220 protein-coding genes, 3 tRNA genes and 11 pseudogenes (1 of these 234 only partly in view) are annotated in these 224708 nt (G+C 63.2%); 120 read left to right on the top strand and 114 right to left on the bottom strand.

Translation table 11 applies throughout. From position 1 onward, the window contains the following. The first annotated feature begins 693 nt into the window (after positions 1 to 693). Positions 694 to 1122, top strand: coding sequence for a hypothetical protein (locus G7077_RS11410; protein ID WP_166411810.1), 429 nt, complete (start codon positions 694 to 696; stop codon positions 1120 to 1122). Between the two features lie 38 nt (positions 1123 to 1160). Here the strand turns inward: G7077_RS11410 and G7077_RS14585 are convergent, their stop codons facing one another. The 6 genes from G7077_RS14585 to G7077_RS11440 form a co-directional block, all read right to left on the bottom strand. Continuing rightward, positions 1161 to 1532: a hypothetical protein gene (locus tag G7077_RS14585; protein ID WP_425505325.1), complete on the bottom strand. Its 372-nt coding sequence runs from the start codon at positions 1530 to 1532 to the stop codon at positions 1161 to 1163. A 50-nt stretch (positions 1533 to 1582) separates the two neighbouring features. Next, complete coding sequence (locus G7077_RS11420; RefSeq protein WP_166411812.1) at positions 1583 to 2110, bottom strand: TadE/TadG family type IV pilus assembly protein; 528 nt, start codon at positions 2108 to 2110, stop codon at positions 1583 to 1585. Beyond that, positions 2107 to 3390 (bottom strand): pilus assembly protein TadG-related protein, encoded by a 1284-nt coding sequence (locus G7077_RS11425; RefSeq protein ID WP_166411813.1) that lies wholly within the window; start codon positions 3388 to 3390, stop codon positions 2107 to 2109. The genes G7077_RS11420 and G7077_RS11425 overlap by 4 nt, the downstream gene beginning before the upstream one ends. Before the next feature lie 855 nt (positions 3391 to 4245). Continuing rightward, a complete protein-coding gene (locus G7077_RS11430) occupies positions 4246 to 4695 on the bottom strand; it encodes a hypothetical protein (RefSeq protein WP_166411814.1) in 450 nt (149 codons plus the stop codon). Then, positions 4692 to 5126 carry a hypothetical protein gene (locus G7077_RS11435; RefSeq protein ID WP_166411815.1) on the bottom strand — a complete coding sequence of 145 codons (435 nt, stop codon included), beginning with the start codon at positions 5124 to 5126 and terminating at the stop codon, positions 4692 to 4694. The genes G7077_RS11430 and G7077_RS11435 overlap by 4 nt, the downstream gene beginning before the upstream one ends. A gap of 110 nt (positions 5127 to 5236) precedes the next feature. Then, positions 5237 to 5728 carry a hypothetical protein gene (locus tag G7077_RS11440; protein WP_166411816.1) on the bottom strand — a complete coding sequence of 164 codons (492 nt, stop codon included), beginning with the start codon at positions 5726 to 5728 and terminating at the stop codon, positions 5237 to 5239. A 210-nt stretch (positions 5729 to 5938) separates the two neighbouring features. Here G7077_RS11440 and G7077_RS14590 point away from each other — a divergent pair, with 210 nt between their 5' ends. Beyond that, positions 5939 to 6283, top strand: a complete 345-nt coding sequence (locus G7077_RS14590; protein ID WP_425505326.1) for a Rap1a/Tai family immunity protein — start codon at positions 5939 to 5941, stop codon at positions 6281 to 6283. Positions 6284 to 7303: 1020 nt separating this feature from the next. Here G7077_RS14590 and G7077_RS11445 read toward each other — a convergent pair. Both G7077_RS11445 and G7077_RS11450 read right to left on the bottom strand, forming a co-directional pair. Further along, entirely contained in the window at positions 7304 to 7576 is a 273-nt protein-coding gene (locus tag G7077_RS11445) for a hypothetical protein (RefSeq protein ID WP_166411817.1), read from the bottom strand. Between the two features lie 350 nt (positions 7577 to 7926). Then, a complete protein-coding gene (locus G7077_RS11450; RefSeq protein WP_166411818.1) occupies positions 7927 to 8535 on the bottom strand; it encodes a hypothetical protein in 609 nt (202 codons plus the stop codon). 503 nt (positions 8536 to 9038) lie between these two features. Here G7077_RS11450 and G7077_RS11455 point away from each other — a divergent pair. Beyond that, entirely contained in the window at positions 9039 to 9464 is a 426-nt protein-coding gene (locus G7077_RS11455; protein ID WP_166411819.1) for a hypothetical protein, read from the top strand. 105 nt (positions 9465 to 9569) lie between these two features. Here the strand turns inward: G7077_RS11455 and G7077_RS11460 are convergent, their stop codons facing one another. Beyond that, positions 9570 to 9878 (bottom strand): group I truncated hemoglobin, encoded by a 309-nt coding sequence (locus G7077_RS11460; protein WP_246167169.1) that lies wholly within the window; start codon positions 9876 to 9878, stop codon positions 9570 to 9572. A 163-nt stretch (positions 9879 to 10041) separates the two neighbouring features. Further along, the gene (locus G7077_RS11465) at positions 10042 to 10908 is read right to left on the bottom strand and encodes a DUF3034 family protein (protein ID WP_166411821.1); all 867 of its coding nucleotides are present in this window, start codon (positions 10906 to 10908) and stop codon (positions 10042 to 10044) included. A gap of 81 nt (positions 10909 to 10989) precedes the next feature. Between G7077_RS11465 and G7077_RS11470 the strand changes: the two genes are divergently transcribed. Next, complete coding sequence (locus G7077_RS11470; protein WP_166411822.1) at positions 10990 to 11589, top strand: cupredoxin domain-containing protein; 600 nt, start codon at positions 10990 to 10992, stop codon at positions 11587 to 11589. A gap of 74 nt (positions 11590 to 11663) precedes the next feature. Here the strand turns inward: G7077_RS11470 and G7077_RS14595 are convergent, their stop codons facing one another. Further along, a complete protein-coding gene (locus tag G7077_RS14595; RefSeq protein ID WP_166411823.1) occupies positions 11664 to 11951 on the bottom strand; it encodes a PilZ domain-containing protein in 288 nt (95 codons plus the stop codon). A 146-nt stretch (positions 11952 to 12097) separates the two neighbouring features. Between G7077_RS14595 and G7077_RS14600 the strand changes: the two genes are divergently transcribed. After that, positions 12098 to 12505 carry a BLUF domain-containing protein gene (locus G7077_RS14600; RefSeq protein ID WP_166411824.1) on the top strand — a complete coding sequence of 136 codons (408 nt, stop codon included), beginning with the start codon at positions 12098 to 12100 and terminating at the stop codon, positions 12503 to 12505. Positions 12506 to 12770: 265 nt separating this feature from the next. On the opposite strand, the gene G7077_RS11485 is transcribed toward G7077_RS14600, so the two are convergent. After that, positions 12771 to 13811, bottom strand: a complete 1041-nt coding sequence (locus tag G7077_RS11485; protein WP_166411825.1) for a rod shape-determining protein — start codon at positions 13809 to 13811, stop codon at positions 12771 to 12773. Between the two features lie 1162 nt (positions 13812 to 14973). On the opposite strand from G7077_RS11485, the gene G7077_RS11495 reads away from it, so the two are divergent. The 4 genes from G7077_RS11495 to G7077_RS11510 all read left to right on the top strand — a co-directional run bounded on the left by G7077_RS11495 (position 14974) and on the right by G7077_RS11510 (position 17759). Beyond that, a complete protein-coding gene (locus G7077_RS11495) occupies positions 14974 to 15177 on the top strand; it encodes an energy transducer TonB (protein ID WP_246167171.1) in 204 nt (67 codons plus the stop codon). Positions 15178 to 15748: 571 nt separating this feature from the next. Then, positions 15749 to 16498, top strand: a complete 750-nt coding sequence (locus G7077_RS11500; protein ID WP_166411827.1) for a hypothetical protein — start codon at positions 15749 to 15751, stop codon at positions 16496 to 16498. Beyond that, positions 16495 to 16683: a hypothetical protein gene (locus G7077_RS11505; RefSeq protein WP_166409933.1), complete on the top strand. Its 189-nt coding sequence runs from the start codon at positions 16495 to 16497 to the stop codon at positions 16681 to 16683. The genes G7077_RS11500 and G7077_RS11505 overlap by 4 nt, the downstream gene beginning before the upstream one ends. Beyond that, positions 16680 to 17759, top strand: coding sequence for a tyrosine-type recombinase/integrase (locus G7077_RS11510; RefSeq protein WP_166411828.1), 1080 nt, complete (start codon positions 16680 to 16682; stop codon positions 17757 to 17759). The genes G7077_RS11505 and G7077_RS11510 overlap by 4 nt, the downstream gene beginning before the upstream one ends. A gap of 10 nt (positions 17760 to 17769) precedes the next feature. Here G7077_RS11510 and G7077_RS11515 read toward each other — a convergent pair. Further along, positions 17770 to 17846 (bottom strand) — tRNA-Arg (locus G7077_RS11515). Positions 17847 to 17873: 27 nt separating this feature from the next. Further along, entirely contained in the window at positions 17874 to 18911 is a 1038-nt protein-coding gene (locus tag G7077_RS11520; protein ID WP_246167173.1) for an alpha/beta hydrolase, read from the bottom strand. A 24-nt stretch (positions 18912 to 18935) separates the two neighbouring features. Here G7077_RS11520 and phaR point away from each other — a divergent pair, with 24 nt between their 5' ends. Then, positions 18936 to 19448, top strand: a complete 513-nt coding sequence (gene phaR / locus G7077_RS11525; protein WP_166411829.1) for a polyhydroxyalkanoate synthesis repressor PhaR — start codon at positions 18936 to 18938, stop codon at positions 19446 to 19448. Between the two features lie 12 nt (positions 19449 to 19460). Then, positions 19461 to 19913, top strand: a complete 453-nt coding sequence (locus G7077_RS11530) for a hypothetical protein (protein ID WP_166411830.1) — start codon at positions 19461 to 19463, stop codon at positions 19911 to 19913. Between the two features lie 330 nt (positions 19914 to 20243). On the opposite strand, the gene G7077_RS11535 is transcribed toward G7077_RS11530, so the two are convergent. Continuing rightward, a complete protein-coding gene (locus tag G7077_RS11535; RefSeq protein WP_166411831.1) occupies positions 20244 to 22277 on the bottom strand; it encodes an EAL domain-containing protein in 2034 nt (677 codons plus the stop codon). A 180-nt stretch (positions 22278 to 22457) separates the two neighbouring features. Between G7077_RS11535 and G7077_RS11540 the strand changes: the two genes are divergently transcribed. Further along, complete coding sequence (locus G7077_RS11540; protein WP_166411832.1) at positions 22458 to 23249, top strand: SapC family protein; 792 nt, start codon at positions 22458 to 22460, stop codon at positions 23247 to 23249. 171 nt (positions 23250 to 23420) lie between these two features. Here G7077_RS11540 and G7077_RS11545 read toward each other — a convergent pair whose 3' ends face one another. Beyond that, complete coding sequence (locus G7077_RS11545; protein ID WP_166411833.1) at positions 23421 to 24266, bottom strand: N-formylglutamate amidohydrolase; 846 nt, start codon at positions 24264 to 24266, stop codon at positions 23421 to 23423. A 93-nt stretch (positions 24267 to 24359) separates the two neighbouring features. On the opposite strand from G7077_RS11545, the gene cpdR reads away from it, so the two are divergent. The 4 genes from cpdR (at position 24360) to G7077_RS11565 (ending at position 27490) form a co-directional block, all read left to right on the top strand. Further along, positions 24360 to 24737, top strand: coding sequence for a cell cycle two-component system response regulator CpdR (cpdR, locus tag G7077_RS11550; protein WP_166411834.1), 378 nt, complete (start codon positions 24360 to 24362; stop codon positions 24735 to 24737). 54 nt (positions 24738 to 24791) lie between these two features. Next, positions 24792 to 24866: transfer RNA gene (locus G7077_RS11555), tRNA-Val, on the top strand. A 255-nt stretch (positions 24867 to 25121) separates the two neighbouring features. Next, positions 25122 to 26000, top strand: coding sequence for a GAF domain-containing protein (locus G7077_RS11560; protein WP_166411835.1), 879 nt, complete (start codon positions 25122 to 25124; stop codon positions 25998 to 26000). Positions 26001 to 26098: 98 nt separating this feature from the next. After that, positions 26099 to 27490, top strand: a complete 1392-nt coding sequence (locus tag G7077_RS11565) for an exopolysaccharide biosynthesis polyprenyl glycosylphosphotransferase (RefSeq protein WP_166411836.1) — start codon at positions 26099 to 26101, stop codon at positions 27488 to 27490. On the opposite strand, the gene G7077_RS11570 is transcribed toward G7077_RS11565, so the two are convergent. Continuing rightward, complete coding sequence (locus G7077_RS11570; protein ID WP_166411837.1) at positions 27487 to 28197, bottom strand: polysaccharide biosynthesis/export family protein; 711 nt, start codon at positions 28195 to 28197, stop codon at positions 27487 to 27489. The two genes, G7077_RS11565 and G7077_RS11570, sit on opposite strands and share 4 nt — an antisense overlap. Positions 28198 to 28322: 125 nt before the next feature. Between G7077_RS11570 and G7077_RS11575 the strand changes: the two genes are divergently transcribed. After that, entirely contained in the window at positions 28323 to 29681 is a 1359-nt protein-coding gene (locus G7077_RS11575; RefSeq protein WP_166411838.1) for a GumC family protein, read from the top strand. Here G7077_RS11575 and G7077_RS11580 read toward each other — a convergent pair. Beyond that, positions 29678 to 30760: a glycosyltransferase gene (locus tag G7077_RS11580; protein ID WP_166411839.1), complete on the bottom strand. Its 1083-nt coding sequence runs from the start codon at positions 30758 to 30760 to the stop codon at positions 29678 to 29680. The two genes, G7077_RS11575 and G7077_RS11580, sit on opposite strands and share 4 nt — an antisense overlap. A 61-nt stretch (positions 30761 to 30821) precedes the next feature. Here G7077_RS11580 and G7077_RS11585 point away from each other — a divergent pair, with 61 nt between their 5' ends. Next, positions 30822 to 32285, top strand: coding sequence for an O-antigen ligase family protein (locus tag G7077_RS11585; protein ID WP_166411840.1), 1464 nt, complete (start codon positions 30822 to 30824; stop codon positions 32283 to 32285). Here G7077_RS11585 and G7077_RS11590 read toward each other — a convergent pair. Then, the gene (locus tag G7077_RS11590; RefSeq protein ID WP_166411841.1) at positions 32257 to 33192 is read right to left on the bottom strand and encodes a glycosyltransferase family protein; all 936 of its coding nucleotides are present in this window, start codon (positions 33190 to 33192) and stop codon (positions 32257 to 32259) included. The two genes, G7077_RS11585 and G7077_RS11590, sit on opposite strands and share 29 nt — an antisense overlap. 35 nt (positions 33193 to 33227) lie before the next feature. On the opposite strand from G7077_RS11590, the gene G7077_RS11595 reads away from it, so the two are divergent. Next, positions 33228 to 34562 carry a lipopolysaccharide biosynthesis protein gene (locus G7077_RS11595; RefSeq protein WP_166411842.1) on the top strand — a complete coding sequence of 445 codons (1335 nt, stop codon included), beginning with the start codon at positions 33228 to 33230 and terminating at the stop codon, positions 34560 to 34562. On the opposite strand, the gene G7077_RS11600 is transcribed toward G7077_RS11595, so the two are convergent. The 15 genes from G7077_RS11600 to G7077_RS11665 all read right to left on the bottom strand — a co-directional run bounded on the left by G7077_RS11600 (position 34559) and on the right by G7077_RS11665 (position 50169). After that, positions 34559 to 35938, bottom strand: coding sequence for a Coenzyme F420 hydrogenase/dehydrogenase, beta subunit C-terminal domain (locus G7077_RS11600; RefSeq protein ID WP_206367632.1), 1380 nt, complete (start codon positions 35936 to 35938; stop codon positions 34559 to 34561). The two genes, G7077_RS11595 and G7077_RS11600, sit on opposite strands and share 4 nt — an antisense overlap. After that, positions 35939 to 37003, bottom strand: a complete 1065-nt coding sequence (locus G7077_RS11605; RefSeq protein WP_166411843.1) for a polysaccharide pyruvyl transferase family protein — start codon at positions 37001 to 37003, stop codon at positions 35939 to 35941. Positions 37004 to 37051: 48 nt separating this feature from the next. After that, complete coding sequence (locus tag G7077_RS11610; RefSeq protein ID WP_166411844.1) at positions 37052 to 38590, bottom strand: TadA family conjugal transfer-associated ATPase; 1539 nt, start codon at positions 38588 to 38590, stop codon at positions 37052 to 37054. 104 nt (positions 38591 to 38694) lie between these two features. Continuing rightward, on the bottom strand, positions 38695 to 40230 hold the full coding sequence (locus G7077_RS11615) for a hypothetical protein (RefSeq protein ID WP_166411845.1): 1536 nt from the start codon (positions 40228 to 40230) through the stop codon (positions 38695 to 38697). A gap of 60 nt (positions 40231 to 40290) precedes the next feature. After that, positions 40291 to 41835, bottom strand: coding sequence for a hypothetical protein (locus G7077_RS11620; RefSeq protein ID WP_166411846.1), 1545 nt, complete (start codon positions 41833 to 41835; stop codon positions 40291 to 40293). A gap of 36 nt (positions 41836 to 41871) precedes the next feature. After that, positions 41872 to 42666, bottom strand: a complete 795-nt coding sequence (locus G7077_RS11625) for a class I SAM-dependent methyltransferase (RefSeq protein WP_206367633.1) — start codon at positions 42664 to 42666, stop codon at positions 41872 to 41874. A gap of 81 nt (positions 42667 to 42747) precedes the next feature. Next, positions 42748 to 44286 (bottom strand): hypothetical protein, encoded by a 1539-nt coding sequence (locus G7077_RS11630; RefSeq protein ID WP_166411847.1) that lies wholly within the window; start codon positions 44284 to 44286, stop codon positions 42748 to 42750. Then, on the bottom strand, positions 44283 to 45284 hold the full coding sequence (locus G7077_RS11635) for a glycosyltransferase family 2 protein (protein ID WP_166411848.1): 1002 nt from the start codon (positions 45282 to 45284) through the stop codon (positions 44283 to 44285). The genes G7077_RS11630 and G7077_RS11635 overlap by 4 nt, the downstream gene beginning before the upstream one ends. Then, positions 45281 to 45673, bottom strand: a complete 393-nt coding sequence (locus G7077_RS11640; protein ID WP_166411849.1) for a GtrA family protein — start codon at positions 45671 to 45673, stop codon at positions 45281 to 45283. Before G7077_RS11640 ends, G7077_RS11635 begins: the two co-directional genes overlap by 4 nt. Then, complete coding sequence (locus G7077_RS11645; protein WP_166411850.1) at positions 45670 to 46584, bottom strand: NAD-dependent epimerase/dehydratase family protein; 915 nt, start codon at positions 46582 to 46584, stop codon at positions 45670 to 45672. The genes G7077_RS11640 and G7077_RS11645 overlap by 4 nt, the downstream gene beginning before the upstream one ends. Next, positions 46584 to 47657, bottom strand: a complete 1074-nt coding sequence (gene rfbG / locus G7077_RS11650; protein WP_206367634.1) for a CDP-glucose 4,6-dehydratase — start codon at positions 47655 to 47657, stop codon at positions 46584 to 46586. The genes G7077_RS11645 and rfbG overlap by 1 nt, the downstream gene beginning before the upstream one ends. Further along, the gene (rfbF, locus tag G7077_RS11655; protein WP_166411851.1) at positions 47654 to 48433 is read right to left on the bottom strand and encodes a glucose-1-phosphate cytidylyltransferase; all 780 of its coding nucleotides are present in this window, start codon (positions 48431 to 48433) and stop codon (positions 47654 to 47656) included. The genes rfbG and rfbF overlap by 4 nt, the downstream gene beginning before the upstream one ends. 35 nt (positions 48434 to 48468) lie before the next feature. Further along, complete coding sequence (locus G7077_RS14340; RefSeq protein WP_206367635.1) at positions 48469 to 48990, bottom strand: transketolase family protein; 522 nt, start codon at positions 48988 to 48990, stop codon at positions 48469 to 48471. Then, positions 48972 to 49331, bottom strand: a complete 360-nt coding sequence (locus G7077_RS14345) for a transketolase family protein (RefSeq protein WP_206367636.1) — start codon at positions 49329 to 49331, stop codon at positions 48972 to 48974. Before G7077_RS14345 ends, G7077_RS14340 begins: the two co-directional genes overlap by 19 nt. Next, entirely contained in the window at positions 49324 to 50169 is an 846-nt protein-coding gene (locus G7077_RS11665; protein WP_166411852.1) for a transketolase, read from the bottom strand. Before G7077_RS11665 ends, G7077_RS14345 begins: the two co-directional genes overlap by 8 nt. Before the next feature lie 63 nt (positions 50170 to 50232). Here G7077_RS11665 and G7077_RS11670 point away from each other — a divergent pair, with 63 nt between their 5' ends. Further along, complete coding sequence (locus tag G7077_RS11670; RefSeq protein ID WP_246167176.1) at positions 50233 to 51153, top strand: class I SAM-dependent methyltransferase; 921 nt, start codon at positions 50233 to 50235, stop codon at positions 51151 to 51153. Positions 51154 to 51166: 13 nt separating this feature from the next. Here G7077_RS11670 and G7077_RS11675 read toward each other — a convergent pair. The 7 genes and pseudogenes from G7077_RS11675 to G7077_RS11705 all read right to left on the bottom strand — a co-directional run bounded on the left by G7077_RS11675 (position 51167) and on the right by G7077_RS11705 (position 56695). Beyond that, positions 51167 to 51426, bottom strand: a pseudogene (locus G7077_RS11675) (ATP synthase F1 subunit epsilon). Next, positions 51426 to 51611 carry an eL24 family ribosomal protein gene (locus G7077_RS11680; protein WP_166411853.1) on the bottom strand — a complete coding sequence of 62 codons (186 nt, stop codon included), beginning with the start codon at positions 51609 to 51611 and terminating at the stop codon, positions 51426 to 51428. The pseudogene G7077_RS11675 and the gene G7077_RS11680 overlap by 1 nt, the downstream one beginning before the upstream one ends. A gap of 6 nt (positions 51612 to 51617) precedes the next feature. Then, positions 51618 to 53090 (bottom strand): F0F1 ATP synthase subunit beta, encoded by a 1473-nt coding sequence (gene atpD / locus G7077_RS11685; RefSeq protein WP_166411854.1) that lies wholly within the window; start codon positions 53088 to 53090, stop codon positions 51618 to 51620. Between the two features lie 27 nt (positions 53091 to 53117). Then, positions 53118 to 53999 carry a F0F1 ATP synthase subunit gamma gene (locus G7077_RS11690; protein WP_166411855.1) on the bottom strand — a complete coding sequence of 294 codons (882 nt, stop codon included), beginning with the start codon at positions 53997 to 53999 and terminating at the stop codon, positions 53118 to 53120. Positions 54000 to 54015: 16 nt separating this feature from the next. After that, positions 54016 to 55545 (bottom strand): F0F1 ATP synthase subunit alpha, encoded by a 1530-nt coding sequence (gene atpA / locus G7077_RS11695; RefSeq protein WP_166411856.1) that lies wholly within the window; start codon positions 55543 to 55545, stop codon positions 54016 to 54018. 4 nt (positions 55546 to 55549) lie between these two features. Beyond that, positions 55550 to 56104 (bottom strand): F0F1 ATP synthase subunit delta, encoded by a 555-nt coding sequence (locus G7077_RS11700; RefSeq protein WP_166411857.1) that lies wholly within the window; start codon positions 56102 to 56104, stop codon positions 55550 to 55552. Between the two features lie 129 nt (positions 56105 to 56233). After that, positions 56234 to 56695, bottom strand: coding sequence for a GNAT family N-acetyltransferase (locus G7077_RS11705; protein WP_166411858.1), 462 nt, complete (start codon positions 56693 to 56695; stop codon positions 56234 to 56236). A gap of 78 nt (positions 56696 to 56773) precedes the next feature. Here G7077_RS11705 and G7077_RS11710 point away from each other — a divergent pair, with 78 nt between their 5' ends. Next, complete coding sequence (locus tag G7077_RS11710) at positions 56774 to 57829, top strand: bifunctional transcriptional activator/DNA repair enzyme AdaA (protein WP_166411859.1); 1056 nt, start codon at positions 56774 to 56776, stop codon at positions 57827 to 57829. Between the two features lie 23 nt (positions 57830 to 57852). On the opposite strand, the gene G7077_RS11715 is transcribed toward G7077_RS11710, so the two are convergent. From G7077_RS11715 to G7077_RS11740, 6 genes are all read right to left on the bottom strand, one after another. Continuing rightward, positions 57853 to 59430 (bottom strand): tetratricopeptide repeat protein, encoded by a 1578-nt coding sequence (locus tag G7077_RS11715; RefSeq protein ID WP_166411860.1) that lies wholly within the window; start codon positions 59428 to 59430, stop codon positions 57853 to 57855. 70 nt (positions 59431 to 59500) lie between these two features. After that, positions 59501 to 61669 carry a primosomal protein N' gene (locus G7077_RS11720; protein WP_166411861.1) on the bottom strand — a complete coding sequence of 723 codons (2169 nt, stop codon included), beginning with the start codon at positions 61667 to 61669 and terminating at the stop codon, positions 59501 to 59503. A 63-nt stretch (positions 61670 to 61732) separates the two neighbouring features. Then, a complete protein-coding gene (purC, locus tag G7077_RS11725) occupies positions 61733 to 62512 on the bottom strand; it encodes a phosphoribosylaminoimidazolesuccinocarboxamide synthase (RefSeq protein ID WP_166411862.1) in 780 nt (259 codons plus the stop codon). A 76-nt stretch (positions 62513 to 62588) separates the two neighbouring features. After that, entirely contained in the window at positions 62589 to 65441 is a 2853-nt protein-coding gene (locus G7077_RS11730; RefSeq protein WP_166411863.1) for a M16 family metallopeptidase, read from the bottom strand. Positions 65442 to 65561: 120 nt separating this feature from the next. Continuing rightward, positions 65562 to 65753 carry a hypothetical protein gene (locus tag G7077_RS11735; protein WP_166411864.1) on the bottom strand — a complete coding sequence of 64 codons (192 nt, stop codon included), beginning with the start codon at positions 65751 to 65753 and terminating at the stop codon, positions 65562 to 65564. Positions 65754 to 65777: 24 nt separating this feature from the next. Next, positions 65778 to 65954: a hypothetical protein gene (locus tag G7077_RS11740; protein ID WP_166411865.1), complete on the bottom strand. Its 177-nt coding sequence runs from the start codon at positions 65952 to 65954 to the stop codon at positions 65778 to 65780. A 183-nt stretch (positions 65955 to 66137) separates the two neighbouring features. Here G7077_RS11740 and G7077_RS11745 point away from each other — a divergent pair, with 183 nt between their 5' ends. Then, positions 66138 to 67031, top strand: a complete 894-nt coding sequence (locus tag G7077_RS11745; protein WP_166411866.1) for a LysR substrate-binding domain-containing protein — start codon at positions 66138 to 66140, stop codon at positions 67029 to 67031. A 159-nt stretch (positions 67032 to 67190) separates the two neighbouring features. Here the strand turns inward: G7077_RS11745 and G7077_RS11750 are convergent, their stop codons facing one another. From G7077_RS11750 to G7077_RS11760, 3 genes are all read right to left on the bottom strand, one after another. Continuing rightward, positions 67191 to 67463, bottom strand: coding sequence for a hypothetical protein (locus G7077_RS11750; protein ID WP_166411867.1), 273 nt, complete (start codon positions 67461 to 67463; stop codon positions 67191 to 67193). A gap of 130 nt (positions 67464 to 67593) precedes the next feature. Beyond that, entirely contained in the window at positions 67594 to 67986 is a 393-nt protein-coding gene (locus tag G7077_RS11755) for an NIPSNAP family protein (RefSeq protein WP_166411868.1), read from the bottom strand. Positions 67987 to 67989: 3 nt separating this feature from the next. Next, entirely contained in the window at positions 67990 to 68763 is a 774-nt protein-coding gene (locus tag G7077_RS11760; protein WP_166411869.1) for a DUF2059 domain-containing protein, read from the bottom strand. A 177-nt stretch (positions 68764 to 68940) separates the two neighbouring features. Between G7077_RS11760 and G7077_RS11765 the strand changes: the two genes are divergently transcribed. From G7077_RS11765 to G7077_RS11780, 4 genes and pseudogenes are all read left to right on the top strand, one after another. After that, the gene (locus G7077_RS11765; RefSeq protein WP_166411870.1) at positions 68941 to 69288 is read left to right on the top strand and encodes an alpha-isopropylmalate synthase regulatory domain-containing protein; all 348 of its coding nucleotides are present in this window, start codon (positions 68941 to 68943) and stop codon (positions 69286 to 69288) included. 71 nt (positions 69289 to 69359) lie between these two features. Continuing rightward, a pseudogene (parC, locus tag G7077_RS11770) lies at positions 69360 to 71629 on the top strand (DNA topoisomerase IV subunit A). Between the two features lie 91 nt (positions 71630 to 71720). Beyond that, a complete protein-coding gene (locus tag G7077_RS11775; RefSeq protein WP_166411871.1) occupies positions 71721 to 73466 on the top strand; it encodes a putative bifunctional diguanylate cyclase/phosphodiesterase in 1746 nt (581 codons plus the stop codon). Positions 73467 to 73528: 62 nt separating this feature from the next. Continuing rightward, complete coding sequence (locus G7077_RS11780; protein ID WP_166411872.1) at positions 73529 to 74095, top strand: ATP-dependent Clp protease proteolytic subunit; 567 nt, start codon at positions 73529 to 73531, stop codon at positions 74093 to 74095. Here G7077_RS11780 and G7077_RS11785 read toward each other — a convergent pair. From G7077_RS11785 to G7077_RS11810, 6 genes are all read right to left on the bottom strand, one after another. Next, entirely contained in the window at positions 74076 to 74834 is a 759-nt protein-coding gene (locus G7077_RS11785; RefSeq protein ID WP_166411873.1) for a proteasome-type protease, read from the bottom strand. The genes G7077_RS11780 and G7077_RS11785 overlap by 20 nt on opposite strands. Beyond that, a complete protein-coding gene (locus G7077_RS11790) occupies positions 74831 to 75673 on the bottom strand; it encodes a transglutaminase family protein (protein WP_166411874.1) in 843 nt (280 codons plus the stop codon). Before G7077_RS11790 ends, G7077_RS11785 begins: the two co-directional genes overlap by 4 nt. Then, on the bottom strand, positions 75673 to 76602 hold the full coding sequence (locus G7077_RS11795; protein WP_343039992.1) for an alpha-E domain-containing protein: 930 nt from the start codon (positions 76600 to 76602) through the stop codon (positions 75673 to 75675). Before G7077_RS11795 ends, G7077_RS11790 begins: the two co-directional genes overlap by 1 nt. Continuing rightward, the gene (locus tag G7077_RS11800; protein WP_166411875.1) at positions 76599 to 78032 is read right to left on the bottom strand and encodes a circularly permuted type 2 ATP-grasp protein; all 1434 of its coding nucleotides are present in this window, start codon (positions 78030 to 78032) and stop codon (positions 76599 to 76601) included. Before G7077_RS11800 ends, G7077_RS11795 begins: the two co-directional genes overlap by 4 nt. 280 nt (positions 78033 to 78312) lie before the next feature. Continuing rightward, positions 78313 to 79689: an HlyD family type I secretion periplasmic adaptor subunit gene (locus G7077_RS11805; RefSeq protein ID WP_166411876.1), complete on the bottom strand. Its 1377-nt coding sequence runs from the start codon at positions 79687 to 79689 to the stop codon at positions 78313 to 78315. Then, a complete protein-coding gene (locus G7077_RS11810; protein ID WP_166411877.1) occupies positions 79686 to 81431 on the bottom strand; it encodes a type I secretion system permease/ATPase in 1746 nt (581 codons plus the stop codon). Before G7077_RS11810 ends, G7077_RS11805 begins: the two co-directional genes overlap by 4 nt. A gap of 149 nt (positions 81432 to 81580) precedes the next feature. Between G7077_RS11810 and G7077_RS11815 the strand changes: the two genes are divergently transcribed. After that, positions 81581 to 82189 carry a LuxR C-terminal-related transcriptional regulator gene (locus G7077_RS11815; protein ID WP_166411878.1) on the top strand — a complete coding sequence of 203 codons (609 nt, stop codon included), beginning with the start codon at positions 81581 to 81583 and terminating at the stop codon, positions 82187 to 82189. Here the strand turns inward: G7077_RS11815 and G7077_RS11820 are convergent. Genes G7077_RS11820 through G7077_RS11830 form a run of 3 tightly spaced genes read right to left on the bottom strand, consistent with a single transcriptional unit; the run spans position 82186 to position 84499 of the window. Continuing rightward, positions 82186 to 83367 carry a CCA tRNA nucleotidyltransferase gene (locus tag G7077_RS11820; RefSeq protein ID WP_166411879.1) on the bottom strand — a complete coding sequence of 394 codons (1182 nt, stop codon included), beginning with the start codon at positions 83365 to 83367 and terminating at the stop codon, positions 82186 to 82188. The two genes, G7077_RS11815 and G7077_RS11820, sit on opposite strands and share 4 nt — an antisense overlap. After that, entirely contained in the window at positions 83358 to 83939 is a 582-nt protein-coding gene (locus tag G7077_RS11825) for a CoA pyrophosphatase (RefSeq protein ID WP_166411880.1), read from the bottom strand. The genes G7077_RS11820 and G7077_RS11825 overlap by 10 nt, the downstream gene beginning before the upstream one ends. After that, positions 83936 to 84499 carry a DUF1285 domain-containing protein gene (locus G7077_RS11830; RefSeq protein ID WP_166411881.1) on the bottom strand — a complete coding sequence of 188 codons (564 nt, stop codon included), beginning with the start codon at positions 84497 to 84499 and terminating at the stop codon, positions 83936 to 83938. The genes G7077_RS11825 and G7077_RS11830 overlap by 4 nt, the downstream gene beginning before the upstream one ends. Before the next feature lie 80 nt (positions 84500 to 84579). Between G7077_RS11830 and G7077_RS11835 the strand changes: the two genes are divergently transcribed. The 10 genes from G7077_RS11835 (at position 84580) to alr (ending at position 93145) form a co-directional block, all read left to right on the top strand. Further along, positions 84580 to 85314 (top strand): SDR family oxidoreductase, encoded by a 735-nt coding sequence (locus tag G7077_RS11835; protein ID WP_166411882.1) that lies wholly within the window; start codon positions 84580 to 84582, stop codon positions 85312 to 85314. Further along, the gene (locus tag G7077_RS11840) at positions 85311 to 85721 is read left to right on the top strand and encodes a dihydroneopterin aldolase (RefSeq protein WP_166411883.1); all 411 of its coding nucleotides are present in this window, start codon (positions 85311 to 85313) and stop codon (positions 85719 to 85721) included. Before G7077_RS11835 ends, G7077_RS11840 begins: the two co-directional genes overlap by 4 nt. Before the next feature lie 228 nt (positions 85722 to 85949). Next, entirely contained in the window at positions 85950 to 86597 is a 648-nt protein-coding gene (locus G7077_RS11845; protein WP_343039997.1) for an energy transducer TonB, read from the top strand. Between the two features lie 55 nt (positions 86598 to 86652). Continuing rightward, complete coding sequence (locus G7077_RS11850) at positions 86653 to 87405, top strand: MotA/TolQ/ExbB proton channel family protein (RefSeq protein ID WP_166411885.1); 753 nt, start codon at positions 86653 to 86655, stop codon at positions 87403 to 87405. 70 nt (positions 87406 to 87475) lie between these two features. Then, positions 87476 to 87952 carry an ExbD/TolR family protein gene (locus tag G7077_RS11855; protein WP_166411886.1) on the top strand — a complete coding sequence of 159 codons (477 nt, stop codon included), beginning with the start codon at positions 87476 to 87478 and terminating at the stop codon, positions 87950 to 87952. Between the two features lie 21 nt (positions 87953 to 87973). Continuing rightward, a complete protein-coding gene (locus G7077_RS11860; RefSeq protein WP_425505327.1) occupies positions 87974 to 88396 on the top strand; it encodes an ExbD/TolR family protein in 423 nt (140 codons plus the stop codon). 133 nt (positions 88397 to 88529) lie between these two features. Further along, complete coding sequence (glmU, locus tag G7077_RS11865; protein ID WP_166411888.1) at positions 88530 to 89882, top strand: bifunctional UDP-N-acetylglucosamine diphosphorylase/glucosamine-1-phosphate N-acetyltransferase GlmU; 1353 nt, start codon at positions 88530 to 88532, stop codon at positions 89880 to 89882. Further along, positions 89883 to 91706 (top strand): glutamine--fructose-6-phosphate transaminase (isomerizing), encoded by a 1824-nt coding sequence (gene glmS / locus G7077_RS11870; RefSeq protein ID WP_166411889.1) that lies wholly within the window; start codon positions 89883 to 89885, stop codon positions 91704 to 91706. A gap of 1 nt (position 91707) precedes the next feature. Next, positions 91708 to 92079, top strand: coding sequence for a tRNA-binding protein (locus tag G7077_RS11875; RefSeq protein WP_166411890.1), 372 nt, complete (start codon positions 91708 to 91710; stop codon positions 92077 to 92079). Between the two features lie 40 nt (positions 92080 to 92119). Then, positions 92120 to 93145, top strand: coding sequence for an alanine racemase (gene alr, locus G7077_RS11880; RefSeq protein ID WP_166411891.1), 1026 nt, complete (start codon positions 92120 to 92122; stop codon positions 93143 to 93145). On the opposite strand, the gene nth is transcribed toward alr, so the two are convergent. Genes nth through G7077_RS11895 form a run of 3 tightly spaced genes read right to left on the bottom strand, consistent with a single transcriptional unit; the run spans position 93113 to position 95245 of the window. After that, the gene (gene nth, locus G7077_RS11885; RefSeq protein ID WP_166411892.1) at positions 93113 to 93790 is read right to left on the bottom strand and encodes an endonuclease III; all 678 of its coding nucleotides are present in this window, start codon (positions 93788 to 93790) and stop codon (positions 93113 to 93115) included. The two genes, alr and nth, sit on opposite strands and share 33 nt — an antisense overlap. Continuing rightward, a complete protein-coding gene (dapB, locus tag G7077_RS11890; protein WP_166411893.1) occupies positions 93787 to 94494 on the bottom strand; it encodes a 4-hydroxy-tetrahydrodipicolinate reductase in 708 nt (235 codons plus the stop codon). The genes nth and dapB overlap by 4 nt, the downstream gene beginning before the upstream one ends. Positions 94495 to 94504: 10 nt before the next feature. After that, positions 94505 to 95245 (bottom strand): DUF72 domain-containing protein, encoded by a 741-nt coding sequence (locus G7077_RS11895; protein WP_166411894.1) that lies wholly within the window; start codon positions 95243 to 95245, stop codon positions 94505 to 94507. Positions 95246 to 95399: 154 nt separating this feature from the next. Here G7077_RS11895 and G7077_RS11900 point away from each other — a divergent pair, with 154 nt between their 5' ends. The 5 genes from G7077_RS11900 to G7077_RS11920 are packed head-to-tail and all read left to right on the top strand — an operon-like array spanning position 95400 to position 98295. Next, complete coding sequence (locus tag G7077_RS11900; protein ID WP_166411895.1) at positions 95400 to 95639, top strand: MoaD/ThiS family protein; 240 nt, start codon at positions 95400 to 95402, stop codon at positions 95637 to 95639. Next, positions 95632 to 96102: a molybdenum cofactor biosynthesis protein MoaE gene (locus tag G7077_RS11905; RefSeq protein WP_206367637.1), complete on the top strand. Its 471-nt coding sequence runs from the start codon at positions 95632 to 95634 to the stop codon at positions 96100 to 96102. The genes G7077_RS11900 and G7077_RS11905 overlap by 8 nt, the downstream gene beginning before the upstream one ends. Further along, positions 96102 to 96638, top strand: coding sequence for a molybdenum cofactor biosynthesis protein B (gene moaB, locus G7077_RS11910; protein WP_166411897.1), 537 nt, complete (start codon positions 96102 to 96104; stop codon positions 96636 to 96638). Before G7077_RS11905 ends, moaB begins: the two co-directional genes overlap by 1 nt. Then, positions 96635 to 97111: a cyclic pyranopterin monophosphate synthase MoaC gene (moaC, locus tag G7077_RS11915; protein ID WP_166411898.1), complete on the top strand. Its 477-nt coding sequence runs from the start codon at positions 96635 to 96637 to the stop codon at positions 97109 to 97111. Before moaB ends, moaC begins: the two co-directional genes overlap by 4 nt. Next, positions 97108 to 98295 carry a molybdopterin molybdotransferase MoeA gene (locus G7077_RS11920; protein WP_166411899.1) on the top strand — a complete coding sequence of 396 codons (1188 nt, stop codon included), beginning with the start codon at positions 97108 to 97110 and terminating at the stop codon, positions 98293 to 98295. Before moaC ends, G7077_RS11920 begins: the two co-directional genes overlap by 4 nt. Here the strand turns inward: G7077_RS11920 and G7077_RS14605 are convergent. From G7077_RS14605 to G7077_RS11945, 5 genes and pseudogenes are all read right to left on the bottom strand, one after another. Then, positions 98292 to 99031, bottom strand: a pseudogene (locus G7077_RS14605) (TSUP family transporter). The gene G7077_RS11920 and the pseudogene G7077_RS14605 sit on opposite strands and share 4 nt — an antisense overlap. After that, positions 99031 to 100014 carry a GTP 3',8-cyclase MoaA gene (gene moaA, locus G7077_RS11930; protein WP_166411900.1) on the bottom strand — a complete coding sequence of 328 codons (984 nt, stop codon included), beginning with the start codon at positions 100012 to 100014 and terminating at the stop codon, positions 99031 to 99033. The pseudogene G7077_RS14605 and the gene moaA overlap by 1 nt, the downstream one beginning before the upstream one ends. After that, entirely contained in the window at positions 100011 to 100571 is a 561-nt protein-coding gene (locus G7077_RS11935) for a molybdenum cofactor guanylyltransferase (protein ID WP_166411901.1), read from the bottom strand. Before G7077_RS11935 ends, moaA begins: the two co-directional genes overlap by 4 nt. Then, a complete protein-coding gene (locus G7077_RS11940; RefSeq protein ID WP_166411902.1) occupies positions 100561 to 103152 on the bottom strand; it encodes a nitrate reductase in 2592 nt (863 codons plus the stop codon). The genes G7077_RS11935 and G7077_RS11940 overlap by 11 nt, the downstream gene beginning before the upstream one ends. A gap of 21 nt (positions 103153 to 103173) precedes the next feature. Continuing rightward, positions 103174 to 104385 (bottom strand): nitrate/nitrite transporter, encoded by a 1212-nt coding sequence (locus tag G7077_RS11945; RefSeq protein WP_166411903.1) that lies wholly within the window; start codon positions 104383 to 104385, stop codon positions 103174 to 103176. Positions 104386 to 104634: 249 nt separating this feature from the next. Here G7077_RS11945 and G7077_RS11950 point away from each other — a divergent pair, with 249 nt between their 5' ends. Next, positions 104635 to 105339, top strand: a complete 705-nt coding sequence (locus G7077_RS11950) for an NAD-dependent deacylase (protein WP_166411904.1) — start codon at positions 104635 to 104637, stop codon at positions 105337 to 105339. Here the strand turns inward: G7077_RS11950 and era are convergent. From era to lepB, 3 genes are read right to left on the bottom strand one after another with little or no spacing between them, the layout of a single operon-like run. After that, a complete protein-coding gene (era, locus tag G7077_RS11955; RefSeq protein ID WP_425505328.1) occupies positions 105336 to 106232 on the bottom strand; it encodes a GTPase Era in 897 nt (298 codons plus the stop codon). The genes G7077_RS11950 and era overlap by 4 nt on opposite strands. Before the next feature lie 5 nt (positions 106233 to 106237). Then, a complete protein-coding gene (gene rnc, locus G7077_RS11960; RefSeq protein WP_166411906.1) occupies positions 106238 to 106900 on the bottom strand; it encodes a ribonuclease III in 663 nt (220 codons plus the stop codon). Further along, on the bottom strand, positions 106897 to 107745 hold the full coding sequence (gene lepB / locus G7077_RS11965; protein ID WP_166411907.1) for a signal peptidase I: 849 nt from the start codon (positions 107743 to 107745) through the stop codon (positions 106897 to 106899). The genes rnc and lepB overlap by 4 nt, the downstream gene beginning before the upstream one ends. Positions 107746 to 107823: 78 nt before the next feature. Between lepB and pgi the strand changes: the two genes are divergently transcribed. The 4 genes and pseudogenes from pgi to G7077_RS11985 all read left to right on the top strand — a co-directional run bounded on the left by pgi (position 107824) and on the right by G7077_RS11985 (position 113432). Further along, entirely contained in the window at positions 107824 to 109317 is a 1494-nt protein-coding gene (gene pgi / locus G7077_RS11970; RefSeq protein ID WP_166411908.1) for a glucose-6-phosphate isomerase, read from the top strand. Continuing rightward, the gene (gorA, locus tag G7077_RS11975; protein ID WP_166411909.1) at positions 109314 to 110657 is read left to right on the top strand and encodes a glutathione-disulfide reductase; all 1344 of its coding nucleotides are present in this window, start codon (positions 109314 to 109316) and stop codon (positions 110655 to 110657) included. Before pgi ends, gorA begins: the two co-directional genes overlap by 4 nt. Then, a pseudogene (locus G7077_RS11980) lies at positions 110657 to 112239 on the top strand (phytoene desaturase family protein). Before gorA ends, G7077_RS11980 begins: the two are co-directional and overlap by 1 nt. Next, positions 112236 to 113432 (top strand): CaiB/BaiF CoA transferase family protein, encoded by a 1197-nt coding sequence (locus tag G7077_RS11985; RefSeq protein WP_166411910.1) that lies wholly within the window; start codon positions 112236 to 112238, stop codon positions 113430 to 113432. Before G7077_RS11980 ends, G7077_RS11985 begins: the two are co-directional and overlap by 4 nt. Here G7077_RS11985 and G7077_RS11990 read toward each other — a convergent pair. Then, positions 113429 to 114157 carry a hypothetical protein gene (locus G7077_RS11990; RefSeq protein WP_166411911.1) on the bottom strand — a complete coding sequence of 243 codons (729 nt, stop codon included), beginning with the start codon at positions 114155 to 114157 and terminating at the stop codon, positions 113429 to 113431. The genes G7077_RS11985 and G7077_RS11990 overlap by 4 nt on opposite strands. After that, positions 114154 to 115362, bottom strand: coding sequence for a toxic anion resistance protein (locus tag G7077_RS11995; RefSeq protein WP_166411912.1), 1209 nt, complete (start codon positions 115360 to 115362; stop codon positions 114154 to 114156). Before G7077_RS11995 ends, G7077_RS11990 begins: the two co-directional genes overlap by 4 nt. A gap of 202 nt (positions 115363 to 115564) precedes the next feature. On the opposite strand from G7077_RS11995, the gene G7077_RS12000 reads away from it, so the two are divergent. From G7077_RS12000 to G7077_RS12030, 7 genes and pseudogenes are all read left to right on the top strand, one after another. After that, positions 115565 to 116800, top strand: a complete 1236-nt coding sequence (locus tag G7077_RS12000) for a pilus assembly protein TadG-related protein (RefSeq protein ID WP_166411913.1) — start codon at positions 115565 to 115567, stop codon at positions 116798 to 116800. Between the two features lie 2 nt (positions 116801 to 116802). Further along, positions 116803 to 117270: a TadE/TadG family type IV pilus assembly protein gene (locus G7077_RS12005; RefSeq protein WP_166411914.1), complete on the top strand. Its 468-nt coding sequence runs from the start codon at positions 116803 to 116805 to the stop codon at positions 117268 to 117270. Further along, positions 117267 to 117758, top strand: coding sequence for a TadE/TadG family type IV pilus assembly protein (locus G7077_RS12010; protein WP_166411915.1), 492 nt, complete (start codon positions 117267 to 117269; stop codon positions 117756 to 117758). The genes G7077_RS12005 and G7077_RS12010 overlap by 4 nt, the downstream gene beginning before the upstream one ends. 67 nt (positions 117759 to 117825) lie before the next feature. Then, complete coding sequence (gene fsa / locus G7077_RS12015; RefSeq protein WP_166411916.1) at positions 117826 to 118476, top strand: fructose-6-phosphate aldolase; 651 nt, start codon at positions 117826 to 117828, stop codon at positions 118474 to 118476. A gap of 58 nt (positions 118477 to 118534) precedes the next feature. After that, on the top strand, positions 118535 to 118750 hold the full coding sequence (locus G7077_RS12020; RefSeq protein WP_166411917.1) for a hypothetical protein: 216 nt from the start codon (positions 118535 to 118537) through the stop codon (positions 118748 to 118750). A gap of 74 nt (positions 118751 to 118824) precedes the next feature. Further along, the gene (locus G7077_RS12025; RefSeq protein WP_166411918.1) at positions 118825 to 119400 is read left to right on the top strand and encodes a DUF484 family protein; all 576 of its coding nucleotides are present in this window, start codon (positions 118825 to 118827) and stop codon (positions 119398 to 119400) included. 8 nt (positions 119401 to 119408) lie between these two features. Then, positions 119409 to 120316: pseudogene (locus G7077_RS12030) on the top strand (tyrosine recombinase XerC). Position 120317: 1 nt separating this feature from the next. On the opposite strand, the gene G7077_RS12035 reads toward G7077_RS12030, so the two are convergent. From G7077_RS12035 to rsmI, 4 genes are all read right to left on the bottom strand, one after another. Further along, the gene (locus G7077_RS12035; RefSeq protein WP_246167182.1) at positions 120318 to 120821 is read right to left on the bottom strand and encodes a DedA family protein; all 504 of its coding nucleotides are present in this window, start codon (positions 120819 to 120821) and stop codon (positions 120318 to 120320) included. A gap of 101 nt (positions 120822 to 120922) precedes the next feature. Further along, on the bottom strand, positions 120923 to 121894 hold the full coding sequence (gene gshB, locus G7077_RS12040; RefSeq protein ID WP_166411919.1) for a glutathione synthase: 972 nt from the start codon (positions 121892 to 121894) through the stop codon (positions 120923 to 120925). 32 nt (positions 121895 to 121926) lie between these two features. Next, complete coding sequence (locus G7077_RS12045; RefSeq protein WP_166411920.1) at positions 121927 to 122277, bottom strand: YraN family protein; 351 nt, start codon at positions 122275 to 122277, stop codon at positions 121927 to 121929. After that, a complete protein-coding gene (rsmI, locus tag G7077_RS12050) occupies positions 122274 to 123110 on the bottom strand; it encodes a 16S rRNA (cytidine(1402)-2'-O)-methyltransferase (RefSeq protein WP_166411921.1) in 837 nt (278 codons plus the stop codon). The genes G7077_RS12045 and rsmI overlap by 4 nt, the downstream gene beginning before the upstream one ends. Positions 123111 to 123197: 87 nt before the next feature. Here rsmI and G7077_RS12055 point away from each other — a divergent pair, with 87 nt between their 5' ends. Continuing rightward, a complete protein-coding gene (locus tag G7077_RS12055) occupies positions 123198 to 123530 on the top strand; it encodes a hypothetical protein (RefSeq protein ID WP_166411922.1) in 333 nt (110 codons plus the stop codon). 10 nt (positions 123531 to 123540) lie between these two features. Here G7077_RS12055 and hemW read toward each other — a convergent pair whose 3' ends face one another. From hemW to rph, 3 genes are all read right to left on the bottom strand, one after another. Then, positions 123541 to 124719 carry a radical SAM family heme chaperone HemW gene (hemW, locus tag G7077_RS12060; RefSeq protein WP_166412469.1) on the bottom strand — a complete coding sequence of 393 codons (1179 nt, stop codon included), beginning with the start codon at positions 124717 to 124719 and terminating at the stop codon, positions 123541 to 123543. 68 nt (positions 124720 to 124787) lie between these two features. Further along, positions 124788 to 125399, bottom strand: coding sequence for an RdgB/HAM1 family non-canonical purine NTP pyrophosphatase (gene rdgB / locus G7077_RS12065; RefSeq protein ID WP_246167184.1), 612 nt, complete (start codon positions 125397 to 125399; stop codon positions 124788 to 124790). Continuing rightward, positions 125396 to 126112: a ribonuclease PH gene (gene rph, locus G7077_RS12070; protein ID WP_166412470.1), complete on the bottom strand. Its 717-nt coding sequence runs from the start codon at positions 126110 to 126112 to the stop codon at positions 125396 to 125398. The genes rdgB and rph overlap by 4 nt, the downstream gene beginning before the upstream one ends. Before the next feature lie 74 nt (positions 126113 to 126186). Here rph and G7077_RS12075 point away from each other — a divergent pair, with 74 nt between their 5' ends. The 5 genes from G7077_RS12075 to G7077_RS12095 are packed head-to-tail and all read left to right on the top strand — an operon-like array spanning position 126187 to position 129695. Further along, complete coding sequence (locus G7077_RS12075; RefSeq protein WP_166411923.1) at positions 126187 to 126702, top strand: hypothetical protein; 516 nt, start codon at positions 126187 to 126189, stop codon at positions 126700 to 126702. A 31-nt stretch (positions 126703 to 126733) separates the two neighbouring features. After that, positions 126734 to 127765: a heat-inducible transcriptional repressor HrcA gene (gene hrcA / locus G7077_RS12080; RefSeq protein WP_166411924.1), complete on the top strand. Its 1032-nt coding sequence runs from the start codon at positions 126734 to 126736 to the stop codon at positions 127763 to 127765. After that, positions 127762 to 128310: a nucleotide exchange factor GrpE gene (gene grpE / locus G7077_RS12085; protein WP_166411925.1), complete on the top strand. Its 549-nt coding sequence runs from the start codon at positions 127762 to 127764 to the stop codon at positions 128308 to 128310. Before hrcA ends, grpE begins: the two co-directional genes overlap by 4 nt. 44 nt (positions 128311 to 128354) lie before the next feature. After that, positions 128355 to 129116 carry a gamma-glutamyl-gamma-aminobutyrate hydrolase family protein gene (locus G7077_RS12090; RefSeq protein WP_166411926.1) on the top strand — a complete coding sequence of 254 codons (762 nt, stop codon included), beginning with the start codon at positions 128355 to 128357 and terminating at the stop codon, positions 129114 to 129116. A gap of 36 nt (positions 129117 to 129152) precedes the next feature. Then, positions 129153 to 129695 (top strand): DUF1003 domain-containing protein, encoded by a 543-nt coding sequence (locus G7077_RS12095; RefSeq protein WP_166411927.1) that lies wholly within the window; start codon positions 129153 to 129155, stop codon positions 129693 to 129695. Here the strand turns inward: G7077_RS12095 and G7077_RS12100 are convergent. Continuing rightward, the gene (locus G7077_RS12100; RefSeq protein WP_166412472.1) at positions 129692 to 130150 is read right to left on the bottom strand and encodes a vgr related protein; all 459 of its coding nucleotides are present in this window, start codon (positions 130148 to 130150) and stop codon (positions 129692 to 129694) included. The genes G7077_RS12095 and G7077_RS12100 overlap by 4 nt on opposite strands. A 140-nt stretch (positions 130151 to 130290) precedes the next feature. Between G7077_RS12100 and G7077_RS12105 the strand changes: the two genes are divergently transcribed. From G7077_RS12105 to mltG, 3 genes and pseudogenes are all read left to right on the top strand, one after another. Beyond that, positions 130291 to 130527 (top strand): acyl carrier protein, encoded by a 237-nt coding sequence (locus G7077_RS12105; RefSeq protein ID WP_166411928.1) that lies wholly within the window; start codon positions 130291 to 130293, stop codon positions 130525 to 130527. A gap of 139 nt (positions 130528 to 130666) precedes the next feature. After that, positions 130667 to 131928: pseudogene (gene fabF / locus G7077_RS12110) on the top strand (beta-ketoacyl-ACP synthase II). A gap of 6 nt (positions 131929 to 131934) precedes the next feature. After that, positions 131935 to 132903, top strand: coding sequence for an endolytic transglycosylase MltG (gene mltG / locus G7077_RS12115; protein ID WP_166411929.1), 969 nt, complete (start codon positions 131935 to 131937; stop codon positions 132901 to 132903). Between the two features lie 12 nt (positions 132904 to 132915). On the opposite strand, the gene G7077_RS12120 is transcribed toward mltG, so the two are convergent. The 7 genes from G7077_RS12120 to G7077_RS12150 form a co-directional block, all read right to left on the bottom strand. Further along, positions 132916 to 135123: a fused MFS/spermidine synthase gene (locus tag G7077_RS12120; RefSeq protein ID WP_166411930.1), complete on the bottom strand. Its 2208-nt coding sequence runs from the start codon at positions 135121 to 135123 to the stop codon at positions 132916 to 132918. Between the two features lie 95 nt (positions 135124 to 135218). Continuing rightward, the gene (locus G7077_RS12125) at positions 135219 to 135587 is read right to left on the bottom strand and encodes an SH3 domain-containing protein (RefSeq protein WP_166411931.1); all 369 of its coding nucleotides are present in this window, start codon (positions 135585 to 135587) and stop codon (positions 135219 to 135221) included. Continuing rightward, on the bottom strand, positions 135526 to 135885 hold the full coding sequence (locus G7077_RS12130; protein WP_166411932.1) for a MarR family winged helix-turn-helix transcriptional regulator: 360 nt from the start codon (positions 135883 to 135885) through the stop codon (positions 135526 to 135528). The genes G7077_RS12125 and G7077_RS12130 overlap by 62 nt, the downstream gene beginning before the upstream one ends. A gap of 151 nt (positions 135886 to 136036) precedes the next feature. Further along, positions 136037 to 137431, bottom strand: a complete 1395-nt coding sequence (locus tag G7077_RS12135; RefSeq protein WP_166411933.1) for a leucyl aminopeptidase family protein — start codon at positions 137429 to 137431, stop codon at positions 136037 to 136039. Positions 137432 to 137462: 31 nt separating this feature from the next. Continuing rightward, positions 137463 to 138533: a winged helix-turn-helix domain-containing protein gene (locus G7077_RS12140; RefSeq protein ID WP_166411934.1), complete on the bottom strand. Its 1071-nt coding sequence runs from the start codon at positions 138531 to 138533 to the stop codon at positions 137463 to 137465. Positions 138534 to 138569: 36 nt separating this feature from the next. After that, on the bottom strand, positions 138570 to 139904 hold the full coding sequence (gene rimO, locus G7077_RS12145; RefSeq protein WP_246167186.1) for a 30S ribosomal protein S12 methylthiotransferase RimO: 1335 nt from the start codon (positions 139902 to 139904) through the stop codon (positions 138570 to 138572). A gap of 45 nt (positions 139905 to 139949) precedes the next feature. Beyond that, entirely contained in the window at positions 139950 to 140984 is a 1035-nt protein-coding gene (locus G7077_RS12150) for a potassium channel family protein (protein ID WP_166411935.1), read from the bottom strand. 115 nt (positions 140985 to 141099) lie between these two features. Here G7077_RS12150 and G7077_RS12155 point away from each other — a divergent pair, with 115 nt between their 5' ends. The 4 genes from G7077_RS12155 (at position 141100) to G7077_RS12170 (ending at position 144001) form a co-directional block, all read left to right on the top strand. Further along, positions 141100 to 142422, top strand: a complete 1323-nt coding sequence (locus G7077_RS12155; protein WP_166411936.1) for a UDP-glucose dehydrogenase family protein — start codon at positions 141100 to 141102, stop codon at positions 142420 to 142422. A 2-nt stretch (positions 142423 to 142424) separates the two neighbouring features. Then, on the top strand, positions 142425 to 142607 hold the full coding sequence (locus G7077_RS14610) for a DUF1660 family phage protein (RefSeq protein WP_425505329.1): 183 nt from the start codon (positions 142425 to 142427) through the stop codon (positions 142605 to 142607). Positions 142608 to 142703: 96 nt separating this feature from the next. Then, positions 142704 to 143027: a fluoride efflux transporter FluC gene (locus tag G7077_RS12165; protein WP_246167188.1), complete on the top strand. Its 324-nt coding sequence runs from the start codon at positions 142704 to 142706 to the stop codon at positions 143025 to 143027. A gap of 281 nt (positions 143028 to 143308) precedes the next feature. Continuing rightward, complete coding sequence (locus G7077_RS12170) at positions 143309 to 144001, top strand: outer membrane protein (protein WP_246167189.1); 693 nt, start codon at positions 143309 to 143311, stop codon at positions 143999 to 144001. Between the two features lie 56 nt (positions 144002 to 144057). Here the strand turns inward: G7077_RS12170 and miaA are convergent, their stop codons facing one another. Then, the gene (miaA, locus tag G7077_RS12175) at positions 144058 to 144990 is read right to left on the bottom strand and encodes a tRNA (adenosine(37)-N6)-dimethylallyltransferase MiaA (protein ID WP_166411940.1); all 933 of its coding nucleotides are present in this window, start codon (positions 144988 to 144990) and stop codon (positions 144058 to 144060) included. Here miaA and serB point away from each other — a divergent pair. Then, positions 144983 to 145864, top strand: a complete 882-nt coding sequence (gene serB, locus G7077_RS12180) for a phosphoserine phosphatase SerB (protein ID WP_166411941.1) — start codon at positions 144983 to 144985, stop codon at positions 145862 to 145864. The two genes, miaA and serB, sit on opposite strands and share 8 nt — an antisense overlap. Here the strand turns inward: serB and G7077_RS12185 are convergent, their stop codons facing one another. Further along, positions 145865 to 146698, bottom strand: coding sequence for an SPOR domain-containing protein (locus G7077_RS12185; protein WP_166411942.1), 834 nt, complete (start codon positions 146696 to 146698; stop codon positions 145865 to 145867). Positions 146699 to 146861: 163 nt separating this feature from the next. Here G7077_RS12185 and G7077_RS12190 point away from each other — a divergent pair, with 163 nt between their 5' ends. From G7077_RS12190 to G7077_RS12200, 3 genes are read left to right on the top strand one after another with little or no spacing between them, the layout of a single operon-like run. After that, the gene (locus tag G7077_RS12190; protein WP_166411943.1) at positions 146862 to 147587 is read left to right on the top strand and encodes a ParA family protein; all 726 of its coding nucleotides are present in this window, start codon (positions 146862 to 146864) and stop codon (positions 147585 to 147587) included. 12 nt (positions 147588 to 147599) lie between these two features. After that, on the top strand, positions 147600 to 148316 hold the full coding sequence (locus G7077_RS12195) for a hypothetical protein (RefSeq protein WP_166411944.1): 717 nt from the start codon (positions 147600 to 147602) through the stop codon (positions 148314 to 148316). Between the two features lie 2 nt (positions 148317 to 148318). Next, positions 148319 to 149659: a tetratricopeptide repeat protein gene (locus G7077_RS12200; protein ID WP_166411945.1), complete on the top strand. Its 1341-nt coding sequence runs from the start codon at positions 148319 to 148321 to the stop codon at positions 149657 to 149659. Here the strand turns inward: G7077_RS12200 and G7077_RS12205 are convergent, their stop codons facing one another. The 4 genes from G7077_RS12205 to G7077_RS12220 all read right to left on the bottom strand — a co-directional run bounded on the left by G7077_RS12205 (position 149660) and on the right by G7077_RS12220 (position 153253). Next, a complete protein-coding gene (locus G7077_RS12205) occupies positions 149660 to 150556 on the bottom strand; it encodes an aspartate carbamoyltransferase catalytic subunit (RefSeq protein WP_166411946.1) in 897 nt (298 codons plus the stop codon). An 11-nt stretch (positions 150557 to 150567) separates the two neighbouring features. Further along, positions 150568 to 151041 (bottom strand): Holliday junction resolvase RuvX, encoded by a 474-nt coding sequence (ruvX, locus tag G7077_RS12210; protein WP_166411947.1) that lies wholly within the window; start codon positions 151039 to 151041, stop codon positions 150568 to 150570. After that, positions 151038 to 152141 (bottom strand): DUF3089 domain-containing protein, encoded by a 1104-nt coding sequence (locus G7077_RS12215; protein WP_166411948.1) that lies wholly within the window; start codon positions 152139 to 152141, stop codon positions 151038 to 151040. Before G7077_RS12215 ends, ruvX begins: the two co-directional genes overlap by 4 nt. 62 nt (positions 152142 to 152203) lie before the next feature. After that, positions 152204 to 153253, bottom strand: coding sequence for an aspartyl protease family protein (locus tag G7077_RS12220; RefSeq protein ID WP_246167566.1), 1050 nt, complete (start codon positions 153251 to 153253; stop codon positions 152204 to 152206). Positions 153254 to 153464: 211 nt separating this feature from the next. Here G7077_RS12220 and G7077_RS12225 point away from each other — a divergent pair, with 211 nt between their 5' ends. From G7077_RS12225 to G7077_RS12235, 3 genes and pseudogenes are all read left to right on the top strand, one after another. Continuing rightward, entirely contained in the window at positions 153465 to 153782 is a 318-nt protein-coding gene (locus G7077_RS12225) for a hypothetical protein (RefSeq protein WP_166411950.1), read from the top strand. Positions 153783 to 153836: 54 nt separating this feature from the next. Continuing rightward, a pseudogene (locus G7077_RS14255) lies at positions 153837 to 154823 on the top strand (glycosyltransferase family 2 protein). Continuing rightward, on the top strand, positions 154820 to 155620 hold the full coding sequence (locus tag G7077_RS12235; RefSeq protein WP_166411951.1) for a hypothetical protein: 801 nt from the start codon (positions 154820 to 154822) through the stop codon (positions 155618 to 155620). The pseudogene G7077_RS14255 and the gene G7077_RS12235 overlap by 4 nt, the downstream one beginning before the upstream one ends. Positions 155621 to 155738: 118 nt before the next feature. Here the strand turns inward: G7077_RS12235 and G7077_RS14350 are convergent, their stop codons facing one another. Together G7077_RS14350 and G7077_RS12240 are read right to left on the bottom strand one after the other, a co-directional pair. Continuing rightward, entirely contained in the window at positions 155739 to 155873 is a 135-nt protein-coding gene (locus tag G7077_RS14350; protein WP_281347040.1) for a hypothetical protein, read from the bottom strand. A gap of 157 nt (positions 155874 to 156030) precedes the next feature. Beyond that, positions 156031 to 156438 (bottom strand): hypothetical protein, encoded by a 408-nt coding sequence (locus tag G7077_RS12240; RefSeq protein WP_166411952.1) that lies wholly within the window; start codon positions 156436 to 156438, stop codon positions 156031 to 156033. A gap of 202 nt (positions 156439 to 156640) precedes the next feature. On the opposite strand from G7077_RS12240, the gene G7077_RS12245 reads away from it, so the two are divergent. The 9 genes from G7077_RS12245 to G7077_RS12285 all read left to right on the top strand — a co-directional run bounded on the left by G7077_RS12245 (position 156641) and on the right by G7077_RS12285 (position 166629). Beyond that, on the top strand, positions 156641 to 158329 hold the full coding sequence (locus tag G7077_RS12245; protein ID WP_166411953.1) for a DUF4153 domain-containing protein: 1689 nt from the start codon (positions 156641 to 156643) through the stop codon (positions 158327 to 158329). 73 nt (positions 158330 to 158402) lie between these two features. Beyond that, positions 158403 to 158690 carry an Asp-tRNA(Asn)/Glu-tRNA(Gln) amidotransferase subunit GatC gene (gatC, locus tag G7077_RS12250; protein WP_166411954.1) on the top strand — a complete coding sequence of 96 codons (288 nt, stop codon included), beginning with the start codon at positions 158403 to 158405 and terminating at the stop codon, positions 158688 to 158690. Then, positions 158690 to 160168 carry an Asp-tRNA(Asn)/Glu-tRNA(Gln) amidotransferase subunit GatA gene (gatA, locus tag G7077_RS12255; RefSeq protein ID WP_166411955.1) on the top strand — a complete coding sequence of 493 codons (1479 nt, stop codon included), beginning with the start codon at positions 158690 to 158692 and terminating at the stop codon, positions 160166 to 160168. Before gatC ends, gatA begins: the two co-directional genes overlap by 1 nt. Beyond that, entirely contained in the window at positions 160168 to 161646 is a 1479-nt protein-coding gene (gene gatB / locus G7077_RS12260) for an Asp-tRNA(Asn)/Glu-tRNA(Gln) amidotransferase subunit GatB (protein WP_166411956.1), read from the top strand. Before gatA ends, gatB begins: the two co-directional genes overlap by 1 nt. A 32-nt stretch (positions 161647 to 161678) precedes the next feature. After that, positions 161679 to 163286, top strand: a complete 1608-nt coding sequence (locus G7077_RS12265) for an alkaline phosphatase family protein (protein ID WP_166411957.1) — start codon at positions 161679 to 161681, stop codon at positions 163284 to 163286. A gap of 101 nt (positions 163287 to 163387) precedes the next feature. Next, positions 163388 to 164158, top strand: a complete 771-nt coding sequence (locus G7077_RS12270; protein WP_166411958.1) for a hypothetical protein — start codon at positions 163388 to 163390, stop codon at positions 164156 to 164158. Between the two features lie 4 nt (positions 164159 to 164162). Beyond that, the gene (locus tag G7077_RS12275) at positions 164163 to 165389 is read left to right on the top strand and encodes a M48 family metalloprotease (protein WP_166411959.1); all 1227 of its coding nucleotides are present in this window, start codon (positions 164163 to 164165) and stop codon (positions 165387 to 165389) included. Positions 165390 to 165400: 11 nt separating this feature from the next. After that, on the top strand, positions 165401 to 166027 hold the full coding sequence (locus tag G7077_RS12280; protein WP_166411960.1) for a hypothetical protein: 627 nt from the start codon (positions 165401 to 165403) through the stop codon (positions 166025 to 166027). Between the two features lie 32 nt (positions 166028 to 166059). Beyond that, the gene (locus G7077_RS12285) at positions 166060 to 166629 is read left to right on the top strand and encodes a phosphatase PAP2 family protein (protein WP_166411961.1); all 570 of its coding nucleotides are present in this window, start codon (positions 166060 to 166062) and stop codon (positions 166627 to 166629) included. Positions 166630 to 166735: 106 nt separating this feature from the next. On the opposite strand, the gene G7077_RS12290 is transcribed toward G7077_RS12285, so the two are convergent. Then, positions 166736 to 166921, bottom strand: a complete 186-nt coding sequence (locus tag G7077_RS12290) for a hypothetical protein (RefSeq protein ID WP_166411962.1) — start codon at positions 166919 to 166921, stop codon at positions 166736 to 166738. Positions 166922 to 167036: 115 nt separating this feature from the next. On the opposite strand from G7077_RS12290, the gene G7077_RS12295 reads away from it, so the two are divergent. The 10 genes and pseudogenes from G7077_RS12295 (at position 167037) to recA (ending at position 175026) form a co-directional block, all read left to right on the top strand. After that, positions 167037 to 167121, top strand: a tRNA-Leu gene (locus G7077_RS12295). Between the two features lie 58 nt (positions 167122 to 167179). Further along, a complete protein-coding gene (tig, locus tag G7077_RS12300) occupies positions 167180 to 168805 on the top strand; it encodes a trigger factor (RefSeq protein ID WP_166411963.1) in 1626 nt (541 codons plus the stop codon). A gap of 93 nt (positions 168806 to 168898) precedes the next feature. Then, positions 168899 to 169834: a glycosyltransferase family 2 protein gene (locus G7077_RS12305; RefSeq protein ID WP_246167191.1), complete on the top strand. Its 936-nt coding sequence runs from the start codon at positions 168899 to 168901 to the stop codon at positions 169832 to 169834. A 60-nt stretch (positions 169835 to 169894) separates the two neighbouring features. Beyond that, the gene (clpP, locus tag G7077_RS12310; RefSeq protein WP_166411964.1) at positions 169895 to 170548 is read left to right on the top strand and encodes an ATP-dependent Clp endopeptidase proteolytic subunit ClpP; all 654 of its coding nucleotides are present in this window, start codon (positions 169895 to 169897) and stop codon (positions 170546 to 170548) included. A 155-nt stretch (positions 170549 to 170703) separates the two neighbouring features. Then, a complete protein-coding gene (locus tag G7077_RS13965) occupies positions 170704 to 170946 on the top strand; it encodes a lamin tail domain-containing protein (RefSeq protein ID WP_206367641.1) in 243 nt (80 codons plus the stop codon). A 38-nt stretch (positions 170947 to 170984) separates the two neighbouring features. Then, complete coding sequence (locus G7077_RS12315) at positions 170985 to 172748, top strand: hypothetical protein (protein WP_206367642.1); 1764 nt, start codon at positions 170985 to 170987, stop codon at positions 172746 to 172748. Beyond that, positions 172745 to 173194: pseudogene (locus G7077_RS14615) on the top strand (endonuclease/exonuclease/phosphatase family protein); the annotation flags it as partial. The gene G7077_RS12315 and the pseudogene G7077_RS14615, both read left to right, overlap by 4 nt. A gap of 146 nt (positions 173195 to 173340) precedes the next feature. After that, positions 173341 to 173457: pseudogene (locus G7077_RS14620) on the top strand (calcium-binding protein); the annotation flags it as partial. A gap of 18 nt (positions 173458 to 173475) precedes the next feature. Further along, on the top strand, positions 173476 to 173793 hold the full coding sequence (locus tag G7077_RS12325; protein ID WP_246167193.1) for a calcium-binding protein: 318 nt from the start codon (positions 173476 to 173478) through the stop codon (positions 173791 to 173793). 150 nt (positions 173794 to 173943) lie between these two features. Then, positions 173944 to 175026: a recombinase RecA gene (gene recA, locus G7077_RS12330; RefSeq protein ID WP_166411967.1), complete on the top strand. Its 1083-nt coding sequence runs from the start codon at positions 173944 to 173946 to the stop codon at positions 175024 to 175026. A 61-nt stretch (positions 175027 to 175087) separates the two neighbouring features. Here the strand turns inward: recA and G7077_RS12335 are convergent, their stop codons facing one another. Beyond that, positions 175088 to 176347 (bottom strand): multidrug effflux MFS transporter, encoded by a 1260-nt coding sequence (locus tag G7077_RS12335; RefSeq protein WP_166411968.1) that lies wholly within the window; start codon positions 176345 to 176347, stop codon positions 175088 to 175090. 66 nt (positions 176348 to 176413) lie between these two features. Further along, the gene (locus tag G7077_RS12340) at positions 176414 to 177721 is read right to left on the bottom strand and encodes a dicarboxylate/amino acid:cation symporter (protein ID WP_166411969.1); all 1308 of its coding nucleotides are present in this window, start codon (positions 177719 to 177721) and stop codon (positions 176414 to 176416) included. On the opposite strand from G7077_RS12340, the gene G7077_RS12345 reads away from it, so the two are divergent. Genes G7077_RS12345 through G7077_RS12355 form a run of 3 tightly spaced genes read left to right on the top strand, consistent with a single transcriptional unit; the run spans position 177705 to position 180995 of the window. Continuing rightward, on the top strand, positions 177705 to 178625 hold the full coding sequence (locus tag G7077_RS12345) for a TIGR01459 family HAD-type hydrolase (protein ID WP_166411970.1): 921 nt from the start codon (positions 177705 to 177707) through the stop codon (positions 178623 to 178625). The two genes, G7077_RS12340 and G7077_RS12345, sit on opposite strands and share 17 nt — an antisense overlap. A 46-nt stretch (positions 178626 to 178671) precedes the next feature. Then, entirely contained in the window at positions 178672 to 179943 is a 1272-nt protein-coding gene (locus G7077_RS12350; protein WP_246167195.1) for a YihY/virulence factor BrkB family protein, read from the top strand. A gap of 5 nt (positions 179944 to 179948) precedes the next feature. Then, positions 179949 to 180995, top strand: a complete 1047-nt coding sequence (locus G7077_RS12355) for a YihY/virulence factor BrkB family protein (RefSeq protein ID WP_166411972.1) — start codon at positions 179949 to 179951, stop codon at positions 180993 to 180995. Here G7077_RS12355 and rpoH read toward each other — a convergent pair. Next, a complete protein-coding gene (gene rpoH, locus G7077_RS12360) occupies positions 180992 to 181897 on the bottom strand; it encodes an RNA polymerase sigma factor RpoH (protein ID WP_166411973.1) in 906 nt (301 codons plus the stop codon). The genes G7077_RS12355 and rpoH overlap by 4 nt on opposite strands. A gap of 59 nt (positions 181898 to 181956) precedes the next feature. Next, entirely contained in the window at positions 181957 to 182889 is a 933-nt protein-coding gene (locus tag G7077_RS12365; protein ID WP_246167197.1) for an RluA family pseudouridine synthase, read from the bottom strand. A gap of 138 nt (positions 182890 to 183027) precedes the next feature. Here G7077_RS12365 and G7077_RS12370 point away from each other — a divergent pair, with 138 nt between their 5' ends. Next, on the top strand, positions 183028 to 184359 hold the full coding sequence (locus tag G7077_RS12370; RefSeq protein ID WP_166411974.1) for a Gfo/Idh/MocA family protein: 1332 nt from the start codon (positions 183028 to 183030) through the stop codon (positions 184357 to 184359). 15 nt (positions 184360 to 184374) lie between these two features. Here G7077_RS12370 and G7077_RS12375 read toward each other — a convergent pair whose 3' ends face one another. Continuing rightward, a complete protein-coding gene (locus tag G7077_RS12375) occupies positions 184375 to 184563 on the bottom strand; it encodes a hypothetical protein (RefSeq protein ID WP_166411975.1) in 189 nt (62 codons plus the stop codon). 247 nt (positions 184564 to 184810) lie between these two features. On the opposite strand from G7077_RS12375, the gene G7077_RS12380 reads away from it, so the two are divergent. After that, entirely contained in the window at positions 184811 to 185560 is a 750-nt protein-coding gene (locus tag G7077_RS12380) for a class I SAM-dependent methyltransferase (RefSeq protein WP_166411976.1), read from the top strand. Positions 185561 to 185585: 25 nt separating this feature from the next. Here G7077_RS12380 and G7077_RS12385 read toward each other — a convergent pair whose 3' ends face one another. The 3 genes from G7077_RS12385 to G7077_RS12395 form a co-directional block, all read right to left on the bottom strand. Next, positions 185586 to 186548, bottom strand: coding sequence for a dienelactone hydrolase family protein (locus G7077_RS12385; RefSeq protein WP_246167199.1), 963 nt, complete (start codon positions 186546 to 186548; stop codon positions 185586 to 185588). A gap of 110 nt (positions 186549 to 186658) precedes the next feature. Continuing rightward, a complete protein-coding gene (locus tag G7077_RS12390) occupies positions 186659 to 188266 on the bottom strand; it encodes a glycoside hydrolase family 43 protein (protein ID WP_166411977.1) in 1608 nt (535 codons plus the stop codon). Continuing rightward, complete coding sequence (locus G7077_RS12395; protein WP_246167200.1) at positions 188263 to 189504, bottom strand: MFS transporter; 1242 nt, start codon at positions 189502 to 189504, stop codon at positions 188263 to 188265. Before G7077_RS12395 ends, G7077_RS12390 begins: the two co-directional genes overlap by 4 nt. Positions 189505 to 189867: 363 nt before the next feature. Between G7077_RS12395 and G7077_RS12400 the strand changes: the two genes are divergently transcribed. Both G7077_RS12400 and G7077_RS12405 read left to right on the top strand, forming a co-directional pair. Continuing rightward, entirely contained in the window at positions 189868 to 192954 is a 3087-nt protein-coding gene (locus tag G7077_RS12400; RefSeq protein WP_246167202.1) for a TonB-dependent receptor plug domain-containing protein, read from the top strand. Positions 192955 to 193084: 130 nt separating this feature from the next. Then, entirely contained in the window at positions 193085 to 194164 is a 1080-nt protein-coding gene (locus G7077_RS12405; RefSeq protein ID WP_166411978.1) for a LacI family DNA-binding transcriptional regulator, read from the top strand. Between the two features lie 21 nt (positions 194165 to 194185). Here the strand turns inward: G7077_RS12405 and G7077_RS12410 are convergent, their stop codons facing one another. Beyond that, complete coding sequence (locus G7077_RS12410) at positions 194186 to 195244, bottom strand: alpha/beta hydrolase (RefSeq protein WP_246167204.1); 1059 nt, start codon at positions 195242 to 195244, stop codon at positions 194186 to 194188. A 118-nt stretch (positions 195245 to 195362) separates the two neighbouring features. Here G7077_RS12410 and G7077_RS12415 point away from each other — a divergent pair, with 118 nt between their 5' ends. From G7077_RS12415 to G7077_RS12440, 6 genes are read left to right on the top strand one after another with little or no spacing between them, the layout of a single operon-like run. Then, the gene (locus G7077_RS12415; RefSeq protein ID WP_206367643.1) at positions 195363 to 197270 is read left to right on the top strand and encodes an NPCBM/NEW2 domain-containing protein; all 1908 of its coding nucleotides are present in this window, start codon (positions 195363 to 195365) and stop codon (positions 197268 to 197270) included. Between the two features lie 4 nt (positions 197271 to 197274). Further along, positions 197275 to 198285 (top strand): zinc-binding alcohol dehydrogenase family protein, encoded by a 1011-nt coding sequence (locus G7077_RS12420; RefSeq protein ID WP_166411980.1) that lies wholly within the window; start codon positions 197275 to 197277, stop codon positions 198283 to 198285. Between the two features lie 43 nt (positions 198286 to 198328). Continuing rightward, the gene (locus G7077_RS12425; RefSeq protein WP_166411981.1) at positions 198329 to 200689 is read left to right on the top strand and encodes a glycoside hydrolase family 127 protein; all 2361 of its coding nucleotides are present in this window, start codon (positions 198329 to 198331) and stop codon (positions 200687 to 200689) included. A 17-nt stretch (positions 200690 to 200706) separates the two neighbouring features. Beyond that, on the top strand, positions 200707 to 201432 hold the full coding sequence (locus G7077_RS12430) for an acetylxylan esterase (RefSeq protein WP_206367644.1): 726 nt from the start codon (positions 200707 to 200709) through the stop codon (positions 201430 to 201432). A gap of 15 nt (positions 201433 to 201447) precedes the next feature. Beyond that, positions 201448 to 202881, top strand: coding sequence for a family 43 glycosylhydrolase (locus tag G7077_RS12435; RefSeq protein ID WP_166411982.1), 1434 nt, complete (start codon positions 201448 to 201450; stop codon positions 202879 to 202881). Positions 202882 to 202925: 44 nt separating this feature from the next. Continuing rightward, on the top strand, positions 202926 to 204080 hold the full coding sequence (locus G7077_RS12440; RefSeq protein ID WP_166411983.1) for an aminotransferase: 1155 nt from the start codon (positions 202926 to 202928) through the stop codon (positions 204078 to 204080). Here G7077_RS12440 and G7077_RS12445 read toward each other — a convergent pair. Continuing rightward, positions 204077 to 204889, bottom strand: a complete 813-nt coding sequence (locus G7077_RS12445; RefSeq protein ID WP_166411984.1) for an EAL domain-containing protein — start codon at positions 204887 to 204889, stop codon at positions 204077 to 204079. The two genes, G7077_RS12440 and G7077_RS12445, sit on opposite strands and share 4 nt — an antisense overlap. After that, positions 204886 to 205272 (bottom strand): response regulator, encoded by a 387-nt coding sequence (locus G7077_RS12450; RefSeq protein WP_206367645.1) that lies wholly within the window; start codon positions 205270 to 205272, stop codon positions 204886 to 204888. The genes G7077_RS12445 and G7077_RS12450 overlap by 4 nt, the downstream gene beginning before the upstream one ends. Before the next feature lie 153 nt (positions 205273 to 205425). Between G7077_RS12450 and G7077_RS12455 the strand changes: the two genes are divergently transcribed. Further along, positions 205426 to 206097: a PilZ domain-containing protein gene (locus tag G7077_RS12455; protein WP_206367646.1), complete on the top strand. Its 672-nt coding sequence runs from the start codon at positions 205426 to 205428 to the stop codon at positions 206095 to 206097. 64 nt (positions 206098 to 206161) lie between these two features. Further along, positions 206162 to 206710 carry a peptide-methionine (S)-S-oxide reductase MsrA gene (gene msrA, locus G7077_RS12460; protein ID WP_166411987.1) on the top strand — a complete coding sequence of 183 codons (549 nt, stop codon included), beginning with the start codon at positions 206162 to 206164 and terminating at the stop codon, positions 206708 to 206710. On the opposite strand, the gene G7077_RS12465 is transcribed toward msrA, so the two are convergent. The 3 genes from G7077_RS12465 to G7077_RS12475 all read right to left on the bottom strand — a co-directional run bounded on the left by G7077_RS12465 (position 206707) and on the right by G7077_RS12475 (position 208642). Beyond that, positions 206707 to 207537, bottom strand: a complete 831-nt coding sequence (locus G7077_RS12465; protein WP_246167568.1) for an L-threonylcarbamoyladenylate synthase — start codon at positions 207535 to 207537, stop codon at positions 206707 to 206709. The two genes, msrA and G7077_RS12465, sit on opposite strands and share 4 nt — an antisense overlap. A gap of 114 nt (positions 207538 to 207651) precedes the next feature. After that, positions 207652 to 208008 carry a GntR family transcriptional regulator gene (locus tag G7077_RS12470; protein WP_166411989.1) on the bottom strand — a complete coding sequence of 119 codons (357 nt, stop codon included), beginning with the start codon at positions 208006 to 208008 and terminating at the stop codon, positions 207652 to 207654. Between the two features lie 46 nt (positions 208009 to 208054). Continuing rightward, positions 208055 to 208642 carry a nitroreductase family protein gene (locus tag G7077_RS12475; protein ID WP_166411990.1) on the bottom strand — a complete coding sequence of 196 codons (588 nt, stop codon included), beginning with the start codon at positions 208640 to 208642 and terminating at the stop codon, positions 208055 to 208057. Between the two features lie 108 nt (positions 208643 to 208750). Here G7077_RS12475 and G7077_RS12480 point away from each other — a divergent pair. The 7 genes and pseudogenes from G7077_RS12480 (at position 208751) to folP (ending at position 216845) form a co-directional block, all read left to right on the top strand. After that, a pseudogene (locus tag G7077_RS12480) lies at positions 208751 to 210363 on the top strand (peptide MFS transporter). Positions 210364 to 210424: 61 nt separating this feature from the next. Next, complete coding sequence (locus G7077_RS12485) at positions 210425 to 211069, top strand: NnrU family protein (RefSeq protein WP_166411991.1); 645 nt, start codon at positions 210425 to 210427, stop codon at positions 211067 to 211069. 16 nt (positions 211070 to 211085) lie between these two features. Continuing rightward, on the top strand, positions 211086 to 212417 hold the full coding sequence (glmM, locus tag G7077_RS12490; protein WP_166411992.1) for a phosphoglucosamine mutase: 1332 nt from the start codon (positions 211086 to 211088) through the stop codon (positions 212415 to 212417). A 24-nt stretch (positions 212418 to 212441) separates the two neighbouring features. Further along, complete coding sequence (gene thiD / locus G7077_RS12495) at positions 212442 to 213641, top strand: bifunctional hydroxymethylpyrimidine kinase/phosphomethylpyrimidine kinase (protein ID WP_166411993.1); 1200 nt, start codon at positions 212442 to 212444, stop codon at positions 213639 to 213641. Positions 213642 to 213686: 45 nt separating this feature from the next. Beyond that, a complete protein-coding gene (locus G7077_RS12500) occupies positions 213687 to 214331 on the top strand; it encodes a ribonuclease HII (RefSeq protein ID WP_166411994.1) in 645 nt (214 codons plus the stop codon). Positions 214332 to 214531: 200 nt separating this feature from the next. Then, positions 214532 to 215668, top strand: coding sequence for a site-specific DNA-methyltransferase (locus G7077_RS12505; RefSeq protein ID WP_166411995.1), 1137 nt, complete (start codon positions 214532 to 214534; stop codon positions 215666 to 215668). A gap of 92 nt (positions 215669 to 215760) precedes the next feature. Next, positions 215761 to 216845, top strand: a pseudogene (gene folP / locus G7077_RS12510) (dihydropteroate synthase). Here folP and G7077_RS12515 read toward each other — a convergent pair. Together G7077_RS12515 and G7077_RS12520 are read right to left on the bottom strand one after the other, a co-directional pair. Then, the gene (locus G7077_RS12515; protein WP_166411996.1) at positions 216796 to 217557 is read right to left on the bottom strand and encodes a phosphodiester glycosidase family protein; all 762 of its coding nucleotides are present in this window, start codon (positions 217555 to 217557) and stop codon (positions 216796 to 216798) included. The pseudogene folP and the gene G7077_RS12515 sit on opposite strands and share 50 nt — an antisense overlap. A gap of 19 nt (positions 217558 to 217576) precedes the next feature. Next, on the bottom strand, positions 217577 to 219013 hold the full coding sequence (locus tag G7077_RS12520; protein WP_166411997.1) for a sigma-54-dependent transcriptional regulator: 1437 nt from the start codon (positions 219011 to 219013) through the stop codon (positions 217577 to 217579). Positions 219014 to 219136: 123 nt separating this feature from the next. Between G7077_RS12520 and G7077_RS12525 the strand changes: the two genes are divergently transcribed. The 3 genes from G7077_RS12525 to G7077_RS12535 are packed head-to-tail and all read left to right on the top strand — an operon-like array spanning position 219137 to position 220792. Beyond that, positions 219137 to 219286 (top strand): aa3-type cytochrome c oxidase subunit IV, encoded by a 150-nt coding sequence (locus G7077_RS12525; protein WP_166411998.1) that lies wholly within the window; start codon positions 219137 to 219139, stop codon positions 219284 to 219286. 11 nt (positions 219287 to 219297) lie between these two features. Then, on the top strand, positions 219298 to 220425 hold the full coding sequence (locus G7077_RS12530) for an NAD(P) transhydrogenase subunit alpha (RefSeq protein ID WP_166411999.1): 1128 nt from the start codon (positions 219298 to 219300) through the stop codon (positions 220423 to 220425). 1 nt (position 220426) lies between these two features. After that, positions 220427 to 220792: a PH domain-containing protein gene (locus G7077_RS12535; protein ID WP_166412000.1), complete on the top strand. Its 366-nt coding sequence runs from the start codon at positions 220427 to 220429 to the stop codon at positions 220790 to 220792. Between the two features lie 4 nt (positions 220793 to 220796). Here G7077_RS12535 and G7077_RS12540 read toward each other — a convergent pair whose 3' ends face one another. Both G7077_RS12540 and G7077_RS12545 read right to left on the bottom strand, forming a co-directional pair. Beyond that, positions 220797 to 221216, bottom strand: a complete 420-nt coding sequence (locus tag G7077_RS12540) for a secondary thiamine-phosphate synthase enzyme YjbQ (RefSeq protein ID WP_166412481.1) — start codon at positions 221214 to 221216, stop codon at positions 220797 to 220799. A 278-nt stretch (positions 221217 to 221494) separates the two neighbouring features. Beyond that, positions 221495 to 223783, bottom strand: coding sequence for an EAL domain-containing protein (locus G7077_RS12545; protein WP_166412001.1), 2289 nt, complete (start codon positions 223781 to 223783; stop codon positions 221495 to 221497). A 283-nt stretch (positions 223784 to 224066) separates the two neighbouring features. Between G7077_RS12545 and G7077_RS12550 the strand changes: the two genes are divergently transcribed. Further along, positions 224067 to 224354: an NAD(P) transhydrogenase subunit alpha part 2 gene (locus G7077_RS12550; protein ID WP_166412002.1), complete on the top strand. Its 288-nt coding sequence runs from the start codon at positions 224067 to 224069 to the stop codon at positions 224352 to 224354. Further along, positions 224351 to 224708, top strand: partial view of an NAD(P)(+) transhydrogenase (Re/Si-specific) subunit beta gene (locus tag G7077_RS12555; RefSeq protein ID WP_246167206.1) — the 5' end (the start) only. It continues 1094 nt past the right edge of the window; only the first 358 of its 1452 coding nucleotides appear in the window; it begins with the start codon at positions 224351 to 224353; its stop codon lies beyond the right edge, outside the window. The genes G7077_RS12550 and G7077_RS12555 overlap by 4 nt, the downstream gene beginning before the upstream one ends.

The following is a 224708-nucleotide window of genomic DNA, read 5'->3' on the forward strand; positions in this document are numbered from 1 at the left end:
CCTACTGGCCCTCCTAAGACTCCAGTGTGGTTCACACCGATCCTTGTAATCTGCATCCTTGCGGCTCTTGCGATCTTGTTTGCTCTACTGCTGCTCTCTCGCGGACCTATGTCCTTGCTATGACCCGTAACTGATCTGCTAACACCGCTCTTCTACCGCTTTCGACTATCTGGTCGATCGATCTGCGTCTTATATCGACGCAGAGGAGCTTCGTGTGAGGCGCTAATTGACATGGCGCTTACGCACGCTTTCCTCGCAACTAATCACCAGAACAAGCGCCAGATAGGGAGAAGGTAGGTGAAGCTTACTTCCATTATAGCTTTTGCTGCAGTGACCGGTTGTGCCGCTGCTACCCCTCCGAATTTCTCGGTGAGCTTCGTCGAGGGGTCTTCTGAGGCGCTTCGGCATGTGGAAGCCGCGACCAAGGCCTGTGGTCACACAGGCTACTCGATCGAGCCTTCACCCGACAAAGTGTCCTCTTCAGTTCTGACTCTCTACTCCTACTACGGAGGGACGCCGGAGACATTTAGTTGCGCGATTGGCTGGTCCGAAAAGTATGCTGACCAATTGCACGTAGCGGTAAGTCACGGCAGTGAGATCATCGTCCACTAGCTGCCACTCCCCACTCAGACGCTCGCGCGCGGATCAAACCGGGGAGACTCTTACCAACACCCACCCTTGCGGAGATGTTTGTTGACCATAAAAGAGCTTCTGCGCGAGATGGATGTATCACCTGTCATCTATTTGGCGTTCGTAAGGCAGGAATCGCTCCGCTTCATCCCCAAGCGACAACGCCGCACTGAAGACTTTCGCTTGGAACGTCTCATGGCGCTGAAGGCTTTCTCTCTTCTTCGGGAGTGCGGCTTCAAGGCCGCCCAGGCTGCGGACGCCGTAATGGCCGGTTTTCCTGAGATTGTACGCTTCGTAGAATTAGGGAAGTTGGCCTCAGAGGATGCCTACGGTATCAGCTCCAAATTAGTGGTTCACAATAGGAAACTGGAAGCTGTTCCCGTTCAAAGTGACGACCTTCAAAGAGGAACTGCCATTGGAACACTCACTCTCGATTTAAGAGGCATCCTTCAGCTCATTCCGGATCATGTTCGACAAATAGGTGATGGCTGAAGCAGCCGCGTTGGTCAAATGGCCGCGCAGTGTTCCTGTTAGTCGCCAGCCACCCAAACCCGCTTCGACCTAGTGACCGTGATCGTTGGACCAGGCAAGATTAGGAGATTTGTCGCTTGGGTGTAGGTCACCTTTAAATCGTAATATGCACCCGTCCCAGAGGTTGCCTTGGTCAGAGGTGAAACCACGAACGATCCTGGCCCGATACCGTATACACTTGCAAGGATCTTGGCTTCGATGTTGGTCGTGGAGGGCGTGGTGCAACCCGTAACGGAGGGGTTGAGACAGAGGGTTGCATAGCGCGCGCCTTCGCCCAAAGCCTGCTGGATTCCAGCCGTTGCCCGAAAGACTTGAGCCAATTGGACGAACATCCAAATCATGGTGATGAGCGTCGGCAACGCCAAAGCCATTTCAATGGCGGCCGCTCCCCTCTGATCACGGATGATATGCCCTAGGCGGGTCACTGCGTGCGCATCCCTGCTGTCGCGGACACGTGGTACGTGCCATCGGCATTGATGGCCGAGAAGAAGGTCCGAAAGTATGGCGTATACTTGTCCGTCACCGTGACCTCGATGTAGTCCGCCTCTTTCTGTCCAGTTGCGCAGTTCATAGCGTCGAAGGCGGTACTGTCTGTCGTCGTTCGGCTGCTGCTGACCGTTGATCCAGTCAGACAATCAATGCGATAGGTGACGGTCACATTCGCCGCTGTAATTGGGCTGGTTTTGCAGGTGCCGTCGGCGTTGGTTCCGTTCACCTGGCACACCGCTTCTGCCTTCAGCGTGTTCTCCACGGTGTCGGTCTCAGTCGTCTGCATGATCTTTTCGATCGCGCGGTGCGCACCCTGCTCAACCGCCAGCTGCCGGCTAAATGCATTGCTTACGTCGACAATGCCGATCATGACGCCGATAAGCACCGGTGCAATCAAGGCAAGTTCGATCGTGACAGACCCGATCTCGGTTCGAACTAGGTGAGCCAGCAACCGCCTCACGATACCAACCTCACCATGCGTAGCGATGCATTGCCACCCAGACCGTAGGCACCGCACTCGCTCATGCTCTTGAATTTGTTTGTGGTGCTACTGTTGCCACTGAACTTCACCCGGAAGGTCACGAACATCGTACAAATCGCAGAGGTTGTGCCGCTGCCATTATAATCAAGTGACTGCGTTGGAAAATATAGTGCGCCCTGAATTATTGAGCCACTATTCCCATTGACCTTATTGTCCTGATTGGAAGTGCCGGCGCGACGATCCTGCATGATAGCGATGCCCTTGAAGGTCCCGGTGGTTGGTGCCTCAATATTAATGTCGGCCGACGAGTTGACCTTGAGCTGCCCGATTGTCGGGCTGCTTGCTGAGCTATTGTTGGTTAAGACGAAGGTGCAGCGTTGGCACGTTAGTGTTCCCTTGACGTCCATATCGCCGCCATTGATGTAGTAGGTTCGGTCATCAGGAAGGTCGAACGTTTCGCCCGGTCCGACGCTGATAGATCCCCAGCAGTTCTTGCCGGATGCGATATCCGCGCTTGGATTAGCGGGCATCTGACCGGCCTTACAGTTCATATCTGCGGGATTTGGGTCCACCGAAGAGAAGGGATCGTCAATGGTCACCGAGTAAGGCCGATAAGCCTGTACGTGCCAGTTGTTCGACGATTGAATTCCGCCAACCGCGGAAACGGCAAGTGCTGTCACGCTGGAACTACCACCAGCTGATGCCGAATTGGAGGAGCGCGAGTTGGAATGAATCAGGCAATTTGCCATTTCAACGCCGGCATTACCCGTGAAGCTCACCCCGGTTGAAGCACTGGTGTCCAGCGAATTAATGCACGGATCACCCTCGGATGGCACGCTGGCAGCACGCGCGGTCGCGGTGATTGTCGGCGCTGTGGTTAGAAAGAATGCGCTGAACGGCAGCGGTTGCTGCACCGCAAGTGATACTTCAACCTGGTACTTCGCAACGCCCGAGTCAGCCGGGAAACTAACCTGCGGATAGCCCGTCTTTAAGGCCATCCAAGTGTGGTCGTTGAGGGCGAGATCGCGGGTGACGGCGGCGTTGGTGTAAGTCGTCGCGCCGGTGTTCTGCGAGCGATCGTAGACGCCCGCAATCGCTGCCGAGTCCGCCGCGCGTTGCAACTGCCGCTTCCACAAGGTCCATTGAATCGTATCGGAGGCTAGCCCGGCGGCGGCAACCACCAACGGCATCGTCGCGCACACCACAACAAGAGCGTTGCCACTCCGGTCATTCCACAGCTTTTTCAGCAGAGAGATCATCCGAAAATTCCCACGCAGACTTTGCGCATCGAGCACGTCTACGCGGCTGTGGTTTCGGACATGTTTATGCGAATGGTTGAGAGGCGTTAATCTTTCGGAGGAAACTCTTCTAAAGGTTCATATCAGTCATTGCGTGTTTTCGCCCGCTGGGGAGGCGTGAAGGTCCGCTTTCCACCCATTGCGGACATTCCTCAAAGGCGCGAGAAGACGCCATGATTGTCCACTCAGAGGATGAAACCGGCACCAGCCACTTAGACGGGCAGACCGCCTGGTGAAAAGTCTGGGCATCCTCTCATTTATGGTCGCAGGGCTCTTGCCACTCGCTTGCTGCTCTGCCGCAAAAAGCGTGCCCATCCTGGACACAGAGAAGTCAAAACTCACTAAGCTGAACGGTGATCAGATAGAGGCGATGTTTAACAAGACGTGGAGTATTTCCATCCAAGAAGGCGAGGGGCCGCCATGGAGCAAGGACCGCGAGTTTTACATTCGAAACGCCCGCGACGTTCTCCAAGAGATCGTTGATCGGTGTCAGCTAGGGCCGACCTACTTAGACCATGGAGACCATGGACTCGCCCACCTTTGGATCGAGGAAGCTCCTCTACCGCCTGAGAAGGTGAAGTGCATCCAAGACTCTCAACGCCGTGGTATCGAGGTCATCCAGCCGTCGGCCTCGCCTATGGAACAGCATACTCCTGAGCAACGCTAGCGTCCGCTTTCCACCCCAAGCGGTCGCCCGGCTGAAGGTCCGCCTTCGACCCATTGCGGACGTTCCGAGCCACTATTCAATAAGGCCAGGATTGCTTCGGCCTCACTGCTCCGCATCCACACTGCCCCCCCGGCTTTGCGTGAGGCACGCTATCGACGGGTGAGCTGGATCATCACGCCCTCGCCGGCGTCAACCACGGTGCGTTGGCCGGGTTCGAGCTCGACGCTTCCGTGGAAACTGAAGTTCTCATCCGCCGGGCGTCGCCGGGCGCAGGGATCGTTATCGTCGTTCCCTATCTTGCGGTATTCGGAGTAACTGAAATAGACATAGGATTCTGGCCCACTGTCGTTTCGCTTCGAGAGATAAAGCGTAGTTTTGCGGCCTCCGGCCTCAATTTCGCCGCCCTCGCAGGCAGGTGGAAGTGCCTGCTCCGTCTCCAAAGTCGCATAACTTCCGCTGAAAGGGTCGATGCTGCCCTTCGAAATGAGTTCGCCGTCCTTCTCGACCCTAAAATCGAGCAAATAGGCGGGCTCCCCTGGAGACTGTGCAGCGGATTGCGCGGCAAGGCACAGATAGGACAGTGCAAATGCGCGCTTCATGGCCGTGTGAGCCTGATCCTGTAGCCGACATAATCTGGCAAGGTGATGGTCTGCCCAGGCAGGATCTCAAATTCGAAGTTCATCTCGACAGTTCGACGAGCGGCCTCGTCGCAGCTTGGACCGGCCGGACCGATGCCCTTGGCGGACGCTTCGTAGTTGAATGCGAGATTGAACCGGGCGGGATCGGGCGACCGATGCAGATAGGGGTTGATGCGGATCCGGAGTTCGGACGGACTGTTGAGTTCAAGCGGAAGAGACTCGGGGTGTCCCGAGCCGATGATGATTTCGCAATCGTCGGGCGTTTCCCACCCGGACCTCAGCTTGATCGAGTCACCCCTTGCATCCAGCTGCCCACGCCAAAAAAACGCCTGGTCATGCTGAATATCGATGTCCAGTAGAACGGGCCTCTTCGCCCCTTCGGGATCCGGCATCCGCCGGCTCCCGAAGGGGGCTGGTGCGGAACGCACCTCGCCAGTGGAGGTTTGTGCCCCAGACGGCTCGGCGCTCGCCAGCAGTACAGCGGGCAGAAGCGCAAATCGCCTCATTTGCGGACGATCCTGAGGAACATTCCGTTATCACCGTAAAGTGTCAGCGGATTGTCGAAGTTCATATCCACTGTGCGCGACACCTTGGAAGCGAACTGGGTTCGTGGAAATGCCAGGCACGAAGGAGATTCGACACCCAGCGGCATCCCTGAATATGTGCGCCATTCGCCACTCACCCGCATGGGCCTGATGGCCTTGCGCCCGCGTTCGACCGGATTGAGCGCTTCAAGCAGGATTGTCACCCCTTCGCCCGCAGCGGCCCGGCGGATCGCACCACGACCGTCGGTGCAAAAGTCGGTACCGATGATAGGCCAAGCGAGCGAATGTCGGGCAATCACTCCTGGGGAGACGCCAAGTTCTGTTCGCGCAAGAACCTCGCCGTTCCTGCCGATCTCAGCCAAATAGGTTTGAATCACCGGACGCTGCTGCATCGCCTGAACCGCAGGCGGTGCGCTGCAGCCAACCGCCATTGCAAGCAGCAAGGTCACGCGTTGTGCCACAGGAATCTCATCGTTCAGTCGGATCTGCCGTTTTCAAGCCCTGCAACCCTGACTACCGACGCAATATGAACGAATAGATTACGTCCGCTTTCCACCCATTGCGGACTTCCGACATTTCTCTCATGCCTCAACATGCTCGGGCTCTGAAGTCCTTTGGGGAGGCCTCTCATGTTAGTCGCTCTGGTCACTGTTAGCTTAATGTCAGCCGCGGAAGCCGCTCCACCCCCACATTTAGGAGCGTACATTCCGAACTCGCAGCTGCTTAGCTGGTGCAAACATAAGCAGGTCGGCGACTGGGAAAATTGTTCCTCGTTCATCGACGGCGTAATTCAGGCGACCGGTATGCAGGACACTAAGTGGCCCAAAGGCCCAATTGCGCTGCCGATCCCGAAAACAGGGCGCGACGTTGTACCCATCGTCGTCCAGTATCTCGAGAAGCTAGGTTCGGAGGATATGTCCCGTCCCGCGGTGAGATCTGTCTATGAAGCCGTGGTGAGCGCTTACCCCTACAAGAGCGACGCGGCTCCTATGCCTTCCAATTAGTAGAGGGAAACGCAACGTCCGCTTCCCACCCTTAGCGGGCTTCAGCTGGAGGTCGGCAATCGACCCATTGCAGACGCTCAGGCTCGCTCGGGCGCGAGCCTGCCGAACTGCCGCATCGCCTCGTGTGGGAAGCGCGTCCTAAATCGTCGTAGCTCCGAACCAGCATCTGCATCGAGCCTAGCCGCATAAGCCAGTGCAGTCCGGTAGCCGATCATGTCACCTCGGTTCCGGTGCGTGATCGCGAGATTATATGCCGCTATCGCGTCGCCGCGCCGTGCTTGCTGTCGGAGAAGCCGAATAGCTTCAGCCTCAGAAACGTAGTCGCTCAGGACGGTCACTGCTGGGGAGAAGCGTCGAACTGCCAGCTTCCGGATTATAGGCAAGGCGTGACCTGCCGCGCGGCCCTCAAGGATGTCGAGGGCACGAGCATAGAGCTTCCAGTTAGGATCGGACTCGCCAACCATAGTCGCCCTGTTAGCCGAGAAGCGACTTGCCAGGAATGTCCGCTTTCCATCCGTTGCGGACATTGAGAAGAACCTGCACCTATCCACTATGAGCGACTTCGATTGGCTTGCGGATGCGGTGATTGTGGCAGAAGGGCGAGACGAGGATCACGCTGTGCCCCAGTTCGTCTTTCGAAGCGTAGGCGAGGCCTGCCGGTACTTGGAGCACTGGTGGGTGGAGAATGGCGAGGGCTTCGCCTTTAGTGCTGCCGGACACCGCCTTAGCCTCGGCGTCGCCGCAAACGGTCGCGTGATTGTTGTTGATAGAGTTGACTATCCCTAATGGAGCCGAGATTGTCCAAGATTGGCTCCGTAGCCTCGCTGAGTCCGTCCTTGAGGCGAGAAGGACTAAGGCTCAAAAGGGCAAAGCAACACTGGCGAGCTTCGAAGAGTCAGGACAGCTCCCTCGATCCGCCGAGGGGTTAATCGCCTACATTGGGTTCCAGCAATAAACGTCCGCTTTCCACCCCTTCACCACGTCAGCGAAGGTCTGCAACCGACCCAAAGCGGACGTCGGTTAGAGCCAAGCTGGGACGTCGAACGCTTCACCGGCGGCGTCCTTGGGAGGTGGCCCGATGTTGGTGACGCACCCTTCCTGCCAGCCAGTTAGGCCCAGTTTGGCTGAGTTGATTTGAAAGCCTTCAGGATAATCGCGAAAGCCCGGTTTGTCCTTGAGGGTCTCTACGACGTTTAAGGCATCCGCCTCCGACGCATAGATGCCAATGTGAAGCTCCGTGTCTTCACGATGTTCGTATTCGCGCACGAACCATAGATCGTAAACGGTGTCCATGCTCGGAGGCTACCAGCTTGGATGAGAAAGAGGCAACGTCCGCTTACGACCCATTGCGGACATTAGACATCGGCAGGTAAACTTAAGCTAGTTCGTTAGCGTCGGGAGGCAGAGTGATGTTCCGCTTAACTGGTATCCGCATGGCCATCGCAGGCTTAGCTGCCGGTTTGCTGATTGCAGTGCTCTACCTACGAGCAGCGCCAAACCTCGCCGAAAGCCTTGACCACCTTCGAGACGGCGCACTGCTACTCGTCATCGTGAGCATTGCACTGGCGCTCTGGCAGGCGAAAACTGCAAGAACACGACAGCGGGTCTAGGTCCGCTTTCCACCCATTGCGGACGTTCGTATTTCAGAAGGCGAGCATGCCAACAAGCCTCCGGTGGGAGCCGCGATCAACGCACACCGAAACAGGATACCAGGGTTTACTGGCTGGCAGGCGATCATTGTTCAACGCGCAACACGCTAAAGCATCCGGTAATAGCCCAAACAGCGCCCATTCATTCAGGCGCGCTTCGTCGGATTCCAAACCGCCGCCAATGGTGTCCATTGGAAAGTAGCCATCGTAAGACGCGGATACCCAGCCGTTTCCCGTGCACACATCCCAGCCGACATGGATCAGCTCATCTCTGAGCTTTGAGTAAAGATCTGCGTTCGGAGCAGTTTGCACGTGCTCCAAATAGGCTCGGTGCACTGCGCGGAAGCAGCAGAACAAACCTTGGCTTTCAATCTCCGGAAGAGCACGGCGATCTGCGATCTGGAGGAACCCGCCATACTTTGGGCTTGAGTTGCCTAGTTCGCCCGTAACCAGCGCAGCTATCGTTGAAGGCAGAGGACAAGCGGGCTCCCAAACGCCATCAGAGGCGGACAGCAAGCGCTTCTGGCCCGCAGCACGTGGCGCGCCGCAAATCATCACGGACGCGATATGCACATCGGCCGGTGGCGCTTGTTCGTGATTCATCCATCTATGTTGCGGTTGCGGCAGTTAATGTCCGCTTTCCACCCATTGCGAACATTCGGGAGCGTAGGTAGCCTCTTTCAATGAGGTGGTTAAGGCTCTTCTCTTACACAGTCTTCTACTGGACGTGCGCCGTTCTGATTGTGGGTGTTATTGCCTTCGCTCATGGCGACTGTTGGGCTGACGGCACGGAGATGCAAACCGCTCAATGCGCTGACGAGAAGCGCTCGCTGATGTTCGCGTGTTTAGCTCTAGCCATAGTCCCATATCTATTCATCGTAAGAAGGACACTTCGACTCAGCCGGTGAAGCGTTCACCTCGTGGTCAATGTCCGCTTTCCACCCATCCCGGACGTTCGCTGAACGTCTGCAATTGACCCAAAGCAGACATTCGGCGGTACTCGGCTGCGGCGGCACGTCAATTTTCAGCGTACCCTCACAACGCGCTCACAACTTCAATGCGAGATGCCGATACGAGCGCGGCAGTTAAGCATCGTGAGTTCGAGTATGACCACCATCGCTCAGACTGGTTCGTGGATTGGGCTAGTTCTACTGCTGTTTGGCATCCTAACGCCGATTGCAGCTCTGATCGTGCTGCCGTTCCAAGCTGTGATTGTACAACCTGATCCTGCACGTGGAAGCATACTTGAGCCGGCTTCGACCACGCTGAATGATGCAGGCGTGGGGCTCAGCTTTCTGGCTTGGCCACTCTACGCGCTTCTGACGTGCTCGGCATTCCTCGGTGAGATGAACACGCTCTATTCCGACGCCGGCTTAGGCTACATCTACATCACAGTTGGTATGCCGGCATTTTTCGTCGGATGGCTCGGACTCATCTTCTACTCGAGCGTTCGACCGGCTCGCACTGAACTGTTGTTCGGCGCGCTTGGAGCCGCGGTGCTGATCTCAATTGGCTATGGAAGTATCAATTGAGGCGTCTGCAAAACGTCCGCTTTCCACCCGTTTCAGACGCTCGCCTAAGGTCGGCAATCGACCCAATGCGGACATGGGCTAACTCAGGTCAAAACGTTCCGCTGTTTACCGCTCAACTACGTCCTTGCGCATGGGCGCTAGCTTCGCAAGCAGGCGGTTCTGGGCCCAAATGGGCACCTTTTCGGCTGCCATGGCTGCTTGCAAGTTCTCTACCAATGCGTTCATGTCAGCCGTTTGGATACCAAGGTCCTTGTGCGCATTGCGCATGTTTCGACCACTGTAGTCGCACCCGGCCCCGAGGATGTAGCAGAACTGCTCCTTCAGCAATCGACGAAGCCTGACCTGATCCTGGTTGCGAAAGATGTCGGAAATGCGTGGGTCGGCGACGCTGAGATCGATCAAGGTGTCGATCACCCGATTGATCCCTGCACGGCCATGCCAAGCAGCCAGTAGTCGCGGGTCTGACGTGGGCTGAGCACCGGCATTTGCGTTGCTCACCGCGTACGCTGCGACAGGCTCTTCCCCCTGCGGAGTGGCGCTAAACTGAACAGCAAGCAGGACTGCTGGGAGGATCATATTAGAAAGCTCCTTGCAGCGACAGGTATATACCACGCTGCTTGCTGAAAGTGGCGATGCTACCGAGATCGGCGTAGCCAGCGGTGATCCCAACATTGCGGTGAATTGCGTACGCCGCAAAGAGGTCGACAGCATCCTGTTCTTTGGCAAAAGCGAGGTTGTCAGGCTTTGAGCGATATTCCGCGCCGATCAAGAGCCTGCGGGTCAGCAGCTTTCCAACTGATCCTTCAACCTGCATCGACATGCCGCGTTTCTGGTCGCCGCCAAAGCCGAGGAGCCCAAATTGATTAGCTCTGGTCAGTCGGGCCGTGACTCCCATCAGAAAGCCGGTGTCCAGCTGCAGCTTCGTGGCAGAAACAAACACGTCGGTGCCGCTGGTATGGCGAGCGCCGAGAGCTCGCAGCAGCGTGCCCTTATCTGCAATCTTATGCTGCACGCCAAGAGAGATCTGCGGAAGCCAAGGTTCATCGTAGACGGCGTCGCCCACAACCTTCACCTTTGCCCCGATGACGTGCTGACCCAGTTTGTAACCTCTGCCGAGGCCAAGCTTCGCGCCAGCGGAGCGCGTATCAAACACTTGGCGACCGTAGGAAAGCTCCACCCGGTCAAACAGGCCGACCTTTGCACCGACTGCGCTAAGGGTAAATCGCCCGGTTCGAACAAGGGTGGAATGAGCGCTTACGCCGATTCCCGCATCTGTTTCCTTCCCGCCGATCAAAGCCCAGGTTGCGAGGCCGCCACCGGCAGAGCCTTCGACTGAAGTCATTCCGTCCGTGAGCAGCAGCTTGCCACCCTGCCGAAGGTTCTCCGCCGTTGCGGGCGCAGGCACCAGCAACCCAGCAAAGCAAAGGATCCACTTTCCTAGCATGCATCCCGTATAATTCGCCTGAGTTAGAGATCGGTAAACACTGATGCACTTACTAAGCTTTCGATGAGAGGTCTTGTTACGATGAAGAGTGCTCTTGTTTTTACCCTCCTGCTTAGTGTCGCGACGCCGGGTGCTACGGCCTCGTCTACGCTGACTGTTATCGTGCTTGATTCTGCGGGCCGGCCTGTACGCGATGCTGTCGTATCTGCTCGTCCTCAGGGTAGTCCGGGAGGCGTGCCGCGCTATGCCTTTGGACGGTCGATGAGCCAACGCAATATCCAGTTCGCACCAGGTACGTTGGTGGTACCCACCGGAACAACGGTTAGTTTTCCGAATTACGACAAGGTTCGTCACCATGTCTATTCGTTCAGCAAGGCCAAACGATTTGAACTAAAACTTTTCGGACGAGACGAAAGTCGGTCGGTAACTTTCAACACTCCGGGCACGGTAGCAATCGGCTGCAACATCCATGACCAGATGCAGGGTTTCATCCGCGTCGTTGATGCGCCTTTTGCCGGAGTAAGCAACGAAGCCGGCAAGGTCACGTTCAATGGCGTGCCCGGTGGCAAGGTGCAGCTGGTAGTTTGGCATCCGAACTTGCGGGCGCGGGAGAATGAGATGAGCATCGTCGCCGCGAGCAGCGTCATGCAGGTCATCAAGCTTCCCATCCTTAAACGATAAAGCATCAAACTCTGGGCTATCGGTGAAGACACTCAGCGAAGGCCTGAGTTCAAACATAGCGGACGCGAGAGGGATCAGGTTCGCCCGACAGGAGAGCTTTCGAAAAGCATTCCACCGGCTTTGGCTTCGGCTACCCAGCGTATTTCGCCTTGCACGTTACCCTGCTTGCCTAAGCGCAGGTAGATTTGTTCACCTACGCTAAGGCCAGATTGGCCTTCTAAGCTGAACCCGTTGGCAGATATGTCCGTTACGGTAACCGCCTGTTCCTCGCCGCTCGACCTTGTGACAGTCGCAGGCTGTAGAACGCGCACTCTAGCGGGCCGTTTCGCCGCATCGGGTAGCTGATCTTCCTGCGCTTTCATGAAAACCGATTACCACATAGATCAGGAGAGGACTTACCGGCTTTCTCCCGCCTTTCGCAGGTGAAATTTTCGCAAGTCCTTATCGAGTTGCCTCGTATTGGTGCCGTTTCTCAAATCTAACAGTGCAGCAACGTGGGGCCTCAGTGATGCATCAGCTAGTTTACATCTCGACTGCACGCGCACTCCCCTGTGCTCGTGATCTGGAGCAAATTCTCTCGGTCTCTCGGGTAAACAATGCACGTGACGGTGTGACCGGACTGCTTGTGTCCGGTGGCAATCGTTTCCTGCAGGCTCTGGAAGGGCCGACTGCTAAGGTCGTCGCAACATACGATCGCATACAGGCTGATACCCGCCACTTTGCATGTGTAGTGCTGACGTCCCGGTCAATCGACCAGCGCGTGTTCGGTTGTTGGGAAATGTCCTATGAGCGGGCTCGGAGTACCGATGCGACGGCAATCGAGGAAGCTGTCAGGCAACTCACCGAGGGGGTGCACGACAAGGGATTGCAGGCTGAGTTCCGAACATTTGCGGAGCTGAATGCACGGCGCTCATAAGCGCTTCACTGAGAGTTCCTAGATGTCCGGACGTCTACGGTCGGCTTTCCACCCATTCGAGACGTTTAGCGAAGGTCTGCAATCGACCCATTGCGGACTAGCACGAACATTTTGAACGTCAGGCGGATTTTACGCTGATGCGTGCTTGCCGATCGACTAACGTGTAGTAACGGCAGTCGGCGCGGAGGCAGCTCGAGTTCAGTCGCTCTTGCCTGAAGAGGGAACCCCGATCAGGGTACGAGAGTGACCTTGAATGTCGCGGGCGTCACGCTGCCTGCAACGCCCCGCGATACACTTGATCTTCCAAGGTCTGGCCCGCTCCTCTAGCGACGCAAGTCAGTGGGTCGTCGGCGATCCGGACCGGCAAGCCGGTCGCCTCCGCAATCAGCGTGTCGATGCCGCGAAGGAGCGACCCGCCCCCAGTCATGGTAATGCCGTGGTCGATCACATCAGCGGCGATCTCGGGCTTTGTGTGCTCAAGCGCAGTGCGGACCACGTGCACGATCCTGCCAACCGGCTCAGCCAGCGCCTCAGCTACTTCGGCTTGAGAGAGTACAAGCTCCGTCGGCACACCCCGTGCTAAGTCACGACCTTTGACCGTGGCGGTTGGCCCTCTGGAGTCAATGGGCCGCACCGCCGTGCCGATCTCCATCTTGACCCGCTCAGACGTGGCTTCCCCAATCAGCATGTTGTACCGCCTCCGGACGTAGGACGAGATTGCCTCGTCCATCTTGTCGCCGCCCACTCGCGCAGATTCGCTATAAGCCATTCCCTGCAGCGAAATGACACCGACCTCGGTGGTGCCGCCGCCAATGTCCACGACCATGGATCCGACCGGATCGGCAATCGGGAGGCCGGCGCCGAGCGCGGCCGCCATCGGTTCGTCTAGGAGGGATACTTGGGTGGCCCCGGCATTGGTAACGGCGTCGCGAATCGCCCTACGCTCGACGGACGTTGAACCCGAGGGGATGCAGATTACAACCTCAGGCTTGCGCGAGAACCGGCCGCCGTCGCGTGCCTTTTCGATGAAGTGCTTTATCATCTGCTCGGCGACATCAAGGTCCGCAATGACCCCAGCTCGAAGCGGACGGATAGTTTTCACGTTCTCCGGCGTCTTTCCCATCATCAGCTTGGCATCGTTCCCGACGGCTCGCACGCTTCGAACACCGTTCTCAAACTGAATCGTTACGACTGATGGCTCATCCAGAACGATGCCACGGCCCTGGACATAGACGAGCGTGTTCGCCGTCCCGAGATCAATTGCAAGGTCACGTGAGCCAATCGAAAGTACGCGAGAAAACATCATCTGGGGGCACCTGAAGGTCGTCGAGAAGCCTCACGATGACACAAATAGAAGTGAGCGCAGCACTTTAACGCTGCTAATAACCACATTAACCATAGCTGGAGTGTTTGCACGGGTCGGCCGAGGAACCGTCAGTGCTCTTGATTATGAACCGCTAATTCAAAGCGCGTTCATTCGCTACGGCTAGATTCTGCCTACGGTGCCCTCCTGGGCTTCGCAGTTAGAGCAACCATCAGACCCAAATGGCTGTTCATCAACAGAATCAAATGGGAGTAAGTGTGATGCGCAAGTTTTCGATGTTGGCCGCCGCTGCAGCAGTGGTCGCAACCAGTTCCGTTCCGGCTGTGATGGCATCGGCCAATGCTCATGCGACTGGTCGTTACCACGTTCATCATCTCAAGAGCGGACGGACCCACTATGCTCGTAAATACTGCCGTCGTTCGAATGGTACGACCGGCCTAGTTGCTGGTGGTGTTGGCGGTGCGTTGGTGGGCCGCAAGGTTATCGGTAAGGGTATCTTGGGTACTGTAGCAGGGGCCGCCGGAGGCGCTCTCGCAGGTCGGGCTGTCGATCGCTCCATTACGGCCGGTTCGCGCTGCTATTATCGATAAGCTAAGGCAGGGCATCTATGGCCCGCAGCCTTGAGCGGACACCGCCGCGGGAGCGCTACTCTGCGCTTGCCGCGGCGGCTGTCGTTACCGTAGGTTTCTGCATCGCTCTTTCGTCGGGTCTTCACGTCAGCGTGGGCCGAATGAGGACAGGAGCGCAGCAGCTGATCCAGATCACGTTGCCGCCACTTCCGAACATTCAGCCTTCAAGACCTAAGGTCCCTGAGGTCCGGCGGCGCAGGTCAGAAGCGCAGCAACAAAATGCACCAAAGGCTCCTCCAGCGCGCTTGGGAGGATCGCTGGGAGACGCCCAAGGGAGGGCAAGTCCGGCTACCCTTCCCATCGTCCCCACCCGCGCCGCGCCACTGCCTACTTCCGGCGGCGGATTAGGGGCCGGCCCAGCGATCGGCAGCGGGTCCGGTGGAGGAACCGGCTCGACAGGGTCTGGTCTCGGAGGCGTCGGGAACGGAGGAGGAACCGAGCTCGAACAGATCGCCGGTGACATCTTTCCGTCCGACTATCCGAGAAAACTTGGGAACGCGGGGATCGGAGGGGTGGTGCGCGTCACCTTCAGCGTCGAGGTCAATGGCCGGGTCAGCCGCTGCAGGGTCGGTCGTTCGAGCGGCATCCCTGAACTTGATACACTGACCTGCAACCTGATCGAGCAACGGTTTCGTTTCAGACCAAGCACAGACCCCGTTGGTCGAGCGATCGCGGACGAAGTCGAGTACGAGCACGAATGGACCGTCAACCGTCGGTAAAAGTAAGGCGGAGGGTCGGGTTCTGATGCGAGAACCAGCCTAAGCACAAGAACACACAACGTCCGCTTTCCATCCGTTCCGGTCGTTCAGCCAATGTCGGACTATGACCCCTTGCAGACATTCACGCTTCGTTGCAGATGATTGTGCATGGTCGCAGCCCAGACAGCCGACGCGAGCGCAGGGCATTTGGGGAAAGCTAGCATTTTTAATTCGCTGCTGCTCTTCCCGGCGGCGGCTCTTCAGTCGGCTGCCACCTTCTGGGTGCTAGTCGTGACGAACTTTGCTTTGCTGCACGCTGTTTGGCTCACCCAACTCATTCGCCAGAAGCGATGGGGAGCAATAGATTTCCGACCAGTCAAATGGCCACTCGTGGCTTTCGGTGTGCTGGGTAACGCTGCACTGCTAATTTGGGACGACGGGCTTCTCGCTGCCTTTCCTGCGTAGCGTCCGCTTTCCACCCATTGCGGACATTCGTTTATCGGATAGGCTGCACAGATGAAGCTTTTCTAGTGTAAGAAAAAGCTCGTTTTAAGACTTGATCTCAAAACGATTTGAGACTAGATCTCGAAACGTGGCGAAGCTTGCGAGATTAGTGGACGGGATGACTGCGGCTTTGCAGATCGAGCCAAGCCGCATTCGCACAGCCGCCGCTCAGCTAAGGAAGTACAAGCTGCTTAGCTCTGGTCCTCGTGGTTCCGGAGCTCCCGAAATGGGGCCTACAGATGCGGCGAATCTGCTTCTTGCGGTGATGTATGACGGGGAACTAGCCGACGCGCAGAACACTGTTCAGCGTCTCCGAGCTGCTAAATTGTGCAATTTCGAAGGCAGCAGACCTGGCCCGAATGGAGAGAAAATGCATTCTCTTCCTCGGAACGGCTTCATTACGACAAGTTCTGGCGAAGCATACGATCTCGGGACGCTTCTTGAAACCGCGTTGGACTGGTGGGTGCGCTACGGCTACCTCGACGAAGGTGACGAAGGCGATAATTACGACCTGGACGTCGTGAATTTCAGACTGGAAGTATCCTGCCCTGGATATCAGGCTGACGTCTCATTCAACACTCCGACGGGGCTGTTCTGGCGTCTCAGGTACGAGTGGAAGTCGCCGGAGCGGATTGCCTATGAGGCAGATGGCGATCAGAGGTTCCGTGCGGTGTGGAATGCTCGAACCGGTCCTCACCTTTGGAGCTCACGCACAGTCAGCGAAGACTGCCTGTACCAACTGGCGCAGGTGCTGCGTGGTTGCGAATGGAATGACGAATGGGATGAGTTCACGCCGTCCTACGATGCTGTTCAGACAAAAGTGCTGGAAACAGCATGAGCAAGCAAAGATCCTCGTTCAAGCAAGCTGACGCCGCCCGAGCGCTAAAAGCCGCTGTGGCAGCTGGACTTTACCCAAGCGGATACACGATCGGCATAGACGGTTCGATCACAGTGAACCTGGAAGTGCCGGGTGGTGGCCACTCGGTGAACAGTTTTGACAAGATCATGGGCCAAAGCCGGTGAAGCGCTGGCTTCCTCAGTGGGTGTCCGAATACCGGGACCGGCACGGCAAGCCCCGCTACCGCTTCAGGCGGAAGGGCTATGCTCAGTATCTATTCAAGGCCAGTCCGGGGACTGAGGGTTTCCGCCAAGAATACCAGGCCTGCCTTGAAGGCGTAGCCGCAGAGCCAATCGTTGCCGGTGCCGATCGGGCAAAGCCTGGCTCATTCAATGATCTAATTGGCCGGTACTATCGCTCTCCAGATTTTCTGGATCCGAGTGAACGTACCCGTGAAGTCTATCGGGGGGTGCTGGAACGTTGGCGCGCGAAGTACGGCGAAGGAATGGTTCGTGACCTCCGAACTCCCCACGTCGAGAAGATGATTGCAGAAATGCTGCCTCATCGGACGGCAGCCAACATGCTCCGGAAGCGATTAAATGGACTCATGAAGTTCGCCATCCGCCAAGGCTGGACAGAAACAAACCCCGTGGTCGCCACCCGGCCATACAAGGTAGAGAGCGACGGCTTCCATACTTGGACCGAAGATGAGATCGCCCTGTTCGAGGCGCGTCACGTAGTCGGAACGAAGGCCCGGCTGGGTTTTGACCTTATGCTATGGACTGGACAGCGGGGAGGTGACGCGCGGCTAATGGGGCCGCAACACGTGCGCAACAAGCGTCTCGTAGTGACGCAGGAGAAAACGGGGGCAACAGTGTCGCTGCCAGTTCTGGCGCCACTGGCAGAGTCGATTCTTGCTGCTCGGCCGGGGGCACTGGTTTTCTTGTTGAGCGAACATGGGAAGCCATTCAGCCGGAAGGGATTCGGCAACAAATTCCGGCAATGGTGCGATGAGGCCAATCTTCCGCATTGCTCTGCCCATGGCCTCCGTAAGGCAGCCGCGCGGCGTTTTGCCGAGGCAGGTTGCAGTAACCAGCAGATCAAGGCGTGGACCGGTCACACGACCGATAGCGAAGTGGCTCGCTATACAGCTGCCGCTGATCAGAAGCTTCTCTCCGACGTTGCTGCTGATATGCTGATGGCTAACCTTCGTGAAAGGTTAGCCAACGAGCCAGCAAACTCGTTGAAAGTGAACAGCTAAATGGACAAGGTGGCGCACCCAAGAGGATTCGAACCTCTGGCCTTTGCCTTCGGAGGGCAACGCTCTATCCAGCTGAGCTATGGGTGCGTGCGCCCTCGTTAGCCGCCGGGGCGCCTAGCGGCAAGCGTCGAGAAAGCGGCCGAGCTCATCGTGGAGCGTGTGGCGGGAGCGTCCAACGACCATTCCCACATGACCCGCCGGCAGTTGGATCTGATTGCCACTGGGGGCGGCGTCTGACGGTGTGATCCGATCGCGAGCGGCCGTGAAATGCAATGTCGGGCAAGACGGCATGGCGATTGCCCGTCCGCCGACGGTCCACCCTCCGAGACCTGTGACATCGCTTTGGAACATGTCCTCCAACAGTTCTCCGGCCGCCGGCAAAGGCAGCGGATCGCCATCGTTCGCCCAGTCTTCAAGCGCGACAAAGCGCCTGAACTCGGAGCCGCTCGGATCCATTTCCGCAAGCTCGGCAAATTTGGCGACGGTGCGCTGGGGGTCGAGTGACCAGAAGCTCGCCTGAAGAACCTCCATCGGCAGAACGCCGAGCATTCGTGCGCCCGGAAGAGCGTCGTCCCATAATCGTTTGAGCCCTGCTCGGCCGGCATCCGGGTAAGCGGAGAAGCGCCACGGTGCCGCCAGCGTGACGACCGCTTTGGCTGCAGCGATATTTGCGGCAGCAACGGCCATCGTGCCGCCCAGGCAGTAACCGACCAGGACCGCCGGCTCACCAAGCGCCTTCATCAAGGGCAGCAGAAGCTGTTCGACGTGTTCGCCGATGGAAAGGTTGCGCTGCTCGGCGATGCCCCAGTCCACCAGCAGCGATCGGAAGCCCTTTCCGGCCACGGCTCTCGTAAGTGAAACTTCTTCATCAAGATCGAGGATGCCGGGCGGATTGATGAGCGACGGAACGAACAGGATCGGCGTTCCTTCGCCCCCTTGATCCCGAAGCGTTGCTGCGCCGGCTTCCGCCACGATCGGGCCTGCTCGCTCCCGCGGTTCGCGCGGCGCCGCAGCATAGAGCGACAGGCCACGAAGGGCACGATGCGCAAGTTCCGGATTGTGCACGGCGACGTCGCGGACCAACTGCAAAAACAAGGGCAGCGGGCGCGGCGCATGTTCATGTTGCAGTGCACTATGTTCCGTGACTATCATGGGTTCACGTTTCGGGAGCGGCAAATGGCAAAGGCAGCGGGCAAGGTCACGATCAAGAAGTACGCCAACCGGCGTCTCTATGACACAGAAAGCTCGACCTACATCACCCTCGACCGTCTTGCCGAGATGACTCGCGAAGGGCGCGAGTTTGAGGTGGTGGACGCGAAGACGGGTGAGGACATCACGCGTCAGGTACTGACGCAGATCATCGTCGACGAGGAATCGCGCGGATCGACCATGCTCCCGGTCAATTTCCTGAAGCAGTTGATCGGCCTGTACGGCAATTCGATGCAGGGCATGGTGCCGCAATATCTCGAAGCCGCCATGGACGCGTTTGAGCGCAATCAAACGGCGGTTCGCGATGCCTTCGGCGGCAACGTCCTGGCCGATATGGCGAAGCGCAACATGGCCATGTTCGAAGATGCGAGCCGGGGGTTCACCGGCGGTGCCAAGCCGGCGGGCGACCAGACCGAGGTCGAACAGCTTCGCGCGGAGCTTGCGGCGCTTCAGGCCAAGGTCGACAAGCTCGCTCGCTGAGGAATGACGATCATGCGTTTGGTAGTGGCGGGCGGAGCCTTGGCCTTGTTTGCAGAGGCGGCGCTGTCGCAGCCGCGCATCGATCATCAGAACATAGCGCCGCGGCCTGGCAGCTGGAGCTATGCGGCCACGGCAAGCGGAAGCGAAGCAAGCTTCCGGGATGGCGCGGGGCAGACGTTGCTCATTATGCGCTGCACCCGCCAGACAAGGCGCATAGCGATCTCCGCTCGTACGATCGCCGCCAGCTCAATGACGGTTTGGAGCAGCACCACGTCGCGCTCGCTGCCTGCAACATACAATCCCTCGACCGGCTTCCTGACAGCCGAGCTGCCCAGTTCGGACGCGCTGCTCGACGGCGTGGCATTCAGCCGCGGGCACTTCACGGTGACTGGAGGAGGGTCCGCGCCCTTGGTAGTGGCCAACTGGCCGGAGCCGGCACGAGCCATCGAAGATTGCCGAAATTAAATTTCTTTACAAGACTTGTGTTGCACCTGCGTTCGAATCATCATCTCCCTGGCTTTAACGCAGCGAAAGGAGGTGATCCGATGTCTCATGGTTCAGCAGAGGGGTCGGTCTCAGTCGTTTCGGGGGTGAGGGGCTAACCTTCACCCGATGGAACGGCCGGGTACCTCCGGCCGCTGACCATGTCTTGAGGGAGCCATCGCGCAAGCGGTGGTTCCCTTTAGCTTATGTGCGAAGCGCCGGAGTGCGCCGGCGCGGAGAGGGCGCGAGCACCGGCCGGTGGGCGAACCCGACCAACGTCACAGATTCTCTGCGTGACCGCTCAACGGGCTCCTAAGCAGCCTTCCCAGGCTGCAGCAGTTTCAGGTTGAAGTTTCTATGGAACTTGCACCCGAATTGCGTGCCTTTCCGCCACCGGATCTCGGCGGCGATCAGCCCGCCAGCAGCGAAGTCCAGCTGGATTGCCGCTCCCTCGGGCAACTCCTCACGGCACTCCACCAGGGCTCCGCCTGACGAAATGTTGCGAAGCCTCGCGCCGAGCACACGGCCTTCATGATGAAGCAAGGCCGCCCGAATGATCCGCATCCGCGGTTCGCGCTTGGGCAGGTGAGAGTCGGGCAATGCTGCGGACCCTTTTGCAGCCAGCGCTCGCGCCTGCTCGTCCGGCATCGGCTTTCCGAAAATGTAGCCCTGAACTAGCGAGCAGCCAAGGTCGCGGACCAATTGAAGCTCTTCCTTCGTCTCCACACCCTCGGCCGTCGTCTGCATCTTGAGGTCGGAAGCAAGCCCTACCATCGCCCGAATGAGCGCGGCATTGCGGCTTGCCGGATCGGATGCGCCGCTGACGAAGGAGCGGTCGATCTTGATCTTGTCGAACGGCACACGCTGCAAATAGCTCAGCGAGGAATATCCGGTACCAAAGTCGTCGAGCGCAAGCTTGATTCCGATGTCCTTCAGACTGCCGATCATTTCATGGACGTGGTCGTCGTTGCTGAGGAACACGCCCTCCGTGATCTCGAGTTCGAGCCGGCTGGGCGGAAGGCCGGATTGTGCAAGCGCCATCCGAACGACGAAAGGCAATTCCGGCGACTTGAACTGGACGGGCGACAGGTTAACCGCGACACTGATGTGCGCCGGCCAGTTTGCCGCCTCGGCGCACGCGGTCTTCAGCACCCATTCGCCAAGTTCGTCTATCAGCCGGAGCTCTTCGGCGATGGGAATGAAGTGAGCGGGACTGACCGGCCCTCGATCTGGGTGGACCCACCGGATCAGCGCCTCAAAGCCGGTGACCTCCTCGCTGAGCGAATCAACGCATGGCTGGTAGGCGAGGCTCATCTCCCCGCGTTCGAGGGCGACACGCAAGTCGGATTCGAGCAATTGCCGCTGGCGGGCGGCCTCATGCATGTCAGGGATGAAGAAGCGGTAGCAGCCCTTTCCGGCGGCCTTGGCGGCGTAGAGCGCGAGATCCGCGTCACGCATCAGGTCGTCCGCGGTACGGTCGTCGTAATCCGACGTGACGATCCCCACCGACGTGCCGATGGAAACAACGGTACCGTTGATCGTGTAGGGTCGCGAGACGCTGTCGATGATCGTCTTGGCCAGGCCCGCAAGCTCGTCCTTGTCGGACGTGCCCGGGAGCACGACCTGAAATTCGTCGCCGCCAAGACGGCCTACCTGCCCCAACTTGCCCACGGCATCGCGAAGCCGAAGCGAGACGAGCCGAAGCAAGGTGTCTCCCGCGGGGTGGCCGAGCGTATCGTTGACTGCCTTGAACCGATCAAGGTCGAGCAGGAATACCGAGCAGCGGTGCTTGCGGCGCGCAGCGCCCACTAATGCGTCGTCGAGTGCCCGGCGGAGCATCTCGCGATTGGCCAGGCCGGTCAGCGAGTCCTGCCGCGCCAGCCGATCGAGTTCGACCTCCGACTGGCGCATCTTGGTGAGGTCGGACGCGAAACCGCGAAAACCGAAGAACCGGCCTACCTCGTCGAGCACGGGCGCGCCGCTGACGGACCACCAGACCTCATCCTTGGTCTTCGCACGAACGATCAGGTCTTTGAACGCCACGTGCGACGACAGGTAGAAGCCGAGTGTTCGCTCCGACGCTGCCGCTCCCTCGGCCGTTTCAGTGGAGATGAGATCCGTGAATGGTCGGCCGAGAACATCGTTTTCAGTGCGGCCGAGGGCGTGCGCCACGCTGTCGCTAATATAGGACAAAGTCCCGTCTCGCGACGTTTCCCAAAACCAGCCCTTGCCGCTGCTTTCAAAGGCGGCGATCAGCTTTTCGGCGCGTGAGGAGTGAAGCCGCACGTCGGCCGCCGGCTCGGCATCCGCCCGGCTCGTCCTCAGCAATCCTCGGATGGTCCCCACGGATGATCCTTTCGACGGCGGTGCTTAGCGCCATTTCGTTGACTTTCCGTGACCTTGTGCCCTGCAATGCGGCTGCAGGGCGGCCTTGCCTTCGTGGCATCCGGCGAATAGGACGCAGCCCTTGTTTTCGGCCCGCGGCAGCGTCGCGCTGTGGGACCGCCTTCCAGGAGACGATGCGAGATGGCGACTGCCGCGCCTGCCCAGGGCCTGCCTTTACTGTATAATCAGCTCGAGCCGCTTAATTCCAACCAGCATGGTGCATGGCGCATCCGGCGGCTGGAGAAGGTCCCGGCGATGGCCTCCGTTCATGCCGTGCCCGCGACCGTGGAGGAATTCCCGCTCCTGCAGCGGAACTATCCGGTCGTGTTTTCAGTGGGCGACAATCCCATTCCTCTCGCTCTGATGGGCCTCAACGAGGGCGTGAACGTCTTTCTCGATGAGGAAGGGGCGCTGATCGATCGATCGGTGTACGTGCCCGCTTACCTTCGCCGTTATCCGTTCCTTCTCGCCCGCCTGCAGCCCGACAGCGACGAACTGTCGCTGTGCGTGGACCCAAGTTCCGGCAGCGTTGGCGAATTCGAGGACGGTGAGCCCTTGTTCGACGGCGACCAGCCGAGCGAGGCGACTAAGGCGATCCTTCAGTTCTGCGAGCAGTTTGAGACTGCCGGCCAGCGCACCGGTGCGTTCATGGATGAGCTTAAGAAGGCCGACCTTCTGATGGAAGGTGAGGTTGCGATTCAGCCCGAAGGTCAGGAACAGCCCTTCGTTTATCGTGGCTTTCAGATGGTCGACGAGGAGAAGCTTCGGAACCTCCGTGGAGATGAGCTTCGCAAGATGAACCAGAACGGCATGCTCGGGCTGATCTTCGCTCATCTGTTCTCGCTGGCGCAGACCCGCGACATTTTCTCGCGACAGGTCAGCCAGGGTAAGGGACCAATCCCGCTTCCCAATGGTGCAGCCGCTGAGGCGTGAGTCTGGCGCGACAAGCTGACTTGAAGGGTGCAAGGGTCGCTACCATTTGAGCATTGCTGACTGGCGGCGCGTCTCCCCCTCGCTCCGCCGATATTCGGCAGCGCACGAGAGTGCGTCCCTCCCTGAACTGGCCGTCCCGCGTAACTGCGGGGCGGCCATTTTCTTATCTACTTACTCGGCCGCGACCGCGAACTGCCGGCGCAGGAGGCTGCTGCCCAGCTCGACGGTGAGCGCCTCCAGGAGACGGGCAACATCGTCGAAGCCGTCCGCCGGTTCTCGAAGGCGCTCGTCGAGATAGCAGCGCCGGTCGATCTCCACCTGGATGGCGTGCACGTTGCGACCCGGCGCTCCATGCCGCTCGACGACATAGCCGCCGGCGAATGGTTCGTTCGCCTGGGCAGCGAAGCCTTCGTGGGCCGCTACCGCTTCCGCCTCCCGTGTCAGCCAGTCCGCCGCTGTTCGTCCGTGGCAATCGCCGAAGACGATCGGCGGCGTTCCCGCAGGAGGCGGCGGCATGGAGTGGCAGTCGAGCAGAAGGGCACAGCCGAACCGTTGCAAGATGAGTTCAAGCTGATCTTCCACCGCCTGATGGTAAGGGCGGTGAGCAGCATCGAGCCTCTTCTCGAGATCGTGGCGGCGGATCGGACGGCGCCATAGATAGCCGTGCTGCTGTGTGCGGCCCGGTACAATCCCCAGTCCGCCTCGGGCACGGGCGGTCAGCGGCCTTGCCGATCCGCCTTCCACGACGCTGGGATCGATCTCATTCTCGGCCCGGTTGCAGTCAACCGCCGCGCGCGGGGTCCGGGCGATCACCGCGCCGACCCCGTGCTGCATCGCTCGCCAGACCAGCCGATCGACGAACGGATCCTCCAGGCTCGACAGCGAGCGAAAGCCTTGGGTTGCCAGGTCCAGAAGCCAATCCGGATAGTCTCGGCCCGAATGCGGGACGGACAGCAGCACGGGCAAGTCGCCGCGGCCGTGATGAATGATTGGCGGGGGAAGGAACGGGGATGACATGTGCCAGTTTAGGACTCGCGCTGATGCGGTGAAACGCGCGGGGCGCCAGAACGCTTCTGGAAAAATTCACTTCTTGGGCGCATAGTTGAGTTGATGATGCGAATCCTGCTTGCCGAAGACGATAGCTCAATGCGCGAGTATCTCCAGCGTGCCCTGCAACGTGTGGGTTACGAGGTTGTGGCGGTTGGCTGCGGTACGGAGGCGATGCCCTTGCTAGAGGCCGAGCGCTTCGACCTTCTGCTGACGGACATCGTCATGCCGGAGATGGATGGGATCGAGCTGGCCCAGAAGGCCTCGGCAATCGATCCCGCGATCCGCGTCATGTTCATCACGGGCTTTGCCGCAGTCGCGCTTCAGAGTGGCCGAACCGCACCCGAGGCCAAGATGCTGTCCAAGCCGTTCCACCTCAAGGACCTGGTGGCCGAGGTCGATCGCATGTTCCAGACCGAGGATCAGCACGGACGACTTTAGGCGGCGCTGGAGGGTTGCGCCCGCCGCTGCCCCCCTCTACATGCGCGTCACAGTGGGCGTGTAGCTCAGTGGTAGAGCACTGTGTTGACATCGCAGGGGTCGCAAGTTCAATCCTTGCCACGCCCACCATTTTCCTTCCATTTATGTTTTGATTGAGCCCACGTGATCTGAGCGGGCTGGTGAGCGCTGAAAATGGCGAGGCCAGCAAGATCCTCAAGCGAGTGTCTGCTCTAAAGAAGGCTACAAGACACGACATCCGCGCGAAAAACCTCGGCCGGGTTCAATCCTTCGCAACATTCTCATAATAGCTAGCTGATGAGGCTTCGTTGCTGAAGCGTGGCGGCACATCGGTGGTCCGGTCCGCAAACGGGAGAAGTATTGCGTATGGACGATTTGCGGAAGCTGTCGGATCCAAAGCGGATGAGCGCGGTTCGGCGCACCGGCCTGCTCGATACCGGCTCGGAGCCGGATTTCGATCAGCTTACCCGGATGGCGGCGCGCCTCCTGGGAGCGCCGAGCGCCTTCGTCACGGTGATCAGCGACGAACGGCAATTCATCAAGAGCGCGTCGGAAAATGGCGCACCATCCGAGCTCGCGGGTGTGTCGCAGCCGCTTAGCATGTCGTTCTGCAAGCATGCGGTCGCCGCCAACCAGCCGCTCGTGGTCGAAAATGCGCGCGAGCACCCGGTGCTGAAGGACAATGACGCGGTCGATGCCGGCGTGATCGCATATGCCGGTATCCCGCTTGAGACGGAGGACGGCCAGGCGATCGGTGCACTGTGCGTTGTGGACTCGAAACCGCGCGCCTGGTCGCCCGAAGATATCGAGGGTCTGCGGGCCCTGGCGCGATCGGCGATGAAGTTGATCGACGAGCGAACTCCTGCCGGCGACGGTGGGGAAGGGCAGGTCGGCGATGGCCTGCTCGCCTGCGTCGAACTTCATCTCCGGGCGTCTGACACCTACGCTCGGCTGGTGCGTGGGTCGAAGGAGCTCGACTTTGCGGAAGAAGCAAAGGCGCGCGGCGATCTGGTGCGCACGCTCGGCGGTCTCCGCGACCATTATAACCAGAACGCATCGGCTGATGAGGAGCTGCGGCAAGCAGTCGGCCGCTACTTGCAGGCAGACGAGACGCGAGGCGCCGCCACGCGGCAGTTCGCGAACGGCGAAATCGACCTGCCCGTTCTTGAGTCGGCGATCCGTCAGCACATGGACTCCACGGATTATCTCCGCCTCATCGCCCTGAACCAGGGAGCCGATCTATGACGTCGTCGGCGGCGGTTGAGTACTCCAAGCCCGCCACCTTCCATGAACGCCGCACCCCCGGAATGCCGCCGCTGCAATGGTCTGCAAATGCAACCAGGGTGAGCAGGCTTTCGCTGATCATCGCCGATGCGATCGCTCTCGCGCTGGCTTTGGCGATCATCGTGCTGTTCCGGCGCCTGCTTTTCGGCCCCCTTCCGCCGTTGCACTGGGGGTTGTGGTCGACCGCTGCCGCCTGGTTCCTGTTCCGCGGCGCAAGCGAACTCTTCACGCCTTACGGCCTCTATCCGCCGGAGGAACTGAGACGCTCGTTTCGCACTAGTTCGGCCGCCCTCGTAATCCACTGCGCGCTTCTAATCGCTTCCGGCAGTTATGAGACTTGGCGGCTGTTCGGCCTGTTGATCTGGCCGCTTTCCTTGCCGCTCACCTACACATGCCGAACGTTCATCCGGTCCCGCCTGATCGCACTGAAGCAATATGGCGCTCCGGTCGCAGTGATCGGCAATGGCCTGGCCGCCCGTCGCGCAATCCGCGAACTGCTCTCGCGCCCGGAACTCGGCTATGTTCCTGTTGCGGTGTTCACGACGGAGAGGGCTGAGGCTAACGAGACCCGCGACTTGTTCGGCGTGCCTTTGGTCGGTCGGGCTGATGCAGCAGGCAGTTTCGAATTCCCCTATCATGTGTCGCACGCCTTGTTGGCGGTTGGCACTGGCTGGGCTGATGAACGGAACCACCAGCTCGCGCAGCAGCTTGCGCGCCGTTACCCGCATCTTCAGATCTTCTCGAATCTGGTAGGGCAGGGCCACTGGCTTGCCCGGGCGCGGCCGCTCGGACCCTATGTTGCTATCGAGACTCGGCACGCGCGCTTCACGTGGCACCAGCGGTTGCTGAAGCGCGCGATGGATATCGCCATCTGCCTCCCCGCGCTGATCCTGGCGTCGCCACTGATCCTGATTGCCGGCATCGGCATCTATGCCGCGGATCCAGGGCCGATTTTCTTCTCGCAGACACGTGAGGGCCGGCGCGGGAAGCCGATCAAGATCTACAAGCTGCGGTCGATGGTGGTCGGGGCGGAAGCCAAGCTTGCAGCCTATCTCGCCAAGGATGAAATGGCCCGCTTCGAATATGAGCGGACGATGAAGCTTCGTAACGACCCGCGCATCATCCCCGGCGTCGGGAAAATCATCCGCAAGGCAAGCATCGACGAGCTTCCGCAGCTTTGGAGTATTATCAAGGGCGACATGAGCTTGGTCGGGCCACGGGTCATGCCGACGCGGGAAGTGGATTTGTACAGCGAAGAGGGGCGCGACCTGCGCCGCGACATGCTGCCCGGTTTGACCGGCTTCTGGCAGGTCGAGCACCGCAACGACAGCGACTTTCGGGTCCGCGAGCTCGCCGACTCTTTCTACGTGGCGAACTGGTCCGTCTGGCTCGACTTGTGGATCGTGCTTCGGACCGTGCGCGTCGTCCTGACCGGGGCCGGTGCCTTTTAGTAGGGTCGGAACACGGCGAGGGCCGGGGCCGCGCCGAGGAAGTCGCGGAAGGCACCCTTTAGTTCGGAAGTGCCGACGACGACAATGTCGCCGCCCAGGACTAATGGGTCGGGTTCGAAGCCGCGCCGGATCCGGCGAAGGTCGAACATCGCACCCATCCGCTGACCGTTCACGGTACGGAAGATAATGACTTCGTTCAGGCGGGCAGTGCGGGTCGGGCCACGCGCAAGCGCAACGGCTTGGATCAATGACGACGTACCGCGAACGTCATAGCGCCCGGGCTCTTCGACATCGCCTTCGACCGTCACCACTTGCCGAGCGAATTGGGTGATGTTGACCGAAACTTCCGGTCGCCGGAGATAACGGGCACCGAGCAGTGCCTCAATCTCGCGCGCGGCTTCCTCGGCCGTCTTGCCGCCCACCCGAACGGTACCGAGAAGGGGCATCGAGACGTTGCCGGCCGTATCGACGCTCGCCTGATCAACGCTGAGGTCCGGTTCGTAGGCTACGTTGATGTCGACCACGTCAGCTGGACCAAGACGATACACGCCGGGCGTCATTTCGGGGTTGGCGATGCCGGTCGCCGTCAGCGCTGCTTCACCCTGGTGCAAGGTAGGGCTGACGCTATGGCACCCGCTTGCCAGCAGGGCGGCCCCGACGGCGATCAGCGCCGGGATGCTGGAACGACGACCCGATTTGAACGCCAAGGCTAACTCTCCTCTTGCCCGATGGACCCAAGTCCAACTTGATTTTCGCGGCAAAGTCTAGACTTTGGGATTCAAGGAACAAGGGGATGCGAATGGAAGCGACGCGTGCGGCTGCTGGAGATCCGGTGGCCAGAAGTTCGGACCTGGAACTGCTGGTTGCTTACGGTCGCCGCAACTGGTGGGTGGTTGTGGCCAGCGTTGTCGCCGCCATCCTTCTTGGCGTCGCTTATCTGCTGCTTGCTCGGCCGGCATATCGCGCAACGGCCGTGATGCTTATTCAGCCGCAGAGCAGCCAACCCGACACGCGCGCAGCCGCTCCAGCGACACCCGAACTGGTCCGCAGCCAGGTCGAAGTCCTGAAGTCGCAACCGGTGCTTGACGCGGTGGTGAAGCAGCTTCGGCTCGACCGAGATCCGGAATTTGCCGGCGATGCACCAACTGGCGCGAGTGCTGCGGTCCGGGCAGCGGCAACGCGCGAGGAATTGGGCGACAAGCTGACCGCCGACAATGATGGCCGGTCTTACACCGTTAGCATGACGGCGAAATCCAAAGACCCTGCCAAAGCCGCACGGATCGCGAACACAGTCGCCGAGAGTTATATCGAGATCCAGCGCGCACAGAAGGTGCGCCTGGTGGAGACCACCCGCTCCAACCTTGCAAAGCGGCTCGCCGACCTTCGCGCGGAGACGTTCGCGGCCGAGCAGGCCGCGGAAGGCTATCGTCTTCGCTCCGGATTGGTGCCGCTCAGCAGCGTGCCGGAGGACAGCGAAAGCTATGCGGCCGCTACACCTGCGTCCCGCGAGATCATCGAAATGTCCAAGGAGCATGCCGCACTCGCGGCGCGCAGGGCGGACGCGCAGGCGAAATATTCGGCGCAGCAGGCGGCGGTCGCGCGTGGGCGCGGCGATGCCACCAGCGAAGTTCTATCCTCGACCGTCGTGTCGGAACTGCGTCAGCAAGAATCGCAACTTGCGAGCCGGGAGGCAGAACTGCTGGCCCGTTATCGCCCCGACCATCCGCTCGTTCGTCCGGTCCAAGCCGAGCTTGGACAAGTCCGCCGAGCGATCTCCTCCGAAGTGGCGCGAATTCATCGCGGCGTCGCGTCGGCAGCGTCGGCCAGCAATCAGGCCTATGAGGGCGGCGACCGCTTCATGACCTACCTTGCGCAGCGGCGAAGCAACGATCTTCAGGCCTCGACACGGCTGACGCAGCTGCAGCGTGAGGCCAAGCTTAAGCGCGACACCTATGAAGAGTTTGCGGCGCAGATGCAGCGCGCGTCGGAGCAGGCGGGCCTTCAGCTGCCTGACGTTCTCCTGGTATCCCCGGCAACGCCGCCGGTTCGCACCAGCGGGCCCAAGCCACTGATCGTGTTGGTGGTTGCGGCATTCCTTGGCCTGATCGCAGGACTTGCCCTGGGCTTGCTTCGCTCACTTGCAGCCGAGCGACGGGTGGTCCGCCGCGAGACCGTGCGCGCGACGGCCTAGCGCCTCAGGCGGCGATAAAGCTCAAGCGTCGCATCGCCCATTGTGGCATCCGTATGGGTGGTCGCTAGCGTGCGGCAAGCGATCTCCAATCGATTGCGCTCCGCTGGGCTCATCCGCGCAAGGTGCTCGATCGCGCGTGCTGCGGCGATTGGGGTTGGATCCACGACGAAGCCGCTTTCCCTGTCGTGAACCAGCTCCTCCGTTCCGCCGACCGGGTAGGAGATGATGGGAATGCCGCAGTGAAGCGCTTCCAGGAACGAGACCGGCATGCCTTCATACTCGCTGGTGCAAAGCAGGCAGTCGAATGCCGAAAAGAGCGGCTTTGCATCGCGTGAACCCGCGAACAGCACTCGGCTTCCATTGCGCGCTGCTTTCTCTTCCGCCTCGGCACGCAGGTCGCCGTCGCCAATGATCGCGAGGTTGGCGTTGAGCGCAGGGTCGACGCCATCGATCACGTCCACGGCTGCGAGCGGGTCTTTCTGCGGCGCGAGCCGGCCGACGAAGCCGATGACGAAAGCGTCCGCGGGCAACCCAAGCTGTCGGCGCGCTTCGTCCCGCGGGAGTGGCTGATAGGGTGCGATCCCATTCTCGACGACGGCGACGCGGTCCGAGCCGATGCCAAGGTCGATTGCATGACGCCGCTCGTAATCCGACACAGCCACGATCTTGTCCGTCAGCAATCCAAGTGCGCGCTCGACCGGGCCGATGTAGAACGGTGCTTGGCCCGTCATCGTGTAGAAGCCGTGGGGAGAATAGACCTGGGCGGTGCCTCCGAACCGGCCGAAGACGCGGGCCAGGGCGCCTGCTTTCGAGCTATGGCTGTGAATGACGTCGAGCTTCCCGAGCCCGGTCAGGGTGCGTCGCAGTATCAGCCCGTCGGCGCCGTCCCAAGGACCGATCGATCGCCGCATCTGAGAGGGGCGGACCGCCGCCAGGCCCCCATTGTTCAGCGCTTCCACGACAGCCGGATCGGCCCGGTCGGGAGAGTAAATGGCGAACACGTCATGGCCGCGCTTGGCGGCGTGAAGCGCCAGCGCAACCATGATGTTGGCGCTTCCCCCCGATGCCGATTCGATCACGTGGCAAATTCGCAATTGCCTCTCCCCTTCGCGGTCGGCCTATCTATGCTGCGGAGCAGTGATGACTCAATCCACACCCCTGCTGGCCCGTTCCAATGCGGTCCGCTGGCTGTTTGCAGCAGGATTGGTTTTCATCCCGTTCGACGCCATCCGCGGTGTTGGCGCGCTTGGCGAATTGGGCAACGAGCTTTCCTTTCCCTTTTTCGCTGCCGCGATTGCGCTCGCGATGGTGTCGGCCGTCAGGTCGGGCGAAAACCGTCTGTCCGCTAGTCTGGCCTTACGGGTCGGAGTTGCAATCCTGGCGCTCACCATCGTCTCGTTCGTCGTCAATTTCGGCGAGATTCAGAGCATCGTGTTCCGCGAGCGGACCGGCACCAACAAGTTCGTCACGTCGCTGTTGGTGGTGCTCTATGGCATCGCGCTGGCGTGGCTTGCCGAGCAGGTCGAGCCTGAAGAATATACGCATCGCGTCGCCCGCTTCATCTGCTGGAGCGTCGCCATTTGCATCTTCTACATCATTGTCGAGCTCGCCGGTCGCAACGGCCTGATGGGTGGTCTGTTCAGGACCATCGACGACCTCGTCCACACCCGGCAGGCCGACGTGGTGAACGCCTGGAACGGCCAGGTGAACGAAAAGGTGCTGTACGGATGGGACGAGCGCTACCGCTCGGTCTCGTTCGAGCCGCCAGCGTTCGGCAATTTCACTGGGTTCGCCTGGCCCTGGGTCTGGTATGCAGCGGTGAAGGCCAAGTCGCGGCGTACCCTGCGGTCGTGGACGTTGCTGATCGCCTTCACGCTTGTGATCATCGTCACCGCGAGCCGCACCGGATTGCTGATGCTTATGGTCAATTGCGGGCTACTGGCGTTGATTGCCGGGCTATATGCCCGGCGTGGCGGCCACACCGAAGCGGCGGCGGCGGCACGCTTGCTCGTCCCAGTCGGACTGATTGGGGTCGGCCTGATCGCCGCTTTGTATATCGCGACAAACTTTCAGAACATCGTGGTCGGTGTCGTGGCCGGCGAGTCCGTTTCCAACCTTTCGCGGCTGGCGATGCAGACGGCGGCGTTCAAGATGTTCATGGCGCATCCGCTGTTCGGCGTCGGGCTTGGCCAATTCGGCTTTCACGTGACTGAATTCCTACCGAGCTGGGCCTTTCGTAGTCCCGAAGTCGGTCCAATGATCACCTATCCGCTGGCGCCGTGGCCCAACGTTTACTCCGTCTACGCGCGCATCGGGGCGGAGTTGGGCATGGCGGGACTGATTGGATGGTGCGTCCTGTGGCTGGGCCTTGCGTGGAAGCTCGCCATCCGCGCGCGGCACGACCGCCGAGATGGAGATTCAGTGGTCACTTGGCACTTCCCGGTGGTTCTCAACTGCATCGGTGTGCTGGTGTCCGGTTTCACCACCGACACATTCCGGACGCCGATGATCTGGATCGCACTGGGCCTCGGTTGCGGGCTGTTATTGCGATCCAGAGTGGCGGCTGAAGGTCGGATCAGCGCTGCTGCAGTGCCTGCCGAATAGCCTCTTCGACCCCGCTGTCTCGGATCACGGCTGGCCAGGCCATCGGCGCGGCATCGGTCGTCGCATTGTCGGGCCAGTCGAGATTGTCCGGCACGCCCGCGAACATGTCCGTCGTGTCACCCCATTGGCAGTGGATGTCATATTGCTGCGATGTGATGCGGCTCTGCGGGTGATCGTTGGCTAGAATTCGCATGCCCAGAGCGCCGTATTCCAGCAGCTTGGTCGGGGTCTGGAGCACATGCGGATAGTGCATCGGGAAATAGCAGACACCGACGCGAGCAGCCTTGAGGATGGCCGGTAGCCGTTCCTGCGGGATCAAGCCGTTAAACCTGATGTTGTCCTTGCCGGCGTAGCGCGCCTCCAGCTCTGGATTGGGCGGTCCATAAAGGTCGAAGGTCTTGGCGACTCCGAACCGCTTCAGGAAGCTGTCCAGCATCAGCTCGCATTTGCGCTCGCCGAGCATGCTGCCGATGTAGATGAAGTCGGTACCTGGCTCTGCCCGAAGGCCGCGCTGGTCGATGAACTGCGACGGCACGCCCATCGGCAAATAGTAGGTGCGCGAGTCCTCCTTGAAGCCCAGCGCAGTCCGGATTGCGTCATTTTGAAAGAAGCGCAGATCGGGATCGGCGTTCAGCAGCTTCTTGACCTTGTCCTTCAGCTTTCGTCCGCGTCCGACCGACAGTGACCGGTAATCGTGGATGGTCAGCGCGCAGGGAAGCTTTTTGGGGTAGAAGCCCATCATGTACCAGCAGACGGTACGGTCGAGATCCGGCGCCGCGGCGGCTTCGCTGGGTGAGCATTCCAGCACCTCGTAAGTGCCGCCGAAATATTCCATGAAGGCTTTAACGTCAGGATAGGCTGCCTTGCCCTCATGGATGAACCGGATCACGGATTTGCCAGTCGCCACCTTCTGCCTGCTCCCTGTTTGCCTTGGCTCGAGCCATGCCTAGCCTAAGTGCGCTCCTGACCAAACGCGGCATTGCCGGTTCGGCTTCGCTGTTGCTTCGTCTCGCCAGCCTGGCGGGTAAGCTGGCGCTGTCGCTCTACATGGGCAAGTTCTTCCCGTTGTCCGAGCTTGGGTTGTACGGCCTCGCATTCGGCGCAGTGATGCTTGCGATCGTGCTGTTGGGTTTCCGCGTCGATTACATCCTGGCGCGCGAAATCCTCGGCATGGACGAGGATCGGCAGCGCCGTGCCGGCATGTCCGTTCTGGCGCTTTACCTTGGCAGCTTCGTGCTTGCGGCACCGCTCGCTGTGTTGGCGCTGACGACATCGGGCGAGGGAGGAAGCGTTCGCTTCCTGCTGCTCATCTACCTGCTGTGCGGGGTCGAGGCCTATGCCAACTTTCTCTACACCATCACGATCGCGCTTAAGCGGCCGGCGCTTGCGAACGCGCTCTTCTTCATTCGCTCAGGGCTGTGGACGGCGCCGGCGATGGTCATCAGCTATCTCGATCCTAACTACCGAACGGTCGGCTTTGTGCTCGGCTGTTGGCTCGCCGGCGCAGGCACAAGCGTGGTCCTCAACCTCTGGTTCATGCGCCGCCAGCTGCTGGGTCGGATAGGGTTGATCGCCGAAGGTTGGCTCGAAATGCGGGCGGTGATCGGCGGAGCCTTTCTGGTCTGGATCGGCTCGGTTGCGGTTACGCTGGGTCAATATCTCGACCGCTTTGTGCTGGCATCCTACCTGACGCTTGAGGATGTCGGCGTCGCCACCTTCTACACGTCATTCACTTCCGCGGCGCTGACGCTGGTTCAGAGCGCCACAACAACCGTCACCTTTCCCGTCCTGATCGAGCATTTCGACGCCGGAGACATGGACCGTTTCAAGCGCGAGTTGCGAAAGACGGCAGTAACGGCCGCTGCGCTCTGCTTCGTCATTCTCCTTGGGCTTGCAGGCGCCATGCTCCTGATGGGCGGAACGCTCGGCAAACCGGAGCTACTGGCGGCCTTCCCGGCCTTCGTCCTTCTGCTGATTGCGACTTTCATTCGCACGCACGCGGAGACGCTTTACTATGGCCTGTTCGTCGAACGGCAACACCGCGCCATCTGGCTTGGCAATTTGCTGTTCCTTGCGGTCTCGCTGCTCCTCAACCTGCTGCTGGTGCCGATGCTTGGATTGAACGGGCTCGGGATCGCCGCGATCGTTGCTGCTTTGGCCATCTACCTCTGGCGGAGCTTGGCACTTCGCCGAGGACCCGCTGCTACCGATCTTCGCCGCGGATCGGCCGATGCCGAATGGCGCGTGGCATCGGAAGGGGAGGAACCAGCCGCCTAAGCTGTACTTTTCGGAAACAGGCGGTCGAACCAGCGCCCTAGTGGCCCAATGGAATAGGTAAGGCCCCGATAAGCCGTCAGCGATGCTCGGGCCCAGGCCGTGTATACACAAGGCAGTCCGGTTCGGCGTGCCGCATAGGCCATGCGGTGGCTCCAGTGCGCGATCCAGGCGCGCGACCGGAAGACGAGCTTACGTCGGCGGTCGATGCCGGCGCTCGATGGCGCGACGCGCTTCTGCAGCGGCAGGGCAGGGGGCATGAAGCGTAAACGGTACGCCAGGCCCTCGCGCCGATGCCGAAGGCCCGCGGCCTGGGTCTGGACGATGAAATCGGCGTCGACAGACGCGAGTTCGAGCGAGCGCGTCGCCGCCCCGCTGTTCAGCAAGTCCCGCATCTCGGGCGTCCGAGCAACCACCACGTTGGTGCCGCGGCCGTCCGAGGAATATGGCTCCAACCACGCGTCGCCGAACGAGATGTCGGCAGTCTCCGCCACCACGTCGTCGCAATAGTTGCATGCGTTGTTCTGGAAAAAGCCGGCGCCCCAATCGCCGTCCACCAAGTGCCACCAATCTTCGGCACGGCTGCTGCCGTCCTTGAGCGTAAGGTGCGCGCGATACCAGTTCGCCGGGCGGCCCTGGTCCTTGATGCGGTAATCGACGGCAGCGACTTCATCCATGGCCGTGTCCAGTTGCCAGGCGAAGCTTTGCACGAAAGCGGCGCTCTTCATGTGGCCGCAAAATAGGCCAAGCGTGTGCGTGATCCGATCTTCCAGCACTGGATCGGCGCGGCGGAGCAGGTGAACGGCCTTGATGAAGCAGGGCACGCCAACGATCGCGTAGCGTCCCGGCGTCTCTCGAATGGTGCGGATCACCTCTGTCAGGTGGACAGGGTAATATCGCGACTTGGCGCCGCCGGAGACCTCTTCGCGTGTGCGCGACAGCCGGAAGTGGAACAGGCCGCCGCTTCCCGGATCAGCCGGCTCGACATGTGCGACCGAGTCGACGCGCCCGCTGGCGAGCAGCGCAGAAGCGACCCAGCTCACCATGCCGCCGCTGCTTCCTTCAGCCCGGTAAGGGTCCTTGGCGGCGCCGACATAAGCCTGCTCGAAGCTGCCGATCCGGGGATCGCGAACGGCGGCGGTGGCAAACCGGTCTGCTGCGAGTTCGTCTTCGTTTGTTGCCAGCGTACCGAACGGGCACTGCCGGGAGAATGCTTCCGTGCGTGCCGCATACCAATCGGCGGGACCTCGCGGCTTCAACTGACCGAAGCGGTCCCAGTCCATGCGCGCGCGGGGCTCGGCTGCGGCGCAGCTGCCGCAGCCGATGCACAAGCCGGCGCCGACCACGTCCGCCGGACTGACGAGTTCCTTCAGCGCCATTCAGGCGAGTGCGGCAGTGAGATATTCGTCGGACTGCCCCCGCAGATCGCGGATGCGCTCCCCGATCTCAGACGACAGCGGCGTACCAAGTAGCTCGGGGAGGCGATCAGCATCCTTTTCGGCCACCATGTGGTGGGTGGCAGCCAACGCAGCGGTGAGATCGCGCACCTTGTTGAAGCGATAGGGCGTGGGCGTGGTCGCAAATGGCTTGTTGTTCAGCAGCGCGAACACGCAGCCGTGGAAGAAATTGGTGACGACGGCACGCGCCCCGGCCACCAGCGCGGCAAAATCGTCAGGACCGGCACTCAGCCTTTGCTCGTCTGCCCACTCGTTGCGGTAGCCGATACTCAGCAGCTTGATGCGGGCATCGCTCGCCCAACGTTGCACCGCCTCGGCAAACCATACGGGAAAGCCATGCCCGTAGACCACCGCATAGGGCTCATCCTCATTGGCCGGCTCGACCTGGGCGATTCCCGGGAATTGGAGACATGGGTCGAGCACCATCGTCGGCTCGCGACCGGTGCCGTCCTTCACCAATCGCCGGCTGTTCTCGTCGCGTACGGAGATGGCACCGAAGTTGCCGAGGTGCCCCGCCCACCAGGGGTGAAGCCCCTCGTCGGCGTCGTGATTTCCAAAGCTGGCTGCGTAGGAGACCAGGCGATCGGCCTTCAGGCCATCGCCGTAGAAGATCGATTTCTGACCGTACCAGGGATGCCGAAGATTCCAGACTTCATCGCTTCCAATCACGATCGTGTCGAAGCCCTGAACGGCGCCGGGCTCGTAAAGAGAGAAGGGGGCGGAGACCGGAAGTCCCGCAAACGCCTTCAGAAAGCTCCGGACCTTTTGCGAGTAGTCGCGAATGTCCGACCGGGGCGATCGCTCCGGTAATTTTGGCTGAAAGGCGCATCGTATCTCCGCGCGCGCAACTTCATCCGAATGATGGTCGAGCAGAACCGCGTCGTGGCCTTTTGCCTGCAATCCTTCCACCAGGCACCGGGCCTGCCAATAGGAACCGTAGTTGATGCATTTGTGAAAGGTCAGGACCCCGATCTTCTGCCGCTCCATGCCAAGCCCAATGCCTGCGGCGGTGAGCGGTTCCGATCTACAAAGAGGCTAGAGACAGGCTTCCAGATAGGGCTGATCGAACCCGAACTGCTTGGCCTTGTCGAGGGTGTAGGGGCGAAGGCCCATCGAGCGATATTCGCCGATGATCTTGCCGTCCGCCGTTTCGTCCAGATATTCGAACTTGAACAGCTCCTGGGTGACGATGACCTCGCCCTCCATGCCGATAACCTCGGTGATGTTGGTGGTGCGGCGCGAGCCGTCGCGGAGGCGCTTCACCTGCACGATGAGGTCGACGGAGTCCGCGATCTGGCGGCTGATCGCCTCCTTCGGGATCTTGATGTCGCCCATCATCACCATGTTCTCCATACGCGCCAGGCACTCGCGCGGGCTGTTGGAGTGGAGCGTCGCCATCGACCCGTCGTGGCCGGTGTTCATGGCGGCCAGAAGGTCGAAACACTCCTGGCCACGAATTTCGCCGAGGATGATTCGGTCCGGTCGCATACGAAGCGCGTTGATGACGAGGTCGCGGATGGTGATCGCGCCTTGGCCTTCGAGGTTGGGCGGGCGGGTTTCGAGCGGCAGCCAGTGCGGCTGCTGAAGCCGAAGTTCCGCCGCGTCTTCGATGGTGATCACGCGTTCGCCCGGGTCGATCATCTTCGACAATGCATTGAGCATGGTCGTCTTACCCGAACCGGTACCGCCCGAAATGACGATGTTCATCCGGCTGGCGCCCGCGATTTTCAGGCAGGTCGCCATCTTGTCCGACATGGAGCCAAAGCCCTTCATCATGTCGAGCGTGATCGGCTTTTCGGAGAATTTACGAATGGAGATGGCGGTGCCACGAAGCGACAGCGGCGGAATGATGACGTTGACGCGGCTGCCGTCCTGAAGACGGGCGTCGGCAAGCGGTGAGGTCTGGTCGACGCGGCGGCCGACCTTGTTCACGATGCGCTGCGCGATCTGGAACAGATGCTCCTCGTCACGGAACTGGATCTGAGCCAGCTCCAGCTTGCCCTTGCGCTCCACGAAGGTCTGCTCGGGGCCGTTGACCATGATGTCGCTGACGGCCGGATCGGAAAGCAGTTCTTCCAACGGCCCCAGGCCGAGGAGTTCATCGACAAGCACCTTTTCCAGCGCGAATTGCTCGCGGCGGTTGAGGGTAATCTTCAGTTCCGCCAGGACCTCGCCGATAATCGGCCGGAACTCCTCGGCAAGCTCATCCTTGTTGAGGGTTGCCGCAGCTTCCGGATCGACGCGCTCGAGCAGGCGAGGAAGCACCTGCTCCTTGATCCGGTGAACCGCAGCCTCGAAGCCTTCCTGCTTGGAGGAAGCCGCTTCGCCGCTGGCGTTCATTCGGGTGTTCAGGCGATCCATCGCCCCCATCGGAGCGGCGCCGGGACCGGCCGAAGACTCGGGAGCCGCGTCCAGTTCGGAGGCGAGATCGTCGAGGGGCGGGAACTGGTCGCCGCCTTCAGAGGCGCCGAGGGTGCTAAGGCCGCCGCTGCCGCCGCCTTTCATGGGCTTTGCGACACCGAATGCGGGACGCGGCCCGCTACCAACGCCACCACGCTTGCCAAATGCACTCATCGAAGCCTGTACCCTATCGGACGCGAAAGAAGTCTTAGTGGTGAATAGGCTGGAAACTTTTACGAAAAGCCTAAAGGTCGCCTATTTTTAGAACGCCAAGGTAATCAGCGGAGGAGTGTAGCTTCACTTAAGTGAATTCGAACGGGCTCGCACTTGGGGGGTTGGCGGTTGCTTTCCCGCAGCTGGGGGGCGACGATGTACAGATAATAAGGCCTGCCGTCGTAGCCGGCGGAAAAATGTGCGATCCTTTGCAGCGGCACTGTCATGTGCCGTTCCAGCGCATAGCTCGTCACCAGATAATAGCGTCCATAATCACGACTTACCTGCTTGAAAGCGGCATCCAACTCATTCAATTCCTGATAATCGTTTCGGTAATCCCAGCGTAGGAAACTCTGGGTGCACCCTTTCCCTAATGTGTGAGCCTCCCGGTCTAAGATCCCGAATACTCCTGCGGCCATGGAGTCGGGGTACGAAACCCAGTGTTTGTCCTGCAGTCCATTATTGGCAATGTAATCGGCGACCTCCGGAATCCTATCAAATGGCCGTTGAAAGCTGATTGCGGACACAGCGGCACCCGCAAGAGCGATCACCAACAGCCACATGCGAAACAACGGTTCCAAGGTTCCGCCAATGCGGAGTTCCCGCCATTTCAAAAGGATTAGCAGCAGGGGAATGAGGGCGAGGTGACGAACCGACAGTGGATATATGAACACGCGAAACAAGAGCACTGCGACGATGAACCCTGCCAGAAGCAATAGATGCAGCCTCGTCTTCCGGGTCTGGTGAAAGGCGAAAGCCAGGAAGATCAATCCGCTACCAATGGACAAATTCCACGGCAAAATGCCTCCCCATTTAAGGTGACCGGCGTAGGTATGAAGTGGGATGAATAATGGCCCGAAACTGACGATCGAATGCACCAGACCGGTAAAGGGGACCGGAACTTCCAACGTGGGCTTGACGTCAGCTGCCGGAAATACCGTCCATGCTGCGAAGAGACTGCCCAAAGCCCAAAGTCCCGCGCCGAGCCACGAGAAGCGCCCGTCTTTTTTGGTGATCAGGATGCCCACGATCGAAATCATCCCGAACAGAGCATCGACGTTCGGCAGTAGGGCCAGGATAAGCCAGGTCAGGGCTCTCCAATGGGCGGCGAAGAATGCGACCGTGAGGAATGCTCCAAGTCCCATGCCTCGAGACAAAGTGCCAAATTCAAACAGGATGAAGTAGCTGCCGCCAATTAGAAGTCGCTCGAACCGTTGAAACGGCGAAGCGAAGAGGATTGTCGCCTGCATCGCGAGCGCAACCATGAACTGAGCCACCGCAAGAACCCACATGTACGGCAGCAGCAGACCGAGTAGCCTCAGCAAGAGGTACCATAAGGCGGGGTGACCCTCGTACCTCAGGTTTGCGAACAACGCGGGCAGAGTGGGTGACTGAAGGGCGATCTGGAGTGCTTGCCACTCGTCCATCCACGCGACGTGGGTGCCGACCAGCAACACCTGCAGCAACAACAGGGTTCCTGCAGCGACCAACCATCGCTTTTGATTTTGCAAACCGAGGTTGATTTGGCCGAAAGCGCGCTCGGTGAGGTCGGCGCACCTGCGTACGAGCAGCTCAAGCTGGTTTATCGCAGTTGCGTACAAGGCTCTCTCCGGGGGCGTGGCAAGCGTCGGAACTGCGGGTGCAGCTTCGACATCTGACAGTCAGGACGCCAGCAGCCAGGCTTGGCTGAGCCCAACCCGCTTCGGTGGACAGGGTCGCGCTGGCGCCTTCTCCGGCAATGCCGGCGCTACGACATAGATGAAGTAGTCCCGGCGATCGTAGGCCTTTCCGAAATGCGCAATCTTTCGGAACGGGATGGTGATCCTGTCATCGAGATCATAGCTGGAAATCAGGTAAAATCGTCCTCTGTTCGAGGCAACTTTCCTGAGTGCCTTGTCTAGCTCGGCAGCGTTATTGATGCCTTCACTGGGATCGCCCCGGTCCCAGCGGATGAAGCTCTGGGTGCATCCTTTTGGCGGGGTCTCGAACTCCCGGTCGATCAAACCTGATACAGCTTGTCCCAGAGAATCGGGGTAAGAGACCCAATGCTTGTCCTGTAGGTTATTGGCCGTGATGAACTTGGCCACTTCTGGGGCACTGTCAAATGGACGATCAACACTAATCGCGACAACCGCCGCACCTCCCGCGGCAAGCACTGCCAACCACGCCTTGAACCAAGCGCTTGTTGCACCACCAGCTTCAACTTCTCGCCATTTAAACAAGATCACCAGCAGTGGGATCAAGGTCAGGTGGCGAATGCCGAGCGGGTAGATGAACAAGGTGAAAGCAATTGAGAGAAGGAAGAAAAGCCGGAACAGCCAGCCGTGCAGCTTGACGTCCCTGATCTCTGAAAGCGCAAACAGCAGGAATAGCAGTCCGCCGACCGGACCCAGCAATCCTGGCAACCCGCCGCCCCAGCCAATTTGACCGTCAAGCGTCTGAAATGGGATGAGAAGAGCCGACAAATTGTTAAGTGCTAGGAACAAGCCGTAGAGCACATGCGGGGTGGCTAATGCGGGGCGAATATCCGGTGCGGGAATGATCGACCAGGCTGCAAGCAGGCTGCTCGCGAGCCACAGCCCAGCTCCTAGCCTTGAAAATCTCTTGTCGTGCAGTGCGAGCATAATGCCGATGAGGGAAATTAGGCCGAACAGGAAGTCTACCAGCGGCAGGAGGATGATGGTTGCCCAACGCAAACGCTTATCCTTTGCCGCGAACAACGCGATGGTCAGGAAGGCGCCCAGGCTCAGCCCTCGCGATAAGGTGCCGAATTCAAACAGGATGAAGTAGCTCGAGCCGAGCAGTAGCCGTTCCAGCCGAGTGAAGGGCGCCCGCAGCAGGATGAGAGCCTGCATCCCAAGAGCAACCGCGAACTGGATCCCGGCCAAGACCCAAAGATAGGGAATGAACCACCCCGCGATCCGCAGCAGCGCATACCAGAGCGGAGGGTGGCCTTCGTAGCGGAGATTTTCGAGCAGTGCGGAAAGGTCGGGCGATTGCAACGCAATCTGGAGGGCCTGCCACTCGTCGAGCCAAGCGGCGTGGGAGAAGACCATGGTGGTTTGAAGCAACAGAAGAGCAGCAACGGCGGTTCGCCAGCTGCGATCTTCAGCGATCAGCGAATCACCGCGGGAGAACACCCGGCCAAGGCGGCCGCCGAGGGCAGTTGCACGGGGAGTGCCTGCGATCGATAGCTCCCCGTTCAATCGGCCACCCTGTCTCAAAGCGACGCTTCGAAGCTCTTAAGCGTTCGGCTTCTTAGCGACAATGACACTCTGGCCGCAGCTGAAGGCGCGAATGACGGGCAGACGTTCGACAAGGCGCTCGATCAGTTCCAGCGGACGCACCATCCAGTCGGGACAGAAGAACGGCACCAAGTTGACCATCTTGGTCTGCACTTGGGTAAAGCCGGCCGCTTTCAGCCAACATCTAATGAGCCGAGGCGCGAATGATTGTTCCTCATGTTCAACATGATAGCTGGAATACCGTTCAAGAAGTTTGAGTACGGGGTTGTTGCCGTTCGGCTCAACGATGATGAGCGTCCCCTTGTAGCCGGCCAAAGCAGCGATTGCCCTTTCGGCATTGGGAAGGTGGTGGAGCACGCCCCGGATGACGATACAGTCGAAGTCTTCGGCCGCCAGAAGCTCGTTTAGAGCATAGATGTTACCCACCGAAAATCGGGCGATGCCGTCAACCTTCATCAGCTGCGACCGAACGGCCGCAGCTTCCACGGCAACGGCGGCAGGATCGATACCCAAGACGGAACGGACACCCAATGCGGGGAACTCAACCGTATAGGCGCCGTCGCCGCAGCCCACATCCAAGACGCGCTTGCCCCGAAAATCGAAAGCTTCCGCGACGCTCCTGGAAAGGCGCGCGTTGGCAGTTTGGGCGGACAGGCGTTCGGCAGTGTAAAGATAAGATCCGCCTGCCAGCACATCTCTGTCGAACTGCCGAACATTCTGCTTGATTGATTCCGCGGCTTGGTAAGTCATAGTTAGTCCCTGTGCTTTTCGCGGGCTGATCCGAAATTCCAAGGTGCAAGTTGACCTCGGAAAGTTGGTATTTGGTTAACGCGCAGCCAACCATGATTTACATCAGGCCGGCGACGACGCGCCTCAGTCGTCCGAGACGGTTGCCCAGCCATTCGGCGTGGACCAGCGGCGATCCCAGCACTTCTGTGGGTCCGATCGACCAGCCATGACCTGGGTATAGCGGAGTCCCTCGGGCATTGCGGAAAGCGGCACGAGATAAGTAGAGTAGGGGACGTTGAGGTTGTCGAGTTTGTGCCAGACGCCGACCAGAGAACACAGCGGCGACGGTGATGGCGGATGGATGATCGAGCGCCGAAGCTCCAGCATCGTCGTAACCGCACCAAGCCCGACCGCAACGAGCGCGTAAGCCAAGGCAGTTCGGCGGATCGGCTTCTGCTTCAGAAGCAAACAGATCCACTGCGCAAACAAGATGGACAATATCGCCAGCGGCATGATGGATGCCCGCATTTGGAAGTCCAGACTTACCCCGATCTGCACCAAAGGCATGAGCAGCAAAAGCGCCAAAACCAATAGCAGTACCGGTCGATCGATAGCCGTCGACTTGGGTTCGCGAAGCAACGGTATGACGAAGGGCAGTACCTCCAGCACGATGCAGAGTGTCCAGACCAGCAAAGCTGCCGGAAGAAACCGCATCGCGACCGTCTGAGCATCGATCTGAAGGTAGAACAAGGCAGGCAGTGCCACGGCCGTGCAAAGGGCTGCGATGGCAACATCTTTGATGCTATAGGCTCTACCTCGCAAGCTGTGCAGCCCGGCAAAGAGCGCGAACGGAACAGCGCCCATGACAGCGAGCGGCGACCATAATGCTACCAACGGGATCGTTGCGGCGAAAAAGCCGACAGGCAGCAAGCCTTTGCGCCAAAGCAGGAAGGCAACAGCGCATGTCCACCCCGCGATGGCATGATGCGGTACCCAGGATATCAGCGTGAAAGTGGAGCTATACTGATATCCCGCATTCCAGGGTTCGATGTGGTCCCACGGCAGGTTAAGGCCAAGTGCCGAGTAAATGGCAGTCCCGACCACGTCCCAGCCACTGAACAAAACGAACACGATCGCGGCGATTATTCGCTGATGACCCCGCTCGAACAGGTGCCAGGCTAAATTGAAGATCCCCGCTAGGTGGAGCGAGCTCCACAACAGCAGCGCGATTTCGGCATGCCTACCGGACATTGCAGGCGCCAGGTAAAGCCCTATCGGAGCTCGTAGGAAGTAGGGAGTTCCACCGATGTCGTAAGCGAACGGCCATGGGTGGGTGGCCAAATCGCGAAGGACGGCGTCTCGAACTTGCCAATCCACATTGGAATAAAAGAAGCGGCCTTCGCCCCCTAAGGCACAGAGCGCCAGCGCCAGGAGGAAGGCAGCGACAACGGCACAGTATGGTATTGGCGCACCATCGGCCGGGAACCTCCCACAAAGCCAGGTCAATGCCATGACTAGCACGGCAATCAATCCGGCAAGGGCCCATAGCGGCAAGCCAAGAAAGTGCAGCAACAGGAGATTGTCGATTGCAAATAGCCCGAGGAGGCACGATGCAACGCTCAAGGGCGGCAGGCCAGCCTTCGCCGGGCTTTCCACCTCCAGCAACGAAGTCGCCTGGATCATGCCGCGTCAGCAACTCGCTTCTGAAGCTTATGGACAGGGCTCGCGAGCGCCTGCGAGTTCATGTTGAGGCGGTCTCGTTCGACAACCAAGGGCCGCTTGCGGACCTGGCTGTGGATCGAGGTTACGTACTCGCCAAGGATGCCGATGAACGTGAGCTGCATCCCTGAAAGGAAGAATAGCGCAACGATGATCGTCGTTATCCCCATCGGCGCAAATCCCGGATGCAATAGCCAGGCCCCGATCGCGAACATTGCGTAGAGGAAACACAGGCTGGCCATCATCAGACCGGCAAACGTACACAGGCGCATGGGAACGCTCGTGAAGGAGAAGATGCCGTTTAGCGCCTGATCAATCAGCCGAGGCAGGTTGTTCTTCGACAACCCGCGCTCCCTTGTTTCCCAAGTGTAGGGAACGATGACCCGCCGAAAACCGACCGAGGCGATAATGCCCCGAATGTAGGGGTAGTGGTCGTCGTGCTGGACTACCGCGCGCCAAACCGTCCGGTCGATCAGTTGAAATTCACCGACATCAACAGGAATGTCGATGTCCGATAGGCCGCGAACCAGACGATAGAAAACCGCCCGGCACGATCGAAGCGCGAGGCTTTCCTTTCGGTTTGTCCGCGCACCCGCAACAACCTCGACACCGCTCTCCCAAAGCTTCACGAATTCCGGGATCATCGCTGGCGGGTCCTGGAGGTCAACGGGCAGGAACACCAAAATGGCGTCGCCAGTGGCTGCCCGTAAAGCATTGAAATTCGACCGGAAGGGACCGAAATTTCGGGCGTTGAGAATGACTTTGGTCGAATGGTCTTCCGCGGCGATCTCTCGCAAGATTTCCACGGTGCCGTCGGTCGATGCGTTGTCCGCAAAGATATGCTCGTAGCGGTACCCGGCAAGTGGGCCGCTGGGCGCGAACAAGGCTCGCACGGCATAGCTGCACCCGCGGACATTGTCCGCTTCGTTGAAGCAGGGCGAGATGATCGAGATGGTTTTCATGGCTTCAGCTCCAGCGCGTCCGCAAAGACCCAGAAGCGCAGGGTTAGGAATGAGATGGGAGCAACTAGGGCGATGATCATCGCTTGGCCAACATAGGGACTTAGACCAGTGGCCGTCAGAACATGCAGCAGCACGATGTTTGAACAAGGCATGGTGGCGTAGAAGGCCAAAAACCGCGGCAGCCGCGACATCCCCTGTGCAACGAATACCACCTTGTAGGTATTGAAGTTGAACAGGATACCTGCGAACGTCCCGAAAACCACGGCGACTTCTTTGATTCCGGTGCCCCAAAGCAGGGACGCAAACGCCAGATAGCCGAAGCATGTGTTCAGTGCGCCGGCCATACCAAAGCGCACCAACTGCCGCAGGTTAACCGTGGTGCCGTTCATGCTGCTGCCAGCCTTGGCTCGTGCAAGCTCCGAAGGCCATCTTCCAGCGCAACCTTAGGCTGCCAGCCAGTGGCTTGCCGAAGGCGCATGTTGTCTCCTTCCAGATGCATGATCTGGTCGGGTCCGAATGGAATTTTGCCAAAGGTAAGATCGAGCCCGGGCGCATAGATGTCCCGAAGCTGCTCGATGATGTGACGTACAGCCACCGGTATTCCGGACGACAGATTGAACACGCCGGTGGCGGAATCGGAATCTGCTGCTGCTAGGACGCCGGCCGCAACATCATCGATGTGAAGATAGTCCCATTTTTGAGTGCCGGCGGTGCATTTGGGCACGATGCCTCGTAACAGCGAGGCAGCAACTGACGGGATTAGCCAGTTGGGGTTGTCGCCCGGGCCGTAAACCGAGAAGAGCCTCAGCCAGGAGAAATCGACAAGGGCCTCGCGGCAACGCTGGGAAGCAAGATGCATGGCCGCGAGCTTGGCTGCGCCGTACAGCATCGTTGGCTGCGGCAGGTCAGTTTCGACAATCCTCCGGTTGAGCCCGCCATATTCTGCTTGTGACCCGATTCCCACGAATTTGTGCGCGCCCGCTGCAATGCTGGCATCGGTGAGAGCGACTGTTGTGCGAATATTGTCGAGCTGAATGTCGCCGCTGCGGAGTGGGCCGCCGACGCCCTCCCAAGCGGAGTGGACGACAATGTCGGGGCGAGTGCGCCGAAGCAGGTCCGAAACGGCAGCGTCATCGGCGAGGTCCGCGCGTTCGATTTGGATCCGGGCCAAGTTCCGCAGGCGGCTGGCATCATTGCGAACAAGCGCAACGACGTCGTGACCGGCGGCAGCGGCGGCTTTCACGACTGCAGCACCAACGAAGCCGCCGGCGCCGGTAACAAGGAGGCGCTTCAGGGGCATCAGGCTGCTGCCGTCTGCTCGGAGGAAAGACTCTGATAGGCACCGATTTGGTCGAAGCAGAGCTTTGCAGCATCGCTCCCGCCAAGCCGCGCGTGGTACCAATTGGCGGTCCAGGCGATGGCTTGCTCGAAGTCCAGCCGCGGCTTCCAGCCGAGCTCGCACCGGGCGCGTGTTGAATCGAGTGTCAGGAGTTCGGCCTCGTGCGGGTGATTGCCGAGTTGCGGCGCAACTGTCTCATCGCTCCCCCAGCAGCGCGCGAGCTGACCCACGACGCGGGAGACGCTTGCGACATCCTCGGCCGGGGGACCGAAGTTCCAGCCTTTGGCGAAGCGCTTCGGATCGGAGGCAAGCCGCTCGGCAAGGAGGCAATAGCCGCTCACGGGCTCCAGGACATGCTGCCATGGGCGTACAGCATTCGGGTTGCGAAGCTCAATCGGCTGGCCCGCGCTGAGCGCCTTCACCGCATCGGGGATCAACCTGTCTGCGGCATAGTCGCCGCCGCCGATAACGTTGCCAGCACGCGCGGTGGCGAGCCCAATCTGTCGTTCGGCAAAGAAGCTGTCGCGGAAACTTTGCGATACCAGCTCGGCGCAGGCTTTGCTATTGGAATAAGGATCGTGGCCGCCGAGCCGGTCGTCCTCAACATAGCCGGTGCTGCGGCCATCATTCGCGTAGCATTTGTCGGTGGTGACTGAGACGATGGCGAGCAGATTGTCGAGCCCGCGAGCCGCCTGAAGGACGTTGGCGGTGCCAAGGACGTTGGTTCCGTAGGTCTCCAGCGGGTCGAGGTAGGACTGGCGCACCAGCGGCTGCGCCGCGAGGTGGAGAATAATGTCGGGCTGCGCAGCTCCGACAACCGACTTCACGGCGGCGAAATCGCGAATGTCGGCGATGTGGTGCTTGCAGCGGGCCGCTCCGTTGATCTGGCGGAACAGGGTGTCCTCTTCTGGCTTCAGCGACAAGCCGGTGACGTCGGCGCCTAAGGTTTCCAGGAGCAGCAGGAGCCAGCTCCCCTTGAACCCGGTATGTCCGGTCAGGACGACCCGGCGCCCGCGCCAGAAAGCCGAGTTCACGCCCAGATCTTCCAAGCGGCTTCGCGGCGCTCCCACATGCCTTCCAGCATCTGACGGTCGCGAAGCGTGTCCATGGGCTGCCAGAAGCCGTCATGGAAGTAGGACCGAAGCTCGCCTTCCGCGGCCAGGCGCTCGAGCGGCTCACGTTCCCATACGCATTCGTCGGAGTTGGAGAGATATCGGCTCACGGATCGGTCCAGAACGAAGAAGCCGCCGTTAATCCAGCCGCCTTCGTCCACTGGTTTTTCGGCGAACGCTTCAACCGTGTCGCCGACCAGGGCGAGCTGCCCGTACCGGCTTGCGGGGCGGACTGCGGTCACGGTTGCCTTCTTGCCGTGGCTGCGGTGAAATTCGATGGCGCCGCTGACGTCGAGGTCGCTGACACCGTCGCCGTAAGTCAGGCAGAAGTCCTTGTCGTCCTCACCCAGATATTGAAGCGCGCGGCGGAGGCGGCCGCCAGTCATCGTGTCCGAACCTGTGTCGACCAGCGAGATTTTCCAGTCTTCCGTGTCGTTGCGGTGGACGTTGGTGGTCCCGGTGCGCAGGTCGATGGTGACGTCCGACATGTGCAAGGCGTAATTGAAGAAATACTCCTTGATCATGTAGCCCTTGTAGCCAAGGCAGATGATGAACTCGCTAACCCCATGCTGGGCGTAGATCTTCATGATGTGCCACAGGATCGGCTTGCCGCCGATCTCCACCATCGGCTTGGGCCGGGTGGAGGTTTCTTCCGCAATTCGGGTCCCGAGACCGCCTGCAAGGATGATTGCTTTCATGCCCCTCACCGTGAACAAGTATCGTCAATAAAATGTTAAGCTGCGAGCCCGCCGATGCGGTTCAATGTCGCCTGGTTGGCTACCCGGTCGCAGATTTCGTGGGAAAGGGCGATCGGGCGGATAGTGGCCGCTGCCGCCGTTCCGGCAACGCTTTCGGTTAACCAAGACCCGAAGCCGCCGTCCGCTAGATGATCTTCGAGAGTCGTGACGAACGCGTGCCGGGAAATCTGCTCCGCCTGCTGAACTTTCGCCGCCATGCTCCACAGCGGCAGCGAGTAAACGGCACGGCCGTCAGCGCGGCCAATGGCGGCGCCAAGCGCCCCGCCCGTCGACAGCATGACCGAGGCTTCGTCGCCCGAGCGCACGGGAACCCAGCGGCCCGGTGACACCTCTGGCATGGTCTCATGAAACCTCGGCTCGCCGGCCTTGCCAAGGCGGAGGTAAGAGGGACCGGGATTGTCCACCAGCCAGCGGAGGCAGGCGCGTGTCTCCGACGGGTCACCGGGGGCAGCGATGGTCATGTTCGGCATCGCCCGCATCAGGGCGTAGTCCTGCACCGCATGGTGCGAATAGCCGAGCGCTCCATACGCAACGCCTCCCCCACGGCGACGACGGTCACGGCAAGCCGGTGATGATCGACATCGTTGCGGATCTGCTCGGCGCAGCGGAAGGTCGGGAAGTTGGCGATCGAATAAGTGAAGACGTGATAGCCTTCGCTCGCCATGCCCGCCGCCAGGCCGGTCATGTTCTGCTCGGCAACGCCGACGTTGAAGAAGCGATCGGGAAAGCGCTCGGCAAAGCGCTCGATGACGCTATAGCCGAGGTCGCCGACGACGAGCGCGATTTGCGGGTTGGTCTCGGCAAGCTCGGTCAGCTCGTCGATGAAGGCGTCACGCATGCTGGGCTCCCTCGATTTCGGCGATGGCGGCGGCGAGCAGCTCGGGCGTCGGGTTGAGGTAGTGCCAGGCAACCTGGCTCTCCATGAAGCTGACGCCCTTGCCCTTCGTGGTGTGACAGATCAGCATGGCGGGCTTGCCGGCGGGCCAGGAGGTGGGATCGATTGCGTCGGCGAGCGCCGCGTGATCGTGGCCGTCCACTTCCTGAACCGCCCAGCCGAACGCCTGGAACTTGGAATGCAGCGGCTCCAGCCGGAGCGTATCGTCGACCGTGCCGAGGCTCTGCAGCTTGTTATAGTCGATGATGCACAGCAAATTGTCGAGGCCGTGGTGCGCCGCGAACAAGGCCGCTTCCCAATTGCTGCCTTCGCCCCATTCGCCGTCGCTGGTCAGCACGACGGTTCGCCACGCGAGCCCACGGCTCTTCGCCGCCAGCGCCTTGCCGGTGCCGAACGGAAGGCCGTGGCCGAGCGCGCCGGTGGAAAATTCCGCCCCCGGCACCTTGTGGCTGATGTGCGCCATGAGCGGAGAGAAGTCGGTGCCGTAGGTGGTGAGCAGCTCGCGATCGATGAACCCAGTTTCGGCAAGCGCCGCATAGACCGCGACGCAGGCGTGTCCCTTGGAAAGAATGAAGCGGTCGCGCTCGGAATGCTTCGGCTCGGCCGGGTTCAGCCGCAACGAGCGACCGTAAAGGACCGCGACGATGTCCGCAATCGATAGGGCGGAGCCTATGTGCGATGCCTTGGCTCGCGTCACCATCTCCAGCGCGCGACAACGGATCCGCGCCGCAAGGTCTTCGGTGGGGAAGGAGGCTGCAGCGACGAGAGCACGATATTCCATGGCCGTTGATGTCGCGCCATATGGTTAACATTTGCTCAACCACATTGGGCTAGCAGCATGGACATGAACTACCAACCGATCACCGCCGCCCTCCGAGCCTGCCCGATCTGTGGAGCCGGGTCCGACGAGACCGAGCCGTTCCTGGCCGATACGCGCAACGAGGAATTGCTGAGCGCCTCAAGCTTCGCGTCGCGCAAGGTGCCAGAATATATGAGCCATGCAATGGTGACCTGCCGCGTCTGCGACCTCGCTTATGTCGACCGGCCACCGAGCGCGGAGGAATTGGCTGAAAGCTACCACTCCGCGGACTATGACAGTGCGCGGGAAGCGGAGGACGCCGCCGATGCTTATGCCGAGGCGATCGAACCTGTTCTCAAGAAACTAAAATCGCGCGGCTCTGCATTGGAAATCGGCACCGGAACCGCCGCGTTCCTAGAGCGGCTCAAGCACGCCGGCTTCAAGGAACTGGTCGGGATCGAGCCGTCGACAAGCGCCATCGCCGCGGCGCCCGAGCATCGCAAGGCGTGGATTCGTGAAGGCGTTTTCGAGGGCAACGACTTCCCGCCGGATAGTTTCGATCTGATCTGCTGCTTCATGACGCTGGAGCATGTGCACGACCCCGGATCATTGGTCGCCGCGGCCCACCGGCTGCTCCGCCCCGGCGGCGTGTTCGTCGGCGTGACTCACGACCGGCGCGGTGTCCTAAACAGGATGCTCGGCAAACGCTCGCCGATCGTCGATGTCGAGCATATGCAGCTCTTCTCGGCGCAAAGCTCCAGGGAGTTGCTGGAGCGCAATGGGTATTGCGACGTCGCCGCAAAGAGCTTCTGGAACCGCTATCGGCTAAGCTACTGGCTGCGGCTCGTCCCGATGGGGCGCTCAATCAAGGATCCGCTCACGGCTGCCATTCGGGTGACCCCGCTAGATGCCTTCCGAATTCCGATGAATGTAGGCAACACGATCAGCTGGGGATTCAAGCGCTGAAACCTCTGGCGACTCAGGCCGAGGCGCTCTCCGCCAGGACGGTCAGGCCGCGCTCGCTGACCTCGGCGAAGCCGCCGCTGACGGTGATCCGCTCGGGGCGGCGCCAGCGCTGCGGTAGATGGCGATGTCGCCGTCGCGGAGCGTGGTCATATAAGGCGCGTGGCCGGCCAGGATGCCCGCCTCGCCCTCGGTGCCGGGCACCACGACCATGTAGACGTCGTCGGACACGACCAGCTTTTCGGGCGTGACCAACTCGAAGTGAAGATCGGCCATCAATTGGTCCTTGTAAGTGCCTGGTCGAAGGCCGCGGTCGCGGTCTCGAACTTGTCCCGGCAGCCGGTGTTGCAAAAGCCGACGACCTGACCCTGGTAGAGGGTCAGAGCATCGGCGCTGACCGGCTTGCCCGACCAGGGACAGACGTCATTGACGCAGTCCTCAAGGCGGAGATTGCCGGCCATCCTCGATTAGGCGTCCTGCGCCAGCTTTTCGGCCTTGGCGACCGCTTCCTCGATGCCGCCGACCATGTAGAAGGCAGCTTCCGGGAGGTGGTCATACTCGCCGTTGACGACCGCCTTGAAGGAGCGGACCGTGTCCTCGACCTGCACGAACTTGCCGGGGATGCCGGTGAAGACTTCGGCGACGTGGAACGGCTGGGAGAGGAAGCGCTGGATCTTGCGGGCGCGGCTGACGACCAGCTTATCCTCTTCGGACAGCTCGTCCATGCCGAGGATCGCGATGATGTCCTGCAGCGACTTATACTTCTGTAGCGTCTCCTGAACCGCACGAGCAACTTCGTAATGCTCCTGGCCCACGACGGCGGGGGTCAAAACGCGGCTGACAGAGTCAAGCGGGTCGACGGCCGGGTAGATGCCCAGCTCGGAGATGGCGCGGCTCAGCGTCGTGGTGGCGTCCAAGTGGGCGAAGGAGGTCGCGGGCGCCGGATCGGTCAAGTCGTCGGCAGGCACGTAGATGGCCTGCACCGAGGTGATCGAACCCTTGTTGGTCGAGGTGATGCGCTCCTGTAGCGCCCCCATGTCGGTCGACAGGGTCGGCTGATAACCCACGGCCGACGGGATACGGCCGAGCAGCGCCGACACTTCCGAACCCGCCTGGGTGAAGCGGAAGATGTTGTCGACGAAGAACAGCACGTCCTGGCCCTCGACGTCGCGGAAATATTCGGCCTGCGTGAGACCCGACAGAGCGACGCGGGCGCGCGCTCCCGGCGGCTCGTTCATCTGGCCGAACACCAGCGCCACCTTGGAGCCTTCCGGCGTCGGGTTGCCATCGGCGTCCTTGGCGATAACGCCGGCGTCGAGGAACTCGTGATAGAGGTCATTGCCCTCGCGGGTCCGCTCACCGACGCCCGCGAACACGGACACGCCGCCGTGGCCCTTGGCGATGTTGTTGATGAGCTCCTGGATGAGCACGGTCTTACCGACGCCGGCGCCGCCGAACAGGCCGATCTTGCCGCCCTTTGCATAAGGCGCGAGCAGGTCGATGACCTTGATGCCGGTGACGAGGATGGCGGCTTCGGTCGACTGGTCGACGAAGGCCGGTGCCTCGGCGTGGATGGAGGAGAACTGGTCCGACCCGATCGGGCCGCGCTCGTCGATCGGCTCGCCGATAACGTTCATGATGCGGCCGAGGGTCTTGGGGCCGACCGGAACCTGGATCTGGGTGCCGGTGGCGCTGACCGTCTGGCCGCGGGTGAGGCCGTCGGTGGAGTCCATCGCGATCGTGCGGACGGTGCTCTCACCGAGGTGCTGCGCAACCTCGAGCACGAGGCGGCGGCCGTCGACTTCGGTCTCCAGCGCGCCGAGGATCGGCGGCAGTTCGCCTTCGAACGACACGTCGACGACGGCGCCGATGACCTGGCTGACGCGGCCGGTCAGGTTGCTCGTCCCCGGACGATTGATAGTGTCTGCGGCGGTGGCCATTGTCTGCTTCCTTGCCTTGCGTATGCGTTAGAGCGCTTCGGCGCCCGAGATGATTTCGACGAGTTCGGTGGTGATCGCGGCCTGGCGCTGGCGATTATACTGGATCGACAGGCGGTTGATCATGTCGCCGGCGTTCCGGGTCGCATTGTCCATGGCGGTCATCTGCGAGCCGTAGAAGCCGGCCTGGTTCTCCAGCAGCGCGCGGTAAACCTGGTTCGCGAGGTTGCGTGGAAGCAGGTCGGCGAGAATTTCCTCTTCGTCCGGCTCATACTCAACCGCAGCGCTCGCCGCGGGCGCGCCTGCATCGTTGGCGGCGCGGACCACCGGGATGATCTGGTCGATTGCGGGTTCCTGAACCAGCGTCGAGCGGAAGTGCGCATAGGCGAGGTGCACGACGTCAATCGCGCCCTGGTCGAACCGCGCGACGATATCGCGGGCGATCGCCTGCGCATCCACATAGCTCGGCGCCTTCATGGCTGACGTGTCATATTCGCCGACGATCTGGCCCGGGAAAAAGCGCTGCAGCACCGGACGGCCCTTGCGGCCGACGATGTAGAACTGCACCGTCTTGCCCTGCGCCTGAAGCTCGTCGGCCCGGCGGCGGACCGCACGGACGATGTTGCTGCTGAACGCACCGGCGAGGCCGCGGTCGGCGGTCGAGACGATGATCAGGTGCGTGTCGTCCTTGCCCGTGCCGGCAATCAGCTTCGGGCTTTCCGGACCGATGGTGATCTGGCCAGCCAGTGAGGAGACGACGGAAGACAGCCGCGTGGCATAGGGACGGCCGCTCTCGGCATTCTGCTGCGCACGGCGCAGCTTCGCCGCGGCGACCATCTTCATCGCCTTGGTGATCTTCTGCGTCGACTTCACCGAGCCGATGCGAAGCTTCAATGCCTTGAGGCTGGCCATCTTGGCTTAGCGTCCCTTACGCGAACTGCTTGCCGAAGGCGCCGAGCGCGTCCTTCAGCGCAGCCGCCGTGTCGTCGTCCAGCGCCTTGGTGTCGCGGATCTTCGCGAGCACTTCGGGCTTTTCCGAACGCAGATAGCTCAGCATCGCCTGCTCGTAGCGAGTGACGTCGCGAACTTCGACGGTGTCGAGGAAGCCCTGCGTACCGGCGTAGATGGACGCGACCTGCTCTTCGACCGGCATCGGCTGATACTGACCCTGCTTCAGCAGCTCGGTGAGGCGAGCGCCGCGGGCGAGCAGCTTCTGGGTCGAGGCATCGAGGTCCGAACCGAACTGGGCGAAGGCCGCCATTTCGCGATATTGCGCCAGCTCCAGCTTGATGGAGCCCGCGACCTTCTTCATCGCCTTGGTCTGCGCGGCCGAGCCGACGCGGCTCACCGACAGGCCGACGTTGATCGCCGGGCGGATACCTTGGTAGAACAGGTCGGTCTCGAGGAAGATCTGGCCGTCCGTGATCGAAATCACGTTGGTCGGGATGTAGGCCGACACGTCGCCCGCCTGCGTTTCGATGATCGGAAGTGCAGTCAGCGAGCCGTTGCCATTCTCGTCGTTCATCTTCGCGGCGCGCTCGAGCAGGCGGCTGTGGAGATAGAAGACGTCACCCGGATAAGCTTCGCGGCCCGGCGGGCGGCGGAGCAGCAGCGACATCTGGCGATAGGCCACGGCCTGCTTCGACAGGTCGTCGTACACGATCACGGCATGCATGCCGTTGTCGCGGAAATATTCGCCCATCGCGGCGCCGGTGTACGGCGCAAGGAACTGCAGCGGAGCAGGCTCGGAGGCCGTCGCCGCAACGACGATGGAATATTCCATCGCACCATTTTCTTCGAGCGCGCGGACGATCTGGGCGACGGTGGAGCGCTTCTGACCGACGGCGACATAGATGCAGTAGAGCTTCTGGCTCTCGTCATCGCCCTGATTGGAGGCCTTCTGGTTGATGAAGGTGTCGAGCGCGACGGCGGTCTTGCCGGTCTGACGGTCGCCGATGATCAGCTCGCGCTGGCCGCGGCCGACCGGCACCAGGGCGTCGAGCGCCTTGAGACCGGTCTGCACCGGCTCGTGAACTGACTTGCGCGGGATGATGCCTGGAGCCTTGGCTTCGACGCGGCTGCGCTGGTCGGAAAGGATCGGGCCCTTGCCGTCGATCGGGTTGCCGAGGGCGTCGACGACGCGGCCCAGCAAGCCCTTGCCGACTGGCACGTCGACGATGGTGCCGGTGCGCTTTACCGACGAGCCTTCGCTGATCAGTGAGTCGGAGCCGAACACCACGGCGCCGACATTGTCGGCTTCGAGGTTGAGGGCCATGCCCTTCGCGCCGCTTTCGAACTCGACCATCTCGCCGGCCTGGACATTGTCGAGGCCGTGGATGCGGGCGATGCCGTCGCCGACCGACAGCACGGTGCCGACTTCGGAGACTTCTGCGTCGGCGGCGAAGTTCGCGATCTGGTCGCGAATGACGCGGGAGATTTCAGCGGCGCGGATGTCCATTCGATTAGCCTTTCATCGCCATGGCGAGACGGTTGAGTTTGGTCTGGATGGAAGCGTCGATCATCTGGCTTCCAAGCTTGATCTTGATCCCGCCGAGGATCGCGGGATCGACCGTTGCGTCGATTGCGACCTCACGCCCGGCGCGGGTCCGGAGCTGGGCCTTCAGAGCGTCGATCTGGTCGTCCTTGAGCGGGAAGGCGGTGACGACTTCGGCCGTCGTCTCGCCGCGGTGCTCGGCGGAAAGTCGGCGGAAAGTGCGGATGATCTTCCTGAGCTCGCCCTTGCGGCCGTTGCGGGCAAGGACGCCGAGGAAGTTGGCCGTGATCGGGTCGATCGACAGCTCGGCCGTTAGTCCCCCAAGAGCTTTGCCGGCGTCCTCGCGGCTGACAACGGGGCTCGCCATCAGCTGCCCGAATTCGGGCGATTCGGTCAGCGCGCGGTCGAGCGAATCAAGGCTCCGGCCGACTGCATCGATTTGTCGTTCATCACGCGCCAGGTCGAACAAAGCGGACGCATAACGCCCTGCTAAGCTGGCCTGAATGCCGCCGGATGTCTCCACGCGCCTAAAGCTCCAGAAACGGTAAGTGGCCCCATGCGAAAAGGGGCGCTGACGCAGCCGGTTGGCCGCACGCCCCGATGGGATGCGGCGCCCGTAGCAAGGGGTCGCAAATGATGCAACCGCCTAGGGCTAAAGTTCCATGGTGTAGAAGCGGGTAAAAGCGCTCTCGGGATAATCGCCGAACCTGGGGCCGACGGTGAAGCCATCGCGCTCGTAGAGGCGGTTGGCGGCAGCAAATTCGGGCGTGCTGCCGGTTTCCAGGCTCAAGCGCCGGTAGTGCCGCTTTCGAGCCTCCTCCACGATGTTCGCAAGCATCGCCGTTCCGACGCCTCGTCCAATTGCATCCGGCGCGGTGCGCATCGACTTCACCTCGCCATGGTCGGACTCGATCTCCTTGAGGGCGCCGATACCAAGCAGCTTGCCGTTCTCGCGCAGCGACCAAAAGGTGATCGCCGGATCGCGCAATCCATCGCCGGGCAGCACGTGGCAGAACTCCGGTGGGGAGGCGGCGTTCATCGATTGGACGTGAAGCGCCAGCAACGCCTTCACATCATCGCTGTCGAGATCGCCCGCTTGAAAGGTCCAGCTCATTTCCGCCTGTTCGCGGGCCGCACGTTTGAACGCAAGACTCGGGATGCATAGGGGCGCGTGAAGGTTTAACCAGCATCAATGACCACCACCGATGATCAAGCCTGGGAAGCCTTCCAGCGCCGCGACCGAGCTTGGGACGGTCGTGTCATCGGCGCAGTGAAGACGACCCGCATCTATTGCAAGCCGAGCTGCCCGGCCAAGCGCCCGCTGCGTCAGAATGTAGAATTCTTCGCGCGCCGCGAACAAGCCCGCGCCGCGGGGTATCGCCCCTGTCTCAGGTGTCGCCCCGATGAAGTGGCGCGGGACAGTGAGGCTGTGGCCCGGGCCGTCCGCCTTATCGAAGAAGCGCCGAACGCACCAAACCTCGCCGACCTGTCCCAAGCCGTCGGCTATGCGCCCCATCATTTCCAGCGGCTGTTCACGCGAGAGTTGGGCATTTCACCGGCCGCCTATTCGCGTGCGGTCAGGGTCAAGCGCGCGGAAACTGCCCTTGAGGAGAATGAAACGGTGACGGATGCGATCTACGATGCTGGCTATGCTACGCCCAGCCGGTTCTACGACGATGCCAAGGACCGCTTGGGAATGGCGCCGTCCGCCTGGCGCGACGGGGGCCGTGGCGAGACCATCCGTTACGTCGTGGCGGAAAGCGCTCTCGGCCCTCTCCTCATCGCTGCAACGCCGAAAGGCATCTGCCGACTTACGTTCGGCGAGGATGAGAGCTCGCTTCGCCGCCGATTTCCCAATGCTACTATCCTTGAGGATGACGGCACGATCGCACCGCTGGTCGGCAAGGCCCTGTCGGCAATCAGCGCTCCGCACGCGGAGGCAGATTTGCCCTTGGACGTTCGCGGCACGGCATTTCAGGAGGCGGTCTGGGCCGAACTGCGAAAGATTCCGGCAGGCGAGACGCGAAGCTACGCGGACATTGCTGAAGCAGTGGGCAAGCCAGGCGCCGTTCGTGCCGTCGGAACGGCGAATGGAGCCAACCCCGTGGCTGTTATCGTGCCGTGTCACCGGGTGGTCCGCTCCAACGGCTCCCTTGGCGGATATGCCGGTGGCCTCGACCGCAAGCGGCTATTGTTGGAAACGGAATTTGCTCGAGATCAGAAGGACTTCACACTGAAGAGCCAATAAAATTCGGCTGGCAAGATTAGCAGCTAGGCCTTTTTCTTCTCCTTCTCCTTCTCCTTCTCCTTCTCCTTCTCCTTCACCTTGGCCGCAGCCCGTTTCTCTTCCGCTTCAAGGATCGCCAGCGCTCGTCGGCAGTCGCCGGCTCCGATCGACGTCAGCATCGCTGCTGCCGCATCGCGAAATTCGGCAGGTGCGTGAGGCTGGAATGCGATTGGGCCAAACAGCCGTCTGGCGTCGGCAGCACGATTGTCGATGAGCATCTGCCGGACCGCCATCATCCGCACACCGTCCGACTGCGGCGCAAGGTCCACGGCATAGAGCAACGCTTCCACAGCGTTTGGATTGGCAGCTTGGCCCGCCGCGCCGAAGCTCTGATAAAATAACACAAGCGGTTCGGCATTTTCCGTGTCGAGCTTGTTGGCGCGGATGAATAGGTCACGGATGCTCTTCCAATCCGCTTTTGCAGGATCTTTCTTGGCCAACTCCATGCGCGCACGGCCTTTGTAGATCAGTGCAAGCGGTAATTTCGGATGTTCGGCGAGGGCACGGTCCGCCGCGGCTTCCGCCGCCGTATAGTCGCCGGCATCGAAATGCGCTTCTGCGAGCGAGGTCAGAACAAGAGTCTCTTTCGGATAAGAGGCGGCGACTTTCACGGCGTCGGCCAGGATCTTCGGAGCTTCCTTCTCATTGACTCCGCTTCGCGACCGGATGTGGACGTTCATAATCGCCGCTTCGCCACTCGAAAGTTGCCGGACAGCAATGGAACCGGTCTTCAGCATTCCGCCGTCGATCGTCAGAGCCATCAGCGGCCGCTTGGTATGCCGCATCACGTCTGCTTCAAACTTCTTAAGGTCGCCAAATGCAGTTCGTGCCGATTCGATCGCAGGAGTGCCGGATTGAATCGAGTCCAGGTAGCGGGACAACTGACCAGCCCTACTAGGTTCAAAGGTCAAGTAGTGGGTCAGCTGCCAGGCCTGGCCGTAAAGAGCGTTGATCTGCGACCCGTTGAGCTTGCCGTAGGTTCCTCCGAGTACTTGCTCCATCGGAACGCTGGTCAGGCCGAAAATTCCCCAAGCCCGATACTTGGGAAACTTCCCGATGATGACACTGCCGTCCGGCTTGATCTCCGCGGTCGCGAAGAATTCGGCAAATCCCTCCACCGTCCACGCGGGCAATGCCGCAGAAGCGAACTGCAGCTGCAGATGATGAGCATATTCGTGGAAGAAGATCTGAATTGCGTTGAGGTCCCACTTGTCGAAACCGGCGCCCGACTCACTGGGTACGAAGGCGACCGCGCCAGATGACGACGCACGGTAAAAGCCGGCGACCATGCTGCTTCCCGCCAGCTTGCCGACATGATCCTGACTTTTCAGGGCATAGACCTTCAGCCGGCCGGCGTCGCTCAGTTCCGGGTCGGCCATTCTGCGGATGTGGCGGACCGCCTGATCGAAACGCTCCAGCTTTTCTGCAAATCTGCGGATTTCGCCTGAAGGCAGGTCGGCGTAGATGATGAAGTGTTTGGATTTGGCTTCATGCCACGCAGCACCGGCAGGCGCGGCGAAGGCCATCAACGCCGCGGCCGCGAGTAACAATCCCTTACGCAAGAACGACCCCCTCACCCGAGCGGAAGCAAGCTAGCATTCTGCCCGTTGCCCGCAAGCGTGCGTTTCGAGATCACAAGAAGCTGTATGGGTCGACGTCGATCGCGACCCGGACCTTTGCGCTCCACTCGATCGGGGCGAGCCAGTCGCGAATGACATCCTGTACATCCAGGCTTCGGCGGGCGTGGACGAGGAGGCGCTGGCGGTGGCGTCCGCGGAGCATGGCGAGCGGCGCCGGGGCGGGGCCGAACACCGCCATGCCTTCCACTTCCGGTGCCGCATGGGCGATCCTACGCGCGACGCTCTCGGCTTCGGCTTGCTCTTCCGATGAGACGATGATTGCCGCCAAGCGGCCAAAGGGGGGCATGGCCGCATCACGGCGCGCCTCCGTTTCGGCGGCATAAAAGCCGGCGGTGTCGCCTGAGACCAGTGCGGCGATCACGGGCGCGTCAGGATCGTGGGTCTGAACCAGCACGCGCCCCGGCTTGTCGCCACGCCCTGCGCGGCCTGCGACCTGCTGGATCTGCTGAAAGCTGCGCTCCGCCGCCCGGAGGTCGCCGCCCTGCAGGCCAAGGTCCGCGTCGACAACACCGACCAGCGTGAGGTTCGGGAAATGGTAGCCCTTGGTCACCAGCTGGGTACCGACGACGATGTCGATCGCACCGGCTTCCATCTGCTCGACGAAGTCGGCGGCGCGGGCCGGCGACCAGATGGTGTCCGAGGTGACGATCGCCGTGCGCGCCTCCGGGAACAGCGCCGCCACTTCATCGGCGATCCGTTCGACCCCTGGGCCGCAGGCGACAAGGCTATCTTCCTCGCCACACTCGGGGCAAGCCTTCGGCGGCGGCATGACATGCCCGCAGTGATGGCAAGCCAGACGGTGCATCAGCCGGTGTTCAACCATCCAGGCTGTGCAATTCGGGCATTGGAACCGGTGTCCGCAATGGCGGCATAGCGTGAGGGGCGCGAAGCCTCGTCGATTAAGAAAGAGCAAGCTTTGCTCGCCGCGCTCCAGGTTGGCCTCCAGCTCCACGACCAGGCTTGGCGCAAGCCACCGCCCGCGCATCGGTGGATCTTGGGTCAGATCGATGGCGGTGAGGGCGGGAAGCTCGGCACCGGCGAAGCGCTGCGGGAGGGCGACCTCGCGATAGCGGCCGATCTCGACCATGTGCCGCGTCTCGATAGCGGGGGTGGCCGAGGAAAGAACCACCGGAATATTCTCGAACTTGGCGCGCATCACTGCGGCGTCCCGTGCGTGATATTGGACGCCTTCCTCCTGTTTGAAGGTCGGCTCGTGCGCTTCATCGACGACGATCAGGCCAAGGTCCGCATAGGGGAGGAACAAGGCGGAGCGAGCGCCAACCGTCACCTTCGCCTCACCGCTTGCAATCGCGCGCCAGGTCCGGCGGCGCTGTGAGGAGCGGAGGCCTGAATGCCAGGCGGATGGCTGGCAACCGAAACGAGCCTCGAACCGCTTTAGGAAGGGCTCGGTCAGCGCAATTTCCGGCAACAGGACGAGCGCCTGTTTACCCTGCCGGACGCACTCGGCCACCGCTTCGAAATAAACCTCCGTTTTGCCCGAACCCGTTACGCCGTCGAGAAGGACGGGATCGAACCCGCTGCCCACCGCATCCGCAAGGCTCCGAGCGGCCTCGAACTGCTGCGGCGACAGATCGGGCGGGGCAAAGTCCGGATTCGGGCAGTCGAGCGGCCGGTCGGAATCGACCGCCACCGCCTCCAGCGCGCCTGCGTTGACGAGGCCTCGAAGCACCGCATCGCTGACCTCCGCATGGTCGGCCAACTCGCGGATCGTGCCCTGACGTCCTGCTAGCCGCTGCAGCGCCTGCTCGCGCTGAAGAGTGAGGCGGGGCGGCACCAAGCCTGTTGAACGATACTCCGTAAGCTGGCGCGAGCCCTCCAGCGCGCCAGCCGATGGCAGAACCATCCGAAGCACGGCGGCGAGGGGACTTAGGTAATAGTCGGCGGTCCACTCGCAGAACCGCCGTAGCGGTGCAGCGATCGGCTGAACGTCGATGACATGATGAAATGGCCGGAGCCGATTGTCCCCAACCTCTTCGGTCGGCAGCCTGTCCGCTTCCCAGACTACGCCGATCAGCTGACGCGGTCCGAGGGGTGCAACGACGACCGAGCCCGGCTCGACATGCACGCCATCGGGTACGCGGTAATCGAGCGGTCCAAGGGCAGCGTTCAGCGTGACGATACGGACACGGGGGAGGGGCATTCATCCGTCATTGCGAGGAACGAAGTAGCGACGCAATCCGCCCGGCAGGAGCCGGATGGACTTTTACTTGCCCCGCTTCTTGCGGTGGCTGTCGAGGTCGAGGACGGCGCTCTCCTCTTCGCCCTGAAGCAGGCCCAGACGGCGCGCGACTTCCTGGTAGGCTTCCGCCTCGCCACCCAGATCCTGGCGGAACCGGTCCTTGTCGAGCTTCTCGTTCGACTTCATGTCCCACAGGCGGCAGCCGTCGGGGCTGATTTCGTCGGCCAGGATGATCCGGGGGTAATCGCCCTCCCACACTCGCCCAAACTCCAGTTTGAAGTCGACCAGCCGGATGCCGATCGCAGCGAACATGCCGCACATGAAGTCGTTCACGCGGATCGCCATGTCGGCGATGTCGTTCATTTCTTCCTGACTGGCCCAGCCGAAGCAGGCGATATGTTCGTCGGCCACCATCGGATCGCCGAGCGCATCGTCCTTGTAATAATATTCGATGATCGTGCGGGGCAGCTGCGCCCCTTCCTCGATGCCTAGGCGCTTGGAAAGAGATCCGGCGGCCACGTTGCGGACGACCACCTCGATCGGCACGATCTCGCACTGGCGGATCAATTGCTCGCGCATGTTGAGCCGCCGGATGAAGTGGGTCGGAACGCCGATGGTTTGCAGCGACACGAAGATATGCTCGGAAATGCGGTTGTTCAGCACCCCCTTGCCGTTGATCGTGCCCTTCTTCTGGGCGTTGAACGCCGTCGCATCGTCCTTGAAATACTGGATCAAGGTGCCGGGCTCAGGACCCTCGTAGAGGATTTTCGCTTTGCCTTCATAGATTTGGCGGCGACGAGCCATGGGCGATTGTTGCTCCAGCGTTCCGTGAAGCGGCGGCTATAGGCGAGCCGCCGCCCCACGGCAATTCGCGCGCCTTCTACGTGGCGGCAAGCTTGGCCTTGTCGCTGACGATGCGGATGCTGACCTCCCGATCGGCCGGCATATATTGCCGGGCAAGCTGCTGAAGCTGTGCCGGCGTGACCGATAGATAGGTCGCCCGCTGCTTGCGGATGCGCTCGATATCTTCGGGTTCGGTCTGCGCGACGGCGACCCGATCCAGCCAGAATCCATTGTCCCGGCGCGATCGATCGATGCGCTGCAGGGTTGGATTGCGGGCGCGGGTCAGCAGGTCGGCATCGACCGGCGCATCGCGAAGCTTGGCGACCGCTTGGCGGATGGCGTCCTCGACAGCGCCGATCTTGTCGGGCGCAACGGTGGCGCCGACGGCGATATAGCCGAAGTCGTCGAACGTATCCGACGCGTTCACCCCGACGCTTGGGGAATAGGTGTCGCCAAGCTCTTCCCGAAGGGTTTCCGTCAGCATGATGTTGAGAACGTCCGTCAGCACATCGAGCCCGACGAAGCGCTGATAATCGTCGTCGTCGGTCGCGGGCCACACGTCCGTGACCATCGCCTGATCCTCGGTCCCACGATGGGTAAGCGTCACCGGTGTGGTATCCCGGCGAACCCTTGCCTTGCGCTGCTCCGTGTAGGCAGGAGCAGCCGCGTCGCGGGCAGGCAGCGCGCCGAAGGTCTTCGCGACTGCCTCGATCACTTGAGCATCAACGAAGTCACCGACGATGCCGATCTCGATCGGAGCTGATTGCAGCAGCGGTTGAAGTGCTGCCTTGGCCTCATCAAGCGTGCGCTGGGTCAGAACCTCGTTCGATGGTACCCCGAAGCGCGGATCACCGTCGGCAATGATCCTGGGCACTTCGAAGCTCGACACGTTCTGCGCCGTTGCTCGCCGTTGGCCCTCAAGGACGGGCAGCACGCCTGCCCATCGATTGGCCGCCTCCGGGCGGTAGCCGGGCGCCGTGACGTATGCGGCGGTAAGCTGGAGTTGAAGCGGCAAATCCTCCGTCGACGTGCCGCCCTGCACCGCCAATGCATCTTCGGCGACGGCCAGGCCCGGCTGGACATTGTGTCCGGCAGTGATTTTCCGGAGGTCCTCGATGCTGTGCTTCTCAAGCCCGGCAAGGGCGAAGACGCTGTTGATCAGCATCGGTAGCCCCGGTTTGTCGGCGGGCAAGGCCAGCATGCCGCCAGCGATCCTTACCGAGTAGCGGACGGAGCCGTTCTCGAAATCCGTCTTCTTGAGGTTCAGCCGGACGTTGTTGGCGAAGCGGATGGTGCGGATGCCGAGGTCGGTGATTGTCTTGTCGGCAACGATTTTGCCGGGCGTTCCGAAGTCCTGATAAGCGAACTGAAGATCGCCGCCATCGACAGGTGCCGCAACCGCGACCTGCCGGCTTGTTTCCAGCGCCGCCGTGACCTCGGCCTTGTCGACCGCGCTCTTGTCGGTCACGAACACGAGCGGCTTGCTGCCGGCCCACAGGCGGCGGAACTCGGCGTTCACCTCGTCCAGAGTGATGGACGGTGCCGTTTCGCGGTAAAAGGCGTAGCGGAACTCCGGCGTCGTGATGAAGTCGTTCTCCTCGACGATGGCGAGGATTGCGTTGGCGAGTTCCTGGTTACTTCGGGTCGACGAGCGTTCGGCACTCCGCTTCAGCGCTCCCTCCGTTTCGCTCATCTGAACCTTCAGCTCGGAAGCGGTGAAGCCGAACTTGAGTGCACGGCGAAGCTCCTGCTCGGCGACCTGAAGGGCGTCCTTCCACTGTCCGTCCTTCGCCGCCGCCGAGATGCTGGCAGTGTAGCCGAGATCGCGGCTCGGGCTGCGTCCGGCGCTTGCGCCGATGAGTTTGCTGTCGGGTCGGTTCGAAATCTCCTGAAGCCGCCGGGCAAGCAGGGACATGGCGGCACCCTGGATCAGCTGTCGGCGGCGGTTCCAACGCGTATCGGCCGGATCCTCCCACGGAGTCATCACCATCAAGGCAACCGAGGTTTCCACCGCCGGGTCTGTGAAGACATCCACTGCGGCAGGCCGGGTGAGATCAACGCGGCCGCGGTCCAGCTTGGCGCCGGCCGGACCCTGCGGCTGCCAATCGGAGAATTTCGCGCGGATCTTACGCTCGATAATGGCCGGATCCGCGTCGCCGACGAATATCAAGGTGGCATTCTCAGGACGATAGTAGCGGCGGTAAAGGTCGCGGATCGTGTCCGCCGTTGCCGTTTTGAGCACCTCATCGGTGCCGATCGGGAAACGGTTGGGGTAGGGCGTCAGTGGATATTGGAACTGCATGCCCTGAAGCGCGCGCTTAAGCTGGTAATTGTCCCGGGCGCGTCGTTCGCTGAGCACCACACCGCGCTCGCGATCGACAGCACCCTGGTCGATCTTCAGTTCGCTGGCGACTTCCCGCATTAGGAAGAGCGCAGTGTCGATCCGCTCATTGTCCGTCTTGGGCAGATCCAGCATGTAGGTTGTGTCTTCGAACCCGGTACTGGCATTGGTGTCGGGGCCGAAGGCCAGCCCCTGACGCTGAAGGATCCGGATCATGTCGCCCTCGGGCACATGGGTCGAACCGTTGAACGCCAGATGCTCGATGAAGTGAGCGAGCCCGCGTTCCTTCTCGCTTTCGGCAATGGAGCCGAATGCAAAGTTGAAGCGGACAGACGCGGTCCCTTTCGGCGTGGCGTTGCGCCGAATGGCGTATTTCATGCCGTTGGGCAGCTTGCCGAACCGGATCGATGGATCCGGCGTCACGTCCGTGTAGGGCACGCCCCACGGGTTTGACCCGGTACCGGCAAGTGCCGGGCTCACGTAAAGGGCGCAGGCAAGCGCCGTTGCAGAAAGAAAGACGCGGCGGAAACGACGCCTCTGGATGTTCAAACCTATTCCCCTCCGAACGTTGAGTGGCAACCTAGGTTGCCAAAACCGGCGATCAAGCCGGCTTCGATCAGGGGGCGTGAGGGAACGGTGAGGGGCGGGACGTCTGACTATCAGGTGATGTCAGGCGTGGCCGGGGCCTCGGACACGGCGGCGCGCGCTTTGACGCTCCCAAGGGGCTTGCCACTGGGAATGATGAAGCGCGGTGAATCCCTGACGAAGTCCGCTCACGAAGGCGGCGACGGCCTGATCGATGCCGGCGTTCAAATCGGTGCGTGCAGACTGATAGTCGCGGTCGAACATTTCGTCGGTCATCGTCAATCTCCTGTGCGTGGGAGGTCAGAGCGCGAGCGGGTAGCCGTCGCGAACACCGCTTTCGGCAAGTCGCTGTTCGATGAGCTGGAGCCTGTGGTCCGCATCCAGTCGGCGCCACGAATTCACCATCGGCAGCGATGGTGCCGTGAAGATGGGAGCTGAGCTCTGGGCGCGCGATAGCGATTGCAGGCCATAGGTCATGGCGCAGGTTCCACTTTCTTGTCTTGTCGTTTGCCGCCGACGAGAGGCAGAGGAGGGGAGGTGCCCCATCGCCGGCGGTGAGGAGGACATAAGCGGGCGCCTGTCGTTACGCCAATCAAACACTTTGCTCCTGTAATAAGCTTGGCTTATACCCCGTGCCAACTCAGGTGAACGAGGATCACGATGCGTCGACTGCCTCCACTAGCGGCGATCCGCGCCTTCGAGGCTGCCGGGCGTACCGAGAATTTCACTGCCGCAGCCGCCGAGCTTGGAATGACCCAGGCGGCCGTGTCCTATCAGGTGAAGAGCCTTGAAGAGCGCCTGGGAGCGGCGTTGTTCAAGCGGGAGCGCGGCCGCGCCAAGCTGACCCCGCTCGGTGAACGGCTGCTTCCCGCGCTGACCCAGGCATTCGACAAGATCGAAGCTGCGTTTGCCAGCCATAAGGCGGAGGATGAGTCGCTCCTGACCATCACCACCACTCACACTTTCGCGAACACATGGCTCGCGTGGCGGCTTGGGGGATTTCAGATGCAGCACATGGATTTGGCGGTGCGCATGACGACCAGCAACGCCATCGTCGATCTTCACTCGGGGGAGGCCGACGTAGCGATCAGGGCCGGCCTTGGTCATTGGCCAGGCCTGGAAACCCATAAGCTGATCGAAGCCGACTTCACGCCGATGGCAAGTCCGGCCTGCATCGAAAAATACGAAGGCGAGCTCGGCCGAACGCTCCAGCCCTCAGACCTTGTCGACCTGCCGCTGATCGGCCGTCAGGACGAATGGTGGAACCTGTGGCTTCGCGCCGCCGGAGTATCGCTCGATCGACCGCTGCCGCGCGGCGGGATCCGCTTGGACAACCAGGCCAACGAAGGACACGCGGCAATGGCGGGCCTTGGTATCGCCCTGCTGACCCCATTTCTCTGGCGGGGCGATGTTGCCGCCGGCCGGTTGCGCCCGGTGTTCGACACCACGGCGACCGCCGGGCATGCCTATTGGCTTGTCCTACCGCCTGAGCGGCGGATGCTGCCCAAGGTGAAGCGCTTCCGCGAATGGCTGCTTCAGGAAATCGCGGCTTAAGAAAAGGGGCGGGGACAGGCTTGCGTGCCGAACCTGTCCCCGCGGCCAGCAGACGTCAGGGGTGTCGCTCGGCCGACAGGAGAGATAAACCCTACTAAACAACTAGACAATACCTGTTTTGATCAGTTCGGCGATGATGAAAGGGCGTTCGTCGCTCAGTCATTCCGCAGCGGCGGCAAATTCTTCGGATTTCTCCAGTATGGTCACTTCCCGGAGCAGTTCGTCCACGCTCCGGCTGAGCTCGGGTAGTAGAGGCATTGGGTGGCGCGCTCCGCGCATCGACTCGACCAGAAGGATTGCGTCGATGAGGATGGGGACGACCAAGGCTTCGGGATCATCCAGCTCCGCAAGCCGGCGGAGCTTGGCGATTGCCTTGTCCCGCGCGGCCTGCGGGTTCGACACCGCTTCCGCCCGCCCGATCAACCATCCCATCGTCCTGCTCCTGCTACGCTACAAACACGCAAGATAGCGGGAGCTGCATTGCGGTGAAGCTCGGCACAGCGCGGCCCCGAGTCATTTCAGCGTGAAGGCGATTAGCTTTGCGCGATTTCCCTGCTGTGCGTCACGGGAGCGGGGGCGAGTAGTCCGTCATCGTCATGAAGGTGCTGTCGATCTTTGCGACAAGCGGGCCGTTCACTTCGGAGTTCTTGTACACCTTCTGCCACTCCGGATCGGCGATGAAACTTTTCCAGTCCGCTTCTCGCGCTTCCTTGCTGGGGTAGGAAACGACGTAGACGATCCGGCCTTCCGGCCGCTCGGGGGTCGGCAATTCATTCCAGTAAGCGACGTTGCGCATGCCGTGCTTGGCAAAGAGCTTGGTCGTGTGATTGCGGAACCGGGCGTTGAGCTCCGCCAGTTTACCAGGAGCCGGTGTGTAGACGCGAAGCTCATAAACCGGTGTTTGCTGGGGTGCGGCCGCCGCAAGCGCGAGTGCCGACAGAAGGTGCGCAATCATCAACTAATCCTTCTTGGTTCCAGCCGCGGGTTTGTCGAGCGCCTTCATCTGTGCATCGAATGCCGCTCCATCCTTCATCAGATCCGGGAACATGGTCATCATGTCGGGCATCAGTTGAAGGGAGCCGCGCATCACCTCCGGCTCGAACCACAGACCGACCATCTGCCGACTATAAGCCGCTCCGGTCGGGGTCGCGAGGAAGGTCTGGATTTCCGCGAGCTGCCTGTCGTCGAACTTGCGGGCGAGCGCGCGGGCCATGCCCTCGCGGAACTTGGGCTCGGCGACGTCGCCCAACTTAACGAACATCACACCCGCAAAGGCCCGGATGGCCGCAAGCTTGGCGTCGAAGTTCGGCTCCTTCTTCGCTAGCATCACGCGCAGCGGCTCGGTGCTGGGCGGACCGGCCTTCTTGTCCTTGCCCGCCTTCTTGGCGAACTCCTCCGGGAACATGCCGGCAAAATCGGCCTCGCTCATGTTGAGGACGCGGTCCGTCATCGTGTCAACGAAGCCGTTCACCGCCTGTGCATAGGTGCCCTTCGGGAACATTGTCATCGTCGCCTGACGCGCGACTGCCAGACGCGCAGGGTCGGGCTCCGGGCCGGCTGGGAAGAATTTGTCGAAGACGTTCATCATCAGCGCCATGGCCTTCATCGGGTCCATGTCCGGCTTCTTGTCGGCCTTTGCAGAAGCGCTGGTCTCAACCTTGGGCTTGGCGGCCGCGTCTTGCGTCGGCGCGGCAGTGGTGGCGGCAAGCGCCAGCATAACGTGAAGCGGCAATCTGGATCTCCCCCGAGTAGGCGGCCAGCCTATTGTCGCTGCACATCTCTTTCAATCTCGTTTTGCAGCGGAGGTTGTCAGCCGCACTCGGCGCGCTAGAGCGGCGTCGCTGATGAAGGGGGTTCGAATGGCGAAGAGCGTGGTCGAGGGCAGGGCGATGTTCGGCAATGGTCGATCGTGCGGATCGATATCCGCTCGCCGGTCAGGCGCGACGCTTGGCCGGTAGCCCGGATCGAGCTTGAGCATCCTGATCGCGGACGCGTCACTGACATCGGCAAAGCACCGGGCGCCTTCGACGCCGCCTTCGTCGCCGCAAGCCACATTCTCGGCGTCTCACCGCGGCTTCTGAGCTACAATGTCCGCTCCGGCGCACCGAAGGAGGGCGAAGCCCTGCCGATCACCATCGATGTCGAGCTGGAGATCGACGGCGCGACCTACACGGGAAGCAGTTCGGGGGCGGACCTTGTCGAATGTTCGCTGGAGGCCTGGTTGGACGGTATCGCGAAGTCAGGCGCAGGAGCCTGAACCGCCGCAGCTGTGGATAAGTTCGGCCGCTCTGCTTGAGGCTGCGGGCGGCGGGTTGCTAAGCTTCTCCGATGCAGCCCGACGATCTTCCCTCGACCACCATCGATACGCCATTCGATGCGGCGCTGAGCGAGCGCTACCTCGTCTATGCGCTGTCGACGATTACGGCCCGGTCGCTTCCTGACGTCCGCGATGGTCTGAAGCCGGTTCATCGCCGGCTGTTGTGGGCGATGCGGCTGCTTCGGCTCGATCCGACCGGTGCCTACAAGAAAAGCGCCCGTGTCGTCGGCGATGTTATCGGCAAATACCACCCTCACGGCGACGCATCGGTCTACGACGCGATGGTCCGCCTCGCCCAGAGTTTCGCGCTCCGCTACCCTTTGGTCGACGGTCAGGGCAATTTCGGCAACATCGACGGCGATAATGCCGCTGCCTACCGCTACACCGAGGCGCGGCTGACGGCGATTGCCACCCAGTTGATGAGCGGCCTCGACGAAGGCACCGTCGATTTCCGCGCAACCTACAATGGCGAGGAAGAGGAGCCGGAGGTTTTCCCCGGCCTGTTCCCGAACCTGCTCGCCAACGGTGCAAGCGGCATCGCCGTCGGCATGGCGACCAGCATCCCGCCGCATAACGTCGGCGAACTGATCGACGCAGCGACCCACCTCATCGACAATCCCAAGGCCGACGACCGCGACCTGATGGACTTTGTCGCGGGACCCGACTTTCCCACCGGCGGCGTGCTGGTCGACAGCCGCGAAAGCATTGCCCAGGCTTATGCAACGGGCCGAGGCTCCTTCCGCATCCGCGCCCGCTTTTCGACCGGGCAGGACGAGAGCGGCGAATGGGAGTCGACCGGAATTGAAAAGCTGGGCGGCGGCACTTGGCAGCTCGTCGTCTCCGAAGTCCCCTACGGCGTTCCCAAGGCCAAGCTGATCGAGCAAATCGCCGAGCTGATCGCCAACAAGAAGCTGCCGATCCTCGAGGATATCCGCGACGAGAGCGACGAGAAGGTCCGCATCGTTCTCGTGCCGCGAAGCCGCAACGTCGATGTCGACCTGCTCAAGGAAAGCCTGTTCCGGCTGACCGACTTGGAGATCCGCTTCCCGCTCAACCTCAACGTCCTCGACGCCACGCGCACGCCCGGCGTGATGAGCCTGAAGCAGGCGCTGACCGCCTGGCTCGCCTTCCAGATCGACGTGATGGTGCGCCGGGCGGGCGTGCGCATTGGCAAGATCGATGACCGGTTGGAGCTGCTCGACGGTTTCCTCGTCGCCTTCCTCAACCTCGACCGCGTCATCGAGATCATCCGCACCGAGGATGAACCTAAGGCGGTGATGATCGCCGAGTTCAACCTGACCGACCGGCAGGCAGAGGCCATCCTCAACATGCGGCTGCGCAGCTTGCGCCGGTTGGAGGAGATGGAGATCGGCCGGGAGCGAGCCGCCCTCGCCAAGGAAAAGGAGGAGCTGGAGAAGCTGCTCGCCGAGCCGGGCCGGCAACGCCGCAAGCTCAAGAAGGATCTTTCGGCGGTTCGCGAGAAGTTTGGCGACGACCGTCGCACCCGCGTCGAGGAGGCTGCGGGGACACGCGAGATCGACTGGTCGGCGATGATCGAAAAGGAGCCGATCACCGTCATCCTCTCACAGCGCGGCTGGATACGGGCAATGAGGGGGCATGTCGCGCTCGAGGAGATGAAGGATTTGAAGTGGCGCGAGGGGACGGACCCTTCATCCACTTCCACGCTCAGACCACCGACAAGCTGGCGCTTTTTGCCTCCAATGGCCGCAGCTACACGCTGGCCGGCGACAAGCTGCCGGGCGGTCGCGGGTTCGGCGAGCCGGTCAGGCTGCAAATCGACCTCGATGCAGAAGTCGACATCGTCACGCTGATGATCGTACGTCCGGAGACACGGTTGCTGATTGCCTCCTCCGACGGCCGAGGCTTCGTCGCGAGTGGCGAGGGCACGATCGCCGAGACCCGCAAGGGCAAGCAGCTCGTCAACCTCCGTACTGGGGCAAAGGTCGCGCTGGTGAAGCGCATCCCTGAAGGCGCGGATGCCGTTGCCGTCGTCGGTGAGAACCGCAAGATGGTTGTGTTCCCACTGTCCGAACTGCCTGAGCTGACCCGTGGGCAGGGCGTGACCTTGCAGCGCTATCGGGATGGCGGCTTGTCGGATGCAGTCGCGTTCAAGCTCTCGGATGGGCTTAGCTGGGTACTTGGCGGGGAAAGCGGCCGCATCAGGACGGAGTCGGATTTGACGCCATGGCGGGCCGCGCGCGGGGCCGCGGGCCGCATGCCGCCGCTGGGTTTCCCACGCTCGAACCGCTTCGATTCCTAACGGCGCAGTAACCTTGATCTTTTAATTCGGACTGAATTTTCCGACTTTTGGATACTCCGCATTAACTCCTTGCGGCCCATAGCCGCTGCCTATGCAGGCTGCAGCACAGCTGTCGTCGGGATCGCCGAAGTCCCGTCGTACAACGGAAAAAGGCGGCAATCCGTATGCTTTGGCGGAGGATGTCGCTTTGCTTGCAGCGCTGCCCATCGCGGCGGCAATCATCGAACAATCCGACACCGAGGGCTTCGTTGCCACCGCCAGCAATCAGCGGTTCAGCGATCTCGTCACCCGCACCAGCGCTGCCGCGTTCGCATGGGACAAAGGGTGCCGGGTTCCGTCCGAGGGTCCGTTCACACTCCTGCTTTATGAATTCTTCTCGGGTATCAATCCGACCGGCGAGCTCGACTTCATCGATGGCGACGGCGTCTCGGCCCATTATTTCCGCGTTAAACTAGCGCCGCTCCCACGGATGGCGAGCGGCAAGCTTCGCTGCCTTCTGAGCGTCGTCGATCGGACAGTCGAGGTACAGGCGGAGAGGGCGCTTCGAGCCGAGATGCTTCGGGACAGCCTGACAGGGCTGCCGAACCGGCTTTCCTTCACGGAGTCTATCGAAAGCCTTGAAGGCGTGCATGATGACGAGATCGAGCATGCGGTGCTCGTCGTCGATATGCTGCGCTTCAGCCGGATCAACGAATCCATGGGCACGCTTGCCGGCGATGAGCTTCTGATCACCTTCGCGCGCCGGCTGATCCTGACGCTTCGGGCAGGCGACATCCTCGCGCGCACCGGCGGCAATGAGTTCGGTGTGCTGGTTTCCCTTCGCCGTGGCGTGGAGGATGCGCTTAAGGCGGCCGAGCGGATCCAGGAGGTCATGACGACCCCGTTCAAGATTTCGGACCTCGAGATCCGGGTCGATTGCGCGGTGGGCGTGGCGCTGATGCAGCCAGGCCAAGACCCCGAGGAATTATTCCGCTCAGCCCAGTTTGCAGTCAAGCAGGCCAAGCAGGCTGGCAAGCCGCAGGTCTATGAGCCCAGAGAAGCCAGCGCCGCCCGCCGACGATTCTCCATCGAAACCGAGCTTCGCCGCGCACTCGACAAGGATCAGCTCAGGCTCTTCTACCAGCCGCTTATCGATCTTAAGACAGGCAAGGTCTCGGGGTTTGAAGCTCTCGCTCGGTGGACCCATGAGGATCGCGGCGAGATCAGCCCCAACGAATTCATCCCCGTTGCCGAAGAGTCCGGCCTGATCCTCCAGCTCGGCCGCTGGGCGATGCACAAAGCATCACAGACACTCGCCGATTGGGACAGCAAGATCGGGCAGCAGCTGCCGCTTTACGTCGGCGTCAACCTATCCGCGATCCAGGTCGCTCGCGACGACATCGCCGGCATGGTTTCGAGCGCATTGAAGTCCAGCGGCATCAGCGGAGACCGGCTCACGCTGGAGCTGACCGAAAGCTCCATTGTCCAGGATCCTGGGCGGGCCACCCGGGTATTCGATGCGTTGAAGGCGCTCGACGCGACAGTCGCGATGGACGATTTCGGAACCGGATATTCCAGTCTCGCCTATCTCCAGCGCCTGCCCATCGATGTCCTGAAGATCGACAGAAGCTTCGTGTCGGGAATGATGGTCGATCCGGACAGCGTCGCCATTGTTCGCGCGGTGCTCAGCCTTGCTGATGCGCTCGGCATGTCGACCACGGCCGAGGGCATCGAGACCGTTGAGCTTGCAACCACGCTGGCCGCGCTCGGATGCTCCAGCGGGCAGGGCTATTACTTCGCCAAGCCGCTCGAAGCCGAAGCGGCGCTTGAATATTGGGCGTCAAGAAATCGCGGTTGATGGGCCGGAACGATCGGGCGTGAGGCGCATTCCCTCGCACTCACCGACCGGAACCGACCCCCATGATCCAACAATTACAGCCCACCGACTTCCGTAATCCGTCCGTTCTCCTGACGGGACCGGTCGACTATGAAATGTACAACAGCTTCCGCGAAGGGCTGAAGGGCTGTTCGGGCGAGCAGTTGGTGATTGTGGAGCTGTCGACTTTGGGCGGCGATCCCGAGGTTGCCCGGATGATGGGCGAGGACATCCGCTACCATAGCGAGTTGGAGCCAGAGCGGCGCTTCGTCTTCGTCGGCAAGGCCGCGATCTACTCCGCCGGAACGACCTTCATGAGCTTCTTCGCCCGCGAGAACCGCTACCTGACCCGCGGCACCCGGCTGATGATCCACGAGAGGCGGCTGACCCGCACGCTCAACATCGATGGCCCGCTGACGACCTGCATCCCGGACCTGGAGGCAGTGCTGCACGAAGTGCGGGCGTCGATCGACATCCAGCTCGAAGGGTTTGCGAACCTGGCTCGCGGATCGAGCCTGTCGACCGACGAGATTGCGCGGCGCGCCGCATCGAACTGGTATGTCGAGGCGCAGGAAGCGAAGCAGCTCGGCCTTATCGAGGAGGTGCTGTGAAGCTGAGTTCCGGATTGAGAATCGATTTGGTTGCCTCGTAAAGCAGGGTCGACCAGCGCCGCGACACTTCGTTGAAATAGGCGTCGTCATGCTCGATCCGGCGGATCAGCGGGCGAGATGCGGGTGCGCTTGGCAATACCAGCATGTCAAGCGGTCTGCCGATCGCAACGTTGGAGCGCATTGAGCTGTCGAACGACAGAAACGCGATCTTGACTGCTTCTTCGATCGGGGTGCCAGTCCGAATGGCGCGGTCGAGAATGGGACGACCGTACTTCGTCTCGCCAATCTGCATAAACGGCACGTCGGCGGTGCATTCGATGAAATTGCCCGCCTCGTAGATCTGGAACAAGGCAGGCGGAGCATCGCCGATACGCCCTCCGAGCAGCAAAGTGGCGCTCGAGGAGATCTTCAGCGCCTGCAGCGCCTCGCCGATCGTACGATTCGCCATTTGCAACGCTTCGCCGACCATTTGCGCAGCGCGAAACATGCTGGTCGCTTGCGACAAGGTTCGGATCAAGGCGCTGTCGTCGGTCGCGGGTATGCCCTCGCGGAGCATGCTGACGACCGTTTGGGTAACCGACAGGTTGCCGGATGTGGCGAGATAGAGCTGCTGCTCCGGCTCATCGGCAAGGATGTGCAGCTTGCGGTAGCTGCTGATGTTGTCGACGCCTGCATTCGTGCGGGTGTCAGCGATCATGATCAGCCCGGCGTCGAGCAGCATGCCAAGGCAGTAGGTCATTGCTGGGCCTGGCTTTGGTACTGGCCGGGCGTCGTGCCTTTGCGAACCTCAACCGCGACGTCGAGAGTTTCGGCCCCCCCACCGAAGCGCCGCCCGGCGACCGGCGACGCATCTGCATAATCCAGGCCGCAGGCGACCCGGACGTAGGCATCGTCGGTACAGATGGCATTGGTAGGATCGAACGCGGTCCAGCCGAGCCCATCGATCCAGGCTTCGGCCCAAGCATGGGCGGCCTGCTGGGCCTGAGTGCCGTCGCGGCGGAACAGGTGGCCCGAGATGTACCGCGCAGGGATGCCGCGAAGGCGCGCGGCTACGACGAACAAATGCGTGAAGTCCTGGCACACACCGTGCCGCTGCATGAATGCCTCCCCGACCGGCGTGGTGGCGTTCGTAACGCCCGTATCGAACCGCATCAACCGATGGATTTCGCCGTTTAGCCGATGCAGCAGGTCAAGCCGCGTATCCTCTTCCCGGATAAGGCTGTCGGCGAATCTGCGAATGTCCTCGGTCGGGCTCGTCAGCATGGTGGATCGCAGGAACACAGGTGGAGGCAGGTCGACACCGAGGCCTTGGATAAGGCCCGCGCGGTCTTCCGTGAGGACGCGTGCCGTGACCGTGACGGAGAGTCTGGAGATCGGCTGGTCGACGTAGATCGTGTGGGTGCCGTTGCCGTAGCCGTCACGGCCCTCCCGCACCCGGGCGTCGCAATCGACATCCACCCGGCAGTCGAGCACGGATTGGCCATTGAACGTCGACGGTGTCACGCGGAGAAGCTGAATAAGCCGCCGGACAGGCTGCTCGTAATTGTAAGTGGTCGTATGTTCGACAAGCAGGCGCATCAGGCGAACCGGAACTGACGAGCGATGGCTTGGTCCAGCGCGGCCGTGTCCGCAATGAAACGCTGCAGATATTCATGCATGCCATAGTCGATGACTTGGGCGACATCGTTGTTCTCGAGACGGTCCAGGCGCCGCCGCGCGAGGCGATCGGCTTCGCCTTGCCGCCCCGACTGCGCACCGATCTGCCCAAGCAGCGCCACCGCCTCACTGGAGGCCGCAGTGAGCGATCTGGGCAGTGCGGAGCGGAAGATCAGCAAGTCAGCGACCAGCGCGGATTTCAATTCCTGCTTGTAGATCTGGCGATAGGCGCCTTGCCCCGACACCACCTGGAGCAGCGTCGTCCATTGGTCGCGGTCCAAACGGCCGCCCACTTCTTGGCCTTCCGGCAGCAGAAGGTAATATTTGACGTCGAGCAGGCGTGCGGTGTTGTCGCCCCGCTCGATCATTGAGCCCAGTCGCAGGAACCAGTAAGCCTCGCTTCGCAACATGCGAGCAAGGGCGCCTTCGAAGCCGCGGGCTTCTGCTTTAACCTGTTCGATGAGGTTCAGGGTTGCCTGAATGCCGCCGACGGATGCACGTCCGCGTAGCAGGCCCCAGGCCCGGTTCAGCGCTTCCCATACCTCCTGGGTCAGCAAGTTTCGCGACGCACGTGCATTTTCCCGGGACAGGTCAAGGCAGGAAAAGACACTTCCCGGGTTGGTGGGGTCGAGCAGAAGGAAGCGCCGAGCGGCTGCCGGATTGGTCCTCTCGTCGGCCGCATCGATGAGTTGCCCACCGACCACGGCAAGTGCGCTCTGCCACGCTTGCTCGTCGTTGCCGGCAAGCGAGCCGAGCCGAATTGTCGCCTCGATCAGGCGGGTAGTGAACTCAGCCCGCTCCATCGCGCGGCCGATCCAGTAAAGGTTGGACGCTGTCCGCGACAGCATCATGGCGAGGGATCCTCGGCCAGGACGAAGCTATCCTTGGTACCGCCACCCTGACTGGAATTCACCACCAGAGAGCCTTCGCGCAGTGCAACGCGAGTAAGGCCGCCCGGTACGATGGTCACTCCGCCGGCCCCGGTCAGAACGAAGGGACGGAAATCGACGTGTCGCGGAGCGATGCCCTGATCGGTGATCGTCGGAACGGTCGACAGGGCCAGCGTCGGCTGGGCGATGTAGCGCTCCGGCTGTGCCTTCAGTGCGGCTCGAAACTGCTCGATCTCGCCCTTGGAGGCGGTCGGACCGACGAGCATGCCGTAGCCGCCGGAGCCATCGACAAGCTTTACGACTAGCTGATCAAGGTGGTCGAGGGTGTATTGCAAGCCGTCCGGCTCGCGGCAGCGATAGGTCTCCACATTCGGCAAGCGTGCGTCCTCGCCGGTGTAGTAGCGTACGATCTCGGGCATGTAGCTATAGATGGCTTTGTCGTCTCCGATGCCGGTGCCGGGCGCGTTCACCAGCGTCACGTTGCCGGCGAGGTAGGCTGACATGAGCCCCGGAACGCCGAGCATGGAGTCGGGGCGGAACACGAGCGGGTCGAGGAATGCGTCGTCGATACGGCGGTAGATGACATCAACCCGCACGCGCCCCTCGGTCGTCCGCATCCAGACGATGTCGTCGTCCACCTCCAGATCTTGCCCTTCGACGAGCTCGATCCCCATGTGGGAAGCGAGGAAGCTGTGCTCGTAGAAGGCCGAGTTGTAGTGGCCGGGGGTCAGTAGAACCGCCATCGGATTGCGGGTGCCCTGCGGCGCAACCGAGTAGAGGGTCTGACGGAGAAGCTCGGGATATTGGTCGACGGGGCGCACCGGAAGAAGATCAAACAATTCCGGGCAAAGGCGCATCATGGCTTCCCGGTTCTCGAGCATGTAGCTGACGCCCGAAGGCGTTCGTGCATTGTCCTCCAGCACCCAGAACTGGTCTGGTCCAGTTCGGACCAGATCGATGCCGCAGATATGGGCGTAAATGCCATGCGGCGGCTCGGCACCGGCCACGGGTATGCAGAACTGGCTGTTCGTCAGCACGATCTCTTCGGGGATCACCTTGTCGGCTAGGATCCGGCGCTCGCCGTAAATATCCGCAATGAAGGCGTTGATGGCACGAACCCGCTGCTCCAGCCCTTGGGAGAGCTTTGCCCACTCGTTGGCTGAGAACACGCGGGGGACAATATCGAAAGGAATGATCCGCTCGGCCGCTTCCTCGTCTCCATAGACGTTGAAGGTGATGCCCAGGCTGCGGAAGGCGGCTTCGGCTGCAAGCTGGCGCCGATCAAGTTCCGACTTGGGGGTCTGGTCAAGCCACGATTGCAGTGCCTTGAACTCGGGGCGGGACAGATGCACCGATCCGCTGCCGCGTAGTTCGTCGTAGCTCGGAGTCAATTTAGGGACGGATCATCTCCACCGTTTCGCTTGCCGCAGAACACAACGCCTCAAGCGCGAGTGCAAGGGCAACAAAGGTGAAAAATTTGCGTGGGCGATCGTCAGGTGAAAAGAGGGCCCGCCGGAGTGGGGTTCCGGCGGGCCCGATGGAACGTGCGATCGAAAGAGGCTCGTCGCTTATTGTCAGCGCAAGTGGGGTTTGCGCGAACAGGTTTCGTGTAGCCGGCGACGCTTGACCGGAAGTTGCGATTACCTCCGATACGGCCCGAAACCCGGCAGATCAGTTTTCATGGAAGGACCGGCGGAACGAGCTTGTCAGCGGCTCCAGCGCATATTGTAGCGCCGTGCGCTTCCGGATCGGAATGGTCACCGACACCGGAATGCCTGCCCGCAAAGCGTCGTCGCCCCGGAGGTCCGCGACCTTCTTCAGCTCGTCGAGCGGAACGTTCACTTCCGCCGTGTAGAAGGACGTTCCCGACTTTTCGTCGGTAAGAGCGTCCGCCGACACTCGGGTCACCTTGCCCTGGAGCGCTGGCAAGGAGCGCTCATGCAATGTGTCGAAGCGAACCATCGCCCGATGGCCCGGACGAACATCGTCGCCGTCGCCCAGCGACAAGCGGGCTTCGATCGTCAGCGGAACCTGATCGGGCACGATATCCATCAGCTTCTGCCCAGGCTGGATGACACCACCAGGCGTGAAGACCGTCAAGCCGACGACGGTCCCTTCGGACGGCGCCCGGATTTCGATCCGCGCCAGCTGGTCGCGCGCGGCCGCGAGCTTGGGCAGGACGTCGTTCAGGTTGACGTTGACCTCACGAAGCTCGCTGGCGATCCGTTCGTAGTAGTTACTCTGGGCCTCCAGCGATTGAAGCTGGGTTTCGCTCGCCTGCCCGCGGGTCTGCTGGATCGTCGCGGAAATCTGCCCCCGTTGCCCCTCGAGATCGGCTTTCGCCCGCTCGAGTGCACGCAGCCGGTTCATCGAAACAAACCCTTTCTCGGCCGCTTCGCGCATGCCCGAAATCTCTTCCTCGATCAGGCGAAGCTGCTCGGTGATGGCGACAAGTTGCTTGCCGTACCCCTGTCCGGAGGTGACGGCTTGGCCGCTTCGTTCGCCCAGCGCTCCACGCTGAGCGCCGAGCACAGCCGCCCGGGTCCGCATCTGATTTTGCTGGATGCGAAGGGCTTCCGCGGCCGCGGGCCGGTCTTCCGGCGGCAGGCTCGCGAACTCGGGCGGCGGGGTGATTCCGCGCTGCCCAGTCTGCTCCGCGACCAGCCGGGCACGCTGGGCAAGAAGGCCGATCGCCTGGGCCGACAGTGCACGCTCCTGAGCCCTGACGTCGGCTCCGGCCAAGCGGACAAGGACTTGCCCGCGCAATACCCGAGAGCCCTCCTTCACGAGGATTTCGGAGATAACCCCGCCCTCACGGTGCTGGACGGTTTGACGCTGTCCGGAGACAACCAGTCGTCCCGGCGCGAACGCCGCCGCGTCCAATGGTGCGAAGGCTGCCCATCCAAGGAAGCCGATGAAGAAAATGGCAGCGATGATGAGCCCGAACCGGATCTCGGTGCGGGGATCATCCTGGATCGGCGTCACGGCGGGCTCACCGGCGGGAAGGGTAAGGTCGAAGTCGGAAGCGTTGGCGACGATCTCGGTCATGAATTGGCCTTTCCGCCCGCGACGATGCGCGTTCCACCGGGCTGCGGCGGCATGATCTGGCGCAACACTTCCTCGCGGGCCCCGAACATCTTCACACGGCCGTCCTGAAGCACGAGCAATTTGTCGACGATCGGCAGAACGCTCATGCGATGAGCGACGATGAGAATGGTCTTGCCCGACTTCTTGAGCGCGGCAAGCGTAGTGACCAACTGTTGATCGCCCTCGGCGTCGAGATTTGAGTTAGGCTCGTCGAGGATCAGATATCTCGGATCGCCGAAAAGGGCTCGGGCCAGGGCGATCCGCTGCGCCTGGCCAGCCGACAGACCGCGGCCGCCAAGACCCAATTGGCCATCATAGCCGCCCGGAAGCTTCAAGATCAGCTCATGCGCGCCCGCCGCCTTTGCAGCCGCCACCGCATCCTCGTCGATACGCGCAGGGTCGCCGCCCAACCGGTCACTGAACCTGGCGATATTCTCCTTGATGCTCCCGGCAAAGAGCGAGGGCTCCTGGGGCAGATAGCCGACATGTTCGGCAAGACGCTCCGGATCCCAGTTGCGTTGGTCGGCTCCATCGTAGCGGATGATCCCGGCACTTGGCACAGTCGCTCCCGCAAGGGCTCGCACCAGGGTCGACTTGCCGGCGCCGCTGGGGCCGATGATCGCGACCATCTCCCCGGCGTCAACCGAAAAGCCGATGCCGCCGATGATGACCCGGCGGTTTCCGTCGGCAACGGTCAGGCCTTCGACGTCGAGCTTGCCTTGCGGCGGCGGCAGCCGCGTCAGCGCGACATCGGGCCCCGTTTCGGTGAAAAGGCTGCGGAGCGTTGCATAGGCGCCCCGTGCCTGGACGAGGTAGCGCCAGCTGCCGACGAGCTGGTCAATCGGCGCAAGCGCCCGGCCGACGATGAAGCTGGCGGCGAACACCGCCCCCGCGCTGATCTTCGCGTCGATGGCGAGGAGGGCCCCGAGCCCGAGCGCAAGAGATTGCAGTGCCAGCCGAAGAAATTTCGAAATGGCAGTCAGGCGGCTGGACTGAAGGCTGGCCTCCGTCTGCAGCTCCATCATGCGTATGCGGTGCTGCTCATGGTCCGCGACAAGCGCACGGCGGAGGCCCAGGGCGCGTACCGTCTCTGCCGCTGCAACGGTGAAATCGTAGCCGCTATAGACCCTGCCCGCCGCCTCGTTCGCCTGCTGCAGGCGCTCGCTGGTCGAGCGTTCCGTCCGCCAGGCGAGGTAGACGCTCAACCCGGCACCGATGAGGGCGAGAACGCCAAGCCACGGGTGGATGAGGAAGCCGATAACCACGTAAACGGGGGCCCAGGGGGCGTCGAACAGCGCCAAAATGGCCGGCCCCGTCAGCACTTGCCGAAGCGTGTCGAACTCCCGCAGCGCCTGCTTCGACAAGCGCTGACCGCTGAGATCGGGTCGCGAAAGCGTCGAGTTCATGATGGCGGCGGACAGCAGGCGATCAAGCCGAATGCTTGCCCGAACGAGCAGGCGCGACCGGGTAAGATCAAGCAGTGCGAGCGTGGACAGCGCGAAGAGAAGGACCAGAGTCAGGAAGAAAAGGGTTCCGCCGCCTGCCGTAGGGATCACGCGATCGTACACCTGCAGCATGTAGAGCATCGGAACGATGAAGAGCAGGTTGAGCAGGGCGCTGAACAGAAAGGCGTACAGGAAGTGCCGCCTGCATGCGTCGAGTGCGGCGCCGAGAACTGGCGTATCGGTCGTCAATCTGGGCATTGATATCAGCGCCTTAATAAGGAGTGCGCTCGTTACCAGTGCGCGCCGAGCCGCCGCAAGTGGTAAGCGGCAAGATGCGAAAACAGCGACAGCGCCGGTTGTCGATCCGGTCTTTTGTCCTAGCGGAACTCCGTGCTAGAGGTCGCTCAATGCCTGAAGACTCTGGGGAGCGTGTCGTTGATTGCGTGGGCGTGAGCCCGATCGCGACCGTTATCACCAATCCGAGAAGGCCGGATAATCCCATCGAAGTCGCGAACCAGGCATTCTATGACCTGACCGGTTACGGCGAGTCAGAAGTAATCGGCCGCAATTGCCGCTTCCTTGCAGGAGCTGACACGGAACCGTGGGTGACGGAGCAGATCCGATCGGCGGTCCGCGACCGGCGTTCGGTGCTCGTGGACATTCTGAATTATCGGCGGGATGGCCAGGGCTTCCGCAACGGCGTGATGATCACTCCGCTCTACAACGACGACGGCGAGCTTGAGTATTTCATGGGCTCGCAGGTCGATCTCGGCCCTTCTCACGATACGTTGTTCACCACGCGGCGGGCCCGGTCCCACGCGAAGGTGGTGGGTCTTGCGACTCGGCAGCGGGAAGTGCTCGCCGGCATGGCGAAAGGCCTGCTCAACAAGCAAATCGCCTATGAGCTCGGGATTGCCGAGAAGACGGTGAAGATGCACCGCGCCTTGTTGTTGGAGCGGCTCGGCGTGCAGACCACGGCAGAAGCGATACGGATCGCCGTGGAGGCGGGGCTCTAGCCCAACACCTCGTCCACCAGGCGCTCCAACGCAGCGCCGGTTGGAAAGCCTGCAGCAACCCAGCGATCTTCGATCTGGCGCAGGCGGCGCGCAACCTCCGGTCCCTGAGCGATTCCCCGGTCGACAAGTTGCCCGCCGCGGATCGGAAGCGAGGGCACTTCCCAATTCGCGATCGCAGCGGCATCGGCAGGGCGGCGGTCCAGCAGCAGGCTGTCCACCGCGCCTTCCTGCCCCAACCGGTAGGCGCGGGCTTTCGGATCGTCGGGTGCCTTCAAGTCTGCCGCGGCAGCGAGACGTTTGCGTGCCTTGTTCGACAATTTGAGACGCGCCGCCAGCTTCTCGGACGTCGGAGGATCACGGGGTAGCAAGGCGGCGAGGCGGCGAAAAGCATCGGGCGGAATGTGGGCGGCCTGCTCGTCGCGGATGAGCGCCGACAAGCAGCCGACGGCGTCGGGTCCAATTTCCGGCAGCACTGGCGCCAGCACACCGCTGGACACCATCAATGCGATCGTTGCGGTGGGATCCGGCAGGGCCAAAAGCTTCAGCAACTCGTCCGCGATCCGCTCTCTCGACAACGCCATCAGATCGTTGGCGCGGGCGACACAGGCCTGGAAAGCTTCCGGGTCGGGAGTACCAACGCCGAAGCGGGCGTGAAAGCGGAAGAAGCGCATGATGCGCAAATGGTCTTCGGCGATGCGCTGCAGCGGGTCGCCGATAAACCGCACGCGCCGTTCCCGAAGGTCCTCTAGGCCTCCGAAATAGTCGAAGACCTCCCCGGAGACAGGATCTGCCGACAGCGCATTGATGGTGAAGTCGCGCCGCCCCGCGTCTTCCGTCCAGTCGTCGGTGAAGGCCACCGTTGCTCGACGTCCGTCCGTCGACAAGTCGCGGCGCAAGGTCGTGATCTCCGCGACCTGACCGTCGCTCACGGCGGTCACGGTCCCGTGCGCGATCCCGGTGGGTACCGCCTTGATCCCGGCGCTTCCCAATCGTCGCTGCACCTCGTCCGGCGGGAACCTTGTGGCAAGGTCGAGATCGCTCACCGGAAGATCGAGCAATCCGTCGCGAACCGCTCCGCCGACGTAGCGGGTTGCGCCGTCCGCTGCGCCCAAGGCGTCCAAAAGTCGCGAAATCCCTGGGCGGGCCGCCCAGCGCCGGACATCGAGCTTCACGGCCATTGCAGCCGTCTCGACAGATTGACGATCATTGCTGCCGTCGCGCCCCAGATCCGCCGCCCTTCCCACACGATCTCGGTATAAGCGCGCTCGCGTCCATCAACCAGCATATGCTGCCGAACGTGGTTGGTACGATCGAGGAGATAGGGAAGGGGCGCTTCGAACAGATCCGACACTTCGGCTTCGTGAGGTGAGAGCGGAAGGTCGGGTGGCACAAGGGCCAGTACGGGGGTGACCTGGTAGCCGGTGATGGTCGTGTAGGGATCCAGTGTTCCCGCCACGCGCGACGCTGCCTGCGGAAGACCGATCTCCTCCTCCGCTTCCCGCAACGCTGTTTGGATGGGCGTTTCGTCAGGCTCGGCACGCCCGCCCGGAAAGGCGATCTGACCGGGGTGCCGCCGCATGTCCGGCCGACGGACGGTCAGCAAGAGCCCCGGCTCGGGCCGGTCCGTGACCCCGACCAGGACGGCCGCCGCCACGGGTTCAGCAAGCGACTGCTCATCCCAGTCGCCGTTGGCAATCCCCTGCGGCCGGTCCCTTGTCGCCGCCTGTTGAAGCCGCTCGAGCAAGGTCATCTGTCGGGGTCGAGCGGGAAAAAGATGCCCTCGCTCCAGACGCCATCTGAACCATCCGCCAGCGCAAGCTCCGCCAGTTCGTAGTAGACCGGGCGGCTGAGTTCGGCTTCCAGACCATGCCGGACCTTGATCCTCGGCGAAAGTCCGCCGACTCCGTCGCGCACCACCAACGGATGGTCGGCGCCGAGCAGCACTGGATCGCCATGGTCGAGCGCAAAGGCGATCCGCCGCAGCTCGCCATCGCCTTCGACCTGCATGTCGACGGCGCGGAATGCGGTTCGCTCGATATCGATGGACAGCTTCTCCACCGGCGTGACGAGCACATGGGTGCCATCCGGCTCCCGGCGGAGAATGCTTGAGAAAAGCCGGACCATCGCGGGCCGCCGGATTGGCTCACCATCGTGCAGCCAGGTCCCATCGGCGGCGATCCGCATCCCGCTGTGGCCGCAATGCGGAGGGTTCCAGCGCTCGATCGGCGGCAGCTGGCGGCTGTCCAGCAGGCGCTGCAAGCCATGGAGGTCGATCCCCTGAAGCTCGATGGGGGCGTGGAGTTCTGGCATCCGGGCCCCTCTGTCAGGCGCCGCTCTGCCATGCAATGCGGCCTTGCGTGCGGAAGCGCCGTCCGTCACTGCAATCCTCGATGAGGGACGAGCCGCGCACCGCCATTGTGACAGGAGCGAGCAAGCGCGTCGGGGCCGAGATCGCCCGCGCTTTGCTCGCCGAGGGCTGGCAGGTAGTTGCTCACGTCCGGTCGGAAGACGATCCAGTTCCGGAAGGTGCGGTACGAGCCACCGCAGAGCTGAGCGATTACGAGTGCGCCGAGACCATCTTCCGGGCGGCTGCGGAGCTTCCGGCGGTGCGCTTGCTGGTCAACAACGCCTCGCGCTTCGTTTTCGACAGCGCCGAAGGGTTCAATCCGCAAGAGTTCGACGACCATATGGCCGTGAACCTGCGCGCGCCGCTGTTGCTTGCGTCGGCCTTTGCTCGGCGGCATCGTGACGGTGACGGGTTGATCGTCAACATCCTCGACTCCAAGGTTGCGGCGCCCAATCCGGATTTTCTGAGCTACACCTTGTCCAAACAGGGGCTGGCTGCCGCAACCGGGCTGCTCGCGCAGGCGCTGGCCGCGCAAGGGATGCGGGTGAACGCCATCGCACCGGCGCTGATGCTGCAATCTCCAGGGCAGACGGCGGAGAATTTCCGCAAGATGCACGCGGCTAATCCGTTGAGCCGGGGGGTTGAGCCGGCGGATGTCGTTTCTGCCCTTCGATACCTTCTCGATGCAGCGACGGTGACCGGCCAGATCCTGACCGTCGACGGCGGCCACCATTTTCTGCGGCAGGACCGCGACGTCCAATTTCTGGAGGGTGAATGAACGACGAAGCTCGGTTGAGCGGCATGGTCCCCGACCATCTCAAGGTGAAAAGCGCGAGCATCCTTCTCGATTCGCTTGAGGTGCAGACGGACATCGGCTTTCACGATTTCGAGATAGGGACGCCGCAGCGCCTGCTCGTCACGGTGGAGATCTGGCTCGACCAGGTTCTTGTCCCGGACGGGGACGAGCCTGCAAATGCACTCGACTATGATTACCTCCGCTCGGAGGTTCGAAACCTTGCCGGGAGCCGACGGTACAATCTTCAGGAAACGCTGGCGCACGCGATTTACGAGCGATTTGCGGCGCTTGCCGGGGTGCGTGCCATCCGTGTGGCAACCGCCAAGCCCGATATCTATCCCGATGCGCGCGGTGTCGGGGTGGAGATCGCGTCCTTCGCCCGCTCGTGATCGACTGCGGTACGATGACGTTAAACCGTCATAGTTTCCGCCGCTGGAACAAAACCCATTGCACGGCCTTTGAGGCAGCTATAAGGAGGCGCGCTGTTGCCGATGATATGTTGATACATCGGTGGCCAGATTGAGGCGTGCGTCCGAGATGCCCGGTCTGAAACCGCCATCCCGGCGGACTGTCGAGGGGAGAAGTGCCGCTTAATGTCTTACGCTAATCGCAAGCAGATGAGCAGCAACCGGACGGCGGCAATCATCGTCGTTGCGCTGATTCATGCCGTACTCGGATATGCGCTCGTGACCGGTCTTGCATACAACGTCGTCAAGAAGGCGGCGGAAGATCTAAAGACCTTTGACGTGGAGGAAGAGCCGCCGCCCCCTGAGGAGGAGCCGCCGCCCCCCGAGGAAACCCCGCAAGAAACGCCGCCGCCACCCGTGGCTGCGCCGCCGCCCTTGGTTCGTACGCCGGTGCAGGAATCGCCCGTTCAGGCGACTCCCAATCCGCCGCCAGTGGTTCCGATCACGCCGCGTGCAACCCCTGCGCCGCCAGCACCTCCGGCTCCGCCGCCGCCTCCGCGGCAGCTGCAGCCGAAGAGCGTCGTCGGCAACCTTCAGGGCCTGATCCGCGACACGGACTATCCGGAAAGCGCCATCGATCGCGATGAGCAGGGCACGGTTACCGTGTCGCTGACCGTCGGTCCGAACGGACGCGTGTCCGGGTGCAGCGTCGCGGCGTCGAGCGGGTCCAGAACTTTGGACAGCACGACTTGTCGGATTCTTCAGTCTCGCGCCCGGTTCACACCGGCGCAGGATTCGAGCGGCAACCCGACGTCCGGCACCGTGTCGCAGCGGATCACGTGGCGCCTCGCGGGCTAGACGGCCCGCAATCGCCATCAAAGAAATCAAAGCTTTTTAGAGGGAACAACACATCATGGCAGCTCCAACCGGCGAAAATCCTTTCGGCCTAGAGAACGCCCTTCGCGAGGGCGGCATCATTTCGCAGGCGACCTTCGCGATCCTCGTGATCATGTCGATCGGCACCTTCTACATCCTCTTCACCAAGCTGATGCAGCAGCAGAAGATCATCAGCCAGGGCCGCAAGGTGCGTTCCAGCTTCTGGAATGCTCCGAACCTTCGTGAATCCGCCGGCAAGCTCGAGCAGCGCTCGGCCTACCGCGCGATCGTCGACGACGCGCTTCTCGCTCAGGAGCAGCATGACAAGCTGGACGATCCGATCGACCGGCACGACTGGGTCGCCAACAGCCTGGCGCGCAGCCAGGGCTCGATCGGCGCCCGTCTCGGCGAAGGCCTGGCCTTCCTCGCGACCGTCGGTTCGACCGCCCCGTTCATCGGTCTGTTCGGTACCGTCGTCGGCATCATGCGCGCGCTGATCAACATCAGCGCCAAGGGCGACGCTTCGATCACCACCGTCGCAGGCCCGGTCGGCGAAGCGCTGATCATGACCGCACTCGGCCTGATCGTGGCCGTTCCGGCCGTGCTCGCCTACAACTGGCTGATCCGCCGCAACAAGTCGATCCTGGAGGACCTCGCGGCCTTCACGAACGACCTCAACGGCTTCATGTCGTCGGGTGGCAAGGTCAAGCCGCGCCTCGGTGGCCCGGCCCCGGCTGCTGCCGCAGCCAAGCCCGCTGCCGGCACCACGGCGCCCAAGGCGACTGCGTAACTTAAAGCCTCATCCGGACCGGGTTCGCCCGGTCCGGACCCAGCAGGCCAGATCAAGGACGTAATTCTTTATGGCAATGAGCGTAGGCAAAGAGGAAGGCGACGACGTCCCGATGTCGGACATCAACACGACGCCGCTCGTCGACGTCATGCTGGTGCTCCTGATCATCTTCCTCATCACCGTCCCGGTCGTGCTGCAGTCGGTTCCGATTCAGCTGCCCACGACCAGCTACGAGGTCACCGAGACGAAAAAGGAAAACGTCAATCTTTCCGTTCGCGGAGAGCCGGACGGAACTTGCGGCGTCTATTGGCAGGGCGTGAGGAAAATGGGCAGCAAGGAGCTGACCGAGCGGGCCGTCAAGCATCTCGAGGATCAGATCAAGGCCGTTGGCGGCGTTGATAAGCTCACCGAGGAGAACATGCCGGAAGCCCACATCCGTGGAGACAAGAATTCGCCGTACAAGTGCATCGGCGGCGCCGTCTACACGATGCAGCGTGCAGGCTTCGCGCGGGTCGGGTTCATCTCCGAACCCACCGGCGGCAATTAATAGGAGCTTATCGCCATGGCGATGCAGACAACCGGTTCGAACAACGAGGGCGAACCAGTCATGGAGATCAACACGACGCCGCTTATCGACGTCATGTTGGTGCTCCTGATCATGATCATCACGACCATTCCGCCGCAGTCTCATGCCGTGAAGTTGGACCTGCCGCAGAATAGCAACACGCCCCCGCCGCCGGTCGATCCGGTCAAGAACAAGATCGTCATCTTGGCGAATGGGTCGATCCTCTGGAACGGCACGCCAGTGGACCAGCAGCAGCTGCGTCAGTATCTCGATGCTTCGCAGCAGCTGACGCCCTTGCCCGAACTGCATCTTCAACCGGAGCCGAACGCACCATATGGTCTGGTCGACGAAGTGTTGGCGGTCACGAAGTTCGCCAAGGTCGAGAAGATGGGCTTCGTCGGTAACGAGCAGTACGGAAACTTCTAAGCTTCCAGCTCTTGAACCAGCAGGGGCGGTTCCTTCGGGAGCCGCCCTTTCTTTTTGCTCCGCTATTCTTTCGTTGGAACCAGGTGTTCGCGACTGGCGCCGGCCGCAGCCCCATGCCATTGCTTGCGCCGAAATGACGAAAACACATGATTTCGCGGCGGTGGTTCTGGCGGCGGGGCAGGGGACCCGGATGCGGTCCGATACGCACAAGGTGCTTCATCCCATCGCCGGACGGGCAATGCTTCTCCACTTGCTAGGAAGCGTGGATAGTCTGTCGCCGGCGCGGACCGTGGTCGTGCTTGGCAAAGGACGGGAACAGGTGCAGTCGGCCCTGGCCGGACGAGAGGTCCGCTTTGCCGTTCAGGAAGAGCAGAAGGGCACCGGACACGCCGTTCAGCAGGCGGCCGAAGCGCTCGGCAGATATGAAGGCGCCGTGCTGGTTCTTTATGGTGATACGCCGTTCGTAGAGTCGGCGACGCTCGCCAGGATGCTCGAGCGGCTCGACGCTCCGGACGCACCCGGCGTCGTGGTGCTTGGCGCCGTGCAGAATGACCCTGCGGCCTATGGGCGGATTATCGCCAATGGCGACCGCATCGTGAAAATGGTCGAATTCAAGGATGCGTCCGATGAGGAGCGCGCCGTTCGGCTTTGCAATAGTGGCATGCTGGCGGTGCGGTGCGCGGACCTGTTCCGCTGGCTCGGGCAGGTGGGCAACGCCAATGCGGCGGGTGAATATTACTTACCGGACATCGTCAACATCGCTGCCGGTGAGGGACGGCAAGCGGTGGTGATCACGGGCGACCCCTATGAGACTGCGGGGGTGAACAGCCGTGCGGAGCTCGCGCACCTTGAACTGGAGTGGCAACGCCGCCGCCGGGAGCAGGCACTGGACGAGGGCGCCACCTTGATCGACCCGGAAAGCGTCTGGTTCGCTTACGACACGAAGCTCGGGCGCGACGTGACGGTGGAACCCCATGTGGTCTTCGGCCCGGGCGTAGAAGTCGCCGACGGTGCGACCATCCACGCGTTCAGCCATATCGAGGGCGCGACCATCGGCGCTTGCGCCAGCATCGGCCCATTCGCCCGCCTCCGACCCGGCGCCGATCTCGGCGAGAAGACCAAGGTCGGCAACTTCGTCGAAATCAAGAATGCGGTCGTCGCCAAAGGTGCCAAGGTCAATCACCTGACCTACGTTGGCGACGCCGAGGTCGGGGAGGCCGCAAACATCGGTGCGGGTACCATCACCTGCAATTACGATGGGTTCGGCAAGTATAAGACGGTAATCGGCGCCGGCGCTTTCATCGGCTCGAACAGCGCACTCGTTGCGCCGGTGACCGTAGGGGATGGCGCCATCGTCGGCGCCGGTTCGGTGATCACCCGGGATGTGGAGCCGGACAGCCTTGCGGTGGCGCGCGGTGAGCAGAAGGGCATCGCGGGCTGGGCCGCGCGGTTCCGTTCCAAGATGACCAGGAAAGCGGCCGAATAAATGTGCGGAATTGTCGGAATTGTCGGCCGGTCGGACGTGGCGCAGCGGCTGTTCGACGGCCTGAAGCGGCTCGAATATCGCGGCTACGACAGCGCCGGTATTTGCACGATCGTCGATGGTGAGCTGGATCGTCGGCGGGCGGAGGGCAAGCTGGAGAACCTCGCGGCGGAGCTGGGCGCACATCCGCTCGGAGGCGAGGTCGGCATTGCCCATACCCGCTGGGCGACCCATGGCCCACCGACCGTCGATAACGCCCACCCCCACATCGCCGGGCGCGTAGCGCTGGTGCACAATGGCATCATCGAGAACTTCAAGCCGCTCCGGGACGAGCTGATTGCCGACGGGCGCACGTTCCTCAGCGAAACCGACAGCGAAGTCGTCGCGCATCTCGTCGCCCGCGAGGTCGAGCGCGGCGCTTCCCCGCAGGACGCGGTTGCGACGGTGCTGCCGCGCCTCCACGGCGCCTTCGCCATCGCCTTCCTGTTCCAGGATGATCCCGACCTCATCATAGGCGCGCGGATGGGGGCTCCGCTGACCGTCGGCTTCGGCAAGGGCGAGAATTACCTCGGCTCCGACGCGCTGGCGCTGGCGCCGCTAACCCAGCAAATCGCTTACCTCGACGAAGGTGATTGGGTCGTGGCGCGGCGGGAAAGCGTGCAGATCTACGACCGGGGCAACAATCCGGTGGAGCGCGCGATCGTCACCTCCGGCGCTTCGTCGGCGCCGATCGAGAAAGGCAATTACCGCCACTATATGCTCAAGGAGATTCATGAGCAGCCTTTGGTGGTTGCCCAGACGCTCCAGAGCTACGTCAGGCCGTTCGAAGGGGAAGTGGCGCTGCCCGACGCTGGCCTCGACCTGGCCGAGGTCAACCGCGTCACCATCGTCGCCTGCGGCACCAGCTTCTACGCCGGCATGGTCGCCAAATATTGGTTCGAGCAGTTCGCGCGCGTGCCGGTCGACATCGATGTCGCGTCCGAGTTCCGCTACCGCCAGCCGGTGCTTGAACCGGGCGGGCTGGCGCTTTTCATCAGCCAGTCGGGGGAGACTGCCGACACGTTAGCGGCCCTGCGCCACGCGCGGGCCGAGCAGCAGCGGATCGCCGTCGTCGTCAACGTGCCGACCAGCTCCATGGCGCGTGAGGCGGACCTGCTCCTTCCGACCCACGCCGGGCCGGAAATCGGCGTCGCCTCGACAAAGGCCTTCACCTGTCAGCTGGCGGTGCTTGCCGCACTCGCCGCCAACCTCGCCGCCGCCAAGGGCCGTCTGACGCGAGAGCAGGAGCGGGAGATCGTAAGCCATCTTCAGGAAGCGCCGGCCGCGCTCAATGCCGCGCTTGGCCATGACGAGGAGATTGCGGCCATGGCGCATCTCGTCGCCCCGGCCCGCGACGTGCTCTATCTCGGCCGCGGCCCCGATTATCCGATGGCACTGGAAGGTGCGCTGAAGCTCAAGGAAATCAGCTACATCCATGCCGAAGGTTATGCGGCGGGAGAGATGAAGCACGGTCCCATCGCCCTTATCGACGATCATGTTCCGGTCATCGTGATTGCGCCTTCCGGACCCTTGTTCGAGAAGACGGTCAGCAACATGCAGGAGGTCCGCGCCCGTGGCGGCAAGATCGTCCTGATCAGCGATGCCGAAGGGTTGGACCAAGCCCGTGAGGGCTGCATGGCCACCATCGAAATGCCCAAGGTGCACCCGCTGATCGCGCCGCTCGTTTATGCGGTGCCGGTACAACTGCTCGCCTACCATGTCGCGGTGGCCAAGGGCACGGACGTCGACCAGCCGCGCAATCTCGCCAAGTCGGTGACGGTGGAGTGATATGCACCTCCTGCATGATCATGAAGCGCCTGCCGCGCCTGAAATCGCATTCGACGACTTCCTGAAGGTCGATATCCGTGTCGGTACGGTCGTTGCGGCAGAGCCTTACCCGGAGGCCCGAAAGCCATCGCTTAAGCTTACCATTGATTTCGGCGGCGCGATCGGGGCCAAGCGTTCTTCGGCCCAGATTGCGCATCACTATGCACCGGATCAGCTGGTGGGCCGAAAGGTCGCTGCGGTGGTGAACTTCCCGCCGCGCCAGATCGGCAAGTTCATGTCGGAGGTGCTGACCGTCGGCTTTCCGGACGTGAATGGCGAGGTGGTGCTGTTCACGCCGGATCATGAGGTGCCGAACGGCGCCAGGCTGTTCTAAGCCTCTCGACGCCGCGCGACCTCCTGCTTAGTCGGGCTGTATGCACCAGCCGCTTCGTCTCACCTTGAGCAAGTCCGCCATTCAGTCGAACTGGCGCTGGCTGGCGGACCATGCCGGCACTGCGTGCGGCGCGGCAATCAAGGCCAACGGCTATGGCACCGGTGCGCGCGACGCGATGCTCGCGCTGCAGGAGGCGGGGTGCCGCGACTATTATGTGTCGACTTGGTGGGAAGCGGAGGAGCTCGGCCGAATGCCGGTCGATTCGGCGCTGTCGGTGCTCCACGGCGTCGGCGCCGACGACATGGTGGCCGCGCTGGCGAGCACTGCGCGACCTGTGCTCAACAGCCTGGAGCAGGTCGAACGTTGGCGCACGGCGGCTCCGGACCGCGCTTGCGATGTGATGGTGGATACGGGCATGAACCGCCTCGGCCTCCGCATCGAGGAGATCGGCGCCCTGGCTGGCCTGCGCATCGACACTTTGATGAGCCATCTCGCCTGCGCCGACGAGGACCACCCGCTCAATGCCGCCCAACTCAGCCGTTTCCGGCAGGTGCGGGCGGCAGTGCCGGCAAAACGCTACAGCCTTGCCAACAGCGCCGGCATCTGTCTTGGGGCAGACTATGCCTTCGATCTCGTGCGTCCCGGCCTTGCGCTTTATGGTGGCATTCCACGCGACGAAGCAGCCGGCAACATTTGTCAGGTCGCAAAAGTTGACGCGCAGATTATTCAGCGCCGTACCATCCGAGCCGGTGAGACCTGCGGCTATGGCGCGACCTTCACGGCAGCGGCAGACACGCCCGCTGCCATCATCAACATCGGCTATGCCGACGGCTACCTGCGCGGTTTTTCGTCGCGTGGCCGAGCCTTCGCAGAGAAGGCCGAGTTGAAGGTGCTGGGCCGCGTGTCGATGGACTTGGTCGCGCTGGATGCGTCGGAAGCGGATGTCGGCGAAGGTGATTGGGTCGAACTTGATTACGACCTGCCGCGCGCCGCCGAAGCCTCCGGCCTGTCGCAATATGAACTTCTGACCGGGCTAGGCGCCCGATTCGAGCGCCGCTGGATCTGATCCTTTCGGCGGCACCAGGTTCTTGTCCTTGAACCGGCATAGGTCGACCATCGGACAGCGCCAGCATTCGGGTCTACGTGCCTTGCAGGTATAGCGTCCGTGAAGGATCAGCCAGTGATGCGCATCGCGGCGGAAGGGCTGCGGCACTAGCCTTTCCAGCTTCAGCTCGACGTCCAGCGGCGTCTTGCCTGGTGCAAGCCCCGTGCGGTTACCGACCCGGAAGATGTGGGTGTCGACCGCGAACGTCTCCTGCCCGAAGGCGGTGTTCAGCACCACGTTGGCAGTCTTGCGGCCGACGCCCGGCAGTTTTTCCAGCTCCTCGCGAGTCCGAGGAACCTCGCCGTCGTGGTCGCGGATCAAGGCCTCACTGAGCGCAATGACATTCTTGGCTTTGGTGTTGAACAGGCCGATGGTCTTGATCGCCTCGCGTAGCCGGTCCTCACCAAGCACGACCATCTGCTCGGGCGTGCTGATTGTTGCGAACACCGGCCGGCAGGCAATGTTGACGCTGACGTCGGTCGCCTGCGCCGACAGCACCACCGCAACCAGGAGAGTGTAGGGACTGCTGTACTCGAGCTCGGTCTGCGGTGACGGGTTCGCCTCCGCCAGTCGCCGGAAGAACTCGAAGATATCGTCGCGCTTCACGCCGCTTCGATCACGTCCCGCATTGTATAGAGCCCGGCGGGTTTGCCGTGGAGGAAGCGCGCCGCCGCCAACGCACCGCGGGCGAAGATCGCCCGGTTTTCGGCCCGATGCGAAAGTACCAGCCGTTCGTCAGACCCGAGAAAAAGCACGTCATGATCACCTGCGACTGTCCCGCCGCGGACGGCCGCAAAGCCGATCGCGCCTTCCTGGCGCTTCAGCCCTGTTCCGTCGCGCGCCCGCTCGAAGTCGCCGGACTGCCGGCCCCGTCGAGCCGCTTCGCCCAGCGCCAGCGCAGTTCCGGACGGCGCATCGGCCTTGTGGCGGTGGTGCGCCTCGACGATCTCGATGTCCCAATCGGTGCCAAGCACCCGCGCCGCCCGCTCGACGAGGTCGGAGAGCAGCGCCACGCCGAGCGACGTGTTGGGCGCCCGAAGCACCGCAATCTCCTTGGCCGCGTCCGCGATGCGCTTGTCGGCAAGATCGTCGAAACCCGTCGTTCCGACCAGGATCGGCACGCCAGCCGTTACCGCCCGATCCAGGCTGGCGGCAAGCGCTGCAGGCGCGGAGAAGTCGATGATGACATCACCATGATCTTGCGAGATCAGAAAGGAAGGATCCTGCTCGGCGGCAGTAGCAATGGCTTTGCCCATGCGGCCGTTGGGAGCGAAAAGCGAAATTCGGATCGGCTGCTGGTCGGTGCGCATGGGCACCCTGTTAGCCAAGCCGCTCGGAAAGGGCGAGGGCGGCAGCCGGTGCGCGCACCTTGGCGCCGTTGATCATGTAAATGTAGGCGTCGCGGCCCTGCGCGGTCCACCCGCGCGCCAGCTGCTCGAACCCGGCCAGCGCCGCCTCGTCATAGCCGGTCGGCACTTCCTCGCTCATCCGCTTGAGCCTCGCGTAAGCGAAGTCCGCTGTGGGCACATCGATGCAGGGCACCTCGTCCGCGTCGCCATAGACCACCGCGATGTTGCGCGACTTGCACAGATCGAAGAAGCGGTCGTCGCGGAAGCTTTCATGATGCGGCTCGATGACATGACGCAGCGGCAGGCCGTCCAGCGTCTCGGGTAGCAGGTCGATGAAGCCGGTGATGTCGTCCCGATCGAACTGCCGCCGCTCCTGAAACATCCACAGGATCGGCCCGAGCTTGGGCCCAAGCGCCGCCATGCCCTGTGCGAAGAAGTTGCCGATGCCTTCCGCGCCCTCCGCCAGCTTGCCGCGCGATACGCAGAAGCGGGAACCCTTGATCGCGAACTGAAAGCCATCGGGCACGGTCGCCGCCCACTTCTCCCAGCTTTTCGGCGCCTGCCGACCGTAGAAGGTGGCGTTGATCTCCAGCGTCCGGAACTTGCTCGACGCATACTCCAGCTCGCGCGCTTGCGGCCACTTTTCGGGGAAGAAGGTCCCGCGCCACGGCGGAAAGTTCCAGCCGCCGATGCCAATCCGGACGTCCGTCATTCGCCTGACGATCGGGGTGGAAGTAGGTTGAGCATGGCGCCACCTACCACATCGGCGACGCTGTTTGCAGCAGACTCTAGAGGTGCGCCGAAGCGAATATTTGACCAGACATTCTGCCGCATTTGTTGCAATGCGCCATTCGGAAAGTGCGGGGATGCAGGTCAGGTTTTTCGGTAAGTTCGCCGCTGAGATTGGCGAGATAATCGAGGTCGATGTCGACCCGGGCACCGTCGCCGACCTGAAGGAGGCGCTTGCCCAACGCTTTCCGGCGTCCGGCGCCGATCTCCGCGGCGCGCGGACGCTGGCCTGCGTCGCGGATGCGATCGTTCCCGATGACTATCGCCTCGATGGCGTGGAGGCCGTCGAGATCCTGGCGCCGGTGTCGGGTGGTTGAGGGCAATAAAACTTGCCGGCTCGAGTTCGGAGGGCTCGACCCGGCCGCCGAACTGGCCGGCCTCGTTCAACACAGCGGCGGCGACGGTGCAGTCGTCAGCTTCGTGGGTCTGATGCGACCGACCTCCGCAGCTGGACCGACGTTGACCGCATTGCACTTGGACCACCACCCAACACTTACCCACGCGTCGCTCGTCGACATCGCCGATTCCGCACTCAAGCGTTTCGCCATCTCCCACGCTGCAGTGGTTCACCGTTGCGGCGATGTGAGGCCGCGCGAGCCGATCGTCTTTGCCGCGGCGTCCGCTCAGCACCGGCGAGCGGCCTTCGAAGCTGTGGATTACATGATGGACCGTTTGAAGACGGACGCCATATTCTGGAAGCGGGAAGACGGTCCTGACGGTTCAACCTGGATTGGGCCGAGGACGGACGACCTGGCCGACCGAGATCGATGGGAACGCTGATGTACGGCATCGATGAAAACCGAACCTTCTACCCGCTTGGCATCGCCGTGCTGACGATCTCCGACACGCGGACGGCCGAAACGGACAGCTCTGGCGCGCTTCTGTGCGCACGCCTTCAGGACGCAGGTCATCGGCTGGCCGGCCAGGCGCTGGTCAAGGACAATGTCGATGGGATCCGCGATCAGGTGCGCACTTGGGTCGACGATCCTGAGATCGACGTCATCATCGCTACTGGCGGGACGGGCTTTGCTCCACGCGATGTCACGCCGGAGGCCGTCCGGCCGCTGTTCCGGCGCGAGATGGATGGCTTCTCCGTGCTGTTCCATCAGGTCAGCCTGACCACGATCGGCGTGTCGACGCTGCAGTCGCGCGCCTTCGCTGGGCAGATCGATGATACGTTCATCTTCTGCCTTCCCGGCTCCAACGGTGCTTGCCGGGACGGATGGGATCGTATCCTCGTCCTGGAGCTGGACAGCCGCTACCGGCCCTGCTCGCTGGCAGGACAGATCCCGCGTTTGCGGGAGGTCTGCGCATGACCGACCTGACACATCTCGGCGCGGACGGGCGAGCGGCAATGGTCGACGTGTCCGGCAAGGCGGAAACGGTCCGGGAGGCGCGTGCCGAAGGTCGGCTTCATTGTGCCGCCCCAACCGTCGATGCCGTCCTGAAGGGCACGGCACCCAAAGGAGCGGTGATCAGCACCGCCGAGCTTGCGGGGATCATGGCCGCCAAGCAGACCTCCACGTTGATCCCCCTCTGCCACCCCCTCGCGCTGAGCCACGTCGCCGTCACCATCGATCCGGTGCGTGAACCCTCCGGCTTCGCAATCGCGGCGACCGTCCGCACACGCGGTCCGACGGGAGTGGAGATGGAAGCGTTGACGGCTGTCTCAGTCGCAGGGCTCACCCTGTTCGACATGCTTAAGGCAATCGATCGCACAATCACGATCGACGGGGTTCGGGTGGTCGCCAAGTCTGGCGGCCGTTCAGGGGATTGGACCGCCGCGTGATCTCGTTCGACGAGGCGGTGGCGGTGCTTGCCGAAGTCGCACGGCCGCTTGGGTCAGAGAGAATTCCTCTCGCCAAGGCACACGGGCGGGTGCTGGCGGAGCCGGTCACGGCGGCGCTCGACTCTCCGCGCCGCGACGTATCCGCCATGGATGGTTATGCGGTGGCGAGCGCTGAACTTGCCAATCTGCCAACCCGCCTGCGCGTGGCAAAAGCCGTATTCGCCGGCGATAATACCATCCCAAGGCTTACAGCCGGCGAGTGCGCGCGCATCTTCACGGGAGGCGCCGTGCCCGACGGCGCCGACCGGGTCGTCGTGCAGGAGGCGGTGGGGCGCGATGGGGATTGGGCAATCTTCAATGCTCCACTCTCGCCGGCGACTCACATCCGCAAGCAGGGCTTCGACTTTCGCACCGGCGACACTCTTCTCGAAGCCGGGGACCGCCTCCATGCCCGGGCGCTGGTGTCTGCGGCCGCCGCCGATCAGGCGGAGGTCAGCGTCTTCCGCCGGCCCCGCTTCGCGATCCTCGGCACCGGCGATGAACTTGCCGAGCCGGGCAGCGCAAGGGCTTCGGGCGGCACCATCCCCGACAGCATCTCTCTCGCGGTCGAGGCACTGGGTAGGGATTGGGGAGGCGAATGCCTCGGGCGGCGGCTGGCCCCCGACCAACTCGCCGAGTTGCAACGCTTGGGCGGGGAACTGCTCCAGGGCGTGGATCTTCTGGTGGTCACGGGCGGAGCCTCGGTCGGAGAGCGCGATTTTGCGAAGACGATGTTCGGCCCCGAAGGCCTCGATCTTCTTTTCTCCAAGGTGGCGATCAAGCCGGGAAAGCCGGCCTGGCTAGGGCGGGCGTCGGGACGACTGGTGCTCGGCCTCCCCGGTAATCCGACGTCTGCCATGGTGACCGCCAGACTCTTCCTTGCCCCATTGTTGGCAGGCCTCGGCGGGCGCGATTCGGCCGCGGCGCTCGACTTTCGCTCCGCGCTTCTGGATCAGCCGGTGGCCGCTGAGGGCGACCGTGAAAGCTTCGTCCGCGCCCGGTGGGTGGGCGAGCGGGTCGCGGCGATCGGCAATCAGGACTCGGGCGTTCAGGGCGCGCTTGCATCGGCCGACCTACTGATCCGGCGGCCGGCGGCGAGCGCTGCAGCGCAATCGGGCGACAAAGTGTCCGTACTCCCTTTTTAGCCGAACAGGAGTTTGGCACCGGCGATCAGCAGCACCAGGCCGAGCAGGCGAAGTAGCCAGGCGCGGGGCAGCCGATCCACACCCAGCCAGTTTCCAATCAATCCACCCGCGGCAACCGCAAGAAGGAAAAGCGGTAACGCAGCAGGCAGCTTGCCGACAGAGGCGACATTCCCGAGCAAACCTGCGGCCGAGTTGAGCAGAATGAAGGCGGCAACAACGCCCGACGTGCGGCGCGGCTCTTCCCAGCGCATCAGGATGATGATCGGGCTGAGGAAAATGCCGCCGCCGGTGCCGGTCAGTCCTGCCAGCAGGCCGAGCACTGCTCCGGTAGGCAAGGCCTGAAGCAATGACGGCGATCTTACCTCTGCGTCCGCGAGCTGCTTCGGTTGCCAAAGCAGGCGAATGGCAGCGAGCCAAAGCAGCACGCCCACCAGCGGCTTGTAATAAGCGGGGGAAGATTGAGCAGCCCGCCGAGAAAGGCTGCGGGGGTGGCGGTGAGCGCGAAGGCGGCGACCAGACGCCAGTTGGTGAGCCCTCGTCGCGCGAACCTCCATGTCCCGAGGCCAGCGACGAGCAGGTTCAGCGCCAAGGCCGTCGGGCGCATCACGTCCGGGGCGACGCCGAGCAATGCCATGGCGGCGAGGTAAGCCGAAGCGCCGCCGTGACCGACACTGGAATAAAGCGCTGCGCCCACCGCGAAGGCAAGCATCAGCATTGCAACCGTCTCTGCCGTCATCAACCGCCGGTGGCGCTCATGTGCCGTGCGACGGCGGGACCGTCGGCAAGCCGGAAGTCGTGGCGCTCGGGCTTGCCGGCGAGAAGTCGGTCCAGCGCGCGGTCGAGTGCCTGCGGACCGCCGCTTCGCAGGAGATCGCGCATCTCGACCTTCTGGTCGTGACCTAGGCAGCCATACACCGTCCCCGTCGCGGCAACCCGAATGCGGTTGCAGCCGGAGCAGAAATTATTGCTCAGCGGCGTGATGAGGCCGAGCCGTAGCCCGAGCGCGGGCACGTCGAAGTAGCGCGCCGGCCCGCCCGTCCGAACCAGTGACGGCACCAGGGTGAAGCGTCGCTCCAGGGTATGCCGCACGCCTTCCAGCGATAGATAATGGTTCCGCCGGTCGTCGGCGACCTCGCCGAGCGGCATGGTTTCGATGAGGGTGAGATCATGCCCGGCAGCGGCGCACCAGCGCATCATCGGCTCAATCTCATCCTCATTGCCGCCGCGCAGCGCCACCATGTTGATCTTGACCTTGATGCCTGCCCCAGCGGCAGCGGCGATGCCGTCGAGCACCGGACCGAGCTGGCCGCGGCGGGTGATGTGGGCGAAACGCTCGCGATCGAGGCTGTCGAGGCTGATGTTGATCCGACGGATTCCCGCCGCGGCAAGCGGCTCGGCAGCCTTCGCCAGTTGCGTTCCATTGGTCGTCATGGTGAGCTCGTCCAGACCATGCCCGATCCGCTTGCCCAACGAGTGCACCAGATCGAGGATGCCGCGCCGGACCAGAGGCTCGCCGCCGCTCAGGCGAAGACGCCGGACGCCACGACGAATAAGGAGGTCGGCGACAGCTACGATTTCTTCCAGCGTCAGCAGGTCCGATCGCGGCACAAAGGTCATCGTCTCGGCCATGCAATAACGGCAGCGGAGGTCGCATCGGTCGGTAACGGACAGCCGCGCATAAGTGATGTGCCGACCAAAACTGTCGACGAGTGTTGTCACGCCGCCGCTCTCGCGTGCTGCAGCCGATCGAGATCTTCAGGCCTGTTGATGTTGGGCACGTCGTAGCCGAAGTCGACCACTCGCGCTTCCACCCATGCCGCCCAGGCGCGCATGGAGTGCTTGGTCGGCTTCTGCATGAAATCGAGGAGGTCATCGGCCAAACGCGATGGCCAAAATCCGAAGAGCGGCTGACCTGCCATAATGGCCGAGCCAGCGCCCCGCAGCCGAGCGGCAAGGTCGACCGGGACATAAGGCGTATCGCAGGCGGAGGTCAGCACGGCATCAAACCCGTGTCGCCGGGCGTGGTGAAGCGCCGCCGCCAGTCCGCCCAACGGGCCCATTTGGGGCTGGGGCAAGTCCTCTAAGCACCTGATTCCTTCCAAGTGGCGGCCGCAGATCACCAATGCATCGCACTGAGCACCGAGCCCGGCAAGCACATGATCGATGAGGTGTCGGTGCTCGAGCATCGCCAAGGCCTTGTCGCTGCCGAAGCGGCGTCCCTTGCCGCCCGCGATCACCGCGCCGAGGATCCTGCGACGAGCGAGCTCAGGCGGCATTGGCGGGTTCCTTCACCTGCTGCAGCAACTTGGCGATGGCCGGACGGCAGGATCCGCAGTTGGTGCCCGCCCGAAGCGCAGTCCCGACTTCCGCCACTGTGGTCAGCCGCTGATCGGCAATGGCATCCATGATGGTCGTGGCCCCGACATCGAAGCAGACGCAGACGAGCGTGCCTCGCGCGCGCACCGGACCGGCAGGCAAGCCGGCGAGGATCTCGTAACCGTGCGGCTGGTCCAGCCGTTCGATCAGCCAGTCGCGCGTCGGAAGCTCGCCGTCCCGGGTCAGGAACATGACCGCCGCCAGCCGGCCGTCCTTCATCACCGCAGTACGCTGTGTTCCACGCGCCGGATCGGAAAGTTCGATGAGTTCGCCCTTCGGCAAGCAGGCGCGGAGCGCGTCGGCGCTGCCCAGGCCTGCCACTTCGAAAAGCGTGCCGCCCTGAACCTTCACCCGTGTCGCCCACAGGCAATCCGGTCGCACCGACGTCTCGCCGTGCAGGATCAGAAAGCCACGCCAGTCGACGGGTTGTGGCGAGACTGCAGCCGGCGTGGACTTGAAGCCGGGCTGGCCTGAAATCGGGTCGGTCAGCGGCCGCGTCAGCTTGCCGGCACGCCCGCCCGTGGATTGCTGGTCCGTCCAATGGATTGGCACGAATAACTCGCCGCGCCTTTGGCTTTCGACGAGCGACACCCGGAACAGGCTCTCACCGACGGCCGTCGTGACCTTGGCCAGCCCTCCGTCGACAAGCCGGGCTGCGGTACCGTCACGAGGGTGCACTTCGACCCGCGGCTCGTCGCGATGCCGCGCCAGCTTCGGGGATAGGCCGGTGCGGGTCATGCTGTGCCACTGGTCGCGATAGCGGCCGGTGTTGAGCGTCAGCGGGAACGCGCTTTTATGCTCTAGAGGCGGCTGCCTGACGGTCACCAGCCGTGCCTTGCCGGTAGAGGTCGGGAACGTCCCATCGGCGAACGGCTGCCCGCCCCAACGAAACGGCGTCATCGAATCGTAGGTGCGGGTCAGCGCGCCGCTGTGCCCCGGAAGCGCAAACAGGCGCCGCCCGTCATTCTCATATGTCGACAGGCGGGCATGCTCCCGCCAGATGTCGGCGGGGTGATGATAGTTGAAGGCATCATGCCAGCCCATGCGCTGCGCGACCTGGCTGACGATCCACCAATCCGGCTTAGCCTCACCCGGCAGCGGGAAGAAGGCACGCTGACGGCTGATCAGCCGTTCGCTGTTGGTCACCGTTCCGTCCTTTTCGCCCCACGCCGCGGCAGGAAGGCGAACGTGAGCGTAGTGGCTGGTGTCGGTCTCGGAGACCACATCGCTGACCACCAGGAACTCGCATCTGCCAAGCGCATCGCGGACTCGGGCAACGTCGGGCAGTGAGACTGCGGGGTTGGTCGCCATCACCCACAGAGCCTTTATCTCGCCGCGGCGAATGGCGCGGAACAGGTCGACCGCCTTGAGGCCCGGCTTGGTGGCCATGCGCTCGGCCGACCAGAAGCGGCCAACGCGCTCCACATTCTCCGGCGCGAAGTCCATGTGCGCGGCCAGAGTGCTTGCAAGACCGCCGACCTCGCGCCCACCCATTGCATTGGGCTGACCGGTGATCGAGAAGGGCGCCGCACCCGGCTTGCCGACGCGGCCGGTCGCCAGGTGCAGGTTGGTGATGGCGTTAACCTGATCCGTGCCGCGCACCGACTGGTTGATGCCCTGGCTGAACAGGGTCACCGTGCGGGGCGTCGCAGCGAACCAGTCGAACAAGGTCGCAAGGTCGCTCGCTGGCACGTCGCAGGTCTTGGCCGTGGTCCAAAGGTCGGCATTGTCGAGACTGGACCAGAAATTGCTGGGTACCTCGACCGATCGCTTCAGATAGGTCTCGTCCAAGACGCCCGATCGGCGGCAGTGAGCGAGCAGGCCGTTCATCAGCGCGATGTCCGTTCCGGGCTTCAGCGCGATGTGGAGGTCGGCATTCTCGCAGGTTTCCGTGCGCCTTGGGTCCACCACGACCAGCTTCGTCCCGCGCTTCTCCCGCGCCGCCTGGATGCGCTGATAGACGATCGGATGGCACCATGCGGTGTTGGAGCCAATGAGAATGATGAGGTCGGCGGCATCGAGGTCATCGTAGGTTGCGGGAACGACATCTTCGCCGAGAGCCCGGATGTGCCCAGCGACCGCACTCGACATGCACAGCCGCGAGTTGGTGTCGATGTTGCCGGAGCCGATGAAGCCTTTCATCAGCTTGTTGGCGACGTAATAATCCTCGGTCAGCAGCTGGCCCGACACATAAAATGCGACGCTGTCGGGACCATATTTGGAAATCGTCCGCGCGAACTTGCGGGCGACGAGATCGAGCGCCTTGTTCCAGTTCGCCTGCCGCTGACCGATCATCGGGTGGAGGAGCCGTCCCTCCAGGCCAACCGTCTCGCCCAGGTGCGTGCCCTTGGAGCAGAGCCGGCCGGCGTTGGCCGGGTGATCGGGGTCGCCCGCGATGGTGACGCTTCGGCCCTCGCCTGGCGTCGCCAACACGCCGCAGCCGACCCCGCAATAGGCACAAGTGGTACGAACGGGGCTCATCCCGTCACGCGGCCAAACTCATCAGATCCGCGCGCCTTCAAGGCCGGCGGTCCAGTCGATCCGCCACCGCGTCTTTACTACAGTCATCACGGCAAGTGCGACCAGCGCCAGCCCGGCGAAGATCAGGAACCCGGGCGCGAAGGAGCCGGTGACCTGCTTCGCGAAGCCAAGGCTGGACGCGAGATAGAAGCCTCCGACGCCGCCTGCCATGCCGACCAGGCCGGTGACGACTCCAATTTCCTTGCCGAACCGCTGGGGCACTAGCTGGAACACCGCCCCATTGCCGCACCCAAGCGCCAGCATTGCAACGATAAACAGGCCGAGCGAGGCGGAGAAACTGGTGGACACCATCGCAATCCCGACGAGCGCCGCGGCCGCCACGCAATAGACGATCGACACGGTCTTCGCGCCGCCGATTGCGTCGGCCAGCGCGCCGCCGATGGGCCTGACAAGGGACCCGGCGAAGACGCAGGCTGCCGTCGCATAACCGGCCTGCACCGCGGTCAGTCCGAACATGTCGGTAAAGTAGATACTGAGCGACGCCGCCAGCCCGACGAAACCGCCAAAGGTCACGCTGTAGAACAGCATCAGGTACCAGGCATCGGGCGTCTTCAACGGAGCGAAATATTCCGTCAGCGACTTGGGGGCGGGCTTATTGGGGGCGTCCTTCGCCATCACAAGGTAGAGGCAAAGAACCAGCGCCAGCGGGACGCAGGCGAGGCCGAACACCTCGTTCCAGCCGAATGCCTTTGCCAGCACCGGAGCGAACAAGGCGGCGAGGACGGTGCCGGAATTGCCCATGCCGGCGATGCCCATGGCTTTGCCCTGATGCTCGGGCGGGTACCAGCGGCTGACCAGCGGCAAGGCGATTGCAAAGCTCGCGCCGGCAAAACCCAGGACGACACCAAGGGCAATAACGCCAAGGAAGCTGTGGACGCCCGCGGCCCAGGCGGTCAGCAGTCCGGCGATCACGACGATCTGGTTGATCGCGCCGGCCTTTTTGCAGCCGATCCGGTCGCCGAGCAGTCCGTTGACGATGCGAAGGACAGCGCCGGCGAGTGTCGGCGTCGCGACCATTAGACCTTTTTGCGCGGCGTTGAGCCCGAGGTCTTGCGCGATCAGCGGAGCGAGCGGACCAAGGATGACCCAGACCATAAAAGCGAGGTCGAAGTAGAGAAAGGAGGCAATCAACGTGGGCGTATGCCCGCTTCTCAGGAAATCGCTCTTCGTCATCGGTACGTCCCCTGCTTCAAAAAAAGAAAAGCCGCTGGCGACCCTCGCGGGCCATCAGCGGCTTTGCTGCTTCTCCATTGCCCCGGCTCCTCGACATTGAGGGCGGCGCTTTGTGCGTGTGCGTTGCAGGTTGTGCGCTGCAGCAGGAAAAAGATCAATCGCCCGCAAAGGCGAGATATTCACGGCCGCCCCACACCTTTCAGTTGATCGGACGTGACGAAAGCTGGAGGCTGCCGCTAAGCATGCGCTGTGACCAGCTTGCGGAACATCGTCGTCTTGACCGGCGCCGGCGTATCGGCGGAAAGCGGCGTGCCCACCTTCCGCGCTTCCGATGGATTGTGGGAAGGTCACCGTGTCGAGGACGTTGCGACGCCTGAGGCATATTTCCGCAACCCGACGCTCGTGCACGAATTCTATGACGCGCGGCGAGCGAAGTTGCTGTCCGTGGAGCCGAACCCGGCGCATGGCGCGTTGGCGCGACTCGACTCCGAGTGGCCGGGCGACTTCCTGCTGGTGACGCAGAATGTCGACGACCTGCACGAACGCGCCGGGTCGAAGCGGCTGATCCACATGCACGGCGAGCTCAAGAAGGGCTGGTGCCTCGCTTGCGACGAGCGCTTCGCCTGGGATGGCGCGATGGGGGAGAACGCTGCCTGCGTTTCCTGCGGCAAGGCGGGCGAGGCGCGGCCCGATATCGTTTGGTTCGGCGAGATGCCCTACGAGATGGAGCGGATCGACGACGCGCTACGGCGTTGCGACCTGTTCGTATCGATCGGCACGTCGGGCGCGGTCTACCCCGCCGCCGGCTTCGTGCAGACTGCACGCTACTGCGGCGCGCGAACGCTGGAGATCAACTTGGAGCCGAGCCAAGGCAGCCTGTTCTTCGACGAGCGGCGGTATGGGCCGGCGGGTGAGCTGGTTCCGATTTGGGTAGAAGAGCTGCTCGGCGGTTAGTCAGCCCATTCCAGGCCGATGTCGCGGTAGAGACTGCGGTCCTCGTCCCAGCGCGGATTTACCTTCACGTGAAGGAACAGGTGGACCTTGCGGCCGAGATGCTCGGCGATGGCTTCGCGCGCCGCGGCGCCGATGCTCTTCAGCCGGGCACCGCCCTTGCCGAGCACGATGGCCTTCTGGCTGTCCCGTTCAATCAGGATTTGCTGGTGGATGACGGTCGAGCCGTCCTTGCGATCCTCCCACTTCTCGATCTCAATGGCGGTTGAATAGGGCAGCTCGGCATGGAGCTGGTTGTAGATTTGCTCGCGGGTCAGCTCGGCCGCAACCATGCGGTCGGTGGCGTCTGAAAGCTGATCTTCCGGGAAGTGCCATGGCCCCTCCGGCATGGCAGCGGCAAGCGTTGCCTTAAGATCGACCAAGCCATCGCCGCTCGTCGCGCTGACCATAAAGACATGTTGCGGGTTCAGCCGCTCGGACAGCCGCGACGCATAAGCGAGAAGGTCGTCCTTCTTGGCAATATCCACCTTGTTCAGCACGAGGATGATCGGCTCCGGCCGATCCTCGATATTCGCGAGCATCGCCTCCACCCGCTCGCCGAGCTTCGCGGCCGCATCGATGACGAGGAGGATGAGGTCGGCGTCCTCTGCTCCCGACCATGCGGCCTGGACCATTGCGCGGTCCAAGCGCCGGCGCGGCTGGAAGATGCCTGGCGTGTCGACGAGCAGAATTTGCGCCTCGTCCGCGATTGCAATGCCCATCAGCTTGGCGCGCGTGGTTTGCGCCTTGGGGCTGACGATCGCCACCTTCTGCCCGACCAGCGCATTCACTAAGGTGCTCTTGCCCGCGTTGGGGGCGCCGATCACCGCGACGAGGCCGCAGCGGGTCTGATCCATGTCCGTCATAATTGGCCCAACAAAGCTGCAGCCGCCGCGGTTTCAGCGTCCTGCTTCGAACCGCCGTCCGCCTGCGCCTCACCGAGGCCTTTGACCGACACCTTGACGGTGAACACCGGGGCATGATGCGCGCCTGAGCGCCCCACTACCTCATATGCTGGAGCCTTGAGGTCGCGCGCGGCGGCGAGTTCCTGAAGCTGCGACTTGGGGTGCTGCGGGGCACGCCCCTGATGCTGGATGGCGTCCGCCCAGTTGCGGCGGACGAAGGCCTCGGCAACCTCCATCCCCCCGTCGATCAGAAGCGCGCCCAGCAGTGCCTCGACCACGTCGCCGACGACATTGTCGCTGCGGTTCGCGCCATCCTCACGAGCTTGCTTTCCTAGGCGAATCAGCGCTGGCAGGCCGATCTGCCGCCCCACGTCGGCGCAGCTCTCGCGATTGACCAGCGCGTTATACCGCTTCGACAATTGGCCTTCCGGCTCCTGCGCGTAGCTGTCGTAGAGCCAGCGCGCGATCACCAGTCCGAGAACGCGGTCGCCCAGAAATTCGAGCCGCTCATAGCTTTCGCGGCTGTTGGCGCTCGAATGGGTGAGGGCGCGCTCGAACAGGTGGAGGTCGCGCGGCTGATGGCCCAACGCCTCGCGCACGAACTGGTCGACCGAGTTCATTCGGCCTGCCCGGTGTAGCCGTTGCCCATCCGGCTGCCGCGAAGGGCGCTGAACCAGGTCCACGGCTTCCAGTAGGATGCGCTGCCGTCGGTCGACCATACGGTAACCAAGGCTCGGCCGATGACATGATCGATGGGCAGGAAGCCGACGCCGCCGCTTACGGGCGAAAAACGGCTGTCGGCGCTGTCGTCCCGATTGTCGCCCATGACGAACAGATTGCCCTGCGGGACGGTGATGGCCGGAAAGTCGTCGGCCGGACTATTGCCTTGATCGAGAACCGTATAGCCCGGACCATCGGGAAGGGTCTCGAGGAAGGCCGGGTAGCTGCACTGCGCCCCCAGTTGCGCTTCTTGCATGCCGCCCACCGACAAGGCTTGCCGGCACGGACTGTTGAGGCTGACGGGGACCGACGCCGCGGGCAATGGCTTCTTGGAAACGGGTGCGCCGTTCAGGATCAGCTGACCGCCGCGAACCTCGATGGTGTCGCCAGGTAGTCCGATCACCCGCTTGATAAGGTCGGCGTCCTGAACCGGATGCCGGAAAACGATCACGTCGCCGCGCTTTGGCAAGCGTCCGAGCACCCGGCCATCGAAGGGCGGGAACTGCAGCGGGAAGCTGTACTTGGAATAGCCGTACGGCCACTTGGCGACGAACAGATAATCACCAATGTAGAGCGTCGGCAGCATTGAACCCGACGGAATGTAAAAGGTCGCCAGGAACAGGCTTCGTACCACCCAGGCGATCAGCGCCACCCCGAGGAAGAAGCGGATCAGCCCGCCTTCCTTCTTCGTCGTTCCGGTTCGCGGCGAGCCTGGAGCCGGGGTGTTGGAAGCAGTATCGGTCATCGCCCGCTTCTTTCGGGCCGCCGCTTGGCCGTCAAGCGGGGATGGCATTTGGCGAGGCCGGGGGTATGAGGCGCAGCCATGACCCAAGCCGCCTGGACCACCATCGACAATCACCCCGTCCGCCCGCTTTCCCACCTCTTCGCCGATCAGCCGGATCGGTTGTCGCATCTGTCGTTCGAGCTTGGCGGCGTATACTTCGACTGGTCCAAGACTCACCTCGATGCCGGCCTGGTCGAAGGCTTCGCCAAGCTCGCGAATGAGGCCGGGATCGATGAGGCGCGGGAGCAGCTCTTCACCGGCGGCATCGTCAATCCGAGCGAGGGACGTCCGGCGGAGCATGTCGCCGAACGTGGCAACGGCAGCGCGGAGGCGGTCGACGTCGCCGCTGCCCGGCGCGAGCGCGTCCGCGCCCTCGTCGACGCAGTCGAGGGCGAGGCTTTCGGTGAACTGACGGGCATTCTTCACATTGGCATCGGCGGATCGGTGCTTGGCCCGGCCCTCCTTGTCGATGCGCTCGGCCGGAACGCACGTGGGCTGGACGTCCGTTTCCTGTCCAACGTCGACGGGCAGGCAGTGGATGATGCCGTCGCCGACCTCGACCCGCATACCACCCTGATCGTGGTCGTCTCCAAGACCTTCACCACCGCCGAGACGCTCTCCAACATGAATGCCGCGCTGGACTGGCTGCGTGACAACGGCGTCGACGACCCGGAAGGACGGCTGGTCGCCGTCACCGCCCAGCCGGACAATGCGGTGAAGCAGGGCATTGACGAGACGCGCATTCTTCAGTTCGCCGAAGGCGTCGGCGGTCGCTACTCGCTGTGGAGCGCGGTCGGGGTGTCGGCGGCGCTCTCGCTGGGATGGCAGGCGTTCGAAGAATTGCTGGAGGGCGCGGCGGAGATGGACCGCCACTTCCGCTTCACTGAGCCGGCCAAGAACGTGCCGATGATCGCCGCCTTCGCCGACCTGCTCTATACCCAGCGGCTGAAGTGCCAGTCGCGCGCGGTATTCGCCTATGACGAGCGGCTTCGGCTGCTGCCGGACTATCTTCAGCAGCTGGAGATGGAATCGAACGGCAAGTCGGTGACACGCGACGGCAGTCCGCTCGACCGGCCGACCGCGCCAGTGACGTGGGGAGGGACCGGGACCGACGCTCAACATGCGGTGTTTCAGCTGCTCCACCAGGGCACGACTGCGGTGCCGGTGGAATTCGTCGCCTCACGGGAGAGCGAGGACAGTCAGGATCCCGAGCATCACCGCCAATTGTTGCTCAACTGCTTTGCGCAGGGCGCGGCACTGATGCAGGGCAAGCAGAGCGACGACCCGCAGCGCAGCTATGCCGGCAACCGCCCGAGCGCGACCATCCTGCTCGACCGCCTCGATGCCCGTACGCTTGGCGCCTTGCTCGCCTTCTATGAGCATCGGACGTTCGCCAATGCGGTGCTGCTGGGGATCAACCCGTTCGATCAGTTCGGCGTGGAGCTCGGCAAGCAGATCGCCAACAGCCTGAACGAGGGTGGCGGTGAGTTCGATCCGTCGACCAAGGCGCTGATGGAGCGAGCAGAGGTATGAGCTTCGACTACGACCTGTTCGTCATCGGGGCCGGGTCCGGTGGCGTCCGTGCCGCCCGTGTCTCCGCCGCTCACGGCGCCAGGGTCGCGGTTGCAGAGGAATTCCGCGTCGGCGGCACCTGCGTCATCCGCGGCTGCGTGCCTAAAAAATTGCTGGTCTACGGCGCCCACTTTGCCGAGGACCTCGAGGACGCGACCATGTTCGGCTGGGACGTGCCGACGAAGCGCTTCGACTGGCCGGTGCTGCGCGACAGTGTTCTCGCGGCCGTCGACGATCTCGAGGTCAAATATGGCGAAACGCTGAGCAACTATAAGGTCGAGGTCGTCCGCGAGCGCGCGGTGCTTACCGGACCCAACTCGGTCCAACTCGCCTCCGGCGAGACGGTCACGGCCGGAACCATCCTGATCGCCACCGGCGCCCGGCCACAGTTGCCCGAGATCGAGGGCATCGAACATGCGATCACATCCAACGAAGCGTTCAACCTGGAGGCGGTGCCGCGGCGCATGGTCATCGCCGGGGGCGGCTATATCGCCAACGAGTTTGCGGGTGTGTTCCACCAATTCGGAAGCCACGTCACCATCGTCAATCGGTCGGATGTGCTGCTGCGCGGCTACGATCAGCAGGTGGTCGACCGCCTGATGCAGATCTCGATCAAAAAGGGCATCGACTTCCGCTTCAACTCGACCTTCGAGCGGATCGAAAAACGTGAGGACGGATCGCTGAACCTGACCATGAAGGGCTGCGACGATATCCATGCCGATGCGGTGCTGTTCGCCATCGGCCGCATCCCCAACTCCGAAGGGTTGGGCTGTGCGGACGTCGGTGTGGAGCTCGGGGAGCGAGGCGCCATCAAGGTCGACGAGTATAACCGGACCTCGGTTCCCTCGATCTACGCGGTAGGCGACGTCACCGACCGGGTGCAGCTGACGCCCGTCGCCATCCGCGAGGGCCATGCGTTCGCCGACACCAAGTTCGGTAACAGTCCGCGCACCGTCGACTATGACTGCATCCCGAGCGCGGTGTTCAGCCATCCGCCGCTGGCCTCGGTCGGTCTAACCGAGGGGCAGGCCCGCAACCGGCTCGGCGACGTCAAGGTTTACACCTCCGACTTCCGTCCGATGAAAAATGTGCTCGCCGGCCGCAACGAGCGCTCGCTCTACAAGCTGGTGGTCGAAGGCGAGCATGAGCAGATCGTCGGCATCCACATGATCGGCCCGGACGCGCCCGAAATCCTCCAGGCGGCGGCGATCGCGGTGAAGGCCAAGCTCAAGAAGTCCGACTTCGACGCGGTCGTCGCCCTCCACCCGACCATGGCGGAAGAGCTAGTGCTGATGCGCTGATGCACGATGCGGTCGTCATCGGCGCCGGCCACAATGGGCTGGTTTGCGCTTACTACCTGGCCAAGCGTGGTCTCAAGGTCGCAATCCTCGAAGCCGCGCAAACGGTCGGCGGTACCGCGGTTACCGACGAGTTCCTCCCCGGCTTTCGCAACTCGGCGGCAAGCTACACCGTGAGCCTGCTTCAGCCCAAGGTCATACGCGACATGGAGCTGGAACGGCATGGGCTGAAGGTCGTGCTGCGCAAGACCGACAATTTCCTGCCGGCGGAGGACGGCTATCTGCTGTCGGGCCGCAACGGCCTCACCCGCAAGGAGATCGGCCGCCACGTCAAGGCGGACGCGGAGGGCTACGACCGTTACGTCAAGCAACTCGAAGCCGTGGTGCCGCTGATCCGCAAATGGCTGCTGAAAGCTCCGCCGGAGGTGGGCGGCGGCCTGTCAGGCCTTCCGGCCCTTGTACAACTCGGCCGCGACCTCCGGGGGCTGTCGGTCGAAGAAGCGCGCATCGTTCACGACTTTGCGACCCGCAGCGCCGCTGAAATTCTCGACCGCTTTTTCCAGGGCGACCTTGCGAAGGCGCTGTTCGGCTTCGATGCCATCGTCGGCAACTTCGCCTCGCCCTACGATCCGGGCACCGCCTATGTGCTGCTCCACCATCTGTTCGGCGAGGCGGCGGGGGTTCCCGGCGCTTGGGGTCACGCAATCGGGGGATGGGCTCGATCACACAGGCCATGGCCAAGGCGTGCCGTGAGGCCGGCGCCGACATCGTTCTTGGGATGCCGGTCGAGGAGTTGATCGTCGAACAGGGGCGGGCACTTGGCGTTGTTGCCGGCGGCAAGGCCTGGCGCGCCCGTCAGGTAGCGGCTGGCGTCAACCCGAAGCTGCTGTTCGACCGCCTGATGCCGAAAGACGGGGTAGGCGCGGACATCGCCGCGCGCATGAACGGCTGGAAGTGCGAAAGCGCCACCTTCCGCATGAACGTCGCGCTGTCCGAACTGCCGAAGTTTACGGTCCTGCCGAAGCGGGGTCAGCACCTCACCGGGGGGATCATCGTCGCTCCGAGCCTTGGCTACATGGACCGTGCCTATCTGGACGCGCGGACCGAAGGCTGGTCCAAGACCCCGGTGATCGAAATGCTGATCCCCTCAACGCTGGACCCGAGCCTTGCGCCCAAGGGCAAGCATGTCGCCAGCCTCTTTTGCCAACATTTCCGCTACGATCTCGGTCGAGGGCGAAGCTGGGATGAAGAACGAGAGGAAGCGGCGGATGCGGTCGTCGCAACCGTCGACGCCCATGCACCCGGCTTCGCGGCGTCGGTGATTGGCCGCCAGATCCATTCGCCGCTGGACCTTGAGCGCCGCTTCGGCCTGATCGGCGGCGACATCTTCCACGGAAAGATGGGTCTCGACCAATTGTTCAGCGCCCGCCCGATGGTCGGCCATGCCGATTACCGCATGCCGCTCAAAGGCCTTTATCTCTGCGGCTCGGGTGCCCACCCCGGCGGCGGGGTCACCGGCGCGCCCGGTCACAATGCGGCACGGGCGATGCTGGCGGACCGGCGGCCCTGGCGGCGGGCGGCATGAAGCCGCTCGACGGCATCAAGGTGCTTGACCTTAGCCGCGTGCTCGCCGGCCCCTGGTGCACGCAACTGCTGGCCGACCTCGGCGCCGAAGTCATCAAGATCGAAAAGCCGGTGAGCGGCGACGACACTCGCCATTGGGGACCGCCCTGGCACGGCGAGGGCGATGCGCGCGTGGCCGCCTATTTCCTAAGCGCAAACCGGGGCAAGAAGTCGGCCGCGATCGACATAGCAAGAGCCGACGGCGCTGCCCTAGTGCGGCAGCTTGCGGCGCAATGCGACGTCGTAGTCGAGAACTTCCGTGTCGGCGGGCTGAAGAAGTACGGCCTCGACGCGGAGAGCCTCCGCACCGCCAACCCACGACTGATCTACGCCTCTATCACCGGTTTCGGGCAGGACGGGCCCTACGCTGACCGCGCCGGCTACGACTACATCATCCAGGGGATGGGCGGGTTGATGAGCATCACTGGCCAGCCGGACGGCACCCCGGGCGCAGAGCCGATGCGGGTCGGGGTCGCGGTCGTCGACCTGTTTACCGGCCTCTACACCTGCACCGGCATCCTGTCCGCGCTCTATCGACGCGAGAAGACGGGAGAGGGCGCCCACATCGACATGGCCCTTCTCGACACCCAACTGGCAATGCTCGCCAACCAGGCATCCAATGCCCTGGTCTCCGGCAAGGACCCGCCGCGGCAAGGCAACACCCACCCGAACATCGTACCCTATCAGCCCTTCGAAGCGGCCGATCAGCCGATCATCATCGCGGTCGGCAATGACGGCCAATTCGCCAGGCTGGCGGCGCTGTGCGGCCATCCGGAATGGGCCGCGGATGAGCGCTTCGCGAGTAACGGAGCGCGCGTCGCCAATCGTCACGACATCGTCCCCCTGATTTCGGCGGAGATCGCCAAGGGGTCAGCATCCGAATGGCTCGCCAGGTTGGAAGCCGCCGGCATTCCCGCAGGGCCGATCAACTCCGTGACGCAGGCGCTCCGAAGCGTTCAGGTCCAGCACCGCGCGATGGTGCAAACGATCGCTGGCGTACCGCTTGTTGCATCGCCTTTGCGGATGGATGGGGAGCATGAAGTGTCCGACCTGCCGCCCCCGCAACTGGGACAGCATACCGACGAGGTGCTGACGAACCTTGGGATCAGCGCTGCGGCGGCGAGTCGCCTTCGTTCGGCTGGCGCGATCGCCTAGCCTTCGATCCGCTCCTCGCCGTAGCGGGTTTTGATGAAGCGGCCCTGTGTTTCCAGCGCGGCGATGTCCGAGCGGGCGATCTTCTCGCCGATATCGTGGAGCGCCGATCGGCCCGCGGCCAACCCTTCGACCAGCCGCTCGTCGACCGTCTTGTCCTCGCCGTCGCGCTCTTGCCGGTAATTCGGCGGCACGTTGACGTAGCGGTCGATTAGGCCGGGTAAGTGAATGGACATCAGGCGCCGTGCGTCCTGGGCGTTCGGGTCCATCGGATCGAGGCGATCCAGCGTCTGCTTCAGCGACGGCAGGCCGGTACTGATGGCGTCGATTTCCGCCTGTGCCGGGGCGGGGAGGGCGCGCCGGCTGCGGAACAGGTAGGAATCGAACTGCTGGACCATTTCACCGTTGGGCAGGTCCTTGGCCGGGGGCGCCGTGCCGCGATCCTTCGTCGGCATGAACGCAAGCAGCGCCGCAATCCCGATCGCCAGCCCGACCGCCGCGAGGAAGCCGAACATGCCGATCGGCATCACCAGCCCCACGATGATGGTAACCAGGCTGACAAGTCCGACCGCGATCCCGACCCGCGCGGCGCGACGGCCGAGATCCGCATTCAGCCGCTTCCGTTCGCGTTTCGCCGCGGCCCGCGCCGGACCGTCGCGCTCGTCAAGCGAGCGAAGCACCCGCTCCACCCGCTCTAGCGACCGGTTGACGCGGGGATCCTCGCTCATTTGCTCTCAATCGGGGTGAAGGGCGAAGGCGCCGCCTCCAGCCGTCCCTGCTGCACGCCCTCGGCGCGAGCGATATAGCCCTTCGATTTCTCAACTTCGCGCCCCAGCGTGTCGACGGTCTGCTTCATGTTGCCGAGCGCCTGCAGCTTGAACGTGTCGATCTGATCCATCGTGTCGTAGATGTTCTGGAACGCCCGCTGCAGCGTCTCCAGGGGGATCGTCGAGGTCGCCGCCTGCTCATGGATCGCGCCTGTCTGCGTCCGCAGCAGCTCGCCCGTCGTGTCGATGATGTTCGCCGTCGTGGTATTGAGAGAGGTGATCTGTTCCAGCACCAGCTTCTGGTTGGTCATCGCCTGCGCCACGGTCACTGCGGTGCGCAGTGCCGACACGGTCGTGGTGGACGCGCGGTCGACGCCCTTCACCAGCTCGACATTGTTCTTCTTGACGAGATCCAGCGCCAGATAGCCCTGCACGGTCACCGCCATCTGCGTCAGCAGGTCGGTGGTGCGCTGGCGGGTGTAGAAGAGGGCGCTTTCGCGGATGGCCTTGGCCTTCTGCGGCTCGGTTGCGTCCAGCTCGGTCGCCTTGTCCTCGAGCTGCTTGTCGAGCGCCTTGGAGATGTGGATCATCTGCTCGAGCTTGTGCATCGTCTTCCACAAGCCGGCGCGCTCGGTGTCGATGGCGGCATTGTCCATCAGCAGCTCGTCCTTGCCGTTCGCAAGCCTGCCGAGGATCGCCGAGATGTGGGTTTGCGACGAACGGTATTTGTCGAAGTAGTTGTTCACCTTGCGGCCGAACGGGATGATCCCGAGTAACTTCTTGCCGGTCAGCGACTTGCTGTTCTCCTTGGGGTCGAGATCCTCGACCGTGCGGCGAAGCTCGACAAGGTCGGCGCCGATGCCTGTGTCGCTGTCGATCGCCTTCACCGGCCGGTCCAGGAAGCGGTTGGATGCGCCCGCGGCCTCCGCAATCTCCTTTCGGCCCATGGCGGTCAGCTGATCGACCTTCTTGCCGAACTCCGGGCTGTTCGCGTCTAGCGCTGCAAGCTCGTCGACAAAGGTCGCGACCTTGCGGTCGAGCTCGCTGGTCTCGTCCGCCTTCAACGGCACCAGCCCGGCCGCTTCGGCGGGCGCCACCGGCTGAAGAACCTCGGGCGGGTCCAGCTTCAGCTTGGTCTTGGTCTCGGTTCCCGGTTCGCTCGCCATGCCGTCCTCTTCGTCTGTCCCTTTCCGCACGTTGGCTTCCACATCAGTCGAGCGCAAGGGGAACTCCGACTGTATTATAGTAACAATACACGCAGCATCAAGGTGCTGAAGGTTAAGCGGCCTTAACCAAGCGGTTCAACGCTTCGGATACCTTACCCAGCTAATCCCGCCTCATGCGCTTAGGACTCCTGAGGTTGAATCGATGATTTCTAGGCTGAAGAAGCTCGTCCGGAACGTTGACGGCAACGCCCTCATGATTGCGGCCGCCTCCATGCCGCTGATGATGGGTGCTGCCGGCTTGGGCGTGGACGCCATCCAGTGGGCATTGTGGAAGCGTCAATTGCAGCGCACGGCGGACTCCGCGGCGATCGCTGCGGTGTACGGTGCCATCGGCGGGCAGACGCGCGCCGCCGCTGTTGCCCGTGACCTCATTCACAACAGCCATCTGGATACGACGCCGACGATCACTTACCCGACTCCGCTCGCGCCCTATGCTACCGATGCGAACGCGGTCCGAGTGCAGATGACCTACAGCAGGCAGCTGAGCTTTTCCTCCTACTTCATGTCTTCGGTGCCGGTGATCACCGCCAATGCAACAGCCACGGTGGTTCCCTCCGGAGACTATTGCGTTGTCAGCCTGGAGACCGAAGCGGTTACCGGCATCAACGCCACAGGCAGCACCCGGGTGAACCTGGGGTGCGGGATGGTCACCAACTCGCCCGACGACCAGGCGGCGGTTGCCACCGGCAATTCGAGCGTGACGGCAAACCCGATGGCAGCGGTGGGACAGATCCCGGCGAGCGACAACTGGGGTGCGGGAACAGTGCTTCAACCGTTCACCCTGGCGCAGGCCGACCCGTTTGCTTCCGTTGCTGCGCCGGTGCCGTCGGGCACCTGCTCAAACGTGAATATCGGTCCTCAGGAGGATACGACTCTGGCCCCGGGTTGCTACAGCGGCATGACCATCAAGGGCAAGGTCGTGATGTCGCCCGGGACCTACGTCATCGACGGCGGTGATTTCACCGTGAATGCGGGCGCCGACATCAGCTGTGCCGGATGCACCTTCGTGTTGACCAACCGAAGCACAGCTTCGGCACCCACGATCGGCACCATCAACATCAATGCTGGTGCGGAGCTGGATTTGTCGGCTCCAGACAGCAGTACAAATCCGTTTAACGGCATTCTGTTTTATCAGGATCGCCGGGCAGCCGCCAACAACGATATCACCATCAACGGCGGCGCCAACATGACCCTTAAAGGCGCCGTATACTTGCCCCGCGCAAACCTGAAGATGGACGGTAATGCGAGCATGACCACCACATGCTTCCTGATCGCCGCCAAGAGGGTGACCTTCACGGGCAACAGCTCCATCGACAACAACTGCCCGTCTACTTGGTTGGACAGGTTCAAGGGCCGTCGCGTACGGCTTGTCGGCTGACGATGAAGCGCCTTCGTCACTTTGTCGGTTGCGAGTCCGGAACTTCGGTCATCGAACTCGCCCTGATCCTGCCTACCTTCGCGGCATTCCTTATCGGCATCGCGGAGTTCAGCCGTGCCTTTTCCGAGAAGCTGCAGCTCGAACAGGCCGCGCAGCGGGCTGTCGAGAAGGTGCAGCAGTACCAGGCGAGCACCAGCACATTCAGCACGATGAAGGCCGAGGCTGCGACTGCTGCCGGGGTTACTGCCACTGCAAGCAACCCGACCGTGGAATGGTGGCTGGAGTGCGACGGCGTCCGCCAGTCGAGCTACAACAATCCCTGTTCCACAACCGGAGCCATCGAGGCGCGGTGGATCGAAGTGCGAATCACCAAAACTTATACGCCGATGTTCCCAAGCAGGGTGTGGCCTGGCGCCAACTCGGACGGGACCTTCACGCTTGTTGGCGAAGCGGGAGTGCGCACCCAATGAAGCTTGGGCGCAAGATCCTTCGGCACGAAAATGGCGCCTCGACGATCGAAGCTGCCATTGCACTGCCCATTCTGGCGTCGACGGTTTACGGCATCTTCCAGCTGGCGCTGCTGTTCTTCGCCAATGCCGGCATGCAATGGGCCCTGGGTGAAGGTGCCCGCTTCGCGACCTTGTACGCGACGGGGCGAAACGTCACGGTCACGACGACGAGCGGAAGTCCAGCGGTGACCACGACCTCCACGCGGACGGTCAACTACGCGACCGCCGCCGACGTTCAGTCGAAGATCAACTCGGAATTGTTCGGGCCAACTGATGGAACGTTCGTCGTCGATATGCCGGTGAGCGGAACAACCAGCACCACGACGACCGGGCTCAGCGAATGGTATGACCTTCGCGTCACTTACACGAGGCCGATGAATTTTCTTCTTTTCGCAGGTCCGACGATAACGCTGGTAAGGACCAAGCGGGTCTACCTGGCGGTCAGCTAAGCGGGATGACGTGGGGCACGCCGCCCGCTAAGGGCTGCGGGTCAGCCCACGGGAGTCCTGAAGTACCATGAAATTCTTTGCCGATACTGCGGAAATCGCCGACATTCGCGAACTTGCCGACACCGGTCTGCTCGACGGCGTCACCACCAACCCGTCGCTGATCCACAAGTCCGGGCGCGACTTCATCGAGGTAACTCGCGAAATCGCGGGCATCTGCCCGGGGCCGGTCTCGGCCGAAGTGGTCGCGCTCGACTTCGACGGCATGATGCGGGAGGCGGAGATCCTGCGGAAAATTGCCGACAATATTGCGGTCAAGGTGCCGCTGACCCCGGCTGGCCTCAAGACGTGCAAGGCGCTGACCGACGACGGCACCATGGTCAACGTCACCCTCTGCTTCTCGGCTGTGCAGGCGCTGCTTGCGGCAAAGGCGGGCGCGACCTTCATTTCGCCCTTCGTCGGTCGTCACGACGATATCGGCTTCGACGGCATGGGCCTGATCGCCGATATCCGCACCATTTACGACAATTACGATTTCCGAACTGAAATCCTCGTCGCATCGGTGCGCCACCCGGTTCACGTCCTCGAAGCGGCACGGCTTGGCGCCGATGTGATGACGGCGCCGCCGAAGATCATCCACCAGCTCTACAAGCATCCGCTGACCGAAAGGGGCATCGCCGGCTTCCTCAAGGATTGGGAAGCGACCGGTCAGAAGATCTAAGGCGCGGTTCGGCTGCCGTGGTAACCGCCTTTAAACCACACGGCGTTAGACCCGCGCCGTGATCAAGCGTGACCAACAGCAGCAAGCGAAGAGCACGGTGGACCTCAAGGTGTCGAGGATCCGCCGTGATCCGCCGCCGCCGCTCGCCAACCAGAAAGCGCTTCGTGCCTATTCGACGGAGCGGGAGGCGAGGACCGTCATTATTGGCGTGCTCCTGTTCGCGATCGCGTTGGCCATCATCACCCTGGGCGTCAGCGACTTTACCAGCCGTTGACGGCTCAGGCGGTGGTGAAGCGCCCTTGACGCAAGTTGTAGGAAATTAACCCGCTTCGGCGTAGCATCGCCGCCATGGGACGGGTGATCCAGTTCGAAGAGCGCGCCGTGGCGCACTTGCGGGAGCGGCTCGGCGCCGCGCAGGAGGCGAACGAGGACTTGATCGCCTTCGCCCGTGGCCACTCGGGCGCTGTGTCGTCGATCCACGAGGCGGTGCTTGCCGCGATGGAGGCCGAAAGCTTCGAAGGTCTGCTCCATGTGGTCACTCAGGAATGGCCGCTGATCCTTGGCCTCGATGCCGTGGCGCTGGCGCTGGTTGTCGGGGACCAGGGGTTCCGGGCGGACGGTAACGGAGTTCAGCACGTCGACCCGCAGATACTCGCGCGTACCATCGACCAGATCGAGGCTGTCGACCTCCGCACCGTCGGGCGCGGCCACCCTCTGTTCGGCCCGGCCTGCGATCTCATCCGGGCGGAAGCGTTGATCAGGATCGACTGCGACCCGCCCTTGCCGACGGGGTTGCTGGTGATCGGTCAGCGGACGGAGCTTAGCCTCGACGCGCGCCACGGATCCGAATTGCTGATGTTCCTAGGACGCAGCCTTGCGGCTATGATCCGCCGGTGCGTGATCAACCCAACCCAAAAGGCCTAAGCGACGGACTGACCCATCCTGCCGCTGCGGACGCGGCGAAGTGGTCCGTCTACCTCCAGCACGATCGCCGGCGCTCTCCGCACACCGTTCGCGCGTACGTGGCGACCGCGCACCGCTTCCTCGTCTTTCTTGGGCAGCATCTCGGCAAGCCGGTTGAGCGAGGCGACCTCACTACTTTGTCGAGCGCGGACATGCGCGCCTTCCTCGCGCAGCGGCGGGCCGAGGGCCTCGGCGCTGCTTCGGCCGGGCGAGAGCTGTCGGGGGTTCGGGCATTCCTCAAATTTGTCGCGGAGCAGAGCGGTGCGACGCCCCAGCTGCCGCGAACCCGCGCGCCCAAGCGGCCGCGAACCCTCCCGCGGCCAGTCGCCCCGGCGGACGCGATCGGACTGGCCGAGGACGCGTCGGAAGCGGCGGCTGAGCCGTGGATAGGCGCGCGCGATCTCGCCATCTTGCTCTTACTCTACGGCGCTGGCCTCCGCATTGCCGAGGCGCTGTCCCTGACCGCGCGGGACCTGCCGCTGGCATCGACCCTGCGAGTCACCGGCAAAAGATCGAAGACGCGGATCGTCCCGGTGCTTCCTGCCGTTGCCGAGGCGATCGCCGATTACGTGCGCCAATGTCCCTATCCGCGCGGTGGGGAGTCCCCCTTGTTCGTCGGTGCAAAGGGCGGTCCGCTCAACCCCGACCTGGTTCGCCGCGCAGTCCGGGCTGCCAGGGTCCGCCTGGGCCTGCCCGACAGCCTGACCCCCATGCGCTGCGGCATAGTTTTGCGACTCACCTGCTAGCCCGCGGCGCGGACCTGAGGTCGCTTCAGGAGCTGCTGGGTCACGCAAGCCTGTCGTCGACCCAGATCTACACAGCGGTCGATGCGGCCCACTTGCTGGACGTCTACCGTCACGCCCATCCCCGGGCGTGAGCTAGTCGCCGCCTCGTCTCAAACGAAAGCGAACCAGGCGCCAGAGATAGCCGACGACCAGGACAACGATGACCGCGTTGGAGATCGGCCCGATGACCTTGTCGACCTCGGCGACATTGTTCTGCAGCTGGTAGCCGGCAAACGCGAGGATCGCAGTCCATGCGGCCGTCCCGATCGTCGATGCGACAAGGAACGGCAGAAAGGACATGCGCAGCAGCCCGGCCGGGATCGAGACGAGCGAACGGATGGTCGGCACCACGCGGCCGATCATCACGAAGAACACGCCCATATGCTCGAAGTGGCGCTCGGCGCGCTGCACCTCCGCCCAGTCCATGGTCAGCCATTTGCCATGACGGTCGACGAAGCGGTGGAAGCGCTCGGTACCGAGTGCGCGTGCGGCCCAGTACCATGCAACGTTGCCGAGCATTGCGCCTACCGTCCCCGATGCAATCACCGGGGCTAACGACAGCTTGCCTTGCCCCGCCGCAACGCCGGCAACGGACATGATGACCTCCGAAGGAACCGGCGGAAACACCGTCTCCAGGAACATCAGGAAGGCGATGCCGAGATAGCCCGATTGCTCGATCAGGCGGACGACCCAGTCGCTCAGGACACGGCCTCTCTACTATGATCCGACAGCCGCCGGTCGATGGCGCTCCAGATCAGGCCGGGGACATCGCTGCCGTTGAAACGATCAATTGCGACGATGCCGGTCGGCGAGGTGACGTTGATCTCCGTCAGCCACTTGCCACCGATCACGTCGATGCCGACGAACAGAAGCCCACGCCGCTTCAGCTCGGGGCCAAGCGCCTCGCAGATCTCCAGCTCGGTGGCCGTCAGCTCCGCGGCTTCAGCCGTCCCGCCCGCCGCGAGGTTGGAGCGGATTTCGCCTGCGCCCGGCCGGCGGTTGATCGCACCGGCGAATTCGCCATCGACCAAAACGATGCGCTTGTCTCCCTCGGTGACCTCCGGAAGAAACGCCTGGATCACGTGTGGCTCGCGGTAGGTGAGATTGAACATCTCCATCAGCGCCGACAGGTTGGCCCCGCCTTCCTCAATCTTGAACACCGCCTTGCCGGCGTTGCCGTGGAGCGGCTTCAGCACCGCCTCCCGATGCTGCTTCAGAAACTCGCGCGCGGCGCCGACCGAGCGGGTCAGCATGGTCGGCGGCATGAAGCGGGCGAAGTCGAGCACCCATAATTTCTCGGGTGCATTGCGGACCGAGGCAGGATTGTTGACGACCAGTGTCTCGCCCTGAATTCGCTCCAGCAGGTGGGTAGCGGTGATGTAGCCGAGATCGAACGGCGGATCCTGGCGCATCAGCACCACGTCGACATCCCGGCCAAGGTCGATGATCCTGAACTCGCCCAATCGGAAGTGATCGCCCTCGACCCGTTGAACGAACACCTCATGAGAGCCGGCATAGAGGCGGCCGTCCTGGTAGGTCAGGGCATCCACGAGATAGTGATGGAGCTTATGCCCGAGCTCCTGCGCCTTCAGCATCAGGGCGAAAGTGGAATCGCCGGCGATCCCGATCCCTTCGAGCGGGTCCATCTGGACGGCAACGCGCAGAGTCATGGGCGACCCGCTAGGCTGCACAGATGCATTTGTCACCCTTGCCAGACGTTCGGCATGTGACGGGGAAAGTGCCGGGGAACAATGAAGATCGCATCGATACGCAGATCGTCACCTTCACGCATGTAGCGCGGGGCAAGACGCTCCGCCGCGACCGCGACGCGCCGCAGCCGGTGGGCATCCAGCGCTAGATTGGCAGCGTCCTGCGATGCGCGCGCCTTCACCTCGATGAAGGCCAGCACCTTGCCGCGCCGCGCGACCAGGTCGACTTCGCCACCCGGCACCCGGGCGCGGGTTGCAAGGATTCGCCAGCCGTGGAGCCGGAGCCACCAGGCCGCGAGCCGTTCCGCGCGGCGGCCGCGATCCTCCGCCTCTCGCCGCTTCAACTTTTCGCCAGTTCCAGCGCCCGCGCATAGGCCCGCTTGCGCGGCACGCCGAGGGTCTCGGCGACCTCGGCGGCGGCGCGGGATGGGGACAAGCGGGCAAGCGCCTCGGCGAGAGCGGTGTCGACGGCGTCGTCCGATGCCTCTTCTGCTTCGGGAGGCGGGCCGACGACGATCACGATCTCTCCTTTTGGCGGCGTGTCGCGGTATCGCTCGGCAAGTTCCGCCAAGGTGCCGGTGACGCACTCCTCGTGAAGCTTGGTGATCTCCCGCACCACCGCTCCATCGCGCCCTGCCAGGCCTTGGTTCAGGGCGGCAAGGGCCTCTCGGAGTCGCGGCCCGCTCTCGTAAAAAACGAGCGAAGCGCGCAGTCCTGCAAACTCCGCCACGGCGTCGGCCCGTGCCTTGGCCTTGGACGGAAGGAAACCAGCGAAAAGGAAACGGTCGGTCGGCAGTCCTGCCAAGGTCAGCGCCGCGATCAAGGCTGCCGGTCCTGGTACCGTATGCACTGCATGGCCGGCGGCGCGGGCTGCGCGGACCAGCTTATAGCCAGGATCGGATATCAGCGGCGTTCCCGCATCGCTGACCAGCACGACCGCCTGGTCGCCAAGACGCTGCAGAATGGCTTCGCGGTCCGCTTCGCTCGAATGGTCGTGGTAGTTCTGCATCCGCACCTTCGACCCGGCGTGTGCGAGCAGCTTGGCCGTCACTCTTTTGTCTTCGGCCAGAATGAGATCGGCGCGGCGAAGCACGTCGGCGGCGCGCGGGCTGAGGTCGCCCAGATTGCCGATCGGAGTGGCCACGACATAGAGGCCGGGGGCTAGCGGAGCGTCCATTAGTGCCGCCTCAATAAGCGCTTTCAAAGCGTGTCGAAAAGAGTCATCATCCGGTCATCGACGTCCCTTGGGAGAGGAGAGGATGCGATGATCATACTGACGATGGCGTCCGCCATTTCGTTGCTCGGCCTGCAAGCCTCGGTGAATGCGCCGAGAAGCGCCTTTGCCACCTGTATTAGGGAAGCAAGCGCCAAGGCCAAGGCCGACAATGTGACGGTCGACGCCTACAAGGACTATGTCCGTGCTGCGTGCGATCCGGCGGGGTCCAAGCTCAAGAATGCACTGGTTGCATTCGACACCAAGAACGGTGTTTCGAAGGCGCGGGCGAGCGAGGATGCCGAGATGGAGGTCGACGACACGTTCGACGCCGACATCCGCACGTACAAAAGGCTGAACGGGCCGAGCCCGCAGGTCCAGTAGGACCGTCAAGCTAGGCCGCGATCCGGCCGAGGATATGGTCGAGCAGCAGCCGTCCCGCGGCCGTGGTCCGGATGTGCCCGCCGTCTCGCTCCAGATGTCCCGTTGCCACGAGACGCTCGACCTCTGCCCAGTCGACGAGCGCTGGAACCTGCAACCGCTGGGCCAGTGCGTCCGCATCGAGGCCTTCGGCAAGGCGAAGGCCCATCACCAGCGCCTCGTCGGCCGCCTCGGAGGGTGTGACTTCAGCCTCCTCGACGATGCCGTGGCCGTTGCGATCGATTGCTTTCAGGAAGTTTTCGGGCTTGCGGTGGCGAACGGTTCGAGCGCCGAGCCGGCGGCCGTGCGCACCGGGCCCGACACCGGTATAATCGCGGTAACGCCAGTAGGTGAGGTTATGGCGGCTTTCCTGGCCGACACGCGCATGGTTGCTGATCTCGTACGCAGGGAGGCCCGCGCCGGCGGTGCGTTGCTGCGTATGCTCGAACATTGCGGCGGCGATTTCGGTGTCGAGCGGCTCGAACTTGCCCGCCGCATGTAGCGCCGCGAAGCGGGTGCCGGGCTCGATGGTCAGCTCATACAGCGACAAGTGATCGGTGCCGAAGGCAAGTGCCTCGTCGAGGCGGCGCTCCCACGTATCCTCCGTCTCGCCTGGAAGAGCGTAGATGAGATCTAAGCTCACCCGGCCGAACTGCGCCTGCGCGATCGCCAGCGCGCGGCGGCCCTCGTCGGCGGAGTGGGCACGGCCTAAGAAGCCGAGCTGCCTGTCATTGAAGCTCTGAATGCCGAGCGACAGGCGATTGACGCCCGCCGCCGACAGGTCGGCAAAACGATCCGCCTCGACCGAGTTGGGATTGGCCTCGAGCGTAATCTCCAGATCGCCGGCCGGCGCCCAGGCGGCCGTTGCGGCATCGATCAGGGCCGACACGGTCGCGGGGTCCATCAGTGAGGGAGTGCCGCCGCCGAAGAAGATGGACGTCAGCCGTCGTCCAGGCAGGAGAGCCGCTTCGTGCCGGAGATCGGCAAGCAAGGCCGCGCGCCACAAATCCTGATCAATGCTGGAGCGAACATGGCTGTTGAAGTCGCAATAGGGGCATTTGGCGACGCAGAACGGCCAGTGGACGTAGAGCGCAAGAGCGTCAGTATTCTCTACAACACCGTTCGTCTTGAGCGAAGTCGAAAGGCGGTGCACCGCGTCCGTCGGGTAGCCCCCTTCGACTAGGCCGCTCGCGCGGCTCTGCTTAGCACGAACGAGCGTTGTCACTTCTCTAAGGCAGCCACCAGCTTGGCGAACGCGTCGGCGCGGTGGCTGATGCGGTGCTTTTCGTCCTGGTCCATCTCGCCGAACGTCTCGTCGCGGCCGGCTGCAGCGAACATGGGGTCATATCCGAAACCTTTGTCGCCGCGCGGCGGCCAGACGAGGGTACCGTCCACCCGGCCTTCAAACGTCTCGCACTGCCCGTCGTTGGGCCAGGCGATGGCCAAGGCGCAGGCGAAGTGAGCGTCGCGGCTAGCCTCGGGACCAAGCGCGTCGAGTTCCTGCCAAACCTTGCTCATTCCGCGCATCCAGTCGCGGTTGCCGTCCTCGTCCTCCGCCCAATTGGCGGTGAACACGCCGGGGCGGCCGCCAAGCGCATCGACGCACAGGCCGCTGTCGTCGGAAAGCGCTGGAAGCCCGCTCAGATCCGCAGCAGAGCGCGCCTTGAGGTCGGCATTGTCGGCGAAGGTGACGCCGGTCTCATCCGGCGAGGGGAGATCGAGGTCGGCGGCGCTCAGGCACTCGATCCCGAACGGCGCCAGAAGCGCCCGTATCTCGCGCAACTTGCCCGAATTGTGGGTCGCGATGACCAATTTGTCGCCGATCTCCCTCACCGGCCGGTCGCCTTCAGCTGCGCAGCGAAAATGTCGCCGCAGCCGATTCGGGCAAGGCGGAGCAGCCGAAGCAGCCCTTCCTCGTCGAACGTCTCGCCCTCGGCCGTCAGCTGCGCCTCGACGATCGCGCCGTCGGCCGTCAGCACGAAATTGCCGTCACTGCCGGCGGTCGAATCCTCGAGATAATCGAGGTCGAGCACCGCATTGCCGTTGTGAATGCCGCAGCTGACCGCAGCCACCTGGGTGCGGATCGGGTCGTCGACGAGAGCCTTCTTCTCCAGCAATTTGTCGACGGCGATGCGCAGTGCGACCCAGGCGCCGGATATGGAGGCGGTGCGGGTGCCGCCGTCGGCCTGGATGACGTCGCAGTCGACGATGACCTGCCGTTCGCCCAGCTTCGGCAGGTCGACCACGGCGCGCAGGGAGCGGCCGATCAGCCGCTGGATTTCTTGCGTGCGACCCGACTGCTTGCCCTTGGCGGCTTCGCGATTGCCGCGCGTGTGGGTGGCGCGGGGCAGCATGCCATATTCGGCGGTGACCCAGCCTTGGCCTTTGCCGCGAAGGAAGGGCGGTACCTTCTCCTCGACCGAGGCGGTGACCAGCACGCGGGTCTGGCCGAAGCTGACGAGGCAGCTGCCTTCGGCATGAACGGTGAAGCCGGGCTCGAACGTCAGTTCGCGCATCTGGTCGGGGGCGCGTCCGGATGGCCGCATCGTCATTCCTCTCGTCTAAGCTGAAGGGCGGCCATATGGTTGTGGCAACGCACATTCAACCGAAAGGGTCGCCGATGCGGCTGATTGGCCTTGCTGCCTTGTGTCTAGCCTCCTGCACCGCAGCACCGGTCGCGGACCCGCCCCCGTCGCCTGCAAGCAGCATCGGCGAGGTCAGCGCGGAGGTGAACAGCTGGGGCGTCACCCTCCGCGAATGGACGGTCGAGGGAGACGGTGCCGTCAAGCATGTCTCGGGCCTGAAAGTCGGCGTCGATCCCAACGGCACCATGCTGGAGACGCGACGGCTTCGATTGACGCCCGAGCAGCTCGGTGAGGTGAGAACCGCGATCGCCAGCCTGAAGGCCGCGCTCAGCGAGCCGGAGGGGTGCAACGAGAAAAGGACGGACGGGCCCTACGGTACCTTTACGTGGGTTCAAAATGGCACTCGTCAGGCCGTGCGCTTCAGCGCGAATTGCGTCGCCGGACGCGATTCACGGGTTGCGAGCGCCATCTTTCACGCCGACCGGATCGTCGATGACGCTGCCAAAGCGACGGAGGCGGTCGAACGTCACACATATCGGGAGCAGCGTTGAGCTAACCGACGCACCTTCCTACATCACGGGCATGAGCCAGATCGTCGAACTGACCGACCGCATGCGCGCGATCTTTGGGCTGGTCGTCGAGTCTTACCTCGAGCGCGGGCAGCCGGTGGGCTCAAAGGTGCTGGCGGGCAGCGTCAACCTATCGCCCGCCTCGATCCGCAACGTCATGCAGGAGCTTGAGGAGCGGGGGCTGCTTACCCACCCGCACACCTCCGCGGGCCGGGTGCCGACGGAGATAGGGCTGCGCCTGTTCGTCGACGGCATCATGCAAGCCGCCGTGCCCCATCCGCGCGAGCGGGCGGCGATCGAGGCGCGGATCGCGCGCGAGCAACCGATCGAGGACAAGCTGACTGCGGCGTCGCTGGCCTTGTCGGGCCTGTCCTCCTGCGCCGGGGTCGTCATGGCGCCGAAGCAGGACATGAGGCTGAAGCAGCTCAACTTCATGATGCTCGACCCGAGCCGCGCGCTGGCGGTGCTGGTCGGAGCGGACGGAAGCGTCGAAAATCGCATCGTCGAGCTTGACGGCATGACGGCGCCGTCTGCGCTGACGGAGGTCAGCAACTTCATCAACGCGCGGTTGGCCGGGCTGACTCTCGCCGAGGCGGAGGCGCGGCTGCGGGCCGAGATCCTGGAGCAGAAGCAGGCGGTGGACCGCACGGCGGCGGAGCTGGTCGCAACCGGGCTTGCGTCCTGGACTACCGATCATGCGCGCCGACCGGTGCTGATCGTCAGCGGCCATGCCAACCTGATCGATGAAAGCGCCGCCGAGGATCTGGAGCGCGTTCGCCTGCTTCTCGACGAGTTGGAAAAGAGGCAGGAAATCGCCCGCGTATTGGAAGGCGCCCGCGACGCGCCGGGCTGCCGAATCTTCATCGGCAGCGAGAACCGGCTGTTCGCTTTGTCCGGCTCATCGGTGATCGCCGCCCCCTATCGCGGGAGCAATGGCGAGGTGGTCGGCGTTGTGGGCGTGATCGGGCCGACGCGGTTGAACTATGCGCGCGTGGTCCCCATGGTGGATTTTACAGCCAATGCGCTCACGAGATTGATGGCATGAACGAGGAAAATAACTTGCAAGAAGAAGCGGAAGATCTCCGCCAGGAAACCGCCGAGGGCTCGCCCGAACTTCAGGAACACGACCGGGTCGCCGAGCTCGAAAAGCAGCTCGAGGAAGCGAACCAGAAGGCGCTCTATGCCGCGGCCGAGACGCAGAACGTCCGCCGCCGGCTGGAAGCCGAGAAGCAGCAAGCGTCGGCCTATGCCGCGACGGGCTTCGCCCGCGACATGCTGGCGATCCGCGACCATCTGGAGCGTGCGCTCGCCGCGGTGAGCGAGGAGCTTCGCGCCGACCAGACGGCCGCCAATTTCCTGGCGGGCATCGAGGCGACCGCGCGCGAACTCGATTCGGTGTTTCAGCGCAACGGCGTTGCCCGCATTACCGCCAAGGGCGAGAAGCTGGATCCGCACAAGCATCAGGCGATGGTCGAAATCCCATCGGCGGATGCGGAGCCGGGAACGATCGTCGAGGAGATGCAGGCGGGCTATATGATGAAGGACCGCCTTCTTCGCCCGGCGTTGGTGGCTGTAGCCAAGGAAGCCTAGTTCTACACTAGACAATAGATAAGTGGTTGATTAGGCGGGGTGGCATGCGTGCCGCCTTCGCCCAGCCACCTGCATCGTCAGCTTCGAAACCGCTGGTCGGCGTGCTGTGCAGCAACGACTTCCACGAGCGGCCGGTGCAAAGCGTTGCCACCCGCTTCATCGATCCGCTGACGCACGTCTCGGGCGTCGACGTGCTGCTCGTGCCGGCCATATCCGCAGCGATCGATCCGAAGTCCGTCGCGTCCCGCCTCGACGGACTGCTCCTGACCGGCTCACGAAGCAATGTCGCGCCGAGCGCCTATGGCGGGAAAGGCGAGGTCGCGAACCTCGATCCGGACCGGGATGCGGTCGCCTTCGCTCTTGCGGCCGAGCTGATCGACCGGGGTAAGCCGGTGTTCGGCATCTGCCGCGGCCTTCAGGAGATCAACGTCCTGTTCGGCGGTTCGCTGCGCGCCGATGTCGCCCATGGCCATCAGCATCCGGATTCCCGGGCCTTGGCATTCGAACATTGGTTCGGTCATCGCCACGACGTGCAGCTGTCGAGGAATGGCGTGCTGCACGCGGGCGGGCCTGAGCGCATCCAGGTCACGTCGGTCCACGAGCAGGGCGTCGATCGGCTGGGGGCCGACCTTCGGGTGGATGCGGTGGCCGCCGAGGACGGACTGATCGAAGCCGTGGTCGGCACCAGCGCACCGGTTCTTGCAGTGCAATGGCATCCGGAGTGCGATGCTCACCGCTGCGGTGTCAGCCGACGCTTTTTCGAATTGTTCGGCCGATCGGCAGCAGGCGGTGGATTGGCGGCCTGACGGAACGCGCTGCCCGGGGCTGACGTTGCGGACCTCATGGGCAGCACTCCGACCATTCCGCCGCCAGAGCCGGACAGCCTTAACTCATCGTTGAGGCGCAATATCGAGGCGCTCCGGCGCCGGCGCGAGCACGAAGAAGCGAATGCCACCCTTGAAGAACGGGTGGCGCAGGCAATCACCCGGTTCACCGGCTCGATGCGCTTCGTCTATGTGCACGCGGCGCTTTACGGCTTCTGGATCATCGCGAATCTCGGTCTGGTCGGCATCAAGCCGTGGGATCCGAGCTTTGTCGTCTTAGCGATGATCGCGTCGGTCGAGGCGATCTTCCTGTCGACATTCATCCTGATCAGTCAGAACCGCATGTCGGCGGTGGCCGAACGGCGTGCGGAGCTCGACCTCCAGGTCAGTTTGCTTGCCGAACATGAGATCACAAAGCTGGTCCAGCTTGTTTCCGAGATGGCCGACAAGATGGATGTCGCGCACGATGCCCGGCGCGACATCGATGAGCTGAAGCATATGGTCGCGCCGGAGGCCGTGCTGGACGCGATCGAGGCAAACGAACCCTCGGCCAAAGGTTAGAAGGGCAGCACGGGCTCCAGCTCCGGCAGGGAAGGCCAATCCGGCGCTGTTCTTCCGTGCCGTTGCATGAACACATGCCGGACGATCTCGGCCTGTTGTTCGAGGCCGTAGCGGTCAAACGGCTGACCGGGCCGGAACTCATAACGGTAGCGGCAGAAAGGGTGGCGCATCAGCGGCAGGTAGAAGCGGCCGCGATGCTGCGACTGCCAGACATGGGTCATTTCGTGAATGAAGAGGCCCTGCTTGCCCAGCGGTTCGGCCGCGAAATCCTCAGACCAGAGCTGTCCGTGCGGGTGGAAGTGGATGTTGCCGGTCGGGGCCATGGCAACCTCCTTTGGCTGAAACAGCCACCATTTGCGGCGCACCAGATGCACGTGGCCATAGTCGATGGCGTCGCCGAACATGGATTGGGCGAGTGCGGTTTCTCCTGGAGTGAGTGGTCGCTGATCCGTCATTGCGAGCGAAGCGAAGTAACCCGGCTTTTGTGCCACGGGATTGCTCCATCGCTTCGACCCCCGCAATGACGAGAGGTGCTTGCCCATGCCAACCCGCGCCGCTAGGGCAGCGTCAAAAGCTCTAACGGAGGAAAACGAGCATGAGCGAGACCGCAGATCGGGTTAAGAAGATCGTCGTCGAGCATCTCGGCGTCGAAGCCGAAAAGGTCACCGAAGACGCGAGCTTCATTGACGATCTGGGCGCCGACAGCCTCGACATCGTCGAGCTCGTCATGGCCTTCGAGGAAGAGTTCGGGGTCGAAATCCCGGACGACGCCGCTGAAAAGATCACGACCGTCAAGGACGCGATCGACTATATCGACAACAACAAGGGCTAAGCTCCGGCTCAGCCCCAACCGTTCACCCTGAGCTTGTCGAAGGGTCGTTGCTCCACCACATGGCTGGAGTTGCAGAACAGGTCTTCGACAGGCTCAGCCCGGACGGGTTTGGGCCTGTCGCGTTTCTTGGAGGTTTCGGATGCGCCGAGTAGTCGTCACCGGACTGGGTCTCGTCACGCCGCTTGGCGCGGACGTTGAAACGACCTGGCGGAACATTCTAGCGTCCAAGAGCGGCGCGGGCACCATCACCCACTTCGATGCAAGCGAATACAAGTGCCGCATCGCCTGCGAGGTGAAGTCGGCGGATCACGAATATGGCTTCGATCCGTCGAAGCGTGTCGACCACAAGGTCCAGCGCCAGGTCGATCCCTTCATCGTTTACGGCATCGACGCAGCCGGTCAGGCGATCGAGGACGCGGGCCTCCTCGACATGAGCGAGGAAGAGCGCTTCCGCGCCGGCGTCTCGATCGGGTCGGGCATCGGCGGTCTCCCGGGCATCGAGTCCGAAAGCCTGGTGCTTCACGAAAAGGGACCGGGCCGGGTCAGCCCGCATTTTGTCCACGGGCGCCTGATCAACCTCGTGTCGGGCCAGGTCAGCATTAAGTATGGGCTTATGGGCCCCAACCATGCGGTGGTGACCGCCTGCTCAACCGGTGCCCACTCGATCGGCGACGCGGCGCGCATGGTCATGCTCGGGGACGCGGACGTCATGCTTGCGGGGGCGCAGAGGCGACCATTTGCCCGATCGGCATTGCCGGCTTTGCGCAGGCGCGGGCGCTGTCGACTGCCTTCAACGATCAGCCTGAAAAGGCGAGCCGTCCCTACGATAAGGATCGCGACGGGTTCGTGATGGGTGAAGGCTCGGGCGTGGTCGTGCTCGAGGAATATGAGCGGGCGAAGAAGCGCGGCGCAAAGATCTACGCCGAGGTCGTCGGCTACGGCATGTCGGGCGACGCCTACCATGTCACCGCGCCGCACCCGGAGGGCGCTGGCGGTTTCCGGGCGATGCAGAACGCCATTCAGCGTTCCGGCCTCGCGCTTGGCGACATCGATTACATCAACGCCCATGGCACCTCGACGCCGCTGGGCGACGAGCTGGAGCTTGGCGCGGTCCGCCGCCTGTTTGGCAGCAACATCGATAATCTGTCGATGAGCTCGACCAAGTCGGCCATCGGTCACCTGCTCGGCGGTGCTGGTGCGGTGGAAAGCATCTTCTGCATCCTCGCGATGCGCGACCAGATCGTGCCGCCGACGCTGAACCTCGACAATCCGAGCGAGGGAACGGCCGGTGTCGACCTTGTGCCGCACGTGGCCAAGGAGCGGAAGGTTCGCGCGGTCCTGAACAACAGCTTCGGCTTCGGCGGCACGAATGCGTCCCTGGTGATGAAAGCGGTCGATTAGGCGATCATGCTCAAACGGCTGATCCTGATTGCAGCCGTTGCCGGTGTGCTGCTCTGCGCCGGCGCTTACTGGCTGCTTTGGGCGGCGAGCGGTCCGAAGCCGGGGCCGCACACGGTTGTGGTTGCGGAAGGCTCGACGCTCGGCAGCGTTGCGCGTCAGCTTGAGAAAGCAGGGGCGATCCCTGGCTCGGCTGGCACCTACACCAAGATGGCGCGCCTGTTCGGCTCGGGCGATCCGGTGCAGGCGGGCGAGTTCGAGATTCCCAAGGGCATGGGCGGCGCCGCGATCCTCGACCTCCTGCAGCGTGGCAAGCCAGTGCAGCGCCTGATCACGGTGACCGAGGGGATGCCGTCGATCATCATCCAGGAAAAGCTGGCTGCCAACGCTTACTTGACGGGTCCGACCCCGGCCATCGCTGAGGGCAGCGCTCTTCCCGACAGCTATGGCTACGAGCGCGGCGAGGCCCGGACGAAGGTTGCCGCGCGCATGCAGTCGGCGATGGCGACGACGCTGAACAGCCTCTGGGCGAAGCGCAAGCCGACCTGCCCGGTCGCGACCAAGGAAGAGGCAATCACCCTGGCCTCGATCGTGGAGAAGGAGACGGGCAAGGCGTCGGAGCGGCGGCTCGTCGCCGGAGTTTACTGCAACCGTTTGCGCATCGGCATGAAGCTCGATGCCGACCCGACCGTCATCTATCCGGTCACCAAGGGCAAGCCACTCGGCCGCCGGATTCTGCGGTCGGAACTGAATGCCGATAACGGCTACAATACCTATCGTTCGCCCGGCCTTCCGATCGGCCCCATCGCCAACCCAGGCAAGGCCAGCATCGCCGCAGTGCTCGATCCGGCGCCGACGCAGGCGATCTACTTCGTTGCCGATGGCACCGGCGGCCACGTCTTCGCCAACACCTTGGCCGAGCATAATGCCAATGTGGCCAAGTGGCGGGCGCTCCGGCGCGCTCGTGGGGAGCTTTGAATCAGCCGGCGGTTACCCGCCCCAGTGAATTAGCCCGAGAAGGCTGCCCCGATCATCGGTCCAGGGCTGAAACCCTGTCTTCTCGTTCAAGAGGCGCCATTCTTCACCGCTGCCCTCGACCAATCGCCGAACGGTCTCCGGGTCGCGAGAAAGCGCAATCCATAATGAAGCCGATGCGGCATGATCCTTTTCCGCGTCGGTCGGATAATATTTCCGCGCCATCGCGGACCACCCTCCATCCTTCGCCGCTCCGGCAATAACCGGCTCCAGCTCCAGGTAGCGATTGGAGATATGCACCATCAGCAGGCCGCCGGAGCGCAGGTGATCGGCATAGGCCTGGAATGCTTCACGAGTCAGGAGGTGCATCGGAACCGAGTCCGACGAAAATGCGTCGATGGTCAGCAAGTCCGCCGAACCGCGCCTGCTTCGACCGAGGGTCAGCCGCGCATCGCCAATTTCGATCCGAGCGTTCGGCATGCAGCGGGACAAGAAGGTGAAGCGCTTGGGGTCCCGTGCAATGTCCGCGACGGCCGGGTCGATCTCATAGAAAGTCCAGCTCTGCTTCGCAGTCGCATAACAGGCCAGGGTTCCGGTTCCGAGCCCAACGACTCCAATGCGGGCGCCGGGACCGAAGAGCCGCTCTGTTGACCGCATCGCGAGCCCGATCCCCGACCGTGGCGCATAGTAGCTGGTAGGGGTCACTTCCCGCTGCGGCGATCCGGTGAGCTGGATGCCGTGCATTGTGGTTCCGTGTGCCAGCGAGCGCCGCCCTGGCTGACTCGTATGAATCGAATAGATGCCGAAGTAGCTACGGGTCATCATTCCTGGCTGGGCCGAAAGGGCGATCTTTTCCCATCCGCCCATGAACAGAAGCAAGGCAGTCGCTGTGGTCGCAAAAAGCAGCCGGTTGCCCACGGTCGCAACGCCAATGGCGATCAGCAAATAAGTGAATCCGAGATTGCGGTGCCCCGCCGCCGAAAAGATCGGCCCAAGTGCGGACAGAAGCAGGATCCCCGCCGCTATCGCGAATAGCCGCCCGCGCGACTGTCGTTGCCAGTATCGTCCAACCTTCTCCCAGAGCGGCTCGTTCTTCAAAAGAAAGGCGGCGGCGGTGAGAAGGACGACATTCTCGTAGGTCGAGTCGAACAGCAACGGCGCGAGCAAAGCGCAAAAGATACCGCCGGCAACGCCGCCGGCGGACATGGCAAGGTAGAAATAGGTCAGTTGCGATGCGGCAGGCCGTTGATCGTAGAGGGCCGAGTGCAGAGCGACCGACACCGCAAGGAGGTTGAGCAGGATCAGCCCGGCAATCGGGAGGGCGTAATCCATTGCGTTCGCCATGGCCGCACACGCCGTGATGAGCAGGGTGAACGGCGCTGCGCGCCCCATCACATCCGCAACTCCGCGGCTTGCCGCGAAGGCGATGGAGAAGCTCAGCAGGTATAGTCCCAGCGGAAGAACCCAAAGCAACGGGACGGCGACGATATCGGTCGTCAGCTGCAGAGTGGTCGACAGAACAAGTCCGGACGGAACGGCAGCCTGCAACGCCCACCGGATCATCTTCGAGCGTGCGGGTGGGACGGCTTCGACCGCTCCGTCAGTGCGCGCCTTGGGGAGGTGAAAGGAGCAATAGCCGCAGAGAAGCGCAAGCAAGACGTATCCGGCGCTCCAGAGCATCCGCTGGTTCGCTACGGAAAGCAGCGGTTCGACCACGAAGGGATAAGCCAGCAATCCGGCGAAGCTTCCGAAATTGGAGGCTGCGTAGAGCGGGTAGGGGTCGCCGAGGCCGCATTTCGCATACCAGGACTGGATTATCGGGGCCTGCGCCGACACCACGAAGAACAAGGGCCCGATGGACATGATCAGCAACCAGGGCACCCACAGGAAACTGTTGGCGCTTGCACCGGGCGTGCCGCTGATCAGGCCGATGGGCAGCATCACGCCGGCGATGGCGAAGGCCAGCAGATGGATAAGGCGCTGCTTGGAAGGGGATTGCCGGGTCAGCCAGTGCGCATAGGAATAGCCCAGGAGGAGCAATGCCTGGTAAACCAGCATCGCGGAATTCCACACCGTCGGTGCGCCGCCAAGCCGCGGCAATGCCATTCGGGCGATCATCGGCTGGACCAGGAACAGCAGGAACGATCCGAAGAAGATGGTCGCGACAAATTTCCATCGGACCGACACAAGGGGCGCGGTCGCCGGTAACGCTGCTGTGGCCATTCGCGAGCTCCTTTGCCCGCCTCTGTACTTTCAGGTGATTGGAACTTGGTTAACGGCCTAAGAAGGGTTTTTGAGACGGCAAGTCACGGAGCGGCTCAGTCGAGGCCCAGAGCGTCGGCGTTCAAATAGCCGACGCGTTCCTCCGGTCCGGCATACCCCCAAGCCCAGCCAAGCTTGCAATCCAGCAGGCGCATCCGTTCGCCCGCGACAAGATCGGCAATGACTTGACCGGACTCGTCCGGAAACTCGCGAAACTCCGCGGCACGAACGAGCGTATACTCAACTGGCTCGACGAAATGCGACGCAATGACCTGGCCAGCCAGGCTGACGTCGGCGAGGTCGCGGCGATAGGCGTGGAAGTTCGGGTCGGGAAGGTCGGACGGACCCTCCAGGCCGAAGCCGTCAGGACTGATGAGCGAAGGCGGGTGCTTGTCCGATGATGGGCCGGTGGGCGGACGATCCATTGTCGCCGCCGCCTTGCCGTATATTGCGTTTGAAACCTTCAAGAAAATCAGCCCCGCTGCTGGTGCGGACGACGAACACGTTGCGGCGGTCGTCCGGATCCCGTTCGCGGCGGAGATAGCCCAGGGCCCCAAGCGTATTCAAGGCGCGCGTCACAACCGGCTTCGAAACGCCGAGCATCTTGGCGAGTCCTCGGACGGTGTGCGGTCCCGGCGTCAGATACACCAGCATCAGCAACGCCATCTGTCGATTGGTAAGGTCCGGCTCTCCCGATCGCACATATGCGATGAGCGCCTTCATCCAGCCGGAAAGCGATACTTCGCTCATAGCCGCTTCGTCTCCATCGCCTTGGGTCGGTCCATCGATACAAACCGGTAACGAAGCGAAATGTTGCAGGCGTAAGTCGGGAAAAAACCGGAAAAATCAGCATCAAACCATGGAACCGGTTCGATCAGGGTTGTGCGAAGCGGCGCTGAAGCAAGGAAAATACCGCCCGAAGCCCCAGCGCGTCGCCACCCTTGGGCCGCCCGGGCTTTGCAGTTGGGCTCCACGCGAAGGTGTCGAGATGTACCCACGGAATGTCGCCCGGAACAAAGCGGCGGAGAAACAGCGCCGCCGTGATGGTGCCCGCCATTGCACCGCCTGAATTAACGATGTCGGCGACGTCGCTCTTCAGCATGTCCTCGTAGCCGTCCCATAACGGCAGTCTCCAGACAGGGTCGAAAACCTCGGTCGAGACCTTCTCCAGCTCGCCGGCGAGAGCCTCGTCGTTCGCGAACATGGCAGGCAGGTCGGGGCCCAGGGCGATCCGTGCTGCGCCGGTGAGGGTGGCGAAATCGACGACGAGCTGCGGCTTTTCTTCCGCCGCCCGGGTCAGGGCATCACCGAGGATGAGGCGGCCTTCGGCGTCCGTATTGTCGATCTCGACGGTCAGGCCCTGGCGCGAGCGGATGATGTCGCCGGGGCGGAAGGCCGAGCCTGACACCGCATTTTCTACCGCAGGGATCAGCAAGTGAAGACGAACCGGCAGCCGCGCGGAGGCGATCAGCTGCGCGCAGGCCAGCGCGTGCGCCGCGCCGCCCATATCCTTTTTCATCAGCCGCATGCCGCTTGCCGGCTTGATGTCGAGCCCGCCACTGTCGAAGCAGACGCCCTTGCCCACGATCGCCACGCGCGGATGGTCCGGATTGCCCCATTCAACTTCGATCATGCGCGGCGCCCGGTCGGCAGTCGCGGCCTGGCCGACCGCCTGCACCATCGGAAATTGTTGGGCGAGATCATCGCCCTTGGTCACGCGCAACTGCCCGCCATATTCGTCGGCGAGGGTCTTGGCCGCCGCTTCGAGTTCCGCCGGGCCCAGGTCATTTGCTGGAGTGTCGACCAGATCGCGGACCAATGCCGTCGCCCGGGCAAGCCGCACTGCCTCATCGATCCGAGCGGGCTCGTCCGTCAGCAATATGCGATCGCCGACCGGGGGCTTAGGCGCCGACTTGTAACCCTCGAACCGGTGCTGGGCGAGAAGCCAGCCAAGGCCGGCCTGTCCAAGCTGACCTGACGAGAGTTTATATGCGCCGGCCGGCAGTGCTCCGCCAAGCTTGGCCAGGCACCACGGGCCAAGCGTTGCCGCATCCTTGACGGCCACCACAACTTCAAACGACCCATTTGGCCGCGGGAGGATGACGAAGGCCCCCGCGTCCTTGCCGTCGAAGCGATGCGCGGAGAGCAAGGCCCGATCCTCTGACGGTCGGCCTTTCGCCCATTCCTCGAATGCGGCTTTGTCGACGAGGTGGATGGGGGTGGCGGTCTGGTCCCGGTCGGGCTGAAGCAGCGGCGCGAAGTCGGTCATGGCAAAGACATAACGACGGTCAGGCGGTATTTCATCCCGCTTCCGAGCGAAGGCTGCGGCTGGCGAGGATCAGCCCGGCGACGAGGCAGCCGCTGAACAAGGCACCTTCCAATGCCCCGGTTACGGACCGGCTGACGATGCCAAAGCCCGGTTCCCCGAATACGGCGCCAAGCCTGTCGAAGTGAAGCCGCGATCCGGCTACGGTACGACCGAGAAGATCGAGGCTCCCGCCCATCATCCGCCCTCCCATCAACCCCAGCAGCAATCCGGCCGTGCCGCCCGTCAGTGCCGCAACCGAGGCCGTTCCGCGAAGCGTTCCGAAGCGGCGCTGCCCGGCCCAACCGCCAAGCCCGACCGCGGCGCCGAGGACCAGTCCTTCCGGTCCGCCGGTGACGTCGCCGGGCGATTGGCCGAGCAGCAGGTTGAAAGCATCGAGACCGAGCAACTTGACGATGGCGCCGACGATGAGGCCGCCGAGCGCGCCGCCGACGACGCTCCGCACGGAGAACAATGAACCGCCCCGGCCGGCGAGCACGATCCCGAACGCGACGCCGATGCCGCCGAGCAAGGCGACCAGGATGGTGAGGCAGGTCAGGACCAGCAGGACGGAGATTGCGCCCATTCCGGGCTGCAGCGGTTGAGCGGTCGCAGCAAAGCCGTAAACGATGCCGCCGATGAGGCCGGCGATGCCGCCGCCGACCACGCCGCCGAGCGCCAAAAGCAAGCGGCTCACGGTGGGGGAGGGTGTTACCTTGACCATCGGAGCAAGGTCGGTTTCGGCTGCGTCGTCATCCGCACTTACCGGCGCGATGAATCGATAGCCGTGCTTGGGCACCGTTTCGATGAAGCGGGGGCGGGATGCATCGTCGCCGAGCTGCCGCCGCAGCGTTTTGATACACTGGGTCAGGGCTTCGTCCGTGACCGGCACGCCGCGCCAGACCTCGTCCATGAAGCGGTCCTTGGATACGAGGCGGCCGGGCTCCTTCGCCAGCAGGATCAGCGCATCGAGGTAGCGGCCGTTGACCTCCACGGGGGCGCCGTCGCGAAGCAGTCGGCGATCCTCCTGGTCGAGCGTGAAGCGGTCGAAGCGGATGGTCGCCATGGCGCCACTTAGGGGTGGCGCCGCTTTCAAGGCAAGCTAGGCGGGCACGCCGTAAAGGTCGTGCTCGTCCGCATCCTCGACGGTGACCTCGACGATGTCTCCCGCGGCGAGATGGCCGGCATCCCGCAGGTGGACTTCGCCGTCGATTTCCGGCGCGTCGGCCTTGGAGCGGCCGGTGGCGCCGCCGGTGTCCGGATCGACCGCATCGATGATGACGTCCACGGTGCGCCCGACTTTGGCCGCGAGTTTCTCTGCGCTGATCCGGGCGGTCAGTTCCATCACCCGGGCGTAGCGTTCTTCCTTGACCTCCTCCGGCACGTGCCCGGGCAGGTTGTTGGCCGCGGCACCCTCGACCGGCTCGAAGCGGAAGGCGCCGACGCGGTCGAGTTGCGCCTCCTCCAGCCAGCGGAGGAGATAATCGAAATCCTCTTCCGTCTCGCCGGGGAAGCCGACGACGAAGCTGGAGCGGATGGCGATGTCGGGGCAGATCTCGCGCCACGAGCGGATCCGCTCAAGCACCTTCGCCTCGTTGGCGGGGCGCCGCATGGCACGAAGCACGTTCGGGCTAGCGTGCTGGAAGGGGATGTCGAGGTAGGGGAGAACCAGCCCCTCCGCCATCAGCGGAATGACTCGATCGACGTGCGGGTAGGGGTAAACGTAATGCAGGCGAACCCAGGCGCCGAGCTCGCCCAGCGCGCGCGCCAGATCCGTCATGTGGGCGCGCACCTCGCCGCCCTTCCAGCGCCAGCTGGCATGCTTCAGGTCGACGCCATAGGCCGACGTGTCCTGGCTGATGACCAGCAGTTCCTTAATGCCCGCCGCGATCAGCTTCTCGGCCTCGCGGAGGATCGCGTCGGGACGGCGGCTGGCGAGATCACCGCGCAGGCTCGGGATGATGCAGAAGGCGCAGCGGTGGTTGCAACCTTCCGAGATCTTCAGGTAGCTATAGTGCCGCGGAGTCAGCTTCAGCCCGCTGTCGGGCACCAGGTTGATGAAGGCGTTGGGCGGCATCGGCGCGGCGTCGTAGACGGCGCCGACCACCTCTTCATACTGGTGGGCGCCGGTGATCGCGAGCACGTTGGGGAAGCGGTTCCGGATCACGTCCGCTTCCTTGCCCATGCAGCCGGTGACGATCACCCGCCCATTCTCGGCGATGGCTTCGCCGATCGCTTCCAGGCTCTCCTCCTTGGCGGAATCGAGAAAGCCGCAAGTGTTGACCAGCACCACGTCGGCGCCCGCATAATCGGCCGACATCGAATAGCCGTCGGAGCGCAGCTTGGTCATGATCCGCTCGCTGTCGACCAGATTCTTGGGACAGCCGAGCGAGACCAGGCCCACCTTGGGGGCTTGCGGAAGGGACATGACGTTCATTGGAAGGCCGCGCCTGTAGCGGAAAATCGCGGCGAAATCGAGGCCTTACGTCTTGCTGTCGATGATCTCCAGGATACGGTCGCCAAGCTCGACCTTCTCGATGGTCGCAGGCCCGTGCGCTTCCTCGCCGCGGATCAGGCGAACGGCGACGCCCGTGCAGATTTGCGCAAGGGTCATTCCGACCTCGTGCGCCTCCACCACCCGCTCGCGCAGCATGACCTGGCCCGAGGTGGTGGCGAGATCCGCGAGATATTCGGCGCGGTGCGGTCCTTCCAGTGAGCTGGCCATCAGCAGGCCGGAGAAGCTCACCGGATTGATCACCGTGTCGGCCCCCGCCTGTTTGGCGATGTCTTCATTGTCGTCGTCGCGGATGGTGACGCTGATCTTGAGCGCAGGCGCCATCTTCCGCGCCGTCAGAACGACTAGGATGTTGCTGTCGTCGCGGCCGGCGGCGACGATCAGTGCGGACGCTTGCTCGATCCTTGCTGCGGCTAGGGTCTCGTTACGGGTCGCATCCGCCAGAAGCACGGTTACGCCGCAATCCTTTGCATCGGCAATGGCCGCATCGTCGCAGTCGATGACGACAAGGCGGCGCGGGTCGGTGCCCCGGGCGAGCAATTCCTTGACGGCCTTGACGTTGCTTGCGCCGTAGCCCGCAACGACGATGTGGTCGGACAAGTTGTTCTGGATGAGTTGCATGATCCACCTGTTCCAGGTTCGCTTGATCGCGAAGGTGTAGGCCGTGCCCGCAAGCAGCAGCAGAAAGATGATCCGAATGGGCGTGACGATGAACGCGTCGAACATCCGCGCGCGATCGGAGATTGGGACGATGTCGCCGTACCCCGTCGTGGTCACGCTGATCATCGTGAAGTAGAGCACGTCGGTGAAGCTGACGCTGCCGTCGTGGGAGTCCTTTAGGCTGTCCCGCTCGACCCAGTGCACCGCGACGATGAACAGAAACATCGCCATCAGGATCATCAAGCGGATCGCCAGCTGCGCCCAGACGCTCAGCGCCGACTTGCGCATCAGGAACAGCTGCGCCTTGCCCGGGCGACGATGGCGAGTAGGTTGAGGCGTCATTGCGCATCGAGAACGAGCCGACGCGTCGGTTGCTCCCTGATGCCTGTTCAACCCTTCCATCGCTGGCTAAGGGCAGGCGATCAACCGCGCCGATCAGGGGCAGGGGGAGAGTTGAATGCGGATTACGATGATTGGCACCGGCTACGTCGGCCTGGTGTCCGGTGCCTGCTTTTCGGACTTCGGCCACGACGTAATCTGCGTCGACAAGGACAGCGCCAAGATCGACGGGCTGCACGCGGGCAAGATGCCGATCTGGGAGCCTGGCCTGGACAATCTCGTCAAGGCGAATGTCGACCGCGGGCGACTGCACTTCACCACCGATCTCGCCGAGGGCGTCAAGAATGCCGAGGCGGTGTTTATCGCAGTCGGCACGCCGGCGCGGCGGGGTGACGGCCATGCCGACCTGACCTTCGTCTATCAGGCGGTTCGGGAACTCGCCGCCCACATAAAACCGGGCACGGTGGTGGTCACTAAGTCCACCGTCCCTGTCGGAACAGGCGATCAGATTTGTGCAATCCTGGAGGAAGAGGGTGCGACTGAAATTTCCGTCGCGTCGAACCCCGAATTCCTTCGCGAAGGCGCGGCGATTGCCGACTTCAAGCATCCGGACCGGATCGTCGTCGGCGCCGAAGACAGCCATGCGGAGGCGGTGCTCAAGGAAATTTACCGCCCGCTCTTCCTGAACCGCGCACCCATCCTGATCACCGGGCGCCGCACGGCGGAGCTGACCAAATATGCGGCCAATGCCTTTCTTGCGGTGAAGATCAGCTTCATCAACGAGATCGCGAACCTCTGCGAAGCCGTGGACGCCGATGTCCAGGATGTTGCTCGTGGCATCGGCCTCGACAATCGCATCGGCCCCAAGTTCCTGCATGCCGGCCCCGGCTATGGCGGCAGCTGCTTCCCGAAGGACACGCTGGCGCTGCTCCAAACAGCGGAAAAGGCCGGCATCGACCAGCGGATCGTCCGCACCACGGTCGAGGTCAACGATGCCCGCAAGGGCGAGATGGTTGACCGTATCGTCAAGGCGCTTGGCGGCGATGTGGCCGGCAAGCGCATCGGCCTGCTCGGGCTCGCCTTCAAGCCGAACACCGACGACATGCGGGACGCGCCCTCGATCCCGATCGTCGAGGGACTGGAGAAGCAAGGCGGCAAGATCGTCGCCTTCGACCCGGTCGCCCGCGAGCATGCGGAAAAGCTGATGCCCAACGTCGAATTTGCGGGCAGCCCCTACGCGGTCGCGCAGGGCGCGGACGCGCTGGTGGTAGTGACCGAATGGGACGAGTTCCGTGGGATCGACCTCGACCGGGTCGCGGCCGCGATGGCGGGCAAGGTTCTGGTCGACCTCCGCAACGTCTACGACCGCGCCGAGGCCGAAGGGGCGGGGCTTCACTATTGGGGAATGGGCCGAGGCAAACCTTCGCATCCGGCTGGTTGAGCATGCGCCTTCTCTGCCGGTTGTTTGGACATCGACGCTCCGGCGCCCACGCGGAATATAGTCGGGCGCGGCGCCGCTGGCGGAGCGTCTGCAAGCGCTGCGACACACCGCTCGCCAAGGTCAACGGCAAGTGGATGACCATTGATCAGGCGGACCGGACGCAAAGGGAACCACAGCCGCGCTAGGTGGACGGACGGCTTGCCCATGGGCCTGTGGCGTGCTGCATTGACCTGATGCTAACACCTGCTTTACTTGTCTTCCTCGGTGGTGGGGCCGGATCGGTGCTGCGTTACGCGGTCGGCAGACTGGCCGTCCAAGCTGGCGGCGGCGCCTTCCCGTGGGGCACATTGGCCGTCAATTTGCTTGGGAGTTTCGCTGCGGGGCTGCTGATTGGCTGGCTCGGCGGGCGGAGCAGTTCGGCCGGTGCCCAATTGCTGCTGATGACGGGCTTCCTTGGCGGCTTCACGACATTCTCGGCCTTCAGCATCGACACGATCGCGCTCGCAGAGCGGTCAGTGGCGATAGCGATGGCGTACGTGGCCGCAACGCTGATTACAGGATTGGCAGCGGCGTGGGTTGGGCTCGTTCTGACGCGCTCCGCGTGAATCACTTGTGGCAATCAGGTAACAGTGAGCCTGTGATCAGCAGCGAAACTATTTCGTGAGATACTGGTAGCCAACGTTGCTCGACCATTCGTCCGGCCGGAATTTGTTGCGGTGCAGCAAAGACTTGGCTGCAGTTGCGAGATCGTCGGCAATGATTGCAGCTTCCTAACACGGGTCGCCGCCGCAAAGCCTAGTGCGTCAGCAGGGGTTGTCAGGTGATGATTTCACACCCAGTTGGCGCCGCTCGCTCCCAACCGAGCGACTAACCATTGGAGTATATTGTGAAGACTTTGCTGATTTCGGCTGCCGTTGCAGCCACCGTCCTGTCGGCCGCGCCGGCCTCTGCCCAGTCGGTTCCGACCGGCGCGCGCATCGAGGGCCTCGTCGGCTACGACCGCGTCAAGTTCCCGGGCGATCACGCCGGCGGCATCTTCGGCGGCGTTGGCGCTGGTTATGACATCGGCTTCGGTTCGAGCGCGTTCGGCGTCGACGTCGAGGGCACGCTTGCCACCACCGACCAGGAATATCTTGGCGTCAACGTGAAGGCCGGCCGCGACCTCTATGCGGGTGGCCGCCTGAGCTTCGCTTTGTCACCCTCCACCATCGGCTACGTGAAGGCAGGCTACACCAACGCGCGCGTCAAGGTCGACGGCTTCGGCGGTGACAACCTCGACGGCGTTCGCGTTGGCGCGGGTGTCCAGTTCCTGCTCACCGGCAGCACATATGTCGGCGGCGAGTATCGTTACTCGAACTACGAAGCCGACTGGTCGCGTCATCAGCTGGCGCTGGTGCTCGGCACCCGCTTCGGTTCGGCTCCGGTGGCGGTTGAAGCGCCGGTCGTTGCTCCGGCCCCGGAAGCTCCGGCTCCCGCGGCGACGCAGACTTGTGCGGACGGTTCTGTAATCCTCGCCACCGACGTCTGCCCGCAGCCGCCGGCGCCGCCGGCGGTCGCACCGTCGGGTGAACGCGGCTAAGCTCTTCGCTGGAGCCGAAAAGGATCGGGGCGCCTCGAAAGGGGCGCCCCTTTTCGTTAGGTCAGCGCCGACAAGTCCGCCGGCAGAGAGTCCAGGATGTCGTCTACGCGCTCGGTGATGCGCCGCCAGGAGGCGGGCGGCTGATGGGCGAACCAGGTATACTGACGCTTCGCGTAGCGCCGCGTCCCCTGCTGCCCCGCGGCAATCGCTTCCGGCCGCGTCAACTCGCCGCGCAGCAGACCGCCAAGCTCGGGAACGCCGATGGCGCGCATCACGGGCAGGTCAGGATCAAGCCGACGGTCGAGCAATTTCGCGACTTCGTCCAGGGCACCCGCCTCAACCATATGCTCGAAGCGCTGATCGCATCGGGCATATAGCCAGGCTCTCGGCGGCAGCAGGATCATGGCCTGGAGATCGATTGCCTCGCAAATCCCGCCCTCACGCATTTGCTGCCACGCCTTGAGCGTGCGTCCGGTTGAAAGGACAACCTCCAAAGCGCGCGCAATGCGGGTCGTGTCGTTCGGCTGCAGCCGTTCGGCCGCGTCGGGATCAAGCTTCCGAAGCCGCATCAAGTTGACCTCGCGGTCGGACGATCGAACGTCCGCCCGAATCGCCGGGTCGATCGCTGGCACGGGTGCGATGCCATCGAGCAGGGTTCGGAGGTATAACCCGGTCCCGCCCACCAGGATCGGTGTTCGACCCGAGTGGTGCACGTCGCCGATCTCACGCTTTGCCATCTCGGCCCAGTCGGCGGCGGAACAGGGCGTTTCACCGTCTAGCACACCATAGAGCCGGTGCTCCGCGCGGCCGAGTTCATCCGCGGAAGGTGCCGCGCTCAAGATCGGCAGGTTACGGTAGACTTGCGCGCTGTCGGCGTTGACAAGAACACCGCCGATGCGTTCAGCGAGCCTGACGGCGAGGGCCGACTTGCCGCTCGCGGTCGGTCCGGCAATCACAACCAGCGGAGGGTTTGAAGACGCGATGGCCATTGCGACGCTGATAGCAGCGGGACGGCTCGATGACAGGCTGATCGATCGTGCGCTTGGGCTTCTGCGCGAAGTGGACTCGCAGGCAAGCTTTGCGCAATGGATCGATGACGGCGACGCCGCTGACCTGCGCTTCACCGGCGACCTCAGGCAGGCGCGCTGGGCTCTCAGCGAATTGGAGGGCCTCGACCTGTTCGTTCAGGAAGAGGAGCCGCGGTTTCGCCGCTTGTTCGTGGCCGACATGGATTCCACGATCATCGGCCAGGAATGCATTGACGAGCTTGCCGATTATATCGGCGTCAAGGATCGCGTTGCCGAGATCACCGAGCGGGCAATGCAAGGTGAGCTCGACTTCCCGGGCGCGCTGCGTGAGCGCGTGGCCTTGCTCGGAGGGCTGGAGGTCGCCGCCATCGACCAGTGCCTTGCCGAACGCGTCACCCCGAATCCGGGGGCAAAGACATTGGTCCAGACTATGCGGGTCGGTGGCGCCCAGACTTTGCTGGTGTCCGGTGGCTTTACCGCCTTCGCCGAGCCGGTCGGGCAGAAGGTCGGCTTCAACAGGGTCAAGGCCAACGTGCTCGGCCATTCGGGCGGGCGGCTTTCCGGCCTTGTGGAAGGCGGGATCGTCGATGCAGTCGCCAAGCGGGAAACGTTGATCGAGGCTCGCGAAGCAGCGGGATTGAGGCCCGCGGACGTGCTTGCGATCGGCGACGGCGCCAACGACAAACTGATGGTGGAAGAAGCGGGGCTGGGCGTTGCCTACCGGGCCAAACCCCCGCTGGCCGAAGTCGCCGATGCGCGGCTGGACCATCATGGCCTCGACGCCTTGCTGTGGGCGCAGGGAATCCGGCGAAAGGACTGGGTGCAGGCCGGCTGATCAGCCGCCGACCGGGAAGCAGGCCTGGCCGCGCAGGGAAGCGCAGGCCTTCGCAGCCACCGCGCGGCTTTCGAAAGGACCGACCTGAAGCCGGGTCATCGCGCCTACCGGAATGTAGAACGCTCGCCGACCCGCGAGCGCACCACTTGCGGAAAGCTTCCGGTACAGGGCTTCGGCTGATGCCCGCTGCGAGAAAGCACCAAGCTGCACCCGCCAGGCGCCCTTCGCCACTGGAGCAGCAGCTGCGGACGGCGTCGATGCAGGTTTTGCCTTCGGAGCCGTAGCCTTTGGCGCGGACGTCTTCTTCGCCGCCGACGCCTTCGCCATTGCCAGCCGGACGCCGGCTTTCCGCTGTGCCAAGGGGATCAGCCTGTTGAAATCGGCGAGCGTGGCCTTTGCCGGTGCAAGGCCCTGCGCGGCTGCCCGGCTGACGTAAGCGTAAGCAAGAACCGGATCGGCCTTCACCCCATCGCCATTGTACAAGGCGGTGCCGTAGATCAGCATGGCCCGCGCGTCGCCTTTCTCCGCCGCCCGGCCAAGCCAGCGCAGGCCGGAAGCCTGGTTTCCGCTGTCGAACAACAGGAGGCCGAGCGTGGTCTGCGCGTCGACATGGCCCTTGTTGGCAGCACGACCGAGCCATGTCTGCGCGGCCGCCAGGTTGATCGGCACGCCGCGACCAAGGCGATAAGCCTGGCCGATATTGAATTGTGCGTCGGCGTTGCCGCCCTCGGCGAGCGGTCGCCAGATTTCGACCGCGCCGGTGTAGTCGGTCTTCTGCCAGGCGGCGATGCCCGCTTCGACGCTCTGCGCCGATGCGGAGGCAGTAGGAACCATGCTTGCCAGAAGGAGACAGAGGGTACGCGCGAACCGGGTCACGCCGGAAAGGTGAACTGCGCCGCCGCCGAACGCAACAAGGTCGTGACCGCGTTAACCAGATTTTAGAGGCTTGGGCGTCATCTCGGCATCCAATTGGACGTCCAAAGACGAGGGGACAGGCATGCGCGTTCTGGCAATGGCATCGCAGAAGGGCGGATCGGGCAAGACGACCTTGTCCGGACACCTGGCGGTGCAAGCCCAACTGGCGGGCGCCGGCCCCGTCTGCCTGATCGACATCGATCCGCAGGGCAGCCTCGCCGATTGGTGGAACGAGCGCGAGGCCGATATGCCCGCCTTCGCCCAGACCACCGTTGCGCGGCTCGCAAGCGACCTTGAAGTCCTTCGCCAGCAGGGCTTCCGCCTTGCCGTCATCGATACGCCGCCGGCCATTACCATGGCCATCCAGAGCGTCATCGCCGTTGCCGAGCTGATCGTCATCCCGACCCGCCCGAGCCCGCACGATCTTCGCGCCGTCGGCGCCACGGTTGATTTGTGCGACCGCGCCGGCAAGCCGCTGATCTTCGTCGTTAACGCCGCCACCCCCAAGGCCAAGATCACCTACGAAGCCGCGGTTGCGCTTTCACAGCACGGCACCGTGGCTCCGGTCACCCTTCACCATCGCACCGACTTCGCTGCCTCGATGATCGACGGTAGGACGGTCATGGAAGTGGATCCCAACAGCCGCTCGGCCCGCGAGGTCGTCGAGCTTTGGGAATATATTTCGGACCGGCTGGAAAAGAACTTCCGCCGAACCGTGTTTGCCGCCCCCGGTGCCTCTCCGGGCATCGCCGCGCCGGTCAGTCCGCGTCCCGTCGGCGGTTTCGGCCGTCGGGTCGTCGGCCAGTAGGGGGTCGGCACCGTGACAGGCGAACCCAAAGCTTTCGCATCGCTCTCCTCGGGGCTTCTGGCCCGCAAGGGTGCCGCGCGCCCGGCCATGCGCCCGCAGGGCTTCGGTCAATCGGCCGGCGGTCTCGACGACCTCGGCTGGAACGATATGGGCTTCGAACCGCCCAAGCCGAGCTCCACCCCGCTCCGTGACGTTCACGCTGCCGAAGACGCCGCTCAGCGCGTTCCGTTCGCCGGCCTGACACCGCTGGAGTCGCCGGTTCATACGCAGCAGGCGGAGCTTGCCGATCGCTTGTCGGGAGCGCCGGCGGAAGAGGTTGACGAGGAATTTGTTCAGCCTGTTCTGGAGCAGCCCGCTCTGGTTGAGGCATTGGCGTTCGAGCCTGAGACGACGGCTCCAGTTGAGGCGCCGGCGTTCGAACCTGAGCCGACAACCGCAGTAGAGCCGGATGTTGAACAAGCGCCGGAGATCCCTCTTGCAGTGGCCGCGCCCGCACCCCGGGTGGCTGCACCGCGTCGTGCTCCAAAGGCGCGTTCGGCGCCGGGCAGCGGCGCCAAGGCGGCCTTCACGCTTCGGCTTGATCCGGAGCGACACCTGAAGCTTCGGCTGGCGTGCGCCATCGGTAACCGCTCGGCGCAGCAACTGGTCACCGACGCACTCGATCAATTGCTTGCTGCAATGCCCGAACTCGACGCCATGGCCGACAAGGCGAAGCGCAAAGGATCTTGACGATGTCGAAGCCCACCACACTGGGTAGTGCCGTTTCCGCAATCCTTGCCGCCTCGCTGCTCGCGGGGTGCGCTGCACCCTCGGCACAGGGCACGCGCGCTTCCGCCGGCCCTGTGGCGGACAAGCTCGGCCCGGCGACCCGGGCGATCATGGCATTGAACGCCGAGGATTTCACGGGCGCAGTCTCCTGGGCGGAGCAGGCTGTGCAGGCGAAGCCCGAGGACGCCGATCTCCGCGCGCTGCTTGGAACTGCCTACTTCGGCGCAGGACGGTTCGCATCGGCAGAAACGGCTTATCAGGACGCCCTGGCCCTTCATTCCGGCGATCCCAAGGTCGTTCTGAAACTTGCACTGGTTCAGGTGGCGCAGGGGAAATCCGCACAGGCGCTTGCCCTTCTCCAGTCCGCCCGCATGGTGCTGGAAAGTGCAGACTACGGCTTGGCGCTGGCGCTCGCCGGTCAACCAGCCAACGCCGTTGCCGTTCTCGAACCCGCCGCCCGCGCACGCGGTGCGGATGCGCGCGTTCGTCAGAACCTTGCGCTCAGCTATGCGCTTGCGGGAGACTGGACCGCGGCCCGCACGATTGCAGCGCAGGATGTTCCCGCCGATCAACTCGACGGACGGATTCAAGGCTGGATGAAGCTTGCAAGCCCAGTTCGTGTTTACGACCAGGTCGCGGCATTGACGGGCGTCACCCCGGTTGCCGACCCAGGTCTGCCCGTTCGCTTGGCGCTCCGCCGTAACGATGGAACGGCGCTCGCTGCCGCTCGGCCGGCGCCAGCACCCGCTCCGGTTGCTGCCGCGCCGGTGGCTGTAGCTTCTACGCCTACGCCCGTTCAGATCGCTGAGGCTGCGCCCGCCTACGTTCCGCCCTCGCGCCCGGCCGCTGAGGAGCCGTCGTTCAAGCTCGATCCGGTCGATGTCGCGTCCGAGCCTTTCGTCGAGGTTCCGGCTCAGCCGCGTCCGCAGCCACTACCCGCCGCACCGAAGGTCAAGCCAACGCTGCGCGCGGCGGCGTTCGTCCCAAAGAAGGCGGCTTCCCGTCCGATCGCCGCAGCGCGCGGCAATTCGGGCGCGGTGGTTCAGATCGGCGCCTACGGGTCGCCGCAGCGCGTCGCACAGGCGTGGAACGCTGCCGCCCGCCGTTACTCGGCCCTACGCGGTTACATGCCGGTCAGTGCGCGCTTCCAGAGCGCCGCCGGCATCGTCTATCGGTTGTCGGTGAAGGGCTTCGGAAGCCCTGCGGAAGCGAAGAACCTCTGCGTTGCGCTGCGCCGTTCGGGCGGCACCTGCTTCGTGCGCAATACTGCCGGCGACGCGCCCGTCACCATCGCGATGCGCTGATCAGCCGCCGCGGTCGGCGGTGAGAAGTTCAAGGCAGGCCATGCGGACGGCAACGCCGTTCTCGACCTGAAGCCAGATGAGCGATCGGTCCGGGTCATCGGCGATGGCGCTGTCGATCTCCACCCCGCGATTCATCGGCCCGGGGTGCATGACCACCGCGTGCGGCGCTGCCCGCTTGAAGCGATCGGCCGTGAGGCCGTAAAGCCGCAGGAACTCGCCCGGCGCATCGCCGAGCTCGTCCTCCAGCCGTTCGCGCTGAACCCGCAGCATCATCACGACGTCCGCGCCCTCGATGGCGGCGTCGACGCTGATTTCGCCAAGCGACGAGGGCATCAGGGAAGGCGGGCCGGCGAGCCGAACCTGGGCACCCAAACGGGTCAGTAGCTTCAGGTTGGAACGGGCAACGCGGCTGTGTTTGATGTCGCCGCAAATTGCAATTTTTAAGCCTTCGGTGCGCCCGAAGCGGGTGCGGATGGTCAACGCGTCGAGCAATGCTTGCGTTGGGTGCTCGCCGATTCCGTCCCCCGCGTTGACGACGGGGCAGTCCATGATCTCCGCAAGCTCGGCCGGAGCACCTTCCTGCCCGTGTCGGACCACCAACGTATCGGCGCGCATCGCGTTGAGGGTGCGCGCCGTGTCCTCCAGCGTCTCGCCCTTCTTGATGCTCGAATGCTCGACCTGCATCGACACGACCTGCGCGCCGAGACGGTTGCCGGCGATCTCGAACGACAGCAGGGTCCGGGTGCTGTTCTCGAAGAATGCGTTGATGAGGGTGTAACCGGCAAGGCAGTCCGAGGCGCGGCGCGCCTCCCGATTGAACCGGAACCAATGTTCGCCGCGGCCGAGAATGGCCGCGATCGCGTCGTCGCTGAGGCTGTCGATAGAAAGCAGGTCCACGAGCCCGCCGCCTAAACTGCCGGAGGAAGATTGGCCAGAGCGTCGATCGCGCCCTGCAGGATGTGGGCGGCGGCAAGTTTGTCGACCGCCTCCGCACGCTTGGCCCGGCTGACGTCGGCGGCAATCATCGCTCGCTCAACCGCCTGCGTCGACCAGCGTTCGTCCCACAGCAGGATGGGGAGTCCGAGCGGCAGGAGGTTACGGGCGAAGGCCCGAACTGACTGGGTGCGCGGAGAGTCTGTGCCGTCCATGTTGAGCGGGAGTCCGACCACGAGCCCGGCTATCTGCTCACGGCCGACGAAGGTCCTCAGTTGCTCGAGATCGTGCGTGAACTTGGTTCTGCGGATGGTTTCCGAAGGCCCGGCAAAGCTCCAGCGACTGTCGCAGACTGCAAGACCGATCGTCTTGGTACCGACGTCCAGGCCGGCAAGCTTGCCGCCATCGGACAGCGCCTCGGCGAAGTCACGAACGACGGCGGTGATCATCGGCCCTGGAAGGCAGTGGCCCGCCGCTCTGCATCCGCCCGGATCGAGCCCCAGAACAAGGCATAATCGTAGACGTGGAAATTGTTGCCGGGCAGCGGTGGCGGCACGAAGCTGGGTATGTTTCCATCGATCAGCAGCACGCCATCGGCACATCGCGCGCTCACGCGGCCAGGTTCGAGCGTCGCACTCTTGTAACCGGATGTGGGGACCAGCGTGCCAAGATTGGCCTGCGCGGGCGCCTGCCCGTCAGCGGCGCCGGTGAGCGGGTTGACGCAAAGGGCTTCGCCGCGGCGGCGTGCACCGCCGGTAAAGCCAGCGCTGCCTTCCCATTTGCCGAAGAAGTCGGGGTTGGCGGGATCGCCGAAGCTTAGCCACGATAATATGCACCCTGTTTCTGCGACCGACCGGCAGGCGGGCAGGCCCATGGCGGGCAGGTCGGCCGTGGTGCTGACCGGCCAGCCGACCAGGTAAGCGGCAACGATCCGGCGCGCGAGAGGCTTCCCGGCAACACGGTCCTTCAGCAGGCGGGTGAGATGAAGCGCTCCCTGGCTATGTCCGGCGAGGATGATCGGGCGGTTGCCCGCGGATGCGACGAAAAGATCGAAGGCGCGCAGCACATCGGAGTAAGCGAGGGTAAGGGCACCGCGCGCATCCTCGCTGTCGAGGAGAAAGGCGCCGAACGCCGCCTGCCGGTACTTGGGTGCCCACACCTCGCCGGCACCAGTGAAGGCGCTCGCCTGGCTTTGAACGAACAGGTTCGTCCACCGGCCGCTTTCCCCATCATCCACCGGGCCGGTCCATCGATCGCCGCGAAGGTAGGTCGTCGGATGGATGTAGAAGATCGCCGCATTCCCCGCCTTTGCGGGCCGCTGAACGCCGTCGGGTAGCCAATCGGCGGGGTTCTGGCTGTTACCCGGCCGGGCCAGCCACGACGCAGCCTGCCGGTAATCGGGCCCGCTTTCCTTTGGGGCAACGAAGCGGCCGCTGGGTGTCGCCTGGGCGATCAGGACCGACTGGCCGTAGCGGAACAGAGCGAAACCGGCGCCGACCACAAGCAAGGTCAAGATGAAGATGATCAGCAGGAAACGGCGTGCGCACATGGGCTGGAGCGGTTAGGGGCGCGCGGCGGCACCCGCAAGGGCTACACGGCGCCGTCCATCCGTCAGCCGCACGATTGAGAGGCAGGCGTGGACGGGAAGCTCCCGCCGAGCGACGTGGTTCGCACTAGCGTGAAGTCGGCGGGCTCGCACTTGCGCAGCTGGAATCGGACCTTGCGCGCCTGAAAATCGAGCGACACGCGCCGGAAGCGTTGCAACACGTCGGTTCCGAGGAAAAGGGCCGGCTGCCGGTCGATCCCGAACACTTTGAACGGAGGCAAGTCGGCGAACGCGACCGGTAGATTCCTGATGACAATCGGGCCAATCGCGAGTTCGGGAATGATTGCAACGTCAAGATCGACCTTCTTGCCGTTGACGCCGATCGCCTCGACGCGTCCCAGTGGCGTGCGCCGCCTCACGAGCTTTTCCCGCAGCAGCAAGTTGCCGATCGTCAGCTCCGACCCCGTGTCGATCACCGCATCCAGTTCGATGCTCCGCGCTTTCACGTGAGTCAGGATGAGTTGGCCGCGCCGCCGCTTGCCGACAACGACGATTTCGCCCGGCACAAATTTAATCGGTACGCTGGCGTCTTCGACTTTGATCTTGTGTTGTTCGAAATCCATCATCAGCCGTCGGCGCACCAGCGCGTCGATCCCGATCAGTCCCTGACCGCCGAGGTCTTCCTCGCGTAGTGCGGGCAGTTCGAGATCGCTGACGGTTGTCGGTCCCAGCTTGAGGCTGGACGTATGCACTCGGTCGACGATGCTGGTGCCCGTCATGCTGTTGAGGATCACCGGGGTGCCAAGCGGCAATCGAAGGTTTTGGGCGATGCGGAGGCCGATCACGGAACTGTCGGCACCGCTATCTACGACGAATTGATACGGGCCGCTGCCGTTGACGTGAACTTCGACGCTGAGCCGCGATTGCGCCTGACGCGCCTTTACGTCGTCTCCGCCGATGGTGAGCGCGGGATCGACGATGGCCGGCGGAAGGCTCGGCATTGTACCTGCCGTGGTTGGCACCTCGACCGGCCTGCGGATCTTGGGCACTGGCGCGGCACCAAGTCCGGCCGAAAGCGCGACCGCCAGCGGTATCACGAACAGCTTTTCGCGCATCGGCACGGCTCGACCTCTCCGAACCACGATCTACGCCATTTTCATGCTGATGACCACGACTTCCGACGGTATGGCGCTCGGACCGCTCGATGTGCATAGGCGCCACAACTACGCCCAATCACAGGCCGTTAACGTCGATGCAGGAACTTTCTTCTATTCTGCAAATTAATATGGATGTACCCGTCCCAGTCGTAACAGCGTAGAACCCAAGGTGGCATCGGCATCACTTAGGGGCCCTGCGGGCCGCGCCTCCTTCTACATCCCAATTCGCGTCAAATTCTCGATCGCCTTGCTGGTGGCGCTTGCCTGGACCTTCTTCAGTGTCTGGGTGTCGGGCCGGTGGATGGATGAGCTTGGGGCCGTCACCCATTGGCTGTTCGCGCTCATTGCGATCACCTTCATCGCCTACGTGCCCGGTTTCATGAACGCGTTCCTGGTGACGACCTTGCTGCTCGACAAGCGGCCGCGCCGGGTGCGTCCGGCTTTCTATCCGGGCGTCACAATCCTTATCGCCGCCTATCAGGAATAAGAGGCGATCGGTCACACGATCGAGAGCATCGCGTTCGAGGATTATCCCGGCGAACTGGAGGTACTCGTCCTCAACGACGGTTCCACCGATCGCACAGTGGCGGTGGCCGAGCAGGCGATCCGCGACGTGGAATTCCCGCCGCACGTGACGGTCCGCGTTCTCGACTTTCAGGTGAACCGCGGCAAGGCGGCGGTGCTGAACGACGGACTGGCAGCAGCGCGGCACGATCTCATCGTCACCATCGATGGGGATTCCCGCCTCCGGTCCGACGCGCTGACCGATATCGTCGAGCGGCTGATGTCGGATCCGCCGGGCACGGTCGCGGTCGCGGGCGCTGTGCTCGTCCGCAATTCGAAAGAATCGCTGATCACCGGTGCACAGGAGTGGGACTATTTCCACGGCATTTCCGCGGTGAAGCGGATGCAGAGCATGTACCACGGTACGCTCGTCGCCTAGGGCGCCTTTTCCATCTACCGCAAGGATGCTCTGGTCGAGGTCGGCGGCTGGCCCGAATGCGTCGGTGAAGACATCGTGCTGACCTGGGCGCTGCTCAAGAAGGGCTGGCGCACCGGCTATGCCGAAGATGCGGTGGTCTTCACCAACGCACCGGCAACCTTCCGGCAGTTCTCGCTGCAGCGGAAGCGCTGGTCCCGCGGGCTGGTGGAGGCCCTCCATCATCATGAAGACCTGCTGTTCAAGCCGCGGCTCTCGGTGATGTTCATCTGGTGGAACCTGCTCTTCCTGCCCCTGGACCTCGCCTACACCCTGATCTTCATCCCCGGCGTCGTGGCGGCTTGTTTCGGCATCTTCTGGATTGCAGGGCCGATGACCCTTGCAGTGCTGCCGCTCGCCGGATTGTGGAACCTCATCATCTACCGGACTCAATCGAGGATGGTTCGGCGGCAGGGGATAGAGATGAACCACAATTATGTGGGGCTGTTCTTCTACCTGCTGGTTTACACGGTGCTGATGCAGCCCGTCTGTGTATGGGGCTATGCGTCAGAGTTGGCGGGCATGCGGAAAAAATGGGGTACCAAATGAATCGAGTTTCGGTTGCACTGCTTGCGAGTCTGGTGGCGGGCACCGCCCAGGCTCAGGTGAGCGATCCAACCGACCGGGAGGACCGCCGCGACCGCGCAATCGGCGCCGACGTGTCCTACTCCACCGACGCCGACGAGACGGAGGTGTTGAAAGCCGGGGTCAACCTCGACATCCGCTCCGTCGGGCCGGAAGATTATGTTGGCTTTCGCATAGAGAAGGTCCGGTTCAACCCGGTCGGCGCCGGCTGGCAGGGCGACAACCGCGTCTATGTCCGTGCGTCGAGCAGCCAGGGCGAGTGGAAAGGGGCGGCGCAGGTCGGCACCGATGGGCATAATGTCATCGGCTCCGCCAGCCTGCACGACGAAGCCGCGGTGCGCAAAGAATTCTTCATAGAGCGCGATATTCTCGAAACCCGGCAAGGTCTTAGTCGCGGCCTTTACTACACCATCCTTGGCGCCGCGGTGGATATTCCGGCCGACGACCGCAACATCTTCACTGTGCTGGGTGCCGTTCAGACCTTTACAGGCGAGAATGTGCGTCGCCATCTGCGCCTGAACTATGTTCATGTGCTCGACCCCGGGTTGGGGCTCACGGCGCAGGTCCGAACGCGATATTTCCGAAATAGCGACCCCGGGAATATGATTACTATTCGCCTAAATGGTACGCGCAGGTGCTGCCGGTCCTACAGCTCCGTCGGTTTGATCGTGGCTGGATGTATCTGGTTGCGGGCGGCTACGGCATGCAGAAGGACAATGCCTCCGACTGGCGCCGGTCAACCTACTTCAATGCTCGAGTGACGAGTCCGGTTCGGGATCGCTGGGCAGTGACCGGTGCTTTCACATTCAGTGAAACGCCGACGGTCAGCGGGCAGTCCTACAATTATACGCAGCTGAGTTTCGGGCTCACACGCGCTTTTTAGGCGCGCTCTTTGATTGCGTCTTTCAGGATTTCCGCGGCATAGCGGCCGTGCGACAATTCGCGGCTCGCCTGAGACGCAGCCCCGGCGACGGACACAGTTGCAAGCACCGCGCCGATCGCGAGCGGGAGCACGCGAATAGGGCGGTTCCGCTTTCCATCCCGGTAGGCGGTTGAGCGCACACGACGCCCGCGACCGGAACTAAGCCGTTGAAAAAGGCCGGATTGATTCGACATATTACCCGAACGTCGAACTACGCGCCGGGTTGCGCGCTGGCAGTGATTGTTAAGGTCAGCTCGCAATCATGAGAAGGATTTGCGAAGTTGCGCCGATCAAGCCGAGAAGGCCGAGGGTGCCGCCGAAAATCACGGCGGTGACGCGGACGCGAGGACCATCGTCGCCCTGATAAGCCTCCATCTGCTTTTCGATCGCCGACGGGTAGATGACCTCCACGCAAGAAGTGGCCCGCTGCTTGCCAGCCACCGAAAAGGCGAGGTTGCGATGCAGTTGCGCCGCCTTGAGGTGGACCATCCGTTCGTACGGGTTATCGGTGCCCCTGGCCTTCTCCCGCTCCACTCGGGCGCGGTAGAGGAAGCGTCGGCTGTCCACTTTGGCCAGAAAGCCGGCAACGTCGTCGGCCGCCATCAGGCCCCGGATCAGGGTGGGGTCGGTAACACCGCTGGGTGAGAAATGCTGCATGTGGTCGACCTCCTTGAGCGGCGTTGACGATGGTTAGCGATTTCTTTCTGTTCGCAACAAGCAGGACTTTCGCACTGCCCCGCCCTGGGACTGTCGGTTTAACCGCGATTGCTCACCATAAGCTCATGCTGCTCACCGCAGGTTGCAGTAGGCGCTTGCCTCCATCGGGCAGCACTGCCAGCCTGCAAGTAGGGGAACAGAGATGAGCTTGAGACAGGATGAGCGGGAGCCCTGGCCGCCCCGGCCGTGGATCATGGCGGCGGTGTGCGCGGTTGCGGGCCTCCTCTTCAATTGGTTGACCAAAGTTCATTCCATAGAGCCGAGCCCAGGGCGGGAGGCAGGCGCGACCTTTATCGGAATTGCGGCGATCAGCTTCGTCCTGACGGTAGAGCGGCGGCGATGGAGCTGGGCGGCCGCTTTCGCCGTGGCTTGGGGACTCGTCATCGCGCTCGTCGGCTGGTTCACCGCCAGATACAATCAGCGGGGCGAGATCTTCGAGTGGCCGTTCCTGGCCGGCATCTTCGCGGTGGCCATCGCTGCTCCCTTGTTCCAGACCGTCCGCGACGAAGGTGCATGGCGCATCCCTTACGAGCGTCTCCATCGTCATGCCTGGGTGGACGGCGTGATCGCGGGCGCGAGCCTGTTCTTCACCGGCGTCGCCTTCGTCCTGGCTTTCCTCATCGGCGCCTTGTTCGACCTGATCGGAATCCGCCTGATCAAGGACCTGCTGAACGACAGCTGGTTCGGCTGGATGCTCGCCGGCATCGCGTTCGGCGGCGCGCTGGGCCTCCTTCGTGAGCGCGATGCGTTGCTGGGTACCCTTCATCGCCTCGTGATGGTGGTCTTCTCTGTCATGGCGCCGGTGCTCGCCGCCGCCCTGACCATCTTCCTGATCAGCTTTCCGCTGACGGGCTTCAAGGATCACGGCCCCTTCGACGGCGCGACTCCCGTCCTGTTGGCGCTCGCTGTTGCAGCCTTCGTCTTCACCAATGCCGTGATCGGCGACGGAAGGCAGGAAAGGTCCCCGAGCCGCGTTCTTCTGCTGTCAGCGCTGATCTTGATCCTGACCATCCTCCCGCTTGGGCTTCTCTCGGCATGGTCCCTGGGGCAGCGGATCGGACAATATGGCTGGACGCCCGAGCGGATGTGGGGCGTCGTCGCTATTGGGGTGACGATCGCCTATGGCGCTGCCGGCTGGTGGTCGGCCATTCGCCGCCAGCTCGAATTCGACGAGGCGCTTCGTCCTGTTCAGATCAAGCTGGCGATCGGCCTGTGCGCGCTCGCCCTGTTCCTGGCACTTCCGATCGTCGATTTCGGCGCGGTATCGGCCAACTCGCAACTCGCGCGGCTTCACCGCGGTCAGGTCGATGCAGCCAAGTTCGACTGGCAGGCGATGGCGTTCGAGTTCGGGCCCGCCGGCCGCAGGCGCCTTGCCGACATTGCAAGGACCGGCCCAGCGGATCAGCGCGTGATGGCGAGTGCCGCGCTGAAGTCCAAGGGGCGCTACGAAGTCCAGGAGGCGGTTGAGGCGGCCACGGCTGCGCCCTTGGTTCGGCAGAATCTGCGGGTCGTCCCGGCCGGAACGGCGGTGCCCGAAGGAGCGATGGCGGTGATCGAGCGCAGCAGCTGGTGCCGGGAGGCGACCTGCGTGCTGACCTTTGTCGATGCAGATAAGGCGATCCTCGCGGGAAGTCAGGCCAGGGATGGGCAGGTGCAGAGCCTGCGCATCGGCCGCGGGGAAGATGGGCGGTGGAACCAGTATGACGACTGGCAGCCGTACGCCCGCGTCACGCCGCCGCGGCCGAACCTCGACGGTAAGGCGGAGATCCGCACCGTTCAGCGGCGACAACTCTTCATCGACGGCAAGCCGGTGGGTGACGTCTTCGAATAGCCGCCTTGAAGGGCAGGGGAGCGCCTGCTAGCCGCGCCCCAAGGTTCGCTCCGCGAACCGTCTTGAGGAAGACATGTCCGTAGATACGAATACCGTCAGGCACATCGCCAAGCTGGCGCGGCTTGCCATGAGTGAGGAGGAGCTGGAAAGGCTCGTGCCTGAGCTCAACAACATTCTCGGCTGGGTCGAACAGCTCGGTGAAGTGAACACCGATGGTGTTGAGCCGCTCACCGCGGTGATTGATCAGAAGCTGCGCCTTCGCGACGACGTGGTGAACGACGGCAACTGCCGCGACGAGGTGCTGGCCAACGCACCGGACGCGCAGCACGGCTTTTTCGCGGTTCCGAAGGTGATCGAATAGTGTCGGAGCTGACCCTCAAGACCATCGCCGAACTGCGGGATGGCTTCCGCTCGGGTGAGTTCACCGCGCTAGAAATCGCTGAAGCGTTCAATGCCGCGGTTGTGGCCGGGCGTCAGTTGAACGCCTACACGGTCGAGACTCCTGACGATGCAATCGCCTGCGCCAATGCCGCCGATGAGGCTCGAGGCTCTGGCGAACTGGGCGCGCTCGCCGGCATTCCGCTCGGCATCAAGGACCTGTTTGCGACCAAGGGTGTGGACAGCACCTCGGGAAGCAACATCCTCAAGGGCTTCAAGCCGGAATATGAAAGCACCGTCACCGCCAAGCTGCGGGCGGCGGGCGCCGGCATGCTGGGCAAGCTCAACATGGACGAGTTCGCGATGGGCTCGTCCAACGAGACCAGCGCCTACGGCCCGGTTCTGTCCCCATGGAAGCGCAATGACGGCGGCAATGCAGCGTTGACCCCTGGCGGAAGCTCGGGCGGATCGGCGGCGGCAGTCGCGGCGGGTCTTGCGCCGGGCGTTACCGGGACGGACACCGGAGGTTCGATCCGCCAGCCGGCGGCGTTTACCGGCATCACCGGAATCAAGCCGACATACGGCCGCTGCTCGCGCTGGGGCATCGTCGCGTTCGCAAGCTCGCTCGATCAGGCCGGGCCAATGGCGCGCGACGTACGCGATTGCGCCATCCTGCTGGAGGCGATGGCCGGCTTCGATGCCAAGGATTCGACCTCGCTGGACCTCCCGGTGCCCAAGTGGGAAGCGGGACTGTCGAGCGATCTCAAGGGCAAGCGTGTTGGTATTCCCAGGGAGTATCGCATCGACAGCGTTCCCGCCGAAATCAACGCGCTCTGGGATCAGGGCGTCGAATGGCTTCGCGACGCCGGCGCTGAGCCGGTCGAGATCAGCCTGCCGCACACCAAACATGCGCTGCCCACCTATTACATCATCGCGCCGGCGGAGGCCTCGTCCAACCTCGCGCGCTACGACGGCGTTCGCTACGGCATGCGCGAGGTACCGGAAGGCGGCAATCTCGACGCCATGTATGCCACAACCCGCGCTGCAGGCTTCGGCGACGAGGTGAAGCGCCGGATCATGATCGGCACCTATGTGCTCTCGGCCGGTTTCTACGACGCCTACTTCAACAAGGCGCAGCGAGTCCGCGCACTGATCAAGCGCGACTTCGCGCAAGCTTTCGAGAAGTGCGACCTGATCCTGACTCCCACGGCGCCGTCGGCAGCGTTCGGCATCGGCGAGACGACAGGCCCGCTCGCCATGTACCTCAACGATGTGTTTGCGGTTCCGGCAAGCCTGGCAGGTCTCCCCGCGATGACCGTCCCCGGCGGTCTAGACGCGCAAGGTCTCCCGCTCGGGCTGCACATCATCGGCAATGAACTGGACGAGCAGGGCGTGCTCAACGCCGGACTCGCGATCGAAGAACGGGCCGGCTTCACCGCCCGCCCGGAGAAGTGGTGGTAATGGCTGACGCAGGCGCTCCTTTCCGCATCAGAGGTGCAACCGGCGACTGGGAGGTCGTAGTCGGCCTTGAAGTCCATGCGCAGATCACCGCCACCGCGTCGAAGCTGTTCTCCGGCGCGGCAACCGCCTTTGGGGCGGAGCCGAACACGCAGGTGAGTCTGGTGGACGCGGCGATGCCCGGCATGCTCCCGGTGCCCAACCGCGAGTGCATACGCCAGGCAGTCCGCACCGGCATGGCGATCGATGCCCAGATCAACAAATGGTCGCGCTTCGACCGGAAGAACTACTTCTACGCCGACCTTCCGCAGGGTTACCAGATCAGCCAGCTCTACCATCCTCTGGTGGGTGAGGGCGAAGTGACCGTTCTCCTCGACGAAAAGGACGAGAGCAGCGCCCGGACAATCGGTGTTGAGCGCATTCACGTCGAGCAGGATGCGGGCAAGCTGATGCACGACCAGCATCCGACCATGAGCTACGTCGACCTCAATCGGTCGGGCGTTGCGCTGATGGAGATCGTGTCCAAGCCGGACATGCGCTCGCCTGCAGAAGCCGGAGCCTACCTGCGCAAGCTCCGCGCAGTCCTCCGCTACGTCGGCTCGTGCGACGGCAATATGGAGGAAGGCTCGATGCGCGCCGACGTCAATGTCAGCGTGCGCAAGCCCGGAGACGCGTTCGGCACCCGCACCGAGACCAAGAACGTCAATTCCGTCCGCTTCGTCATGCAGGTGATCGAGCATGAGGCGCGGCGTCAGGTCGACCTGATCGAGGAAGGCGGCGAGGTCGCGCAGGAAACCCGGCTGTTCGACCCGGACAAGGGCGTCACGCGGACGCTGCGCTCGAAGGAAGATGCGCACGATTACCGCTACTTCCCCGATCCCGACCTGCTGCCACTGGAACTGGACGACGCCTTCCTGGAGGAGTGCCGCGCCAGCCTTCCCGAACTGCCCGACGCCAAGCGCAAGCGCTACGAAGCGCACGGCATTACCGCTTACAACGCGGCTGTTCTGACGGCGGAAGTCGAAAGCGCGCGCTGGTTCGATGCGCTGCTCGATGCAGGCGCTGAACCGAAGGCTGCAGCCAATTGGGTGACGTCCGAGCTGTTCGGCGCGCTGAACCGCCTCGGCAAGGACATCGAAGACAGCCCGGTAACGCCCGTTCAGGCTGCGGAACTGCTCGGCCTGGTCGCCGACGGCACCATCAGCGGCACCATCGCCAAGCAGGTATTCGAGATCATGCTGGAGAGCGGCGATGGCGCAGCCAGCATCGTCGAGAGCCGTGGCCTAAAGCAGACCAGCGACACGGGCGCGATCGACGCCGAGATCGACAAGATCCTTGCCGCCAATGCCGAAAAGGTCGAGCAGTACAAGGCGGGCAAGGAGGCTCTCTTCGGCTTCTTCGTCGGGCAGACGATGAAGGCGATGGGCGGCAAGGCCAACCCACAGGTGGTGAACGAACGCCTCCGGGCAAAGCTGTCATGATGGTGTCACCGAGAGCGGCTTAGCGGGAGCTTATGCGCAAGCTCGCTTTCATCGCCGCCGCTCTTGGTCTCGCCGCAACGCCGGCTGCCGCAAAGCCGCCCAAGCTTCTGGTCGTCATATCGATCGACCAACTCTCGGGCGACCTGTTCGACGAATATCGCCCGCATTTCACGGGCGGCCTTGCGCGGCTGGCGGGGGGAACGGCGTTCCGCAACGCTTATCAGAGCCATGCGACGACCCAGACCTGCCCGGGCCATGCGACGCTCCTGACCGGCGGCCGGCCGGCACGCACCGGCATCATCGCGAACAACTGGTACAATTTCGCGGCGCCACGCGCAGACAAGCAGGTCTATTGCGCGGAAGACGAGACGGCGCCCGGCACCACGTCCGACAAGTATAAGGTCTCGCCCGTCCACCTGAAAATGCCGGTGCTTGGCGAATTGATGAAACGCCGCTGGCCATTGTCGCGGAGCGTCGCCGTGGCCGGCAAGGACCGTTCCGCGGTTATGATGGGCGGCCACACGCCCGACCAGCGCTGGTATTGGGCCGATGGGAGCTTCGTGACGGACCTTCCCGTTGGTCCACCTCCACGCTCGGTCGCCCTGGCCAACAGCGCGGCGAAGCAGGCGATCGCAACCGCACGGGCGCCGCTTCAGCCTCCACCGCTTTGTGCCGCGAAGGCGCAGCCGCTGGTGATCCCCACGGTCAAGTACCGGATCGGTGATGGCCGCTTCGACCGCGCGGCGGGGGATGAAGACGCGTTCCACGACTCTCCCGAGTTCGACGCGGCGACATTGGCGCTTGCGGCATCGCTCGTTCAGGAGCTTGGACTGGGCAAGGGGCGCGCGACTGATCTTCTCGCTGTCAGCCTTTCCGCGACGGACTACGTCGGCCATAAATTCGGCCCAGGCGGGCAGGAGATGTGCCTGCAATTGCTGTCGGTCGACCGCGATCTTGGCGGTTTCTTCGGGATGCTCGATCGCGCCGGGATCGATTATGCGGTCGCGCTTTCCGCGGATCATGGCGGGCAGGACGCGCCGGAGCGGCTGCGACTCAACGGCGTAGCCGCCACGCGCATCAGCAATGCGCTGTCCAAGGCCGCGGTAGGCCACACGATTGCGCGTCAGCTCGGCCTCCCCAAGTCGCCGCTGAAGACTTACGGCGGGGCGATCTACGTAGACGGCAGCTTGCCTGCTGAAACTCGGCAGAAGATCGTTGCCGCGGCGCTTCCCCGGTACCGCGCCGACCGGCAGGTTGCGGCAGCCTTCACCAAAGCCGAATTGATCGCGACGTCGATGCCGACGGGGTCGCCCGTGAACTGGACGCTGATCCAGCGGGCGCGCGCGTCCTTCGATCCTGCGCGCTCGGGCGACATCACCGTACTGCTGAAGCCGAACATCAACCCGGTCCACGAGCCCGACGATTCCGTTGCAACGCACGGCAGTCCTTATGATTACGACCGTCGTGTGCCACTGCTGTTCTGGCGCAAGGGAATGAAGCCGGTGCTTCGCAACGATGCGGTCGAGACGGTGGACCTGATGCCGACGCTTGCGGGCCTGATCCGCCTTCCGCTGACGCCCGGATCGGTCGACGGCAAGTGCCTCAAGACTGTTCCCGGAGTGCGTTGCCCATCCCGCTAAGTCCCTCACTTTTATAGAATTTTCACGATCCGTTCAGCTTTGGGACGGCAATCCGGAACCTGGGGGCCGGCTGCATGGTTGCCGTCCTGTAGGAGAGGATTATGCGCCGCTTAGGGCTTGCGTTCGCCTTGGCTCTTGTCGTGCCGCTGAGCGCCTGCGTGCAGACGCGTCAATTCGCCGACGTCGACTTCGCGCCGCCGCGGGGCGATTATCGCCTGCTGGTCATGCGTCCCGACGTGACGGTGAATTCGCTGACGATGGGCGGCTTGCCCGAGGCGCGCGCCGATTGGACCGAGCAGGCGCGCGCGAACATCATCGCCGCGCTCCGCACGCAGCAGGCGACCCGCGGCGGCAAGACGCAGATCCTTGCCCGCCGCAACGAGCTTCCCGGAGTCAATGAGGAGACGGTTGCCGATCTCGAGCGGCTCCATGCCGCGGTCGGCAACTCCATCGCCATGCACAAATATATGGGTGCTTACCTGCCGACGAAGCGCGGCAAGGGCATCGAATATACGCTCGGTGAGGATGCGGTGCAGATCGGTCGCAAGACCGGCTATGAATATGCGCTCTTCCTTTATGCTCAGGACAATATCGCCTCGACAGGACGGACCGCGATGCAGGTGCTGGGCATCGCCGGTTGCGCGATTGGATTCTGCGCACCGAGCGGCGGCAGCAGCCAAATGGCCTATGCGTCCCTGGTCGACCTTCGCACCGGCGAAGTGGTGTGGTTCAACGTGCTCCAGACGGGCAGTCAGCTCCCCGGCGTGAGGTTCGGTGACATCCGTTCGCCCGACGGCGCCGCGCAGATGGTTGACCGCCTTCTTGATCGCATGAAGCCGGGTCGGCTGCAGCGCCGCATGCAGGGGTCCTGACGCCATGTGCATGCGCTGTTTCGAAACGTCGCGCCGCAACCTGCTGATCGGCGGTGGCACCTTGGCGGCTGCGCTCGGGACCGGCGCCGCGACTGCCCGAGTCCGGCCGCAGGACATGGTGCCGCTGATCGGCCCCGGTTACCGTCCCGTCGATGCCGACGAAAAGGGCATGTGGCAGCAGATGGAGCGGGTGGAGGAGGAGATTTCCGGCTCCAACCTGCTGGTCAAGGATCCTACGGTCACCTCCTACCTGCAGAACATCATCGCTGACGTCGGCGGGCCGGCGGCCAAGGACATGCGAATCTATCTGGCGCGCGTGCCCGACTTCAACGCCATGATGTTCCCGACCGGCTTTTCGGTCGTCTTCACCGGGCTGCTGCTGCGCATGCGCAACGAGGCGCAGCTTGCCGGCGTAATCGCCCACGAATCCGGCCATTTCCTGCGCAAGCACCAGATCCGCAGCTGGCGCGACCTCAAGCGCAAGTCGGATCTGTTCGCGGTCGGTCAGATGGCGCTCGGCGGGATTGCTGGTGCCACCGGAGCTTATGTCGGTGACATCGCCCAACTGGCGGAGCTCGGCACCATCCTCTCGCTGCTTCAGTACAGCCGCGGCATGGAGGCGGAGGCGGATGCGATGGGCGCGCGCCTGCTGGCCGAGCAAGGCTATCCGGCGATCGAGATGTCCACCACCTGGTCTCAGCTGATCGGCGAGGAGGAGGCCAGCGCCCGCTATCGCCGCAAGCGCCGCCGCCGGCGCTACAGCCTGTTCGAAACTCACCCATCGCCGGAAAGCCGTCTGGCCGACCTGCGCGCGATCGCGGCGGAGGTGACGGTTCCTGGCCGCCGCTACGACGACCGCCGCGCCCGCTACTTGCAGGCGATCGGCGGTATCCGCCCGATGCTGCTCGACGATCAGGTCAAGCTCAACGACCCGGGTGCAAGCCAGTACCTGATCGAGACGCTCGCGAAGGATGGCTGGAACGGCTTGCTGCGGTTCTACGAAGCGGAGGTCTGGCGGCTTCGCAACCGCGCGGGCGACGATCAGCGGGCGGCACAGGGCTATGCGGTCGCCGTATCCTACCCCGACGCGCCCGCCGACGCGTGGCGCTGGCATGGCCTGTCGCTGATGAAGCAGGGGCGGCAGGCGGAGGCCAGGTCTGCGCTGCAGCGCTACCTCAAGATGGCGCCAAGCGCGCCCGACGCGCCGTTCATCCGGCAAATGGCAGGCTGAAGGAGAGGTCCATGAAACGCACGATCGCCATTGTGCTCGCCTCGACATGCGCGCTGAGCGCCTGCACCGGGGTGGGCGGCGAAAGCTTCGGCAGCAGTTACTACAGCCTGGTCAGCGTCAAGCCGCGACCGGTTGCGGACGGATCGCTTGTCGTCACTCCGCCGCGCCCTTGGAACAAGCAGCGCCCGCGCTTTTTCGACGATGTTCGCTATGCCGAGGACTGGACGCTGAACGGACCTTATCTCGACGGCATGATGTTCGTGGCGGGCCTGCCCAACAACAAATATCTGGTCCGGCAGCGGCGGACGGATGAGCGGCAGGTGCCCAAGTTCCGCTCCGACATGATGGCGCCGGAGATCACCTCGATGATCGAGACGCTGTATCGGGTGCGGGGCGGTGCCGTCGATTTCCGCACCACCGGCCTGCAGCCGAGGCCCTTCATGGGCTACAGCGGCTTCCAGTTCGACTTCGAACATCTCGACGGTGACGAACTGTGGCGCCGTGGCCGAGCCGTCGGGGCGGTCATTAACGGCGAACTCTATTTCATCCTCGTCGATGGTGCGCGTTCACATTACTTCGGGGCGGCGCTGCCAGACTTCGAAGCGATCGTCCGCTCGGCCCGATTGCGCGCTCGCTAGGAACAGCCACGCGCCTCTCTTGTTGGGGCAGCATGGCGCGCAAACCCAAGACACCGGTCGAAAAGGCGGATCTCGCCGTTGCGAAGTCGTTGACGCCGTTGCGCAAGCGCAAGCCGGTGAAGATTGCAGGCACGATTAGCGACGTTGGCGACCAACCACCCATGTATCTCATCACCGGTGCGGTGCTTGCCACCGGCGTGCTGATGGGCGACCGGCGCACGGCCAAGGTTGGCTTTCGGATGCTGGCAAGCCACTTCGTCGCCATACGCCTGAAGAATCTTGCGAAACGGCTGGTTGATCGTACGCGGCCCGACCTGATCCCCGAGCAGGGCAAGTATGAGCTGCGTAAAGGCCAAAGGTACGAAAGCGACTACAACAGCTTCCCGTCCGGCCACACCGCCAGCCCCGTGGCCATCGCCAGGGCACTGGGGCGCGAATTTCCCGGTCAGCACGGCGCCGCGCTGGCCGTCGCCGGCACCATCGGTTCGACGCAGGTCATCCGCAGCAAGCATTATCTGAGCGACGTCGTGGCAGGCGCCTTGATCGGCTTGGCGGCTGAGGCGATCGTCGACCGGTGGCTCCGCCAGATGGCGAAGCCCTAGCGAACCACCGGATCTAGTGGCGGCGGTTGCCCCGGCTCGCCCGGTAGGTCCGGCAACTCTTCCGGCAGATGCTCGGGCTCGGATGGGTCGGGCGGAACGCTCGCCATCAGGCGACCGGACCGATCGGCGTCGACGGCGGCAGCGTTCCCGGGCTTGCGGGCGACGGGACGTCGACATCGGGGCCGCTTGGCGGAGTCTCGCTGGGTGCCGGGCTGGGTCCGCCGGGCTGGGTGGGCTGGGCCGGCTCGGTGGGATTGGCGGGCTCTTCGGGGAATGGTGGAAGCTGTTGCATCTCTTGGAACTCCTTTCCCCTGCCAACGCCCGCCACTCGTCGAAGGTTGCCCAACGCCCCGGGTTGCTCCGCGCCCCATCCTTGCTATAGGCCGCGCACCCTTGAGGGCGTCCGCGCGGGCGTGGCGGAATTGGTAGACGCGCTGGTTTTAGGTACCAGTATCGCAAGATGTGGGGGTTCGAGTCCCTTCGCCCGCACCATTCCACCGGACCGCGAAAACTCCTCGAAACAGATTCAACACCGGGATTGCACAGCGACATGAAGACCGTTGAGACGGAAAACCAGGGCCTGAAGCGGGCCTACACGCTCACCATCGAGGCCAAGGAGATCGAGGCCCGCGTCGAGCAGGAAGTGCGCCGACTCGCGCCGCAGGTCCGCATGCCCGGCTTCCGTCCCGGTAAGGTCCCGGCCAACCTCATCAAGAAGATGCACGGCGACTCCCTGCAGGGAGAGGCGCTGAACTCCGCAGTTCAGGAGGGCGTCCAGAAGCTGCTCGCCGAGCAGAAGCTCCGCCCCGCGCTCCAGCCGCAGGTCGAGCTGGTCGACGGCTACGCTCCTGGCAAGGATGCCGAGGTGAAGGTCAGCCTGGAAGCGCTGCCCGACATCGCTGCTCCGAGCATTGAAGGCTTGAAGCTGGAACGTTTGACGGTCGAGCCGGACGAAGCTGCGGTCGACGAGCAGCTCCAGCGTCTCGCAAGCTCCAACAAAAGCTGGGAAGACGCGCCTGAGGGCAAGGCGGCCGAGAATGGCGATCTGGTGGTCATGGACTTCGTCGGCACCGTGGATGGCGAGAAGTTCGATGGCGGTTCGGGCGAGGACATGCAGATCGAGCTCGGCTCGGGCAATCTGATCCCGGGCTTCGAGGAAGGTCTCCAGGGCGTGAAGGTCGGCGACAACCGCGACGTCAAGGTCACCTTCCCCGACGATTATCCGTCGGAAAAGGTGAAGGGCAAACCCGCAAATTTTGCGGTAACGATCAAGGCGGTGAAGGTCGCGGGCGAAACCAAGGTGGACGAGGATTTCGCCAAGACCCTCGGCCTCGACAGCCTCGACAAGCTCAAGGAAATTCTTCGCGATCAGCAGGGGCAGGAACTCAACAATCTGACCCGCACCCACATGAAGCGCCGCCTGCTCGACCAGCTTGCGGCGGCCCACGACTTCCCGGTGCCGGATTCGATGGTGGACGCGGAGTTCAACAACATCATGGCCCAGCTTCGCCACGAAGCGGAACATGAGGATGACACCCAGGCGGCCCTGGCCGAGCTGGACAAGGAAACGGCCGAGTACCGCAAGATCGCCGAGCGCCGCGTGCGCCTTGGCCTGCTTCTGTCGGAAATCGGTGCCGCCAACGGCGTCGACATCACCGAGCAGGAAATGAACCGGCTCGTGATGCAGGCCGCCTCGCAGTACCAGCCAAAGGACCGCGAGCGCTTCATCCAGTACATCCAGCAGGAGCCGATGGCGGCCGCCCAGCTGCGCGCTCCGCTGTATGAGGACAAGGTCGTCGATTTCCTCTTCTCGAAGGCGGAAATCACCGAACGCGCGGCTACCCGCGCCGAGCTGGAAGCGGACCTCGAGAGCGAGGAAGGCCATGTGCATGGCCCGGGCTGCGGCCACGACCATGGCGATCATGCGCATGAGGCCAAGCCTGCCAAGAAGGGCAAGGCCAAGGCTGCGAAGGCCGAGGAGTCTGCCGCTGTTGCCGAGCCTGCGGCTGAAGCAAAGCCTGCCAAGAAAGTTGCGCCGAAGAAGGCCAAGCTGACCGAGGAAGATGCTGCCCCCAAGCCCGCCAAGCCGCTGAAGAGCGAGCCTGCGGACAAGGCTGCTGCGGCCGAGGCTGCACCGAAGAAGGCGCCGGCCAAGAAGGCCAAAGCGGCGAAGTAAGCTGCCGTTCGTCCTGAGCTTGTGGAAGCCCTGCCTTTCTTTCTAGAGAGGGGCAGGGCTTCGACGTCGCTCAGCCCGAACGGGGGTTATTGAGTGCCGACGGCCGACCAACCACGCATTGCGGTGCTGCTCCCTTGCTTCAACGAGGAAGCGGCAATCGGCGCGACCGTGGAAGGTTTCCGCCGGACGCTCCCCAATGCGACGGTCTACGTCTACGACAACAACAGCGCGGACCGGACCTGCGAGGTCGCGGCGGCCGCGGGCGCCATCGTCCGCAACGAAAAGCAGCAAGGCAAAGGCCACGTCGTCCGCCGTATGTTCGCCGACGTCGATGCGGACATCTACGTCATGGCCGACGGCGACCTGACCTATGATCCCTCGGCAGCACCGGCGATGGTCGATCAATTGCTCGCGCACCAACTCGACATGGTGGTCGGCACTCGTCGGCATCAACAGGCCCAGGCGTATCGCGGCGGTCACGTCCTCGGAAATCGTCTGTTCACCGGCATCCTTTCGCGCCTGTTCGGGCGCACCTTCTCCGACGTCTTCTCGGGCTACCGGGTATTCTCGCGGCGCTTCGTGAAAAGCTTCCCCGTGCTGTCGTCGGGCTTCGAGATCGAGACGGAAATGAGCGTTCACGCGCTCGAACTGAAGATGCCGGTGGGGGAGGTGGAGACTGCGTACGCCGCTCGGCTAGAGGGATCGCATTCGAAGCTGTCGACCTATGGCGACGGTTGGCGCATCCTGAAGACGATCATCAACCTCTATCGTGTCGAGCGCCCCGTGCTCTTCTTCGGCCTGATCGGTTTGCTCCTCTTCATTGCTGCCCTTATTATCGCCGAACCGCTGATCGAGACCTATGCCCGCACCGGTCTGGTGCCTCGCTTTCCGACCGCCATCCTGGTCACCGGAATGACCATCGTCGCCGTTCTTTGCTTCTTTACCGGCCTCATCCTAGACACCGTGACCCGCGGCCGACGAGAGGTGAGGCGGCTCGCTTATCTGTCCCACCCTGCGCCGGGCGCTTGAACCTTCGCCCGTTCCGCCCGATGTATGTCCAACTAATCAACCCAAGGATCCGCATTTCTCATGGACCACCAGGATATCGTCTCGCAGCTCGTCCCCATCGTTATCGAACAGTCGACGCGCGGTGAGCGCAGCTTCGACATCTATTCCCGGCTGCTGCGTGAGCGGATCATCTTCATCACCGGCGCGATCGAGGATCATATGGCCTCGCTCATCACGGCCCAATTGCTCTTCCTCGAGTCCGAGAACCCGAAGAAGGACATCTTCATGTACATCAACTCGCCCGGCGGCGTGGTGACGGCGGGTCTCGCGATCCATGACACGATGCAATACATCCGCCCGCGGGTCGGCACCGTCTGCATCGGCCAGGCCGCGTCGATGGGCAGCTTCCTGCTTGCCGCGGGCGAGCCAGGAATGCGTATCGCGCTGACCAACAGCCGGATCATGGTTCACCAGCCGTCGGGCGGCGCCCAGGGCATGGCCGCGGACATCGAGATCCAGGCTCGCGAGATCCTGCGCATGCGCCAGCGGCTGAATTCGCTTTACGCCAAGTATACCGGCAAGCCGCTCGAGGAGATTGAGCGCGCAATGGACCGCGACACCTTCATGGAAGCGGACGAAGCCAAGGCGTTCGGCCTCATCGACCAGGTGTTCGACACGCGTCCTGACGCAGGCGAGGGTGACAGCACCGGCGCCGGGGACATCACGCCCCAATAGGCGTTTTCCTGTTTGCGACGAACGGAGGCCCGGTGGACCAGGAAGTCTGCCGGGCCACTTTTTTAACTGTCACAAATCGTGGTTAGTTGCCGCTTGATGATCGTGCGATTCCCGCGCGATATCAGACACTTTCATCGTCATTGTGGGGGCAAGAAGTGGCCGCGACCGACCTGATCATTTCCGAATATATCGAAGGCAGCAGCAACAATAAGGCCATCGAGCTGTACAACGGCACGGGCACTGCCATCAATCTGACCGGCTACCGCATCCAGATGTTCTTCAACGGCTCGACCGCCGCGCGCCTGACGATCAACCTGAGCGGCACGGTCGCCGCCGCGACGTTTACGTCATTGCCCAATCGGCAGCCAACGCAGCCATCCTTGCCCAAGCGGATCTGACCAACGGCAGCGGCTGGTTCAACGGCGACGACGCCATTGTGCTTCAGCGCCTGGTGTCTGGCTCGACCTACGCCAACGTCGATTCCTTTGGTCAGGTAGGCGCCGATCCCGGGACGGAGTGGGGCACCGGCCTCGCCAGCACAGCCGACAACACACTTGTTCGCTCGGCCACGGTCACCAGCGGCGATACCAATCCGTTCGACGCTTTCAATCCCGCTGACCAGTGGACCGGCTACGCCAACGACACGACGTCGAATCTTGGAAGCCATACGGCAGGCCCGGCGTCCTACGGGATTGCCGCCTTGTCCGCCGACAAGGTCGAGGGTGATGCCGGCACCACCGCCTACACCTTCACCGTCACCCGTCCGAGCGGGACGGGCGCGGAGATCATCTCCTACACCGTCACCGGCACGGGCTCTGGCCCGGCGGCGGCCGATGCGGAAGATTTCGCCGGCAGCGTCTACCCGACGGGCAGCGTCGCTTTTGCCGATGGCGTGACCAGCATGACGCTCACCATCAATGTCGCGGGCGAGCTTCTGAACGAAGTCGACGAAGCGTTCACCGTCACGCTCGGCGTGCCGGACGCGCCGTCCGCGCAGGGCACCATTCGCAACGACGACATTTTGCTGACCGAAATCCACGATATCCAAGGCGCGGCCCACCGCTCGCCGCTGGAGGGCCAGACGGTCGCTACCATCGGCATCGTCACCGGTATCACCAGCAACGGTTTCTGGATCCAAGACCCCACGCCCGACGCGGACGCACGCACGTCCGAGGGCATCTTCGTCTTCACCAACGCGCGTCCGGCATCCAATATCGTCGTGGGCGATGAGGTCCGCGTGTCCGGCCGAGTCACCGAATTCTTCCCCGACAGCGGCACCACCGCCGAGTTGTCGCTGACCGAGATCGCGACCAGCAATGGCGGCTTCGTCCAGCGCACGGGCAGCACCGGCACGGTCCAGGCGACATTGATTGGGGAAGGCGGCTTGCTGCCCCCGACCGTGGCCTACGGTGACGATACCGACCAGTTCGATCCGGCGACCCAGGGCCTCGACTTCTGGGAGAGCCTGGAAGGCATGCGCGTCATCCTTCACGATGCCGTTGCAACCGGACCGTCCGACACCAGCAGCTTTGGGGACAGCGAGACCTTCATCCGCCTCGGTGGCACCAACGCCGGCACGCTGACGCCCAGCGGCGGGATCATCGCGCAAGAGGGCGACTCCAACCCCGAACGGATCGCGGTTCAGGAGGATAATCGAGTCCTCGACAACGACTACCGGGCCAATGTTGGCGACCGGCTCGGGGACGTCACCGGCGTCGTTAATTACGACAGCACCGGCAGCTACGAAGTCATCGCCACCCAGGCATTCACCGTCACGGACGGCGGCTTGCGGCGTGAGACTTCGACGACGCTGCGGGCCGATGCGGACCATCTTACCATGGCGAGCTACAACGCCGAAAACCTCGCCTTCACGAACGACGCCAGCAAGTTCATCCAGATCGCGCAGCAGATCGTGAACGTGCTCGGCGCGCCCGATATCGTCGCGCTTCAGGAGGTGCAGGACGACAATGGTGCGGCCGGTGGCGGGGTCGTTTCGGCCGAACAGACGCTGCAGCGGCTGGTGAACGACATCAACGCCGTGGCTGGCCCCAATGGTCCGCACTACGCCTGGGCGTACGTCACGCCCGAATATAATCAGGACGGCGGGCAGCAGAGCGGCAACATCCGCCAGGCCTTCCTCTACAACACCGATCGCGTGCAGCTCGCGGCCGGCGCCGTCGGGGCGCCAACGATGCCGTGACCGCCACCGACGCCGGCGGCGAGATCGACCTCAATTATGCGGTCGGCCGTATCGACCCCACTAACGATGCCTTCGACAACAGCCGCAAGCCGCTGGTCGCCGAGTTCATCTTCAACGGCGAAAGCGTGTTCGTCATCAACAACCACTTCAATTCCAAGATCGGTGACGATCCCCTGTTCGGCGCCAATCAGCCGCCGTTCGAGGAAACGCTGGCGAAGCGCATCGAGCAGGCCAAGATCGTCGGCGCCTTCGTCGATCAGCTTCTTGCGATCGATCCGGATGCCAACGTGGCGGTGGTCGGCGACCTTAATGACTTCGGCTACTCGCAGACGCTGCAGCAGCTCGAAGACGCCGGCCTGTCGAACCTGGCCGACCTGCTGCCCGTCAATGAGCGCTACGATTACGTCTTCCAGGGGAACAGCCAGGAGCTCGACCATATCCTGGTCAGCGGCAACCTCGGCGAGCGGGCGCAGTTCGACATCCTCCACATCAATGCGGAGTTCTGGGACCAGACCAGCGACCACGACCCGCTGGTTGCGCGGCTCAACATTGAGTCGGGCGAGAGGGTGTCGGGGGCAATGGCGCCGACAATTTGCTCGGCGGCGCGGGCGACGACTGGATCGACGGCGGCAATGGCGCGGACAGGATCAACGGCGGTAACGGCCGGGACGAGCTACATGGCGGCCGCGGCGACGACCTGTTGTTCGGCAGCAATGCGGCCGACAAATTGTTCGGCGAGCAGGGCGCGGATCGTCTCGACGGCGGCGAGGGCGACGACCTGCTGTCCGGTGCCGAGGGCGACGACTTGCTGACCGGCGGCACCGGTGCCGACACATTCATCTTCGCCAAGAGCGGCGGGGCCGACGCGATTGCGGACTTCAACGTTCTTGAGGATCAGCTGCTTCTCGGCGAGGGGCTCTCCGTCAAGTCGCACAGCATTGTCGATGCGAATGGCGACGGCGTTGCCGATCTCTCGATCGGTTTAAGCAGTGGCAGCGTGATCCTGCTCGGTGTCAGTAGCTTCGCCGACGTCCACTTCGGCTGATCGATCGACCATGCAAAGGCGCGTGATCACGGTGCCGCGCGCCTTTCACTTTTGAAAACCTGTTCTCCTCTTGTTCTCACGGAACAAATAGGATACTGACCATCGTCACACCGGCGGGGCTCGGCCGCCATTGACGAAGGGACAAGGCTCATGGCAGCGCAGCTGAAAGTCATCGGAAGCGGATTGGAATCTCCCTCAATGGATCGTCAGAAGGCGCTCGAAGCCGCGCTTGCACAAATCGACCGCGCATTCGGCAAGGGCTCGGCAATGAAGCTGGGCAGCCGCGAGAAGATCGAGATCGAGACGATCTCGACCGGCTCGCTGAGCCTCGACATCGCGCTTGGTGTCGGCGGAATTCCACGCGGCCGCATCATCGAGATCTATGGGCCGGAGAGTTCGGGTAAGACGACGCTGGCGCTGCATGCGATCGCGGAGGCGCAGAAGACCGGCGGCACGGCCGCGTTCGTCGATGCCGAACATGCGCTCGATCCCGGTTATGCGAAGAAGCTGGGCGTCGACATCGACGAGCTGATCGTGTCGCAGCCGGATACCGGCGAGCAGGCACTGGAGATCGTCGACACGCTGGTACGCTCGAACGCGATCGACGTGCTGGTTGTCGACTCGGTCGCCGCACTCGTCCCGCGGGCGGAAATTGAGGGCGAGATGGGCGACAGTCACGTCGGCCTCCAGGCCCGCCTGATGAGCCAGGCGCTCCGCAAGCTGACCGGTTCGATCAGCCGTTCGCGCTGCACCGTCATCTTCATCAACCAGGTGCGCATGAAGATCGGCGTTATGTACGGCAATCCGGAGACGACCACCGGCGGCAATGCGCTAAAGTTCTACGCCTCCGTCCGTCTCGACATCCGCCGCACCGGCCAGATCAAGGATCGCGACGATATCGTCGGCAACACGACGCGGGTGAAAGTCGTCAAGAACAAGGTCGCGCCGCCGTTCAAGCAGGTCGAGTTCGATATCATGTATGGCGAGGGCGTCTCAAAGATCGGCGAGATCCTCGATCTCGGCGTCAAGGCCGGCCTGGTCGAGAAGTCGGGTGCCTGGTTCAGCTATGACTCGGTCCGGATCGGGCAGGGGCGTGAGAATGCCAAGACCTACCTCAAGGAACATCCGGAGATGGCGCAGCGGATCGAGAATAGCATCCGCGGCAAGACCGAGGAGGTCGGCGAAGCGCTGATGGTCGGGCCGAGCCCCGAGGATGACGTCGACGACGCCTGAGTGTCGACCATAGGCCAAGGGACGGGGCGGCAGCGATGCTGCCCCGTTTTCTTTGGGCGACCTATTCCGCCGCGATCCGCTCGCCGGTGTCGACCCGGATCGGCGCAAACAGCCGCTTGGGTTCGGTCAGCAGTACGATAACGAAGGCGACGACGGCACAGGCGGCGACCCCGATCAGGAAGGGCGTCGCGGTGCCGTCGAACGCCTGCCCGATGACCAGTCCGATCAGCGCGCCGCCGATCGTTCCGACCACTCCCTGGACGGACGAGGCGGTGCCGGCGATCGGCCCCATATGCTCCATCGCCAACGTGCCGAGGTTGGACGATGTGAAGGAGAAGAACATCATCGCCATGCCTTGAAGGACAACGAACGCGATCAGGCTCTCATGTCCGGACAGCCCCAGCACGGCGTGCAGGGTCGTGACCACTGCGAAGCCCGCGGCGCCGAAATGGCCCACCCGCCTGAGCCCATGTTTTCCAACCACGCGGCTGTTCATCCACGATCCAAGCGCCATCGGCGCCGCAACAGCGGCGAACACCAGTCCGATATATTGGCCAGCTCCGAATGCGTCGAAGACGATCTGCTGGACCGAGGCGATATAGGCGGTCAGCGACCCGAAGGTGACGGTGAGCGCAAGCGTGTAGCCGCGCGACTGCGGTTCGCGGATCGTCTCCCAGGCCGCACTTCCGATCTCCCGCCACGCGAGTGAGCGGCGGAATTCTGGGTGGAGCGTCTCGGGCAGCCGGATCCACGACCAGGCGAACATCAGCATGCCGTAACCCGCCAGCAGAAGAAAGATCGCCCGCCACGGTGCGAATAGCAGGATTGCCTGTCCCAGGTTGGGCGCGATCACCGGCACCAGCATGAACACCATGAAGACCAGGCTCATGACACGGGCCATTTCTTCGCTTTCGAACAGGTCGCGTACCATAGCGATGACAAGCACCCGGGTAACCGCAGCCGATGCGCCCTGAAGCGCCCGCGCCGCGATCAGCAGTTCGAAGCTTTGCGCGACCCCGCACAGCAAGGCGAAGACCGAATAAAGGCCGATGCCGATGGCGAGCACCGGCTTGCGCCCGAAGCGGTCTGCTAGCGGTCCCCAGATCAGCTGGGTCGACCCGAACCCCAGCATGTAGAAGACGACCACCAGCTGCCGCTGATTCTCCGTCTCGATGCGAAGATCACGCCCGATCTCGGCGAGCGCCGGGATCATCGCGTCGATCGCCATGGCGTTGAGGGCCATGAGGCCGGCGAGCAGCGCGGTCAGTTCGCGGGCGCCGGGCTTCGGCCCAGCGCCTTGGGTGTGGTTGATGTGAAACATTGGCTGCCTGCTGAAGGATCAGACCGCCCAACGCAACGCCGGGCGAGTAGTTCAGCTTGCGGAAGCTCAGGTTTCGGGGGGCGGCGGCGGCCGGTGCGCCGGCGCCCTGGGCGGGTCGATGTCCGCCGGTTCGATCGGGTCGAACGCGCCTTCCCACTTGGCGACCGCGCTCGCTGCCACCGCATTGCCGACGACATTGGTCGCCGACCGGCCCATATCGAGGAAATGGTCGATAGCGAGGATGATCAGGATTCCGGCCTCGGGAATGTTGAATTGCGCAAGGGTTGCCGTGATCACTACCAGGCTCGCCCGCGGCACGCCGGCGATGCCTTTGGACGTGATCATCAGGGTTAGCAGCATGGCGATCTGAGTGCCGATCGACAGATCGATGCCATAGGCCTGGGCGATGAAGATGGACGCGAACGTCATGTACATCATCGACCCGTCGAGGTTGAACGAATAGCCCAACGGCAGGACGAAGCTGGCGATCCGCGGCGGGACGCCGAAGCGGTCGAGGGCCTCAAGCGTGCGCGGATAAGCGGCCTCGCTCGACGCGGTCGAAAAAGCGAGCACGATCGGGTCGCGAATGTAGCGCACCAGCAAGCCGGCGCGGCTACCGAGGAGAAGGAAACAGGCACCGATCAGCACCAGCCACAGGATGATCAGGCCCGCGTAGAAGCTGCCCATGAAATAGCCGTAGGTGGCAAGGATCGCGATACCGCGCTCGGCAATGGTCGAGGTCACCGCCGCGAACACCGCGACGGGGGCAAAGCGCATCACGTAATCGGTGACGACCAGCATCACCTTCACCAGAGCCTCAAGCGCCCGCACGAGTGGACGGGCGGGCTCGCCGACGGCGGTGATGGCGACGCCGAGGAACAGCGAGAAAACAACGATCTGGAGGATGTCGTTGCTCGCCATTGCCCCGATCATCGACTCTGGGAAAATGTGCGCGACGAACTTGGCGAAGTCGAAACCCGACCGGTCGACCCCGCTCGCCGCATCGGCAGGGGGTAACGGCAGTTCCAGCGCGCTTCCCGGCTGAAGCAGGTTCACCAGCACCATGCCCAATGTAAGGGAAACGAGGCTCGCGGTTACGAACCAGCCGAAAGCCTTGGCGCCGACCCGGCCGAGCGCCGCCGTATCGCCCATGTGGGCGATGCCGACCACCAGGGTCGAAACTACGAGCGGCGCGATGATCATCTTGATGAGGTGGAGGAAGACGGTGGTCAGCACCTTGAGATAGCCGGCGATGGTCGCCAGCTGCGCCTTGCCTTCGAGCGTCGTGTCGCCGATCGTGACGTTCAGCGTCCAGCCGACGATCACGCCGAGCAGCAACGCGAACAAAATGTAGCGAGTGAGCTTTTTCGCCACGCCGGCGCTCTCCTTTATGGTTGCGCCGACACAAGCTGGTCAGAACGGCAAGGTCAAGGTTCACACCGCCTGCACTCGCGGCTACGGCGCCGCAATGACCGACAGCTTTCTTGAGAACATGCCCGACCGCTACCGTTTGATCCTGTGCGACCTTTGGGGCTGCGTCCACGACGGCGTGAACCTCTACCCAGGCGCGGCGGCGCGGCTGCTGCGGTGGAAGGCGGAAGGACGCTGCGTCGTCCTCATCACCAATGCGCCGCGCACCGCCGAATATGTGCAGCGGCAGGTCAGCGAGATTGGCCTTCCGCGCGGCGCCTGGGATGCAATCACCACCGGCGGTGAAGCGGGTGTCGATGCACTGACAGTGCTCGGCGAGCCGGTCGGTTTTCTCGGGACGCCGATGGACCGCGGTGTATTGGAAGAGCGCGGGATCGAGATCGCGAATGACTGCTTTCGCCACCTCGCTTGTACCGGGCTCGCCCCGGACCGCATGGCTGTCGATTTATATGATGCAGACCTGCGGCGCTGGGCCGCCGATGGCGTCGTAATGCACTGCCTCAACCCTGACCGCGTCGTCGTTCGGGGTGGCATCCTGGAGCTTTGCGCAGGCTCGCTTGCCGACGCGTACACGGCGGTCGGCGGCAAGGTCGAATGGTATGGCAAGCCGTACCCGGCCATCTACGACCATGCGCTGAAGCTTGGCGGCAACCCGCCCAAGGAGCAGGTGCTTGCCGTAGGGGACGGGCTGCAGACCGACGTGCTGGGTGCCGCGAGGGCGGGGCTCGACTGCCTGTTCGTGGAGGGCGGTATAGGCGCCGGCGAGCCGTTCCCGGCGGATTTTGCGGCGCAAAATGGCCTTGGCGACTGGAAGCCAGTCGCAACTGTTCCCTCGCTGGCGGGCTAAGCTTCCCGGAACGCCCATGCGCTTCGCCCATTGAAGCGGCATGGACATGCCCAGTACGCGTACCATCGCCCAAAGCGCCGCCGACCGCGGTCGCCATGCCGACAGCCCGTGGCAAATGCCTCTTTCCGCCTGGAAGGAAGTCGCGGTCCGGACCTGGGGTGAATCGTCCAAGGACAATGTCGGCCTGGTCGCCGCCGGCGTAGCCTTCTACGGCTTCCTCGCCCTGGTGCCTTTGCTCGGCGCCATCGTTCTGACCTACGGCCTGGTGGCGAGCCCGCGAAGCGTGCTGGAGCATGTGCAGGGTCTGACCCAGGCGATGCCCGCGGACGTCGCCAAGATTGTCGGCGAGCAGTTGCTAAATGTGGTCCAGACGTCCGGCGGCAAGAAGGGCCTGGGGCTGATTGCCGCGCTGGCCGTCGCTCTCTGGGGCGCCCGGAACGCGATGGGATCGATCGTTACCGCCCTCAACATCGCCTATGAGGAAGAGGAAAAGCGCGGCTTTTTGAAGGTCACCTTGATTTCGCTGGTCATGACCGTCTGCGCCGTCTTGGTGGCGCTGCTGGCCATCGTCGCGACGACCGTCCTGGGCGCTCTCGAAGATCTCCTCCCAAGTTTAGGGATGGTGGGCATCATCTTGTCGAAGGGGATCTCCTACGTCGTCCTGCTCGGGGCGGCGGCAGCGGCCATTGCGACCCTTTACCGCTACGGGCCATCGCGCGACAACGCCAGGTGGACCTGGATTACGCCTGGGTCGCTGTTCGCCGCCATCGCTTGGCTGGCGCTGACGCTCGGCTTCGGTTTCTACGTCACCAACTTCGGAAGTTACGACAAGACCTATGGGTCCCTGGGTGCCGTGGTCGTGCTCCTGACCTGGCTCTACCTGTCCAGCTATGTGCTGCTGTTCGGGGCCGAGCTGAACTCGGAGCTGGAGCACCAGACGGCCAAGGACACGACTGCCGGCGCGGACAAGCCGCTCGGCTCCCGCGGTGCCTGGTCCGCCGACCATGTCGCATCGGGGCCGGAAAGTGCCGATCAGGCGAAGCCCGCCGCAGGTGAGAAGGGCGCCGATTCGTCACGTCCAAATACGGCGCCAATTGCCGCTCCCTCTACGAGTGAACCCGCCGAGCACCCCTATCTTGCGTCGCGCGTGACATCCCGCGCTTCGGGGCTCGTCGGTGCGCATAAGATCGGCATGGTGTCCTCCATCCTGTCGACCGTCGGACTTGGGTTGATGCGCAGGCGCGGCAGCGAATTGGCCGGGGCTGCCATCCTTGCGGCGGCTGCCGGTCTGGCCCTCGCCCGGCGCGAGGACGGTTGAGGCCAATGACCAACGGTCATTTTGCGACATCCCCGTGGCAGATGCCTTCCGCCGCTTGGAAGGACATCGCCAAGCGTACCTGGCAGCGAACGTGGGACGACAATGTCGCGCTCGTCGCGGCGGGCGTCGCCTTTTACGGCTTCTTCGCCCTCGTTTCGCTGATCGGCATCATTGTCCTCGCTTATGGTCTGGTGGCCGAGCCGAGGACCGTCGTCGATCATGTGCGGGCCATGACGGCCGTCCTTCCGACGGATGTCGCGCTGATCATTGGCGAGCAGGCGCTGAATGCCGTCAAGACGTCGGAGGGCGCGAAGGGGGCAGGGCTGATCGTCGCGCTGCTCGCCGCTTTGTACGGCGGCACCAACGGCTCCGCGGCGCTGATCACGGCGCTCAACATTGCTTATGAGGAGAAGGAGAAAAGATCGCTTCTGCGCTTCTACCTTCTTGCCGTGCTGATGACGCTGTCGGCGGTTGTGGTAACGCTTGCCGCCATTGCCGCGACGGCCGCGATCGCCACCATCAGCGTCCGGTTCGGCGCCGGGCTGCTGCCGCTCGCAGCCAAAGCCATCGCTTACATTCTCCTTCTGCTGGTCGCGGCCGGCCTGATTTCCGCTCTCTACCGCTACGCGCCCTCGCGAGAGCGAGCCAAGTGGGTCTGGATCACTCCGGGATGCGTGTTCGCGGCGGCCGTATGGCTGCTGCTGACGGTGCTGTTCGGTTTCTACGTCTCCAACCTTACAAACTTTAGCGCGACCTACGGGTCACTGGGCGCGTTGGCCGCATTCCAGACATGGCTTTACCTGTCGGCTTATGTGCTGGTCATGGGCGCCGAGTTGAACAGCGAGATCGAACATCAGACCGCAAGGGACAGCACGACCGGGCCGGAGCAGCCACTGGGCCAGCGCGGCGCCTGGGCGGCGGACAACGTTGCAACCAGCGACGAGGTCGAGGATCGGCCTGAGGAGGCGCGGGAAGGGGAAAAGCTGACCCAGGCGTCCGCCACCGTGGCGGACCGGGACAGCCTCACCGATACGACGGAGGCAAAGCCTTAGGCGGCGAGCAGATGCTTGTCGTTCGCCAGGCGGAGCAGCGCCGACTGCAGCTTCTCGAATGCACGCACCTCGATCTGGCGGATGCGTTCGCGGCTGACGTCGTAGACCTGGCTCAGTTCCTCGAGCGTCTTCGGATCGTCCGAAAGCCGTCGCTCCATCAGGATGTTGCGCTCGCGGTCGTTCAGCGAGTTCATCGCTTCCATGAGGAGGTCGTGGCGAACGCGCCCTTCCTCATCCTCGGCGAGCCGCTCGTCCTGAAGCGGGCCGTTGTCGACCAGAAAGTCCTGCCATTGGCCTTCGCCGCCCTCGTCGCCCTTCAGCGGGGCGTTGAGAGACGTGTCGCCGCCATGACCCATGCGGCGGTTCATAGAGACCACTTCCTCCTCGGTCACGCCGAGGTCGGTGGCGATCTTCGCAACGTCCGCGGGCTTGAGGTCGCCCTCTTCGAACGCGTCGATCTGGTTCTTCATCCGACGCAGGTTGAAGAATAGCTTCTTCTGCGCGGCGGTGGTGCCCATCTTCACTAGGGACCAGCTGCGCAGGATGAATTCCTGAATGGAGGCACGGATCCACCACATGGCGTAGGTGGCGAGGCGGAAGCCCCGGTCCGGCTCGAACTTCTTCACGCCCTGCATCAGGCCGATATTGCCTTCGCTGATCAGCTCGCTGACCGGCAGGCCGTAGCCGCGGTAACCCATGGCAATCTTGGCGACCAGGCGAAGGTGCGAGTTGACGAGCTTGGCGGCCGCTTCCGTGTCGCCATGCTCCCGCCACGCCTTGGCGAGCATGAACTCTTCCTCCGGCGCGAGAATGGGAAACTTCTTGATCTCGCTGAGGTAGCGATTGAGTCCGGCTTCCCCGCCGGATGCGGGGATGGAGACGATGCCCTTTTGCTGTGCCATGGTAGTTCGTCTTTCTCCCTGAGGGCCGGGCGCTGTGTCACGCCCTAGCCAGTCAAATCCTATACACCAAGTGCGCTGAACAGTTCCTGCATGTCCGACGGCATGCGCGAAGTGAACGACAGTCTGTTCTTCGTTACGGGATGAACAAAGCCAAGGACCGCAGCATGAAGGGCCTGACGTTCAAAGTTGAGATCCCGTAACAAGTCGCGATGAGACTTTGAAGCGCGACCATAAACCGGATCGCCGAGCAACGGATGGCCGATCGACGCCATGTGGACCCGAACCTGGTGAGTTCGGCCGGTCTCCAACCTGCACTCCACCAGCGCCGAATCGCGAAGCGGCTGCTTGCGGGTCCAGTGGGTTACCGCACGCTTGCCGCGTCCTTCGGGGACAACCGCGATTTTCTTGCGGTTGGCCGAGGACCGCGCGAGCGACGCATCAACGGTGCCTTCGCCGGTCTTCGGCACGCCGGAGACGATCGCCAGGTAGCGCCGATCGATGCTGTGCGCCGCGAATTGCTTCGCCAGCCCTTCGTGCGCCACATCGGTCTTGGCGACTACCAGCAGGCCGGACGTGTCCTTGTCGATGCGGTGGACGATCCCAGGCCGAGCCACGCCGCCGATGCCCGAGAGGCTGCCGCCGCAATGGTGAAGCAAGGCGTTGACCAGGGTACCGTCGAAATTGCCGGCAGCGGGATGGACGACCAGCCCGGCAGGCTTGTCCACGACCAGCAGATGCTCGTCCTCGAACGCGATCGCCAGCGGAATGTCCTGCGCTTCGTTATGCGCCGGCTTGGGCTCCGGCACGGCCAGCGTAAAGGCTTCGTCGCCGCGGACCTTGAAGGCCGGGTCGCGAACAGGCGCTTCGCCTAGCGCCAATGCGCCCGACTTGATGAGCGTCTTGAGCCGTTCACGTGAAAGCGTCGGCACCGCCTCGGCAACGGCACGGTCGAGCCGCCAGCCGGCATGTTCGGCACCAAGCCGCACGTCCACGATCTGATGCCCCCGGCCATAGATCGAAGAATGTGGTGATGCGGACCGAAAGTTCAATGATCCCGCCTTGGCAGCCCTTGCGGACGGCGGTTTTCCGGCTACCAATCGCCGAAAGAGATTAAGGGGAGAGGACCCACCATGACCGACAGCTTTGACCGCCGCGCCGTTCTGGCGGGTGGATTTGCCGCATCCGCCGCCGCTCTGGCGCCACTCGATGCCGCTTTCGCTCAGCGCCGCCGCCGCAAAGCATCGGCAAACGACAAGGTCCAGGTCGGTCTGATCGGCTGCAACGGCATGGGCTGGGCGAACCTTACCGCGATGGTGAAGGGCGCCGATGTCGAGCCGGTCGGTCTGTGCGACGTCGACGCCAGCGTGCTCAGCAAGCGCGGCGCGGAGTTTCAGACCGCCGCGGGCAAGGCCCCGAAGATTTACGACGATTATCGCCGCATGCTCGACGACCAGGATATCGATGCAGTCATCATCGGAACGCCCGACCATTGGCACGCGCTGATGCTGACCGACGCCATGTCGGCGGGCAAGGACGCCTATTGCGAAAAGCCGCTGGGCAATTCCATCGCGGAATGCCGGGCCATGGTTGCGGCCAAGCAGCGCCACAACCGCGTCGTCCAGGTCGGCCAATGGCAGCGCAGCAACCAACATTGGGGCGACGCCATCGCCCACGTCCAGTCCGGCTCCATCGGCCGAGTCCGCAAGGTCAAGGCCTGGGCTTACCAGGGCTGGATGAAGAATATCCCGCCCAAGCCCGACGAGCCGGTGCCGGCCGGCGTCAATTATGACCGTTGGCTCGGCCCGGCGCCGGCGCGGCCGTTCAACCCCAACCGCTACCATTTCAACTGGCGCTGGTACTGGGATTATGCCGGCGGGCTGATGACCGACTGGGGTGTCCACCTGATCGACATCGCCCTGCTCGGCATGCGGGCGGAATCGCCGCGCTCGATCAGCTCGCTGGGCGGTGCTTTCGGTTACGCCGATTCCGCGATGGAAACGCCGGACACACAGACCGCCATCTACGACTTCGGCGACTATTCGATTGAGTGGGAACATGCCGTCGGGATCAGCAAGGGGCCCTACGGCGGGAACGATCATGGCGTTGCCTTCGTCGGCGAGCTTGGAACGGTGGTGGTCGACCGCGGCAAATGGTGGACCATCCCCGAGGTGGACGACGGCAAGCAGCTCAGCCCCGAAGTGCCGGTAACGCGGGTCAGCGACAATGGCCTGGAAAAGCACACCGCCGACTTCATCGCGTGCGTCAAGGACCGGTCGAAGACGCCGGCCTGTTCGATCGAGTCCGCGGCGACCACCGCGATCGTCTGCCAGATGGGCAACATCGCCTATCGCACCGGCCGCAAGGTTCATTGGGACGGTGCGTCGGGCCGGTTCACCAACGACCAGGTCGCCAACGCGCTGATGACCAAGGCTTATCGGGCGCCCTACCGCTTTCCGGCCTAGGGCGTCCGCGCCTCCTTACCAGATACGGGTGGCGGCGATCTGACGGCGGCCGGCGAGGATGATCAGCTCGTCGGCCACTTCTTCGGGTGAGCGGGAGATCGATCGGCCGGTCGAGGGCGACAGGCGGCTGAGGTCCCGAGCGCCACGGCGCGGGTCGGCCGACACCCACTGGCGGATCGTGGATTCCATCAATTCCTGCGTCATCGTCTTCTGCTCCCGGGCCGTCCGCCCACCTGATCGTTGCAGTGCCCGCCCGGCTGTTGACCTGCCGGAGGGTGCATCTGATGCTGGTCGGAATAGGCGGCGGCTGTGCCAGCAATTCGACGCCCGCCCCATTCTCTTGTGTCAATTGTTTCAACAATGGCTCGCATCAGGCGTGTGATTCAGCGTCTCACACGTCTTGTGCGGCAGGCGATGGAGCTTTTATGGCGACAGGGTGCGAGGGGAGAGCATGTTGAAACTAGAAGCCGATACGCAGTCACCAGCGGCTGAACTGCCTAGCCTGAGGCCGGCCAAACCGATCTCGCGGGACGGCGTCGTTCAGGCCATCCTGAACCTGTTCAAAGCGCCGGATTATCTTGAGATTGGCGTGAACCAGGGCAAAACCTTCAACGCCCTACGCGCTCGGACCAAGGTCGCGGTCGACCCCAAATTCCTGTTCGACCACCAGGAAGTGGCGGCAAGGGTTTCCGGTACCACTTTTCACGAGACGACCAGCGACGACTATTTCGGCAGGATCGCCGGGGCGAAGACGGCCTTCGACGTCATCTACCTGGATGGGATGCACACCTCGGAGCAGACGATCCGCGACCTCATCAATGCGATCTCTTTCCTGAAGCCCGGCGGTGTTATCGCCATCGACGACGTCTTTCCCTGTTCGTACATGGCCTCGCTTCCGGACCGAGGCGATACGCGCATCATCAGCAAGGCGACGACCGGCGTGCCGAGCCCCTGGATGGGCGACGTATTTCGTCTGGTCTTCTTCGTCGAAACGTTCTGCCAGCAGTTCAACTATGCGACGGTGAACAATAATCACGGTCAGCTCGTGCTGTGGCGGGAGCCTCGCCGGGACGTGCCGCAACGGACGCTCTCCCAGGTCGCCGCCAAGGAGTATAAGGACCTGTTCCTGGAAGCCCCGAGCTTTCGTGCCGCCTCGCTGGACGTCATCCTGACCAAGATAAGGCAGGCGCAGAAAGCCTGAGCTGAGTTGGCGCGGCTTTCGACGCTTACAGTTTCTTCCGCTCGATGGTGAAGCGGCTGTCGTTGCAATAGCCGCAGTCGGCGCCGGTGAAGCTCGATGCCGCCTTGCGGTCGCCTTTGAGCTGCCAATCAAGCCAGCGGGTCACCACTTCCGTGCCCACACCGCCGTGCGGCTGCATGTAGGTGCCGCCATGGCCAACGGGGATGTTGATGACGGCTGCGGGAACGTGGTTGATCCGCCGGAAGTCGTCCATCCCGTTTTCATAGGCGATGTCGCTCTTGCCGCCGAGCACATAGAGGGTGGGCCTGTGCAGCCTGGACAGCGTATCCTTGCTGTTCTCGATGCCGATAATCGGGCTGCTGTTGCCGGTGAAGAAGCCGCTGTTCATGATCACGGCGGTGTTAACGCGCCGGTCGGGTGCAACATTAAGCGCCTGAAGGCCGCCGCAGCTCCAGCCCGACACTGCAATGCGGTTGGTGGCGATGCGGCCGTAATAAGGGCTGCCCTTGCGGCCATTCTCCTTCACCGCCCAATCGATTGCATCGCTCAGTAGGGAGGTGGCGGTTGCGGCCTTTAGCTGGCCGGGAGGTGGACCTTGCGGTGGCCGCGCGGCAGCCGCCGGTGCCGCATCTTTGGCCGGCGGGATCGTGCCGGCGGCGATTGCCAGGTAGCCGTGCGACGCGATCTCGAGAAGGTGGTTGCGCGAACTGGTTCCGTCCGCGCTGCAGCCGCCATTCCCCCAGACGTAGACCGGCAGTTTGGTCGCACCAAGCGCTGCAAGGCTGCGTGGCCGATAAACGACATGGTTGGGCAGCGACGTGTCGGATTCGTACACGGCGGGGTAGGGACCCGAACCTTCCTCCACGGCAGCGGAGACCGGGGCCGGCTGCGCCTGGGCTGAGAGCGGCGAAGCGCCGAGCGCAATCAGGATGCCGGCGCTTGCCAGCAGGTGCTTCTTTGCCGACCGGGCAAGCGTGAAGTGCAGCATTCGACTCTCCCTTGCGCCCTGCTTGTGGATCGGCAGCGCTGATGGCCGCGTGCAGGACGGGAATGGGATATAGCTAAATGGTCCGCGGAACGCCGACAAGCGGTTCCGGCTCATTCACGCTCGGTATAACGGAAACAGTCGAAGTCCGCCGGCATCTTGGCGCCCGATACGTCGTAGCACGCCATGCCGACGAAGGTGCCGGTGAAGTTCGGCATCCCCGGAAAAGTAGCCTCGTCAGACAAGATGCTCGCATCGAAATATTGCGGAAGCCAGCACCAGTCCCCGCTTCCTTGCGGCCGATAGGCGAAGCGCGCGACTTCATGGTCGACGTCGACGCGCAAACCGACCGGCCCGTCCGCCAGTGCAACCGGCTGCATGACGACGTTGCACTGCCCCTCCGTGGGGATGGCGGACATGACCTGGATTTGGCGCCGGCCGTGATCGTCGGCGGTGATCTGGAGGAAGTGGAATTTGGTACTGTTGTAGTAGCAGATCAGTCCTGCCGCTTGCTGGAAGTTGGCGGGTGTGACGTCCACCGATGTTTCCGCCGTATAGCGGAACGCCTGCTGGCGCCGCGCCACGAGCGATTGCTCGAAATGGCTGCCGATCGTCTCCCGGCCGAACAGGCGAAGATAGCCGGCACGTTCGGACAGGCTGAACAGATGTTCCGGGCACGGCGTCCGCAGCCACTGAAAAGGCGCTGGCAAATCCGGAGAATCGAAGTCGTACCGCTCGTCGGTCAGGGTTGGCGCCGAGCGTGCCGGCGAGTCCACCTCAAGCAGCGGGTTCGCCTTACCGTCCTCGGTCCGCAGCCAGCCGTCCTCACCCCAGCGCATCCGCTGGATCGCAGTCTCCCGCCCGAGCACGCACCGGTCGCTAACCGCTAGCGGCCGGCCGCACAGGTAAACGAGCCAAGGCTCACCGTCCGGGCCATCGACCAGATCGCCATGGCCCGCCCGGGCGAGGGGCGCGTCCGGCTTGTTGGCGGAGGTCATCACCGGTCCGTCCGGATGGACTTCGTAAGTGCCGAAAATGGACCTTGACCGTGCCATCACCACGGCATGGTTCCGCTCCGTCCCGCCTTCAGCGACGAGGAGATGGTACCAGCCGTCGCGCTTGTAGAGGTGCGGCCCTTCGGTGAAGCCGAGCCGCGTCCCTTCGAAGATCTTGTGACGCTCTCCGACGAGTTGCTGACTCGCAAGATCGAATTCCTGCATCAGCACGCCGGCAAAGCGGCGGCGTCCCGGACGATGATCCCACAACATGTTCAGCAACCAGCTCTTGCCGTCGTCGTCGTGAAACAGCGCCGGGTCGAAGCCGCTGCTATTAAGATAGACGGGGTCCGACCACTCGCCATCGATCGCGTCGGCCCAGACATAATAATTGTGAAAGTCACGCAGCGACGCGCCCATCGCGCCGTCCACCGTCGTCCGCCCGTAACGCTTCACGTCTGTAAAAGTGAGGTGGAAGCGACCGTTCGCAAAGCTCAGGTCAGGCGCCCAGACACCGCAGGAATCGGGATTGCCGCGCATGTCCAGCTGCGATGCGCGGCGGAGCGGACGAGCCACGAGCTCCCAATTGGCGAGGTCTTTGGAGTGATGAATCTGGACTCCCGGAAACCATTCAAAGGTCGAGGTGGCGAGGTAGAAATCGTCGCCGACCCGGGCGATCGAGGGGTCCGGATTGAAACCGCGAAGAATCGGATTGCGGATGGTCATGAAGGCTTTCTGATCAAGGTCCAGAGCAGGAGGGCACCGACCAGGTCGCCGACGCCGAGAAGGATGAAGAAGGGCTGGTAGCCGACGGTGTCGACAAATGAACCCAGCACAAGCGTGAAAATCAGTACCCCTAGGTTCGCCGCCATCCCGGCGACGCCGGTCGCGGTCCCCACCTCCTGCTTTTCGAACAGGTCCGAGGACATGGTGATTACGGTTACCGACAACGTCTGATGGGCGAAGCCGCCCAGGCATAGTAGCGCAACGGCAAGCACCGGGCTTTCCACCGCGCTGACGAACATCATGCCGGTCATCAGCACGGCGCCGACGGTGAAGGCCGAGCGGCGGGCGTCGATCAGGTGCATGCCCCGGCGGTGGAGCCAGGCCGCGACTGCGGGCCCGAAAAGGCATCCAAGGTCAGCCGCGAGGAATGGCAACCAAGCGAACAGAGCGATCTGCGTCAGATCGAAATTCCGGACCGTGGTCAGGTAAAGCGGCATCCACAGCGACAACATTCCCCACACGGGGTCGGCAAGGAAGCGGGCCGCTGCAATCGCCCACAGCTCACGCCGGCGCAGCAGCTTCCTCAAGACTGGAGGGCGGCGCTCGCCCTTTAGCCGCTGTTCCTGACCGGAAAGGATGAGATCGCGCTCGCGTTCGCTGATCGCCCGGTGACTGGCTGGAGGCGCGTACCACAGCAGCCAGGGCACCACCCAAAGCAGCCCGGCAGCTCCGGCGACGACAAAGGCCAAGCGCCAATCGTGGGTGTAGATGGCCCAGGCCACCAGCGGAGGTGCGAGCACGGCGCCCAGCGACGCCCCGATGTTATATATGCCGCCGGCCAGGCCTCGCTCACGGGCAGGAAACCATTCCGCGACGACCTTCATGCCCGCGGGTTGGCCCGAACCTTCCACCAAGCCCAATGCGCCGCGAAGGCCTGCGAAGCTCATCCAGCCCGTTGCAAGGCCATGCGCCATCGTCAGCAGGGACCAGATTGCGACAAAGATCGCGAAGCCGACCTTCAGGCCGATCACGTCGAGGATGTAGCCGGCCACTGGCTGAAGCATCACGCCGACCTGAAATGCACCTGTGATCCAGCTATACTCGGCCGAGGAGATATTCTGTTCGGCAAGGATGGTCGGCGCCGCGACGCCAAGGACGCTGCGACTCAGATAGTTCAGGATCATCGCAACGACGAACAGGCCCATGATGGACCAGCGCACGTAACCGAATATTCGCACGTCCCCTCCAGACGGTAACGTTATCTCACCATAGGTTCCACTCTCGCATAAGGGCAAGTCCTTCCCGGTACGCGAACCTGCATCTTAGCGGCTTCGAGCCGCCAAACGATACCGCACGATCCAACGGGTGTGACTTGCCTGCAACGGGCAGGCCAAGAGTAAGTCTTTGATCTGCTAATGGTTTTCCTCGGTTCTATTCGTTTGTCAGACGAAAAGGAAAAAATCCAACTCGCAGCATTGAAATGGAATTGACCCTGCCAATCGGCGTAGATACCAATGGTAACGTTAACGCACCGACGTAAGTTCGGGCAGTCAACGCTAACAAGAACAGCCGGCGCTGGGGCCCGGCACGGAGGGCATGTCATGATGGTACAGGGGGGCTGCGAAGCCGAGATCGGCGCGCACATTGAAACTCAGGCGATTGTTGAAGCTGGTCAGGCACGTCGCGCCTTTGCGCTGACGAGAACGAGCCTAGTGGCGATCAGCTGCGCACTTCTGGCGCAGCCGGCGTTCGCGCAGACCGCCAGTGCCGGCGACCCGGCAGTTCAGGCCGACACGACGGCTCAAGACGTGCCGGCGACCGACACCGGTGTGGTTGAGCCCGTTGAGGCTTCCTCCGGGGAAGCTGCGCAAAAGGCTTCCGACATCGTCGTCACCGGCACCCGCATCCGCAGCAACGGCTTCGCTGCGCCGACGCCCACGTCCGTCGTCGGCGAGGAGCAGATCCAGGCGAACGCCCAGCCAAACGTCTTCACGACGATCGCTCAGTTGCCGTCGCTTCAGGGCTCCACGGGTTCGACCATCAATACCTTCAGCACGTCCAGCGGTCAGCAGGGCCTCAGCGCCTTCGCGCTTCGTGGTCTTGGTTCGATCCGCACCCTGACGCTGATCGACGGCCAGCGGGTCGTCCCGGCTTATTACAACGGCACCGCGGACGTCAGCCAGTTCCCGCAGCTGCTGATCAAGCGCGTCGACGTCGTCAACGGCGGCGCTTCCGCATCCTATGGTTCGGACGCGGTCGGCGGTGTGGTGAACTTCATCACCGACACCCGCTTCGTCGGCATCAAGGGCAATCTGCAGGGCGGCATCAGCAAGTATGAGGACAACAAGAGCCGCCTTGCGCAGCTTGCCGTCGGCACGAACTTTCTGGACGAGCGGCTCCACGTCGTCGCCAGCGGCGAATATGCCAAGGACGACGGCGTCGGTCCGGGCGATTTCGGCATTGGCATGGCCAACGGTCGCGACTGGTTCCGTCAGCAGACTCAGATCAACCTCAACGCCGAGACCGGTGGAAATCCGCAATATCTGATCCGCAGCTACGCCCAGCCGTACAACTACACGCGCTACGGCGTGATCAATAACGGTCCGCTGCAGGGCATCGCTTTCGACGCCAACGGCAACCCATTCCAGTTCGAATATGGTTCAAACGGTGTGCCGGCACGCAATGCCAGCGGCGCCGTGATCGGCTGTTTCCCCGGCGTCTGCATCGGCGGTGATACCTCCGGCAACGTCGACAGCGGCCGTTCCCTGCAATCGGCGGTCAAGCGCCTGACCGGCTACGGTCGTGTCGGTTACGACTTCGCCGACAACAACGAAATCTACGTCTCCTACAGCTACGGCCGGGTGCAGACGAGCAACCAGCCGGTGAACGGACAGCAGCGTCCGGGCCTGACGATCCAGTGCGCGAACCCGTTCGTTCCGCAATCGGTCAGAAACCAGTGCGCGACCGCCGGAATCACCCAGTTCGGCTACGGAACCAGCGGCTACATCCTGCCGAACACCCGCGTCGAAACGGACCGCAGGCAGTATCGCGTCGTCGTCGGTGTGAACGGCTCGATCGATCTGGGTACCGAATGGAACTACGACGCCTACTATCAGCGCGGCATCAATCGCATCGCGGTCGACGTCAGCAACATCTCGCTCAACCAGCGTTTCCTGCGCGCGATCGACGCCACGACCATCAACGGCCAGATCGTCTGCCGCGACGCCGTTGCGCGGGCCTCGGGTTGCCAGCCGATCAACATCCTGAGCGGTGCGGCGCCCTCTGCAGCCGCACTCGAATATGTGCAGCCGGCCAACGGCCCGTACCAGCGGATGCGGATCACGCAGGATGTCGCCAGTGCCAACTTCTCGGGTTCGCCGTTCGACCTTTGGGCCGGTCCGGTCTCGATCGCCTTCGGTGCGGAGTGGCGGCGTGAATATTATACCGTTCGCGCCGATCCCTATGGCGCCGGTACGCTCGCGGAACCGAACAATGCTGACTACCCTGCCGACCCGATCCTGACGCCCGCGCAGGCGGAATTCGGCGGCAACTGGTACGCCGGCAACTACAAGAACGGCAGCGGCGATTATAACGTCAAGGAAGCCTATCTCGAAGCCGACGTTCCGCTGTTCAATGCCGACTGGATCGGCCGCGGCAACGTCAACGGCGCGGTTCGCGTCACCGACTACAGCACCTCCGGTGTCAACTGGACGTGGAAGATCGGCGGCACCTGGAACACGCCGTTCGAGGGACTGCGCATCCGCGGCGTAACCTCCAAGGACGTTCGCGCACCAAACCTGTCGGAGCTTTATGCAGCCCCGGTCAGCACCAGGCTTCCGCAGTTCTTCGATCGCGCTCAGAACAAGCAGGTGATCGTGCTGCAGAGCGTGGGCGGCAACCCGGACCTCAAGCCGGAAGTTGCGCGCAACACGTCAATCGGATTTGCACTATCGGGCAATCCGTTGCTGCCGGGCTTCGGCCTGTCGGTCGACTGGTACAAGATTAAGGTGAAGGGCCTGATCGGAACGCTGGGTGCCCAGCAGATCGTCGATTATTGTTACGACAACGTCTTGCCGACCTGCGACGCGTTCAACCTGAACAACACCGCCGGCGAGAATTTCATCAACGTGGTCCCGTTCAACTTCGGCTACATCAAGACGAACGGCTGGGACATCGAGGCGAGCTATCGTTGGCAGCGCCCGCTGGGCCTGGCGGGCAGCTTCACGCTGCGTGGCCTCGCAACCCACATCGATGAATATGTCACCGCGCAGGGTCTGCCGAACACGATCCCGACCGACACGGCCGGCGTCAATCAAGGCACGACCCCCAACTGGAAGTTCCTCACGGTCCAGAACTACACCACCGACCGCTTCTCGCTCTACACGCAGCAGCGCTGGTTCAGCGACGGTCTGATCAACAACCACAACTGGATCGAATGTCAGACGACCTGTCCGACGGGTCGGACCGCACTCGAGCGGAACCTGTACCCGACCATCGAGGACAATTCGATGAAGGGCGCCTTCTACTTCGACATCGGCGGTTCGTTTAAGATCAACAATCAGTTCGAAGCCTACGGCAAGATCGACAATCTGTTCGATCGCGACCCCGTCCTTGGCCTGTTTGCCAACCCGTCGCTCTACGACATGGTCGGCCGCATGTATCGCGCAGGCGTCCGCTTCAAATTCTAGGCTGTTGGTCCAGAAATAATCGTCTCTCCCTCGTCCCGGCCTTGCGCCGGGACTTTTTTTGGGGCGGGAGGCATTTGTTTCTAGCAATGAATTTGCAACCAGAATCGACTGTCGAATCGGGAGTGGGAAGTTGACGAAGCCTGCCGGGCGCACCCGCGGAGCCACGATCAAGGATGTTGCGGCGCGCGTCGGCGTGTCGCCGATGACCGTGTCCCGGGTGATCAACGGGCAGGCGGGCATGCGACCGGAGACCCGCGCAGCGGTGATGGCTGCGATCGCGGAGCTTTCCTACAAGCCCAACGTTGCCGCCCGAAGTCTCGTTACCTCGGCCGAGCTGCGGATCGGCGTTATCTATTCCAATCCAAGCGCCGCCTTCATGAGCGAATTCCTGACCGGTGCGTTCGAGGAAGCCGCCTCGCAGGGCGCCCGGCTGATCATCCTGCGTGCGCCGAAGGGCAAGAATCCCACGGCCGAGATGATGAAGGAGTTTCTCGCCTCGGGCTTGTCGGGGGTGATCCTGACCCCGCCTCTCGGCGACTCCGCGGCCTTGCTTCAAACCTTGGAAGAAGCGGGGCTTCCAACCGCAACTGTCGGCGCCTACTCGGAGGCGAACACCATCTCCGTGCGGATCGACGACAGATCGGCCGCCTATGAGATGGCCCGTCACCTGGTAGATCTGGGGCATCGTCGTATCGGGTTCATCTCGGGAAATCCGGATCAGGCTGCGTCCGCGGAACGTATGGCCGGTTTCTACGAAGCAATCCGCGAGTCGCAGGCGGAAGCCGCTATTGCTCAGGGTGATTTCAGCTTCAAATCGGGGCTGACGGCGGCCGAGCAATTGCTCGACTGCCAGCCCGCGCCTTCGGCAATTTTCGCAAGCAACGACGATATGGCGGCGGCGGTCGTATCGGTGGCGCACCGCCGGCACCTCGACGTGCCAGGGGAGCTGACGGTTGTGGGCTTCGACGACACCATCCCGGCGGTGACGTTATGGCCGCCCCTGACCACCGTGCACCAGCCGGTTCAAAAGCTTGCCGCAGAGGCGATCCGCCTGTTGGCGCAACGCATATCAGTGCCCGGCAATGGTGATGGAAGCCGCCAGCAATGCATCCTCGAGCATAGCATCGTGCATCGGGACTCGGCGGCTCGCCCGACCACCTCGGTTCCGCCGGCCCGACCGCAAATAGTGCGGCGGAGCGGCACACCGTAATTCGAGGGATCGGGTTCCGGCTTACTGGAATGCCAAGTTGCGTCCGAAGAACGGCATCACATATTCCTGGAAGCGGACGGCAACGGCACTCGTGTGATCGCCGGGATAGACTTCGTATCCGTGCGCAATCTTGTAGCGATTGAGTGCCTGGTGTAGCTTCTCGGCGTCCGCCTTCAGCCCGTCCTTGTCGCCGACGTCGACCGAAATCGCCTTGTACCGGCGAAGATCGGCGACATGTTGGTCGAAGAAGGCCAGCGGCGAATTGGCGGCCCACCGCGCGACGACATCGTCGCCATCCTGGCCGGACGGAAGGTCGAGAAACAAGGGCGCATTGGCGGGGTCGGGGGACCAGGCGGATGCCGAAGCGAGCGTGGCCCGCTCCATCCATCCGAGTTTCTGAGCCTCCTCGATCGATTTGACGCTCTTCAGCTTGGCCAACAACTCGGGCGTGAGACCGCCGGCGGAACGCGGCGACAGGCAGCAGCCGCTCATGACGTAGAGGGCGCCGAAGACGTCCGAATGGTTCATGCCGATCCGGGTCGCGCCATAGCCACCCATTGAATGACCAACGAGGCCGCGGCTCTCGCGTCGCGGCAGGGTACGGAAGTTCTTGTCGACGTACGCAACGAGATCGCGTGCAACGAAGGTCTCGAAATCTCCCGTCGTTGGGGAGCGCGAGTACATCGAGCCATTATGAACGGTTTTGCTGTCGGGAAGAACGACGATGACCTCCGGCGTGCCCTTGGCGAAGGCGCCTTCCACCGTCTGCGGGACATGGATTTCCTTGATCCACTGCTCGGCGCCGATCGAATAGCCGTGAAGTGCGTAGACGACGGGATACCGGCGCCGGGGCGATGAAGCGTAGCTCGGCGGCAGCACGACGATGACGTCGCGATCTGCGCTGTTTCCTTCCAGATTGCCTTCAAGAGCCGCGGAATGCACCTTGATCCGTTGAAGCGTGACCTTCTTCGCTCCGGGGACCGGATCCGGAACCTGGGTGGCGACTTGCGCCGACGCCGACGTCAATCCTCCAATCGTTGCGGCCGCGAGCGACAGAGCGACCAAAACTCGAAACTGCAATCTCATCCGCCATCCTCCCGGCATTGCTTCATTCACTGTTGCACCGGCCATTCTCTTGGGGCTGGCGCACGCGACGATGAACGCTATTGTCAGAGTAATAAACAGGAGGGATTCGGCAATGTGGGTTCGCGCGTTCCGCTGGTCGGCGTTTCTTGGCACTTCGGTGGCGGCAGCGGCATTGATCGCTGCTACGCCGGCAATGGCCCAGTCGGGGTCGCTTGCGGCATCCGGCAGATGGTCCGCTTACACCGGCGGCAATGCCCCGCTGCCGCCAATGGGCTGGAACAGCTGGAATGCTTTCGCGAGTGACATCGACGAAGCCAAACTGATGGGTTCGGCGGAAGCGATCGTGAAGCATGGCCTCGCTGCCAAGGGCTATCGCTATGTCGATCTCGATGACGGTTGGTGGCTGAAGCGGCGGCAGCCGGACGGCCGCATCATCATCCGCACGGCGAACTTTCCATCCGCGCTGACAGCCGACGGCAACACCAGCTTTCGCCCGCTCACCGACCGGCTTCATGCGATGGGGCTGAAGGCCGGTATCTATTCCGACATGGGCAAGAACAGCTGCGCGCAGCTGTACAGCACGACCGGTCTCAACCAGCCGGTCGGCACGTTCGATGAAAAGGAAGTCGGCCTTCACGGCAACGTGGACAAGGACATCAAGCTCTACTTCGAGGAGTGGGGCTTCGACCTCATCAAGGTCGACGCGTGCGGGCTTCGCGGCCTGACGCCGGAAAGCCCGTGGGTGAAGCAGGGTAAGTTCCGCGCACTGACTCCGGTGGTGGACAGCGAGAGCCTTGGCCGAACCAACATCCCGGAAGCCAAGAGGTTATACGCGCAGGTTCGGGCAGCGCTCGAGAAGTATAACCCGGACAACGACTTCGTCTTCTCGCTCTGCCTGTGGGGGGCCGCGGACGTGCGCGCTTGGGGCAAGGATATGGGCAACATGTCGCGGACCAGCGACGACATCGCCCCGACCTGGGGCCGAATGCTGCACAGCTACGACAGCGCGGTCAGGCGTCCGCTCTACGGCCACCCGGGATCGTGGAACGATCCGGACATGCTCTACATCGGCGCCGGCGACTTCGATGAGAAGCATCTCACCGAAGCGCGCTCACACATGTCGCTGTGGGCGATGCTGAACGCGCCGCTGATGATCGGCTACGACCTTCGCAAGGCGCCCAAGTCCTTGCTCGACGTGTTCGGCAATGCAGCCGTGATCGCGCTCAACCAGGATCCTGCCGGCAATCAGGCGGTGCTGGCCTATGACTCCAATGACGTTCAATTCCTAGTGAAGACGTTGGCGAACGGCGACAAGGCAGTGGCTTTATTCAACCGCACGGCGATGCCGCTGGACGTCAGCCTGACCGCCGAACAGCTCAAATATCTGGACGATGCGGATGTTCAGCTCACCGATCTTTGGACGGGCAAGTCCATGCGCTTCAAGAAAGAGCAAAGCTTCAAGCTCGCGCCGCACGAAACCCTTGTGTTCCGCGCCAAGGGCACGCGCCGCCTCGCCAACGGGCTGTACCTGTCGGAGATGACCGGCCGCGTGAATCCGGCAGTGGATGGCGTGGTCGTCCCTGAGCCGGAGCCGATGATCCACCGGCCGATCTTCTGGGCGGGTACACACGGGATGGGCGAGCCGCCGCGCTACGGCGGCTGGGGCGGCGCGCAGGCCGATGCGACGCCTTATGCCATGCGCATCAACGTCGGCGGGACGCCGTATGAGACGGGCATCGGTATCCTTGCGAACTCCAGGCTTGAGGTTCGCAACCCCGGCTTCAGCACATTCAACGCGATGGTCGGGGTGGACGACAGCGCCTTCGCCAAGGCGCGCCCGGTCACCTTCCTCGTCTATGGCGACGGCAAGCTGATCGCCCAGTCGAAGCCGATGCGCTTCGGTCAAAAGCCTGCGCCGCTGACCGCCAAGGTCTCGGGCGTGAAGATCGTCGAACTGGTGGCCAAGACGGCCGGTCCAGTCCCGCAAGCTTTCCCGGTCGCCTGGGGGAGGCGGCGCTGACGCGATGAAGGCGCTTCTCTGCAATCAGCCGCAGGAACTCGACCTGATCGAACGGTCGGTACCGGCAATCGGAGAGGACGAAGCGCTGGTGCGCATTCGCCGGGTGGGGCTATGCGGAACCGACTACCACATCTTCGGCGGGCGCCACCCGTTCGTGAATTACCCTTTGGTCATCGGCCACGAATTGTCGGGCGAGGTGGCGGAGGTCGGTGAGGGGTCGCGCTTCAAGGTTGGCCAGCCGGTTGCGATAAACCCTTATCTCAATTGCGGCCACTGCATCGCCTGCCGCCGCGGCAAGCCCAATGCCTGCGTCAACATTCGTGTGCTCGGGGTCCACACCGACGGCGGCATGTGCGAGTTGCTGGCCGTGCCTGACAGCGCACTGATCGACGCGGCGGGACTGACGCTCGACCAGGCAGCGATGCTGGAATTCCTTTCGATCGGCGCCCATGCCGTCGCGCGTTCGCCGCTCCGGGCCGGGGACAAGGTTTTGGTGATGGGCGCCGGTCCGATCGGCGTTGCGTCGGCCCTGTTCGCCCAGCTTGACGGCGGCGTGGTCACCCTGGTCGACACCCGCGCCGCGCGGCTCGACTATGCGCGCGACAAGCTCGGCTTCACGAATGTGGTGGTTGCCGATGACTCACTCGCCGCCACGCTTGCGGAGCGGACCGCCGGCGACATGTTCGATGTCGTGTTCGATGCCACCGGCAACCTGACCGCAATGGGTCGAAGCGTGCTTCATGTGGCGCATGGCGGAAGCCTCGTGCTGGTCGGCGTCGCGCCCGGCGATCTCATCTTCGCCGATCCCGAATTCCACAAGAGGGAAATGACGTTGGTCGCCAGCCGCAACGCGCTGGCCGCCGACTTCGACCGCGTGGCCGACGCGATCCGCTCCGGCCAGATTCCGACCGACGCGCTGCACACCCACAGCCTTACCCTGGACGAGGTTCCGCAAGGATTGCCGGACCTCATCGATCGGGCCGACCATGTGTTGAAAGCAATTACGACCGTTTGAACGAAAACGGGCGCCAAGACCCCGCAATGGAGAGATTCTCGAGATGAGCAACGCCACCGCCTGTCGGCTGCATTCAAGCCGCCGGACGTTCCTGATCTCCACCAGCGCGCTCGCTTTTCTCCCCGTGAGCGGGTGGGCCGCGACCGTCGTTAAGGACCGGCAAAAGGTCCGCGCCGCGCCGCTCGGCAGCGTCCGGCTCAAGCCGTCGCTCTTTGCCGACCATGTCGAGGCAAACCGCAAATATCTCCGCTCGCTCGAGCCGGAGCGGCTGCTGCACAATTTCTACGTGTCCGCCGGCTTGCCGCCAAAGGGTGAGCGCTACGGCGGCTGGGAAAGTCAGGGGATCGCCGGACACTCGCTCGGCCACTGGCTCACCGCTTCCTCGATCCTGATCGCCAATGGCGGCGATCCGGTGCTGGCCGCCAAGATCGATCGTGCGCTGGATGAACTCGCGCTAATCCAGAAGGCTCAGGGCGACGGCTACATCGGCGGTACCACGGTGCAGCGCGAGGGCAAGTGGGTCGACGGCAAGATCATCTTCGAGGAGGTCCGCCGCGGTGACATTCGCACGCAGGGCTACGACCTCAACGGCGGCTGGGTGCCCATCTACACGTGGCACAAGGTCCAGGCGGGGCTTATCGATGCCTACCAACTCGCCGGCAAGCGCAAGGCCATGCCGGTGCTGCTCGGCATGGCCGACTATCTCGCGAAGATCATCGAAGGCTTGCCGGACTCCAAGATCCAGGACCTGCTCCACGCCGAGCATGGCGGGATCAACGAGGCCTACGCAAACCTCTACGCCCTGACCGGTACGCCGCGCTGGCTCAAGGTCGCAGAGAAGTTGCGGCACAAGGAAGTGCTGGATCCGCTGACCGCCCGCAAGCACGTGCTTTCCGGGCTTCACGCCAACACGCAGATCCCGAAGCTGATCGGCGTTGCCCGGCTTTACGAGCTGACCGGCAATCCGGCGCATGCCACCGCCGCGACGTTCTTCCACGACACGGTCACACACCGGCACAGCTACGTCATCGGCGGCAATTCGGAGCGGGAACATTTCGGACCGGCGGGCCAGCTTCAGGGCCGCCTCACCAATGCGACCTGCGAGGCCTGCAACAGCTACAACATGCTGAAGCTCACCCGGCACCTCTTCAGCTGGGCGCCGCAGGGAAGCCTGTTCGATTATTACGAGCGGACGCAGCTCAACCACATGCTCGCGCATCACCGGCCGGATGACGGCATGGTCGCCTATTTCATGCCGATGGCGGCGGGCGAGAAGCGCAAATATTCGACCCCCGAAAACGACTTCTGGTGCTGCGTCGGCTCGGGGATGGAAAGCGCCGCGAAGCATGCGGATTCCATCTACTGGTCGGATGGGGAGACGACCTTTGTGAACCTGTTCATCCCGTCCTCGCTGGATTGGGAGGAGCAGGGCGTGCGGATCGATGTCGACACGCAGTTTCCCGACGACGGCACGGTGGATTTGACGCTGCGCCGGATGCCGGCCGACAAGACCCTGGCTGTTCGTATCCCTTCGTGGGCAAGTGACGCCAAGCTGTCGATCAACGACGAGCCGGCTGAGATCGAGCGCCGCAACGGTTATGCGATGATCAAACGCAAGTGGCGGGCCGGCGACCGGGTGCGGCTGCAGATGGCGATGCCGCTCCGGTCAGAGCCATTGCTGGGTGACCCCTCCACGGTGGCCTTCTTGAAGGGGCCGCTGGTGCTGGCTGCCGATCTGGGCCCGAGTGCAGTGGAATATACCGGCCCGGCACCGGCCTTGCGGGTCGAAGGAGATGCGCTGGCAGCTTTGGTGCCAGCGGCGGACGGCAGTTTCCGTGTTCGCCACGTGCTCGGCCAGGACATGACGCTGCGGCCCTTCTTCCCACTCTACGACCGCCGCACGGCCGTCTATTTCAAGACCTTCACGCCCGCATCCTGGGCCGCCGATGGCGCGGCCTTTCTGGCAGCCGAGAAGGCCCGCGCGGAGCTGGCCAGCCGGACGATCGACCTGTTTCATATCGGCGAGCAGCAGCCGGAACAGGATCACGGCTTCACCTCGACCAAAAGCGAGGTCGGCACCTTCTACGGCAAGACCTCCCGCAATATTTCGGAAGGGGGGAGCATCTCCTTCAAGGTTGCCCGCACCAAGGCGCCGTCGGTGTTGCAACTCACCTATGTCTGGTGGGAGCGGGACCGTACGATGGACATCTTCATCGACGGCAAGCTGATCGCAACCGAACTGCGACCGCGGACGGAGAAGGACGATTGGGTGGTCGTCGACTACCCGCTGCCCGCCACCGACAATCCGCAGTCGGAGGTGCGGCTCGTCGCGCGCAAAGGCAGCATTCAGGTGTTCGGCGTCCGTGTCCTCCAAACCACGGCGCCAACCGCAAAGCTTTCGTAAAGGAGTTCACTGGGGGTATGAGAAAGATGTTCGCGGTGCCGGGCCTGCTGGCCGGCGCCATGCTGATGGCGGTTGCCGCTTCGGGAACCGCCATAGCGCAAGGCCCGCAAGCTCCGGCCGCAGCGCCCATTCCGCCGCAGGGCCTTGCCCCGTATTTCGTGCGCGCCAACAGCGTACCGAAGGCGCCCGATGCCGATGGTTTCCTGCAGCGCTGGCGATTGCTCGAGCCGATCGTCAAGCCGAACCGAAGCAACACGGGCTTCACCGGCACCTACGTCCGCCAGGCGTTCGCGCAGCAATATTTCCCGGGTCAGTTCACGCTCGTTCCCCGCGACGGCCAGACGGTCCGCGCCGCAACGCCGCTCAAGTGGCACGCGCTCGACTCCACCGACTTCGACGTGAAATTGTTCAACTTCGCGCAGGGGCTCGGCAAGCCGACCTACGGTGTGATCTTCTGGGCGGTGACGATCGTCGACGCGCCGCGCGAAATGCGGAACGTACGCCTGGCGGTTGGATCCAACTCCGCATCCATGTGGTGGGTCAACGGCAAGGAAGCGGCCGGCCTGTTCGGCGACAGGCGCATGGAGATGGACGATGTCCTCTCGGCGCCGCTGACGCTGAAGAAGGGCCGCAACATCATTCGCGGCGCCGTGATCAACGGTCCCGGCCTCAGCGACTTCTGCGTCCGCTTCGTCGACGCCGCCGGACAGCCTGTCCGCGACATCACCCTCGTCACCCGCTGATCTGCTGGAGCACCCATGAGGAATCTCCTTTTCACCGCCTTGCTGGCCGCGCTGCCGGCGACCGCTTCCGCCCAGCTCGCGGGCGAGCCCTTCATCCACGATCCGTCGACCATCATAGAATCGAACGGGCGATATTACACCTGGGGCACCGGTCCCGGCTCGCTCGTCTCCGACGACGGCTGGACTTGGAAACAGGGTGCCAAGCGCCCGGGCGGCGGCCTTGCGCCGGACGTCATCCAGATCGGCGACCGTTATTACCTGGCTTATGCGGCGAGCGGCGGCGGTCTGAACGGCGGCCATGCCGGCAAGATCAACATCGCCTGGAGCAAGTCGCTCGACCCCAAGTCGCCCGATCATAAATGGCATGAGGTCGGCACAGTCGCCTCCAGCACTGGCTTAGAAAATAACGACGCCATCGACCCGGCCTTCCTGCTCGCGGACGGGCGTCTGTGGCTCAGTTACGGCACGTATTTCGGCACGATCCGGATCGTCGAACTCGATCCGAAGACGGGCCAGCGCCTCGCCGGCAACCAGCCGGTCGACATCGCCATCGACATGGAAGCGACCGCGCTGCTTCACCGCAACGGCTGGTATTATCTGCTCGGCACCCACGGCACCTGCTGCGACGGGCCGAACTCCTCCTACAACATTCGCGTTGGCCGCTCGCGAAGCCCGACCGGGCCTTACGTCGACCATGTCGGCATTCCCCTGCTGAAGGGTGGTGGCAAGCTCGTGATCGCGGGGCGGGGCCGCCAATATGGGCCGGGTCATTTCGGCCTGATCGACGTCGGCCAGGAAATCCAGAAGTTCTCGATGCACTATGAGTCCGACCTGGATCGCAGCGGCCGCAGTATCCTCTCAATCGCGCCCTTGCTTTGGCAGGACGACTGGCCGGTCGCAGGCGAGAACCTCCGCGCCGGCACCTACGAGATCCAGTCCGAACGAAGCGGCGGCGCGCTGCAGCTCACGACCGACTTCATCCGGATGCCGTTCGACGTTCGCCGCTCCTTCATGGGGCCGCCGGACGGAAAGGTCGCGCCGATCGCCAACCAGTCATTTGCGGAAGGCTCGGTGGGATGGCCGACGGGGACGATCGACGTCGACCTCGGCGATTACATGATCCGCGCGCACCAACAATGGGCGATCACCCCTGTGGTCGAGGCCGGCGGCGTGATGGGCACGCCATATTACAAGATTGTCATTGCCGGGACGGATCGTGCGCTGACGGCGACCCGCGACGACACGGTCAAGGCGGCACCGGCCTACTCCGGGGCAGCGGAGCAGCTTTGGCGGATCGACCAGCTGATTGACGGCACCTACCGGATCAGCCCCAAGTCGTCGGAGAAAAGGCGAGTGCCGTTGGCCCTGTCAGCCATCGGTGCAAGCACGCCGGTGCTGCAGCCGTACAACGGCAGCACCAACTTCCGCTGGCGCTTCATGACGCCCTAGGCGTGTTGCTGGACAGCGGGCGCCCGCACTCGCAAGGGTGAGTAATGCACCCGCTGTACCAGCAAATGCCGACCAGCATTTTCGAAAAGATGTCGCTGGCGGCCATGGAGCATGGCGCCGTCAATCTTGGCCAGGGCTTTCCCGATTTCGGCTGGCCGCAAGCGATCCTCGACGTTGCTGCCGAGGCGCTTCTGAGCCAGTCGAACCAATATGCGCCCTCGCGCGGCTTGCCCGTGCTGCGGCAAGCGGTCGCCGATCACTACAACCGGCACCACAGCCTTGTGCTGTTGCCGGAACAGGTCTGCATCACCGCGGGCGCCACCGAGGCGATTGCCGCCGCAATCTTCGCGACCATTGCACCTGGCGACGAGGTGATTCTATTTACGCCGGCCTATGATGCCTACGCGCCGCTGATCCGGCGCGCGGGCGGGGTGGTGCGCGAAGTCGCGCTTCAGTCGCCCGCCTGGCGGATCGACGGTGCTGTGCTCCGGGAAGCCATCACCGGCAAGACTCGCGCGATCGTCATAAACAATCCTCACAATCCTACCGGCCGCCTGTTCGATCGTTCGGAGCTGGAGGCCGTCGCGGCGGTGGCAGTCGACCATGACCTTATCGTCATCAGCGATGAAGTGTGGGAGCATCTCTTGCTCGACGGCCAGCAGTTTACGGCAATGGCCTCGCTCCCGGCCATGGCTGACCGAACGATCAAGTGCGGATCGGCGGGCAAGATCTTCTCGCTGACGGGCTGGAAGGTCGGCTGGCTGGTGGCTTCCCCGGCGCTTGCGACGCTTGCGGCACGCGCGCACCAATTCCTGACCTTTTCCTCACCGCCCAATCTGCAGGAAGCGGTCGCCTTTGGTCTGAACGAGGGGGACGATTGGCTCGGTCCCATGCGCCAATCCTTCGCTGCCGCACGCGATCGAATGGCCGGCGCTCTTCGTGCCATCGGCTATTGTGTCCAGGACAGCGCCGCCACTTACTTCCACTGCGTCGATTTGGAGGCGTCGGGGATCCGGGCGGACGATCGCACCTTCGCCGATCGCGCGGTCGTTGAGGCGGGTATCGCAGTGGTGCCGCTGTCCGCCTTCGCAGAAATTGACCCTCCGCGCGGCTTCATTCGCCTGTGCTTCGCCAAACGGGATAGCACCATCGACGCGGGCGTCGCTGCTCTTGAGCGGGCGGCCCGGCTCTTCCGTTAGACGGCCGCAACCTCCGCTTTTCCGACCAGTCCTTTCCAATGCTCCGCGAAATCTTGGTGCCACCCCGCTAGTGCGTCCGGCGGGAGGGCCGGCGAGATCAAATAGCCTTGCGCCATGTCGCAGCCGAGATCGCGAAGGGTGCGCAGCTGGGCTTCATTCTCGACGCCCTCGGCGGTCGCCGTCAGGCCCAGTCCGTGGGCGAGGTCGATCATCGCCCGAACTATCAACTGGCAGTCGGCGGAGGTTTCGAGGTCGGCCACGAACGCACGATCGATTTTCACGGTGCTGAACGGCAGGTGCCGAAGCTGCAGCAAGGAGGAATAGCCGGTTCCGAAGTCGTCGAGGGCCAGTCCGATGCCCTTGATCCGAAATCGAGTCAGCGTGTCCATCAGTTGGATCAGCGGCTGGGTCGCACCTTCGGTCAACTCGACCACCAGGCAATCGGTGGGCATGTCCCACTGGCGGCACATCTCTTCGACGCGGTCCGGGAAATCGAGTTGTTCCAGGCTGAGCGCAGAGATGTTGAACGCGACGCTGAGGTCCAGCCCCTGACCATGCCAGTGCGACCATTGGCGAAGCACTTCCGCAAGGCCCCACTCGGTCAGGCGTCCGATCAGGCCATGCTCTTCGGCCAGCAGGACGAACGCAGCCGGCGGAACGGCGCCGATGTCGGGGTGATCCCACCGGACCAACGCCTCGACGCGTTTCAATGCGCCATCGGCGAGAGCGACCTGCGGCTGGTAGACCATGTAAAGCTCGCCGCCATCCAGCGCGTGTTGAAACGCGCTCAGCAGTGCGCCTTCGCTCACGGGGTGAGTGTGCCTTTCAGGGCCGTCAGGACGGTTTCCACCTCTTCCAAACGCGTCGGCTTGGCGAGCGGCCCGGCCATCCGCAGCCCAAGCGCTTCGCCGAGGCGAAACGCGGACTCAAGCACCCGGCGGTCGAAACCGCTGACGATCAGCACCGGCGCCTTGTATCCTTGGTCGGCCAGGAACCGAAGCAGTTCCACCCCGTCCATCCCCGGCATGCCAAGGTCCAGCGCCACCATATCGGGTCGCTCAGCAAGGAACCGCTCACGAAACTGCCGGTCATTCGAGGTCAGGATCGGGTCGAACCCACATTCTTCCGCGGCGCTTCCCAAAAATTCCGCAAGCACTGGCTCATCGTCAACCAGCAGCAGGCGCGGACGCACCGTCACTTCCAACCCTCCACTCCGTGCCCTTTGATGTCGTTCAGCCGACCGAAACGCTCTTTTAACCTCCGCCGCAATAGGTTTCTCAATCTGGTACGTTTTTCTTGGCTGCGGAGAAGAGCCATGTTTGCCTCGTTGATCCGACGGAAGCCTGTGGCGGACCCCGCGCAGATGGAGAACGCACTGGAATCGACCACTTTTTCACTGACCACGGCGGTGCCGCGGCCGCCCGAGCGTCGCGCGGACGAGCGACTGACCCCGCTGCTCCGCATCGCCAAGATCAAGAGCAATGCCGGCGAGCAGTTGATGCGCATCCGAAACGTTTCCGCCGGCGGCCTGATGGCGGAGTGCAGCCACCTGCTCGAGGTCGGGGAGGCTGTGAAGGTCGAATTCTCCTCACAGCTCATCCCGTCGTCGATCGTCTGGATCCGTGACGGGCTGATCGGCGTCAAGTTCGACCAGAACCTCGATCTCGGCGAGCTTCTCGCCGGCCGAAAGCCGCGGCACGGCTTCCGCACTCGTCCGCCGCGCCTGGAGGTGAACTGCAAGGCGTCCGTGCAGGTGGGGAAGATGTACTACACCGTCGACGTGCAGGATATTTCGCTCGCGGGTCTGAAGGTCGAGCCGATCGACGAACGCTGCCTCGACCAGAAGGTCGTGGTCGTGGTGGAGAGTCTTCGGCCAATCAGGGGCGAGGTCCGCTGGTATTCCAACCGGACAGCCGGCATTCTTTTTGACAAGCCGCTGGCGTTCGAGGAGCTGGCCGAGTGGGTCGGCAAACGGCTCGAGCTTGCGAGCCTCAAGGCCGCCTACAAGAGAGGCTGAGGCCACCGAACCGCTGGTTTTCTGCAGCCCCGCACCTATCTCTTCGGGCGAAGGAGATAAGGTGATGGCGCAAGAAGTGGCGGTGTTTGCGGGCGGGTGCTTCTGGTGCACCGAGGCGGTGTTCAAGGACATAACCGGCGTGAGCTCGGTTGAAAGTGGCTATACCGGCGGCCAGACGATCAATCCCACCTACAAGCAGGTCTGCGGCGGCGACACCGGCCATGCCGAGGCGATCCGCATTTCCTTTAACCCGGATGTCGTCAGCTACGACGACCTGCTCGACATCTTTTTCGCCACTCACGACCCGACGCAGCTGAACCGGCAGGGCAACGATATCGGGACCCAATATCGATCGGCCATCTTCCCGCTGTCGCCTGAGCAGGAGGAGAAGGCGCGGGCCGGCGTTGCGCGTGCCAACCAGGATCATGGCGGCCGGATCGTGACGACGATCGAGCCTAAGGCCGACTGGTACCCAGCCGAGGATTACCATCAGGACTATTGGGAAGGTGAGGGGCAGCGAAACCCCTATTGCCTCGCCGTAATTCCGCCCAAGCTCCAGAAGCTGCGCAAGAGCTTCCAGGACCGATTGAAGAGTGCGCCCGCCTCTGCCTAGCGCGGCGCCGCGGCCTTTCGCAGCCTGTCATTGATCGCGGCACCGAGCCCCTCCTCGGGGATCGGTGCCACGGCAATGAGCGGTTGCGCAGCTGAGTCGGCCTCATGAAGTGCGTCGAACAGACGCGACGCAGCCTCAACCACGTCCGCGTCCGCGCTGAGGTTGAAGTCGCCGCCGACATCGCCGAAGCCGATCAGATATTCGTCGTCGCCAGGCCGCTCGGCATTCAGTCGCACCGGCTTGGATGGAGCGTAATGGCTGGCCAACTGGCCCGGGGCCTCGATCGACCCGACGGCCTCAAGCTCCAGGCCCAGGTCGATCGGTCCGGGTCTAAGCAGGCGCAACCGATCGCCGTCTACGGCAACAATGGTGGACTCGATGCCGCGTGCGCACGGACCCGCGTCGACGATCAGCGGAATACGTCCGCCGAGGCTCTTCAGGACATGGGCGGCGCGGGTAGGGCTGATCGACCCGCTGGCATTGGCCGAAGGGGCGGCGAGCGGCTTGCCCGTTGCCCTCAACAGCGCCTGCATCGCCGGGTGGGAGGGGATCCTCACCGCCACCGTCGGGAGCCCTGCCGTCACCAGGCTGCTCAGTCCACCGGTCGGTCGGAGAGGTAAGACCATCGTCAATGGCCCCGGCCAGTGGCGGGCGGCCAATTGTTCTGCCTCGCTGCTCAACGACGCGAATTCCGCGGCTGCCGCGACATCCGGAACATGGACGATCAACGGATTGAAGCTTGGCCGCCCCTTGGCGGCATAGATGCGTGCAACGGCCTCGCCATCGGTGGCGTCGGCAGCGAGGCCGTAGACGGTCTCGGTCGGCATGGCGACGGGCTGCCCAGCCGCAATCAGCCGTGCCGCTTCGCCAATGGCTTCGTCGCTGAAGGGTAGAACGCGTGTCACCGGAACCGGCTAACTCCGGTGCCGCCCGACCGCAACTCAGGCGGGGCTTTTCTCGAACAAGGCGGTAGGGTCGATCCCGAGCCGCTCCATGCGCGCCCGGATTTCCGGCCATTCCTCCTGAAGAAAGCGCTTGCGTTCCCCATCGCGGAGCCGGGCTCGCGCACCGACGGCAACGAACATGCCGACACCTCGCTTGACGACGATCAGTCCCTCATCCTGGAAACCCTGGTAGGCCTTGGCCACGGTGAGCGGGTTGGCCGACTGCTCGGCAGCGAAGGCTCGAACGGAGGGCAGGGGCTCGCCATCTCGGTAAAGACCGGAAAGGATCGCGTCGGCGATCGTCTCCCTCAAGCGGACATAAACAGGCTTCTCGTGCTGAGTACGAAGCGTCATGCTGTCATAATACAGCGGCGCACAGAAAGTTCAATGATTAAACATGTTATAGTTGCGGTGGTGTCCAGGGCCGCCAGACGGTGGTCAACGGTGCCCGGGGCCGTTCCTCCAGCTCTCGCGCCGGGTGGCCGATGAAGATGAAGCCGGCGATCCGTTCCCCGGGGCCGCAAAAGGCTTGCCGCACCCGTTCCGAATAGGACTGCCATCCGGTGATCCAGCCGGCGACGAAGCCCAAGGCGTGGGCCGCGGTCAGCAGGTTCATGGCGGCCGCACCGCAGGACAATTCCTGCTCCCACACCGGAATCTTGTGCCCCTGTACGGGTGCGGAGACGAGGACCACCAGCGAACCGCCGAAGCGTGCATATTGGTCCGCGGCCTCGTGGTGCGCGGGCGTGGCGCACGGGTCTTCCTCGGACAATGCCTGCCGGAACAGCAGGGCAAGCGCGTCGCGTTGATCGTCGGCAACGGTGACGAAGCGCCACGGGAAGAGCTTGCCGTGGTCCGGGACGCGGGCTGCGGCGGTCAGGATTTGCGCCATCTCCTCTTCGTCGGGGCCCGGCCCCACCATTTCGCGCGGCTTTCCCGAGCGGCGGGTCTGGAGCAGGGTGAGGATCGATGAACGGTCGTTGAGCATCGACCGGCGCCATAGCGGCGCGTCACCTCGGCAACAATCGGCTTCCTTTGCAGCGTCAATGCGTTACGCTCGTCGACATAGATACGGCGCCGGTCCGACCGGCAGTCAATGGAGCAATTCGTGGCAACCACTCACCCCGTTGTGCCAGCGGAGAGGAAGACCTTCCTTGGTCATCCCCGCGGCCTTTTCATGCTGTTCTTCGCCGAAATGTGGGAGCGATTTTCCTATTACGGCATGCGCGCCATCCTGGTCTTCTACCTGACCAAACACTTCCTGTTCGATGAGAAGCCTGCCTACGCCGTCTACGGCGCCTACACGTCGCTGGTATATATCACCCCGGTGATCGGCGGGTATCTCGCGGACCGCTTTCTCGGCGCTCGAAAGGCGGTGCTGGCCGGGGGTGTCTTCATCTCGATCGGGCATTTGGCGATCGCCTTGATGGAAGGTCCGACCGGCGCCCAGGGAGGCTATCTCAACGGCTTCTACCTTGGCCTTGCCTTCATCATCATCGGCACCGGCTTCCTTAAGGCGAACATCTCGGTTCTCGTCGGCCACCTCTACCCGCGCGACGACACCCGGCGAGATGGCGGCTTCTCCATCTTCTACATGGGCATCAATCTCGGCGCCTTCCTCGGACCGATCCTGGTCGGTTATCTTGGGGAGCGGGTCGGATGGTCCTACGGCTTCGGCGCCGCCGGTATCGGCATGCTGCTCGGCCTCGTCGTCTTTGTCCTGTTTCAGCCGGAACTGCACGACGCCGGCCGCCCGGTGGACCCCGTCCGGCTGAAAGCACGAACCGCCCTTGGCCTGTCGCAAGAGTGGATCATCTACGTCAGCGCGGTGATCGGCGTCGGTGTGGCATGGCTGCTCGTTCGGGACGACACCATTGTCGGCTTCGGTCTCGGCGGCTTCGCGCTTTTAACCGTCGGCTACATTCTGTGGCGGTCGGTGTTTGTGCTGCCAAGAATCGAACGGCATCGCATCTTCGCCGCTCTTTACCTGATCGGGCTGTCGCCATTGTTCTGGGCGCTGTTCGAGCAGGCGGGCTCATCGTTGAACGTCTTCACGGACGAACGCGTGGACCGTCATCTGTTCGGATGGGAGATGCCGGCCTCCTGGTTCCAGTCGGTGAACAGTTTCTGGATCATCACGCTGGCACCGGTGTTCGGCGCCCTTTGGACCCTGCTCGGCAAGCGCGGCCTTGAGCCAAGCGCCGCGATGAAGTTCGCATTCGGACTGATTCAGATCGGACTCGGCTTCCTGATCCTCGTCGCGGGTGCGGGCGAGAATGGGCAGATGACATCCATGATCTTCGTCATCCTGCTTTATCTCTTCCACTCGATGGCCGAACTCTGCTTCTCGCCCGTCGGACTGTCGAGCATGACCCGGCTGTCTACAGGTGCAATGGTTGGCCTGATGATGGGAACCTGGTTCCTCGCCACCGCCGGTGGTAATTTCCTTGCGGCCAAGATCGCTCAGGCGACCGGGGCGAGGGGGTCGGTGTCGACCGGGTTCTGGAAGTCTATTCGACGATCGGCTGGGCGGTGATCGTGGTGGGCATCATCGCTTTGCCGGTCAGTTGGGGCATCACGAAGCTGATGCATCTCGATCAGCTCAAGAGTGAGGATCTCGCGGGGCAGGCTCAGCTGGCAGAGCCTGCCGCACCCGGCATGGGCCCCAAGAGCGAGACGCGACCCGACGGAAATCCGCCGCGGATCTGATCGCCTCTCGTGCGGCGGCTTGCTCTGGGTTAAGGCAGGCCGCCGAACCGGGGGGTGATCTATGCTGTTGCTGATTCTGTTTGCCGCGGCGTTCGTCGGCTCTCACTTCGCCATGTCGCATCCCTTGCGCTCGGCAATGGTGGAGCGGCTTGGGGAGCGCGGATTCCAGGGCGTCTACAGCCTCATTTCGCTCATCTTCTTCGCCGGCATGATCTGGGCCTACCGTGGTCTCGGCCGGCAGGAGCCGGTCTGGTCGGCGGGAGAATGGGCCTGGGTGTCCGCCGAGATCCTGATGTGGTTCGCAAGCGTGCTGCTGGCGGGCAGCTTCGTAAGGAACCCGGCGCTTCCCGGCGCACCCATGGCCGACCGGCCCGCCGGCGTCCTTCGGCTGACGCGTCACCCCATGATGTGGTCCTTTGCAATTTGGGCCGTGGTTCACGCGGTGGTGATCGCCACGCCCAAGGCGCTGGTGCTCGATGCCTCGATGCTACTGCTCGCGCTCGGCGGATCGGTTGGGCAAGACGCCAAGAAGCGGCGCCTGATCGGCGAACGCTGGCACGACTGGTCGGCCCAGACCGCCTTCGTCCCCTTTGCGCGCGGCATTGCCTATCCGGGAACGGTCGCTCTCGTGGGCGGGACGTTGCTCTACTTGCTTGCGACCTGGCTGCATCCGCTGCCGGTCAGCATCTGGCGCTTGGTCGCTTAAACGCTAAGAACGTCCGATGAAGCGCAAATTCTTCGGCACCGACGGCATCCGCGGCCTTACCAACAGTGAACCGATGACCGCCGCCACCGCCCTCAAGGTCGGCCAGGCGGCCGGTGCCCACTTCCTCCGCGGCGACCACCGCCACCGGGTGGTGATCGGCAAGGATACACGGCTTTCGGGCTACATGATGGAATCGGCCCTGGTCGCCGGTTTTACAAGCGTTGGCATGGACGTGGTGCTCCTGGGGCCGATGCCGACACCGGCCGTGGCGATGCTTACTCAGTCGATGCGCGCCGATCTCGGCGTGATGATCTCCGCCTCGCACAATCCGTTCGCCGACAATGGCATCAAGCTGTTCGGTCCGGACGGCTACAAGCTCAGCGACGAGGATGAACTCGCCATCGAGAAGCGCCTGTCGGAGGAGCCGGAGCTTGTGCCCGCCGACAAGATCGGCCGCGCCAAGCGCATCGACGATGCCCGGGGCCGCTACATCCACTTCGCCAAGTCGACCTTCCCGGATGACCAGCGGCTCGATGGCCTGAAAGTGGTGGTCGATTGCGCCAATGGTGCAGCCTATCAGGTCGCGCCCTCAGCACTGTGGGAGCTTGGGGCCGACGTCGTTGCGCTCGGCGTGACGCCCAACGGCACGAACATCAACGATCGCTGCGGCTCTACGCACCCCCAGACCCTACAAGAGACGGTAGTCGCGAGCGGCGCTCACATCGGCCTGGCACTCGATGGCGATGCCGACCGCCTGATCGTCGTCGACGAGAAAGGCCAACTGGTGGACGGCGACCAGCTAATGGCGCTGATCGCGATCGACTATCGCCGTCGCGGCGTGTTGCGCGGCGATCTCGTCGCCACCGTTATGTCCAACCTGGGTCTCGAACGGAGGCTGAAGGCGGAAGGCATCGGAATGAAGCGCGCGCAGGTCGGCGACCGCTATGTCCTCGAGGAAATGCGCAAGTCCGGCGCCAACGTGGGCGGCGAGCAATCGGGCCACATCATCCTCACCGATTATGCGACCACCGGCGACGGCCTTGTTGCCGGGCTTCAGGTCCTCGCTGCGCTGGTGGAAGGGGGCAGGCCGGCAAGCGAGACACTCCGCCAGTTCGAACCCGTGCCGCAATTGCTGAAGAATGTCCGCTTCACCGGCGGGGCGCCCTTGGACACCGACGCCGTCAAGCGCCGTATTGCGAATGCCGAAGCCGAACTCGACGGCCGCGGCCGCCTCGTCATTCGAAAATCGGGCACCGAGCCGCTGATCCGCGTCATGGCCGAAGGCGACGACCCGCAGCTGGTCGAGCGCCTGGTGGACGACATCTGCGATGCGGTGGCGGCCGCTTAACGATTGTCTGATAAGCGGACCTTCATGCCGGACCTCAGCCCTCGAATCCTCATCATCGCCGGGTCGGATTCCGGTGGCGGCGCGGGCATCCAGGCCGACATCAAGACTGTCACTATGCTCGGCGGACACGCAATGACGGCGATCACCGCCATCACGGCCCAGAACACGCAGGGCGTGACGGCAATCCACCCGGTACCGGCCGAGACCATCCTCGCTCAGATCGACGCGGTGGCATCGGACATCGGCGTCGACGCCGTGAAGATCGGCATGATCGGCAGCCCGTTCGCCGCCGAACAAATCGCGCTCCGGCTCGCTGCCTTGCGGGAGCAGCAGCCCGACCTCCCGATCATCTTCGATCCCGTAATGGTGGCGACCAGCGGGTCCGAGCTGGCCGACGACGCAACGGTGAACGCATTCGGCAAGCTGATGGACGTCGCCACCCTCGTCACCCCCAACATGCCCGAGCTTCATCGCCTCGCCCGCGACGAGGATCCGGTCGCCGCCGCGCTCCACCTCGTCTCCGACCATCGCTGCGCGGTGCTGATCAAGGGCGGCCATGACGAGGGCGACGCGCTGGCCGACGCCCTCATCGAAGAAGACAATATGACCAGCTGGCAGGGGCAGCGGATCGAGACCAGGAGCACGCATGGCACCGGCTGCACGCTGGCGAGCGCCATCGCCTTGTTCCTCGGCCAGGGCAATTCGCTGTCCGAAGCGGTCGGCCGCGCCCGCGATTTCGTGCGGATCGCGCTTCGCGAAGCACCGGGGTTGGGAGAAGGGGCTGGACCTGTCGGGCAGGGCAGGGTGCGCCTCGACGTCGGCGATGGCCCACGGCTGAACCAGGTTACCGTCACCGGAACGAATTACGACAAGTCGGTGGAGTTCTACCGCCGGCTAGGGCTGAAGCAGATCGTCGCCAACGCGCCCGACTATGCCCGCTTCGAGACGGCCGGCGGAGTCACCTTGTCGGTGCAGATCGACCCTGAAGAAACGATCGCCGCGACAACCGCCATCTACCTCGAGTGCGACGATCTCGACACGCGGGTGGAGCAAATGGCGCGCGGCGGGCTCGCGTTCGAGCATGGGCCTCGCAACCAGCCGTGGATGTGGCGCGAAGCGCGTCTTCGCGATCCCGACGGCAATATCGTCTTCCTCTACAAGGCCGGCGAGTCCCGCCGCTTCCCGCCCTGGAGGATCGACGAAGAATCCACAGGAAATTCGTAAAGCTTCTAGCGGCTTGGCGCGGCCCGGCATAAGCTTGGGCGCACCATGAAGCGGCCATGTTTCAAACTCGAGCTTCCGTTCCCGCAGCCGCTTGCCGGCGTCGACGAGGCTGGATGCGCGCCGCTTGCCGGGCCGGTGGTCGCCGCCGCGGTCATTCTTGACCGGGACCGCTTTCCCTACGGCATCGACGACAGCAAGAACCTCGATCTCAAGGAACGCGAAAGCCTCTTCAAGCGCCTCCACGCCTATGGTGCTGTGATCGGGGTTGGTATCGCGTCCGTCGAGGAGATCGACAGCATCAACATCTATTGGGCGCGGATGCTGGCGATGAGCCGCGCGGTCGAAGCGCTCGGGCTTGAGCCGGCCTGGGTGCTGGTCGACGGCAACGCCACTCCGCGCTGGCAGCGGCCGTCCAAGGCGATCGTCGGCGGGGATGCCAAGTGCCGCTCGATCGCCGCCGCGTCGATCATTGCCAAGGTTACTCGCGACCGGATCATGGCCGAGCATGCCCGGACCTATCCGGGCTACGGCTGGGAAACCAACCGCGGTTACGGCACGCCGGAGCACTATCGTGGCCTCGAAACTCAGGGGGTCACACCGCTCCATCGCCGCAGCTTCGCACCGGTTCGTGAGCTGATCGCCCGCCAATCCCAGGGCGATCTGGAGTTCACTGCCGTCGCCGCCGAATAGAAAAGCGGCACGCGAGTCCTTTGAGTCACACCACCACGGATTGAGTCCGACTACCCCCGCAAGACTCAACATCTTGCGTTCGGACGGACATGGACTCCTTACGTTCGCACCCGCTCTTCGCAGCCGCAGCAGCGCGCCTGCTTGACCCGGAGTCCGGCTGGACTCACCCTGCGCGTCCAACTGGGGGACGACGCAATCACATGAACCTTCTCGCCCGTATCGCGGAAGACCAGACGGTTGCGCGCCGTCCCCGACAGCCGGTCAAGCGCGAGCTGCCGCTCGATACCATTCTCCAGGGCGACTGCATCGCCGAAATGGCGCGGCTGCCGGACAAGTCGGTCGACATGATCTTCGCCGACCCGCCCTATAATCTCCAGTTGGGCGGGGAGCTGTTCCGGCCCGAAGGCGGCCGTGTCGATGCCTGCGACGACGATTGGGACAAGTTCGACAGCCTTGCCGCTTATGACGATTTTACCCGCGAATGGCTGGAACAGGCCCGCCGCATCCTCAAGGACGACGGCACCATCTGGGTGATCGGCAGCTACCACAACATCTATCGCGTCGGCTCGCTGCTCCAGGATGCGGAGTTCTGGATCCTGAACGACATCGTCTGGCGCAAGTCGAACCCGATGCCCAACTTCCGTGGCACCCGCTTTACCAATGCGCATGAGACCTTGCTGTGGTGCGCCAAGGACGAAAAGGCGCGCTACACCTTCAACTATCGCGCCATGAAGGCGCTGAACGACGATCTGCAGATGCGCAGCGACTGGGTGCTGCCGATCTGCAGCGGGTCCGAACGGGTCAAGGACGATGCTGGCGCCAAGGCGCACCCGACGCAAAAGCCGGAGGCCTTGCTCTACCGTATCCTGCTCGCCTGCACGAAGCCGGGCGACGTCGTGCTCGATCCTTTCTTCGGCACCGGAACCACCGGCGCGGTGGCGCGCCGCCTCGGCCGCCGCTGGATCGGGATCGAGCGGGAGACGTCCTACGTAAAGGTCGCCAGCGAGCGGATCGCTTCGACCCTGCCGCTTGACGAAAGCGCGATGCAGGTCGTCGCCGACAAGCGCAGCCAGCCCCGCGTGGCATTCGGCCTGCTGGTCGAAAGCGGCTATGTCGCCCCCGGGAGCCTGCTCACCGACAGCAAGCGCCGCTGGTCGGCCAAGGTTTGCGCCGACGGATCGCTCGATTGCGATGGACAGATTGGCTCCATTCACAAGGTCGGTGCCGCGCTCCAGGGAGCGCCGTCCTGCAATGGCTGGACCTTCTGGCACGTCGAGGAAGATGGCGCGCTGCTTCCCATCGACACGCTCCGCCAGCGGCATCTTCAGAAACTCTAGGCGACGTTCGTCCCGAGCGAAGCGAAGGGCGCCTCGCACCAACGCCTTGCCAGCGCCCTTCGACTGCGCTCAGGATGATCGAAAGTTTGCGAATGACCACACGGACCTTCCTTCGACCGACCGCTTTCGTCGATGCGCCCTTCGGCCATGACGGCAAGGTCGCGCGGCTCGCGGGTGGGCTGACCTTCTTTTCCGCCGTTGAGGTAATCACTTGGGACGGAAGCCGCCGCACCGGCACCGAACTGATCGGCGTCGAACGGCTTTACGACACACTCGACTCCATGCCAGAAGACGCAGCCCTCGCCTGGCAGCGGCTCACCTCGCCGCGAGATGCGCTGCAATTGGGCGAGCGGACGATCCGCCTCGACCAGCCACAGGTCATGGGCATCGTCAACGCCACGCCCGACAGTTTCTCGGACGGCGGCAGCTACGCCGATGCGGGTGCGGCCGCGCTGGCGGGGGCCGACATGAGCGCGCAAGGCGCCGCAATCATCGACGTCGGGGGGAATCCACCCGGCCCGGTGCCAAGCCCGTGTGGGAAGGCGATGAGCTTGAGCGCGTGATCCCGATCGTGCGTCAGCTCGCCTCTGGTGGAACCGCCGTGTCGGTCGATACCCGCAAGGCGGCCGTCATGCGCGACAGCGTCGCGGCAGGCGCGCGGATCATCAACGACGTGTCGGCCCTGACCTACGATCCCGATGCGGCGGCGACGTTGTCCGCCGTCGACGTGCCGGTGATCCTGATGCACCATCAGGGGCAGCCGGAGACGATGCAGCAGGACCCGCGCTACGCGGACGTGCTGGTTGAGGTCTATCTCTGGCTGGAAGAGCGGATTGCCGCGGCGGAGGAGGCGGGGATCGACCGCTCCCGCATCCTGATCGACCCGGGCTTCGGCTTCGGCAAGAATGTCGCCCACAATCTCGAATTGATGAACGGCCTCGCCATCTTCCACGGCCTTGGCTGTCCGATCGTTCTCGGCGCCAGCCGGAAACGAACTATCGGCGCACTGTCGGGCGAAGCGCCGGCGACCGAACGGCTTGGCGGCAGCATCGCATTTGCGCTGAAGGCTGTCGAACAAGGTGCGCAGATCGTCCGGGTGCACGACGTGCCGGAGACTGTTCAGGCTCTCAAGGTCTGGCGCGGGCTCCGCGATCAGGCGCTGACGCCGCGCTTCTGAAGGCGACGACCATCGGCCCAAGTTCGGTGAAGCTGTCCATGCGGCCGTTCGCCGGGTCCCACAGCGAGCTTACCGACCCGTCGAAGTAAAGCGCGTTGGGCGTTTTCAGCGCATCGCGGAAGAAGCGTGCGAACTTGCCGAACGACACGACCTGCTCGCTTATGACGAACAGGGCAACGCCGTCACCACGCACGCCAACACCGTTGCGAACGTAGCGCGAGGTGCCGTCGGCATCGAATCGCGGGTGCAGCTTGCCGCCGATCACCAGCATCGGTCCCGACTGGGTTGCGAAGCGTACGGCCTTCGAAGGAACGTAGTCCCTGCTCGTCACCACGGCCATGGAGCCGTCGTCGCGGACCAGGAAGACTCCATTGGGCATGAGGTGGAAGTTGCCACCGCCTTCCTTCAGGTTGATGGCGTGAACCTGCCGGCCATTCTCCACCAGCAGGCCGATTGGCCGCCCGGCATCGTCGAACATGCCCGCGTTCATGGCGAAGGAAACCCGGTCGGCACTTGCGCCAAGGCCGGATTGCAGCGCAGCAAACGACCGAAGGCCGTGTCGAACCTCGACTCCTCCACGACCGGCTGCGCAAACGGTGAAGCTATCGCCCTCGAAGCTTTGTGACTCGCAGGCCGATACAGGCTGCTGCACCGGCCGACTCCGCGAGCAGCCGGGAAGCAGGAGCACGGCCAGGAGCAACGTCCATCGCATGGCGCGCGAGGCTAAAGCGTCAGGCGGCGGTGTCGATCCCGATTTCGCCAAGCTTGCGGTACAGGGTCGACCGGCCGATCCCCAAGCGGCGCGCGACCTCTGTCATGCGCCCGCGGTAATGGCCGATGGCGAGGCGGATGATGTCCGCTTCGATATCTTCCATCTGCCGGATGTGCCCGTCGCTTTGGAACAAGGTGACTGCCGGATTGCCGGTCAACGCCGCTTCGCTTCGGTTCTCGCTGAGGCTTGGAGCTATATCGGTCGCACGATTATTGAACCGCGACTGCATCTCGATGTGCGGGAAGTGCTGGGCGGCAAGCGAGGTTCCCTCGCATTGCAGTGCCGCCCGGAACAGCACGCCGGCAAGCTGACGGACGTTGCCCGGCCAACCGTAGCGCATCAGCAAGGCAAGCGCGTCATTGCCGATCAACACCGGCTGGAGACCCAGTTGCTCCGAGAAGCGGCTGAGCAGGTGGCGCGACAGAGAGGGAATGTCCTCGCTCCGCTCACGCAGCGGCGGAATGACGACCGTCGTTGCGGTGATCCGTTCGGCGAGCCCCTCGTCGAATTGTTCGGGCAAGCGGCGGCCTGCGGTGGCGATCACGCGGACGTCGATGGAGTAGCTACCGTTGCAGCCCACCGGCCTCACTTCACCGGTCGCAAGGACGCGGTCGAGCCGCTGCTGCGTTTCCGGCGGCATGGCGGTGATATCATCGAGCAATAGGGTTCCACCATCGGCCCGAACCAGCTTGCCGACCTTGGAGTCGAACGCGCCGGGAAAGGCGCCTTTTTCGTGCCCGAACAACTCGCTGTCGATGATGTTGGCAGGGATCGCCTTGCAGTCCACGACGACGAGCGGCCCGCGCGATCGCAGGCTCGCGGCGTGAATGGCCCGAGCGAACGTTTCCTTGCCGGTCCCCGCCTCGCCGACGATCAGGATGGGAAGGCGGCTGCGCGCAGCCTTTGCGGCTTGCGCCAGTGCCGCGCGGAACTCCGGCCCGGAACCGATCAGTTGTTCGAGCGACAGGGACGGCGCAATCTTCTCCGCCATCGGCGCCAGTTCGCCCGCACCCCGACGACGATCGGCATTGGCGGCAAGCGCTTCGAGCAGCCGTTCGGGCGCAACCGGCCGAGTCAGGAAGTCGGAGGCGCCGGCGCGCATCGCTTCAACAGCGATGCTGACCGAATCGCCCGACGACAGGATGATCGTCGGCAGATTGGGCCTTTTGTCGCGAAGCGTGTCGATCAGCCCCGGTCCGGTCTCCGGCTGCCAATTGCCGATCAGCACCGCCTGAATGTCACGACCGTAGGGTCCCTGAAGAAGAGTCACCGCCACGTCCGCATCGGCTGCGTTGACGACGCTCCATCCCGCCCGCGTCGCGATGGCAGCAACCAGCCGGCGTTCGTCCGCGTCGGAATCGACCAGCAGCAGTGACCGGATCTTTTGCTCAGCCATGATGACGTTCAGCTCCCTTGACGCTCACGCATAGGCCGGCAGTCGTAAAAGCCCGCTTAAGGGCTTGGGCAGCGCCGCCAGCCTTGGTATGGGCTTGGGAAATCGTTCAACGAAGGGGATCAAATGGCGGTCGACCATTCCACGGCACAAGGTCACGGCAACGACATGGAAGCGCATGTCCGTGACTATTCGAAGTTCACGGCCATGCTGAAGTGGGGGGCGATCATTTCGGCGGTGATCGGGTTCATCGTCGTCTTTCTCGTCATCTCCTGATCTCGGCGGCAATGAAGATCGCGGTCCTCAAGGAAATGGCGCCGGGCGAGTCTCGCTGCGCCGCCATCCCGGAGACCGTGAAGAAGTTCGTCGGCCTTGGCGCCGACGTTGCGGTGGAAAGCGGGGCAGGCGCCTCGGCTTCCATTTCCGATGACGAATTCGCCGCCGCCGGCGCTTCGCTCGGCAGCCGTGCCGACATCCTCAATGGCGCGGGCATCATCTTGTGCGTTGCGGGTCCCGACCCGTCGGGTCTTGCGGGTGGGGCACCAGGCGCGCTGCTGATCGGCGCGCTGGATCCCGCGGGCAGATCGGAGGCCGTTCAGGGCTATGCGGGCGCGGGCCTCGACGCATTCGCGATGGAATGGATGCCGCGCATCACCCGCGCGCAGTCGATGGACATTTTGTCGTCGCAGTCCAACCTGGCCGGCTACAAGGCAGTGGTCGACGCCGCCGCGGCCTACGGCCGCGCCTTTCCGATGATGATGACCGCCGCCGGCACCGTCAGCCCCGCCAAGGTCTTCGTCATGGGCGTCGGCGTTGCCGGACTTCAGGCGATCGCAACCGCCCGCCGCATGGGGGCGCAGGTCAGCGCCACCGACGTCCGTTCCGCCACGAAGGAGCAGATCCAATCGCTCGGCGCCAAGGCGATCTTCGTCGAGAATGTCGCCGGTATCGAGGGCGAAGGGCAGGGCGGTTATGCCGGCGAAATGTCCGACGAGTATAAGAAGGCGCAGGCCGAGCTCGTCTCCAGCCACATCGCCAAGCAGGACATCGTCATCACCACCGCCTTGATCCCCGGCCGTCCCGCGCCGCGGCTGGTCAGCGATGCGCAGCTTGCCACCATGCGGCCCGGCAGCGTCATCATCGATCTGGCGGCCGGCGCGGGCGGCAATGTCGAAGGTTGCCGTGCCGATCAGCTGACGGAAATCCACGGCGTCAAGGTCATCGGTGCGTCCAACCTGGCACGCAGCCTTCCGGCGGACTCCTCGGCCCTGTTCGCCCGCAACCTGTTCAACTTCCTCAGCGCCTTTTGGGACAAGGATGCCGGCGCGCCCGTGCTTCCCGACGAGGATGAGATCGTGCGTGGCATCTGCCTGACGCACGGCGGCAAGATCGTTCACGAGAGACTGGCCAGCTAGGATGGGCTTTTTCGCGGCGACCGAAGTCGACGTCTCCGACATCGACAAGAAATATGGCGCGTTGCTCCTTGATGACGAGCGCATCCTCGCGGCATTCAAGACCATTCGCGACGTCGTTTTCCTCACCGGCGACCGGCTGTGCCTGATCAACATCCAGGGACTGACCGGCAAAAAGGTGGAGGTCACCAGCATCCCCTACCGGTCGATCGTCCGCTACAGTATCGAGACCGCCGGCACCTTCGATCTCGACGCCGACCTCAAGATCTGGATCAGCAGCACTCATGAGCCGCTGGAGATCAAGATCGGCCGCGGCTCCGACCTGCCGGGCATTCAGAAGCTGCTCGCGAAAGGCGTGCTTCGTCGCTGAGCGGCTAATCGCCGATGAGGTGAAGCATCAGGGTCCGGCGCTGCGGCCGACGCCGATGCTCGAAAAGGTAGATGCCCTGCCAGGTGCCCAGGGTCATCCGGCCATGCCGGACCGGGACTGAAAGGCTTGTCTGGGTCAGTGCCGTGCGCAGATGGGCCGGCATGTCGTCCAGACCTTCGTCGTTATGGCTGTAGTCGGTGGCGCTTTCGGGCGCGATCCGCGCGAAATAATCTTCCACGTCCCGCTTGGCCGCCGGCGCCGCATTCTCCTGGATCAGCAAGGATGCGGACGTATGCTTGCAGAAGATGGTAAGCAGGCCGGTCGCTATCCCCGACGTGTCGAGCCATGCCTCGATCTCGTCGCTGATCTCGTGGAGACCCTGTTCACGGGCGGTGATGGTGATGGTGTTGAGATGCTGCCGGATCATGTCGGGCAACCAACGTTGCGGCGCCAAAACCGCTGCAATGAAAAAAGCCGCCCGCGGCTGCGGACGGCTTCGTTTCTTAACCGGCTGGTTGGGCCGGGTTGGTCTGGCTCAGCCACCGACTCCGGTATTGCCGGTGCCCGAACCGCCCCACCAATTCCAAAATGCCCAGCGGGTATGGATCTTCTTCGACATCTGTCCGTCCCCTTTTCAACTGCGATTCGGCAGTCGAGGGACGTTAACCTTAATAAGAATGGTTAGCAAGACGTTAAGTATTTCTACGCAACCGATCGCCTTTGATCGATGATTAGGCGGCGTCTTAAACTATCGAAGCTCATTGGCCTGCCGATGATAAAGCCTTGAGCGACATCGCATTTCATCTGGACGAGAGCGTCGAGCACTTCCTGGGTCTCAACCCCTTCCGCCACGACGGTTCGATTGAGCGAATGGGCAAGCGCGATGGTGGACTGAACCATCACCTTGTCGCTTCGGCTCTCCGTTATTCCACGAATGAAGCTCTGATCGATCTTGATTTCGCTTGCGGGAATCTTCTTCAGATAGTCGAGCGTGGACATGCCGGTGCCATAGTCGTCGATTGAAATGTTGACGCCGATGTCTCGAAGTTCGCTCAGGACCTTAAGCGAGTCGCGGCTACCGATGGCCGATGTTTCGGTGAGTTCTAGAGTAAGCAGCTCGGGATCGAGCAGATGTTTAAGCAGGATCGCGGAAAGGCGGGACTTCAGGTCCTTGTCGTCCAACAGGCGGGCGGACAGGTTCACCGCCATATGAAAGGGACGCCCCGCTCCATTCACCCGAGCCGCGGCCGCAACCGCCTGATCCAAGACGAAATCCGTCAGCTTGCCGATGCGATTGTTCTGTTCAGCCGCCGGGATGAACTCGGTAGCTGCGATCGGGCCTTTTTCCGGATGGTTCCATCGTGCCAGCGCCTCCGCGCCGATGATGTGGCGCGTCCGGAGGTCCAGCTTGGGCTGATAGGCCACCCAGACTTCGCCATTATCGATGGCTTGATCGAGCTTGCTTAGGATCGACAGGCGCCATTTTGCATCCTGCATATTTTCCGGATCGTGAACCTTCCAGCGGTGACCGTGATGCGACGCGTCCTCCGCTGCCGCGAGCGCGCTGGCGAGGCGATTCGGAACCGAACGGTCGCTGCCAAGCTCGATCCCGAAACAGACTTGAAGGTCGATCTGGACGTCGCCCACGCGCACGGGATTCCGAAACATCGAATATAACGCGTCGATATGGTCGCCGAACGACAATTGTGCGGGCTCGAACCAGGCGAAGATGCCGCCGTCGCCATGGTAGATGATTTTGTTTCCCGACCCGACCGTCAATCGCGATACGATCTGTTCGACCAGGTTGCGTTCAGAGCTTGCAGGTAAGGTCGAGACGACGTCCGCGTAGTTGAGGAATCGGGCGACGACCAGTGCTTGCTCGCGCGAAACGGCTGATGAACGGATTGCGTTCAGGTTTGGGAGGTCCGACACGTGATTCTTAAGACCGTCACTCTTGAAGTGACGCCATGTCAGCGTGCCCCAGATTGTCGCAAGCAAGAAGAGGCTTGGAGCGATATCGACGAAGATGAGCCTCGCTTCCAGAGCCGCGGGAACGAAAATTACGGCCACTGTCGCGCTGCCGAGAATGATGATTTGCTGTTTCCGCGAACGAGTGAGTACTGCGGTCGCACAAATCAAGAAGCAGGCAGCAAAGCACCCGAGCCATCCGACTGAGATGGGCGTTCCTGACTTCAGCGTTTCCCCACCCAGGATCTGGATATAGGCTCCGGCCATCTGCCCCATGCCGGGGATGAAGAAGCGATCTCCCAACGAAGACGCATCGGCACCAATTACCACGTCCTTTCCGCGTAGCGCACCCTGGGGCAGGCGGCCGTTCAGCACATCGACGGCAGCAAGGGTTGGGACACTCTTCGGGTCGATCGAGTAGTCGATCGGGAAGTCAGCACCGGTTTCTGCTGACGGCACGCGCGCAAGTCGTGAGGCAAGGGACGGGATATTTTGCCCCTTGAACGGGACATTTGTCGGCAAATGCCAGACGGCGTTCTGATAATTATATTCAACGCCAATGAAGTGAAGCCCCGTTCCTACCATGAGCAGAGGGGTCGGCCCGGTCAGTTCTCCCTTCTTGCCAATGGCATCCCACAGTCCGCGAACTGGCAGGAAGACTTTGCCGGATCGCCGAACTGCGGACGCGAGCGCTTGATCTTCGGCAACGTCGCTTTCCGCGTCGAAAGTAACATCGAACAGAATGCGATTGGCGCCAGCCGCGGTCAGCTTGTCCACCAACTGCCCGTGAACACTCCGCTTCCACGGCCAGCGGCCGACCTGAGCAAGCGAGCTGTCGTCGATGCGGACGAAGACGATGTCGCCCGATGCGGGATGGCTGTGGAGCTTGTTGCGGCCGATCCTAAGCTGGTCGTCCACGATCTGGCCGATGCCGACGACACCGATCAGAAAGCCGAACAGTGCCGCCCAGGCGAGCAGCCTGACCGGGGATTGCCGAACCTTGTCCTTCTTTCGCCAGGGCAACTGGACGCTCCGTGCTGTCGCTTCCGATCCGCCATGCCGATGAAAGGTTATTAAATTGGAAACCGTGATGGGGTTGACGTCGGTTTCTCGCTCGATTGTGAGGACCTCACGCTTTCCTCTGTCCTACCGCATCGCTTTTGTGCATTGTCGCGGCGTGCGCTGGACGGTTCCACATGGCGGTGCGACGGAGGATGGCGGACGTGCTTAACGTCGCGCATGGTGCGCCAAAGCCCGAGACAATTGAGAACCTAAGCCCTGCCCATTGCCAAAGGATGGCGAACTGATGGATTTCATCTCGATCCTGTCGATCTTCGTTCTGGCCTGCTTCGTCGGCTATTTCGTGGTCTGGTCGGTGACCCCGGCGCTGCACACGCCCTTGATGGCGGTGACCAACGCCATCTCCTCGGTGATCATCGTCGGTGCGCTGATCGCGGCGGCGGCGGCGGGAAGCGCCAGTTCGAAGTGGCTGGGGCTGCTGGCAGTGGCCTTGGCAAGCGTCAACATCTTCGGCGGCTTCGCGGTGACGCAGCGCATGCTCGCAATGTATAAGAAGAAGGAGGGGCGGAAGTGAGCCCCGCCTTGCCCGAAGCCGCGCACGCGCAGCCCTCCTGGGTCCTGCTCGCCTATCTCATCGCAGGCGTCTGCTTCATCCTCGCCCTGCGCGGGCTCTCCAGTCCGGAAAGCAGCCGGCGGGGCAACAATTTCGGCATGGCCGGAATGGCGATTGCGGTCGCGACCACGTTGGCAATCCATGACATTGCCTCGCTGCCGGAGATCGTCGGCGCCATTCTTATCGGAGGCGGCATCGGCCTCGTCATGGCGCGCAAGATCCAGATGACGGCCATGCCGCAGCTGGTCGCCGCCTTCCACAGCCTCGTCGGCCTCGCCGCCGTCCTCGTCGGCGCCGCCGCCTTCCTCAACCCCG

Source organism: Sphingomonas piscis (assembly GCF_011300455.1).
Lineage (GTDB): Bacteria > Pseudomonadota > Alphaproteobacteria > Sphingomonadales > Sphingomonadaceae > Sphingomicrobium > Sphingomicrobium piscis.

Excerpts from the sequence above, each read along its gene's own strand:
- G7077_RS14585 (WP_425505325.1), bottom strand. The coding sequence starts at position 1,532 with ATGGCTTTGGCGTTGCCGACGCTCATCACCATGATTTGGATGTTCGTC.
- G7077_RS11425 (WP_166411813.1), bottom strand. The coding sequence starts at position 3,390 with ATGATCTCTCTGCTGAAAAAGCTGTGGAATGACCGGAGTGGCAACGCT.
- G7077_RS11430 (WP_166411814.1), bottom strand. The coding sequence starts at position 4,695 with ATGAAGCGCGCATTTGCACTGTCCTATCTGTGCCTTGCCGCGCAATCC.
- G7077_RS11435 (WP_166411815.1), bottom strand. The coding sequence starts at position 5,126 with ATGCCGGATCCCGAAGGGGCGAAGAGGCCCGTTCTACTGGACATCGAT.
- G7077_RS14590 (WP_425505326.1), top strand. The coding sequence starts at position 5,939 with ATGTCAGCCGCGGAAGCCGCTCCACCCCCACATTTAGGAGCGTACATT.
- G7077_RS11445 (WP_166411817.1), bottom strand. The coding sequence starts at position 7,576 with ATGGACACCGTTTACGATCTATGGTTCGTGCGCGAATACGAACATCGT.
- G7077_RS11450 (WP_166411818.1), bottom strand. The coding sequence starts at position 8,535 with ATGAATCACGAACAAGCGCCACCGGCCGATGTGCATATCGCGTCCGTG.
- G7077_RS11455 (WP_166411819.1), top strand. The coding sequence starts at position 9,039 with ATGACCACCATCGCTCAGACTGGTTCGTGGATTGGGCTAGTTCTACTG.
- G7077_RS11465 (WP_166411821.1), bottom strand. The coding sequence starts at position 10,908 with ATGCTAGGAAAGTGGATCCTTTGCTTTGCTGGGTTGCTGGTGCCTGCG.
- G7077_RS11470 (WP_166411822.1), top strand. The coding sequence starts at position 10,990 with ATGAAGAGTGCTCTTGTTTTTACCCTCCTGCTTAGTGTCGCGACGCCG.
- G7077_RS14595 (WP_166411823.1), bottom strand. The coding sequence starts at position 11,951 with ATGAAAGCGCAGGAAGATCAGCTACCCGATGCGGCGAAACGGCCCGCT.
- G7077_RS14600 (WP_166411824.1), top strand. The coding sequence starts at position 12,098 with ATGCATCAGCTAGTTTACATCTCGACTGCACGCGCACTCCCCTGTGCT.
- G7077_RS11485 (WP_166411825.1), bottom strand. The coding sequence starts at position 13,811 with ATGATGTTTTCTCGCGTACTTTCGATTGGCTCACGTGACCTTGCAATT.
- G7077_RS11505 (WP_166409933.1), top strand. The coding sequence starts at position 16,495 with ATGAGCAAGCAAAGATCCTCGTTCAAGCAAGCTGACGCCGCCCGAGCG.
- G7077_RS11520 (WP_246167173.1), bottom strand. The coding sequence starts at position 18,911 with ATGATAGTCACGGAACATAGTGCACTGCAACATGAACATGCGCCGCGC.
- phaR (WP_166411829.1), top strand. The coding sequence starts at position 18,936 with ATGGCAAAGGCAGCGGGCAAGGTCACGATCAAGAAGTACGCCAACCGG.
- G7077_RS11530 (WP_166411830.1), top strand. The coding sequence starts at position 19,461 with ATGCGTTTGGTAGTGGCGGGCGGAGCCTTGGCCTTGTTTGCAGAGGCG.
- G7077_RS11540 (WP_166411832.1), top strand. The coding sequence starts at position 22,458 with ATGGCGACTGCCGCGCCTGCCCAGGGCCTGCCTTTACTGTATAATCAG.
- G7077_RS11545 (WP_166411833.1), bottom strand. The coding sequence starts at position 24,266 with ATGTCATCCCCGTTCCTTCCCCCGCCAATCATTCATCACGGCCGCGGC.
- cpdR (WP_166411834.1), top strand. The coding sequence starts at position 24,360 with ATGATGCGAATCCTGCTTGCCGAAGACGATAGCTCAATGCGCGAGTAT.
- G7077_RS11560 (WP_166411835.1), top strand. The coding sequence starts at position 25,122 with ATGGACGATTTGCGGAAGCTGTCGGATCCAAAGCGGATGAGCGCGGTT.
- G7077_RS11585 (WP_166411840.1), top strand. The coding sequence starts at position 30,822 with ATGACTCAATCCACACCCCTGCTGGCCCGTTCCAATGCGGTCCGCTGG.
- G7077_RS11595 (WP_166411842.1), top strand. The coding sequence starts at position 33,228 with ATGCCTAGCCTAAGTGCGCTCCTGACCAAACGCGGCATTGCCGGTTCG.
- G7077_RS11600 (WP_206367632.1), bottom strand. The coding sequence starts at position 35,938 with ATGGCGCTGAAGGAACTCGTCAGTCCGGCGGACGTGGTCGGCGCCGGC.
- G7077_RS11605 (WP_166411843.1), bottom strand. The coding sequence starts at position 37,003 with ATGGAGCGGCAGAAGATCGGGGTCCTGACCTTTCACAAATGCATCAAC.
- G7077_RS11610 (WP_166411844.1), bottom strand. The coding sequence starts at position 38,590 with ATGAGTGCATTTGGCAAGCGTGGTGGCGTTGGTAGCGGGCCGCGTCCC.
- G7077_RS11630 (WP_166411847.1), bottom strand. The coding sequence starts at position 44,286 with ATGATCCAGGCGACTTCGTTGCTGGAGGTGGAAAGCCCGGCGAAGGCT.
- G7077_RS11635 (WP_166411848.1), bottom strand. The coding sequence starts at position 45,284 with ATGAAAACCATCTCGATCATCTCGCCCTGCTTCAACGAAGCGGACAAT.
- G7077_RS11640 (WP_166411849.1), bottom strand. The coding sequence starts at position 45,673 with ATGAACGGCACCACGGTTAACCTGCGGCAGTTGGTGCGCTTTGGTATG.
- G7077_RS11645 (WP_166411850.1), bottom strand. The coding sequence starts at position 46,584 with ATGCCCCTGAAGCGCCTCCTTGTTACCGGCGCCGGCGGCTTCGTTGGT.
- rfbF (WP_166411851.1), bottom strand. The coding sequence starts at position 48,433 with ATGAAAGCAATCATCCTTGCAGGCGGTCTCGGGACCCGAATTGCGGAA.
- G7077_RS14345 (WP_206367636.1), bottom strand. The coding sequence starts at position 49,331 with ATGCGTGACGCCTTCATCGACGAGCTGACCGAGCTTGCCGAGACCAAC.
- G7077_RS11665 (WP_166411852.1), bottom strand. The coding sequence starts at position 50,169 with ATGGAATATCGTGCTCTCGTCGCTGCAGCCTCCTTCCCCACCGAAGAC.
- G7077_RS11670 (WP_246167176.1), top strand. The coding sequence starts at position 50,233 with ATGAACTACCAACCGATCACCGCCGCCCTCCGAGCCTGCCCGATCTGT.
- G7077_RS11680 (WP_166411853.1), bottom strand. The coding sequence starts at position 51,611 with ATGGCCGGCAATCTCCGCCTTGAGGACTGCGTCAATGACGTCTGTCCC.
- atpD (WP_166411854.1), bottom strand. The coding sequence starts at position 53,090 with ATGGCCACCGCCGCAGACACTATCAATCGTCCGGGGACGAGCAACCTG.
- G7077_RS11690 (WP_166411855.1), bottom strand. The coding sequence starts at position 53,999 with ATGGCCAGCCTCAAGGCATTGAAGCTTCGCATCGGCTCGGTGAAGTCG.
- atpA (WP_166411856.1), bottom strand. The coding sequence starts at position 55,545 with ATGGACATCCGCGCCGCTGAAATCTCCCGCGTCATTCGCGACCAGATC.
- G7077_RS11705 (WP_166411858.1), bottom strand. The coding sequence starts at position 56,695 with ATGAGCTGGACCTTTCAAGCGGGCGATCTCGACAGCGATGATGTGAAG.
- G7077_RS11710 (WP_166411859.1), top strand. The coding sequence starts at position 56,774 with ATGACCACCACCGATGATCAAGCCTGGGAAGCCTTCCAGCGCCGCGAC.
- G7077_RS11720 (WP_166411861.1), bottom strand. The coding sequence starts at position 61,669 with ATGCCCCTCCCCCGTGTCCGTATCGTCACGCTGAACGCTGCCCTTGGA.
- purC (WP_166411862.1), bottom strand. The coding sequence starts at position 62,512 with ATGGCTCGTCGCCGCCAAATCTATGAAGGCAAAGCGAAAATCCTCTAC.
- G7077_RS11735 (WP_166411864.1), bottom strand. The coding sequence starts at position 65,753 with ATGACCGACGAAATGTTCGACCGCGACTATCAGTCTGCACGCACCGAT.
- G7077_RS11740 (WP_166411865.1), bottom strand. The coding sequence starts at position 65,954 with ATGACCTATGGCCTGCAATCGCTATCGCGCGCCCAGAGCTCAGCTCCC.
- G7077_RS11745 (WP_166411866.1), top strand. The coding sequence starts at position 66,138 with ATGCGTCGACTGCCTCCACTAGCGGCGATCCGCGCCTTCGAGGCTGCC.
- G7077_RS11750 (WP_166411867.1), bottom strand. The coding sequence starts at position 67,463 with ATGGGATGGTTGATCGGGCGGGCGGAAGCGGTGTCGAACCCGCAGGCC.
- G7077_RS11755 (WP_166411868.1), bottom strand. The coding sequence starts at position 67,986 with ATGATTGCGCACCTTCTGTCGGCACTCGCGCTTGCGGCGGCCGCACCC.
- G7077_RS11775 (WP_166411871.1), top strand. The coding sequence starts at position 71,721 with ATGCAGGCTGCAGCACAGCTGTCGTCGGGATCGCCGAAGTCCCGTCGT.
- G7077_RS11780 (WP_166411872.1), top strand. The coding sequence starts at position 73,529 with ATGATCCAACAATTACAGCCCACCGACTTCCGTAATCCGTCCGTTCTC.
- G7077_RS11785 (WP_166411873.1), bottom strand. The coding sequence starts at position 74,834 with ATGACCTACTGCCTTGGCATGCTGCTCGACGCCGGGCTGATCATGATC.
- G7077_RS11790 (WP_166411874.1), bottom strand. The coding sequence starts at position 75,673 with ATGCGCCTGCTTGTCGAACATACGACCACTTACAATTACGAGCAGCCT.
- G7077_RS11795 (WP_343039992.1), bottom strand. The coding sequence starts at position 76,602 with ATGATGCTGTCGCGGACAGCGTCCAACCTTTACTGGATCGGCCGCGCG.
- G7077_RS11805 (WP_166411876.1), bottom strand. The coding sequence starts at position 79,689 with ATGACCGAGATCGTCGCCAACGCTTCCGACTTCGACCTTACCCTTCCC.
- G7077_RS11810 (WP_166411877.1), bottom strand. The coding sequence starts at position 81,431 with ATGCCCAGATTGACGACCGATACGCCAGTTCTCGGCGCCGCACTCGAC.
- G7077_RS11815 (WP_166411878.1), top strand. The coding sequence starts at position 81,581 with ATGCCTGAAGACTCTGGGGAGCGTGTCGTTGATTGCGTGGGCGTGAGC.
- G7077_RS11820 (WP_166411879.1), bottom strand. The coding sequence starts at position 83,367 with ATGGCCGTGAAGCTCGATGTCCGGCGCTGGGCGGCCCGCCCAGGGATT.
- G7077_RS11825 (WP_166411880.1), bottom strand. The coding sequence starts at position 83,939 with ATGACCTTGCTCGAGCGGCTTCAACAGGCGGCGACAAGGGACCGGCCG.
- G7077_RS11830 (WP_166411881.1), bottom strand. The coding sequence starts at position 84,499 with ATGCCAGAACTCCACGCCCCCATCGAGCTTCAGGGGATCGACCTCCAT.
- G7077_RS11835 (WP_166411882.1), top strand. The coding sequence starts at position 84,580 with ATGAGGGACGAGCCGCGCACCGCCATTGTGACAGGAGCGAGCAAGCGC.
- G7077_RS11840 (WP_166411883.1), top strand. The coding sequence starts at position 85,311 with ATGAACGACGAAGCTCGGTTGAGCGGCATGGTCCCCGACCATCTCAAG.
- G7077_RS11845 (WP_343039997.1), top strand. The coding sequence starts at position 85,950 with ATGAGCAGCAACCGGACGGCGGCAATCATCGTCGTTGCGCTGATTCAT.
- G7077_RS11850 (WP_166411885.1), top strand. The coding sequence starts at position 86,653 with ATGGCAGCTCCAACCGGCGAAAATCCTTTCGGCCTAGAGAACGCCCTT.
- G7077_RS11855 (WP_166411886.1), top strand. The coding sequence starts at position 87,476 with ATGGCAATGAGCGTAGGCAAAGAGGAAGGCGACGACGTCCCGATGTCG.
- G7077_RS11860 (WP_425505327.1), top strand. The coding sequence starts at position 87,974 with ATGCAGACAACCGGTTCGAACAACGAGGGCGAACCAGTCATGGAGATC.
- glmU (WP_166411888.1), top strand. The coding sequence starts at position 88,530 with ATGACGAAAACACATGATTTCGCGGCGGTGGTTCTGGCGGCGGGGCAG.
- glmS (WP_166411889.1), top strand. The coding sequence starts at position 89,883 with ATGTGCGGAATTGTCGGAATTGTCGGCCGGTCGGACGTGGCGCAGCGG.
- G7077_RS11875 (WP_166411890.1), top strand. The coding sequence starts at position 91,708 with ATGCACCTCCTGCATGATCATGAAGCGCCTGCCGCGCCTGAAATCGCA.
- alr (WP_166411891.1), top strand. The coding sequence starts at position 92,120 with ATGCACCAGCCGCTTCGTCTCACCTTGAGCAAGTCCGCCATTCAGTCG.
- dapB (WP_166411893.1), bottom strand. The coding sequence starts at position 94,494 with ATGCGCACCGACCAGCAGCCGATCCGAATTTCGCTTTTCGCTCCCAAC.
- G7077_RS11895 (WP_166411894.1), bottom strand. The coding sequence starts at position 95,245 with ATGACGGACGTCCGGATTGGCATCGGCGGCTGGAACTTTCCGCCGTGG.
- G7077_RS11900 (WP_166411895.1), top strand. The coding sequence starts at position 95,400 with ATGCAGGTCAGGTTTTTCGGTAAGTTCGCCGCTGAGATTGGCGAGATA.
- moaB (WP_166411897.1), top strand. The coding sequence starts at position 96,102 with ATGTACGGCATCGATGAAAACCGAACCTTCTACCCGCTTGGCATCGCC.
- moaC (WP_166411898.1), top strand. The coding sequence starts at position 96,635 with ATGACCGACCTGACACATCTCGGCGCGGACGGGCGAGCGGCAATGGTC.
- G7077_RS11935 (WP_166411901.1), bottom strand. The coding sequence starts at position 100,571 with ATGCCGCCTGAGCTCGCTCGTCGCAGGATCCTCGGCGCGGTGATCGCG.
- G7077_RS11940 (WP_166411902.1), bottom strand. The coding sequence starts at position 103,152 with ATGAGCCCCGTTCGTACCACTTGTGCCTATTGCGGGGTCGGCTGCGGC.
- G7077_RS11945 (WP_166411903.1), bottom strand. The coding sequence starts at position 104,385 with ATGACGAAGAGCGATTTCCTGAGAAGCGGGCATACGCCCACGTTGATT.
- era (WP_425505328.1), bottom strand. The coding sequence starts at position 106,232 with ATGGATCAGACCCGCTGCGGCCTCGTCGCGGTGATCGGCGCCCCCAAC.
- rnc (WP_166411906.1), bottom strand. The coding sequence starts at position 106,900 with ATGAACTCGGTCGACCAGTTCGTGCGCGAGGCGTTGGGCCATCAGCCG.
- lepB (WP_166411907.1), bottom strand. The coding sequence starts at position 107,745 with ATGACCGATACTGCTTCCAACACCCCGGCTCCAGGCTCGCCGCGAACC.
- pgi (WP_166411908.1), top strand. The coding sequence starts at position 107,824 with ATGACCCAAGCCGCCTGGACCACCATCGACAATCACCCCGTCCGCCCG.
- gorA (WP_166411909.1), top strand. The coding sequence starts at position 109,314 with ATGAGCTTCGACTACGACCTGTTCGTCATCGGGGCCGGGTCCGGTGGC.
- G7077_RS11985 (WP_166411910.1), top strand. The coding sequence starts at position 112,236 with ATGAAGCCGCTCGACGGCATCAAGGTGCTTGACCTTAGCCGCGTGCTC.
- G7077_RS11990 (WP_166411911.1), bottom strand. The coding sequence starts at position 114,157 with ATGAGCGAGGATCCCCGCGTCAACCGGTCGCTAGAGCGGGTGGAGCGG.
- G7077_RS11995 (WP_166411912.1), bottom strand. The coding sequence starts at position 115,362 with ATGGCGAGCGAACCGGGAACCGAGACCAAGACCAAGCTGAAGCTGGAC.
- G7077_RS12000 (WP_166411913.1), top strand. The coding sequence starts at position 115,565 with ATGATTTCTAGGCTGAAGAAGCTCGTCCGGAACGTTGACGGCAACGCC.
- G7077_RS12005 (WP_166411914.1), top strand. The coding sequence starts at position 116,803 with ATGAAGCGCCTTCGTCACTTTGTCGGTTGCGAGTCCGGAACTTCGGTC.
- G7077_RS12010 (WP_166411915.1), top strand. The coding sequence starts at position 117,267 with ATGAAGCTTGGGCGCAAGATCCTTCGGCACGAAAATGGCGCCTCGACG.
- fsa (WP_166411916.1), top strand. The coding sequence starts at position 117,826 with ATGAAATTCTTTGCCGATACTGCGGAAATCGCCGACATTCGCGAACTT.
- G7077_RS12025 (WP_166411918.1), top strand. The coding sequence starts at position 118,825 with ATGGGACGGGTGATCCAGTTCGAAGAGCGCGCCGTGGCGCACTTGCGG.
- G7077_RS12035 (WP_246167182.1), bottom strand. The coding sequence starts at position 120,821 with ATGTCCGTTGCCGGCGTTGCGGCGGGGCAAGGCAAGCTGTCGTTAGCC.
- gshB (WP_166411919.1), bottom strand. The coding sequence starts at position 121,894 with ATGACTCTGCGCGTTGCCGTCCAGATGGACCCGCTCGAAGGGATCGGG.
- rsmI (WP_166411921.1), bottom strand. The coding sequence starts at position 123,110 with ATGGACGCTCCGCTAGCCCCCGGCCTCTATGTCGTGGCCACTCCGATC.
- G7077_RS12055 (WP_166411922.1), top strand. The coding sequence starts at position 123,198 with ATGATCATACTGACGATGGCGTCCGCCATTTCGTTGCTCGGCCTGCAA.
- rph (WP_166412470.1), bottom strand. The coding sequence starts at position 126,112 with ATGCGGCCATCCGGACGCGCCCCCGACCAGATGCGCGAACTGACGTTC.
- G7077_RS12075 (WP_166411923.1), top strand. The coding sequence starts at position 126,187 with ATGCGGCTGATTGGCCTTGCTGCCTTGTGTCTAGCCTCCTGCACCGCA.
- hrcA (WP_166411924.1), top strand. The coding sequence starts at position 126,734 with ATGAGCCAGATCGTCGAACTGACCGACCGCATGCGCGCGATCTTTGGG.
- grpE (WP_166411925.1), top strand. The coding sequence starts at position 127,762 with ATGAACGAGGAAAATAACTTGCAAGAAGAAGCGGAAGATCTCCGCCAG.
- G7077_RS12090 (WP_166411926.1), top strand. The coding sequence starts at position 128,355 with ATGCGTGCCGCCTTCGCCCAGCCACCTGCATCGTCAGCTTCGAAACCG.
- G7077_RS12095 (WP_166411927.1), top strand. The coding sequence starts at position 129,153 with ATGGGCAGCACTCCGACCATTCCGCCGCCAGAGCCGGACAGCCTTAAC.
- G7077_RS12100 (WP_166412472.1), bottom strand. The coding sequence starts at position 130,150 with ATGACGGATCAGCGACCACTCACTCCAGGAGAAACCGCACTCGCCCAA.
- G7077_RS12105 (WP_166411928.1), top strand. The coding sequence starts at position 130,291 with ATGAGCGAGACCGCAGATCGGGTTAAGAAGATCGTCGTCGAGCATCTC.
- mltG (WP_166411929.1), top strand. The coding sequence starts at position 131,935 with ATGCTCAAACGGCTGATCCTGATTGCAGCCGTTGCCGGTGTGCTGCTC.
- G7077_RS12120 (WP_166411930.1), bottom strand. The coding sequence starts at position 135,123 with ATGGCCACAGCAGCGTTACCGGCGACCGCGCCCCTTGTGTCGGTCCGA.
- G7077_RS12125 (WP_166411931.1), bottom strand. The coding sequence starts at position 135,587 with ATGGATCGTCCGCCCACCGGCCCATCATCGGACAAGCACCCGCCTTCG.
- G7077_RS12130 (WP_166411932.1), bottom strand. The coding sequence starts at position 135,885 with ATGAAGGCGCTCATCGCATATGTGCGATCGGGAGAGCCGGACCTTACC.
- G7077_RS12135 (WP_166411933.1), bottom strand. The coding sequence starts at position 137,431 with ATGACCGACTTCGCGCCGCTGCTTCAGCCCGACCGGGACCAGACCGCC.
- G7077_RS12140 (WP_166411934.1), bottom strand. The coding sequence starts at position 138,533 with ATGGCGACCATCCGCTTCGACCGCTTCACGCTCGACCAGGAGGATCGC.
- rimO (WP_246167186.1), bottom strand. The coding sequence starts at position 139,904 with ATGAACGTCATGTCCCTTCCGCAAGCCCCCAAGGTGGGCCTGGTCTCG.
- G7077_RS12150 (WP_166411935.1), bottom strand. The coding sequence starts at position 140,984 with ATGACGCCTCAACCTACTCGCCATCGTCGCCCGGGCAAGGCGCAGCTG.
- G7077_RS12155 (WP_166411936.1), top strand. The coding sequence starts at position 141,100 with ATGCGGATTACGATGATTGGCACCGGCTACGTCGGCCTGGTGTCCGGT.
- G7077_RS14610 (WP_425505329.1), top strand. The coding sequence starts at position 142,425 with ATGCGCCTTCTCTGCCGGTTGTTTGGACATCGACGCTCCGGCGCCCAC.
- serB (WP_166411941.1), top strand. The coding sequence starts at position 144,983 with ATGGCCATTGCGACGCTGATAGCAGCGGGACGGCTCGATGACAGGCTG.
- miaA (WP_166411940.1), bottom strand. The coding sequence starts at position 144,990 with ATGGCCATCGCGTCTTCAAACCCTCCGCTGGTTGTGATTGCCGGACCG.
- G7077_RS12185 (WP_166411942.1), bottom strand. The coding sequence starts at position 146,698 with ATGGTTCCTACTGCCTCCGCATCGGCGCAGAGCGTCGAAGCGGGCATC.
- G7077_RS12190 (WP_166411943.1), top strand. The coding sequence starts at position 146,862 with ATGCGCGTTCTGGCAATGGCATCGCAGAAGGGCGGATCGGGCAAGACG.
- G7077_RS12200 (WP_166411945.1), top strand. The coding sequence starts at position 148,319 with ATGTCGAAGCCCACCACACTGGGTAGTGCCGTTTCCGCAATCCTTGCC.
- ruvX (WP_166411947.1), bottom strand. The coding sequence starts at position 151,041 with ATGATCACCGCCGTCGTTCGTGACTTCGCCGAGGCGCTGTCCGATGGC.
- G7077_RS12215 (WP_166411948.1), bottom strand. The coding sequence starts at position 152,141 with ATGTGCGCACGCCGTTTCCTGCTGATCATCTTCATCTTGACCTTGCTT.
- G7077_RS12220 (WP_246167566.1), bottom strand. The coding sequence starts at position 153,253 with ATGCGCGAAAAGCTGTTCGTGATACCGCTGGCGGTCGCGCTTTCGGCC.
- G7077_RS12235 (WP_166411951.1), top strand. The coding sequence starts at position 154,820 with ATGAATCGAGTTTCGGTTGCACTGCTTGCGAGTCTGGTGGCGGGCACC.
- G7077_RS12240 (WP_166411952.1), bottom strand. The coding sequence starts at position 156,438 with ATGCAGCATTTCTCACCCAGCGGTGTTACCGACCCCACCCTGATCCGG.
- G7077_RS12245 (WP_166411953.1), top strand. The coding sequence starts at position 156,641 with ATGAGCTTGAGACAGGATGAGCGGGAGCCCTGGCCGCCCCGGCCGTGG.
- gatC (WP_166411954.1), top strand. The coding sequence starts at position 158,403 with ATGTCCGTAGATACGAATACCGTCAGGCACATCGCCAAGCTGGCGCGG.
- gatB (WP_166411956.1), top strand. The coding sequence starts at position 160,168 with ATGGCTGACGCAGGCGCTCCTTTCCGCATCAGAGGTGCAACCGGCGAC.
- G7077_RS12265 (WP_166411957.1), top strand. The coding sequence starts at position 161,679 with ATGCGCAAGCTCGCTTTCATCGCCGCCGCTCTTGGTCTCGCCGCAACG.
- G7077_RS12270 (WP_166411958.1), top strand. The coding sequence starts at position 163,388 with ATGCGCCGCTTAGGGCTTGCGTTCGCCTTGGCTCTTGTCGTGCCGCTG.
- G7077_RS12275 (WP_166411959.1), top strand. The coding sequence starts at position 164,163 with ATGTGCATGCGCTGTTTCGAAACGTCGCGCCGCAACCTGCTGATCGGC.
- G7077_RS12280 (WP_166411960.1), top strand. The coding sequence starts at position 165,401 with ATGAAACGCACGATCGCCATTGTGCTCGCCTCGACATGCGCGCTGAGC.
- G7077_RS12285 (WP_166411961.1), top strand. The coding sequence starts at position 166,060 with ATGGCGCGCAAACCCAAGACACCGGTCGAAAAGGCGGATCTCGCCGTT.
- G7077_RS12290 (WP_166411962.1), bottom strand. The coding sequence starts at position 166,921 with ATGCAACAGCTTCCACCATTCCCCGAAGAGCCCGCCAATCCCACCGAG.
- tig (WP_166411963.1), top strand. The coding sequence starts at position 167,180 with ATGAAGACCGTTGAGACGGAAAACCAGGGCCTGAAGCGGGCCTACACG.
- clpP (WP_166411964.1), top strand. The coding sequence starts at position 169,895 with ATGGACCACCAGGATATCGTCTCGCAGCTCGTCCCCATCGTTATCGAA.
- recA (WP_166411967.1), top strand. The coding sequence starts at position 173,944 with ATGGCAGCGCAGCTGAAAGTCATCGGAAGCGGATTGGAATCTCCCTCA.
- G7077_RS12335 (WP_166411968.1), bottom strand. The coding sequence starts at position 176,347 with ATGTTTCACATCAACCACACCCAAGGCGCTGGGCCGAAGCCCGGCGCC.
- G7077_RS12350 (WP_246167195.1), top strand. The coding sequence starts at position 178,672 with ATGCCCAGTACGCGTACCATCGCCCAAAGCGCCGCCGACCGCGGTCGC.
- G7077_RS12355 (WP_166411972.1), top strand. The coding sequence starts at position 179,949 with ATGACCAACGGTCATTTTGCGACATCCCCGTGGCAGATGCCTTCCGCC.
- rpoH (WP_166411973.1), bottom strand. The coding sequence starts at position 181,897 with ATGGCACAGCAAAAGGGCATCGTCTCCATCCCCGCATCCGGCGGGGAA.
- G7077_RS12370 (WP_166411974.1), top strand. The coding sequence starts at position 183,028 with ATGACCGACAGCTTTGACCGCCGCGCCGTTCTGGCGGGTGGATTTGCC.
- G7077_RS12375 (WP_166411975.1), bottom strand. The coding sequence starts at position 184,563 with ATGACGCAGGAATTGATGGAATCCACGATCCGCCAGTGGGTGTCGGCC.
- G7077_RS12380 (WP_166411976.1), top strand. The coding sequence starts at position 184,811 with ATGTTGAAACTAGAAGCCGATACGCAGTCACCAGCGGCTGAACTGCCT.
- G7077_RS12385 (WP_246167199.1), bottom strand. The coding sequence starts at position 186,548 with ATGCTGCACTTCACGCTTGCCCGGTCGGCAAAGAAGCACCTGCTGGCA.
- G7077_RS12390 (WP_166411977.1), bottom strand. The coding sequence starts at position 188,266 with ATGACCATCCGCAATCCGATTCTTCGCGGTTTCAATCCGGACCCCTCG.
- G7077_RS12400 (WP_246167202.1), top strand. The coding sequence starts at position 189,868 with ATGATGGTACAGGGGGGCTGCGAAGCCGAGATCGGCGCGCACATTGAA.
- G7077_RS12415 (WP_206367643.1), top strand. The coding sequence starts at position 195,363 with ATGTGGGTTCGCGCGTTCCGCTGGTCGGCGTTTCTTGGCACTTCGGTG.
- G7077_RS12420 (WP_166411980.1), top strand. The coding sequence starts at position 197,275 with ATGAAGGCGCTTCTCTGCAATCAGCCGCAGGAACTCGACCTGATCGAA.
- G7077_RS12425 (WP_166411981.1), top strand. The coding sequence starts at position 198,329 with ATGAGCAACGCCACCGCCTGTCGGCTGCATTCAAGCCGCCGGACGTTC.
- G7077_RS12430 (WP_206367644.1), top strand. The coding sequence starts at position 200,707 with ATGAGAAAGATGTTCGCGGTGCCGGGCCTGCTGGCCGGCGCCATGCTG.
- G7077_RS12435 (WP_166411982.1), top strand. The coding sequence starts at position 201,448 with ATGAGGAATCTCCTTTTCACCGCCTTGCTGGCCGCGCTGCCGGCGACC.
- G7077_RS12440 (WP_166411983.1), top strand. The coding sequence starts at position 202,926 with ATGCACCCGCTGTACCAGCAAATGCCGACCAGCATTTTCGAAAAGATG.
- msrA (WP_166411987.1), top strand. The coding sequence starts at position 206,162 with ATGGCGCAAGAAGTGGCGGTGTTTGCGGGCGGGTGCTTCTGGTGCACC.
- G7077_RS12465 (WP_246167568.1), bottom strand. The coding sequence starts at position 207,537 with ATGCCGACCGAGACCGTCTACGGCCTCGCTGCCGACGCCACCGATGGC.
- G7077_RS12470 (WP_166411989.1), bottom strand. The coding sequence starts at position 208,008 with ATGACGCTTCGTACTCAGCACGAGAAGCCTGTTTATGTCCGCTTGAGG.
- G7077_RS12475 (WP_166411990.1), bottom strand. The coding sequence starts at position 208,642 with ATGCTCAACGACCGTTCATCGATCCTCACCCTGCTCCAGACCCGCCGC.
- G7077_RS12485 (WP_166411991.1), top strand. The coding sequence starts at position 210,425 with ATGCTGTTGCTGATTCTGTTTGCCGCGGCGTTCGTCGGCTCTCACTTC.
- glmM (WP_166411992.1), top strand. The coding sequence starts at position 211,086 with ATGAAGCGCAAATTCTTCGGCACCGACGGCATCCGCGGCCTTACCAAC.
- thiD (WP_166411993.1), top strand. The coding sequence starts at position 212,442 with ATGCCGGACCTCAGCCCTCGAATCCTCATCATCGCCGGGTCGGATTCC.
- G7077_RS12500 (WP_166411994.1), top strand. The coding sequence starts at position 213,687 with ATGAAGCGGCCATGTTTCAAACTCGAGCTTCCGTTCCCGCAGCCGCTT.
- G7077_RS12505 (WP_166411995.1), top strand. The coding sequence starts at position 214,532 with ATGAACCTTCTCGCCCGTATCGCGGAAGACCAGACGGTTGCGCGCCGT.
- G7077_RS12515 (WP_166411996.1), bottom strand. The coding sequence starts at position 217,557 with ATGCGATGGACGTTGCTCCTGGCCGTGCTCCTGCTTCCCGGCTGCTCG.
- G7077_RS12520 (WP_166411997.1), bottom strand. The coding sequence starts at position 219,013 with ATGGCTGAGCAAAAGATCCGGTCACTGCTGCTGGTCGATTCCGACGCG.
- G7077_RS12525 (WP_166411998.1), top strand. The coding sequence starts at position 219,137 with ATGGCGGTCGACCATTCCACGGCACAAGGTCACGGCAACGACATGGAA.
- G7077_RS12530 (WP_166411999.1), top strand. The coding sequence starts at position 219,298 with ATGAAGATCGCGGTCCTCAAGGAAATGGCGCCGGGCGAGTCTCGCTGC.
- G7077_RS12535 (WP_166412000.1), top strand. The coding sequence starts at position 220,427 with ATGGGCTTTTTCGCGGCGACCGAAGTCGACGTCTCCGACATCGACAAG.
- G7077_RS12550 (WP_166412002.1), top strand. The coding sequence starts at position 224,067 with ATGGATTTCATCTCGATCCTGTCGATCTTCGTTCTGGCCTGCTTCGTC.